The sequence below is a fragment of the Xanthobacter sp. 91 genome, from assembly GCF_000702385.1.
GTDB lineage: Bacteria > Pseudomonadota > Alphaproteobacteria > Rhizobiales > Xanthobacteraceae > Xanthobacter > Xanthobacter aminoxidans.
In genome coordinates this window covers 3,260,757-3,491,442 of sequence record NZ_JNIB01000001.1, presented here as the reverse complement: position 1 = coordinate 3,491,442, position 230,686 = coordinate 3,260,757, and the positions used below count along the sequence as shown (strand labels likewise).

General features: G+C 67.2%; 200 protein-coding genes and 8 pseudogenes (2 of these 208 only partly in view). 116 read left to right on the top strand and 92 right to left on the bottom strand.

Annotation, left to right across the window (positions count from 1 at the left end; genetic code table 11):
- Positions 1-1,276: the 3' portion of a PLP-dependent aminotransferase family protein gene (locus A37E_RS0116400; RefSeq protein WP_051679108.1), read on the top strand. Its footprint begins 140 nt before the window's first position; the window shows 1,276 of its 1,416 coding nt (coding positions 141-1,416); its start codon lies off the left edge, out of view; it ends in the stop codon at positions 1,274-1,276.
- A gap of 2 nt (positions 1,277-1,278) precedes the next feature.
- On the opposite strand, the gene A37E_RS0116395 is transcribed toward A37E_RS0116400, so the two are convergent.
- Both A37E_RS0116395 and A37E_RS0116390 read right to left on the bottom strand, forming a co-directional pair.
- Entirely contained in the window at positions 1,279-2,157 is an 879-nt protein-coding gene (locus A37E_RS0116395; protein WP_029557606.1) for an amidohydrolase family protein, read from the bottom strand.
- A 10-nt stretch (positions 2,158-2,167) separates the two neighbouring features.
- A complete protein-coding gene (locus A37E_RS0116390; RefSeq protein ID WP_029557605.1) occupies positions 2,168-3,865 on the bottom strand; it encodes an IlvD/Edd family dehydratase in 1,698 nt (565 codons plus the stop codon).
- Positions 3,866-4,068: 203 nt separating this feature from the next.
- Between A37E_RS0116390 and A37E_RS0116385 the strand changes: the two genes are divergently transcribed.
- The 8 genes from A37E_RS0116385 to A37E_RS0116350 are packed head-to-tail and all read left to right on the top strand — an operon-like array spanning position 4,069 to position 11,843.
- Positions 4,069-5,382 (top strand): extracellular solute-binding protein, encoded by a 1,314-nt coding sequence (locus tag A37E_RS0116385; RefSeq protein ID WP_051679107.1) that lies wholly within the window; start codon positions 4,069-4,071, stop codon positions 5,380-5,382.
- Positions 5,383-5,385: 3 nt separating this feature from the next.
- Positions 5,386-6,345, top strand: coding sequence for a sugar ABC transporter permease (locus tag A37E_RS0116380; RefSeq protein WP_029557603.1), 960 nt, complete (start codon positions 5,386-5,388; stop codon positions 6,343-6,345).
- A gap of 1 nt (position 6,346) precedes the next feature.
- Positions 6,347-7,207: a carbohydrate ABC transporter permease gene (locus A37E_RS0116375; protein WP_051679106.1), complete on the top strand. Its 861-nt coding sequence runs from the start codon at positions 6,347-6,349 to the stop codon at positions 7,205-7,207.
- A 7-nt stretch (positions 7,208-7,214) separates the two neighbouring features.
- Positions 7,215-8,372: a sn-glycerol-3-phosphate ABC transporter ATP-binding protein UgpC gene (gene ugpC, locus A37E_RS0116370; RefSeq protein WP_051679105.1), complete on the top strand. Its 1,158-nt coding sequence runs from the start codon at positions 7,215-7,217 to the stop codon at positions 8,370-8,372.
- On the top strand, positions 8,372-9,391 hold the full coding sequence (locus tag A37E_RS0116365; RefSeq protein WP_029557600.1) for a Gfo/Idh/MocA family oxidoreductase: 1,020 nt from the start codon (positions 8,372-8,374) through the stop codon (positions 9,389-9,391). The genes ugpC and A37E_RS0116365 overlap by 1 nt, the downstream gene beginning before the upstream one ends.
- Positions 9,388-10,083: a GntR family transcriptional regulator gene (locus A37E_RS0116360; RefSeq protein ID WP_029557599.1), complete on the top strand. Its 696-nt coding sequence runs from the start codon at positions 9,388-9,390 to the stop codon at positions 10,081-10,083. The genes A37E_RS0116365 and A37E_RS0116360 overlap by 4 nt, the downstream gene beginning before the upstream one ends.
- 33 nt (positions 10,084-10,116) lie before the next feature.
- On the top strand, positions 10,117-10,902 hold the full coding sequence (locus A37E_RS0116355) for an SDR family oxidoreductase (protein WP_029557598.1): 786 nt from the start codon (positions 10,117-10,119) through the stop codon (positions 10,900-10,902).
- 11 nt (positions 10,903-10,913) lie between these two features.
- Positions 10,914-11,843: a dihydrodipicolinate synthase family protein gene (locus A37E_RS0116350; RefSeq protein WP_029557597.1), complete on the top strand. Its 930-nt coding sequence runs from the start codon at positions 10,914-10,916 to the stop codon at positions 11,841-11,843.
- A 78-nt stretch (positions 11,844-11,921) separates the two neighbouring features.
- Here the strand turns inward: A37E_RS0116350 and A37E_RS0116345 are convergent, their stop codons facing one another.
- A complete protein-coding gene (locus A37E_RS0116345) occupies positions 11,922-12,680 on the bottom strand; it encodes an IclR family transcriptional regulator C-terminal domain-containing protein (protein ID WP_280938446.1) in 759 nt (252 codons plus the stop codon).
- A 153-nt stretch (positions 12,681-12,833) separates the two neighbouring features.
- On the opposite strand from A37E_RS0116345, the gene A37E_RS0116340 reads away from it, so the two are divergent.
- The 5 genes from A37E_RS0116340 (at position 12,834) to A37E_RS0116320 (ending at position 17,937) form a co-directional block, all read left to right on the top strand.
- Complete coding sequence (locus tag A37E_RS0116340) at positions 12,834-13,811, top strand: ABC transporter substrate-binding protein (RefSeq protein WP_038193253.1); 978 nt, start codon at positions 12,834-12,836, stop codon at positions 13,809-13,811.
- 28 nt (positions 13,812-13,839) lie between these two features.
- On the top strand, positions 13,840-14,868 hold the full coding sequence (locus A37E_RS0116335; RefSeq protein ID WP_038193251.1) for a GTP-binding protein: 1,029 nt from the start codon (positions 13,840-13,842) through the stop codon (positions 14,866-14,868).
- 62 nt (positions 14,869-14,930) lie between these two features.
- A complete protein-coding gene (locus A37E_RS0116330) occupies positions 14,931-16,337 on the top strand; it encodes a dihydroorotase family protein (RefSeq protein ID WP_029557593.1) in 1,407 nt (468 codons plus the stop codon).
- On the top strand, positions 16,334-17,140 hold the full coding sequence (locus A37E_RS0116325; protein ID WP_029557592.1) for an ABC transporter permease: 807 nt from the start codon (positions 16,334-16,336) through the stop codon (positions 17,138-17,140). Before A37E_RS0116330 ends, A37E_RS0116325 begins: the two co-directional genes overlap by 4 nt.
- A 5-nt stretch (positions 17,141-17,145) precedes the next feature.
- Positions 17,146-17,937 carry an ABC transporter ATP-binding protein gene (locus tag A37E_RS0116320; RefSeq protein WP_029557591.1) on the top strand — a complete coding sequence of 264 codons (792 nt, stop codon included), beginning with the start codon at positions 17,146-17,148 and terminating at the stop codon, positions 17,935-17,937.
- 16 nt (positions 17,938-17,953) lie between these two features.
- On the opposite strand, the gene A37E_RS0116315 is transcribed toward A37E_RS0116320, so the two are convergent.
- The 3 genes from A37E_RS0116315 to A37E_RS0116305 are packed head-to-tail and all read right to left on the bottom strand — an operon-like array spanning position 17,954 to position 20,086.
- Positions 17,954-18,991: a GTP-binding protein gene (locus A37E_RS0116315; RefSeq protein WP_051679103.1), complete on the bottom strand. Its 1,038-nt coding sequence runs from the start codon at positions 18,989-18,991 to the stop codon at positions 17,954-17,956.
- Positions 18,984-19,319, bottom strand: coding sequence for a hypothetical protein (locus tag A37E_RS0116310; protein WP_051679102.1), 336 nt, complete (start codon positions 19,317-19,319; stop codon positions 18,984-18,986). The genes A37E_RS0116315 and A37E_RS0116310 overlap by 8 nt, the downstream gene beginning before the upstream one ends.
- A gap of 20 nt (positions 19,320-19,339) precedes the next feature.
- A complete protein-coding gene (locus A37E_RS0116305) occupies positions 19,340-20,086 on the bottom strand; it encodes a GntR family transcriptional regulator (protein ID WP_051679101.1) in 747 nt (248 codons plus the stop codon).
- 159 nt (positions 20,087-20,245) lie between these two features.
- Between A37E_RS0116305 and A37E_RS0116300 the strand changes: the two genes are divergently transcribed.
- The 7 genes from A37E_RS0116300 to A37E_RS0116270 are packed head-to-tail and all read left to right on the top strand — an operon-like array spanning position 20,246 to position 27,197.
- The gene (locus A37E_RS0116300) at positions 20,246-21,118 is read left to right on the top strand and encodes a branched-chain amino acid ABC transporter permease (RefSeq protein WP_024280023.1); all 873 of its coding nucleotides are present in this window, start codon (positions 20,246-20,248) and stop codon (positions 21,116-21,118) included.
- Positions 21,115-22,095: a branched-chain amino acid ABC transporter permease gene (locus A37E_RS0116295; RefSeq protein WP_081837643.1), complete on the top strand. Its 981-nt coding sequence runs from the start codon at positions 21,115-21,117 to the stop codon at positions 22,093-22,095. The genes A37E_RS0116300 and A37E_RS0116295 overlap by 4 nt, the downstream gene beginning before the upstream one ends.
- On the top strand, positions 22,082-22,840 hold the full coding sequence (locus tag A37E_RS0116290) for an ABC transporter ATP-binding protein (protein WP_029557586.1): 759 nt from the start codon (positions 22,082-22,084) through the stop codon (positions 22,838-22,840). The genes A37E_RS0116295 and A37E_RS0116290 overlap by 14 nt, the downstream gene beginning before the upstream one ends.
- On the top strand, positions 22,837-23,553 hold the full coding sequence (locus A37E_RS0116285) for an ABC transporter ATP-binding protein (protein WP_029557585.1): 717 nt from the start codon (positions 22,837-22,839) through the stop codon (positions 23,551-23,553). The genes A37E_RS0116290 and A37E_RS0116285 overlap by 4 nt, the downstream gene beginning before the upstream one ends.
- 19 nt (positions 23,554-23,572) lie before the next feature.
- A complete protein-coding gene (locus tag A37E_RS0116280) occupies positions 23,573-24,964 on the top strand; it encodes a dihydroorotase family protein (protein ID WP_029557584.1) in 1,392 nt (463 codons plus the stop codon).
- A gap of 47 nt (positions 24,965-25,011) precedes the next feature.
- Complete coding sequence (locus tag A37E_RS0116275; protein ID WP_051679100.1) at positions 25,012-26,226, top strand: amino acid ABC transporter substrate-binding protein; 1,215 nt, start codon at positions 25,012-25,014, stop codon at positions 26,224-26,226.
- Positions 26,223-27,197 (top strand): amidohydrolase family protein, encoded by a 975-nt coding sequence (locus A37E_RS0116270; RefSeq protein WP_051679099.1) that lies wholly within the window; start codon positions 26,223-26,225, stop codon positions 27,195-27,197. The genes A37E_RS0116275 and A37E_RS0116270 overlap by 4 nt, the downstream gene beginning before the upstream one ends.
- On the opposite strand, the gene A37E_RS27225 is transcribed toward A37E_RS0116270, so the two are convergent.
- Genes A37E_RS27225 through A37E_RS0116250 form a run of 4 tightly spaced genes read right to left on the bottom strand, consistent with a single transcriptional unit; the run spans position 27,194 to position 30,820 of the window.
- Positions 27,194-28,153, bottom strand: coding sequence for a DMT family transporter (locus A37E_RS27225; protein WP_029557581.1), 960 nt, complete (start codon positions 28,151-28,153; stop codon positions 27,194-27,196). The two genes, A37E_RS0116270 and A37E_RS27225, sit on opposite strands and share 4 nt — an antisense overlap.
- Before the next feature lie 2 nt (positions 28,154-28,155).
- On the bottom strand, positions 28,156-29,007 hold the full coding sequence (locus A37E_RS0116260; RefSeq protein ID WP_245279358.1) for an ABC transporter permease: 852 nt from the start codon (positions 29,005-29,007) through the stop codon (positions 28,156-28,158).
- Positions 29,004-29,822 carry an ABC transporter ATP-binding protein gene (locus tag A37E_RS0116255; protein WP_348550883.1) on the bottom strand — a complete coding sequence of 273 codons (819 nt, stop codon included), beginning with the start codon at positions 29,820-29,822 and terminating at the stop codon, positions 29,004-29,006. Before A37E_RS0116255 ends, A37E_RS0116260 begins: the two co-directional genes overlap by 4 nt.
- Positions 29,819-30,820 (bottom strand): ABC transporter substrate-binding protein, encoded by a 1,002-nt coding sequence (locus A37E_RS0116250; protein WP_029557578.1) that lies wholly within the window; start codon positions 30,818-30,820, stop codon positions 29,819-29,821. The genes A37E_RS0116255 and A37E_RS0116250 overlap by 4 nt, the downstream gene beginning before the upstream one ends.
- Positions 30,821-30,982: 162 nt before the next feature.
- Between A37E_RS0116250 and A37E_RS0116245 the strand changes: the two genes are divergently transcribed.
- From A37E_RS0116245 to A37E_RS0116220, 6 genes are read left to right on the top strand one after another with little or no spacing between them, the layout of a single operon-like run.
- Complete coding sequence (locus tag A37E_RS0116245; protein ID WP_245279357.1) at positions 30,983-33,076, top strand: hydantoinase/oxoprolinase family protein; 2,094 nt, start codon at positions 30,983-30,985, stop codon at positions 33,074-33,076.
- 12 nt (positions 33,077-33,088) lie between these two features.
- A complete protein-coding gene (locus A37E_RS0116240) occupies positions 33,089-34,831 on the top strand; it encodes a hydantoinase B/oxoprolinase family protein (RefSeq protein ID WP_029557576.1) in 1,743 nt (580 codons plus the stop codon).
- Positions 34,828-35,691, top strand: a complete 864-nt coding sequence (locus A37E_RS0116235) for a sugar phosphate isomerase/epimerase family protein (RefSeq protein WP_029557575.1) — start codon at positions 34,828-34,830, stop codon at positions 35,689-35,691. Before A37E_RS0116240 ends, A37E_RS0116235 begins: the two co-directional genes overlap by 4 nt.
- 55 nt (positions 35,692-35,746) lie before the next feature.
- Positions 35,747-36,493: a TetR/AcrR family transcriptional regulator gene (locus tag A37E_RS0116230; protein ID WP_245279356.1), complete on the top strand. Its 747-nt coding sequence runs from the start codon at positions 35,747-35,749 to the stop codon at positions 36,491-36,493.
- Positions 36,494-36,548: 55 nt separating this feature from the next.
- The gene (locus A37E_RS0116225; RefSeq protein WP_051679097.1) at positions 36,549-37,634 is read left to right on the top strand and encodes a phosphotransferase; all 1,086 of its coding nucleotides are present in this window, start codon (positions 36,549-36,551) and stop codon (positions 37,632-37,634) included.
- 16 nt (positions 37,635-37,650) lie between these two features.
- Positions 37,651-38,997, top strand: a complete 1,347-nt coding sequence (locus tag A37E_RS0116220; RefSeq protein WP_245279355.1) for an aspartate aminotransferase family protein — start codon at positions 37,651-37,653, stop codon at positions 38,995-38,997.
- A 45-nt stretch (positions 38,998-39,042) separates the two neighbouring features.
- On the opposite strand, the gene A37E_RS0116215 is transcribed toward A37E_RS0116220, so the two are convergent.
- A complete protein-coding gene (locus A37E_RS0116215; RefSeq protein WP_029557571.1) occupies positions 39,043-40,377 on the bottom strand; it encodes an aspartate aminotransferase family protein in 1,335 nt (444 codons plus the stop codon).
- A 97-nt stretch (positions 40,378-40,474) separates the two neighbouring features.
- On the opposite strand from A37E_RS0116215, the gene A37E_RS0116210 reads away from it, so the two are divergent.
- Complete coding sequence (locus tag A37E_RS0116210) at positions 40,475-41,065, top strand: cupin domain-containing protein (protein WP_051679096.1); 591 nt, start codon at positions 40,475-40,477, stop codon at positions 41,063-41,065.
- Positions 41,066-41,073: 8 nt separating this feature from the next.
- Here the strand turns inward: A37E_RS0116210 and A37E_RS0116205 are convergent, their stop codons facing one another.
- The gene (locus A37E_RS0116205) at positions 41,074-41,733 is read right to left on the bottom strand and encodes a MarC family protein (RefSeq protein WP_245279354.1); all 660 of its coding nucleotides are present in this window, start codon (positions 41,731-41,733) and stop codon (positions 41,074-41,076) included.
- A 580-nt stretch (positions 41,734-42,313) separates the two neighbouring features.
- Between A37E_RS0116205 and A37E_RS0116200 the strand changes: the two genes are divergently transcribed.
- Together A37E_RS0116200 and A37E_RS0116195 are read left to right on the top strand one after the other, a co-directional pair.
- Positions 42,314-43,666, top strand: coding sequence for an MFS transporter (locus tag A37E_RS0116200; RefSeq protein WP_156026351.1), 1,353 nt, complete (start codon positions 42,314-42,316; stop codon positions 43,664-43,666).
- A 73-nt stretch (positions 43,667-43,739) separates the two neighbouring features.
- Positions 43,740-44,543, top strand: coding sequence for a 1,6-dihydroxycyclohexa-2,4-diene-1-carboxylate dehydrogenase (locus A37E_RS0116195; RefSeq protein WP_029557567.1), 804 nt, complete (start codon positions 43,740-43,742; stop codon positions 44,541-44,543).
- Positions 44,544-44,561: 18 nt separating this feature from the next.
- Here A37E_RS0116195 and A37E_RS0116190 read toward each other — a convergent pair whose 3' ends face one another.
- Positions 44,562-45,503, bottom strand: a complete 942-nt coding sequence (locus A37E_RS0116190) for a LysR family transcriptional regulator (protein WP_029557566.1) — start codon at positions 45,501-45,503, stop codon at positions 44,562-44,564.
- A gap of 163 nt (positions 45,504-45,666) precedes the next feature.
- On the opposite strand from A37E_RS0116190, the gene A37E_RS0116185 reads away from it, so the two are divergent.
- The 10 genes from A37E_RS0116185 (at position 45,667) to A37E_RS0116140 (ending at position 58,444) form a co-directional block, all read left to right on the top strand.
- Positions 45,667-46,851: a muconate/chloromuconate family cycloisomerase gene (locus A37E_RS0116185; protein ID WP_029557565.1), complete on the top strand. Its 1,185-nt coding sequence runs from the start codon at positions 45,667-45,669 to the stop codon at positions 46,849-46,851.
- Positions 46,852-46,955: 104 nt separating this feature from the next.
- On the top strand, positions 46,956-48,314 hold the full coding sequence (locus A37E_RS0116180) for a Rieske 2Fe-2S domain-containing protein (protein ID WP_029557564.1): 1,359 nt from the start codon (positions 46,956-46,958) through the stop codon (positions 48,312-48,314).
- Positions 48,311-48,799, top strand: coding sequence for a benzoate 1,2-dioxygenase small subunit (benB, locus tag A37E_RS0116175; protein WP_029557563.1), 489 nt, complete (start codon positions 48,311-48,313; stop codon positions 48,797-48,799). The genes A37E_RS0116180 and benB overlap by 4 nt, the downstream gene beginning before the upstream one ends.
- A 32-nt stretch (positions 48,800-48,831) precedes the next feature.
- Entirely contained in the window at positions 48,832-49,854 is a 1,023-nt protein-coding gene (gene benC, locus A37E_RS0116170; RefSeq protein ID WP_029557562.1) for a benzoate 1,2-dioxygenase electron transfer component BenC, read from the top strand.
- A 55-nt stretch (positions 49,855-49,909) separates the two neighbouring features.
- Positions 49,910-51,244: an MFS transporter gene (locus A37E_RS0116165; protein ID WP_029557561.1), complete on the top strand. Its 1,335-nt coding sequence runs from the start codon at positions 49,910-49,912 to the stop codon at positions 51,242-51,244.
- Between the two features lie 112 nt (positions 51,245-51,356).
- Positions 51,357-52,286: a catechol 1,2-dioxygenase gene (gene catA, locus A37E_RS0116160; RefSeq protein WP_029557560.1), complete on the top strand. Its 930-nt coding sequence runs from the start codon at positions 51,357-51,359 to the stop codon at positions 52,284-52,286.
- A 57-nt stretch (positions 52,287-52,343) separates the two neighbouring features.
- Entirely contained in the window at positions 52,344-53,624 is a 1,281-nt protein-coding gene (locus A37E_RS0116155) for a GTPase (protein WP_029557559.1), read from the top strand.
- The gene (locus A37E_RS0116150) at positions 53,621-55,243 is read left to right on the top strand and encodes a GTPase (RefSeq protein WP_081837641.1); all 1,623 of its coding nucleotides are present in this window, start codon (positions 53,621-53,623) and stop codon (positions 55,241-55,243) included. The genes A37E_RS0116155 and A37E_RS0116150 overlap by 4 nt, the downstream gene beginning before the upstream one ends.
- A gap of 254 nt (positions 55,244-55,497) precedes the next feature.
- Positions 55,498-57,453: a transketolase gene (gene tkt, locus A37E_RS0116145; protein ID WP_029557557.1), complete on the top strand. Its 1,956-nt coding sequence runs from the start codon at positions 55,498-55,500 to the stop codon at positions 57,451-57,453.
- A gap of 31 nt (positions 57,454-57,484) precedes the next feature.
- Positions 57,485-58,444 (top strand): D-2-hydroxyacid dehydrogenase, encoded by a 960-nt coding sequence (locus tag A37E_RS0116140; RefSeq protein ID WP_029557556.1) that lies wholly within the window; start codon positions 57,485-57,487, stop codon positions 58,442-58,444.
- 174 nt (positions 58,445-58,618) lie between these two features.
- Here A37E_RS0116140 and A37E_RS0116135 read toward each other — a convergent pair whose 3' ends face one another.
- The 6 genes and pseudogenes from A37E_RS0116135 to A37E_RS0116110 form a co-directional block, all read right to left on the bottom strand.
- Positions 58,619-60,583, bottom strand: a complete 1,965-nt coding sequence (locus A37E_RS0116135; RefSeq protein ID WP_245279353.1) for a TRAP transporter large permease subunit — start codon at positions 60,581-60,583, stop codon at positions 58,619-58,621.
- A gap of 2 nt (positions 60,584-60,585) precedes the next feature.
- The gene (locus tag A37E_RS0116130; RefSeq protein WP_024280057.1) at positions 60,586-61,611 is read right to left on the bottom strand and encodes a TRAP transporter substrate-binding protein; all 1,026 of its coding nucleotides are present in this window, start codon (positions 61,609-61,611) and stop codon (positions 60,586-60,588) included.
- A 56-nt stretch (positions 61,612-61,667) separates the two neighbouring features.
- Positions 61,668-62,558 (bottom strand): annotated as a pseudogene (locus A37E_RS0116125) (NAD(P)-dependent oxidoreductase); the annotation flags it as partial.
- A gap of 57 nt (positions 62,559-62,615) precedes the next feature.
- A complete protein-coding gene (locus A37E_RS0116120) occupies positions 62,616-63,650 on the bottom strand; it encodes a transketolase C-terminal domain-containing protein (protein WP_029557553.1) in 1,035 nt (344 codons plus the stop codon).
- Positions 63,647-64,486, bottom strand: a complete 840-nt coding sequence (locus tag A37E_RS0116115; RefSeq protein WP_024280060.1) for a transketolase — start codon at positions 64,484-64,486, stop codon at positions 63,647-63,649. The genes A37E_RS0116120 and A37E_RS0116115 overlap by 4 nt, the downstream gene beginning before the upstream one ends.
- A gap of 192 nt (positions 64,487-64,678) precedes the next feature.
- Positions 64,679-65,428 carry an SDR family NAD(P)-dependent oxidoreductase gene (locus A37E_RS0116110; RefSeq protein ID WP_029557552.1) on the bottom strand — a complete coding sequence of 250 codons (750 nt, stop codon included), beginning with the start codon at positions 65,426-65,428 and terminating at the stop codon, positions 64,679-64,681.
- Between the two features lie 153 nt (positions 65,429-65,581).
- Between A37E_RS0116110 and A37E_RS0116105 the strand changes: the two genes are divergently transcribed.
- Positions 65,582-66,472, top strand: a complete 891-nt coding sequence (locus A37E_RS0116105) for a LysR substrate-binding domain-containing protein (RefSeq protein WP_156026349.1) — start codon at positions 65,582-65,584, stop codon at positions 66,470-66,472.
- Between the two features lie 88 nt (positions 66,473-66,560).
- Here the strand turns inward: A37E_RS0116105 and A37E_RS0116100 are convergent, their stop codons facing one another.
- Complete coding sequence (locus A37E_RS0116100; RefSeq protein WP_029557550.1) at positions 66,561-67,352, bottom strand: N-acyl homoserine lactonase family protein; 792 nt, start codon at positions 67,350-67,352, stop codon at positions 66,561-66,563.
- A gap of 122 nt (positions 67,353-67,474) precedes the next feature.
- Here A37E_RS0116100 and A37E_RS0116095 point away from each other — a divergent pair, with 122 nt between their 5' ends.
- The 6 genes from A37E_RS0116095 to A37E_RS0116070 all read left to right on the top strand — a co-directional run bounded on the left by A37E_RS0116095 (position 67,475) and on the right by A37E_RS0116070 (position 73,291).
- Positions 67,475-67,864, top strand: coding sequence for a hypothetical protein (locus A37E_RS0116095; protein WP_156026347.1), 390 nt, complete (start codon positions 67,475-67,477; stop codon positions 67,862-67,864).
- Positions 67,861-68,745 (top strand): alpha/beta hydrolase, encoded by an 885-nt coding sequence (locus A37E_RS0116090; RefSeq protein ID WP_029557548.1) that lies wholly within the window; start codon positions 67,861-67,863, stop codon positions 68,743-68,745. The genes A37E_RS0116095 and A37E_RS0116090 overlap by 4 nt, the downstream gene beginning before the upstream one ends.
- Positions 68,746-68,777: 32 nt before the next feature.
- On the top strand, positions 68,778-69,992 hold the full coding sequence (locus A37E_RS0116085; RefSeq protein ID WP_029557547.1) for an ABC transporter substrate-binding protein: 1,215 nt from the start codon (positions 68,778-68,780) through the stop codon (positions 69,990-69,992).
- Between the two features lie 53 nt (positions 69,993-70,045).
- Positions 70,046-71,518, top strand: coding sequence for an aldehyde dehydrogenase (locus A37E_RS0116080; protein ID WP_038193233.1), 1,473 nt, complete (start codon positions 70,046-70,048; stop codon positions 71,516-71,518).
- Positions 71,515-72,396, top strand: coding sequence for an NAD(P)-dependent oxidoreductase (locus A37E_RS0116075; RefSeq protein WP_024280068.1), 882 nt, complete (start codon positions 71,515-71,517; stop codon positions 72,394-72,396). Before A37E_RS0116080 ends, A37E_RS0116075 begins: the two co-directional genes overlap by 4 nt.
- A gap of 136 nt (positions 72,397-72,532) precedes the next feature.
- Positions 72,533-73,291, top strand: a complete 759-nt coding sequence (locus A37E_RS0116070; RefSeq protein ID WP_245279352.1) for a helix-turn-helix domain-containing protein — start codon at positions 72,533-72,535, stop codon at positions 73,289-73,291.
- 68 nt (positions 73,292-73,359) lie between these two features.
- On the opposite strand, the gene A37E_RS0116065 is transcribed toward A37E_RS0116070, so the two are convergent.
- Positions 73,360-74,337, bottom strand: coding sequence for a tripartite tricarboxylate transporter substrate binding protein (locus A37E_RS0116065; RefSeq protein WP_051679094.1), 978 nt, complete (start codon positions 74,335-74,337; stop codon positions 73,360-73,362).
- A gap of 253 nt (positions 74,338-74,590) precedes the next feature.
- On the opposite strand from A37E_RS0116065, the gene tcuA reads away from it, so the two are divergent.
- Complete coding sequence (tcuA, locus tag A37E_RS0116060; protein ID WP_029557543.1) at positions 74,591-75,982, top strand: FAD-dependent tricarballylate dehydrogenase TcuA; 1,392 nt, start codon at positions 74,591-74,593, stop codon at positions 75,980-75,982.
- A gap of 10 nt (positions 75,983-75,992) precedes the next feature.
- Here the strand turns inward: tcuA and A37E_RS0116055 are convergent, their stop codons facing one another.
- On the bottom strand, positions 75,993-76,652 hold the full coding sequence (locus A37E_RS0116055; RefSeq protein ID WP_024280072.1) for a GntR family transcriptional regulator: 660 nt from the start codon (positions 76,650-76,652) through the stop codon (positions 75,993-75,995).
- A gap of 107 nt (positions 76,653-76,759) precedes the next feature.
- On the opposite strand from A37E_RS0116055, the gene tcuB reads away from it, so the two are divergent.
- Complete coding sequence (gene tcuB, locus A37E_RS0116050) at positions 76,760-77,878, top strand: tricarballylate utilization 4Fe-4S protein TcuB (RefSeq protein WP_029557542.1); 1,119 nt, start codon at positions 76,760-76,762, stop codon at positions 77,876-77,878.
- A 134-nt stretch (positions 77,879-78,012) separates the two neighbouring features.
- Here the strand turns inward: tcuB and A37E_RS0116045 are convergent, their stop codons facing one another.
- The 7 genes from A37E_RS0116045 to A37E_RS0116015 form a co-directional block, all read right to left on the bottom strand.
- Entirely contained in the window at positions 78,013-78,786 is a 774-nt protein-coding gene (locus A37E_RS0116045; RefSeq protein ID WP_029557541.1) for an enoyl-CoA hydratase, read from the bottom strand.
- 11 nt (positions 78,787-78,797) lie between these two features.
- Positions 78,798-79,796, bottom strand: a complete 999-nt coding sequence (gene dctP, locus A37E_RS0116040; RefSeq protein ID WP_029557540.1) for a TRAP transporter substrate-binding protein DctP — start codon at positions 79,794-79,796, stop codon at positions 78,798-78,800.
- Between the two features lie 60 nt (positions 79,797-79,856).
- On the bottom strand, positions 79,857-80,921 hold the full coding sequence (locus A37E_RS0116035; RefSeq protein ID WP_029557539.1) for a branched-chain amino acid ABC transporter permease: 1,065 nt from the start codon (positions 80,919-80,921) through the stop codon (positions 79,857-79,859).
- 3 nt (positions 80,922-80,924) lie between these two features.
- Complete coding sequence (locus tag A37E_RS0116030) at positions 80,925-81,815, bottom strand: branched-chain amino acid ABC transporter permease (protein WP_029557538.1); 891 nt, start codon at positions 81,813-81,815, stop codon at positions 80,925-80,927.
- 11 nt (positions 81,816-81,826) lie between these two features.
- Entirely contained in the window at positions 81,827-84,073 is a 2,247-nt protein-coding gene (locus tag A37E_RS27715) for an ATP-binding cassette domain-containing protein (protein ID WP_197022999.1), read from the bottom strand.
- Positions 84,074-84,103: 30 nt separating this feature from the next.
- A complete protein-coding gene (locus A37E_RS0116020; protein ID WP_038193225.1) occupies positions 84,104-84,907 on the bottom strand; it encodes an ABC transporter ATP-binding protein in 804 nt (267 codons plus the stop codon).
- 96 nt (positions 84,908-85,003) lie between these two features.
- A complete protein-coding gene (locus tag A37E_RS0116015; RefSeq protein WP_029557535.1) occupies positions 85,004-86,386 on the bottom strand; it encodes an ABC transporter substrate-binding protein in 1,383 nt (460 codons plus the stop codon).
- A 243-nt stretch (positions 86,387-86,629) separates the two neighbouring features.
- On the opposite strand from A37E_RS0116015, the gene A37E_RS0116010 reads away from it, so the two are divergent.
- The 8 genes from A37E_RS0116010 to A37E_RS0115975 all read left to right on the top strand — a co-directional run bounded on the left by A37E_RS0116010 (position 86,630) and on the right by A37E_RS0115975 (position 95,037).
- A complete protein-coding gene (locus tag A37E_RS0116010; RefSeq protein WP_081837638.1) occupies positions 86,630-87,775 on the top strand; it encodes a phosphotransferase family protein in 1,146 nt (381 codons plus the stop codon).
- A gap of 11 nt (positions 87,776-87,786) precedes the next feature.
- The gene (locus A37E_RS0116005) at positions 87,787-88,992 is read left to right on the top strand and encodes an acyl-CoA dehydrogenase family protein (RefSeq protein WP_029557533.1); all 1,206 of its coding nucleotides are present in this window, start codon (positions 87,787-87,789) and stop codon (positions 88,990-88,992) included.
- On the top strand, positions 88,992-89,783 hold the full coding sequence (locus A37E_RS0116000; RefSeq protein WP_051679092.1) for an SDR family NAD(P)-dependent oxidoreductase: 792 nt from the start codon (positions 88,992-88,994) through the stop codon (positions 89,781-89,783). Before A37E_RS0116005 ends, A37E_RS0116000 begins: the two co-directional genes overlap by 1 nt.
- A 15-nt stretch (positions 89,784-89,798) precedes the next feature.
- Entirely contained in the window at positions 89,799-91,013 is a 1,215-nt protein-coding gene (locus A37E_RS0115995) for a CaiB/BaiF CoA-transferase family protein (RefSeq protein ID WP_156026345.1), read from the top strand.
- Positions 91,014-91,051: 38 nt separating this feature from the next.
- Positions 91,052-92,737 carry an AMP-binding protein gene (locus A37E_RS0115990; protein ID WP_245279351.1) on the top strand — a complete coding sequence of 562 codons (1,686 nt, stop codon included), beginning with the start codon at positions 91,052-91,054 and terminating at the stop codon, positions 92,735-92,737.
- Positions 92,721-93,458, top strand: a complete 738-nt coding sequence (locus tag A37E_RS0115985; RefSeq protein ID WP_024280086.1) for an FCD domain-containing protein — start codon at positions 92,721-92,723, stop codon at positions 93,456-93,458. Before A37E_RS0115990 ends, A37E_RS0115985 begins: the two co-directional genes overlap by 17 nt.
- Positions 93,455-94,174, top strand: a complete 720-nt coding sequence (locus A37E_RS0115980) for a nitroreductase (RefSeq protein ID WP_029557529.1) — start codon at positions 93,455-93,457, stop codon at positions 94,172-94,174. The genes A37E_RS0115985 and A37E_RS0115980 overlap by 4 nt, the downstream gene beginning before the upstream one ends.
- Positions 94,175-94,275: 101 nt before the next feature.
- Complete coding sequence (locus A37E_RS0115975; protein WP_029557528.1) at positions 94,276-95,037, top strand: SDR family NAD(P)-dependent oxidoreductase; 762 nt, start codon at positions 94,276-94,278, stop codon at positions 95,035-95,037.
- Positions 95,038-95,107: 70 nt separating this feature from the next.
- On the opposite strand, the gene A37E_RS0115970 is transcribed toward A37E_RS0115975, so the two are convergent.
- Positions 95,108-95,836: a TetR/AcrR family transcriptional regulator gene (locus A37E_RS0115970; protein WP_051679091.1), complete on the bottom strand. Its 729-nt coding sequence runs from the start codon at positions 95,834-95,836 to the stop codon at positions 95,108-95,110.
- Between the two features lie 128 nt (positions 95,837-95,964).
- Here A37E_RS0115970 and A37E_RS0115965 point away from each other — a divergent pair, with 128 nt between their 5' ends.
- The 4 genes from A37E_RS0115965 to A37E_RS0115950 are packed head-to-tail and all read left to right on the top strand — an operon-like array spanning position 95,965 to position 100,019.
- On the top strand, positions 95,965-96,738 hold the full coding sequence (locus A37E_RS0115965) for a cyclase family protein (RefSeq protein WP_029557526.1): 774 nt from the start codon (positions 95,965-95,967) through the stop codon (positions 96,736-96,738).
- The gene (locus A37E_RS0115960) at positions 96,739-97,713 is read left to right on the top strand and encodes a 3-keto-5-aminohexanoate cleavage protein (protein WP_051679090.1); all 975 of its coding nucleotides are present in this window, start codon (positions 96,739-96,741) and stop codon (positions 97,711-97,713) included.
- Between the two features lie 16 nt (positions 97,714-97,729).
- The gene (locus A37E_RS0115955) at positions 97,730-98,746 is read left to right on the top strand and encodes an SMP-30/gluconolactonase/LRE family protein (protein WP_029557524.1); all 1,017 of its coding nucleotides are present in this window, start codon (positions 97,730-97,732) and stop codon (positions 98,744-98,746) included.
- A 37-nt stretch (positions 98,747-98,783) separates the two neighbouring features.
- The gene (locus A37E_RS0115950; protein WP_029557523.1) at positions 98,784-100,019 is read left to right on the top strand and encodes an ABC transporter substrate-binding protein; all 1,236 of its coding nucleotides are present in this window, start codon (positions 98,784-98,786) and stop codon (positions 100,017-100,019) included.
- 121 nt (positions 100,020-100,140) lie between these two features.
- On the opposite strand, the gene A37E_RS0115945 is transcribed toward A37E_RS0115950, so the two are convergent.
- The 11 genes from A37E_RS0115945 to A37E_RS0115895 form a co-directional block, all read right to left on the bottom strand.
- Positions 100,141-100,941, bottom strand: a complete 801-nt coding sequence (locus A37E_RS0115945; RefSeq protein WP_029557522.1) for an SDR family oxidoreductase — start codon at positions 100,939-100,941, stop codon at positions 100,141-100,143.
- Positions 100,942-101,088: 147 nt separating this feature from the next.
- A complete protein-coding gene (locus A37E_RS0115940; protein ID WP_081837636.1) occupies positions 101,089-102,237 on the bottom strand; it encodes an alkene reductase in 1,149 nt (382 codons plus the stop codon).
- A 545-nt stretch (positions 102,238-102,782) separates the two neighbouring features.
- Positions 102,783-104,651: a DEAD/DEAH box helicase gene (locus tag A37E_RS0115935; RefSeq protein ID WP_081837635.1), complete on the bottom strand. Its 1,869-nt coding sequence runs from the start codon at positions 104,649-104,651 to the stop codon at positions 102,783-102,785.
- A 207-nt stretch (positions 104,652-104,858) separates the two neighbouring features.
- Positions 104,859-104,984, bottom strand: coding sequence for a hypothetical protein (locus A37E_RS27645; RefSeq protein WP_280938445.1), 126 nt, complete (start codon positions 104,982-104,984; stop codon positions 104,859-104,861).
- Between the two features lie 29 nt (positions 104,985-105,013).
- Complete coding sequence (gene putA, locus A37E_RS0115925; protein ID WP_051679089.1) at positions 105,014-108,718, bottom strand: trifunctional transcriptional regulator/proline dehydrogenase/L-glutamate gamma-semialdehyde dehydrogenase; 3,705 nt, start codon at positions 108,716-108,718, stop codon at positions 105,014-105,016.
- 260 nt (positions 108,719-108,978) lie between these two features.
- Entirely contained in the window at positions 108,979-109,872 is an 894-nt protein-coding gene (locus A37E_RS0115920; protein WP_029557518.1) for an NAD-dependent epimerase/dehydratase family protein, read from the bottom strand.
- 150 nt (positions 109,873-110,022) lie between these two features.
- On the bottom strand, positions 110,023-111,036 hold the full coding sequence (locus A37E_RS0115915) for a proline racemase family protein (RefSeq protein ID WP_029557517.1): 1,014 nt from the start codon (positions 111,034-111,036) through the stop codon (positions 110,023-110,025).
- A 35-nt stretch (positions 111,037-111,071) separates the two neighbouring features.
- Positions 111,072-111,860: an ABC transporter permease gene (locus tag A37E_RS0115910; protein WP_029557516.1), complete on the bottom strand. Its 789-nt coding sequence runs from the start codon at positions 111,858-111,860 to the stop codon at positions 111,072-111,074.
- A gap of 1 nt (position 111,861) precedes the next feature.
- Entirely contained in the window at positions 111,862-112,695 is an 834-nt protein-coding gene (locus A37E_RS0115905; protein WP_029557515.1) for an ABC transporter permease, read from the bottom strand.
- Positions 112,695-113,756, bottom strand: a complete 1,062-nt coding sequence (locus A37E_RS0115900; RefSeq protein WP_038193211.1) for an ABC transporter ATP-binding protein — start codon at positions 113,754-113,756, stop codon at positions 112,695-112,697. Before A37E_RS0115900 ends, A37E_RS0115905 begins: the two co-directional genes overlap by 1 nt.
- Before the next feature lie 45 nt (positions 113,757-113,801).
- Positions 113,802-114,860: an ABC transporter substrate-binding protein gene (locus A37E_RS0115895; protein WP_029557513.1), complete on the bottom strand. Its 1,059-nt coding sequence runs from the start codon at positions 114,858-114,860 to the stop codon at positions 113,802-113,804.
- A gap of 92 nt (positions 114,861-114,952) precedes the next feature.
- Here A37E_RS0115895 and A37E_RS0115890 point away from each other — a divergent pair, with 92 nt between their 5' ends.
- Positions 114,953-116,017, top strand: coding sequence for a GlxA family transcriptional regulator (locus A37E_RS0115890; protein WP_245279350.1), 1,065 nt, complete (start codon positions 114,953-114,955; stop codon positions 116,015-116,017).
- A 151-nt stretch (positions 116,018-116,168) separates the two neighbouring features.
- On the opposite strand, the gene A37E_RS0115885 is transcribed toward A37E_RS0115890, so the two are convergent.
- From A37E_RS0115885 to A37E_RS0115840, 10 genes are all read right to left on the bottom strand, one after another.
- Positions 116,169-117,338 (bottom strand): thiolase family protein, encoded by a 1,170-nt coding sequence (locus A37E_RS0115885; protein WP_029557511.1) that lies wholly within the window; start codon positions 117,336-117,338, stop codon positions 116,169-116,171.
- Between the two features lie 4 nt (positions 117,339-117,342).
- Positions 117,343-118,086, bottom strand: coding sequence for an enoyl-CoA hydratase/isomerase family protein (locus tag A37E_RS0115880; protein ID WP_197022997.1), 744 nt, complete (start codon positions 118,084-118,086; stop codon positions 117,343-117,345).
- Positions 118,087-118,173: 87 nt separating this feature from the next.
- Positions 118,174-119,307 (bottom strand): C4-dicarboxylate TRAP transporter substrate-binding protein, encoded by a 1,134-nt coding sequence (locus A37E_RS0115875; RefSeq protein ID WP_156026343.1) that lies wholly within the window; start codon positions 119,305-119,307, stop codon positions 118,174-118,176.
- Between the two features lie 25 nt (positions 119,308-119,332).
- The gene (locus A37E_RS0115870; RefSeq protein WP_029557508.1) at positions 119,333-120,640 is read right to left on the bottom strand and encodes a TRAP transporter large permease; all 1,308 of its coding nucleotides are present in this window, start codon (positions 120,638-120,640) and stop codon (positions 119,333-119,335) included.
- Between the two features lie 50 nt (positions 120,641-120,690).
- On the bottom strand, positions 120,691-121,233 hold the full coding sequence (locus A37E_RS0115865) for a TRAP transporter small permease (RefSeq protein ID WP_029557507.1): 543 nt from the start codon (positions 121,231-121,233) through the stop codon (positions 120,691-120,693).
- Between the two features lie 167 nt (positions 121,234-121,400).
- A complete protein-coding gene (locus tag A37E_RS0115860) occupies positions 121,401-122,786 on the bottom strand; it encodes a biotin carboxylase N-terminal domain-containing protein (protein ID WP_029557506.1) in 1,386 nt (461 codons plus the stop codon).
- A 59-nt stretch (positions 122,787-122,845) separates the two neighbouring features.
- Positions 122,846-123,262: a MaoC/PaaZ C-terminal domain-containing protein gene (locus A37E_RS0115855; protein WP_029557505.1), complete on the bottom strand. Its 417-nt coding sequence runs from the start codon at positions 123,260-123,262 to the stop codon at positions 122,846-122,848.
- Between the two features lie 11 nt (positions 123,263-123,273).
- The gene (locus A37E_RS0115850; protein WP_197022996.1) at positions 123,274-124,437 is read right to left on the bottom strand and encodes an acyl-CoA dehydrogenase family protein; all 1,164 of its coding nucleotides are present in this window, start codon (positions 124,435-124,437) and stop codon (positions 123,274-123,276) included.
- 49 nt (positions 124,438-124,486) lie between these two features.
- Positions 124,487-125,266 (bottom strand): 3-oxoacyl-ACP reductase FabG, encoded by a 780-nt coding sequence (fabG, locus tag A37E_RS0115845; protein WP_029557503.1) that lies wholly within the window; start codon positions 125,264-125,266, stop codon positions 124,487-124,489.
- A 180-nt stretch (positions 125,267-125,446) separates the two neighbouring features.
- On the bottom strand, positions 125,447-127,093 hold the full coding sequence (locus A37E_RS0115840) for an AMP-binding protein (protein ID WP_029557502.1): 1,647 nt from the start codon (positions 127,091-127,093) through the stop codon (positions 125,447-125,449).
- Between the two features lie 260 nt (positions 127,094-127,353).
- Between A37E_RS0115840 and A37E_RS0115835 the strand changes: the two genes are divergently transcribed.
- A complete protein-coding gene (locus A37E_RS0115835) occupies positions 127,354-128,757 on the top strand; it encodes a PLP-dependent aminotransferase family protein (RefSeq protein ID WP_029557501.1) in 1,404 nt (467 codons plus the stop codon).
- A gap of 50 nt (positions 128,758-128,807) precedes the next feature.
- Here A37E_RS0115835 and A37E_RS0115830 read toward each other — a convergent pair whose 3' ends face one another.
- From A37E_RS0115830 to A37E_RS0115820, 3 genes are read right to left on the bottom strand one after another with little or no spacing between them, the layout of a single operon-like run.
- Positions 128,808-130,430 carry a rhodanese-like domain-containing protein gene (locus A37E_RS0115830; protein WP_051679087.1) on the bottom strand — a complete coding sequence of 541 codons (1,623 nt, stop codon included), beginning with the start codon at positions 130,428-130,430 and terminating at the stop codon, positions 128,808-128,810.
- A gap of 3 nt (positions 130,431-130,433) precedes the next feature.
- On the bottom strand, positions 130,434-130,889 hold the full coding sequence (locus tag A37E_RS0115825) for a MaoC family dehydratase N-terminal domain-containing protein (RefSeq protein ID WP_029557499.1): 456 nt from the start codon (positions 130,887-130,889) through the stop codon (positions 130,434-130,436).
- An 11-nt stretch (positions 130,890-130,900) separates the two neighbouring features.
- Positions 130,901-132,055 (bottom strand): acyl-CoA dehydrogenase family protein, encoded by a 1,155-nt coding sequence (locus A37E_RS0115820; protein WP_029557498.1) that lies wholly within the window; start codon positions 132,053-132,055, stop codon positions 130,901-130,903.
- 165 nt (positions 132,056-132,220) lie between these two features.
- On the opposite strand from A37E_RS0115820, the gene A37E_RS0115815 reads away from it, so the two are divergent.
- Positions 132,221-132,724, top strand: coding sequence for a flavin reductase (locus A37E_RS0115815; protein ID WP_029557497.1), 504 nt, complete (start codon positions 132,221-132,223; stop codon positions 132,722-132,724).
- A 6-nt stretch (positions 132,725-132,730) separates the two neighbouring features.
- On the opposite strand, the gene A37E_RS0115810 is transcribed toward A37E_RS0115815, so the two are convergent.
- Positions 132,731-132,952 (bottom strand): acetyl-CoA carboxylase biotin carboxyl carrier protein subunit, encoded by a 222-nt coding sequence (locus tag A37E_RS0115810; RefSeq protein ID WP_029557496.1) that lies wholly within the window; start codon positions 132,950-132,952, stop codon positions 132,731-132,733.
- Positions 132,953-133,125: 173 nt separating this feature from the next.
- Here A37E_RS0115810 and A37E_RS0115805 point away from each other — a divergent pair, with 173 nt between their 5' ends.
- The 7 genes from A37E_RS0115805 to A37E_RS0115775 all read left to right on the top strand — a co-directional run bounded on the left by A37E_RS0115805 (position 133,126) and on the right by A37E_RS0115775 (position 142,578).
- A complete protein-coding gene (locus A37E_RS0115805; protein WP_029557495.1) occupies positions 133,126-134,664 on the top strand; it encodes a carboxyl transferase domain-containing protein in 1,539 nt (512 codons plus the stop codon).
- Between the two features lie 11 nt (positions 134,665-134,675).
- Entirely contained in the window at positions 134,676-136,283 is a 1,608-nt protein-coding gene (locus A37E_RS0115800; RefSeq protein ID WP_029557494.1) for an FAD-dependent oxidoreductase, read from the top strand.
- 449 nt (positions 136,284-136,732) lie between these two features.
- Positions 136,733-138,037 carry an MFS transporter gene (locus A37E_RS0115795; protein WP_029557493.1) on the top strand — a complete coding sequence of 435 codons (1,305 nt, stop codon included), beginning with the start codon at positions 136,733-136,735 and terminating at the stop codon, positions 138,035-138,037.
- Between the two features lie 50 nt (positions 138,038-138,087).
- Complete coding sequence (locus A37E_RS0115790; protein WP_029557492.1) at positions 138,088-139,056, top strand: VOC family protein; 969 nt, start codon at positions 138,088-138,090, stop codon at positions 139,054-139,056.
- A gap of 158 nt (positions 139,057-139,214) precedes the next feature.
- On the top strand, positions 139,215-140,744 hold the full coding sequence (locus tag A37E_RS0115785) for a bifunctional 3-(3-hydroxy-phenyl)propionate/3-hydroxycinnamic acid hydroxylase (protein ID WP_029557491.1): 1,530 nt from the start codon (positions 139,215-139,217) through the stop codon (positions 140,742-140,744).
- Between the two features lie 45 nt (positions 140,745-140,789).
- Positions 140,790-141,635 carry a fumarylacetoacetate hydrolase family protein gene (locus A37E_RS0115780; protein WP_029557490.1) on the top strand — a complete coding sequence of 282 codons (846 nt, stop codon included), beginning with the start codon at positions 140,790-140,792 and terminating at the stop codon, positions 141,633-141,635.
- Between the two features lie 118 nt (positions 141,636-141,753).
- Positions 141,754-142,578, top strand: coding sequence for a DNA-binding transcriptional regulator (locus A37E_RS0115775; protein ID WP_029557489.1), 825 nt, complete (start codon positions 141,754-141,756; stop codon positions 142,576-142,578).
- 270 nt (positions 142,579-142,848) lie between these two features.
- On the opposite strand, the gene A37E_RS0115770 is transcribed toward A37E_RS0115775, so the two are convergent.
- Together A37E_RS0115770 and A37E_RS0115765 are read right to left on the bottom strand one after the other, a co-directional pair.
- Positions 142,849-143,244: a Rid family hydrolase gene (locus tag A37E_RS0115770; protein ID WP_029557488.1), complete on the bottom strand. Its 396-nt coding sequence runs from the start codon at positions 143,242-143,244 to the stop codon at positions 142,849-142,851.
- A gap of 10 nt (positions 143,245-143,254) precedes the next feature.
- Entirely contained in the window at positions 143,255-144,604 is a 1,350-nt protein-coding gene (locus A37E_RS0115765; RefSeq protein WP_029557487.1) for an FAD-binding oxidoreductase, read from the bottom strand.
- A gap of 201 nt (positions 144,605-144,805) precedes the next feature.
- On the opposite strand from A37E_RS0115765, the gene glnT reads away from it, so the two are divergent.
- From glnT to A37E_RS0115745, 4 genes are read left to right on the top strand one after another with little or no spacing between them, the layout of a single operon-like run.
- On the top strand, positions 144,806-146,191 hold the full coding sequence (gene glnT / locus A37E_RS0115760) for a type III glutamate--ammonia ligase (protein ID WP_081837630.1): 1,386 nt from the start codon (positions 144,806-144,808) through the stop codon (positions 146,189-146,191).
- Positions 146,192-146,228: 37 nt separating this feature from the next.
- Entirely contained in the window at positions 146,229-147,125 is an 897-nt protein-coding gene (locus tag A37E_RS0115755) for a glutamine amidotransferase family protein (protein WP_029557485.1), read from the top strand.
- 1 nt (position 147,126) lies between these two features.
- The gene (locus tag A37E_RS0115750) at positions 147,127-147,816 is read left to right on the top strand and encodes a protein glxC (protein WP_029557484.1); all 690 of its coding nucleotides are present in this window, start codon (positions 147,127-147,129) and stop codon (positions 147,814-147,816) included.
- Positions 147,816-149,144 carry an FMN-binding glutamate synthase family protein gene (locus A37E_RS0115745; RefSeq protein WP_029557483.1) on the top strand — a complete coding sequence of 443 codons (1,329 nt, stop codon included), beginning with the start codon at positions 147,816-147,818 and terminating at the stop codon, positions 149,142-149,144. The genes A37E_RS0115750 and A37E_RS0115745 overlap by 1 nt, the downstream gene beginning before the upstream one ends.
- Positions 149,145-149,197: 53 nt before the next feature.
- On the opposite strand, the gene A37E_RS0115740 is transcribed toward A37E_RS0115745, so the two are convergent.
- A complete protein-coding gene (locus A37E_RS0115740; protein WP_245279349.1) occupies positions 149,198-149,941 on the bottom strand; it encodes a cupin domain-containing protein in 744 nt (247 codons plus the stop codon).
- A gap of 211 nt (positions 149,942-150,152) precedes the next feature.
- Here A37E_RS0115740 and A37E_RS0115735 point away from each other — a divergent pair, with 211 nt between their 5' ends.
- The 16 genes from A37E_RS0115735 (at position 150,153) to A37E_RS0115655 (ending at position 167,030) form a co-directional block, all read left to right on the top strand.
- The gene (locus tag A37E_RS0115735) at positions 150,153-151,901 is read left to right on the top strand and encodes an APC family permease (RefSeq protein WP_029557481.1); all 1,749 of its coding nucleotides are present in this window, start codon (positions 150,153-150,155) and stop codon (positions 151,899-151,901) included.
- A gap of 368 nt (positions 151,902-152,269) precedes the next feature.
- Positions 152,270-152,758 carry a fluoride efflux transporter CrcB gene (gene crcB, locus A37E_RS0115730; RefSeq protein ID WP_245279348.1) on the top strand — a complete coding sequence of 163 codons (489 nt, stop codon included), beginning with the start codon at positions 152,270-152,272 and terminating at the stop codon, positions 152,756-152,758.
- A gap of 186 nt (positions 152,759-152,944) precedes the next feature.
- The gene (locus A37E_RS0115725) at positions 152,945-154,138 is read left to right on the top strand and encodes a cupin domain-containing protein (RefSeq protein ID WP_038193202.1); all 1,194 of its coding nucleotides are present in this window, start codon (positions 152,945-152,947) and stop codon (positions 154,136-154,138) included.
- A 211-nt stretch (positions 154,139-154,349) separates the two neighbouring features.
- Positions 154,350-155,000, top strand: a complete 651-nt coding sequence (locus A37E_RS0115720; RefSeq protein WP_051679085.1) for a YoaK family protein — start codon at positions 154,350-154,352, stop codon at positions 154,998-155,000.
- Positions 155,001-155,156: 156 nt separating this feature from the next.
- Positions 155,157-156,383 carry an ABC transporter substrate-binding protein gene (locus tag A37E_RS0115715; protein ID WP_029557477.1) on the top strand — a complete coding sequence of 409 codons (1,227 nt, stop codon included), beginning with the start codon at positions 155,157-155,159 and terminating at the stop codon, positions 156,381-156,383.
- Between the two features lie 50 nt (positions 156,384-156,433).
- Entirely contained in the window at positions 156,434-157,417 is a 984-nt protein-coding gene (locus A37E_RS0115710) for an amidohydrolase family protein (protein WP_029557476.1), read from the top strand.
- Between the two features lie 30 nt (positions 157,418-157,447).
- Positions 157,448-158,989, top strand: a complete 1,542-nt coding sequence (locus A37E_RS0115705) for an aldehyde dehydrogenase (protein WP_029557475.1) — start codon at positions 157,448-157,450, stop codon at positions 158,987-158,989.
- A gap of 39 nt (positions 158,990-159,028) precedes the next feature.
- Complete coding sequence (locus tag A37E_RS0115700) at positions 159,029-159,880, top strand: branched-chain amino acid ABC transporter permease (RefSeq protein WP_029557474.1); 852 nt, start codon at positions 159,029-159,031, stop codon at positions 159,878-159,880.
- Entirely contained in the window at positions 159,877-160,866 is a 990-nt protein-coding gene (locus A37E_RS0115695; protein ID WP_245279347.1) for a branched-chain amino acid ABC transporter permease, read from the top strand. The genes A37E_RS0115700 and A37E_RS0115695 overlap by 4 nt, the downstream gene beginning before the upstream one ends.
- Positions 160,863-161,600, top strand: coding sequence for an ABC transporter ATP-binding protein (locus A37E_RS0115690; protein ID WP_029557472.1), 738 nt, complete (start codon positions 160,863-160,865; stop codon positions 161,598-161,600). Before A37E_RS0115695 ends, A37E_RS0115690 begins: the two co-directional genes overlap by 4 nt.
- Positions 161,590-162,312 (top strand): ABC transporter ATP-binding protein, encoded by a 723-nt coding sequence (locus tag A37E_RS0115685; RefSeq protein WP_029557471.1) that lies wholly within the window; start codon positions 161,590-161,592, stop codon positions 162,310-162,312. The genes A37E_RS0115690 and A37E_RS0115685 overlap by 11 nt, the downstream gene beginning before the upstream one ends.
- Before the next feature lie 176 nt (positions 162,313-162,488).
- Positions 162,489-163,106: a TetR/AcrR family transcriptional regulator gene (locus A37E_RS0115680; RefSeq protein ID WP_348550882.1), complete on the top strand. Its 618-nt coding sequence runs from the start codon at positions 162,489-162,491 to the stop codon at positions 163,104-163,106.
- A gap of 239 nt (positions 163,107-163,345) precedes the next feature.
- The gene (locus tag A37E_RS0115670) at positions 163,346-164,578 is read left to right on the top strand and encodes an FAD binding domain-containing protein (RefSeq protein ID WP_029557469.1); all 1,233 of its coding nucleotides are present in this window, start codon (positions 163,346-163,348) and stop codon (positions 164,576-164,578) included.
- Entirely contained in the window at positions 164,575-164,931 is a 357-nt protein-coding gene (locus tag A37E_RS0115665; protein WP_081837628.1) for a DUF485 domain-containing protein, read from the top strand. The genes A37E_RS0115670 and A37E_RS0115665 overlap by 4 nt, the downstream gene beginning before the upstream one ends.
- Complete coding sequence (gene actP, locus A37E_RS0115660; protein WP_051679083.1) at positions 164,928-166,586, top strand: cation/acetate symporter ActP; 1,659 nt, start codon at positions 164,928-164,930, stop codon at positions 166,584-166,586. The genes A37E_RS0115665 and actP overlap by 4 nt, the downstream gene beginning before the upstream one ends.
- A gap of 27 nt (positions 166,587-166,613) precedes the next feature.
- Positions 166,614-167,030: a hypothetical protein gene (locus A37E_RS0115655; RefSeq protein ID WP_051679082.1), complete on the top strand. Its 417-nt coding sequence runs from the start codon at positions 166,614-166,616 to the stop codon at positions 167,028-167,030.
- Between the two features lie 101 nt (positions 167,031-167,131).
- Here the strand turns inward: A37E_RS0115655 and A37E_RS0115650 are convergent, their stop codons facing one another.
- Positions 167,132-167,419 (bottom strand): hypothetical protein, encoded by a 288-nt coding sequence (locus A37E_RS0115650; RefSeq protein WP_029557465.1) that lies wholly within the window; start codon positions 167,417-167,419, stop codon positions 167,132-167,134.
- 255 nt (positions 167,420-167,674) lie between these two features.
- Positions 167,675-168,223, bottom strand: a complete 549-nt coding sequence (locus A37E_RS25430; RefSeq protein ID WP_051679081.1) for a helix-turn-helix domain-containing protein — start codon at positions 168,221-168,223, stop codon at positions 167,675-167,677.
- Positions 168,224-168,678: 455 nt separating this feature from the next.
- On the opposite strand from A37E_RS25430, the gene A37E_RS0115640 reads away from it, so the two are divergent.
- The 4 genes from A37E_RS0115640 to A37E_RS0115625 all read left to right on the top strand — a co-directional run bounded on the left by A37E_RS0115640 (position 168,679) and on the right by A37E_RS0115625 (position 172,093).
- Positions 168,679-170,157, top strand: a complete 1,479-nt coding sequence (locus tag A37E_RS0115640) for an ATP-binding protein (RefSeq protein WP_051679443.1) — start codon at positions 168,679-168,681, stop codon at positions 170,155-170,157.
- 11 nt (positions 170,158-170,168) lie between these two features.
- Complete coding sequence (locus A37E_RS0115635; protein ID WP_029557462.1) at positions 170,169-170,807, top strand: response regulator transcription factor; 639 nt, start codon at positions 170,169-170,171, stop codon at positions 170,805-170,807.
- Between the two features lie 84 nt (positions 170,808-170,891).
- The gene (locus A37E_RS0115630) at positions 170,892-171,293 is read left to right on the top strand and encodes a response regulator (protein ID WP_210257914.1); all 402 of its coding nucleotides are present in this window, start codon (positions 170,892-170,894) and stop codon (positions 171,291-171,293) included.
- A 284-nt stretch (positions 171,294-171,577) separates the two neighbouring features.
- The gene (locus tag A37E_RS0115625; RefSeq protein WP_029557460.1) at positions 171,578-172,093 is read left to right on the top strand and encodes a DNA starvation/stationary phase protection protein; all 516 of its coding nucleotides are present in this window, start codon (positions 171,578-171,580) and stop codon (positions 172,091-172,093) included.
- Positions 172,094-172,272: 179 nt separating this feature from the next.
- Here A37E_RS0115625 and A37E_RS0115620 read toward each other — a convergent pair whose 3' ends face one another.
- The 7 genes from A37E_RS0115620 to A37E_RS0115590 form a co-directional block, all read right to left on the bottom strand.
- Complete coding sequence (locus A37E_RS0115620; protein WP_029557459.1) at positions 172,273-172,560, bottom strand: hypothetical protein; 288 nt, start codon at positions 172,558-172,560, stop codon at positions 172,273-172,275.
- A 133-nt stretch (positions 172,561-172,693) separates the two neighbouring features.
- Positions 172,694-174,334 (bottom strand): Na+/H+ antiporter, encoded by a 1,641-nt coding sequence (locus A37E_RS0115615; RefSeq protein ID WP_029557458.1) that lies wholly within the window; start codon positions 174,332-174,334, stop codon positions 172,694-172,696.
- A gap of 153 nt (positions 174,335-174,487) precedes the next feature.
- Positions 174,488-175,324, bottom strand: a complete 837-nt coding sequence (locus A37E_RS0115610) for an alpha/beta hydrolase (RefSeq protein ID WP_029557457.1) — start codon at positions 175,322-175,324, stop codon at positions 174,488-174,490.
- 188 nt (positions 175,325-175,512) lie between these two features.
- Entirely contained in the window at positions 175,513-176,685 is a 1,173-nt protein-coding gene (locus A37E_RS0115605; RefSeq protein ID WP_029557456.1) for a lipase family protein, read from the bottom strand.
- Positions 176,686-176,724: 39 nt separating this feature from the next.
- On the bottom strand, positions 176,725-177,861 hold the full coding sequence (locus tag A37E_RS0115600; protein WP_245279460.1) for an MFS transporter: 1,137 nt from the start codon (positions 177,859-177,861) through the stop codon (positions 176,725-176,727).
- A gap of 129 nt (positions 177,862-177,990) precedes the next feature.
- Complete coding sequence (locus A37E_RS0115595; RefSeq protein ID WP_029557454.1) at positions 177,991-178,536, bottom strand: DsbA family protein; 546 nt, start codon at positions 178,534-178,536, stop codon at positions 177,991-177,993.
- Positions 178,533-179,096, bottom strand: a complete 564-nt coding sequence (locus tag A37E_RS0115590; RefSeq protein WP_081837625.1) for a peroxiredoxin — start codon at positions 179,094-179,096, stop codon at positions 178,533-178,535. Before A37E_RS0115590 ends, A37E_RS0115595 begins: the two co-directional genes overlap by 4 nt.
- A gap of 191 nt (positions 179,097-179,287) precedes the next feature.
- Between A37E_RS0115590 and A37E_RS0115585 the strand changes: the two genes are divergently transcribed.
- The 12 genes from A37E_RS0115585 to A37E_RS0115530 all read left to right on the top strand — a co-directional run bounded on the left by A37E_RS0115585 (position 179,288) and on the right by A37E_RS0115530 (position 199,419).
- Positions 179,288-180,637, top strand: coding sequence for a cytochrome c (locus A37E_RS0115585; protein ID WP_245279346.1), 1,350 nt, complete (start codon positions 179,288-179,290; stop codon positions 180,635-180,637).
- A complete protein-coding gene (locus tag A37E_RS0115580) occupies positions 180,634-181,113 on the top strand; it encodes a (2Fe-2S)-binding protein (RefSeq protein WP_029557451.1) in 480 nt (159 codons plus the stop codon). Before A37E_RS0115585 ends, A37E_RS0115580 begins: the two co-directional genes overlap by 4 nt.
- A complete protein-coding gene (locus A37E_RS0115575) occupies positions 181,110-183,353 on the top strand; it encodes a molybdopterin cofactor-binding domain-containing protein (RefSeq protein WP_029557450.1) in 2,244 nt (747 codons plus the stop codon). Before A37E_RS0115580 ends, A37E_RS0115575 begins: the two co-directional genes overlap by 4 nt.
- Positions 183,354-183,407: 54 nt before the next feature.
- Positions 183,408-184,184 (top strand): SDR family oxidoreductase, encoded by a 777-nt coding sequence (locus A37E_RS0115570; protein ID WP_029557449.1) that lies wholly within the window; start codon positions 183,408-183,410, stop codon positions 184,182-184,184.
- Between the two features lie 19 nt (positions 184,185-184,203).
- Positions 184,204-185,319 (top strand): FAD binding domain-containing protein, encoded by a 1,116-nt coding sequence (locus A37E_RS0115565; RefSeq protein ID WP_029557448.1) that lies wholly within the window; start codon positions 184,204-184,206, stop codon positions 185,317-185,319.
- 49 nt (positions 185,320-185,368) lie between these two features.
- Positions 185,369-187,471, top strand: a complete 2,103-nt coding sequence (locus A37E_RS0115560; RefSeq protein ID WP_156026341.1) for an FUSC family protein — start codon at positions 185,369-185,371, stop codon at positions 187,469-187,471.
- A gap of 24 nt (positions 187,472-187,495) precedes the next feature.
- The gene (locus A37E_RS0115555) at positions 187,496-187,702 is read left to right on the top strand and encodes a DUF1656 domain-containing protein (protein ID WP_029557446.1); all 207 of its coding nucleotides are present in this window, start codon (positions 187,496-187,498) and stop codon (positions 187,700-187,702) included.
- Positions 187,699-188,598: an HlyD family secretion protein gene (locus A37E_RS0115550; protein WP_051679079.1), complete on the top strand. Its 900-nt coding sequence runs from the start codon at positions 187,699-187,701 to the stop codon at positions 188,596-188,598. The genes A37E_RS0115555 and A37E_RS0115550 overlap by 4 nt, the downstream gene beginning before the upstream one ends.
- Positions 188,599-188,880: 282 nt before the next feature.
- Complete coding sequence (locus A37E_RS0115545; RefSeq protein ID WP_029557444.1) at positions 188,881-191,178, top strand: FdhF/YdeP family oxidoreductase; 2,298 nt, start codon at positions 188,881-188,883, stop codon at positions 191,176-191,178.
- 2 nt (positions 191,179-191,180) lie between these two features.
- Positions 191,181-192,599, top strand: coding sequence for a cytochrome ubiquinol oxidase subunit I (locus tag A37E_RS0115540; RefSeq protein WP_029557443.1), 1,419 nt, complete (start codon positions 191,181-191,183; stop codon positions 192,597-192,599).
- 2 nt (positions 192,600-192,601) lie between these two features.
- Entirely contained in the window at positions 192,602-193,630 is a 1,029-nt protein-coding gene (cydB, locus tag A37E_RS0115535) for a cytochrome d ubiquinol oxidase subunit II (protein ID WP_029557442.1), read from the top strand.
- Between the two features lie 614 nt (positions 193,631-194,244).
- Positions 194,245-199,419, top strand: coding sequence for an ATP-binding sensor histidine kinase (locus A37E_RS0115530; protein WP_029557441.1), 5,175 nt, complete (start codon positions 194,245-194,247; stop codon positions 199,417-199,419).
- A gap of 278 nt (positions 199,420-199,697) precedes the next feature.
- On the opposite strand, the pseudogene A37E_RS0115525 reads toward A37E_RS0115530, so the two are convergent.
- The 4 genes and pseudogenes from A37E_RS0115525 to trbB all read right to left on the bottom strand — a co-directional run.
- Positions 199,698-200,789, bottom strand: a pseudogene (locus A37E_RS0115525) (conjugal transfer protein TrbE); the annotation flags it as partial.
- Between the two features lie 12 nt (positions 200,790-200,801).
- Entirely contained in the window at positions 200,802-201,074 is a 273-nt protein-coding gene (locus tag A37E_RS0115520; RefSeq protein ID WP_029557439.1) for a VirB3 family type IV secretion system protein, read from the bottom strand.
- A complete protein-coding gene (locus A37E_RS0115515) occupies positions 201,074-201,397 on the bottom strand; it encodes a TrbC/VirB2 family protein (RefSeq protein ID WP_029555215.1) in 324 nt (107 codons plus the stop codon). The genes A37E_RS0115520 and A37E_RS0115515 overlap by 1 nt, the downstream gene beginning before the upstream one ends.
- Positions 201,398-201,402: 5 nt before the next feature.
- Positions 201,403-202,389: a P-type conjugative transfer ATPase TrbB gene (gene trbB / locus A37E_RS0115510; protein WP_029557438.1), complete on the bottom strand. Its 987-nt coding sequence runs from the start codon at positions 202,387-202,389 to the stop codon at positions 201,403-201,405.
- Between the two features lie 131 nt (positions 202,390-202,520).
- Between trbB and A37E_RS26965 the strand changes: the two genes are divergently transcribed.
- From A37E_RS26965 to A37E_RS27470, 4 genes and pseudogenes are all read left to right on the top strand, one after another.
- The gene (locus tag A37E_RS26965) at positions 202,521-202,742 is read left to right on the top strand and encodes a hypothetical protein (RefSeq protein WP_156026339.1); all 222 of its coding nucleotides are present in this window, start codon (positions 202,521-202,523) and stop codon (positions 202,740-202,742) included.
- A gap of 76 nt (positions 202,743-202,818) precedes the next feature.
- Positions 202,819-203,598: a DUF5131 family protein gene (locus tag A37E_RS0115505; RefSeq protein WP_029557437.1), complete on the top strand. Its 780-nt coding sequence runs from the start codon at positions 202,819-202,821 to the stop codon at positions 203,596-203,598.
- A 49-nt stretch (positions 203,599-203,647) separates the two neighbouring features.
- Positions 203,648-204,916 (top strand): three-Cys-motif partner protein TcmP, encoded by a 1,269-nt coding sequence (locus A37E_RS0115500; RefSeq protein WP_081837624.1) that lies wholly within the window; start codon positions 203,648-203,650, stop codon positions 204,914-204,916.
- 346 nt (positions 204,917-205,262) lie between these two features.
- Positions 205,263-205,538 (top strand): annotated as a pseudogene (locus A37E_RS27470) (IS3 family transposase); the annotation flags it as partial.
- A gap of 155 nt (positions 205,539-205,693) precedes the next feature.
- Here the strand turns inward: A37E_RS27470 and A37E_RS0115485 are convergent.
- The 4 genes and pseudogenes from A37E_RS0115485 to A37E_RS0115470 all read right to left on the bottom strand — a co-directional run.
- Positions 205,694-207,172 (bottom strand): annotated as a pseudogene (locus A37E_RS0115485) (caspase family protein); the annotation flags it as partial.
- Positions 207,173-207,196: 24 nt separating this feature from the next.
- Positions 207,197-208,153 (bottom strand): hypothetical protein, encoded by a 957-nt coding sequence (locus tag A37E_RS0115480; RefSeq protein WP_156026338.1) that lies wholly within the window; start codon positions 208,151-208,153, stop codon positions 207,197-207,199.
- The gene (locus A37E_RS0115475) at positions 208,150-208,809 is read right to left on the bottom strand and encodes a DUF2971 domain-containing protein (RefSeq protein ID WP_029557433.1); all 660 of its coding nucleotides are present in this window, start codon (positions 208,807-208,809) and stop codon (positions 208,150-208,152) included. Before A37E_RS0115475 ends, A37E_RS0115480 begins: the two co-directional genes overlap by 4 nt.
- 68 nt (positions 208,810-208,877) lie before the next feature.
- Entirely contained in the window at positions 208,878-210,125 is a 1,248-nt protein-coding gene (locus A37E_RS0115470) for an abortive infection family protein (RefSeq protein ID WP_245279345.1), read from the bottom strand.
- Here A37E_RS0115470 and A37E_RS25425 point away from each other — a divergent pair.
- Positions 210,117-210,431: pseudogene (locus A37E_RS25425) on the top strand (DUF736 family protein). The gene A37E_RS0115470 and the pseudogene A37E_RS25425 overlap by 9 nt on opposite strands.
- A gap of 63 nt (positions 210,432-210,494) precedes the next feature.
- On the opposite strand, the gene A37E_RS0115460 reads toward A37E_RS25425, so the two are convergent.
- The 3 genes from A37E_RS0115460 to A37E_RS27640 all read right to left on the bottom strand — a co-directional run bounded on the left by A37E_RS0115460 (position 210,495) and on the right by A37E_RS27640 (position 214,719).
- Positions 210,495-213,107 (bottom strand): caspase family protein, encoded by a 2,613-nt coding sequence (locus tag A37E_RS0115460; protein WP_029557431.1) that lies wholly within the window; start codon positions 213,105-213,107, stop codon positions 210,495-210,497.
- On the bottom strand, positions 213,104-214,342 hold the full coding sequence (locus A37E_RS26035) for a hypothetical protein (protein WP_029557430.1): 1,239 nt from the start codon (positions 214,340-214,342) through the stop codon (positions 213,104-213,106). Before A37E_RS26035 ends, A37E_RS0115460 begins: the two co-directional genes overlap by 4 nt.
- Before the next feature lie 182 nt (positions 214,343-214,524).
- Complete coding sequence (locus A37E_RS27640; protein ID WP_081837622.1) at positions 214,525-214,719, bottom strand: transposase; 195 nt, start codon at positions 214,717-214,719, stop codon at positions 214,525-214,527.
- 159 nt (positions 214,720-214,878) lie between these two features.
- On the opposite strand from A37E_RS27640, the pseudogene A37E_RS27465 reads away from it, so the two are divergent.
- Together A37E_RS27465 and A37E_RS26525 are read left to right on the top strand one after the other, a co-directional pair.
- Positions 214,879-215,154 (top strand): annotated as a pseudogene (locus A37E_RS27465) (transposase); the annotation flags it as partial.
- On the top strand, positions 215,079-215,636 hold the full coding sequence (locus A37E_RS26525; RefSeq protein ID WP_245279344.1) for an IS5 family transposase: 558 nt from the start codon (positions 215,079-215,081) through the stop codon (positions 215,634-215,636). The pseudogene A37E_RS27465 and the gene A37E_RS26525, both read left to right, overlap by 76 nt.
- 75 nt (positions 215,637-215,711) lie before the next feature.
- Here A37E_RS26525 and A37E_RS0115445 read toward each other — a convergent pair whose 3' ends face one another.
- Positions 215,712-216,581: an ImmA/IrrE family metallo-endopeptidase gene (locus A37E_RS0115445; RefSeq protein WP_348550881.1), complete on the bottom strand. Its 870-nt coding sequence runs from the start codon at positions 216,579-216,581 to the stop codon at positions 215,712-215,714.
- Between the two features lie 50 nt (positions 216,582-216,631).
- Positions 216,632-216,952, bottom strand: coding sequence for a helix-turn-helix transcriptional regulator (locus tag A37E_RS0115440; protein ID WP_029557428.1), 321 nt, complete (start codon positions 216,950-216,952; stop codon positions 216,632-216,634).
- 186 nt (positions 216,953-217,138) lie between these two features.
- Between A37E_RS0115440 and A37E_RS0115435 the strand changes: the two genes are divergently transcribed.
- Positions 217,139-218,383: a nucleotidyltransferase gene (locus tag A37E_RS0115435; RefSeq protein WP_029557427.1), complete on the top strand. Its 1,245-nt coding sequence runs from the start codon at positions 217,139-217,141 to the stop codon at positions 218,381-218,383.
- A 559-nt stretch (positions 218,384-218,942) separates the two neighbouring features.
- On the opposite strand, the pseudogene A37E_RS27710 reads toward A37E_RS0115435, so the two are convergent.
- Both A37E_RS27710 and A37E_RS0115430 read right to left on the bottom strand, forming a co-directional pair.
- Positions 218,943-219,086, bottom strand: a pseudogene (locus A37E_RS27710) (DUF6499 domain-containing protein); the annotation flags it as partial.
- Between the two features lie 127 nt (positions 219,087-219,213).
- Positions 219,214-219,471 (bottom strand): DUF2285 domain-containing protein, encoded by a 258-nt coding sequence (locus A37E_RS0115430; RefSeq protein WP_029557426.1) that lies wholly within the window; start codon positions 219,469-219,471, stop codon positions 219,214-219,216.
- Between the two features lie 207 nt (positions 219,472-219,678).
- Here A37E_RS0115430 and A37E_RS0115425 point away from each other — a divergent pair, with 207 nt between their 5' ends.
- A complete protein-coding gene (locus A37E_RS0115425) occupies positions 219,679-219,897 on the top strand; it encodes a helix-turn-helix transcriptional regulator (RefSeq protein ID WP_029557425.1) in 219 nt (72 codons plus the stop codon).
- A gap of 57 nt (positions 219,898-219,954) precedes the next feature.
- On the opposite strand, the gene A37E_RS0115420 is transcribed toward A37E_RS0115425, so the two are convergent.
- The 10 genes and pseudogenes from A37E_RS0115420 to A37E_RS0115370 all read right to left on the bottom strand — a co-directional run.
- Positions 219,955-220,281: a DUF736 domain-containing protein gene (locus tag A37E_RS0115420; RefSeq protein ID WP_029557424.1), complete on the bottom strand. Its 327-nt coding sequence runs from the start codon at positions 220,279-220,281 to the stop codon at positions 219,955-219,957.
- 508 nt (positions 220,282-220,789) lie between these two features.
- Positions 220,790-221,191: pseudogene (locus tag A37E_RS0115415) on the bottom strand (hypothetical protein); the annotation flags it as partial.
- A gap of 137 nt (positions 221,192-221,328) precedes the next feature.
- Entirely contained in the window at positions 221,329-221,496 is a 168-nt protein-coding gene (locus tag A37E_RS27215) for a hypothetical protein (protein WP_197022994.1), read from the bottom strand.
- A gap of 382 nt (positions 221,497-221,878) precedes the next feature.
- The gene (locus A37E_RS0115405; protein WP_029557422.1) at positions 221,879-222,802 is read right to left on the bottom strand and encodes a DUF2493 domain-containing protein; all 924 of its coding nucleotides are present in this window, start codon (positions 222,800-222,802) and stop codon (positions 221,879-221,881) included.
- 339 nt (positions 222,803-223,141) lie between these two features.
- On the bottom strand, positions 223,142-224,179 hold the full coding sequence (locus A37E_RS0115395; protein WP_029557421.1) for a toprim domain-containing protein: 1,038 nt from the start codon (positions 224,177-224,179) through the stop codon (positions 223,142-223,144).
- A 90-nt stretch (positions 224,180-224,269) separates the two neighbouring features.
- Positions 224,270-226,333: a ParB N-terminal domain-containing protein gene (locus tag A37E_RS0115390; RefSeq protein ID WP_029557420.1), complete on the bottom strand. Its 2,064-nt coding sequence runs from the start codon at positions 226,331-226,333 to the stop codon at positions 224,270-224,272.
- A 173-nt stretch (positions 226,334-226,506) separates the two neighbouring features.
- Positions 226,507-227,703: a hypothetical protein gene (locus A37E_RS0115385; protein ID WP_029557419.1), complete on the bottom strand. Its 1,197-nt coding sequence runs from the start codon at positions 227,701-227,703 to the stop codon at positions 226,507-226,509.
- A 414-nt stretch (positions 227,704-228,117) separates the two neighbouring features.
- Positions 228,118-229,047: a plasmid partitioning protein RepB C-terminal domain-containing protein gene (locus A37E_RS0115380; protein WP_029557418.1), complete on the bottom strand. Its 930-nt coding sequence runs from the start codon at positions 229,045-229,047 to the stop codon at positions 228,118-228,120.
- Position 229,048: 1 nt separating this feature from the next.
- The gene (locus tag A37E_RS0115375; protein WP_029557417.1) at positions 229,049-229,939 is read right to left on the bottom strand and encodes a plasmid partitioning protein RepB C-terminal domain-containing protein; all 891 of its coding nucleotides are present in this window, start codon (positions 229,937-229,939) and stop codon (positions 229,049-229,051) included.
- Positions 229,939-230,686 carry the 3' end of a recombinase family protein gene (locus A37E_RS0115370; RefSeq protein ID WP_280938444.1) on the bottom strand. It continues 824 nt past the right edge of the window, so the window shows 748 of its 1,572 coding nt (coding positions 825-1,572); its start codon lies off the right edge, out of view — the gene reads right to left on this strand; the stop codon is at positions 229,939-229,941. The genes A37E_RS0115375 and A37E_RS0115370 overlap by 1 nt, the downstream gene beginning before the upstream one ends.

Sequence of the window (230,686 nt, the reverse complement as noted above, 5' to 3'; positions counted from 1 at the left end):
GGCCTACGGCGTCTCGCGCAACACGCTGGTGGAGGCCTATGAGCGGCTCGCCGCCTCCGGCCGGATCGAGGCACGGCCGGGCTCCGGCTTCTATGTGATGCGCACCCGCGCCGCCCCGGTGCGCCCGCCTGCCCCGCCCGCCGTCATCGAGGCGGTGGACAGCGTGTGGCTGCTGCGCGAGCAGCTGGAGCAGCACTACGACGTGCGCGTCGGCGACGGGCGCCCGCCCCCCTCATGGATGGAAGGCTCGGAGGTGGGGCGCTATCTCAAGCCCATCAACCGCCCCGGCCGCCGCCCCTTTCCGGCGAGCTACGGCAGCCCCTTCGGCTTCCCCCTGCTGCGCGAGGCCATCGCCGCCCTCCTCGCCGAGCGGGCCATCGCCGCCGATCCCGCGCGGGTGCTGCTGACGCAGGGCGCCAACCACGCGCTGGACCTGATCGTGCGCATGCTGGTGGAGCCGGGCGATACGGTGCTGGTGGATTCGCCCGGCTATTATCCCCTCTTCGGCAAGCTGCGCCTGGCCAAGGCGCGCACCCTCGGCGTCCGGCGCACGCCGGAGGGGCCGGACGTGGCGGACCTCGCCGAGAAGGCGGTGCAGTCCGGCGCCAAGCTGTTCTTCACCCAGTCGCTGGCGCACAACCCCACCGGCTCCTCGCTCACGCCAGCGGTCGCCTACCGGCTGTTGCAGGCGGCCACCCGCCACGGCCTGCTGGTGGTGGAGAGCGACCCGTTCGCCGATATCCTGCCCGCCTCCCACCCCCGCCTCGCCTCGCTGGACCAGTTGGAGCGGGTGATCCATGTGGGTACCTTCGCAAAGACCCTCTCGGCAAGCCTGCGCTGCGGCTATGTGGTGGCCTCCGCCGATCTCATCGAGCGGCTGGGGGCGCTCAAGATGGTGACGAGCGTGAACTCCTCCGGCTATGTGGAGCGCATCGTCCACGATCTCATCACGTCCGGCCAATATCGCCGCCACCTCAAGCGGCTGCGCGGCCGCGTCTCGGCGGCGACCGATCAGGCGCAGGCGACGCTGGGCCGCCTCGGCCTGCCCATCTTCGGCCCGCCCGGAGGCGGCTTCTATCTCTGGTGCGAACTGCCGGAGGGGCTGGACGACAGCGCGCTCTCCCGCCGCGCAGCCGAGCGCGGCATCCTGCTGGCACCGGGCGCGGTGTTTCATCCAGATGCGGAGCCCCGCAGGCCGTCGCTGCGGATCAACGTGGCCTATGCGGACGATCCGCGCTTCGAGAAATTCATGGGCGAAATCCTCGCCGGGTCCTGATTTCAGTCGAAGCCGTACAGCGCGGCGGGATTGTCGATGAAAATGCGGCGGCGGGTGTCCGCATCTGCCCTGTCGAGCCCGAGCAGGAGAGCGGGATCGCGATCGTCGGGCATTGCCTCGAACAGCTCCGTGTGCGGCCAGTCGCTGGCCCAGAGCAGCCGGTCGGTGCGACAGGCGAGGAGTGCCGCCACATAAGGCGCGAGCGCGCCGTAGCCGTTCGGCCCCCGGCGACACAGGCGGTAGGGCGCGGAAAGCTTCACCCAGAGATTGCCTTCGGCAACAAGCTCCATCACCTCGCCGAAGGGGCCGCCCTCCAGCGGCAGGCCGGGGGCGAGGAAGCCCATGTGGTCCAGCACCACCGGCACCGGGCAGGTGCGCACGATGGGCGCGAGGCGGAAGCCTTCGCCGATCACCGCCTGAAGCTGGATGTGCCAGCCCAACGCCCCGATCCGCGCGGCGAGGCGCGCCAGATCTGCAAGGGAAAGCCCGCCGGGATTGCGCCGGTTGATGCGGATGCCGCGCACGCCCGACGCATGGAGCGCGGCGAGTTCAGTATCGCTCACCTCCGGCGCCACCACGACCACCCCGCGCAGACGCTTCGGATCACGCCGCAGCGTGTCGAGCAGGGCCGAATTGTCCGTGCCGTAGACGCTCGGCTGCACCAGCACGGCGCGATCGATGCCCAGCGCCGTCATCACCGGCCGGTAGGTGTCGAACGTCACCGGCTGCGGCGTGTAGTTGCGCCCGGCGACCAGCGGATAGTGCTCGGGCGGGCCAAACACGTGCATGTGCGTGTCGCACGTGCCGGGCGGCAGCACGCGCGCGGCCGACGCCTCCGTGAAGGGGCGCGGCGGCAGGCAGAGCGGGGCGTCGGCACTCATGCGCTCCCCCTCAGCGCGGGACCATGAAGTCGAAATCGCAGCCCTCGTCGGCCTGCAGCACGGTCTGCTGGAACAGCCGGGCATAGCCGCGCTCCGGCAGCGGCCGTTCGGGCACGTCCGCGAGGATGGCGCGGCGGCGGGCGAGTTCGTCTTCCGCCACCAGAAGGTCGATGCGCCGGCCTTCCACGTCGAGGCGGATCATGTCGCCGCTCTCAACCAGCGCCAGCGGCCCGCCCACCGCCGATTCCGGCGTGATGTGCAGCACGATGGTGCCGAAGGCCGTACCGCTCATGCGGGCATCGGAGATGCGCACCATGTCCTTCACCCCCTGCCGTCCGAGCTTTTTCGGAATGGGCAGATAGCCCGCCTCGGGCATGCCCGGCGCGCCCTTGGGGCCGGTGTTGCGCAGCACCAGCACGTCGTCGGCGGTGACGTCGAGGTCGGGATCATCGATGCGCGCGGCCATGTCGGCCACAGAATCGAACACCACCGCCCGGCCGGTGTGCTGCAACAGCCGATCGCTTGCGGCCGCCTGCTTGAGCACGGCGCCGCCTGGCGCGAGATTGCCGCGCAGCACCACCATGGAGCCCTGCGCCTTGATGGGATGGGAGCGCGGCCGGATGACATCCTGCCCGGGCACCTCCTCGGCGTTCGCGACCACCTCGCGCAGGGTGCCGCCGCCCACGGTGGGCGCATCGAGGTCGACGAGATCACCGAGCTGCTTCAGCAGCTTGGGCACGCCACCGGCGTGGTGGAAATGCTCCATGTAGTGCGCGCCGGAGGGCTTCAGATCCACCAGCACCGGCACGTCGCGGCCGATGGCATCCAGCGTCTCCAGCTCCAGCCGCACGCCGGCGCGGTTGGCGATGGCGGTGAGGTGGATGATGCCGTTGGTTGAGCCGCCGATGGCCTGCATCACCACCAGCGCATTGTGGAAGGCTGCCGGGGTGAGCAGCGCGCTCGGCTTCGGACCACCCTCCACCGCGAGCCGCGCGGCGACCTTGCCGCTCTGTTCCGCCAGCCGCACCCGCTCGGCATGGGGCGCGGGGATGGATGCGCTCATGGGTAAAGAGAGGCCGAGCGTCTCGGTGATGCAGGCCATAGTCGAGGCGGTGCCCATGACCATGCAGGTGCCCACGGACGGCGCGAGACGACCGTTCACCGTATCGATCTCGACCTCGTCGATCTCGCCGGCGCGGTGCGCGCTCCACAGCCGCCGGCAATCGGTGCAGGCGCCCAGCACCTCGCCGCGATGATGGCCCACCACCATGGGGCCCACCGGGACCACCACGGTGGGCAGGTCCACGCTCGCCGCGGCCATGATCTGCGCCGGCAGGGTCTTGTCGCAGCCGCCGATCACCACCACCGCGTCCATGGGCTGGGCGCGGATCATCTCCTCCGTGTCCATGGCCATCAGATTGCGCAGGAACATGGAGGTGGGATGGGCGAAGCTCTCGTGGATGGAGATGGTGGGAAACACCATGGGCATGGCCCCGGCCAGCATCACGCCGCGCTTCACCGCCTCGATGAGCTGGGGCGCGTTGCCGTGGCAGGGATTGTAATCGCTGTAGGTGTTGGTGATGCCGACGATGGGCCGGTCCAGCGCGTCGTCCGAATAGCCCATGGCCTTGATGAAGGCCTTGCGCAGGAACAGCGCGAACCCGTCGTCGCCGTAGCTCGTCAATCCTTTTCGCAGTCCCCGCGCCATCCTCGCCTTCCCCGTGCCGATCATCGCCGACCTGAAGGCGGAGAATTTCCCCACCCGATCTGATTGTCAATAATATATGCCCACAAACGCGACATAAGACGAAAAATGCGCCGGCATTCGGAATCATTATTGACAATAATCCGACCTCCGCCCAGTCTCCCCGCAAACCCCGGGCATAACGGGACTAAGCGGGAGGAACGCGGATGACGAGCATTCGAGGCGTTGGAAAAGCTTCGGGGTGGGGATTGGGGCGAGGCCTGTGCGCGGCGGTTGCCGTTGCCGCGGCCATGGGCGGGGGCCACGCCTTCGCGCAGACCGAAATCACCATGTGGAGCAACTGGCCCGACGAGCCCGCCAAGAAGGAATGGGTGACGGCCCGGGTGAAGGACTTCGAGGCCGCCAACAAGCAGTGCACGGTGAAGCTCAGCTTCATCCCTAAGGCCGACATCTACACCCAGGCGAAGTCCGCCGTGCGCACCGGGCAGGCCCCGGACATCTTCTACATGGAGCCCGACCAGCCGGAATTCCTCGCCGGCGGCTTCCTTGAGCCCCTCGACGGCTACATCGACCTCAACGGTCTTGAAGACTGGGCCAAGCCCGCCTGGACCTCCAAGGGCAAGGTCTATGGCGTGCCGGTGGAGGCCTATACGGTCGAGCTCTACTACAACAAGGATCTGGTGAAGAAGGTGGGCGTGGACGTGCCGGCCTCCTTCCAGCTCACGCAGGCGCAGTTCACCGATCTGGTGAAGAAGGGCGTCGCCGCCGGCATCACGCCGGTGTCGCAGGGCGTGGGCGACCGGCCCTTCCCCGGCGGCCAGCTGCTGTTTGAATCGCTGCTGCGCAAGCTCGGCCCGGACGACTACAAGAAGCTTCTGAACGGCGAACTGTCGTTCAAGGATCCGCGCGTGCAGGAGGTGATGACCTGGGTGAAGGAGCTGGTGGATGCCGGCGCCTATCCCAAGAGCTTCTCCACCCTGAAGCTCGGCGAATCCCACTTCTACTTCTATAATTCTCCGGGCTCCCTCACCTTCCCCGATCCCAGCTGGTTCACCGGCCGCGCCTTCGCCGCGCCGGAGAAGGGCGGCATGCCGGCGAACTTCCCGCTCGGCATCATGAAGTTCCCCGCCATGGACAAGGGCGCCTGCCCGAACTGCAAGACGCTGGCGGTGGCGGGCAGCTTCGTCATGTATTCCAAGGGCAAGAACAAGGATTGCTCCGGCGCGCTCTTGAAATCCATGGCCAATGCCGAGAACGGCACCAAATGGATCAGCGAGGTGTCGCTGCAGAGCGGGCTCAAGTCCGATCCGGCAAAGATCGTCAGCCCGCACAAGGCCTATTTCGACGAACTGAATGCCCGCAACAAGGACGTGACCTATTTCTTCGGCACGCCCCTGCTTTACTACCGGGCCAAGTGCGCCGAGACCTATATCCAGGTCATGAACAACGCCTTCCCCGCCGGCCTCATCAGCGTTGCGGATGCGGCGGAGAAGATGGACGCCGCCTGCCTGAAGAAGTGAGCGATGCCCGACGCCATTTCCCTTCGAACCACGGCCAAGAGCGGGGAGGCGAAAGCCTCCTCGCGGGCCACCCTCGCCGACCCCAGGCGCGCCACGGGGCTGGTCCTTGCCATCTTTCTCGGGCCGGCTTTGCTGGTCTATTGCGGGCTGACGGCCTATCCGGCCTTCCGCACCATCTTTGACAGCTTCTTCACCATCGAGGGCATGGACGCGACCTTCGTGGGCCTCGCGAACTATCGCGAGCTGATGGGCGACGAGACCTTCTGGGTCGCCGTGCGCAACACCTTCATCTGGTCCTTCGTCGCCCCCGTCATCGATGTCGCCACCGGCCTTCTGCTCGCCCTCGCGCTCTATGCCGGCGTGCCGTTCGCGCGCTTCCTGCGCGTCGCATGGTTCACGCCGGTGCTGCTCTCCTACGTGGTCGTCGCGATCCTGTGGATGTGGATCTACAATTACGACTGGGGCGTGCTGAACGTGATGCTGCGGGCCGTGGGCCTCGGCGATCTCGCCTCCTCCTGGCTGGGCGATCCCAACCTCGCGCTCGCCGCCGTCATCGTCACCCATGCGTGGAAATGGGCCGGCTTCAACATGGTGGTGTGCCTCGCCGCCATCCATTCGCTGCCCAAGGAAGTGCTGGAAGCCTCCGACCTCGACAATTGCGGCTGGGGCGCCAAGCTGCGCTACATCATCATCCCCATGCTGCGGCCGACGCTGCTGTCGCTCTACATCCTGTCCTTCATCGGCAAGATGAAGGTGTTCGACCTCGTCTGGATCATGACCCAGGGCGGGCCTTTGTGGGCGACGGAGACGGTCTCCACCTACGTCTACAAGCGCGCCTTCAACTGGAACACCTTCGACCTCGGCTATCCCTCCGCCATCGCCACCGTGTGGTTCCTGGTGGTGTGCGCCGCGGTCATCATCCTCAACCGCGTGCTCGGCTCGCGCGAGCGGCTGGAGTATTGAGATGGCCGCAACCCTCGCCGCCGCCTCCGGCCGCGCGCCGCTGCCGCGCCTGTTCTCGCGGGGCATCCTCGCGCTGGTGCTGGGCGTCTACACCATCTACCAGCTCGGCCCCTTCCTGTGGCTCGCCACCATGTCGGTGCGCACCACGGCGGAGATCAGCGCCGATCCCTATGCCTGGCCGAGCCCCCTGCACCTCGACCAGTTCCGCACCGCCTGGGTGGACTCGGACTTCGCTACCTATTTCTGGAACTCCACCCTGGTGGTGGTGGGCGCGGTGGCGGTGCTCACCTTCATCGGCGCCGCGGCTGCCCACGCGCTGGCGCGCTATCGCTTCCGCGGCAACCGGCTGATCTACGGCATCCTGTTCTCGTCCATCATCTTCCCACCGCAGATTACCCTGATCTCGCTCTACCAGATCCTGGTGGACTACAATCTCTACAACAGCCTGTTCGGGCTGGCGCTGGTCTATATCTCGCTCCAGCTGCCGTTGACTGTGTATCTCTTGGAAGGCTTCTTCGCCCGCATCCCGCAGGATTTGTTCGACGCCGCCAAGATGGACGGATATGGCGACCTCGAAATCTTCTGGCGCATCGTGCTGCCGGTAGGCATGCCGGCCATCGCCACCACGCTGATCCTGAACTTCATCCAGCTCTGGAACGAGTTCCTGTTCGCGGTGGTGCTCATCACTGATCCGGACAAGCGCACCCTGCCCATCGGCATCCGCGCCTTCATGGGCGATCATTTCCAGGACATCGGCATGATCGCCACCGGCGTCATGATCTCGGTCATCCCAGTCATCGTCGTCTACGTCTTCTTCTCCGAAAAGCTGATCCGCGGCATGACCGCCGGCGCGATCAAGTGAGGCTGCCATGGCAGTGGTGAAACTCGACAAGATCGTGAAGCGCTACGGCGGCGGCGGCCCCGTTGTGGTGGAGGACGTGGACCTCACCGTCGACGACGGGGAGTTCATGGTGCTGCTCGGCCCCTCCGGCTGCGGCAAGTCCACGACGCTGCGCATGATCGCGGGGCTGGAGACCATCTCCGGTGGCACCCTCTCCATCGACGGGCGGGTGGTGAACGACGTACCAGCCAAGGACCGGGACATCGCCATGGTGTTCCAGTCCTATGCGCTCTATCCGCACATGAGCGTTGCCGACAACCTCGCCTTCGGCCTGCGCCGCCGGGCCATTCCAAATGCCGAGATCGAACGGCGGGTGAAGGAGGTGGCGGCGCTCCTCGGCCTCGCGCCGCTGCTGGCACGCAAGCCCAGCGCCCTCTCCGGCGGCCAGCGCCAGCGCGTGGCGCTGGGCCGGGCCATGGTGCGCGAACCGCAGGTGTTCCTGTTCGACGAGCCGCTGTCGAACCTCGACGCGGCGCTGCGCGTGAACACCCGCAGCGAGATCATCAAGCAGCACCACCGCCTCGGCTCCACCATGATCTATGTCACCCACGATCAGGTGGAGGCGATGACCATGGGCACGCGCATCTGCGTGATGAACGCCGGCAAGGTGGCGCAGATCGGCGCACCGCTCGACGTCTACTGGCAGCCGGCCAACACCTTCGTCGCCCGCTTCCTCGGCTCGCCGCCCATGAATCTGATGGACGCGACGCTTTCCGCCGCCACCCGCCGTGCGACGAGCCCCGCGCTCGATGCGCCGCTCGCCCGCTGGAGCGACGGCGTGCTTCAGGCGCGGGACGGCCGCAAGGTGACGCTCGGCGTGCGCGCCGAGGACATGGCGATCGATCCTGCCGCCCTCGACGGCGCGCCGAGCGGGCGCGTCACCGGGCGCACCATCGCGGTGGAGCCGCTGGGCGCCGAGACGCTGCTTCTGCTGGAACTGCCCGGCGGCGGCGAGATCACCGCCCGCCTGCCCCGCCACGTCACCGCGACGCCCGATCAGGAGGTGGTGCTCTTCTTCCGCGCCGACGCCGCCTATCTGTTCGACGCCGAGACGGGCGACGCCATCGCCCCGCTGGAGACCGGCGCCGCCGCCGTTCGCGCCGCCGTTCAGCGGAGGACGCACTGATGGCCGCGCCGCTCCGCGTCGGGCTCATCGGCGCCGGCTGGGTCACCCAGCATCACCTGAAGGGCTGGGCCGCGCTGGGCGAGGCGGCGAAGGTCGTGGCCATCGCCGACCCGTCCGCCGAACGCGCCACCGAGCGGGCGAGCGCCTTCGGCATTCCGGTGGTGTTCACCAGCGCCGAGGCGATGCTGGCGGCCGGCGGCCTCGATGCAGTGGACATCGCCGCCCCCCGCGCCGTTCATGCCGAACTCGCCCGCCTTGCCGCGCGCCACGGCCTGCCCATCCTGTGCCAGAAGCCCCTCGCCCCCACCCTGCCGGAGGCCGAGCAACTGGTGGCCGACATCGGCGGACGGGTGCGGCTGATGGTGCATGAGAACTGGCGTTTCCGCGCCTATTACCGGCAGGCCGCCGCATGGCTGCGGGCCGGCCGCATCGGCGCGATCAAGGCCGCCCACCTCTCCCTCGTCACCTCAGGCACGGTGCCGGATGCGGAGGGACGTTTCCAGGCGCTGGAGCGCCAGCCCTTCATGCGCGAGGAACGGCGCATGCTGGTGGCGGAGGTGCTCATCCATCACCTCGACACCCTGCGCATGCTGCTCGGCCCGCTTAAGGTGGAGGCCGCCGCCCTCAGCCGCACCTGCAATGCCATGGCGGGCGAGGACGGCGCCGTCATCCAGCTCTCCACCGCGAACGGCGCCGGCGTCTCCATCTTCGCGAGCTTTGCAGCCTATGGCGTGCCGGCGCAGCAGGCGGACCGGCTGACCATTCTCGGCGACGCCGGCACGCTCAAGCTCGACGGCTCCACCCTCTCCCTCGCCGGCCCCGAGCCGGAGCGGCTGGACTATGATCCCGAGGCGACCTATCTCGGCTCCTATGCCGCGACGATCGCCCATTTCGTCGCGTGCCTTGCGAGCGGTACGCCTTTCGAGACGTCGCCGCAGGACAATCTGGAGACCTTGCGGCTGGTGGAAGACTGCTACAGGCTTTCCGGATTCGAGACGGCGAACAGGAGCGCCGCATGAGCGAAGCGTCCCTTCCCGCATCGCGGGCCGACGAGCAGGCCGAGGTGCAGCGTCGGCTGGAGGATGACATCATCTTCGGCCGTTTCGCGCCCGGCTCCCGGCTGGTGGAAGACACGCTGATGGCGCGCTACGGCGCCTCACGGCACTACATCCGGCAGGCGCTGGTGCAGCTGGAGCGCACCGGCGTCGTGCGGCGCGAGAAGAATGTGGGCGCCACCGTCTGCTCTTACTCCGCCGAGGAGGTACAGCAGATCTATGCGGTGCGCGAGATGCTCACCCGGCAGGCCGCACTGATGATCCCCCTGCCCGCCCCGCCGGAGCTGATCGTCCGCCTCAAGGAGATCCAGGCCGATTATTGCCGCCATGCCGATGCCGGCAACCTGCGCGGCATCCACGAGACCAATGACCTGTTCCACCTGACCCTGTTCTCGGGCTGCGGAAACCCCTATCTGGTGCGCACGCTGCAGGACTACATGGGCTATACCCTGCCCATGCGCGCCAAGAATCTCGCCGATCACGCCGGGCTCCAGCTCTCCCGCCGCCAGCACGATATCATGATCGAGCTGCTCGGAGGCACGGACAGCTGGGCGCTGGCGCAGCTCTGCGTCGATCACATGCAATACAGCAAGGCAGACTACCTTGCGCGCACCGCCGGCACGGCGGCCTCGGGTCGATTGGCGATCGCCGACTGACCTCCCCCCTGCCGACATGACGAAGGATGGACCATGGATCTCGGACTGAAAGGCAAGACGGCCCTCGTGCTCGGCGCGGGCGGCGGGCTCGGCAGCGCCATCGCGGCGACGCTGGCGGCGGAGGGCGCGAAGGTGGCGCTGGGCGACATCGACCTCGCCGCAGCCGGTGCAGTGGCGGAGCGCATCGCGGCCGTGGGCGGCGAGGCGATGGCGCTCAAGTTCGACCTTTCCGCCCTCGCCGGCATCGATGCGCGCATCGCCGAGATCGAGGCGAAGCTCGGCCCGGTGGACGTGCTGGTGAACAACACGGGCGGCCCGCCCCCCACCCCGGCCGCCGGGCAGGACCCGGCGCTGTGGGCCAAGAGCTTCAACGACATGGTGCTCTCGGTGATCGCCATCGCCGATCGGGTGCTGCCCGGCATGCGCGCACGCAAATGGGGCCGCATTATCACCTCCACTTCCTCCGGCGTGGTGGCTCCCATTCCCAATCTTGCCATCTCCAACGCGCTGCGCCTGTCGCTGGTGGGCTGGTCGAAGACGCTCTCCCGCGAGGTGGCGCGCGACGGCATCACCGCCAACATCATCCTGCCCGGCCGCATCGCCACCGACCGCATCAAGTTCCTCGATGCCAAGAAGGCCGAGCGCGAGAACCGCACCGTGGAAGAGGTGGCTGCGGAAAGCACGGCCTCCATCCCCGTCGGCCGCTATGGCGACCCGCAGGAATATGCCAACGTGGTGGCCTTCCTCGCCGGCACGCCCTCGTCCTATGTCAACGGCTCGGTCATCCGCGTGGATGGCGGCCTCATCGCCAGCATCTGATCGGGTTCATCATGCTTCTCGACGCCAGCGCCTCCGGCCTGTTCCCCATCGCCCCCACCCCGTTCACGCCGGACGGGAAGATCGACGAGGGCTCCCTCGACACACTGATCGCCCGCTATCTCGCGGCCGGTGCCACCGGCGTGACGGTGCTCGGCATCATGGGCGAGGCGCCCAAGCTGGAGCCGGAGGAATCCCTCGCCATCACCGCGCGCTTCATCGCCGGCTTCGGCCGGCTGCCGGTCATCGTCGGCGTCTCAGCGCCGGGCCTCGCCGCCATGCGCTGGCTGGCGCGCGCCGCCATGGACAAGGGCGCGGCGGGCGTCATGATCGCCCCGCCCCCGGCCCTGCGCACGGACGACCAGATCACCGGCTATTACCGGCAGGCCATCGAGGCCATCGGTGCCGACATCCCCTTCGTCATCCAGGACTATCCGCTCACCCTCACCGTGCAGATGACGCCCAAGGTCATCCGCCAGATCGTTGAGGAGAACCCCTCCTGCGTGATGCTGAAGCACGAGGACTGGCCGGGGCTGGAGAAGATCTCGGCGCTGCGCGCCTTCCAGAAGGAAGGCTCCATGCGCCCCATCTCCATCCTCACCGGCAATGGCGGCCTGTTCCTCGATTTCGAGATGGAGCGCGGGGCGGACGGCGCCATGACCGGCTACGCCTTCCCCGAGATGCTGGGCGAGGTGGTGAAGCTGCAGAAGGCCGGCGAGCGGGACAAGGCGCATGACCTGTTCGATGCCCACCTCCCGCTCATGCGCTACGAGCAGCAGCAGGGCGTCGGCCTCGCGGTGCGCAAATATGTGATGATGAAGCGCGGCTTCATCGCCTCCGACGCCCAGCGCAAGCCTGGCTCGGCTCTCTCCGCCACCGCGCGGGCGGAAGTGGACTACCTGCTCTCCCGCCTCGCCCGGCACGATCCGCGCGCGGCGATCTGAGCGCCGAGGCCTGACGTTCTCGATCGCGGCGGCTCCGGCAGACGGGGCCGCCGCGGTTCGTTTTCAAAGCCCCCCAATCTACCGCGCCACCCACGTGCCGCTGCCGGCGATCTCCTCGGAAATTCGCCGCCCCGCGTCGATGACGGCGGCGCGGATGGCCGGCGAGGCGCCGGCGAGATCCTCCGCCGCCAGCACGAGGCTGACCCCGGCGATGACCTGCTTGTTGACGAGGACCGGCGCCGCGATGCCCGCGCGCCCCTCGGCGACCTCAGAAACCGTCTCCACCACGCCGTCGCGGCGGATGGCGCGCACCTCGGCCTTGAAGGCCTTCCAGTCGCCATGTCCGAGACGGGCGCGGATGGTGTCTTCGTTGTCGAGATAGATGCGCTTCAGTGAGCGGTCGTCGAGATGGGCCAGCACCACCTTCGAGGAGGCGCCGGCGAAGAGCGGCATGGCCACGCCCCGCTCATAGGTGGTGATGGGATGGGGGGCGGTGCCATGCTCCTGATGCACGCACATCACCGTGTCACGATAGCGCCGGCAGAGGATCGCCGTCGCGCGCTGGGTGGTCTGGTCGAGCAGTTCGTGCATCACCCGCGAGGCGATGGGGATCAGCGTGTCCCCCTGCCGCAACAGCCGGTCATACTCGATAAAGGCGGGGCCGAGCACGTAGCCGGCGCCGATGACGGGATCGAGAAAGCCGGCCCGGCAAAGCTCCTGCACGTCGCGATAGGCGGAACTCTGGGACACGCCCGTTTCCTGGGCGATCTCCTCCACCGTCAGCGGCCAGGGGCGTCCGCGAAACAGTCCCATGACCTGAAGAATCCTGCTGGCCAACCTCGCCCTCCCGAAGAATGATACTTTATATCATTCAGTAAGAATTTCGCAAAATTCCTACCTGTTGCGAATTATGCTTGAAGGAGATGGAAAGTTCGAGCACTCTTTCGGCAGATGACGCGCGGCAAGACGCGTCCCCCCTTCCGGAGAGAGATGATGAAGCGCGTCCTTCCCCGCCTCGTTGCCGCCGCCCTCGCCCTCAGCGTTCCGCTCGCCGGGGCTCATGCGCAGGCGCCCAAGACCGAAGTGAAGCTCGCCGTTCTGGCCCCGAGTGCACTGTTGTGGCTGCACGCCATCGCCGTGGACAAGGGCTTCTACGACAAGCGGAACATCGCCGTACGCGAGCTGCGCGCATCGGACAGCCCGGCGCTGCTGCAGGCGGTCGCGTCCGGCAGCGCGGATGCGGGCATCGCCCTCGGCGATCTCGCGGTGCGGGCCATCGACAAGGGCGCTCCGGTCATCATCGCCGGCGCGGTGCTCGACAAGACCATCCTGCGCCTCTACGGCGCCAAGGGCACCGGCTCGATGAAGGATCTTGCCGGCAAGCCGCTCACCGCGGGCGCGGTCAAGGGCGGCACCGCCAACCTCCTGAAGTATCAGCTGAAGCAGGCGGGCGTGGACCCGGCCGGCGCGCAGATGGTGTCCATCGCCAATTCCCGCGACCGCATCATCGCCATGGGCAACGGTCAGGTGGCCGGCGCGCTGCTCATCGCCCCGTTCGACACCCTCGCCGGGCGCGAGGGGGCCGTGCTGCTCGATGTCTATCGCGAGCCCTATGTCCAGACCCCCCTCGTGCTGAACAAGTCCTGGGGTGAAGCGCCCGCTACGCGCCCCGCCGCCATCGCGCTGACACAGGCGCTGAAGGAGGCGGCCGCCTTCATCGACAATCCGGCCAACAAGGATGCGGCCATCGACGTGCTCGCCGCCTACACCAAGACGCCGCGCGACGTGGTGGAGGATTCCTATGCCTTCATCGTGAAGGAGCAGAAGGCCATCCCGGCCGATCTCTCCGTCCCCGCGGCCGGCCTTGAAAACCTCTACAAGATCGACGCCGCGGTGGGTGGCGATCCCCAGAGCCAGGCCTTCGACCTCAAGCGCTACTACGACCCGAGCTACATCGCCGGCAAGTGAGCGGAGCGCAGCGAGAGGAGCCGACACCATGGCCCATTTTCGCGACATGCGGACGCCGGTGACGCTGCTCACGGGCTTCCTCGGATCGGGCAAGACCACCCTGCTCAACGGGTGGCTGCGCGACCCGGCGCTGAGCGACGCGGCCGTCATCGTCAACGAATTCGGCGAGATCGGCATCGACCATGCGCTCATCGCCGCCAGCTCCGACAACACCATCGAGCTCTCCACCGGCTGCCTGTGCTGCACGGTGAAGGGCGACCTCGTGGAGACGCTGCGCGACCTCACCGAGAAGCGCGCGCGGGGCGAGGTGAAGGCGTTCGCGCGGGTCATCATCGAGACCACCGGCATGGCCGATCCCGGCCCGGTCATCCAGGCGCTCATCACCTTTCCGGTGGCGCGCACCTATCGCCTCGGGCGGGTGGTGACGGCGGTGGATGCGATGCAGGGCATGGGCACGCTCGACCGCCACGCGGAAGCGCGCAAGCAGGTGGGCGTCGCCGACGAGGTGGTGCTGACCAAGGCGGATCTCGCGGGTGCCGACTTAGCCCCGCTGGAGGCCCGCATCGCCGGCCTTTCGCCCGGCGCGCGGCTGCATCTGTCCTCGCTCGCGCATCTCGCCCAGCCCACCCTGCTCGACGGCATCGACCCCGCCGACCCGAACACCCGCCCGAGTGAAGTGCGCGCCTGGCTGCGGGCGGAGGCTTTCGAGGCGGCGGACCCCGTCCAGCATCGCGAGGATATCGGCTCCTTCTGCCTCGCCTTCGAGGAGCCCCTCCATTGGGAACACGTCTCGGCGTGGCTCGATGCATTGGCCATCGCCCATGGCGATGACCTGCTGCGGGTAAAGGGCATTCTCGCCATCGCCGGCCGCAGCAAGCCGGTGGTGGTGCAGGCGGTGCAGCGCCTGTTCTCGCCGCCGGTGGAGCTGTCCGCCTGGCCGGAGGGGATGGCGGGCTCGCGCATCGTCTTCATCACGCGCGGGCTGTCGCAGGCCTACGTGACCGAGGTGCTGGACGTGATCCGCACCCGCCCGGTGGCGCTCGATCTCGCATCCTGACGCGCCACGGGCCGCATCCTTTTCATATTGGCCCGTGCGGGCCTCGTCCTCGGGAGAGTAGCTTGGATACCATCATCAAGAACGGCCTCGTCGTGACTGCGGACGGCCGCTTCGAGGCCTCCATCGGCATCAAGGACGGGGCCATCGCCGGCATCTTCGAGCCGGGGCTGGAGCCGGCTGCCGCCGAAGTCATCGATGCCAAGGGCCTCGCCATCCTGCCCGGCGTCATCGACATGCACTCGCACCACCGCGAGGGCTCGCTGCCGGGCTTCGAATACAAGGACACCATCTACACCTCGACGCTCCAGTGCGCCGCCGGCGGCGTGACCACCTCGGTCGCCATGCCCAACGTGACCCCGCCGCCCAACACCATGGACCTGCTGGAGAAACAGTTCGCCATCTATGAGCGCGACGCGGTGGTGGACTGGAACTTCAATCCCGCCCCCACCATCCTGGAGGAAGTGCCGGCGATGGCCGCGACCGGCATCGCCGCCTTCAAGTTCTTCATGGTGGTGGACACCGGCCGCTCCTATCCGCACATGCCGGGCATCGGCGTGCATGACCACGGCAAGATCCTGGAGATCATGCAGGCGGCGGCGGCGCACGACGTGCCGCTCATGATCCATCCCCACGATCAGGCGCTGATGGACGTGATCGAGCAGGAATTCTGGGCGCGCGGCGAGCGCGACGCCCTCGCCTACGCCAAGGCCTACGCCGCCCATGACGGCGTGATCTGGGAGACCGCCATCGCCACCCTGCTGCGCCTGCAGAAGGCGGCGGGCTGCCATCTCCATATCCTGCACACCCAGACCGCCGGCTCGGTGCAGCTCATCCGCGAGGCCAAGGCGCGCGGGCAGAAGGTGACGTGCGAGCTGAACCCATGGGCGCTCTTCCTCGGCTGCGAATGGGCGGCGATCCAGCGCCTCGGCTCCTATGCCCTGTCCTACTGGGTGCCGGAGAAGAACGTGCCCGGCCTGTGGGAGGGCGTGCGCGACGGCACCATCGACATCATCGCCACCGATCACGCTCCGCACACCCGCGAGGAGAAGGAGATCGGCTGGACCGACGGCTGGAAGGCCCACACCGGCACGCCCTCGACCCAGTTCTATCTCTCCATGTTCCTCACCGCCGCCACCGAGGGCAAGCTGCCGCTGGAGCGCGTGGTGGAAGCCACCTCCACCCGCCCGGCGCGCCTGTTCCGGCTCGATCGCAAGGGCGAGATCAAGCCCGGCTTCGACGCCGACCTCGTGCTGGTCGACCTCGAGACAGAATATGAGGTGCGCGACGAGGACGTGCTCTCCCTCGTCGGCTGGAGCCCCTATGCCGGCCGCCGCTTCAAGGGCAAGCCGGTGCGCACCATCCTGCGCGGCCGCACCATCTATCTGGACGGCAAGGTGGTGGGCGAGAAGGGATACGGCAGGCAGGCCGTCTCCACCGCCCGCCACGCGCACAAGGCGGCGGCGGAATGACCGCAGCCGCTCCCTTCTGGCGCAGCGTCTACGACTTCCTCGAAGGGCGCTCGCGCGCCGCAGGTCTCCTGCGGATGCTGATCTCGCTCGCCTTCGTGCTGGTGATCTGGCAGGTGCTGGCGACCTATGTGGTCACCAACAAGCTCCTGCTGGTGCCCCCGGCGGAGGTGTTCCGCGCGCTCGCCAAGGAGAGCGGCAACGGCGCACTGTGGACCAACGCGCTCGCCACCGTGAGCGCGGTGGCGGCGTCCTTCCCGGTGGCGGTGCTGATCGGCGTCGCCATCGGCCTCGCGCTGGCGTCCAGCCGGCTGCTGGCGCTCACCGCCGGGCCGATGCTGACGGCGCTGAACTCGGTGCCGCTGGTGGCGCTGGCGCCGCTGTTCATCGCGTGGCTGGGGCTGGGCTTCGCCTCCAAGTTCGTGCTCGTCACCATCTTCACCATCTTCCCGGTGCTGGTGACGACGGAGACCGGCCTCAAGGCCACCGACAAAGTCCTCATCGAGGCGGCGCGCTCCTTCAACGCCTCGCGCTGGCAGGTGTTCACCACCGTATCGCTGCCCTTCGCGCTGCCGTTCATCGTCTCCGGTATCCGCGTCGCCTGGGCGCGGGCGCTGGTGGCCATCATCATCGCCGAGTTCTTCGGCTCCTTCGCCGGCTTCGGCTTCGCCATCCTGGCCGCTGGACAGAGCTTCGACACCGCGACACTGCTCGCCTACGTCATCATGCTCGGCATGCTCGGCCTCATGGGCAGCATCTTCTTCGAGTGGCTGGAACGCCGGCTCGCGCCGTGGCGACAGGAGTGAACCGGATGGCACAGGCTCTCTCCATCGAAGGCATCAACAAGGTCTTCGAGCGCACGGGCAAGCCCTCCGTGGAGGCGCTGCGCGACATCAACCTCACCATCCGCGAAGGCGAGTTCGTCTCCATCGTGGGGGCGAGCGGATCGGGCAAGTCGACGCTGCTGCGCATCATCGACGGCCTGCTCCCGGCCTCCTCCGGCGTGGTGAAGGTCTCTGGCCACACGGTGACACGGCCGGGCGCCGACCGCGCCATGGTGTTCCAGCAGGATGCGCTCCTGCCGTGGAAGCCGGTGATCGACAATGTCGCCTACGGCCTCACCATCGCCGGCACGCCGAGGCGCGATGCCCACGCCACCGCCCAGCGCTTCATCGACATGGCGGGATTGAAGGGCTTCGAGCAGCACTATCCGCACCAGCTCTCCGGCGGCATGCGCCAGCGGGTGAACGTCGCCCGCGCCCTGGCGGTGAACCCGAAGATCCTGCTGCTGGACGAGCCATTCGCCGCGCTCGATGCCCAGACGCGGGAGATCATGCAGACGGAGCTGCTCAACATCTGGCAGAAGAGCGGCACCACCGTGCTCCTCATCACCCACCAGATCGACGAGGCGGTGTTTCTCTCCGACCGCGTGATCGTCTTCTCCGCCCGGCCCGGCTCGGTGCGCGAGGAAATCCCGATCCCCCTGCCGCGTCCGCGCGCGCTGGAGGTGAAGCGCCACGAGGCCTTCGGCGCGCTCGTGGACCGGATCTGGCACCTCATCGAGCATGAGGTGAGGAGCGCGGTCGCCGACAACCGGGCCTGACCCTCCGGCCCGTTGCTCACGCCGCCGGGGCGGCGTCCTCGCGGAAGGCCGCCGCCTGGCGCGCAGGGGCCGACATGCCGGCCCCTGCCTGACACAGATCGAGCGCGCGGGCGAGGCTGCGCTCGATCTCGGCCTTGCGGATGCCGCGCGCGATGAAGACGAGGAAGGACGGTCCGCCGTCGTCCGCGCTCAGATGCGTCGGCGGATGCATCACATGCTGCACGCCGTGGATGGCCAGCGGCCTGTCCGACGATGTTGTCCGCAGCAGCCCCTTCACCCGCAGGATGCGGTCGCCGTGGGCGTGGAGCAGCGCGGACAGCCAGAGCGTGAAGGCCGGCCAGTCCAGCGCGCCCTCGATGGGCAGCGTGAAGGACGAAACCTCGGAATCATGGTCGGGGGCGTCGGCCAGGAACGGCGACGGCGGGGCGTGGAGGCTTTCGCGCCCCGCTAGCACGTCGCCCAGCCTGAACGTCTCGTCCTGAATGTCGAGGATGCGCGCGTCGGGGGAGATGGCACGCACCGCTGCGGCGAGGCGGGCCGTCGGCTCGGCGGCGCGCATGTCGCCCTTGGTGATGACCACCGTATCGGCGATGGCCACCTGCCGGCGCGCCTCAGGCCTATGCTCCAGATTGCGCAGGCCCGCCACCGCATCCACCACCGCCACGACGGAGGCGAGGCGCACATGCGCCTTCAGCCAGGGGTCGCGGGCGAGGGTCGCGATAACGGGCGCGGGATCGGCCAGACCCGACGTTTCGAGGATGGCGCGGCGCAGGCCCCTGCCGGCTCTGGAACCGTCCTTCGCCATGCGCACCAGATCGTGCATCGCCTTGGCGACATCGGCGCGGCGCGCGCAGCACAGGCAGCCGCCGTCGATCAGTTCCACCGCCTCGCTGGCATGCACCAGCAGGCGGTGATCGACGCCCGCCTCGCCGAACTCATTGACCATGAGGCCGGAATCGCCGCCCTCCGCGGTCTCGATGAAGCGGCGGATGAGCGTCGTCTTGCCCGAGCCAAGGAAGCCGGTCACGACGATCAGAGGCAGGCGCTCATCCATGGGCCGGGGCCTCCCGCATGGGCGCGATGAAATCCTCGGACAAGGGATCGATGCCGCGACCGGAGAGGCTTTCCGCGATGGGCCAGACATCGCCCAGCGTCGGCGCGATCTTGGTGCGGCCGCGCGCGTCGGTGAGCGCAAGCGCCTCCCCGTCCCAATCCTCGCAGACGAGGCCGAGGGGCTGAACTAGCGCATTCAGCATGGCGATGCGCCGCCGGCGCTCCGCGCGATAGTGCAGGATATCCTCGAACGGAAAGCGATCGTCGCGCTGCCGGGCGAAATCGCTCCAATGCTCTCCCGCACCGAAGATCGCGCACACCTCGCACATAGCGGTTTTCCTTCTCGAGATCAGGCGAGGCTGTCGGGCGCGCCGCCGAGCGGCAGTTCCATGTCCGACAGCATGCTCTGGGTGAGGCATTCGGAAACGCGCTTGCGGGCGAGCCCGGCGTGGGAGCTGCCGAGGGCATCCGCCCGGTCGGCGTCGCGGGCGCGGATCGCCTCCACCATCTCGCGATGCTCGCGGATGATGTTGCCGATGTGCGCGTCATACGCCTCCTCGGTCGCGAAGCAGTCGTAGGTCATGGCGAGGCGCGAGATGCGCAAATTGGTGGTGAGCAGCTGGAGATAGAAGCGCTCCACCACGCCATTGCGGCAGCAGGCGGCGATGGCGGCGTGGAAGCGCCAGTTGATCTCCAGCATGGCCTCGGAATCCCGCCGCGCCGTCGCCGCCTCGAAGGCCTCCCGCTGGGCATCGATGGCGACGATCTGCGCCTCCGTCCGCCGCAGGGCCGCCCACCTTGTGACGAGGCGCTGCGAGAGGTCGAACGCCTCCAGATGCTCGCGAATGTCGTTCCAGCCCATGGGCGCGACCCGCGTGCCCCGGTTGGGCAGGATCTGCACCAGCCCCTCGCCAGCAAGGCGGACGAGGGCCTCGCGCAACGGCGTGCGTGACAGGCCGAGGCGGCTCACCAGCGCCGCCTCGTCGAGGTCGGAGCCGGGCGCGAGGGCCAGCGAGACGATCTCGGCGCGGATCACCTGATAGGCGAACTCGCTCGATCCCCCCTTGGAGATTCCGGCCTTGGGTGCGGTGGGCACCTCGAGAGTGCCGCGTCCGGCGGCACGGGTGCGGCTTCTTTGTGCGTTTCGTTCAGACATCGTTGTTGCATGACTCAATTTATTTTGCATAAGATATGTATAAATAAGCCTTCCGTCAAGCATATAACATCGTGATATCAACGATTTGGAGGGGCAAAGGTGCTTTGGCAAGCCACCGCCAACGGGCTGCTTCTCGGCGGCCTCTATGGCATCGCCACCATCGGATTTTCGATGGTCTGGGGCGTCATGGGGGTCATCAACCTGGCCCACACCGGCTTCATCATGCTGGGCGCCTACATCACCTACGGCCTGTTCCGGTTCGCGGGGCTTGATCCGATCGCCTCCATTCCGGTCTCCATGATCGCCATGTTCGCGCTGGGCTATGCGCTGCAGGTGCTGGTGCTGAACCGCATCATCCGCACCAGCCTGCTGCTGTCACTGGTGGTGACCTTCGGCATCGAGCTGGTGATGGTGGATGCGGTCTCCATCGCCTTCACCTCCGACGTGCGCTCGGTGAACTCGTCCTATGCGGCGAGTTCCATCGAGGTGTTCGGCATCCTCGTGCCGGTGGTGCGCCTCATCGCGGCGGGCTTCTCCGTCACCCTCGGCATCGCCTTCTTCGCCTTCCTGCGCTTCACCCGCGCCGGGCAGATGATCCTCGCCACCGCGCTCGACCGGGAGGTCTCCTCCCTCATGGGCATCAATCCCGAGCGCATCTACGCGCTGACGGCGGGTGCCGGCGCGGCGCTGGCGGGGGCGACCGGCTCGCTCGCCTCCATGCTGTTTCCGGTGATGCCGGGCATGGGCGTCACCTTCCTCAGTGCGGTCTTCGTCATCACCGTTCTGGGCGGCATCGGCTCGGTGGAAGGCTGCATCGTCGCCGGCTTCATCTACGGCCTCGTGCAGGCCTGGGCCGGCTACTTCCTCGGTGCCAATTATCAGGAGATCGTCGGCTTCGGCCTGTTCCTGCTGGTGCTGGCCCTGAGGCCGCAAGGCCTGTTCGGCCGCGCTTTCTTCGGGGAGCACGCATGAGCGCGCCAGCCTCTCCCGCGGGCGCACGGCGCCGCGCGCTTCTCTTCTGGGCCTTCTTCGCCGTCGGCGCGGTCGTCCTCGCGCTCGCGCCCCTCGCCCTCAACAATTACTGGCTGCGGGTACTGACCACGGTGTTCATGTACGCCACGGTCACGCAGGGGCTGAACGTCATCGTCGGCCTCACCGGCTATCATGCCTTCGGCAATGCGGTGTTCTTCGGCTTCGGCGCCTATGCCTGCGGCGTCGCCATGACGCTGGGCGCACCCTTTCCCGTCGCGCTGGTGGCGGCAGTCGCCTTCTCGGCGCTGGTGGCGGGCATCGTCGGCTGGCCCATCCTGCGGCTGCGGGGGCATTACTTCGCCATCGCCACGGTGGCGCTGAACCTCGCCGCCATCCAGCTGGTGATCCAGGTGGGCGGCGTGACGGGCGGTGCCGAAGGCCTGCCGCTGCCGCTCTCGGACCTGCCACCGGGGCCGCTCTACCGCGCCATCTATCTGGTGATGCTGGCCGGCATGGTCGTCTCCACTTTGCTGGTGGCGTTCATCCTCACCCGCCCCTTCGGCTACGCGCTGCGGGCCATCCGAGATGGCGAGCGTGCGGCGGGGGTGATGGGCATCGACACCACCGCCACCAAGGTCGCGGCCTGGGCCATCTCCGCTGGCATCACCGGCTTTGCCGGCGGCGTGTGGGCCTATTGGATCACCTTCATCGAACCCGCCAGCGCGTTCGATCCCGCCATCGGCGTGAAGGCCTACATGATGCTCATCCTCGGCGGCATGGGCACGGTGATCGGGCCGGTGCTGGGCGCCTTCGTGCTGGAATTCCTCTCCACGCTGGTGTGGGGCGGCTTCCTGCAGGCGCACCAGATCGTGTTCGGCGTGCTCATCGTCGTCATCTGCCTCGTCGCGCCCAACGGGATGCTGGTGGCCGGGCGTTCCCTGATCCAGCGGTGGAGGTCGCGCCATGGCGCTGCTTGAGGCGAATGACCTCGAAATCCGCTTCGGCGGCGTGAAGGCGCTGGCCGGCGTCTCCTTCCGGGTGGAAGAGGGCGAAGTGTTCGGCGTCATCGGCCCCAACGGTGCCGGCAAGACCACGCTGCTGAACGCCATTTCCGCCGTCTACAAGCTCAATGGCGGCTCCATCCGCTTCGCCGGGGAGGACGTGACCGGCCTGCCACCGCATCGCCTCTCCCGCCTCGGCATCGCCCGCACCTTCCAGATCGTGCAGCCGTTCAAGGCCATGAGCGTGCGGGAGAATGTCGCCATCGGCGCCATGTTCGGCCATGCGCGGCTGCGTACGCGAGACGCCTGGCTCGCCGCGGCCGATGCCGCGCTGGAGCGCACGGGCCTCGCGCCCAAGGCCGCCTTCATGCCGCCGCAGCTCACCCTTGCCGACCGGAAGCGCCTGGAGGTGGCCCGCGCGCTCGCCATGGGGCCGCGCATCATCCTGTTCGACGAGGTGATGGCGGGCCTCAACCACACGGAGATCGAACGCATGATCGACCTCGTGAAGAGCCTCAAGCAGGCCGGCCTCACCGTGGTCGTCATCGAGCATGTGATGAAGGCGGTGCTGGCGCTCTGCGACCGCATCATGGTGCTGAATTTCGGCGCCAAGCTCGCCGAGGGCGTGCCGGACGACGTGGTGTCCGACCCCAAGGTGGTGGAGGCCTATCTCGGCCAGCGCTTCGCCAAGGCGCACGCCGCAGCGGGAGGAGCACGATGAGCCTTCTCTCGGTCGAAGGCCTCGCGGTGGCCTATGGCGACAGCCGCGTCCTGTGGGACGTAGGCTTCGACATGGCGGAAGGCGAGATCGTCGCCCTCGTCGGCGCGAACGGCGCGGGCAAGACCACGCTGCTGCGCGCCCTCACCGGCCTCATCCCGGTGCGCGGCGGGACGATGCGCTTCGCCGGCGCGGACCTCGGCCCGCTGAAACCTTACGAGCGCGCCCGGCGCGGCATCGCCATGGTGCCGGAGGGCCGGCGCCTGTTCGCCGGCCTCACCGTGCGCCAGAATTTGAAGCTCGGCGCCACCGCGCGCCCGGACCGCGCGGGCGAGGACGACGACCTCGCGTTCGTCTTCAAGCTTTTCCCCGAACTGGTTCGGCTGGAAGGCCGGCTGGCCGGGCTCATGTCCGGCGGCGAGCAGCAGATGTGCGCCATCGGCCGGGCGCTGATGGCGCGGCCGAGCCTCCTGCTCATCGACGAGATGTCGCTGGGCCTCGCCCCGGTGATCGTCGACCGCATCGCCGAGGCCGTGCGCCTCGTGAACCGGGAGCGCGGCATCACCGTGCTGCTGGTGGAGCAGGACGTGGGCCTCGCGCTGGAGATCGCCACCCGCGGCTACGTGCTGGACACCGGGCGCATCACCATCGACGGCCCGGCGGACGACCTCCTGCGGCGCGAGGACATCCGCGCCGCCTATCTCGGCCTTAACTGACCTGTTCGGAGAGCGTGACGTGTCCCGACCCTATGACCTCGTGATCGAAAACGGCACGATCCACACCCCGTCGTCCTCCTTCAAGGCTGACATCGCCGTGCTCGACGGCAAGATCTCCGCCATCGGCGGCCCCTTCACGGAGGCGGCGAAGCGCGTGGATGCCGAGGGGCTCGCCGTGCTGCCGGGCCTGTGGCACGTCCACTGCCACTTCCGCGAGCCGGGCCACACCTACAAGGAAGACTTCCAGACCGGCTCCGCGGCGGCGGCGGTGGGCGGCGTGACCATGTGCATCGACATGACCAACAACACGCCGCACCCGACCACGCTCGAAGACTACGAGATGAAGAAGGCGCTGGTCGCGCCCAAGGCCCATGTGGACTACGCACTCTATGGCGGCGGGCTCTATCCCCGCACCGTGGAGGCTCTGGCCAAGGCGGGCGCCATCGGCATCAAGATCTTCAACACGCGCCACATCAAGGAAGTCTATCCCTACATCTCGGAACTCGGCGTGCTCGACCACGGCATCCTGTTCGAGCTGTATGAGGCGACGCGGGACATGGGTCTCGTCGCCTCGGTGCATCATGACGATCCCGAGTGGTGCAAGCGGCTCACCTTCCGCGACTACATCGACAAGGGCCGCAGCGATGCCATGGCCTATCACGAGAGCTTCTCGAAGGGCTACATGTACGGCCACGGCATGGTCGCGGGCCTCGCGGCCTCGCTCTATTACGCCCGCATCTGCGGGGTGAAGCTGCACGTGCTGCATCTCGGCGTCATGCCCAAAGGCGCCAATGAGATGATCCACCACGCCAAGTTCGACCTCGGCCAGGACGTGTCGTGCGAGCTGGAGCTCGGCACCATGTTCATGAACCGGGCGCAGATGGAGAAGGTCGGGCCGCGCACCTACAACTGGGCCTATGATCCCGAGGCCGGCTGGGACGCCATCAAGGACGGCACGGCGGACATGATCGTGCTGGAGCACGCGCCCCATTCCAAGGAAGACGTGGACCCGGGCTGGAAGGACCTGTTCTCCGTGCCGCTCGGCGTCACCGGCGCGCAGGAATACATCCCGCTGCTCATGAACGCCGTGAACGAGGGGCGCCTCTCGCTCAACGACGTGGCCCGCCTCGCCGCCGAGGCCCCGGCCCGTCGCTTCGGCATCTTCCCGCGAAAGGGCGTGATCCAGCCCGGCGCAGATGCCGACTTCACCATCGTGGACATGAGCCGCGAAGGCGTGTTCCGCAACGAGGACATGCTCTCGCGCACCGGCTTCTCCAGCTGGGAGGGCATGGCCACCAAGGGCGCGGCCACCCACACCATCGTGCGCGGCACCATCGTCGCGCAGGACGGCAAGCTCGTCGGCGCGCCGGGCTTCGGGCGCTTCGTGCCCGGCACCGCGGCATCCGCCTGAGAAACTTAAGAAAACCAGACCTTCCGGGACCAGCAGGAGCGAGCGAGATGATGCACAGACGAACTCTGGTGAAGAGCGTGGCCGCCCTCGGCCTCGCCACCCTTTTCGGCGCAGGCGCGGCCGTCGCGCAAGACAAGATCAAGATCGGCGCCGCCGTCAGCCTCACCGGCAACTTCGCCCGCGAGGGCCACCTGCTGAAGAACGGCTACGCCTATTGGGAAAAGCTGGTGAATGACGCCGGCGGCATCAAGGTCGGCGACAAGAAGATGCCCGTCGAGGTCATCTATTACGACGACGAGAGCAAGCCGCAGACCTCCGCCCGCCTCACCGAGAAGCTCATCACCGAGGACGGCGTGGGCTTCATCCTCGGCCCGTACTCCTCCGGCATCGCCACCGCCACGGCGGCGATCAGCGAGAAGTACAAGGTCATCACCATGACCCCCATGGCGACGGCCGACAGCCTCTACCAGCGCGGCTACAAATATATCTTCTGTCCTGCGCCGCTGGCCTCGACCACGCTCGACCCCATGCTGGCGCTGCTGAAGACGGTGAAGGACCCGCCTAAGACCATCGCCATCGCCGGCCCCGACGACCTTTTCCCCAACGTGTTCGCCGGCGCCGCGCAGAAGAAGGCGGAGGCCGAGGGCCTGAAGGTGGTCTATTCCACCAAGTATCCCAAGGGCTCGGCCGACCTCTCCTCCGTCGCCACGGCGCTGAAGGAGAGCAATCCGGACGTGCTGATCCTCACCGGCTACGTCCAGGATTCCATCCTGCTCATCAAGACGCTGCAGACGCTGAAGGTGAACCCGAAGCTCATCGGCTTCGCCTTCGCGGTGGGCATCCCGGACTTCCTCAACGCTCTCGGCCCGGCGGCGGAAGACCTGTTCGGCGTGCAGATCTGGGACCCGGCGCTGACCTACAAGGGCCCGGTGGTCGCCGATAGCGCCGCCTATGTGGAGGGCTTCAAGAAGCAGTTCGGCGGCGAGGTGCCCACCTACATCACCGCCGCCGGCACGGCGGGCGCGCTCTCGCTCCAGCTCGCCATCGAGAAGGCCGGCAGCATCGACCCGGTAAAGGTGCGCGAGGCCATGCTCCAGCTCGACACCGACACCTTCTTCGGCCCGGTAAAGTACAACGATGCCGGCGTGGACGTGAAGGCCTCCGCCGTGGTCGCGCAGGTGCAGGGCGGCAAGGCGGTGCCGGTCTATCCCGCGGCCATCGCGGCGGCGCCGGTGGTCTATCCGCGCAAGCCCTTCCCGTGATCGTCGACGTTCACGCCCATGCCCTCTCGCGCGACTTCCTCGGTGAACTCGCGCGGGAGGGCGCCTTCGGCATCGAGACCTGCCCCGAAGGCTTCCGCTTCGCCGGCTACGGGCCCCTCGATCCGCTGCTGTTCGACACGGCCGGGCGGCTCGAAAGCCTGACGCGGCGCGAGATCGGCCTCCAGCTGGTGTCGCCTCCGCCGCGCGTGGTCTCCCATGCGGGCTGGGCGGCGGACGGCGCGTTCGCGCGGCGTCTGAATGCGCAGACGCTCGCCGCCGCACAGGAGGGCGGGAAGCGGCTCGGCGGCCTGGCCGTGCCGCCCATCGCGGAGCCGGAGCGCTGCGCGGACGCCATTCGCCGCGCGCTGGACGAGGGACATATGGGCGTCGCGCTCCCGACCTCGGCGGCGGGGCGTCCACTTGATGATCCGGCGTTTGAGCCCATGTGGGCGGAGTGCGCGCGGCAGGGCTGCCTCGTCTTCATGCACCCGACCTCCGGCGTGGACCGGCCCGCCTTCGGCAGCTTCACCATGCTCCAGCTCGTCGGATGGCCGTCCGAGACCGCGCTGTGCGTGGCCCGCCTCATCTTCTCCGGAGTGCTGGAGCGCCATCCGGGACTGAAGCTCGTGCTGGCCCATGGCGGCGGCACGCTGCCCATGCTCGCCGGCCGGCTCGACCTTGCCTATGAGGCACCGCTCTATGAGGCGAACCCGGCGTGCCGTGCCCACATCAGCCGGCCACCGTCCCATTATCTCGGCCAGCTCTATTACGACACGGTGGTGGCGCACCCGACCGTGCTGGACTTCCTGCTGAAGCTGGTCGGACCCGAGCGCGTCGTCTTCGGCACCGACTTCCCGTTCGAGATCGGTGATGCGGAAGGCGCAAAAGCCCTCGCCGCGCTGGACCGGCAAAGCGAGGAGGTGCGCGCCCGCGTGCTCTCCAACGGCGCACGACTCATGGGCCTCGCCTAAGACGGCCGAGCCGAGGGGTGTGGCGCCGGCCTGCGAGGCCCCGCCCCCGCCTGGGTCGATATCCAGAGGCCAGCGAGGATGGCCGCGCCGCCCACCATCTGCATCGGCGCGATGGCCTCACCCAGGAGCGTCGCCGAGAGCGCGACCGTCGCCAGCGGTGAGAAATAGAGGAAGGGGCCGGCGCGCGCCGCGCCCACCCGCGCGGCGCCATAGATCCAGAAGAGGTTGCCGAGCAGCGTCGGTCCCGCCGCGATGTAGAGCACCGTCAGCGTGACGGGCTCCACCCTTAGGCCGCTGGTGAAAGGATCCTGCCCGCCGAGGCAGAGGAACACCGCGTAGACGGGACAGAAGACCAGCACGAAGCCGGCGAGCGCCGTCAGCGCCGTCAGGCTCAGGGCCGAGATGCCGATGGGGTTCTGCCCCAGGCTGTAGGTGTAGAAGGCGAACAGCACGGCGGCGGTGATCGAGCAGAGATTGCCCGCGCCGAAATGGAAGACCGCGAGGCCCGTCGGGAGCCCCTTCATCAAAACCAGTGTGACCCCGGCCATGGCGATGAGGATGCCGACGATCTGCGCAAGCCGCGGGCGCATGCGCCCGACGAAGGTGGCGATCAGCAGCACCCAGATGGGGGTCGTCGCATTCAGGAGGCCGACTTCCAGCGCCGGGCTGAGATAGGCGCCGGCATAGAGGCTGACCGAGAAGAGGCCGACACCCACCAATCCCAGCACCGCGATCCGCCCGGCGTTGCGGCGGATCGCGGCACGCTCGCGCAGCAGCCCAGGCAGAGCGATGGGCAACAGCAGGACGAGCGCGATCGCCCAGCGCCAGAAGACGAGGGAAGGCAGCGGCAGGGCATCATGGATCGCCCGCGCCGCTGCGTGGTTGCTGCCCCACAAAAGGGCCGTGGCCAGCAAGGCGAGGATGGCGGAAAGGGGCGCCTTCGCCGCGGCCGCCACCTTCAGTGACCGGACCCGCCACCACCGCGCTGGGACACGTGCCACGGCAGCAGCAGGCGCTCGCACGCCTCGACCACGAAGAACAGCGCCGTGCCGAGCAGGCCAAGCAGCATGAGGCAGACGAACACGCGCGGCGTGTCGAACTGCCCCTGCGCAGTGAGGATGGCGAAGCCCAGGCCCTCGGAGCCCGCCACGAACTCGCCCACGATGGCTCCCACCAGCGCGAAGGAGATCGCCACCTTCAGGCCCGCGAAGATGCTCGGCAAGGCATTCGGAAAGCGGATCTTGCGCAGGATGGCGAAGGACGAGGCCCGGCTGGCGCGGGCGAGGTTCACCATGTCCGGATCCACCGACCTCAGGCCCAGCACCGCGTCGATGACGACGGAGAACAGCGCCAGCATGAGCGCGATGGCGATCTTGGGCTCCACGCCCGTGCCCATCCAGATCACGAACAGCGGGGCCAGCGCCACCTTCGGCACGCTGTTGAGCGCGACGAGCAGCGTATAGACCGTGCGCTCGATGAATTTGGAATGGACGATGCCCACCGCCAGCGCGAGCCCCAGCACCACGGCGAGGCCGAAGCCCGCGAGGGTGGTGTAGAGCGTGAAGGCGGACATCTGGAGGAAATAGCCCGGCGACAGCAGGAATTCCTGCCAGATGACGCTGGGCGCCGGCAGGATGATGGGCGCCGGCTTGAAGACGTAGACCGCCGCCTCCCACAGGACGAGCACGGCAATGAGCAGGCCCACCACCATGCCCACTTCCACCAGCGAGGTGGGCAGGCGCTGGGGCATGGGCGGATCGAGAGTCTCGGTGGCGCTATTCTGGGTGGCGCTGTTTCCAGAACCGCTCATGGGGCATCGTCCTTCAGCACGCCGAGGCTGGCGAAGAGGTGGCGGACACGGGCGACATAGCGGCCGAACTCCGGGCTTTCCCGCATGGCGAGATGCCGGGGCCGGGGAAGGTCGATGTCGATGACCTCGACGATCCGGCCCGGATTGCGGTCCATGATGACCACCCGGTCGGAGAGGAAGATGGCCTCGGTGATGCCATGGGTCACGAACACCACGGTCTTGCGCGTGTCCTGCCAGATGCGCGCGAGTTCGAGGTTGAGGTCGTCGCGCGTCATGGCATCGAGGGCGCCGAACGGCTCATCCATCAGCAGCAGTTTGGGATCGCAGAGCAAGGCCCGGCAGATGGCGGCGCGCTGGCGCATGCCGCCGGAGAGTTCCCAGGGATGGCGGCTCTCAAATCCGCCGAGCCCGAAGCGCCCCAGCAACGCCAGCGCGCGCTCGCGCACCGCCGGCCCCTTGAGGCCGGCGAATTCCGCGGTGATGAGCACGTTGTCCAGGATGGTCCGCCAGTCCAGCAGCACGTCCCGCTGGAACACGATGCCCATGTCCCGGGGCGGGGCCGTGAGGACGTCGCCGCCCACGCGGATCGTCCCGGCGCTCGTGCCTTCAAGTCCGGCGATACACTTGAGCAGCGTGGACTTCCCGCAGCCGCTCGGCCCGAGGATGGAGACGAACTCCCCCTCGTTGACCTCAAGGTCGATGCCTTTCAGCGCGGTGACGGCGCCGCGCGGCGAGCCGTAGGTTTTGCGCACGCCGGAGATGGAGAGATAGGCCATGGCATTGGCGTCCGTCATCGAGGCGACGTGCGCGTTCACTGGATGAACTCGTTGGTGAAGTAGGTGGCGGGGTCCGTGCCGGGCTTGATCGCGCCCGCGTCCACCGCCGACTTCGCCGCCTTCGCCCAATCGTCCGGCGACTGGTAGCCGATGGGCTTGCCCTTGGTGTTGGGCGTGTCGAAGAAGTCGATGGTGAGCTTGATCTGGTCGGCCAGCACCTTCTTGTCCAGCTTGGCGTTGGGGCGCTGCTTGATGATGGCGTCGGCCGCCTCGTCGATATGGCCGTCGCGGATGTAGGCCCACGCCTTCTGCTGCACCTGGACCAGCTTCTTCAGCGCATCCTTGCGGGTGTCGATGGTCTTCTCGGTGGCGATGAGGCCGTAGCTCGGGAAGGTGATGCCCACGTCTTCGGCAAGGATGGCCTTGGAGGGCCGGTTGGCGGCGGCCACGGGAATGGCGGAGGGCTCGGTGGACATCAGGCCGTCGGCGCGCTTGGCGGTGTAGGTGCCCCACACGGCAGACGGATCGACGAACATCACATTGACGGTGGTGCGGTCGAGGCCGCCCTGCTTGAGCCAGTAGTCGATGAAGGGCGCCCAGGGGCTGGCGGCGAAGACCACGAGGCTCTTGCCCTTGAAGTCGGCGACCTTGGCGACCGGCGAATCCTGATCGACGAGGACCGCAAGGTCGGTCCGCTTGTCGAAGCCGGCGAAGGCCTTGGCGGTGGAGCCGTTCTCCCGCGCCTGCGGCAGCAGGCCGACCTGGATCTGGCCGACATCCGCCTGCCCCGCATTCACCAGCTGAAGCGTGTTGCCGGAGCCGCGACCGTCCTGAATGTCCACGTCGAGGCCGGCATCCTTGAACCACCCCTTTTCCTTGGCGAGGTGCATGCCCGCATGCACGCCCCAGGGCGAGAAATCGAGACGGATCGTCATCTTCTCCTCCGCCGCGGCAGGGCCGGCGGCGAGCGGGCCGGCGAGCAGGGCGGTGGCGGCGGCAGCCCGGACGAGGCGGGCGGCGATGGACGTCATCTTCATTATTGCGATCCCCTCTTCGGCATCGAAATGAGACTATATGGTCCAATATGCCTTGCAAGAGGATTTATGCACCAATCGCAGCAAATGGTTTGTGCAGTTCGTCTCTTGACGCGAATGAGGATCCTAACTAACCATTTGGTCCAATAACGAAGGAGATATGTCGTGGGGACACTCACCGGCCTGGAGCGCACCTCGACCGGCGCCCGCATCGGCGTCGATATCGGCGGCACCTTCACGGACCTCGTGCTCGCGGATGGACGCGGCGCAGTGTTCCACCGCAAGGTCGCCTCGACCCCCGCGGCGCCCGAGGAAGCGGTTCTGGAGGGCGTCGCCGCCATCATCGCCGATGCCCGGCTGACGCCCGGCGAGGTGACGGAGGTGGTGCACGGCACCACCGTGGGCTCCAACACCCTGCTGCAGAAGGTCGGCGCCCCCACCGGCCTCATTACCACCAAGGGCTTTCGCGACGTGCTGGAGATCGGCCGGCTGCGCACGCCGTCCATGTTCGATCTTCAATGGGAAAAGCCGGTTCCGCTGGTTGCCCGCCGCCATCGCAAGGAGGTGTCCGAGCGCATCGCGGCCGACGGCACCATCCTCGTGCCGTTGGATGAGGCAGCCGTGCTCGAAGCCGCGCAAGAGCTGGTGGATGCGGGCATCTTCTCCTTTGCCGTCTGCTTCCTCAACAGCTACCGCAATCCCGCCCACGAGCAGCGCGCCGCCACCCTGATCGCCGAGCACTTCCCGCAGGTGCGCGTCTCGAGTTCCATCTCGGTGCTGCCCGAAGCCAAGGAATATGAGCGCACCAGCACCACCGTCGTGAACGCCTACGTGCGGCCGGTGCTCGAGGCCTATCTCACGCGCCTGGAGCGCGGCCTTGCCGATGCCGGCATCGATGCGCCCCTGCTGGTGTGCAACTCCAACGGCGCCCTCGCCTCCTCTGGCACCGCGCGGGAAAAGCCGGTGTTCTTCATCTCGTCCGGCCGGGCGGCCGGCGTGGTCGGGGGCTCGCGCCTCGGCGCGGCGCTGGACATCAAGGATCTCGTGGTCTTCGACATGGGCGGCACCACCGCCTCCGCCTCGCTGGTGCAGAACGGCGAGCTGACGCGCGTGAGCGAATACGAATTCCGCGCTGGCATCTCCACGCCCAGCCGCTTCATCAAGGCCGGCGGCTACATGATGAGCGTGCCCACCGTGGACGTGGCCGAGGTCGGTTCCGGCGCCGGCTCTATCGCCTATGTGGACCAGGGCGGGCTGATGCGCGTGGGCCCCGTCTCGGCCGGCGCCGACCCCGGCCCCGCCTGTTACGGCATCGGCGGCTCGCGGCCCACGGTGACGGACGCCAATCTCCTGCTGGGATACCTTCCCGCCCAGCTCGCCGGCGGCTCGCGCGCCCTGTCAGTGGAGGCGGCTCGCACGGCCATCGCCCGCGATCTCGCCGACCCGTTCGGCCTCACGCCGGAGGATGCCGCCTGCGGCGTGCGCGACGTGGTGAACGCCAACATGGCCCGCGCCATCCGCGCCGTGACGGTGGAGCGCGGCGTCGATCCGCGCGACTTCACGCTGGTGGCCATCGGCGGCTCCGGCCCCGTCCATGCGGCGGACATCGCGCGCCTTTTGTCCATGCCCCGCGTGCTAGTGCCCGCCTCGCCCGGCGTGTTCACCGCCATGGGCATGCTGGCGGGGGATGTGGAGCGCTATTTCATCCGCCCGTTCGCCGTGAAACTCGCCGATTTCCAGCCGGCCGAGGCCGAGACGGCCTTCGCTACGCTGGAAGCGGATGCCCGTGCCGCCCTCGCCAGCGAGGACGTGGCCGAGCACCTGATTAGTGTGACGCGCGAGGTGGACATGCGCTTCCGTGGCCAGGAAATGTCCCTCTCCGTGCCCTATCTGGCGGACCGGGATGCGCTGCACGCGGCCTTCAAGGCGGCCTATGAGGCCATCTACAGCTACTCCTCCTCCGACACCATCGAGGTGGTGAGTCTGCGGGTGATCGGCCGAGGCCTCAGGCCCGGCAAGATCGACTTCCGCGCCGCCCAGGCTCGTGGGGAAGGTTCGAGCGAACCGGAGAGCATCCGCAAGGTCTATTACGGCGCGGAGCAGGGCCACATCGACACGCCGGTCTATGTGCGCACGCGCTGCCCCGCCCGCATCGTCGGCCCCGCCGTCATCGAGGGGGCGGACAGCACCGTGGTGGTGCCCCCCGGCGCCACCGCCGAGGCGGATGCCCACGCCAATCTCCTGATCACCCTCGCCTGACGGGATCGCGCCATGCTCGACCAGACCGACAAGACCATCGATCCCGTCACCTTCGCGGTGCTCAAGAGCGCGTTCGAATCCATCGTGGACGACATGGCCTACACGGTCATGCGCACCGCCCGCTCCCCTATCGTGCGCGACGTGCTCGACTATTCCGCCACCATGTGCGACGCGAAGGGGCGCATCCTCGCCCAGGCGAAGACCGTGGCGCTGCACCTCGGCGCCGTGCCGGACGCCATGGAGGCGATCCAGCGCCACTATGGCGACGACCTCAATCCCGGCGACGTCATCATCCTGAACGACCCCTATGACGGCGGGATGCACCTGCCGGATATCTTCATGTTCAAGCCCATCTTCGACGGCGCGCAGCACATCGGCTATGCCGTCGTGATCTGCCACCATTGCGACGTGGGCGGCCGCGTGCCGGGTTCCAACGCCTCGGATTCCACCGAGATCTTCCAGGAAGGGCTGCGCATTCCGCCCTTGAAGCTGTTCGACAAGGGCGTTCGCAACAAGACCCTCTTCGACATCATCTCGAAGAATGTGCGCCTGCCCGATCTCGTCATCGGCGACCTTGAGGCGCAGCTCGCGACCTGCGCCCTGGGTGAGCGGGAGTTCCTGCGGCTCACCGAGAAGTACGGCATTCCGCTGGTGGAGAAATTCCTTGCGGAGTTCCTGGACTATGGCGAGCGCCTCGTGCGTAAGGCCTTCGCCGCCTGGCCCGATGGCGCCTATTCCTTCACCGACTACATCGATGGCGACGGCTTCGACGAGAGCGAAATCCCGATCCATGTGACCATCACGGTCAAGGGCGACCACATCGGCGTGGATTTCGAAGGCTCGTCGCCGCAGGTGAAGGGCGCGATCAATTCCACACTGTCCTTCGTGAAGTCGGCCACCTACCTCGCCGTGCGCTGCGTGCTCGATCCCGATGTGCCGAACAATGCGGGCCTCTATCGCTGCATCGACGTGAGCGCACCGAAGGGCAGCGTGCTCAACCCCGAATTTCCCGCGCCCGTCGCCGCCCGCGCCCTCACCGGCTACCGGGTGGTGGACACGGTGCTCGGCGCCCTGGCCGGCATCGTGCCCGAGCGGGTGTGCGCCGCAGGCGAAGGCGGCAACACGGTGGTCTGCCTCGGCGGCTACGACACCGAAACCCGCGAGCCCTTCATCGTGGTGGACATGATCAACGGCGCGCTCGGAGCGCGAGCGACACGCGACGGCATCGACGCGGTGACGAACCCCTCGCAAAACATGTCGAACATGCCGGTGGAGATCATGGAGGCGACCTATCCGCTCATGATCGAGGAATACGCCCTGCGCGACGATTCCTGCGGCGCCGGCCGCACGCGGGGCGGTCTCGGCGTGGTCCGTCAGTATCGCTTGCTGGCCGATGAGGCGGTGATGCAGCTGCGCGCAGACCGCTATGCCCATGCGCCCTACGGCCTGTTCGGCGGCAAGCCGGGCGCGCTCTCGCGCAACCTCCTGTCCGAGGCCGGCAATTTCGAGCTGCTGGCCAGCAAGGTCACGCGCAACGTGACCAAGGGCACAGTGATCCGCCACGAGCAGGCCGGGGGCGGCGGCTATGGCGATCCCCTGACGCGCCCGCCGGAAGCCGTGCTGGAGGATGTGCTGGACGGCAAGATCAGCCCCGCTTATGCCCGCGACGGTTTCGGCGTGCTGGTGGTGAACGGTGCCGTCGATGCCCACGCGACAGCCGCGCTGCGCAGCGCCATGGCAGGGAACGGATCATGAGCACGGTGTCCGGCGATTTCTCCCGCTTCGCCATCAACCAGATCACCACGCCCTCCCTCTCCCTCGCGGAGGCGGTGGACACCTACGCGCGCCACGGCGCGCGCGGCATCGGGGTCTGGAACCAGTATCTGGACGGCATCGCCCCGGCCGCCGCCGGCCGGCTGATCCGCGATGCCGGGCTGTTCGTCCCCTGCCTGTGCACGACGGCGTGGGTCAATCTGGCCGATCCCCTCGCCCGTGCGGCGGCCATCGACGAGAACCGCAGGCGGCTCGATGCAGCGCATGCGCTCGGTGCGGCGTGCCTCGTCGTGGTGCCCGGCGGCCTCGCCACCGGCGAGAAGGACATCGGCGCGGCCCGCGACCGGGTGGCGGATGCGCTGGCCGAGCTTCTGCCCCACGCCCGCGCCGCTGGCGTCGCCCTCGGCCTCGAACCCCTGCATCCCATGTTCGCGGCCGATCGCTCTTGCCTCAACACCTTCCGCCATTGCCTCGATCTGGTGGATGCGATGGGCGCCGGCACCGGCATCGTGGCCGACGTGTACCATTGCTGGTGGGATCCGGACTTCGCGGCGGGCCTGAAGGCAGCCGGCGCCGCGCGCATCCTCACCTTCCACCTGTGCGACTGGCTGGTGCCGACCCGCGATGTCTATCAGGACCGCGGCATGGTGGGCGACGGCGTCATCGACATCGCCTTCTATCGCCGTCTCCTGGACGAACTCGCATACGATGGCCCGTTCGAGATCGAGATCTTCTCGAAGCTCGACTGGTGGACCCGTGATGCCGCCGAAACGACGCGCATCAGCCTGGAACGGTGCGAGCCGTTCGTCGCACCACGCGCCCGCGCGGCAGTTTGCGGTTGACGCAGCCGACGTCGCGCATCCTCATGACATCATGGTCGAAAAGGAAGGCTCGGTCGTGAGCGAGAAGCCCCGCAAGCGCGATTCCATCGGAACGCAGGACAAGATCCTCGCGGCTGCGCAGATGGAGTTTGCCCGGCGGGGGTACGACGGGGCGCGGGTGGACGCCATCATCGCCCGCGCCAAGATCAGCAAGAACCTGCTCTATCATCACTTCAGCTCCAAGGAGGAGCTGTATGTGAAGGTGCTGGAGCGCACCTACGAGGCCATGCGCCGCCGGCAGGAGGAAATCCCCCTCACTGGTCTGGAGCCCGTGGCGGCGATCCGCCGCCTGTGCGATGCGACCTTCCAGACCTTCATCGAGGAGCCCGAGGTCATCGTGATGATGAACTCGGAGAACATCCATCGCGGGCGCCATGTCGCCAAGTCGCCGATCATCCGCCAGCTTTACAGCCGCCTCGCCGGCGCGGTGGACGCCATCCTGCGGGAGGGCGAGCGCAAGGGGGTGTTCCGGCCGGGCGTGGACGCCATCGATCTCTACATCTCGATCTCGGCGATGGGCTATTTCTACATCTCGAACCGTTTCACTTTGTCCATGATCTTTGACCGCGACCTGATGCGTCCCGACTTTCTGGAGCAGCACAGGAAGACCATCATCGACATGACCCTCGCCTATCTCACCGAGGGCGCCCCCAACCCGCCGGCCGACGGCAGCGCGGCGCCGCAAGGGGCTTCGGGGAACGCGATGCCCCAACCCGAAATCGCGGCGCCCGGCCGCAGGAAGCGTGTGATCGCCAAGGTCTGACGCCCGCCCGCCGACGCAACAGCGCGACACCGCCCCCGAGGAAGCACGACACGACATGCCGACCCCGCCTTCCACCGCGCCCGATAGCCTTCTCATGGCCGGAGGGCTGGCTACCGCCTTCCGCTCCATACCGCAGGACGAGGCGGTCGCTGTCCTCACCCGCCACTTCGGCGTGGCGGGGACTTTGACGCGGCTCGATACCGAGAAGGACGATACCTTCCTCGTGAACGGCGCGCGGGGCCGCCACATCGCCAAATTCTCCAATCCGGACGAGGACCCGCGCGAGATCTCGCTGCAAGCCGAACTGCTCGACCACGTGGCCAAGGCCGATCCTCTCCTGCCGGTGCCGCGGGTGGTGCGGACGCGGGAGGGCGAAGCGTTCCTGTCGCACGAGGACGGACACGGGCAGATTCGGCTGGTGCGAGTGCTGACCTATCTCGAGGGCACGCCGCTCGACCGGCTCGAGGCGACCGGAGAAGAGCGCGAGAAGCTGGGGGCCATCCTCGCCCGCCTGCGTCTGGCCATGGCCCGCTTCTCCCACCCCCACGACACCCGCGAGATCGCCTGGGACGTGCAGCATCTGCCCAAGCTTGCCTTCCTGGTGGAACGGATGGAGGACAGGGACCGCCGTCGCCAGCTCGAACGCGGGCTCGATCGCTTCATCACGCTGCAAGGCCGGCTCGAGGCCTGCCGCACGCAGGTCCTGCACAACGATTTCAGCCGCTCCAACGTGGTGGTGGATCGCGGACGGCCGCAGTTCATCTCCGGCATCATCGATTTCGGCGACGTCGTGCGCACCGCCATCGTCATCGACCTCTCGACCGCGCTTCTCAACCAGCTCAGCCCGGTGGGATCGGATGGCATGTTCGACGCCGGCCGCGACCTGTTGCGCGGCTACCTCGGCGTGGCCGACCTGACGCCGGACGAACTGCGGCTTCTGCCGCACATGATCATGGCCCGCGTGGTGGCCCGCGCGCTCATCACCACCTGGCGGGCGGAACAGTTTCCCGACAACGCGACCTACATCCTGCGCAACACGCACCAGAGCTGGTCGCAGCTGGACCATTTCCTCAGCCGCTCCATCGAGGAGGTCAGCGAGACCTTTCTCAGCGTTCGACCCCGCATTCAGTCCGCCACGTGAAGGAGGCGTTTCCGACATGACCCAGGTGAAGGAACGCAAGACCAACGTCGGGATGGTGAACGGCTTCGATCCGTCCAACATCTCCGCCCTCGATCCCGCGACACGGGACATGGTGGCGCGCCGTCAGGCGCTGCTGGGCCCGGCCTACCGCCTCATGTATGCCCATCCGGTGGAGATCAAGCGCGCGAAGGGCACCCTTCTCTGGGACAGCGCCGGCAACGAATATCTCGACGCCTACAACAACGTCGTGTCCGTCGGCCACTGCCATCCCCGGGTGGTTGAAGCGGTCTACGAGCAGATGCAGACGCTGTGCACGCACACGCGATATCTGCAGGACGGCATTCTGGACTTCGCGGACCAGATCGTCCCGACCTTCGGCGACCCCATCCGCCACATCATGTTCACCTGCACCGGGTCGGAGGCCAACGACCTCGCGCTGCGGATCGCCATGCACCACACCGGGCGCAAGGGCATCGTCATCACGTCCGAGGCCTATACCGGCAATTCCTTCCTCACAGCCGGCCTGTCGCCGTCGCTCGGGAAGAAGTCGCCGCTCGGCGAGTGGGTCCGGCGCATTCCGGGGCCGGATTCCTACCGCATGAGCCACGCGGAGATCGCGGCGACGCTCATCCGCCAGCTGAGATACGAGATCGAGGAACTGGAGCGGCGGGGCGAGGGGCTGGCCGCCTTCATCGCCGATTCCCTGTTTTCGTCGGACGGCATCTATGCCGATCCGACCGACATTCTCGGACCCATCGCGGAGGTGGTGCGCGCCGCCGGCGGCGTGGTGATCGCCGATGAGGTGCAAGCGGGCTTCGGCCGTTCCGGAGACACGTTCTGGGGCTTCCAGCGCCACGGCCTTCAGCCGGATATCGTCACCATGGGCAAGCCCATGGGCAACGGCTTCCCCGTCGCCGCGGTAGCCGTCGCGCCGCACGTCATCGAGCGTTTCGGCAACGAGATGCGCTATTTCAACACCTTCGGCGGCAATACCGTGGCCATCGCCGCCGCGCGGGCGACCTTCGATGTGCTGAAGTCGGAGAGGCTGCAGGAGAATGCATCCCGCATCGGACAGATGATCCGGGAGGGCATCCGGGAGATCGCCAAGTCCGACGAGCGGATCGGCGATATCAGGGGCGCGGGCCTCTATATCGGCGTGGAATTCGTGAAGGACCGGTCCACCAAGGAACCCGATTCCGCGACCGCCCTCGCGGTGGTGGACGGGCTGCGCCAGCGCCGGGTGCTGATCTCGGCGACCGGGTATCACGCGAACACGCTGAAGATCCGGCCGCCGCTCGTGTTCTCGGCGGCGGATGCCGATCACCTCCTCACCACCCTGGCCGAGACCTTGAAGGCCGTCTGATCGGCCCAGCCGCCGCAAAGTCCTTGCGGCGGCTGGGTTTCACCGTCAGGCGGCGGTCTTCAGCGTGTCGGCGATGATCGAGACGATGGTATCGATCTGCTCCTTCTCGACGATCAGGGGCGGCGACAAGGCGATGATGTCGCCGGTGACGCGGATGAGGAGCCCCTTGCGGAAGCACTCGACGAAGACGTCATAGGCCCGTGCGCCCGGTGCGCCGTCACGCGAGCGAAGCTCGATGGCGCCGACGAGGCCGAGGTTGCGGATATCCGCCACGTGCGGCAGGCCCTTCAGGGAATGCAGGGCCTCCTGCCAATAGTCCGCAAGCGCCGCACCCCGGGTCAGGAGCCCTTCCTCGGCATAGATGCCCAGCGTCGCAAGCCCGGCCGCGCACGCCACCGGGTGGCCGGAATAGGTGTAGCCGTGGAACAGCTCGATCTGGCTTTCCGGGCCGGTCATGAGGCCATCATGGACCTTCCGCGAGGCGAAGACGGCGCCCATGGGAATGGCGCCGTTGGTCAGGCCCTTGGCGGTGGTCACGATATCCGGTGTCACGCCGAAATAGTCCGTCGCGAACGGCGTGCCGAGGCGGCCGAAGCCGGTGATGACCTCATCGAAAATCAGCAGGATGCCGTACTTGTCGGCGATGGCCCGCAGGCGCTCCAGATACCCCTTCGGCGGCAGGATGACGCCGGCCGAACCGGCCATGGGCTCGACGATGACGGCCGCGATGGTCTCGGCGCCGTGCAGGGCGACGAGCCGCTCCAGATCCTCGGCCAGTTCGATGCCATGGGCCGGCAGGCCCTTCGAGAAGGCGTTGCGCTCGGTGTCGAGCGTGTGGCGCATGTGGTCGGCGGGAATCTGCGGGAAAACCCGGCGGTTGTTGACGAGGCCGCCCACCGAGATGCCGCCGAACCCGACGCCGTGATAGCCCTTCTCACGGCCGATGACTCGGGTGCGGGTGCCCTGCCCGATCGCCCTCTGATAGGCGATGGCGATCTTGAGCGCCGTATCCACCGATTCCGAACCCGAGCCGGTAAAGAACACGCGGTCGAGACCGCCCTCCTTCCCGCCCGGCGCGATGGCGGCGAGCTTCTCGGCGAAGGCGAAGACGATGGGATGGCCCATCTGGAAAGTGGGCGCGAAATCGAGTTCGCCCAGCTGGCGTGCAACAGCCTCCGCAATCTCCTTGCGGCCATGGCCGGCATTGACGCACCAAAGTCCGGCAGTTCCGTCCAGAACCGTGTTGCCGTCGATATCGGTGTAATACATGCCCTGCGCGCCCGACAGCAGCCGGGGTGCGGCCTTGAACTGGCGGTTCGCCGTGAACGGCATCCAGAAATTTTCGAGATTGGGCTGGTTGGTCCGGACGTGAAGGGTCATGCCGCTCTCCTCATGGCTGCCTTCACATCGGCCAATTGGCGAGACTGAACAAGTCGTTTTCTGATGCCGTCTATCTCATTGAAATTATGTACATCTGATGGCATTGTTTTCGATATTCGCAACACCCGAAACGGGGACCTCCGCCATGGACATCGGGGACCGGCTGCGCCAGCTGCGGCTCCTGCACGGCATCTCCCAGCGCGAGCTGGCGAAGCGGACGGGCGTGACCAACTCGACCATCTCGCTGATCGAGTCGAACACCTCGAACCCCTCGGTCGGCGCCTTGAAGCGGATTCTGGAGGGCATCCCCATCGGCCTCGCCGAATTCTTCGCGTTCGAACCGGAGGCACCGAAGCAGACGTTCTATGCCGCCGAGGAACTCACCGAGATCGGCAAGGGCGCGATCTCCTATCGCCAGGTGGGCGAGCGCCTGTTCGGCCGCAAGCTGCAGATTCTGAAAGAGTGCTATCAGCCGGGAGCCGACACCGGCGTCGTCCCGCTGGTCCACGAGGGCGAGGAAGGCGGCATTGTTCTGTCCGGCCGGCTGGAGGTGACGGTCGACGCCGTGCGGCGCATCCTGGGTCCCGGCGACGCCTATTATTTCGAGAGCCGCCGCCCGCACCGCTTCCGCTGCATCGGCCCGCGCCCCTGCGAGGTCATCAGCGCCTGCACCCCGCCGAGCTTCTGACGGCCGCCCTATCCAGCGTGCGCGACCCAGGCCGGGAAGAGGTGGCCCAGCGCGGCGCTCAGCATCTCCATGGCGATGGCGGCCAGCACGATGCCCATCAGGCGCTTGGAAATGCTCAGCGCGGTGGGAGAAAGGATGGAAGAGAGGGCGGGTGCCGCGGCCATTGCGATGCCGAAGAACACCACGTAGCCGATGAGCCCGAGATAGAACCCCGCCGCGCCGCCCGCGGTGGTGCTGGAGCCGGAGAAGATGATGATTGTCGTCATCGTTCCCGGCCCGATGGAAAGGGGAATGCCCAGCGGGTAGACGCCGAGGCTGGAAGCGGAGCTGAAGGTCTTCTTTTCCGCCTCCGTACCGGCGTGCGCACTGTGTTCCTCGCCGCTGAGCATGGAGAGCGCGAGGAGCAGCACGATGAGGCCGCCCGCCAACTGGAAGTGGGTGACATCGATGCCGAACATGCCCAGCACGAACCGTCCGCCCAATGCGCAGACAAGACAGCCGAGCGCCACCGTCGCGTTCAGCACCAGCATGGTGCTGCGCCGCTCGGCCGGCGAGCGGTCCGCCGTCAGGCTGAGGAACACCGGGATGATCGTCAGCGGATTCATGATGGCGAAGAGCGCCGCGAACAGCTTGGCGGACAGCGTCAGATCGATACCGGCAAAGTTCACGTCGCAAGCCCCCTGCGGCGGACGAGTCAGGATGCCACCGTCCCTAGGTGTTTAATCCCGGCATGTGGTGGGTTGGAGTGAGCGTGAAACATTCTGGCTCTGAAGTCCATCGTTTGGAAACCGGAACGGAGGATCGTCCCCTCGGAAGGCAGGTTGAGGCGTTCCGCCGATGCCGCAGGACAGAGACCACGCGGGACAGCTTCGACGGGAAGCACCGGAACAACCGGCGGTCATGCCAGAAATATTGCGGCGCAATATTGAATAAATCCCGCAGGACAACCATGCGGTGTCGCACCTGTTACATACTTAATAAGTATCGAAACATACCCAGTTGATCTTAGAGAATGCGCCTCCGCGCGTATAGCTTCACGCTGCGGCCATACCCGGGCTGGAAGCGCTCACCTCCCTCCCGGAACACTATGGCGGTGCCTCGTCTCCATCCGGGCCCGCACCATGCCACTTCCCGCGTCGGCGGGGCGACGGCATGCCGAGACCGGAAATCCTCCTGTCGCTGACGGCGCCTCGTTCACGAACGACGCCACGGCGATGAGCAACAAGCAAAACCATTGAGGAAAGCCCGATGCCAAACCGCCTTCCGCTCACGCGGGATGTCAAGGAGATCATCGACGCTGGGTCAATGACCGGCGCCCGGTGGGCCGTGGTCGGACTGTGTTTCGTCATTGCCCTGCTCGACGGCTTCGACACCCAGTCGATCGCCTTCATCGGGCCGGCCATCGCGCAGGATTTCAAGATGAATCCTGCGGACATGACCTGGGTCATCACGGCCAGCATCATCGGCATGGCGATCGGCGCCATCGGGCTCGGCAGCTTCGGCGACCGTTTCGGCCGCCGCAAGGCGATCATGATCGCCATCGCCCTGTTCGGCGCCTTCTCGCTGGCCGGCGCCTATGCGACCTCTCCCACCCAGATCATCGTGCTGCGCTTCCTGATCGGCCTCGGCATGGGCGGGGCGACGCCCTCCGTGCTCGCACTCACCGGCGAGTACAGCACCGCACCGAAGCGCGGGCTCATGATCACGGCCGTGCTGCTCGGCCTGCCCGCCGGTGCGATGCTGGGCGGCCTCATCGCGGCGAGCTGGCTGCCCTTGCTCGGCTGGCGGGGCATCTTCCTGCTCGGCGGCGCGCTTCCGCTCGCCCTGCTGGTCGTCATCTACGCCCTCCTGCCGGAATCCCCTGCCTTCCTCGTGTCCCGCAACAAGGCCGGCGACCAGGATCAGGCGCGGCGCCTGCTGGCGCGAATGACCGGCCAGATCGTGCCCGCGGACGTGCAGATCATCAGCCCGGTCAAGGTGGAGAACGGCGCATCCATCGCCGGCCTGTTCGAGGCGCGCTATCGCAGTGTCACGCTCGCGATTTCCGCGATCTACCTGTTCAACTGGATTGCGTGGTTCCTGCTGCTGCAGTGGCTGCCCACCGCGTTGACCACGCTGGGCCTCGAAAAGGCGCAGGCGGCGTATGGCACGGTCACGGTCAACGCCGCGTTCATCGCCATGGCGCTGCCGCTGTCGGCGCTCCTGCCCAAGGTGGATCCGCGCAAGCTGTTGACTGTGATGTTCATGGTCGGCATCGCCGTGGCGATCGGCCTCGGCCTTGCGGGCGACCGCTGGCCCGTGGTCTTCGTCCTGATCGCCCTTGCGGGCTTCGGCATCGGCGGCCAGCAGCTCGTGCTGAACTACCTGATCGCCAACGCCTATCCGACGCAGCTGCGGGCAACGGCCACCGGCTGGGGCATCGGCATCGGTCGCTCCGGCGCCATCGTCGGCTCGGCCGTCGGCGGGCAGCTCCTGTCCGGCGCCGGTCCGTCGGGATACTTCATGGCGCTGGCGATCCCCCTCGCACTCGCCGCGTTCGCCACCCTCACGGTGCGCCGGACGTCCAGCGAGGGCGCCGCCGTACCTGCCGCCTCGCACTGAGTGCGCTCCCGCGGGGCCTCCAGCGGCCCCGCGGGTCTCCGCCCGAGATCCAGCCGCACAGAAGGGAAAACCCGTGTCGGACCAGACCACCCGCCCTCAACGCTTCGCAGGCAAGAGCCTTGTCGTCACCGGCGCCGCCCAGGGTGTCGGCAAGCAGGTCGCGCTGGACGCCGCCGCCGAGGGAGGCCGCGTGCTGGTGGTGGATCGCTCGCCCATCGTCGCCGAGGTGGCCGCCGAGATCGAGGCAGCCCATGGCGCGGGCCGCGCCGTGGCGATGGTGGAGGATCTTGAGACCTACGCGGGCAACGACCGGGTGATGGCCAAGGCCGATGCCGCGTTCGGCAAGATCGACGTGCTGGTGACCAATGTGGGCGGCGCCATCTGGATGCGGCCGTTCCAGGAGTTCGACGAGCGCCAGATCACGGCCGAGATCAGCCGCTCCCTGTTTCCCACCCTGTGGGGCTGCCGCACCGCTTTGCCCTACATGCTGCGCGAGGGGCGCGGGGCGATCGTGAACGTGTCGTCCATCGCCACCAAGGGCATCAACCGCATTCCCTATTCGGCGGCCAAGGGCGGCGTGAACGCCCTCACCGCCTCCCTTTCGTTCGAACTCGCGGGCACCGGCATCCGTGTGAACGCGGTCGCGCCGGGCGGGGTTTCGGCACCGCCCCGCCGCGTGCCGCGCGGCACCGATCCCATCTCCGAGCAGGACAAGGCGTGGATGCAGGAGGTGGTGGACCAGACCCTGCGCGCCACCCATCTCGGCCGCTATGGCGAGCTTCAGGAGATCGCCGCCGCGATCCTGTTCCTCGCCTCCGACGAGGCCTCCTACATTACCGGGACCGTGCTGCCCGCGGGCGGCGGCGACCAGGGCTGACAGGCGGCGGCCCCGAGCCTATTCGGCGAAGGACGGCCGCGTCGGCAGATTGTGCTCGGCGCTGAGCCAGGGCGGGTTCTCCGCATACATCTCCTTGATGACCTCCTTCACCAGATCGATGTAGGGCGAGGTATCGCCCACCCGGTGATAGAGGATGACGGGAGATGTGGCGCGCTCCCCCTCGAGCAGACGGTAATGCACGTCGCTGCGCATCTGCCGCGCCGATGAGGGGATGACGCACAGACCGGTTTCGGCTGCGACGAGACCGAGCGCAGTCTGGATTTCGCGCACCTCCTGCACCTCCGCCGGCCGGACATCGTGCCCGTGCAGCAAATTGAGCACCTGGTCGGCATAGCCCGGGCGCGGCTCTTTCGGATAGACGATGAGCTTCTGACCCGTCAGCGCACCGATGGGCAGGGGCGCGCTGTCCTGGGCCAGCGGCGTATCCTTGGGGATGGCGACGGTCAGGCGCTCCTCGCGCAGAACGATCTCCACCACACCGGAATCGCTGTGGTGCAGGCGACCGAAGCCGATGTCGATGCGCCCTTCCTTCAGGGCCGGAATCTGCTGAACGGACATCATCTCCAGCACCTGGATCTCGATATCCGGCGTCCGGTGGCGCAGCTTGCGCACCAGCGAGGGCAGCCCGCCATAGAGGGTCGACGCCACGAAGCCGATGGACAGCACGCTGTTCTGGTTCAGCCCCACGCGCCGCGTCGCCGCGCGCATCTGTTCGACCCGCCCCAGCACCTGCAAGGCCTGCTCGTAGAACAGCCGGCCCGCCTCCGTCAGCCGCACCGGACGGCTGTTGCGGATGAGGAGGGCGACGCCCAGTTCGTCCTCCAGCGCCTGAATCTGACGGCTCAAGGGCGGCTGGGCGATGTTGAGCTGCTCGGCAGCGCGGGTGAAATTGCGCTCCCGCGCAACCCCAACGAAATACCGAAGCTGGCGAAGATCCATCCCACGCCCCCTCCGAGGGCACAATTTTTATGGTCATTTGCGGTATGCTGCGGCGCGGCAAGCTGCCGTTCCATTACATTTTTTCCGACATAATACCCCCTGAGTATAATTGTAAACACAAAAGGTTTTGGACGGCGGCGCCCGTCGTCCGCAAGGTGTCGCCATGAACGCGACCTTTGCACATCCCATCCCGACCTCTGCTCCTGCCCGCGCCGTCATCGAGCGGGTGGAGACGGCGCTGATCGACCTTCCGACCATCCGGCCGCACAAGCTCTCGGTCGCGACCATGAACGGCCAGACGCTGATGCTGGTGCGCGTTCACTGCAGCGACGGGGTGATGGGCATCGGCGAGGGAACCACAATCGGCGGCCTCGCCTATGGCGGTGAGAGCCCGGAGAGCATGAAGCTCGCGGTCGATACCTATTTTGCGCCCCTGATGGTGGGCCAGGACCCCACCGCCGTGCGCGCGCTGATGCTGCGCATCGGCAAGATGGTGAAGGACAACCGCTTTGCGAAGAGCGCGGTCGAGACCGCCCTTCTCGACGCGCAGGGCAAGCGGCTGGGCCAGCCGGTGAGCGAACTCCTGGGCGGTCGCCTGCGCTCCCGCCTGCCGGTGGCCTGGACCCTCGCATCGGGCGATACCGCAAAGGACATCGCCGAGGCGGAGAAGATGCTGGAGCTGCGGCGCCACCGCATCTTCAAGCTGAAGATCGGCGCGCGGACGCCGGCCGCCGACGTCGCCCATGTCGCGACCATCAAGCGCGCGCTCGGAGACCGCGGTGCGGTGCGGGTGGACGTCAACATGGCCTGGAGCGAGACCGAGGCGGCCTACGGCATGGCCGCCCTCGCCGATGCCGGCTGCGAGCTGGTCGAGCAGCCTGTCGCCACGGCCGCCGGACTGGCGCGGCTGGTGCGCCGCTTCCCGGTGGCGCTGATGGCGGACGAGTCGCTGCAGGGGCCGGAGAGCGCCTTCGAGATCGCGAAAAACGCTGGCGCCGACGTGTTCGCCATCAAGATCGAGCAGAGCGGCGGCCTGTTCCAGGCCCAACGCGTGGCCGCCATCGCCGATGCGGCCGGCATCGGCCTTTATGGGGGCACCATGCTGGAAGGCGCGGTGGGTACCATCGCCTCGGCCCAGCTGTTCTCCACATTCGTCAACCTCCAGTGGGGCACCGAACTGTTCGGGCCGCTGCTGCTGACCGAGGAAATTCTCGCCACGCCCCTCACCTATGCCGATTTCGAGCTGGCCGTGCCTGCCGGGCCGGGCCTCGGGATCGCGCTCGATGAGGATCGCGTGGACTTCTTCACCCGGGGCAGGCCCCGCAAGACCACGAGCGTCGCCGTGTAGGGCGCGCCACACTCGGTTCAACAATTTGCACGAACGCGCAGCCGGCCCCCGGGCGAACTCCGCCCTGACGCCGACGAAGCGCAGCATCTCGAGGGAGGATAGCCATGCCAGCGACTGCCGAAAGGACCCCGGATCTCGATCTCCTGCTCGCGACCGCGGTGCAGGACGACAAGGAGGCCGGCGTCTTCCGCTGCCGCCGCGACATCTTCACCAACGAAGAGCTCTTCGAGCTGGAGATGAAGCATATCTTCGAGAGCAACTGGGTGTATCTGGCCCATGAGAGCCAGATTCCCGAGAACAATGATTACTACACCACCTCCATCGGCCGCCAGCCGGTGGTGGTGACGCGGGACAAGGCGGGCGAACTCCACGCCGTCATCAATGCCTGCGCCCATCGCGGTGCGCTCCTGTGCCGGCGCAAGCATGGCAACAAGGGCAGCTTCACCTGCCCCTTCCACGGCTGGACTTTCTCCAACACCGGCAAGCTGCTCAAGGTCAAGGATGAGAAGACCACCCAGTATCCGCCCCAGTTCGCCAAGAACGGCTCCCACGATCTGAAGCGCGTGCCGCGTTTCGAGAGCTACCGCGGCTTCCTGTTCGGCAGCCTGAAGGAAGATGTGGCGCCCCTCGCCGACTATCTCGGCGAGACCAAGGCCATCATCGACCTGATCGTGGACCAGGCGCCGAACGGGCTGGAAGTGCTGCGGGGGAACTCGTCCTACATCTATGACGGCAACTGGAAGCTCCAGATGGAGAACGGCTGCGACGGCTATCACGTCAGCTCCGTTCACTGGAACTACGCGGCGACCATGGGCCGGCGCAAGGTGGAAGGCACCAAGGCGGTCGACGCCAACGGCTGGAGCCGGTCCGTCGCCGGCGTCTACGGCTTCGACAACGGCCACATCCTGCTGTGGACCAACACGATGAACCCCGAGGTGCGCCCGGTCTACGGCCACCGCGAGGAGATCGCCGCCCGGGTCGGCCAGGAGCGGGCGGACCTCATCGTCAACCAGACGCGCAATCTCTGCCTCTATCCCAACGTGTTCCTGATGGACCAGTTCAGCACGCAGATCCGCGTCGCGCGGCCCATCAGCGTGGACAAGACGGAGATCAGCATCTTCTGCTTCGCCCCCAAAGGCGAAAGCGCGGAGGACCGGGCGCTGCGCATCCGCCAGTACGAGGACTTCTTCAACGTCTCCGGCATGGGCACCTCGGACGACCTGGAAGAGTTCCGCGCCTGCCAGGTCGGCTACGCCGGCATCTCCGCCCTGTGGAACGACCTGTCGCGCGGCGCGCCCCTGTGGATCGAAGGTCCCGACGAGAACGCACTGCGCCTGGGCATTCGTCCGCTGCTCTCCGGCGAGCGCAGCGAGGACGAAGGGCTGTTCGTGCGCCAGCACGAATACTGGGCGAAGGTGATGCGCCAGGCCGTGTCGCCCCGCGAGACGGGAGTTGCGGCATGAGCATCTCCCTCGAAGCCGCCCGCGCCTTCCTCTATCGCGAGGCGCGCCTGCTGGACGACCGCGCCTGGGACGAATGGCTCACCTGTTACGCGCCCGATGTCACCTACTGGATGCCCGCCTGGGATGACGACGACCGGCTCACCGAAGACCCGCAGTCGCAGATCTCGCTGATCTACTACCCCGACCGCGACGGGCTGGAAGACCGCGTCTTCCGCATCAAGACCGAGCGCTCCGGCGCCTCCACGCCGGAGCCGCGCACGAGCCACAACGTGACCAATGTCGAACTCATGGCCACGCGGCCGGGCGAGGTCGACGTCAGGTACAATTTCCACACCCTCAGCCACCGCTACAAGGTGACGGACCAGTTCTTCGGAACCATGTTCGTCACCCTGCGCGAGGATGAGGGGCAGATCATCATCGCGGCCAAGAAGATCGTTCTGAAGAACGACTACATCCGCCAGGTCATCGACGTCTATCACGTCTGACAGGCATCGATATCCGGCCCAGGGAGGGTTCCATGTCCAGCCATACCATCGCGCTCAATTTCGAGGATGGCGTCACGCGCATCATCGACTGCAAGGCGGGCGAAAAGGTGCTCGACGCGGCGTTCCGCAACAAGATCAACCTGCCCATGGACTGCTCGGACGGGGTCTGCGGAACCTGCAAGTGCCGCGCCGAAAGCGGGGCGTATGATCTCGGCGAGGACTATATCGAGGACGCACTGACCGCCGACGAGGCGGCGCAGGGGCTGGTGCTGACCTGCCAGATGGTGCCGTCCAGCGACTGCATCATCGCCGTGCCGGTCAGCTCGCTCTCCTGCAAGACGGGGCTTCAGAAATTCACCGCGACGGTGGCGCAGGTGAGCCTCCACAACGACGCCGCGGTGGTCCTGGAACTGGACGTGGACGGCCCGGCGCCCGCCTTCCTGCCGGGTCAGTACGTCAACATCGACGTGCCCGGAACGGGGCTCAGCCGCGCCTATTCCTTCTCCTCCGCGCCGGGCGAGACGCGCATCTCCTTCCTCATCAAGAGGATTCCCGGCGGCCTCATGAGCTCCTGGCTGGCGCGGGCGAAGCCGGGCGACAAGCTCACTCTCAACGGTCCGCTGGGCAGCTTCTATCTGCGCGAGACAAGCGCGCCGCTGCTCTTCCTTGCCGGTGGCACGGGCCTCGCGCCCTTCCTCTCCATGCTAGAAGTGCTCGCCCGCGCCGGCGCGCAGCAGCAGATCCATCTCGTCTACGGCGTGACACGCGATCTCGATCTCGTGCAGGTGGAGACGCTCGCAGCCTATACCGCGCGCCTGCCGGGGTTCGGCTTCACCACCGTGGTGGCTGACGAAGCTTCGGCCCATCCGCGCAAGGGATGGGTCACCCAGCACATGCCCGACGACATGCTCCGCGCGGCGCCGGACGTCTATCTGTGCGGCCCCCCGCCCATGGTCGATGCCGTACGCCGGCATTTCGAGGCGACGGGCGTGACGCCCAACTGCTTCCACTACGAGAAATTCACGCCCAACGCGCCGCTGAAGGAGAGCGCCTAGGGCGCGCGCCAGCGAACAAGATCAAACGTGCAAAAGCACTCCGGGGAGGAAACACATGCGAAACATCGATATCACGGATGCCATCGACAAGGCGCCGTTCGGGCGCTTCCAATGGACGGTGGCCGCGCTCTGCGGGCTGCTGCTGGTGGTGGATGGCTATGACGTCTTCGTGGCCGGCACGGTGCTGCCCGCGCTGATGAAGGAGTGGGGCCTCAGCAAGCCGCAGGCCGGCACCCTTCAGGCCTGGGCGCTGTTCGGCATGATGTTCGGCGCCCTTGTCTTCGGTCCCCTCGCGGACAGGATCGGCCGCAAGAAGGGCATCGCCATCTGCTTCCTCCTGTTCACCACGTCCACGCTGCTTGCCGGCTTTGCCAATTCGCCAACCCAATTCGGCATCTTCCGGTTCATCGCCGGTCTCGGCTGCGGCGGCCTGATGCCGAACACGGTCGCGCTGATGAACGAATATGCGCCCAAGCGCCTGCGCAGCACCATGGTGGCCGTGATGTTCTCCGGCTATTCGGTGGGTGGAATGGTAGCCGCCGGCTTCGGCATCGGGCTCATCCCGCAGTTCGGCTGGAAACCCATGTTCTTCATCGCCGCCGTGCCCCTGCTCCTGCTGCCGCTGGTGCTGTGGAAGCTGCCGGAATCCCTCGGCTTCCTCCTCCGCCAGGGCAAGGAGGCCGAAGCCCGCGCGATCTGGGCGAAGGTCGCCCCCTCCGCCCGGCTCGATGCCTCCGACAGGCTGGTGTTCACCGAGAGCAAGAGCGCGTCCGCCTCGGTCATCGAGCTGTTCCGCGACCAGCGGGCGGTGAGCACCGTGATGCTGTGGGCCGCCTTCTTCTGCTGCCTGCTGCTGGTCTATCTGCTGTCGTCCTGGCTGCCCAAGGTTCTGCAGGAAGTCGGCTATGCCGAGACCGCCAGCCTCCTGAGCCTCTTCTCGCTCAATTTCGGCGGCATGCTGGGGGCGATCCTCGGCGGACGGCTCGGCGACCGCTTCGGCCTGCCGCGGGTGGTGGTCGGCTTTTTCACCGCCGCAGCGGTGTCCATCGCGCTCATCGGCTTCGGCCTGCCGACGCCCCTGCTGTTCGTGATGGTCTTCATCGCCGGCGCCACCACCATCGGCACGCAGATCCTGCTCTATGCCAGCGTGGCGCAGCTCTACAACCTATCTATCCGGTCCACCGGCCTCGGCTGGGCCTCGGGCGTGGGCCGCATCGGCGCCATCGTCGGGCCGACGCTGGGGGGCGTGCTGCTGGCCCAGGAGCTGCCGCTGCAACAGAACTTCCTGATCTTCGCGGTGCCCGCGGCGCTTTCGGCCCTCGCCATGCTGGTGTTCGCGGTGAACGCCGCGCGCCGCACCGCGACGGTCACCGCGGTCGCGACGGCTTAGGGGCCCGCTTCCGCGGCCCCTCATCGATCGGGCATGACGACACCTGAACAAGATCAACCGGCGCAAGGGGCGAACTGAAGCCCTCGCCACCAGACACGTGGAGGACACAAGGATGGGTGTGAAGATTTTCAACGGCAAGGATGTGCAGGACTTCCTGCGGGTCATCGCCAACCTGGACGGGACCGGTGGCAACGAGCGGGCCAAGCAGGTGGTGCACCGCATCGTCTCCGACCTGTTCAAGACCATCGAGGATTTCGATCTGACCCCGGACGAGGTCTGGCTCGGCATCAACTATCTCAACAAGCTCGGCTCGGAGGGCGAGGCGGCGCTGCTGGCGGCCGGTATCGGTCTTGAGCACTACATCGACATGCGCCTCGATGCCGAGGATGCCGAGCTGGGCATCACCGGAGGCACGCCGCGCACCATCGAGGGGCCGCTCTATGTGGCCGGCGCCCCCGAGCAGAAGAGCAAGGCGCGCCTCGACAAGAATCCCGATGCCGACGCCGGCCCGCTGCGCATCCACGGCATCGTCACCGGCCCTGACGGCGCGCCGGTGGCGGATGCCCTGGTGGAAGTCTGGCATTCGGATTCCAAGGGCTTCTACTCGCATTTCGACCCCACGGGCCGGCAGAGCGAATTCAACCTGCGCGGCGCGATCCGCACCGGCGCGGACGGGCACTATGAGGTGCTCACCCGGATGCCGGCCTCCTACGGCTGCCCGCCCTCGGGCGCGACGCAGACCCTGCTGAACCAGCTCAACCGCCACGGTAACCGCCCGGCCCATGTGCACTTCTTCGTCACCACGGATGCCTTCCGCAAGCTGACGACGCAGTTCAACATCGAAGGCGACCCGCTGATCTGGGACGACTTCGCCTTCGCCACCCGTGAAGGTCTCATCCCCCATGTGGTGGAGCGCACCGGCGGCGCGGCGGTCGGCTTCGAGGAGGACACCTATAGGGACATCGAGTTCAACATCGAACTCACCCCGAAGGTCGCCGGCAAGGACAACCAGATCGTCGAGCGCGCCCGCGCCGCGGCCTGAGCGAAAGAACCGGCGGCAGCGCGAATGCTGCCGCCGGACACGCACGGGAAGCCACGAATGCCCGAGGACGCCTCTCTTCGACAGCCGCCGACAAACGCCCGCTCGGCGCGGTGGCGCGACGTGCTCCGCGTGCTGCCGCATCGGGACGGCGACCTCGCGCGCCTCGACGAACTGGCGGCGGCGGATGCGCCCGTCGTCACCGTCATCGGCAAGTACAATCACGGCAAGAGCCGGCTCCTCAACGAGCTGATGCGCCGAGACGCCTTCGCCGTGGCCGACCGGCGTCAGACCATCCAGCTGGCCGAGTGCCGGCACGCGGGCGTGCGCTGGCTCGACGCCCCGGGACTGGATGCGGACGTGGCCGGGGAAGACGACCGGCACGCGCTCCGGGCCGTCTGGCTTGCGTCCGACATTCGCCTGTTCGTCCATGCCGCGCGCGAAGGCGAGCTGGACGCCGCCGAACAGGCGCTTGTCGAAACCCTGCGCGCCGACAGCCACCGCACCCGTCGCGAGACGCTGATCGTGGTCACGCAAGCGGACCAGATGGAGGACGACGACGCGCTCGGCCGCGTGGTGTCCGCCATCGCGGATCAGGTGCCGGGCGCAGGCCTTCACGTCGTCTCCTCCACCCGGCATCGCCGGGGACTGGAAGGCGCCAAGACCCTCCTTATTCAGCGCAGCGGGATTCCCGAGCTGGAGCGCGCTCTGGCGGACGCGCTTGCGCGGGTGCCGGCCGCGCGGGCTCATGAGGCGCGCCTGTTGCTGGGCGAAATACGGGCGGAACTCGAAACCGTTCGGAGCGCCGAGGCCGAGACGCTGGCGTCCCTCCGGCAACAACAGATCGCCCAGCGGCGCGCCTTCGATGACGGGCTTGAGACCCTGCTTGCGGCGATCGGCTGGGACATGGAGGAGGTCGTGTCACGCGCCGGCCCCGACCTCGCGCTGGTGGCGGACACCGGCCGTGAGCGCTACGCCACGACCGCGGCGAAGCTGGAGCGTGCGCGCATCCAGGTGGCCTATTCGAGGGCGTGCATCCGCCTCGACGGCTTCCTCGCGGGCCACGGCGTCTCCGGCCTGCCGCAGGAGCAGCAGACCGCCGCCGGCAGCCTCAACACGGTCATGGTGGCGGTCATGGGCGTCTCGGTGAAATTCCGGGCGGACCTGCGCCGCATGTTCTGCGAGGAAGCTGGGCGGGCGCGGCTGCAGGCGGCCTTCGCCCACTATTTCGAGCTGTCGCGATCCCGGGCGGCGCTGCGGGACAGGATCAACGAAGCCTCCGTCGCACTGGATGCGACTGACCGTGCCCGCGCCGCCCTGCCGGCGGACACCGCGCCATGACGGCCGACACGATGGACCGCAGCGCCCCCTCGCCGGCGCTCCATGCTCCAGCCACACGCGCGGCGATGTCCGAGGAACAGCGTTTCATGGCCGAGGTCGAGGCGGTCGCGCTCGGCTCGGAAGACCTTCGACCTGCGCTCGCACGTCTGGACGACTGGCTTTCAAGTCTCGGCGCGGGTCTCGCCGGTGCCCGCCTCTCCGCCGCGGGATTGCAAGACGACAGCGAAATCGCCCGCCGCATCACGGCGGCGAATGCCGTGATCGACACCTGCATCTCGGACTGGCCCCGGCAACGCGACGCGCTGCGCCCCGCCGAGGCGCTGGCGCGGAGCCTGGATCAGGCCGTCGTCCTGCTGGTGTTCGGCAAGTTCAATGCGGGCAAGAGTTCGCTCTGCAATCTCATGGCCGACCGCTTCGCGGCCCACGGCTTGGAAGTGAACTCCTTTCATCTCGATGCCGACGGACGCCTGGAGCCGAGCGCCCGCTTCACGGAAGGCGCGACCGAGACCACATCGCGCATCCAGGGCATCCGGCTGGGCCAGCGGCTGGTGCTGCTCGATACGCCCGGCCTCCATTCCGCCACCGGCGAGCACGCGGCGCTCACCCGCCGCTTCGTCGACTGCGCCGATGCCGTGCTGTGGCTCACCAGTTCCTCGACGCCGGGACAGGTGCAGGAACTGGAGGAGCTTGCCGGCGAATTGCGCCGCGCCAAGCCCCTGCTGCCGGTCATCACCCGCAGCGACCGCTATGAAGAAGACGAGATCGACGGCGCGCTGGTGAAGCTCATGCGCAACAAGACGACGGTCGACCGCAGCGGGCAGGAGGCGGACGTGGCGGAGCGTGCGCGCGACAAGCTCGCGGCGCTGGGGCTGGACGTCGCGCTGCTGCGGCCGCCCCTGTCTGTCTCCGTCCATATGGCCCGGGCGGAGGGAGAAAGCCCCGCGGGCATGGCGTCGGCGGGTATGGATCGTCTTTATGCCGCCCTGCGGGCCCTCGTTTCGCCAGCACTGGCCTATCGGCGCCGCAAGCCGGCCGAGGTGCGGCTGCGCCATCTGGACGAAACCGTCCTGGGCAGCCTGCACGTGCTGCTGCGGCCCGCGCTGGAACAGCTGAATGCCGCGCTGGACGACGCGGCAGCCCAACTCGACCTCCGGGGCACGCAGATGCAGGACGATGTATGGCGCGCCATCGCCCCCCTTCTGCCGGACCTGCTCGACGCCCACGCTCCTGAGCGGGATGCAGCTGGCGTCCGCCGCAGCCTATCGCAGGCGCTGCAATCGGCATGGGGCGAGGCGCGGGACGCCCACTTCCGCGACTATCGGCTCGGCCGCGATGGGCAACCTGCCCCATTCGAACCCACCCCAAACATCGGCTTCGAGGAGATGGTGATCGAGGTGGAGGGGACCCTCCAGTCCGTCGGCGTGGACGCCACGCGCCTGCACGCGTCTCTGGAGCGGGAGATCGGGGATTGGGTGGCCTTGGCGGGCGACCACGCACGGGAAGAATGCACCTCGTGCCTCCGCCAGGTGATGGCGGACGTCGCGCGCCTCGATGCCGTCCTTCGCACCCACGAGGCGAGCCTTCGCGACATCAGGAACGACCTGCGCGCACCGGCTTGAGTGGGCCTTGATTCATCCGCGATGAACGCAAGCCCCGGCAAACGCGCGGCCGGCCGGGCGCATCCATGAACCAGCTTCACCAATCGGTGTGTTTTTCGCGTTACCGGCCTTCGGCGGCTTTCGGCATCATCGCGCCCCTAAAAGACCAAGGCACGATGAGGAGACGACCGTTGAGCGCCCAAGCCCCTGCCACCAATGGCGATATTGCCATTTCCGCCCACCATGGAGCTACCCATTCGGCGGCGCTCCAGCCCATGGCGCATGCCATCCGCTTCCTCGCGGTGGATGCCATTCTCGCGGCGGGCGAAGGACATCAGGGCGTTCCCCTCGGCATGGCCGAGATCGCGACGGTGCTCTACAGCCGTCACCTCAAGTTCGATCCCGCCGACCCCACCTGGCCGGACCGCGACCGGGTGGTACTCTCCAACGGTCACGGCTCCACCCTGCTCTATTCCCTGCTGCACCTCACCGGCTATCACCACATCTCGCTGGACGCTGTGAAGAGCTTCCGTGAACTCGGCTCAACCTGCGCCGGCCATCCGGAATACGAGCCCGCCGCCGGCATCGAGACCACCACCGGCCCGCTCGGGCAGGGCATCGCCAACGCGCTGGGCATGGCCATCGCCGAAGCCCATCTCAACGCGCGCTTCGGCGATGGCCTTATCGATCACCGCACCTGGGCCTTCGTCGGCGACGGCTGCCTGCAGGAGGGCGTGGGGCAGGAGGTGATCCAGCTTGCCGGCCACCTCAAGCTCGGCAAGCTCACCTTCTTCTGGGACGACAACGCCATCACCGACGATGGCTCCACCGAGCTGTCCATATCCGAGAACGTGGCCGAGCGTTTCCGCGTGGCCGGTTGGCATGTGGTGGAGATCGACGGCCACGACATCGAGGCCGTGGACGCCGCGATCCGCGCCGCCAAGGCCGATCCCCGTCCCTCCATGATCGCCTGCAAGACGACCATCGCCCGCGGCATCCCGCGCCTCGAAGGCCAGCGCGGCGGCCACTCCGGCAAGCTGTTCCCGGACGATCGCCTCGCCATGGCGGAGCGCTTCGGCTGGACCGGCGGCAGCTTCGACATTCCCGCGGACATCGGCGCCGACTGGCGCGCCACGGGCAAGCCGGGTGCCGAGACGCGGGCCGCATGGCGCAAGCGGCTCGCCGCCGCCGGCAATGCGGTGCAGGACGAGTTCCAGCGCACCATTTCCGGCATCCTTAGCGAAAGCGCGCGCGAGGCCATCCACGCCTACAAGGCGAAGGCGGCAGCTGAGGAGAAGGCGGACTTCTCCATCGCCACGTCGGGCGACATCGCGGCGGCGCTCTATGAGGTGCTGCCCGACATCATGACCGCCTGTGCCGATCTGGAGGCGCCCACCAACCACAAGCGCCAGCTTTCCGCCTTCACGGCGAAGGACCGGGCCGGCCGCTACATCCATTGCGGCGTGCGCGAGCATGCCATGGGCTCGCTGGCCAACGGCATGGCGGCCCACGGCGGCATCATCCCGCTGGCCGTCACCTACCTGCCCTTCTCGGACTATGAGCGGCCCGCGCTGCGCATGGCCGCGCTCATGGGGCTGCCGGTGAAGTTCGTGTTCAGCCACGATTCCATCGGCATCGGCAAGAATGGCCCCACCCACCAGCCGGTGGAGATCATCGCCTCGCTGCGGGCCATGCCCAACATGACGGTGCTGCGCCCCTGCGACGCCATCGAGGCGGCCGAAGCGTGGGAGATCGCGCTGGAGCACCGCACCGGCCCGGTGGCGCTCATCTTCGCGCGCCAGTCCCTGCCGGCCCTGCGCCGCGACGGTGGCGCGGAGAACCGCTCGGCCCGCGGTGCCTACGTGCTTCAGGAGGCAGAGGGCGGCCCGCGCCGCGTCACGCTCATCTCCACCGGCTCGGAGGTGCAGATCGCCGTGGAGGCCCGTGTGCTGCTCCAGGCGCAGGGCATTCCCACCGCCGTTGTCTCCATGCCCTGCTGGAGCCTGTTCGAGGCTCAGGATGCCGCCTATCGCAAGGCGGTGCTGGGCGAAGGCACGGTGCGCGTCGCCGTGGAAGCGGCGGTGAAGTTCGGCTGGGAGCGCTGGATCGGCGAGGACGGCGGCTTCGTGGGCATGACCGGCTTTGGAGCCTCCGGCCCGGCGGATGCGTTGTACCGGCACTTCGGCATCACCGCAGAGGCCGTGTCCGAGGCAGCCCGCGTGCGCCTCTGAGCCCGTCGCGACAATCAGAAAGAACAACACCATGCACAAGATCGTCGTTCTCGACCGCGACACCATCGCGCCCGAGGTTCAGGTCCGCCGCCCGTCCTTCCCCCACGAATGGGTGGAACATGCCCGCACCAGCGCAAGCGAGGTGATGGAACGGGCGAAGGATGCCACCATCATCATCAACAACAAGGTGGATCTGCGGGCCGACACGCTGGCCCAGCTGCCCAACCTCAAGCTCATCGCCATTGCTGCCACCGGCACCGATTGCGTGGACAAGAAGGCGGCGGCCGCGCAGGGCATCCCCACGGTGAACATCCGGGGCTATGCCAAGGCCACCGTGCCGGAGCACACCTTCGCGCTGCTGCTCTCCCTCGCCCGCTCCATCGTGCCCTACCGGGCCGAGGTGCTGGAGGGAGCGTGGCAGGCGGCGCAGCAATTCTGCTTCTTCACCAACCCCATCGTGGACCTGGCGGGCCGGCGGCTCGGCATCGTCGGCGCCGGCGTGCTGGGCTCGCAGGTGGCCGGCATCGCGCGGGCCTTCGGCATGGACGTGGTGTTCTACGATCCCATGGCGAAGCCGGGCACGGCGGGCGTCGTGAGCCTCGACGAGCTGATCGAGACCTCCCACGCCATCACCCTGCACTGCCCGCTCACCGACGAGACGCGCGGCATGCTCGACATGGCCGCCTTCCGGCGCATGAAGAACCGGCCGATCATCATCAATACCGCGCGCGGCGGGCTGATCATGGAGGAAGACCTGGAGGTCGCCCTCGACGAAGGGCTGGTGAGCGCCGCCGGCCTCGATGTCACCCTGCCGGAGCCCCCGGCCCCCGACAGCGCCTTCATGCGGCTCGCACGGCGGCGCAACGTCATCTGCACCCCGCACATCGCCTGGGCCTCGCTGGAGGCGCAGCAGGCGCTGGCCGACCAGCTCATCGACAACATCGAGAACTTCGTCGCCGGCCGCCCCTCCAACGTGGTTTCGCCGGACTGAGGCGGCTCGCAACGTTTCAGTCTCGCGCGATGCGCCGGCCGGAATCCTTTCCGGCCGGCGTTTTCTTGTGCCCGCACGGACAGGACAAAAAAAGCCCACCGGCGAACCGGCGGGCCTTCAGGCTAGGGAGCTTGTAACCCCGAGGCGGGGCCCGGTCTGCGCCGGGCTCGCTCTTCAGGGCAGGAAGCCGATGGAGATCCACGGCACGGCAGCCACCACCGCCAGTCCGATGAGCAGCACCAGCATGTAGCCGACGATGGGTTTCATGCCCTCGTCCGGGTTCACGTTGCCAATGGCGGTCGCGCAGTAGTAGCCGACGCCGAAGGGCGGCGCGAAGAGGCCGATGCCCATGGCGAGGATGACCACCATGGCATAGTGCACCTCGTGGATGCCCATCTGCCGCGCGATCGGGAACAGCAGCGGCCCGAACAGCACGATGGACGGGATGCCCTCCAGCACCGAGCCGAGGATGATGAAGGCGAGGATGGAGACCACCATGAAGGTGGCCGCGCCGCCCGGCAGGCCGGACATCACATGGGCGAGGGCCTGCGAAAAGCCGGACTGGGTGAGCGCCCAGGCCATGCCCGTCGCCGCGCCGATGATGAGCAGGATCGCGCCGGAGAGCGCGGCCGTGCTGATCATCATCGGGATGACCCGGCTCCACTCGAACTGCCGGTAGACGAGCAGGCCCACCACCACGGAATAGATGATGCCGATGGTGGAGACCTCGGTCGCCGTGGCGATGCCCTCCATCACCGCGCCGCGGATGACGAACGGCAGGGCGATGGCCGGCAGCGCGATGCCAGCGGACCACAGGATGTCCTTGGCCGAGACGCGCTTGACGTTGGAGAGGTCGTCGTTGCGGTAGCGGTAGCGCACGAGGAGGCACAGCGCGAGGCCGAGCACCAGAGCGGGCAGAAGTCCGCCGGTGAACAGCGCCGCGATGGACACGCCCGTGACCGAGCCGATGGTGAGCAGCACGAGGGAGGGCGGGATCGTCTCCGTCTGCGCGCCGGTGGCGGCGAGCAGGGCCACGAGATCGCCCTTCTTGGCGCCGCGCTTCACCATTTCCGGGAACAGCACCGGCGTCACCGCCGCCATGTCCGCCGCCTTCGAGCCGGAGATGCCCGAGACGAGATACATGGCGCCGATCAGCACGTAGGAGAGGCCGCCGCGCACATGCCCGAGGAGGCTGGCGAGGAAGCCCACCAGCGCCCGCGCCATGCCGGTCATCTCGATGAGCAGACCGAGGAAGACGAACAGCGGCACCGACAGCAGGATGAGGTGGCTCATGCCCTCGTCCATGCGCCCCACCACCACCGCGAGCGGCGTCGTGGTCGTGAAAGTGAGGTAGCCCACCGTCGCGAGGCCGAACGAGAAGGCGATGGGCACGCCGGCGAACACCGACGCCGCCACGAGGCCGACGAGGAAGATGAGCAGGTTGTAGTTGCCCAGCGTCTTCAGCCAGGGCGAGGCCACATGGCCGAGACCGACCGCCAGCAGGAGGCAGACGCACACCACGGCCACCTGCTTGGGATTGGCGGCACGCAGGACTTTCAGGAAGCTCACCAGCGCCATGAGGCCGATGCCGATGGGCAATGCGGCCGCCTTCCACGTGTTGGGCACGTCGAGGGCCGGCAGCGTGACGAACATCTCGTCTTCGGCATACTCGATGGCGGGATGCAGCACCGCCACGAGGAACACCAGGGGCGCGGCGAGGGCCAGCGTCTCCAGCACCGATCTCACGCGCGGCGAGGCCATGCTCACCAGCGCGGTCATGCGCATGTGGCTATCGCGCTGGAGCGCCAGCACGGCGCCGAACATGGCAAGCCAGATGAAGAGGACGGACGCAAGCTCGTCCGACCACACGATGGGGCTGTGCAGCGCATAGCGCTTCACCACACCGACGAAGAGCACGGTGATCTCCGCCAGCACAAGGGCTGCGGCGAGATATTCCACCACGCGGCAGATGGCGGTTTCCACACCGAACACGGCGCGGCGCCAGCCGGTGGGAAGCGCCGGGGGCGGCGCTTCCTCTGTGGCGTAGGCTTCGTGCAGCGCGTGGCTCTCGTCCAGAGCGTGGGCTTCCCCCAGCGCGTGTTTCGGCGGGGGCATGGAGTGGGATACGTGCTGGGACATGTTCACCCCCCGAGCTTGCCGACGGCGGCCTCGAGCAGGCCCCACGCTTCATCGCCATACTTGGCCTTCCACTCGCCGTAGAAGGGGGTGGAGGCCAGCGCCTTGCGGAACTGCTCGCGGTCCACGTCGATGAAGGTGATGCCCTTGGCGGTGAGGTCCGCGCGCAGGCTCTGGTTGAGCGAGGCGATGTCGGCGCGCTGGTCGACCGCAGACTTGTCCAGTTCGCGGGTGACGACGGCGCGGACGTCCTCCGGCAGCGTGCCCCAGGCGCGGCGGTTGCCGAGGATGACGTAGCCGTCCCACACGTGGCCGGTCATGGAGCAGGACTTCTGCACCTCGTAGAGACGGGTGGAAGCGATGATGGCGAGCGGGTTCTCCTGGCCCTCGACCACCTTGGTCTGGAGCGCGGAATAAAGCTCGTTGAAGTTGATGGGCGTGGCACCGGCGTTCAGCGACTTGAACACCGAGGTCAGCATGGGCGCGGGCGGGACGCGGATCTTGAAGCCGTTCAGATCCTGCGGGGTGCGGATCTCGCGGGTGGACGAGGTGATCTGGCGGAAGCCGTTGTCCCAGAACTTGGCGGGAGCGACGAGGCCGGTCTTCTCGATCTGCGTCCGGATGTACTTGCCGAGATCGCCGTCCACCGCCTTCCACACGGTCGCGTAGTCCGGGAAGGCGAAGCCGGTGTTGACGATGCCCGAGACGGGAACCAGCGTCGCGAGGATCGAGGTGGAGAGGTTGAAGAACTCCACGCCGCCCGAGCGCACCTGGGCGAGCAGGTCGGTGTCGGAGCCGAGCTGGTTTGCCGGGAACAGCTTGATCTCGACGCGGCCGGAGGTCGCCTCGCGGATGCGGTCCAGGGCTTCCTGCGCGCGCTTGTTCACCGGGTGGGTGGGGTCCTGGCCGGTGGCGTACTTGTAGGTGAATTCGGCGGCCTCGCCCCGACGGGTGAGGATGCTGAACAGCGGCAGCGCGGCGCCTGCGGCCAGCACATGACGGCGGGTCAGGCCGGTTTTGGTCGGTGTCATGGTGTTTTCTCCCTAGTGTGCCGCTTTCGGCGGCTTGGTCGTTTGGAAAGAGGGGACTAGGCCCGGCCCTGGAGGGCGCGGTAGGCGTCGATGACCTTGCTGTCGTCCTTTGTGCCCTTGCCCTGGCCGGAGACGGCGAGGAACATCTGGTGGGCGGTTGCGGCCAGTGGCAGCGCGGTCTTCGCACCGGCACCGGCTTCCAGCACGATGCCGAGATCCTTCACGAAGATGTCCACCGCGCTGGTCACGCGCGGTTCGCTCTCCAGCATGCGCGGGCCGCGGTCCCGCAGCATCCAGCTGGAGGCGGCGGAGCCGGAGACGATGTCGAGCATGGCGTTCATGTCGAGGCCGAGCGTCTCGGCCAGCGACAGGGCCTCGCCGGCGACCGCCAGATGCACGCCGCACAGGAGCTGGTTCACCGCCTTGGCGGTGGCGCCCTGCCCGGCCTTGTCGCCCAGCAGGACGACCTTGGAGCCCATGGCGTCCAGCACCGGCTTCACCTGCGTGAACAGGTCGGACGGTGCCGCCACCATGATGGTGAGGCTGCCCGCCTCGGCCCCGACCACACCGCCCGAGACGGGGGCGTCGACGAGGCGGCGGCCTTCGGCCTCCACACGTCTGGCAAGGGCCGCGACGGCGGCCGGCGGGCAGGTGGCCATCAGGATGACCGTGCCGCCTTCAGGCAGATGCGCCAATGCGCCCGCGCCGAACAGGATGTCCTCGGCCTGGGTGGCATTCACCACCATCAGCACCGCGGCATCCTGGCCGGCGAAGGCGTCTGCGAGGCTGGCCGCGGCCGCGCCCCCGGCGGCGGCGAGCTTCGCCCCGGCTTCGGGCCGGATGTCGAAACCCGTCACGGCGAAGCCGGCGCGGGCGAGGTTGACCGCCATCGGCAGGCCCATGGAGCCGAGCCCCACAAAGCCGATCTTCTTCATCTTTTCCTCCCGCTCGGCCCGCCCCTCTTGCCGGGGGCTGGAGCCGTATGGATGACTTGAACCCTTCGACTACTTGAGCCAGCCCTTCACCTGCGCGCAGAGCGCGTCGGTGGAGATGCCGTAGCGATCGTGCAGGGTCGGCAGCGCGCCGGCCGCCAGGAATTCGTCGGGCAGGCCGATCATGCGGAACGCGGGGTGGACACCCGCGCGCATCAGGAGCCCCGCCACCGCCTCGCCGAGGCCGCCGATGACGGTGTGGTTCTCAACCACCACCACGAGGCGGCCGGGCTTGGCGCAGGCCTCCAGGATGGTCGCGGTGTCGAGCGGCTTGATGGTGGGCACATGCAGCACGCCCACGTCCACGCGGTCCGCCTCGAGCGCCTTGGCAGCTTCCAGCGCGCGCATGGTCATGATGCCGGACGAGACGAACAGCACCTCGTAGCCGTCGCGCAGCATCTTCGCCTTGCCCAGCTCGAAGGTGTAGCCGTACTCGTCGAGCACGAGCGGCACCTGGCCGCGCAGCAGGCGCATGTAGACCGGGCCCTTGTGGGCGACGATGGCCGGCACCGCCTGCTCGATCTCATGCGCGTCGCACGGGTCGATCACGGTCATGTTCGGGATGGCGCGCATGAGCGCCAAATCCTCGGCCGCCTGATGCGAGGGGCCGTAGCCGGAGGTGAGGCCCGGCAGGGCGCAGACGATCTTCACGTTGCGGTCTTCTTCCGCGATCGTCTGGTGGATGAAGTCATAGGCCCGGCGCGAGGCGAACACCGCATAGGTGGTGGCGAAGGGTGTGAAGCCTTCCGCCGCAAGGCCGGAGGCCGCGCCGAACAGGAGCTGCTCGGCCATGCCCATCTGGTAGTAGCGATCCGGGAAGGCCTGCTGGAAGATGTGCAGGTCCGTATACTTGCCGAGATCCGCCGTCATGCCGACGATGGAGGGATCGTTCTGTGCGGCCGTCACCAGCGCGTGGCCGAAGGGGGCCGGCTTGGTGCGCTGCCCTTCGCCCGCGATGGACGCGATCATGGCGGAGGTGGTCAGGCGCGGCTTGGCGGGGGCGTCCGTCTTGGCGGCGGGAGCGGGGTGAGCCGAAGCGGGTTTCATGCGGGCTTCCTCTCGTCGAGGGCGGCCAGGGCCAGCTGCCACTCATGGGCATCCACACGGATGAAATGGTTCTTGTCGCGCGCCTCGAGGAAGGGGATACCCTTGCCCATGAGCGTGTCGGCGATGATCATGCTGGGCCGGCCGCCATTGGCGGTCTTGGCGGCATCGAAGGCGGCGCGCACGGCGTCGAGGTCGTTGCCGTCCACCCGCTGAACGAACCAGTTGAAGGCCGCGAGTTTCTCCGGCAGCGGCTCGAAGCCGAGCATGGAGGTGGAGGGGCCGTCCGCCTGCTGGTTGTTCACGTCGACGATGGCGATGAGGTTGTCGAGCTTGTAGTGGGCGGCCGACATGATGGCCTCCCACACCGAGCCCTCGTCCAGCTCGCCGTCGGAGAACAGGGTGTAGACCCGGCTGTCCGAACCCTTGCGCTTGAGGCCGAGACACTTGCCCACCGCGATTGACAGGCCGAGACCGAGCGAGCCGCCGGACATTTCCATGCCCGGAGTGTAGGCCGCCATGCCCGACATGGGCAGGCGGCTGTCGTCGAAGCCGTAGGTCTCCAGCTCGTCCTCGGGGACGATGCCGGCCTCGATCAGCGCCGCATAGAGCGCGATCGCATAATGGCCGTTGGAGAGCAGGAAGCGGTCGCGCCCCTCCCATTCGGGGTTCTGGGGCTCGTAGCGCATGGCGTGGAAATAGGCGGTGGCCAGCACATCGGCGATGTCGAGGGCCTGGGCGATATAGCCCTGCCCCTGCACCTCGCCCATGCGGATGGCATGACGCCGGATGTTCCAGGCGCGCCGCTCCAGCGAGACGTTTGAAGGTGAAATGGTCATGTCCCTGTTCCTGTAGAGGAGCGCCCGCGCCGGGACGGCCCCGATCGCCCTGCGACCAGCCGTCCCCAACGCGCCGTGGCGGACCGGGATTGGAGCATTTTCAAGCGAAGCGGTTTCCGGTTCGCGTGAAGAAAAGGCGTAGCGCCAAAAGCCTAGGGTATTTCCGGCGGACCTGAGTTCGCCGGGAATGCCTTAGTGGATCAGCATGCCGCCGTTGACGTCGATCACCGCGCCGGTGACGTAGGCGGACAGGTCGCTGGCGAGGAAGAGATAGATGCCGGCCACGTCGCTCGCATCGCCGAGGCGGTTGAGCGGGATGCCCTTCAGGATGTCCTTGCGCATCTCGTCGGTCAGCTTGCCGCCGGTGATGTCGGTCTGGATCAGGCCGGGGGTGACGCAGTTCACGCGGATGCCGTCCACGCCGAACTCGCGGGCCATCGCCTTGGCGAGGCCGAGCACGCCCGCCTTCGCGGACGAATAATGCGGGCCACCGAAGATGCCGCCGCCGCGCTGCGCGGACACCGACGACATGCAGGCGATGGAGCCGGACTTGCGCTCACGCATGTGCGGGATGAACACCTGGCTGAGGAACAGGACGCCCTTGCAGTTGATGTCCTGGATGCGGTCCCAGCTCGCCTCGTCGATGTCGAGGGTCTTCACCGGCTGGGTCACGCCGGCGTTGTTGACGAGGATGTCCACATGGCCGAACGCCGCGATCACCGCATCGGCGGCCGCCTGGCACGAAGCCTTGTTGGCGACGTCGCAGCCGACGCCGATGTGCTGGGGGCCGAGCTCGGCGGCGGCGGCCTTGGCGGCGGCCTCGTCGATGTCGAGAATGGCGATGCGCGCGCCATGGGCGGCGAACAGCTTCGCCGTGGCAAGACCAATGCCGCGGGCGCTGGCGGCGCCGGAAATGGCGGCGGTCTTGTTCTGAAGCAACATGGTTTCCTCCACGAGGGGCCTCTTTTTGTATGAATGATACTGGCTCCTCTTTCCCCGGCTGAAAAACGCAAAAATTGCGCGAATGGATGAACCATGTTCATCTAAAGCCGTGGGCCGTCCGGACTGCCGTGGCGGCCGCTGTCATGAGGGCTCATCATGAAGCGCCTTCCCCTGTCCGCCTTGCAGGCTTTCGAGTCGGCCGCGCGCCGCGGCTCGTTCCGCGTCGCCGGGGAGGAGCTGGGCATCTCGCCCAGCGCCATCAGCCACGCCGTGCGCAAGCTGGAGGACCTGATGGGCGCCGCCCTGTTCGAGCGGGAAGGCCGGGCGGTGCGGCTCAATCCCGCCGGCGAGGCGCTGATGCGCCATGTGGCGGCGGGATTCGACGAGATGCGGCAGGGCATCGAGATGGTCGGCGCCCGCTCGGTGAACCTGCTGCGCCTGCATTGCGCGCCGTCACTGGCGGCGCAATGGCTGCTCCCCCGGTTGCGCACGCTGCTGGCCAAGCAGCCGGGGTTGGAGGTGCGGCTCGCGGCGGGCGTGGACTACCCGCGCTTCGAGCATGACGAGTTCGACGCCGACATCTGCTACGGCCCGCCGCGGCAGGAAGGGCTGATCGTGGTGCCCCTCGGCGAGGAGACGGTGACGCCCCTGTGCGCGCCGGAAATGGCCGCCCGCATTTCAGGACCGCTGGACCTGCTCGAACACGACCTCATCGAGAGCGACAACAAGCGCGTGCGCTGGAACCACTGGTTCGAATCCAACGGCGTGGCCCCGCCTGGCCCGCGCGGCTCGCGCTTCGACCGCTCCTTCATGGCCATCGCCGCGGCGGTGGACGGGCTCGGGATCGCGCTTGAATCCACCCGCCTTGCCGAGCGCGAGATCGCGCGCGGGCAATTGGTGGCGCCGCTCGCCGGCAAGGCGAACGACGTCATTTATGTCGGCCACTATCTGGTCTTCCCCCGCGCCGCGAAAGCACGTCGGGCGGTGCGCATGTTCGCCAGCTGGATCACGCAGGAACTCGATTTGCCCACGCCCCGCATCTGAGAGCGCAGGCGACGGCAACCGTGGCGTCGGGCGATGTCCGGACATCGCCCGAACATCGCTTCGCAACACAGATTCGAGCTGTCCGACCTCAGGCAATCCTCGGGAGATGCAGCGCGAGGGTTTCTCCCCCACTGCCTTCCACTGCCGGATAGAGCACGCGGACCCGTGGATCGTGGCCGGGCACGATCATCTCCTCCCGGCCCTCTGCCAGCACGCGCGCGCCCCCCCAACCGGCGGCCATGTCGCCGAGGTTGAAGACGATCGGGAAGGGCAGGCCTTCCTGCATGTTGGCGTAGAAGTGGCTGGCATCGCTGGCGAGGACGAGGGGGCCGCGCGCGGTCTCCACACGCACCATCTGCAATCCGTCCGTGTGGCCGCCCACATGGTGGACACTGACGCCGGGCGCCACCTCCCCGTCGCCGGCGTGGAAGCGCACCCGGCCCGCATAGAGGGCGCGCACCATCTTCACCACGTCCTCCACATCGAAGGCGTGGCGCATGCAGGCCACGCACATATGCCGCCCCGTGGCGAAGCCCATCTCCCGTTCCTGCAGGTGGAAGGTGGCGTTCGGGAAGAGATCGAGGTTGCCGGCGTGGTCGTAGTGGAGGTGGGTGATGATGACGTCCCCGACGTCCGCCGGATCGCAGCCGAGATCGGCATAGGCCGTCGCGACATCGCGCAGGATGCGCCGCCCCCGCGGCGGCGTGCCGACCTTCGCAAAGCCGGTGTCCACGGCGATCAGGCGGCTGCCGCTGCGCAGAAGCCAGACGTAGAAGTCGAGCGGCATCGGCGTGTCGTGCGGGTCTCCCGCGCCGATGAAGTTCATGCCGCGCGTGCGCTGCTGGTCGCCGTAGCGCAGGGCGTAGACCTCCCACTCCATCGTTACCTCCCTGTGACCCGCTCTCGTTCAAGCCACTTGCCAGCGGTCTACCCCTCTGTATATTCGACTTCGAAAAAAGAACAGATGTTCTGTCTAGAAGAACGATAGTCGGGAGGAAGCCGGTGGACTCAGAAGACGACGTGGTGGCGCGGCTCCTCCGCCTGCCCGACCTGCTCGAACGCGCGCCGGCCCTTCAGGAGCGCGGCCGCTTCCTCTCGGTTGACTGGCTCGTGGGCATCCCCAGCCGGCCCTTTCGAGTCCGGATCGAGCAGGGACGCATCGTCCGCATGGACGAGGCGCCGAAGGTGATGGCGAACTGGCGTTTCGCCTATCGCGCGCGCCCCGAGGCGTGGATGGAGTTCTGGCAGCCCATGCCGAAGGCGGGCTGGCACGACCTTCTGGCCCTCACCAAGCGGGGAGCGGCGACGCTGGAGGGCGACCTCCACCCCTTCATCGCCAACCTTCAGTATTTCAAGGACCTTCTGGCGCTGCCGCGGGAGGTGCGGGCATGAGCACGACCGTTCCCGCGCGCATCGAGCCCCAAATCGAGCCGATGATCGGCCGCTATGTGACCTTCCCCATCGAAGGCCGGCCGCATCGCGTCTATTTCGAAGAAGCCGGCAGCGGCATCCCGCTCGTCTGCCTGCACACCGCAGGCTCGGACGGACGCCAGTGGCGCCACCTTCTGACCGATCCCGAGATCACGCAGCACTTCCGCGTCATCGCCTTCGATCTGCCGTTCCACGGCAAGTCCAATCCGCCCGAGGACTGGGACGGCACCGAATATCGCCTCACCACGGCGGCCTACACCGCCACCATCCGCGCCTTCTGCGGCGCGCTGGGTCTGGCCCGGCCGGTGGTGATGGGTTGCTCCATCGGCGGGCGCATCGTGCTCAACCTCGCCATTGATCACGCCGCGGAGTTTTCCGCGCTGATCGGCCTCGAGGCGGCGGATTTCCAGCAGCCCTGGTACGACACGGAATGGCTCAACCGGCCCGATGTCCACGGCGGCGAAGCCTGCGCGGCGCTGGTCTCCGGCCTGATGTCGCCCGACCTCCCCCCTGCGCGGCGCATGGAAACGCTGTGGCACTACAAGCAGAGCGGGCCGGGCGTGTTCAAGGGCGACCTGTATTTCTACCGCGTCGATGGCGACCTGCGTGGTCGCACCGCCGCCATCGACACCAAGGTCTGCCCGCTCTACCTGCTCACGGGCGAATACGACTATTCCTGCTCGCCCGACGACACGCTCCGCACCGCCCGCTCCATCTCCGGGGCGCAGGTGACGGTGATGGAGCGTCTCGGCCACTTCCCCATGAGCGAGAACCCCGAGCAGTTCCGCCGCTACATCGCGCCCGTGCTGGACGACGTCCGGCGGCGCGCCAGCCAACCATAACCCAAGAAAGAAAACCGAGGAGGAAACCCAGAATGAAGACAACGAAGAGGCTCGCCGCGGCCGCCCTTGGCATGGCCCTCGCCACCGCCCCCGTCGCGGTACGGGCCGCCGATGACGTGATCCGCATCGGCATCCTGAACGACCAGTCCGGCGTGTTCGCCGACAACGGCGGGCGCGGTTCCGTCATCGCCGCCAAGCTGGCGGCGGAAGACTTCGCCAACGAAGTGATCGGCCAGCGCATCGAGATCATCGATGCCGACCACCAGAACAAGGCGGACATCGCCTCCGCCACCGCCCGCAAGTGGTTCGATACCCAGGGCGTGGATCTGATCGCGGACGGCGCGGCCTCCTCGGCCGGCTTCGCGATCCTGGAGGCGGCCAAGGAGCGCAAGAAGATCTTCATCGTGAACGGCCCGGCCTCGTCGGACTTCACGGGCAAGGCCTGCTCGCCCTACTCCTTCCACTTCACCTACGACACCTACGCTCTGGCCAAGATCACCAGCCAGGCCATCACCAAGGCCGGCGGCAAGAGCTGGTATTTCATCACGGCGGACTACGCCTTCGGCCACGCGCTCCAGCGCGACGCCACCAAGTTCATCGAGGCGGCGGGGGGCAAGGTGGTCGGCCAGGCGGCCCATCCGCTCGGCACCAACGACTTCTCCTCCTTCCTCCTTCAGGCGCAGGCCTCGAAGGCGAACGTGGTGGGCCTCGCCACCTCGGGCCGCGACGTGCAGACCGCCATCAAGCAGGCGGGCGAATTCGGCATCGTCGAGGGCGGGCAGCAGCTCGCCGGCCTCCTCGTCTTCATCACCGACGTGAAGGCGCTGGGCGTGAAGGCCGCACAGGGCCTGAAGGTGACCACCTCCTTCTACTGGGACCTCACCGACGAGACCCGCGCCTGGACCAAGCGCTTCCAGGCCCAGATGGGCGGGCGTGTCCCCTCCATGATCCATGCCGGCGTCTATAGCGGCGTGAAGCACTATCTGGCGGCGGTGAAGGCGCTCGGCACCAAGGACGGCGAAAAGGTCGCCGCCAAGATGCACGAGATGAAGGTGAACGACATGTACAACAAGGATGTCGTGATCCGCGCCGATGGCCGCGTGCTGCACGACATGTACCTGATGCAGGTGAAGACGCCGGCGGAGTCGAAGTACGAGTTCGACTATTACAAGACGGTCGAGCGCTTCCCCGGCTCCGAATCCTTCCGCCCCCTGAGCGAGAGCGAGTGCCCGCTCGTCAAGCGCTGATCCGCCTTGCCGCGCCCGCGCACGACGCGGGCCGGCTCCCCTGCGAGGATCTCATGAGCCCATTGCCTTTCTTCGTCTCCGGAAAGCCCGTCACGGGCACCGGCCCCACCTTCGTCTCCCGCAACCCGGCGACCGGCGAGGTGAACTATGAACTCTCCGCCGCCTCCGCCGCCGATGTGGACGCCGCCGTCGCCTCGGCGCAGCAGGCCGTGCGGTCCGCCGCGTGGCGCAACATGCGGCCCCACGAGCGCGCCCGCATCATCGCCCGCATCGCCGATGGCATGGCCGCCAACGCCGATGAGCTTGCCGCCATCCAGATGCGCGAGAACGGCAAGGTCATCGCCGAGTGCCGCACCCAGGTGGCGAGCGCCATCGCCACCTTCCGCTATTTCGCGGCGGTCTGCGAGACGCTCGGCTCCGAGGTGACGCCGGCGCGCGGCGACTACCTGTCCATGACGGTCTATGAGCCCATGGGCGTCATCGCCGCCATCACCCCCTGGAATTCGCCGCTCACCATGGAGGCCCAGAAGGTGGCCCCGGCGCTCGCCGCCGGCAACGCCATCATCGTGAAGCCGTCCGAGGTGACGCCCACCGCCGCCATTCTCGTCGCCCGCATCGCCGCGGAAGCGGGCCTGCCCCCCGGCATCCTCAATGTGGTGACCGGCCTCGGCGGCGATACCGGCGTCGCGCTGGTGCAGCATCCGGGCGTGCGCATGGTGTCGTTCACCGGCGGCACCGGCACCGGGCGCGCCATCGGCCGCATCTGCGCCGACCGGCTCATTCCCGCCGCACTGGAACTCGGCGGCAAGTCGCCGAACATCGTGTTCGAGGACGCCGATCTCGATGCGGCGGTGGCCGGCGTCATGGGCGGCATCTTCGAAGGCTCCGGCCAGTCCTGCGTCGCCGGCTCGCGCCTGTTCGTGCAGAAGTCCGTCTACAACGCCTTCGTGGATCGCCTGAAGGCGAAGACCGAGGCGCTGGCGGTGGGAATGCCGACAGAGCCGGCCTCGAAGATGGGGCCCCTCGCCTCCTTCCCCCACCGCGACCGGGTGGAAAGCATGGTGGACATCGCCCGCAAGGAAGGCGGCGACATCATCGCCGGCGGCCGCCGGCCCGAAGCGGCCGCGCTCGCCAACGGCGCCTTCTATCTGCCCACCCTCATCGGCGGGCTGACCAATGCGGCGCGGGTGGCACAGGAAGAGATCTTCGGCCCCGTGCTGGTGATCCTGCCCTTCTCCGACGAGGCGGACCTCGTCGCCCAGGCCAACGACAGCGTCTACGGCCTCGCCTGCGGCATCTGGACGGCCGACTACCGCCGCGCCTGGCGCATCGCGCGGGCCATCGAGGCCGGCACCATCTGGATCAACACCTACAAGCAGCTCTCCGTGGCGACGCCGTTCGGCGGCTTCAAGGAAAGCGGCATCGGCCGCGAGAAGGGCATCTCGGGCGTCCGCCTCTACCAGCAGGCGAAGGGCATCTATTGGGACATGGGCAAGCTGGTGCCCGAGGAAGGCATGGGACAATGAGCGGCAGCGTCGGTTTCATCGGACTCGGCGTCATGGGCGAGCCCATGTGCCGCAACCTCGCACAGAAGAGCGGGCGGCCGGTCATCGGCTTCGACCGGGCGGACGCGCCGCTGGAGCGGCTCGCCGCTTTCGGGGTGACCCGCGCGGCCAGCCTCTCCGCGCTGTCCGAGGCGTGCGACGTGATCTTCATGGCCCTCCCGAGCGGCGCCCATGTGGAGGCCGTGACCCTCGGCGCGGACGGCCTTCTCGCCCATGCCCGCCCGGGGCAGGTGATCGTTGACCTCGGCACCTCGCCGGTGGAGCTGACGCGGGACATCGCGGCGAAGTTCGTCGCGGCCGGCGCGCACTATGCGGATGCGCCCATCGCGCGCACCCGTCAGGCGGCAGAGGAAGGCACCCTCTCCATCATGGTCGGCGCGGACCAGCCGACGTTCGACGTCGTCCGCCCGTTGCTCGCCACCTTCGCCAGCGACATCACCCATTGCGGGCCGATCGGGGCGGGGCAGATCGTCAAGATCCTCAACAACATGGTGCTGGTGGAGACGGTGGTCGCGCTGAGCGAGGCGATGGCCACGGCCACGCGCGCCGGGGTCGACGGCAAGCTGCTGTTCGAGACCCTGATGAAGGGATCGGCCGACAGCTTCGCCCTGCGCAACCATGGCATGAAGGCGGTGGTGGCGGAGACCTTCCCGGAGCGCGCCTTCTCCACCACTTATGCCCGCAAGGACATCGGCTACGCGCTGTCCCTCGCGCAGTCCGTGGGGCTGCGGCTGCAAGGCGCGGAACTCGCCGACCAGTTGCTGGAGAAGACGCAGGCCGAGGGGTTTGGCGATCTCTACTGGCCGGTGGTCAGCCGCATCGTCGCCAAGTCGAACTGAGGCCCGAGCCGGGGCCGAGACCAGACAGCTCCCCTGCGGGCCGTCTCGCACTGCAGGAAGCGTTCCAATTGCCGGCCGCTTCTGCGATCATCCATCGCCCGTTCGGCTCAGGCCGGCGGGCGTACTGGAGATGCGTGTGTCCGAGTCCAAGACCCTCAGTGCGCCTGACGGCGGCGGTGTCGCCGCCGTGGAGCGGGCGCTCACCATCGTCAGCGCGCTGGAGCGCGCGAACGGTCCCGTCAGCCTGGCGGATCTTTCCCGCCTGACGGGGTTCTACAAAAGCACCATCCTCCGCCTCATGGCCTCGCTGGAAGGCAACGGCTACGTCACGCGCCTGCGCGATGGCGGGTACGATCTCGGGCCGGCCGCCTTCCGCCTCGGCATCGCCTATGAGCGGCGCAACGGGCTGCGCGGCCATGTGATGCCGGTTCTGCAGGATCTGGTGGAGCGCGGGACCGAAAGCTCGTCCTTCCATGTCCGGCAGGATGCCGGCCACCGCCTGTGCCTGTTCCGAGTGGATTCGCGCCATGCGACCCTCGACAGGGTGGCGGCGGGCGATGTCTATCCCATACGGGTCGGCGCCGGCGGGCATGTCCTGCTGGCCTTCGATGGTGAAGCGGGGCCGCGCTACGACGCAATCCGCACCGAAGGCTTGGCGGTGTCCCTGGGCGAACGCGATCCCGCCTGCGCGGCGGTTGCCGCGCCCGTATTCGGCCCCGCAGGGCTGTTCGGCACGCTCTCCTTGTCAGGCCCACGCGAGCGTTTTTCGCCGGAGCAGGTCGCCATCATGCGCGCCGAGCTTCTGCCGCAGGCGGAGCGGCTGACACGCACGCTCGGCGGCACCTGGCCCCATTTCCAGCGTCCCACCGGAAAGGTCGAGCGCGGCGCCGCCTGAGGGACGGCGACACCGCGCCCGACACCCGCATCCCGGCCCGCGCCGAACGCGAACCGGGACAGGGAACCCTACTTGAGCGAAGCGCCGGAGGCCTTCACCGCGGCGGCCCACTTGCCGCTCTCCTCCTTCATGAAGGTCGCGAATTCGGCGGGCGTGCTGTTGACCACGTCGCCGCCGAGCTGCTCGATGCGGCGGCGCATGTCCGGCTCCGCGACGATCTTCGACACGTCGGCGTAGATCTTCTCCACCAGCTCCGGCTTGATCTTCGCCGGCGCCAGCAGGCCGAACCAGGTGGCGGCCTCGAAGTCCTTGACGCCGGCCTCGGCGAAGGTCGGCACCTGCGGCAGCGCGCCGAGGCGACGGTTGTGGGCGACGGCGATCGCCTTCACCTTGCCGCTCTCGATGAGCGGAATGACGGCAGTGGCGGTGGCGAGCATCATCTGCACCTGCCCGCCCATGAGATCGGTGAGGGCCGGCGCATCGCCCTTGTAGGGCACGTGGGTGATGCCGCTCTTGGTCGCGATCTTGAACAGCTCGCCGGAGAGATGCTGCGCGGTGCCGATGCCCGGGGAGGCATAGTTCACCTTGTCCCCCTCCTTGGCCAGCCAGGCGAGGAACTCGGCCATGTTGGAAGCCGGCACCTGCGGGCTGACAACCAGAACCAGCGGCACCTTGGTGATGAGGGTGATGGGCGCGAAGTCCTTCAGCGCGTCGAAGGTCAGGCCGGGATAGAGGTGCCCCGAAATCGTGTGGGCAGAGGTCGTCATGTACAGCAGGTAGCCGTCCCCCGGCGCCTGCGCCACGGTCCGGGCGGCGATGGTGGTGCCGGCACCCGCGCGATTGTCCACCACGACCGCCTGGCCCCACGCCCCGGTGAGCTTTTCGGCCACGGCACGGGCCACGACGTCAGTGGCGCCGCCGGCAGCATAGGGCACGATCATCGTCACCGGCCGTGTCGGGTAGGTCTCCGCCGATGCGGGGCCGGCGAGGGCGATGCAACTGGCGAGGCAGCCGGCGACGGCAGCCATCATGCTTCGGAACGACATGTTTCCTCCTGAGCCGCTCTGCGCGGCCTTTTTGTTCTGTTAGACAGAATAGTTATTCTTTTTTATAACCGTCGCGAATTCGGGCCGGCACGTCAAGGGGTCGCTTGACGTGGACGGGAAACGCGCGCAGAAATCTGCGCACGACTGTATACAATAGAATGCAGCCATGACCGGGCGTATGGCGAGACGGGTGGAGGAGCGGATGACGCGAGAGGGAGCCGAGGCGCAGACGGCAGCTGAAGCCTCCGCCGTGCTGGGCCGGCGCTGGGATGTGCTGGTGGTGGGCGGGGGCAACGCGGCCCTCTGCGCCGCCATCGCCGCGCGGCGGGACGGCGCGTCGGTTCTGGTGCTGGAAATGGCGCCGCGCTTCTACCGCGGCGGCAACACGCGCCACACCCGCAACATGCGCTGCGCCCACGACACCGCCACCGACACCCTGACCGGCCCCTACACCGAGGATGAGTTCTGGGACGACCTCAAGCGCGTCACCCAGGGCCATACGGACGAGGAACTGGCCCGCTTCATGATCGCCCAGTCCAAGGACATGCTGGGCTGGATCACCGAGCAGGGCGTGCGGTTCCAGCCCTCCCTCGGCGGCACGCTGAGCCTCGGGCGCACCAATTCCTTCTTCCTCGGCGGCGGCCGCTCCATGCTGAACGCCCTCTACCAGACCGCGGAGCGGCTGGGGGTTGAGGTGCTGTACGACGCCGAGGTGGTGGACCTCGACATCGCCGACGGCTTCTTCCTCGGCGCCCAGGTGAAGCATGGCGGGCAGCGCCACATGGTGCGCGCGGGGGCTCTGGTGGCGGCCGCCGGCGGGTTCGAGGCCAACATCGACTGGCTCAAGGAATATTGGGGGCCGCCGGCGGAGAACTTCCTCATCCGCGGCACGCCCTACAACCGCGGCACCATGCTGCGGATGTTGCTGGACAAGGGCGTGAAGCCGGTGGGCGATCCCACCCAGTGCCACGCGGTGGCCATCGATGCGCGCGCCCCCAAGTTCGACGGCGGCATCATCACCCGGCTCGACTGCGTCGTGTTCGGCATCGTGATGAACAACAAGGCCGAGCGCTTCTACGACGAGGGCGAGGACTTCTGGCCCAAGCGCTACGCCATCTGGGGCCGGCTCGTGGCCCAGCAGCCGGACCAGATCGCCTACATCGTGTTCGACGCCAAGTCGCTCACCTCCTTCATGCCCTCGCTCTACCCGCCCATCAGCGCGGCGACGCCGGAGGAGCTGGCGGGCAAGCTCGGGCTCGATCCGCAGGCATTCGCCGCCACAGTCGCGAACTTCAATGCGTCCATCGTGCCCGGCGGCAGCTTCGACCACACCGTGCTGGACGACTGCCGCACGGAAGGCCTTACCCCGCCCAAGACCCACTGGGCGCGGCCCATCGATACCGCGCCGTTCTATGCCTATCCGGTGCGCCCCGGCATCACCTTCACCTATCTCGGCGTGCGCGTGGACCGTGAGGCACGGATGCAGATGGCGGACGGCTCAGCGGCGGCCAACATGTTCGCCGCGGGCGAGATCATGGCCGGCAACGTGCTCGGCCGCGGCTATGCGGCCGGCATCGGCATGACCATCGGCAGCGTGTTCGGCCGCTGCGCCGGCACCGGAGCGGCCCGCAGTGTGCGCAACTAGCCGGAGCGCCTCAGTCGAGCTGCAACAGCGACAGCCGCGCCTCCTGCGCGCGCTGGATGTGCAGCCGCGCCGCACGCTCGGCCGCGTCCGGATCTCGGGCGGCGATGGCGGCGACGATGGCGGCATGTTCGCTCACCGCCAGCGGCCCGCGCTCGGCCAGCTGGAAGGTGGTGCCCGGCAGCAGGGCCAGGGCATCGCTCAGCTCATCCAGCATCCGCACGAGGTAGCGGTTGTGGGCGGCGTCCACGATGGCCGAATGGAAGCGGCGGTTCAGCTCCGCCAGCCGGCTCGCATCACCGAACGCCGTCTCGAAGGCGGACGAGAGGCGATCGAGCATGGCGATTTCGCTCGGTGCGGCATGCTGGGCGGCGAAGCGGGCGGCCGAGCCCTCCAGCACCTCGCGCATGGCGTAGAGTTCGAGCGTCTGGGGACGGGAGATGGTGGCCACCACGAGCCCGGCCGGCGTCGCCTCGATCAGCCCGCGCGCGGTGAGCCGCGCCAGCGCCTCGCGCACCGGCGTGCGGCTGACGCCCAGCGCACGCGCCACCTGCTCCTCGCGCACGCGCTCGCCGCGCCTGAGGGCACCAGCCCGGATATCCTCCTTCAGGCGCTCGTAGACGCGCTGTGCGCGGGAGAGGCCATCGTCTCCTCCAGCCGTCGCGTCCGCCATTGCGCTCCTCCCCGCTTTCCGGCGCGCTCCGCGCGCTGGTCCCTCAAGGGAGTACGGCTGTGCGCAGCTGTATGCAAGACAACTCACACAACAAGGAAGAATTCCAGATGAACGCGCACAGCTCGCCGCTGGAAGAAGCGGCCCGGCTCATGACGGTCTGCAATTCGTGCCGCTATTGCGAGGGCCTGTGCGCCGTGTTTCCGGCCATGGAGATGCGTCGCGCGTTCTCGGCCGGGGATCTCAACTACCTGTCCAACCTCTGCCACTCCTGCGGCGCGTGCTATTTCGACTGCCAGTTCTCGCCGCCGCACGAGTTCAATGTGAACGTGCCGCGCACGCTCGCCGAGGTGCGCAACGATTCCTACGCCCATTATGCCTGGCCGCGCCCGCTGGCCGGCCTGTTCCGGCGCAACGGACTCGTCATCGCCCTCATCACGGCGGCATCGGTGGCCGCCTTCCTCGGCGGCTTCATGGCCTTCAATGACCCGGCCGTGATGTTCGGCGCCCATGCGGGGCCGGGCGCCTTCTTCCGCCTCATGCCGCACAATGCCATGGTGGCGCTGTTCGGCGGCGTGTTCATCTATGCCCTTCTGGCCCTGTTCATGGGGCTGCGCGCCTTCTGGCGGGACATGGAGAACGGCAAGCCCCTGCCGCCCGATGCGCCCTCCCTCTGGCAGGCCATGAAGGACGCCGGCCAGCTGCGCTATCTCGATGGCGGCGGCGTCGGTTGCATGAATGCGGACGAGAAGCCCACCGACAACCGCCGGCTGTTCCACCATTTCACCTTCTACGGCTTCGCTTTGTGCTTCGCCGCGACCTCGGTGGCGACGCTCTATCACTACCTGCTCGGCCGCATGTCGCCCTATCCGTGGTGGGATCTGCCGGTGGTGCTCGGCACCGTCGGCGGCATCGGCCTCGTGATCGGACCGGCCGGCCTGTTCATGGCCAAGAAGGCGCGCGATCCCATGATGATGGACGACACGCGCCGGGGCATGGACGCGGCCTTCCTCGCCATGCTCTTCGGCACCGCGCTCACCGGCCTTGCGCTTCTTGTCGTGCGTGCGACGCCGGCCATGGGAATCATGCTGGCCATTCACCTCGGCTTCGTGTTCGGCTTCTTCCTGACCATGCCCTACGGCAAGTTCGTCCACGGCCTTTACCGCTTCGCCGCGCTGGTGCGCTACGCCAAGGAGCGGCAGCAGGAAGCCCACGCCACGGGGGAGTGAAGCGGCTCAGCGGCGGGGGCGCCCGCCCTCCCCCGCCCCACTGGATGCGAAGCATGCGATCGACGTTGCGGTGGCAGACCTTGGCGCCACCTCATCGCCGATCGGGGCAGCCTCGATGAAGTCGCACGCGCCCACTATCCATCGCGAAACTGCGGCGCGCGCTTCTCGACGAATGCGGCCATGCCCTCCTTCTGATCCTGGGTAGCGAAGAGGGCGTGGAAGGTCCGGCGCTCGAACAGAAGCCCCTCGGACAGCGAGGTCTCGAAGGCACGGTTGACGGCTTCCTTGATCGCCATCGTGCTGATGCGGGATTTGGTGGCGATCCCCTCCGCCACGGCCTGGGCTTCGGCGAGCAGCGCCGATGCCGGGACGACGCGTGAAACAAGCCCCAGACGTTCCGCCTCCGCGGCGTCCATCATCCGGCCGGTCAAACAGAGATCCATAGTCTTTGCCTTGCCGATGGCGCGCGCGAGGCGCTGGGTGCCGCCCGCACCGGGCATCACGCCGATCTTCACCTCCGGCAGGGCGAACCGCGCCGTTTCGGCCGCGATGATGACATCGCACATCATCATGATCTCGCAGCCCCCGCCGAGGGCATAGCCGGCCACAGCGGCGACCAGAGGCTTGCGCAGGTGCGCGATCGCATCCCAGGAGGCGAGGAAGTCCTCGAGGAAGGTCTCGGGATAACTGCGCCCCGCCGCCTCCTTTATATCCGCTCCGGCGGCGAAGGCGCGGTCCGAGCCGGTGAGAACCACGCAGCCGATGCCGGGATCGGCACCGAACCCGGCGAGGGCGCGCACAATCTCGCCCACCATCGCCGCGTTCAGGGCATTGAGCGCGTCCGGCCGATCCAGCGTGATCCAGCCCACCCGGCCGGCGACGCGGGTCTGAATGAAGTCGTATGCCATCGGTTTTTCCATCATTTGCGGTCCGCCCCGATCTGCGCGCGGAAGTCCCGCCAGATGTCGGGGAACCGGTCAGAGAAGCTGGCGGCGACCGGCGCGACGGCCTCCCGCCAGGGCTTGAGATCGGTCACAGTGACGATGGCGGCGCCTTTGGCGGCCATGTCCTTGAGGATGGCCGCGTCGTCCGCCTCCATGCGCGCCCAGCCTTCGGTGATGTTGGCGCGGGCCGCCGCGAGCAGCGCGTCGCGATCGGCGGTGGAGAGGCGATCGATCGCGTCCTTCCGCGCCACCAGCACGTAAGTGATCATCATCAGCCCCGGCGCATGGGTGGCCTTGGGCGCGGTCATACCGAGCTGCGAGGTCCAGGCGCCGGGCGAGGTGAAGACCCCGTCGAGGGCGCCACGCTCGAATGCGGGCTTCATCTCGGGGATGGGCAGCACCACAGGGTCCGCCGAGAGGCGCCGCATGATGTCCTCGTAGGTGCCGGCCCCGGCCACGCGGATCTTCAGTCCCTTGAGGTCCGCCGGGGTCGCGGCGCGCTTGTCGCGGAAGACGAAGAGCTGGTCGGCGCCGCGCATCAGGCCGATCACCCGCAGGTCCTGCTTCTGCGCGAGCGTATCGAGGAGGTCCACCACCCCGCGGCGCGCCGCCGGCTGGGCCATGGCGGTGTCGTCGAGCGCGAAGGGCAGGTTGACGAAACCGAAGCGCGGATCGAGGCGCTCCAGATTGGCCGCATTGACGAAGGTGAGTTCCGCCTTTCCGGCCTTCAATGCCTCGATGGAGGCGAACCCCGGATAGATGGTGCCGCCGGGATTGGCGGCGATCGTCAGCCGGCCCGAACTCGTCCGGGCCACATCCTCCGCCATGGCCGTGAAATAGGGCACGCGCGGATGATTGGTCGGGATGTCGAAGACGAGCCTCAGCTCCTCCGCCGTGGCGACGGCGGGAAGCGCGGCGAGGGGCGCGAGCGTCATCATCGCCGCCCCGACAAGGCGGCCGACAGTCGTGGTCATGGGTGTGTTCCTCCGGTCTTTGCGCGCGTTGGTGCGCGTCGTTCATCCGCGGCGCGGATTTCAGTAGGGCAGCGGCCAGCGGCGCAGGCGGTCCTTCGCCTTGACGGCGAGGCGGGCGAGGCCGTTCGGCTCGATGATGAGGAAGGCGACGATGAGCGCGCCGAAGATCATCAGCTCCAGATTGGCCAGAACGTCCGGCTTCAGGGCCTCGCCGAACAAGCTCGCGGCGTTGGCGATGGCCACGGGCAGGAGCACGATGAAGGCCGCGCCCAGGAAGGAGCCGAGGATGGAGCCGAGGCCTCCGATGATGACCATGAACAGGATCTGGAACGAGCGATGCAGCGAGAAGGCCTCGATCTCCACGTTGCCGAGATAGAGGAATGCCCACAGCGCGCCGGCCACCCCGCAATAGAAGCCGGAGACCGCGAACGCGGTGAGCTTGGCGCGGGTGGTGTCGACCCCCGTCAGTTCCGCGGCCGTCTCGTGGTCGCGCACCGCCATCAGGGCGCGGCCGGCGGAGGAGCGGATGAGGTTCTTCGCCACGACGGCAAGGGCGACGACCGTCACGAAGGCGACGAGGTAGCGCGACGGCACGGACGAGAAGCCGAAGCCGAATAAAAAGAGCGTCGGGGTGGAGACGACGCCGGAGGGGGTGTTCAGCACCAGCCACGGAATGTGGGTGCAGATCCATTCGATGAAGAACTGGGCGGCGAGCGTCGCCACCGCCACGTAGAAGCCGCGGATGCGCAGGCTCAACAGGCCGAAGGCGAGCCCCACGGCGCCCGCCACCATCCCCGCCAGCACGAAGGAAACCGGGAACGGCAGCCACGGCAGGCGGATGACGAGGTTCACCGCCGCATAGGCCCCGACCGCCATGAAGGCGCCCGAGCCCAGCGAGAGCTGGCCCGCATAGCCGGTGAGGATGTTAAGCCCGATCGCCGCGAGCGACAGAATGAGACAGGGCAGAAGGATGGAGCCGAGCCAGTAGGGTCCGGCCACGAAAGGCACCACGAGCGCCCCCGCGGCCACCAGGGCCACCACAGACCAGCGGTCGAGGGCCACGGGGAAGATGGCCTGCTCCTCGCCATAGGACGTCTTCAGCGCGCCGGCGTCACTGTGGAACATGGCTCAGACCCTCGCGATGCGCGCCGCGCCGAACAGGCCGGCGGGGCGGATGAGCAGGACGGCGATGGCGAGGGCGTAGGGAAACCAGTTCTCGATGCCGCCGCCGACGAAGGGGCCGAGATAGATCTCGGCGAGCTTCTCGCTGACGCCGATGACGAGCCCCGCCACGATGGCACCGGCGATGGAGTTGAAGCCGCCCAGGATCATCACCGGCAGCGCCTTGAGCGCCACCAGTGTCAGCGCGAACTGCACGCCGAGCCGCGCGCCCCAGACGAGGCCCGCGACGAGCGCGATGAAGCCAGCGGCGCCCCACACCACGGCCCAGATGAAGCCCAGCGGCACGCCCGCAACCTGCGCCGCCTGGGTGTCGTCGGCCACCGCCCGCAGCGCGCGCCCGACCTTGGTGTAGGAGAAGAAGGCGGAAAGCACCGCCACCAGCACCGCGGCCATGAGCGCGGCGGAGAGGTCGAACTGCGAGATGAGGATGCCGCCGATCTCGATGGGCTCGTCGGAGATGCCGAGGTCGAGACCGCGCACCTTGGTGCCCCAGATGAGCTGGGCGAAGCCCTCCAGGAAGATGGAGAGGCCGATGGTGGCCATGAACAGGATCATGTGGTCCTGCCCCACGAGGGGGCGCAGCACCGTGCGCTCGATGGCCACCGCCAGCGCCAGCATGGCGGCGAGCGCGAGGAGAAAGGCGGCCCACATGGGCAGGCCGAACTCCAGGAAGCCGACGAAGGTGAGCGCGGCGAACAGCACCATGGCGCCCTGGGCGAAGTTGAACACGCCCGAGGCCTTGAAGATGAGCACGAATCCCAAGGCCACCAGCGTGTACATCACGCCCGACAGGAGGCCGCCCACCACCACTTCGAGAAAGAAGGAAAAGTCGCCCATGGTGTTCTCCCTCAGGCGGCTTCGCCGAGGGCGGCGGAGCCGAGATAGGCGGCGATGACTTGGGGATCGGCACGAACCTCGTCGGGCGTGCCATCGGCGATCTTGCGGCCGTAATTGAGGACCGTGACGCGGTCGGACAGGCCCATCACCACACCGATGTCGTGCTCGATGATGAGGATGGTGGTGCCGAAGCTCTCGTTGACCCGGCGGATGAAGCCGCACATGTCGCGCTTCTCCTCGTGGGTCATGCCCGCCATGGGCTCGTCGAGCAGCAGCAGCTTCGGCTCGGTGGCGAGCGCGCGGGCCAGTTCCACCCGCTTCTGGATGCCGTAGGGCAGGCTGGCCACCGGCGCCTTGCGCAGATGCTCCAGCTCCAGGAAGGCGAGGATGCGCTCCGCCGCCTCCCGCTCGCGCCGCTCTTCCGCCGATGTGGAGGGCAGGCGCAGAAGCTTGCCGAGCAGCGAGCCCTCGAAGAGCGCGGCGCGGCCCACCAGCACGTTGTCGATCACGTTCATGCCCTTGAACAGGGAAACGTGCTGGAAGGTGCGGCCGATGCCCGAGCGTGCGGCAAAGGCCGGGCGCATGCGGGCGCGTTCCTTGCCAGCAAAAGTGATGGTTCCCGAGCGCGGGTGATAGACGCCGTTGATGACGTTGAGCAGCGAGGTCTTCCCCGCCCCGTTCGGCCCGATGATGGAGAGGATTTCTCCTTCATGGATGGCGAGGGACACGTCGGTGAGCGCCTTCACCCCGCCGAAGGCGACGGCGACGCCGCTGACTTGCATGAGCACGGGTCCGCGCGAGCGGGCTGAGCGTTCACTCGGCCTTGCCTGCGTCTCGCGTCCAACCGGCGCGAACGGGGCGTCGCGCACTTCGCCTTCCAGCGTCAGCTCCTGCGGACCGAAGCCATCGGCGGCGAGGTCGAAGGCGTGGACGGCAAGGGACGTTCCAGGGAATTCCGCGGCCAGCCGTGCATTCACCCGCTCCACCGCGGCCGATGCCCGGCTCTTTGCGGTGGCGGTGTCCTCCGCGTCAGCAGCAGACGGCGCGAGCGCGATCCGGGCGCTGAGGCCGCCGGGAACGCGGGTGACGCGGGCGCGATCAATGACGGCCTCGCCCCGGAGCACGGCTTCCACGTGCCTCAGCAGATGGGCATCGTCGGCCGGGGTGCCGGCGCGGGACTGGGGGCTGCCGTCATCGGCGAGGGCAAGGTCCGCGTCGAGCGGCACACCGTAGGCCGCGAGGCGGCGGACGGTGGTCGGGTCCAGGATGCCGGAGGTGACAAACGCCAGACGACAGGCGCCGACGCCGAGGGTGTTGCGCAGCGGCGCTCCGAAGGCGAGCCCAGTGCCCGGCAGGGCCCTCTCCCCTGCCCGCGCGAGGGCGCGCACCAGTGGCCCGCCGGCGGACAGGCGAACGCCGGCGTCCCTCACCAGAAGCTCGAACACGCGCGCCGGCGCGGCCAGCACGGTGGGCGCCACTTCCCTCAGATCGTTGGGGAAACTCGCCGGCCCCTCCACGCAATGGACAGAGCAGCCCGAGAGAAGCGGCTGCACAAGGCTGCCGGCGGCGTCGGCAATGCCCGAAACGGGCAGAAACGCCATGAGCCGGTCGGAGGAAGAAAGCTGCAGCCGGGACACGACCGCCGCGCCGGCGTCGAGGAGGCACCGGTGGGTGAGTGCCAGCGGGCGGGGCGTTCCGTCCAAGCCGGCGGTGTGGAGAATGAGAGCGGTTCGGTTCCCTTCGACCGTGGCGGCCCGCCAGGTGTACCAGGCCACGGCCTCGTCCTGCGCGGCCTCCGGCGATGGCGCGCATTCGTCGAGACGCAGCACGGTGGCGGGCGAGCCGCTGGCAGCCCGCCACGCGCGGGCGGCCTCCTCATTCTCGCAGAGGACGTGGGTGGGGTCGGCCGCCGGCGCGCCGAAGCGGCGCAGGAATTCCGGGCCCACCGGCATCACCGCTGCGCCGAGCCCTTGGGCGGCGAGGGCGGCGGCGTAGAGCTCCGGCCGGTTCTCGGCGACGATCACCAGCAGGCCTTCGCCGGCGAGGCCGGCGCCATCCAGCAGGCGGGCCATGGCGGCGGTGCGGGCGAGATAATCGGCGAACGTCCAGGTGCGCCAGATGCCGCCGACCTTGTGGCGCAAGGCCGGGCGCGCGGCATGGCGCCGGGCGGTGGCGATCAGGGCGCCGGGCAGCGTGTCCGCGGCGCCAGGATCGGCCCGTTCCGCGGCACCGGAGGCATGGTCGAAGGCGCGGTTCATGGCAGGAGGAATCCCTTCGTCCATGGAGGATCAGGAGAGCCAGCGCGGGCGACGGCGGGCGGCAAGGCTCGCCCCATCCGCTTCGGCGGAGGCATCGAGCCCGAGATAGGAGGCACGGATTTCGGGATCGGCGGCGAGCGCGCGCGCCGGCCCCTCGCGCACCACCCGGCCGCCCTCCACGAGATAGCCGTAGGTGGCGTAGCGCAGCGCCACGGCGGCGTTCTGCTCGGCGAGGAGGAAGGTCACCCCGGCTTCGGCATTCAGCTGCTGCATGATGGAGAAGATCTCCTCCACCAGCAGCGGCGCGAGGCCCATGGAGGGCTCGTCGAGCAGGATCATGCGCGGCCGGGCCATGAGGGCGCGGCCGATGACGCACATCTGCTGCTCGCCGCCGGAGAGGAGGCCGGCCGGCTGATGCCGCCGCTCCTTCAGGCGGGGGAAGGTGGCGTAGACGCGTTCGAGACTCTCGGCGACCGCCCCGTCGCTGCGGGAGTAGGCACCGACCTTCAGATTGTACTCGACCGACAGGGTGGGGAAGGCATGGCGGCCCTCCATCACCAGGGAAAGGCCACGGCGGGCGAGGTCGGATGGGTCGAGCCCGTCGATGCGCGCGCCGTCATAGTGGATGGCGCCCTTCGTCACCTCGCCGCGCTCGGAACGCAGGAGGTTGGCGATGGCCTTCATGGTGGTGGTCTTGCCCGCCCCGTTGGCGCCCAGCAGGGCGACGATGCCGCCCCGCGGGACGCTGAGCGTGAGGCCGCGCAGCACGAGGGCCAGACGGGAATACATCACCTCGATGCCGGCGACGGACAGCAAGGGGCCTTGCGCGCTCATGGCGTGCTTCTCCCAAGGGATGGCTCGGGCGCCGGGCGGGCTTGGCAGCCCGGCGCGCGGCAGGTCACGGATCAGGGCTGAACGGGGCCTGCGAGGTCAGTTCGTCTCGCCGGCGCAGTCGCGGGGCGTGATACCCTTTTCCTTGGCGAACTGGGCGGCGGACGCCTCGATGAGCGGCCGGACCATGGACTGGTCGGACTTGATCCAGTCGGAGATCATCACCCACTTGGCGCCGTCCCATTGCTGGAAGCGGATGGCGCCGTCGCCCTCGTGGTCGGCGCAGGTGACCTTGATCTCCGGCATCAGGCCCTCGAGGCCGAGCTGCTTGATGCGCTCGCTGGTCATCACCAGATGCTCGAGCCCCCAGCGCACCTCGTCACCAGTGAGCGGACGGTTGCCGAACTTCTTCATGGCGGTGCGCATGGCTTCCGTCACCGCCACGCCGTGAAGCACGCCGCGGACATAGTAGACCGAGCCGATGCGGTTCTCCTCCACATTGCCCTGGCCCTTGGCGTAGACGTATTTCTTGATGTCCTCGAACACCGGATAGTTTGGCCCGGTGGCGTGGAACTGGGCGGTGATGAAGCCCTTGGCCGCGTCGCCGGCAGGCGTCACGTCCTCCTCCGAGCCCGACCACCACCAGCCGATGATGCGGTCGCGGGCGATGCCGGCGCGGGCGGCTTCCTTGATGCCGGTGGGCGTCGCTGCGCCCCAGCCGCGGAACAGCACCCAGTCCGGGCGATACTGGCGCACCTGCAGCCACACGGCGCGCTGGTCGAGACCGGGCGGGGTGATGGGGAAGGTTGTCACCTCGAAGCCATAGCGCTTGGCCTGGGCGTCGAGGATGGCCTGGGTCTCGCGGCCGGCGGCGAAGTCCATCACCACATTGGCGATCTTCTTGCCCTTCAGCTTCTCCAGCCCACCCTCGCGCTCGGCGATGTAGCGGATGGTGGCGGTGTTTTCGCTCCAGTAATTGGAGATGAGCGGGAAGAAATAGGGGAAGACCCGGCCATCGGAGGAATCGGTGCGGCCGTAGCCGATGGTGACGGAGGGAATCTTGTCCGCCGTCATGCGGTCGATGAGGGCATAGACGCCGCCCGTGCCGGAGGGCGTGAAGGCCGCGGCGCCGGTCGGCCCCTTCGCCTTCTGGCGCTCGTAGCATTCGATCATGCGGTCGGGCTGGTAGCCGGTCTCGCACTCCTCATAGACGAGCTTTACGCCGTTCACGCCGCCGTCGCGGGCGTTCACCAGCGCCAGATAGTCCGCATAGGCACCGTAGATGCCCGAGCCGCCCGGCGCGTAGGGGCCGGTGCGATAGATGGCGATGGGCACGAACTGCTCCATCGCTGCACCGCCTGTGGCCGCAGGTGCCGCCGTCTGGGCGGCCGCCGGCACGGCGAAACCAAGCGTCGCGACGAGGGCAAGGAGACAGGCCGGCGCGACGGATTTCCGGCGCCGCGGGCTGAAGCATTGAGGCATGGCGTCATCCTCCAGGCCGGAATTCTGGTCCGGCATCTTTATCTGATGATCGGACCATAAAACCAAAAACGCGGCGACGTCAATCTCCGGATGGAGACGACGGAATTTCTAATCAAAACATTGATTATCATATAAAATATCGCAATTCCCACCACCTAGAGTGCGCGGCTAACGGAAAATTTCCGCTTGACCGCACGATTTCAGTCGGACAATTTTAGTCCGACAAAAAGAGGCAATGCGTCCATGGTCGAGGCTGTTCATGTGCTGGAAGGCGGGGGCACCGCAGAGGGGGACGTCGGCGCGTCCGTGCTGGACCTGGCTGCGCCCGCCGGTGTCGCCCTGCGCAGCGCGGCCGAGAGCCGGGGGCTCGACTGGGCGGCGATCGGGCGTCATCTGGAGGCCCACGGCATTGGTCTCGATCCCGCCTTCGTGCCCCGTCAGTTCACAGGCGGCCTCGCCAACCTGAACTTTCTCGTGCGCGTGTCGGACGGCTGGGCCGTGCTGCGGCGTCCGCCCGATGGCCCCCTGCCCCCGGGCGCGCACGACATGGCGCGCGAGCACCGCATCCTTTCACATCTCTGGCGGGAGCTGCCGCTCGCCCCGCGCAGCCTGCATCTGTGTGCCGACGCAAGCATTGCAGGCGCACCATTCCAGGTGATGGAGTTTCGCCCCGGCATCGCCCTGCGGGGTGACAGCCTGGCGCCCTTCCCGGTAACCGCCGCCACCGGCGCGGACCTCTCGCACAAGCTGGTCGAGACGTTGGCTGCCATCCACGCGGTGGACCCGGCCCGGATCGGCCTGTCCGATCTCGGCCGCCCCGCCGGCTTCTTCGCCCGCACCGCCGCGGGCTGGATCGGCCGCGCCGAACGGGTGGCGCGGGGCGCGCTCTCCCCGGCCGCCCGCGCCGTCGCCGGCTGGCTCGCCGCCGCACAGGTGCGGGACGCATCGGCGCCGACCCTTCTCCACAATGATTTCAAGCTCGACAACGTGCTGCTGGATCCCGCCACCCGCGCCCCTGTCGCCGTGGTGGACTGGGACATGGGCACCCGTGGCGACCCGCTATTCGACCTCGCGACGCTGCTCAGCTACTGGACGGAGGCCGGCGACCCGCCGTGCATGCACGAGCTGGCGCAGATGCCCACGGCCCGCCCCGGCTTCCTGACGCGGGCCGAGGCGGCGGACGCCTATGCCCGCGCCACCGGCCGCGACCTGTCCCAGCTCAAGGTCTACCGCGTGCTCACCATGCTGAAGCTCGGCGTGGTGTTCCACCAGCTCCACGCGCGGCACCTCGCCGGCGAGACGGCGGACCCGCGCTATGCCGGCTTCGGCACACTCGCCGAGGCGCTGTTCGATTTCACCCTCGACATCATCAACGACAAGACCTTCTGAAGGCGAGGCCCATGGATTTCGCGCTCCCCCCCGATCTCGCCGCGCTGGAGGCCCGCACCGCGGCCTTCGTGCGCGAGGAGGTGCTGCCCTTCGAGGCCGACCCGCGCCGTACCGCCCACGGCCCCACCGACGATTTGCGCCGTGATCTGGTGGCGAAGGCGCGCGCGGCCGGGCTGCTGAGCCCGCATGTGCCGAAGGCCTGGGGCGGGCTCGGCCTCTCCCACCTCGGCAAGGCCGTGGTGTTCGAGGCGGCGGGCTATTCCATGCTTGGCCCCATCGCGCTTGCCATCGCCGCGCCGGATGAGAGCAACATGCACCTTCTCGCCGAAGTGGCGAGCGAAGCGCAGAAGGCCCGCTACCTCGCGCCCATGGCGGCGGGCGAGACACGCTCCTGCTTCCTGATGACCGAGCCGCACCCCGGCGCCGGAGCGGACCCGTCTCTACTCAAGACAACCGCGGTGAAGGACGGCGACCACTTCGTCATCAACGGCCTCAAATGGCTCATCACCGGGGCCGAAGGCGCGGCCTTCGCCATCATCATGGCGCGCACTATCGTGGATGGGCGGGACGTGGGCGCCACCATGTTCCTCGCCGATCTGCCGGCGGAAGGCGTGCGCATCGTGCGCGCGCTCGACACGCTGGACAGCTCCTTCACCGGGGGCCACGCGGAAGTGGCGCTGGAAAATCTGCGCGTTCCCACGTCCGACGTGCTCGGCGGCGTGGGCGAGGGCTTCCGCCACGCGCAGGCCCGGCTCGTGCCGGCGCGGCTCACACACTGCATGCGCTGGCTAGGCGCGGCGCGGCGCGCCCACGACATCGCCACAGAATATGCCGGCCGGCGCGAGGCGTTCGGCGGCACACTCCTGTCCCATGAGGGTGTCGGCTTCATGCTGGCCGACAACGAGATCGATCTCCACACCACCCGCCTCGCCATCCGCCACGCCGCCTGGCTGCTGGACCAGGGCGAAAAGGCGAACGTGGAAAGCTCCATGGTGAAGGTGTTCGCCTCGGAGGCCATCTTCCGCATCGTGGACCGGTCGCTCCAAGTGCTGGGCGGCCTCGGCATGACACGCGACACGGAGGTGGAGCGCATCTTCCGCGACGTGCGCGGTTTCCGCATCTATGACGGCCCGTCCGAGGTGCACCGCTGGAACATCGCGCGCCGGCTGGCCCGTGGCGCGGCCGTGAAAGCCCTGCCGGAAGGGAGGGCCGCGTGATGGGCCTCGCCCTTCCCCTGCCCCAGCCCGCGCCCATGCCCGGCCTTGCCGGCAAGATCGTCATCGTCACCGGCGGCGGGCGGGGCCTCGGCCGCGCCGTCGCGGAGGGCTTTGCCGCCGCCGGCGCCCATGTGGTGCTCACCGGCCGCAGCGCCGAGACGCTGGCCGAGGCGGCCGCCGCGATCGTCACGCAGGGCGGATCGGCCGAAGGCATCGCCGCCGACGTGGTCAGCGAGGCGGACGTGGAGGCGCTGGCCCGCGCGGTGGTGGAGCGCCACGGCCGCATCGACGTGCTCGTCAACAATGCCGGCATCAACCCCTGGTACAAGACGGCCGAGGACACGAGCCTCGCCGAGTGGCGGCAGGTGGTGGACACCAACCTCACCGGCGTGTTCCTCGCCGCCCGCGCGGCAGGCCGGGTGATGCTGGCCCAGGGCGAAGGCGCCATCGTCAACATCACCTCCGTCGCCGGCCGGGTGGGGCTGGCGCGCACCACTGCCTATTGCGCCGCCAAGGGCGGGGTGGAGCTGATGACCCGCCAGCTCGCGCTCGAATGGGCGAAGAAGGGCGTGCGGGTGAATGCCGTCGGCCCCGGCTATTTCGAAACCGAGCTCACCGAGGGCATGCGCCAGAACCCCAAGCTCTCTGAGCGTGTCACCGGCCGCACGCCCATGGGCCGCTTCGGCCATCCGCAGGAGCTGGTCGGCGCCTGCCTGTTCCTCGCCTCGCCTGCGGCCTCCTACATCACCGGCGCCTCGCTGGCGGTGGACGGCGGCTGGACCGCCGCCTGATCCGAAAGACCACAGATGAACGCCCTCACGCCCACATCCGCGCCGAGCTCCACCCCCTTGGCGCTCGCCGGCCTCAAGGTGCTGGACCTCACCCGCCTGCTGCCGGGCGCCTTCTGCTCGCTGATGCTGGCCGACCTCGGCGCCGACGTGCTCAAGATCGAGCAGCCGGAGGGCGGCGACTACAACCGCACGTTCCCGCCGCTGAACCGGGCGGAATCCGGCTCCTTCCTGCTGCTCAACCGCAACAAGAAGAGCCTGACGCTGAACCTCAAGTCGGAAGATGGCCGGGCCATCCTCCTCAAGCTGGTGAAGGATGTGGACGTGCTGCTGGAGGGCTTCCGCCCCGGCGTCATGGACCGCCTCGGCCTCGGCTATGACACGCTCGCCGAGATCAATCCGCGCCTCGTCTATTGCGCCATCTCCGGCTACGGGCAGGACGGGCCGAGCCGGCTCAAGCCGGGGCACGACCTCAATTACCTCGCCGAAGCCGGCGCGCTGCAACTGTTCGGCAAGGCGGGGGAAGGCCCCATCGTGCCGGGGCTCTCCATCGCCGACGTGGGCGGCGGCTCGCTGATGGCCTCCACGGGCATCCTCGCCGCGCTGCTGGCGCGGGCGACCACCGGGCGCGGTCAGTTCGTGGACGTGTCCATGCATGACGGCGCCATGTCCTGGCTGTCCCTGCACGGCGCCGATCATCTCTTTGCCGGCATCGAGCCGAAGGGCGGCGAGCGGCCCTTCATCGGTCAGGCGCCCTGCTACAACGTCTACGCCTGCGCCGACGGGAAGCATGTGGCGCTGGGCCTCATCGAGACGCATTTCTGGCACCGCTTCTGCGACGCCGTGGGCCTTCCCGCGCTGAAGGACGAGCAGTGGCCCGAGGGCGAGCGGGAAGCGGCGCAGAAGGCCACCCTTGCCGCCCTGTTCGCCCGCAAGGCGCGCGACGAATGGGTGGCGGAACTTGAAGCCGCCGACATTCCCTTCGGCCCCGTCTTCTCCATGGAGGAGGCCTTCGCCGATCCCCACGCCCGCCACCGGCAGATGCTGATGTCCATGGAGCATCCGGTGGAGGGCACCATTCCCCAGCTCGGCTTTCCGGTGAAGTATTCCGGCACCCCCTGCGCCCTGCGTTCGCCGCCGCCCCTGCTCGGTGAGCACAATGGCGAGGTGCTGGCGGGCCTCGGCTATGCGCCCGAGGAGATCGCCGCGCTCAAGGCCAGCCGGGCGATCTGAGTAACGCTCAAGAGAGCACAATGCTCCGGGAGGAAACCATGGCCCCCAGCCAGATGGCGCCGACCAGAATGGCGCCCAACATGACCGACTATGCCGAGATGGTCCGCACCTTCCGATGGCAGGTGCCGGAGACGTTCAATTTCGGTGCCGACGTGGTGGATCATTTCGCCCGTACCGCCGACGGACCGGCCCTCATCTGGGCCAATGCGGCGGGGGAGGAACGGCGCTTCTCCTTCTCGGACATGGCGCGCCTCACCAGTCGCTTCGCTTCGGCGCTGGCGGCGAGGGGCATCCGGAAAGGGGACCGGGTGCTGGTGATGCTGCCGCGCATTCCCGAATGGCAGGTGGCCATGGTGGGCTGCCTGAAGCTCGGGGCGGTGCCCATTCCGTCAATCGAGATGCTCACCCCCAAGGACATCGCATATCGCGTGCGCCATGCCGGCGTGCGGGCCGTGGTGGCCCGGGCCGAACATGCGGGAAAGTTCGCGGATGTGATGGACGAGGTGCCGGTGCGCCTCGCGCTGACAGGTCCCATTGGCGGCGCGCCCGGCTTCGAGCCGCTGGAGGAGGCGCTGGCCTCCGGCGACGCGGCCTTCGTGCCGGTGACCGTCAGGGTCGATGACCCTGCCGTCCTCTATTACACCTCCGGCTCCACGGGGCAGCCGAAGGGCGTGCTGCATGCGTCGCGCGGACTCTACGCCTGGCGCGGCTCGGCCATTTGCTGGCTGGACCTTCGCCCGGGCGACACCATCTGGTGCACGGCCGACACCGGCTGGAGCAAGGCCGGCACCTCCATCCTGTTCGGCCCGTGGAGCTGCGGGGCCGCCAGCTTCTTCTACGACGGCCCGTTCGACCCCAAGGAGCGCCTGCGCCTGCTGGAGCGCTACGGCATCACCGTCTATTGCGCGCCGGGCACCGAGCTGTTCCGCGTGGTGGATGCCGGCGTCGCCGAGCACGACCTCTCGCGCCTGCGCCACGCCGTCTCCTCCGGCGAGACGCTCAATCCGGCGGTCGCGGCGCGCTGGCAGGCGGCGACAGGGGTCCCCATCCTCGAAGCCTACGGCCAGACCGAGACGCTGATGACGCTGCTCAACTATCCCAGCGTCGCCCCGCGCGAGGGCTCCATGGGCAAGCCGTTGCCGGGCCTCGATCTCGCAATCATCGACGGCGCGGGGAACCGCCTGCCGCCCGGCGTGGAAGGCGACATCGCCCTTCTCACCCCCAACCCGCAGTTGATGCTCGGCTATCTCGACGAGCCCGAGCGCACCGCCAGCGCCCATGTGGAGGGGCCGGAGGGGCGCTGGTTCGTCACCGGCGACCTCGGCATGGTGGATGCCGACGGCTATTTCTACCATCGTGGCCGCAATGACGACGTCATCAATTCCGCCGGATACCGCATCGGTCCCTCCGAGGTGGAGAACGCTTTGCTCGACCATCCGGCGGTGCAGGAATGCGCGGCGGTGGCGTCGCCCCATCCGGAGCGTGGCGAGATCGTGAAGGCCTTTGTCGTGCTCCGCCCCGGCTTCACCGGCGACGATGCGCTGGCGGCCGCCTTGCAGGATCACGTGAAGCGTGTCACCGCTCCCTACAAATATCCCCGCGCCATCGCGTTTCTCGGCGAGCTGCCGAAGACCATGACCGGGAAGGTGCAACGCAAGGTGCTGCGGGACCTGGAGAAGGCCCGCGCCGCCGAGAGGATGGTCCCTGATGTCGCTCGCGCTTGATCCGGTGCAGGTGGAGCCCGCCTTCCGTCTCGTCGCCCGCACCATCGAGGACAAGATCCTGGCCGGCGAGATCGCGCCGGGGGATCTGCTGCCCTCCGAGGCCGGGCTCGCCGAGAAGCTGGGCGTCAACCGCTCCACCATCCGCGAAGCCATCCGCGTGCTGGAGCAGAACGGCTTCGTCCGGCGCGAGGCGGGCCGGAAGAAGCTCTATGCCTCTATCCCCCAGTCCGGCGACATTTCCCGCCGGCTCACGGCGGCGATGGTGCTGCATCAGGTGACGTTCGAGGAATTGTGGGAGGCCATGTACGCGCTAGAACCCGCCGCCGCAGCCTCCGCCGCCCAGCGCAGCGATGCGGCCGACCTTGAGGATCTGGAGCGCAATCTCGAGGAGACGCGCAAGGCGCTGAAGGATTCCACCAGCCTCACCGCCCTCGACATCGAGTTCCACGATCTGGTTGCCCGCGCCACCCGCAACCGGGCCATCCAGATGGCGCGCCTGCCCATCTCCGAACTGTTCTATCCGCCCTTCCTGAAGGTGATGTCGCGCCTCAATGCCGGCGAGCGCCTGCTGGTGGCCCATGAGGCGATCTTCGCGGCGGTCCGCGATCACGACGAGAAGCGCGCACGGGACTGGATGGAGAAGCACATCCTGGACTTCAAGCGCGGCTACGAGCTCGCCAATCTCGACATGGCCACGCCCGTGGATATGCCCGAAAAATGAGTGCGCCCGCCCCCTCCCCCGCTGCTGCCCCGCGCGGCGCGCTTTCGGCCGAGGACGCCATCCGTTCGCGCCGCTCCATCCGCGCCTTCCTGCCGACGCCGGTCGGCGACGAGACCGTCGCGGCCATACTGGAGCTTGCGGCCCGCGCGCCCTCCGGCACCAACATCCAGCCATGGCAGGTGCTGGTGCTGCGGGGCGAACCGCTCGCGGCGCTGACGCGCGAACTCCACGCCCTCTCCCTCGCCGGCGATCCCGGCACGGAGGAATTTGCCTATTACCCGCGGCAGTGGCGCGAGCCCTATCTCTCCCGTCGCCGCAAGGTGGGGTGGGATCTCTATGGCACGCTTGGCATCGCCAAGGGCGACACCGAGCGGATGCGCCAGCAGCTCGCGCGCAACTTCCTGTTCTTTGACGCGCCCGTGGGCCTCATCTTCACCATCGACCGCGACCTGGAGCGGGGCTCCTGGCTCGACTACGGCATGTTCCTCCAGAACATCATGATCGCCGCGCGGGGGGTCGGCCTCGACACCTGCCCGCAGGCGGCCTTCAACGCCTATGGCGCGGTCATCGCGCGTCGCCTCGCCATTCCCGACACGCAGATGATCGTCTGCAGCATGGCGCTCGGTGTCGCCGATCCCGAGGCTCCGGAGAACACCTTCACCACGGTGCGAGAGCCTCTGGAGCACTTCGTGCGTTTCGTCGACCAGATCGCCTGAGCCGCACGCGCAATTTCATCCCCGATCGTTTCGCCCGTCCCGCCGCCGCGGGGCGATCGCCTGCGCATGTCACCTGCGCCCGTCACATGAATGGGGTCATCATGGATCTGAAGGACAAGGTTGCCATCGTCACCGGCGCCGCCTCCGGCCTCGGCAACGCCACCGCACGCCGCCTCGCCGGCCTCGGCGCCCGCCTTGCGGTGGTGGACCTGAAGGAGGCGGGCATGTCGGCCCTCGCGCAAGAGACCGGGGCGCTGGCCCTCGCCTGCGATGTGGCCGACGGCGCGGCATCCGAAGCCGCCTTTGCCCGGATCTTGTCGGAGCGCGGCCGTCCCCACCTGCTGGTGAACTGCGCCGGCATCGCCCCAGGCGCCCGGATCGTGGAAAAGGGCGGGCCGGGCTCCCTCGGCGAATTCGAGCGCATCGTCCGCGTCAATCTCACGGGCACCTACAACTGGCTCCGCCTCGCCGCCGCCGCCATGGTCGAGAACGCGCCGGATGACGAGGGCCAGCGCGGCGTCATCATCAACACCGCGTCGGTCGCGGCCTATGAAGGCCAGATCGGCCAGACGGCCTATGCGGCGGCGAAGGGCGGCGTTGCGTCCCTGACCCTGCCGGCTGCCCGCGAACTGGCGCGCCACGGCATCCGTGTCGCCGCCATCGCGCCCGGACTGTTCGGCACGCCCATGGTGGAGGCGATGACTCAGGAGGTGCAGGACCGCGTCTTCGAGGTCATCCCGTTCCCCAAGCGTCCCGGCCGGCCGGACGAATTCGCCCGCATGGTCCTCAGCATCGTCGCCAACCCCATGATCAACGGCTCTGTGCTCCGGCTGGATGCCGGCCTGAGGATGCAGGCGCGGTAACGTTTGAAGCGTTCGGCCAAACGCGAAGGGGCAGGCCAATTGCTGCCGCTCCCGTCACCCGGCGGCCCCTCTATCGCGGCGGCGCGCAACCGCACATGGCGTTGAGGCCGGCGGTGACGAACCGCACGAAATCCTCGAACAGCGCCGGATCGCCCGCCGTCGCCCGCCCGCCGGACAGGCGTTCGATGCGCTTGTCGGCCACGTACATCAGCAGGGCGCCCACGGCATATTCATAGGCCCAGAGCAGCCGGTCGTGCGGGCAACCGGGAAGCGCGATGGCCATGGCCTCCAGGAAGGCGCGGACCAGCGGATCATAGAAGCGCTCGATGGTCTCGGTGGCTTCCGGGCCGGGATCCCAGGCGGTGCGGGCGACCAGCAGGGAGAAGCTGTCGCCGCTCGCCGAATCGTGCAGCCGCACCACCGGCTCCGCCCACGCGGTGACAATCTCCGCCACCCGCCCTTCCCCGGGGCCACGCGCCCCGATCTCGCGGATGCGGGAGATGCGCTCGTCGAGATTGGCCTGTCGGTGGGCGAAGACGGTGGCGAGCAATTCCGGCTTGCGGCCGAAATAATAGCCCACCAACGCTACCGGCACGCCGGCGCGGGCGGCGATGTCGCGCACCGAGACCGCGGCATAGCCCCGCTCGGCAAAGAGGAATTCCGCGCTGGCGAGAATGTCCTGCCGGCGGTCCGGCCGCTGCGGATCGCCGGGCGCGATTGCCGAGCGGCGCGCGCCCTTTCCCCGTCCGGACGGCGAGGCGGAGCGCCTGGCGGAAGATGGCTTCTTTGTCGTCTCCATGGACCTTTTCTAGCGTTACCGGTGCATCCGCACCAGCCATGGCGTCACGCCGACTTGTACAATTGTACAATAACATATACGACTGTACAAAACGAAGCCTGCGCGATGGGCCGGGAGGACGAGACGCCGTGCCAAGATTCGTCGATATCTCCATTCCGCTGGAAAACGACGTACCCGCCGACCCGCCCTTCCAGCGGGTCCGCATCGACTATTCCGTCCACACGGAAACCGCCGCCACCCTGTGCGCCGCCTTCCCCGGATTGAAGCCCGAGCAACTGCCCGAGGGCATGGGCTGGGCGGTGGAGACGGCCCACATCTCCACCCACAACGGCACCCATGTGGATGCGCCCTGGCATTATCACCCCACCATGGACGGCGGTGCCCGCGCGATCACCATCGACGAGATCCCGCTCGACTGGTGCTTCCGCCCCGGCGTGAAGCTGGACTTCCGCCACCTGCCCAACGGCCATGTGGTGACACCCGCCGAGATCGACGCGGAACTCGCCCGCATCGGCCACACGCTGAGCCCCCTCGACATCGTGGTGGTGAACACCTCGGCCGGCGTCGCCTACGGCCAGCCCGACTATATAGACAAAGGCTGCGGCTTCGGCCGGGACGCCACCCTCCACCTCGTGAACCAGGGCGTGCGCGTGGTGGGCACGGACGGCTGGAGCTGGGACGCGCCCTTCTCCTTCACCGCCCGCCGCTTCGCCGAGACGGGCGATGCCTCCCTCATATGGGAAGGCCACAAGGCCGGGCGCGAGAAGGGCTACTGCCAGATCGAGAAGCTCCACAATCTCGAGGCGCTGCCTGCCACCGGCTTCACCATCAGCTGCTTCCCGGTGAAGGTGCGCGCCGCCTCCGCCGGCTGGACGCGGGCCGTCGCCATCCTTCCCGATTGAATGCTTTCCCAAACGCTTCCCAAAACGCTTCCCTGGCGGAGACATGTCTTGAGCAAGGTCATCATCACCTGCGCGGTGACGGGCGGCATCCACACGCCCACCATGTCCGACGCACTGCCCATCACGCCCAACGAGATTGCCGAGCAGGCCATCGCGGCCGCCGAGGCCGGCGCCGCCATCCTGCACCTGCACGCCCGCGATCCCAAGGACGGGCGGCCCACGCCGGATCCCGCCGTGTTCATGGAATTCCTGCCGCGCATCAAGCAGGCAACCGACGCGGTGATCAACATCACCACCGGCGGCGGCCTGAACATGACGGTGGAAGACCGCCTCGCCGCCCCGTTGAAGGCCGCGCCGGAAATGTGCTCGCTGAACATGGGCTCCATGAACTTCGCCCTGCACCCGCTGGCGAAGCGCTATTCCAACTGGAAATACGAGTGGGAGGAGCCCTACCTCACCGGCACGAAGGACTTCATCTTCCGCAACACGTTCGGCGACATCGAACGCATCTACAAGATGCTGGGCGAGGAGCACGGCACCAAGTTCGAGCATGAATGCTACGACGTGGGCCACCTCTACAATCTCGCCCATTGCCTCGATCAGGGCTGGTTCCGCCCGCCGGTGTTCCTGCAGCTGATCTTCGGCATTCTCGGCGGCATCGGGCCGGACATGGACAATCTGATGTTCATGAAGCGCACCGCCGACAAGCTCTTCGGCAAGGACTATCACTGGTCCGTGCTCGCCGCCGGCCGCCACCAGATGCCGTTCGCGACGCAGGCGGCGATGATGGGTGGCAACGTGCGCGTGGGGCTGGAGGACAGCCTGTTCATCGGCCGCGGCAAGCTCGCCTCCAGCAATGCCGAGCAGGTGGCGAAGATCCGCCGCATCCTGGAAGAACTTGGCCACGAGATCGCCACCCCGGACGAGGCTCGCGTCACCCTCGGCCTGAAGGGCGCCGACAAGGTAAGCTTCTGAAAACCTGAGGAACGCCATGGCCACGCCCAACCCCATCGACGGCTTTACGGTAGACCCCGCCGCCATCGCCTATGTGGGCGAGGGCCTGCAGCGTCCCGAATGCATCCTTGCCGAACGCGACGGCTCCCTGTGGAGCGCGGATGCGCGGGGCGGTGTGGTCCATATCCGCCCGGACGGCACCCAGAAGCTGATCGCGCAGAGCGAGGCGACGCATTTCGCCTCCGCCACCGACGAGGAGACGCGCTTCGTCTCCGGCACATTGCCCAACGGCCTCGCCTTCGCCAGCAACGGCGACATCCTGATCTCCAATTTCGGCACTGACCGGCTGGAGATCATGACCCGCGACGGCCAATCCCGCGTGCTCGCCGACACCATCGACGGCACGCCCATCGGCAAGGTCAATTTCGTGCTGCGCGACAGCCGCGACCGCATCTGGCTCACCATCTCCACCCGCATCAGGAACTGGATGCAGGCCATGAGCCCGAACGTCTCGGACGGCTATGTGGCGCTCTATGAGAACGACCACCTGCGCATCGTCGCGGACGGCTTCTGCTTCACCAACGAGATCCGCTTCGACGCCAACGAAGAATGGCTCTATGTGGTGGAGACGGGCGGCAAGCGGGTGACGCGCCTCAGGGCCCTGCCCAATGGCGATCTCGTGGACCGCGAGACCTTCGGCCCCTCCGACCATGGCGCCTTCATCGACGGCATCGCCTTCGACGCCCATGGCAACCTCTGGGGCACCCATGTGATGACGGACCGCATCTTCGCCATCACCCCGGACGGCGACCTGCGCATCATCCTCGACGACGACCACGGCAGCCCGGCCGGCAAGGTGCTGATGGCCGCCCTGGAGAAAGACGCCGTGACGCCGGAGCTGATGCTCGCCTGCGGCGGCACCATCGCGCCGTGGTTCGCCAGCGTGACCTTCGGCGGGCCGGACCTCAGGACCGTCTATGTGGGCAGCCTGCGCGGCACCCGCATTCCCTTCTTCCGCTCACCGGTGGCGGGCCTGCCCATGGTCCACTGGTGACGGCCGACCAATAAAAAGCACGAACGGGAGGACATTCATGACAGCGAAATTCGGCCCCCTCGCCTTGGCCCTGGCGGCGGGACTTGCCGCGGCTCCGGCGGCGGCGGAAATCTCCGGCGGCACGGTGAAGGTGGGCGTGCTCACCGACATGTCCGGCGTCTATTCCGACATCACCGGCAAGGGCTCACTCATCGCCGCCCAGATGGCCATCGACGACTGCCTGAAGGCCGAATGCGCCGGCATGAAGATCGAGATGGTCTCCGCCGACCACCAGAACAAGGCGGACATCGCCTCCGCTACCGCGCGCAAGTGGATCGATCAGGACGGCGTGGATGTCCTCGCCGACATGTCCAACGCCTCCATCCAGCTCGCCATCGCGCCGCTGGTGAAGGAGAAGAACCGCGTCGCGCTCTTCCCGGGCGGCACCGCGCGCCTCACAGGCGATGCCTGCCAGCCCGGCCATGTGGTGCAGTGGATGTGGGACACCTATGTGCAGGTCGCCGGCATCGCCAACCGCCTCACCCAGCCCGGCACCTCCTGGTATCTGGTGACGGCGGACTATGCCCTCGGCCAGCAGCTGGAGGCGGACGCCAAGACGGTGGTGGGCAAGAAGGGCGGCAGGGTGCTCGGCTCCGTGCGCCACCCCTTCCCGGCGGTGGATCTCTCCTCGCCCCTGCTCACCGCGCAGGGCTCGGGGGCCGATATCATCGCCCTCGCCAACGCCGGCAACGACACGGTGACGGGCATCAAGACCGCGCGCGAATTCGGCATCACCACCTCGAAGCAGAAGCTCGTCGCCTTCTTCCTCACCGCGCTGGACGTGAAGAGCGTGGGCCTGCCGGTGGCGCAGGGAACGCTGCTCTCCGAAGGCTTCTACTGGGACCTCGACGACGGCACCCGCGCCTTCTCGGAGCGGTTCAAGGCGCAGAATGGCAAGATCCCGTCCGCCATCCACGCCGGCGTCTATTCCTCCGTTCTGCACTATCTGAAGTCGGTGGCGGCGACGAAGAGCGATGATGCCGAGACCGTGGTGAAGAAGATGGGCGAGCTGCCCATCAAGGACGACGTCGTGCGCAACGCCAAGCTGAGGCCTGACGGACGCATGGTGCACGATTTCTACGTGTTCGAGGTCAAGTCCCCCGACGCCTCCAAGGGCGAGTGGGACCTCTACAAGCTGGTCGCCACCCTGCCCGGCGACGAGGCCTTCCGCCCGCTCTCCGAAAGCGCCTGCCCGGCCATTATCGCCGCGCGCGGCGAGAAGAAGGCGAACTGAGCAACAACGGGGCCGCGCGTCCGGCACGGCCCCGTAGCGGCTTCCCCCCTTGCCGCTTTCAAGCGCGTCGCAACGCGCAGCGGGATCGATGCGTCAGGAGTCCGCGGCCTGGAGCGAGAGGTTAACCACGGCGGACGGTTCCACGCAGGGTCGGCAGTCCGATGCCCGCAGCGTCGAAGCCGCCGTCCACGGCAAGTTCCTGCCCGGTGATGTAGCTTGCCTTGTCACTGCACAGGAAGAGGACCGCCTCCGCGAGCTCCTCCTCCAGCCCATAGCGGGCGAGCGGGATGGCGTCGTGATAGTCGGCGCGGATCGCGGGCGAATGCACCTCTTTCGCCATGGCGGTGTCCACCGGCCCCGGCGCCACCGCGTTGACGCGGATGCCGAAGCCCGCGAGTTCCACCGCGAGCTGCTTCGTGAGGTGCGCGAGCGCAGCCTTGCTGGTGCCGTAGGCGGCCCGCAGGGTCGAGGCCCGCAGCCCGGAGATGGACGTGATGTTGACGACAGCCCCACCGCCCTGACGCGCGATCAGCGGCACGGTGGCTTTGGTGCAGTTGAACGGGCCGGACAAGTTGACATCGAGCACGCGGCTCCACTCCGCGTCCGTCGTCTCGAGAATGGGCTTGAACACGGCGATACCGGCATTGTTGACCAGCGCATCGAGCCGACCGAACCGGGCGTCGATCGCCTGAACCGCGGCAGCGACCGCCGCCGGATCAGCCACATCGCAGACCAATGCGAGCGTGCGCTCGGGCTCAGCCAGGGCGGCGAAGGCCTCCTGGAGCAGCAGGGGCTCGATATCGAGCAGCGCCACCCGCCAGCCGTCGGCAATGAACTTGCGCGCCACGGCAAGTCCGATGCCGCGCGCCGCGCCCGTGACTAGAGCAACCTTGGGATCTGGGAAGGTGGAGGTTTCGGGCATGACCGTTTCATCGTGGAATGATCTTGCTGAGGCTCATACCCCGACGGTCGGCGAAACGGAATGCCCGCTGCAACAGACACCGCGGCGGGCGTCTCCTGCTTCGGAGGAAAGGCTCGGCGAAGAACGCCGAGCCCTGGCTTGCCGCAACTAGCGGAAATCGCCGGTGGCGATGGGGTCGGAACCCGGGAAGGTCTCCTCGAGCGCCTCGTCGAGCAGCGCCGCGTCGGCGGTGGGATAATCGGTGTAGCCCTCCGGCCCCTGCGTGTACCAGGTCTCCATGTGGTCCGGCGCGAGCGGAATCGCGTGCCGGATGCGGGCGGGCAGATCGGGATTGGCGAGGAAGCCGCGGCCGAAGGCGATGGCGTCCGCCTCGCCCTTCTCCAGGGCGGCCATGGCACGGGCGCCGTCGAAATCGGAATTCAGCACCAGCGGTCCGTCGAACACAGCCCGGATCTCCGGGTGGACCGGCGGATGGTCCGGGGTGCCGCGGGTGCCCTCCGGAGGCGGCTCGCGCAGTTCGAGGAAGGCGATGCCGATATCCGACAGGATCTGCGCGGCGTGGCGGAACAGGGGCACCGGATCTGGATCGTTGACGCCCTGGCTCTCCCCGTTGGGCGACAGGCGCACGCCGGTGCGGTCGGCGCCGATCTCGCCGGCCACGGCCTCCGTCACCTCGCGCAGCAGGCGGGCGCGGTTCTCGATGGAGCCGCCGTAGGCATCGGTGCGGTGATTGGCCGAGGCGCGCAGGAACTGGTCGATCAGATAGCCGTTCGCGGCGTGGATCTCCACGCCGTCGAAGCCGGCGAGGAGGGCGTTGCGGGCCGCCCGGCGATAGTCGTTGAGCAGGCCGGGGATCTCGGCGGCATCGAGGGCACGGGCCTCGGCATGGGGTTGCTTGCCGTCATAGGTATGGGCGTAGGCCGGCGCGGTCGTCGCCGATGCGGAAACGGCCTTGGCGCCGTCAAGGAAGCTCGGATGCACGATCCGCCCCATGTGCCAGAGCTGGCACACCATGCGCCCGCCGGCGCTCTTCACCGCGTCCGTCACCGGCCGCCAGGCGGCGACCTGCTCGTCGCTCCAGATACCGGGCGCAAAGGGCCAGCCGAGGCCCTGTCGGCTGATGCCGGTGGCTTCGGAAATGATGAGGCCGGCGCTGGCGCGCTGGGCATAATATTCCGCCATGAGTGCGGTGGGCACATGCTCGCGTGTGCCGCGACCACGGGTCAGCGGCGCCATGAACATGCGGTTGGGCGCCGCGATGGCACCCATCTGGATGGGATCGAACAAGGTGGGCATGGGTCTTCTCCGGGAGCTCTACGAAGAACCGCCCTCGGCCGGCGTCTGGCTGCGAAAGACGGGGCGGACAATTGGCTGCAGGCGAGAGGTCAAGGGAGGACGAACACACCGGCGCCCCGGAAGAGCAAAGCGGGGAGCGATCGCCGAGGCGGCCGCCTGTTGGATCGTGACGGCATGGATGGTCGTGTCGGGACAGCAGAACAAGGCGAGCGTGCCGAAGGCGGCGACGAAGATCAAGGCCGCGGGCGCAACCGCAGTTGCTCGCGCCACCAAGCGACCAGCGGCGGCCGGAAGTTCACCGGCCGCGCCATTGCCCTGAGCACGGCCGCTGACAGCCTCGACGGTGTCACGAGCCGCAGCCGTCTCTTCGCCGCGGACCTCGCATCACGGGGTTGCGCCCTCGACGCCTCTCCACATATCGGCAGTCTGGGCGCGAGGCCTAGCTCCCGGACACGACCCGTCCTGGTGTCCTGATCAGGCCCCCTTTCGGCGCCCCCTCCCCACGCATTGACCGTCAACGCCGGAGAATGGCGCCGGGGACACCATCAGGAGCGTCGTGTCGGCTTTCCTTTTGGCTTTCCCTCGAATGCGTTCGGACGCCCGCTTCTACGCTGGTTCTCGCCTTTGCCTTGACCAGACGGCTTGGCCTCGCGCGGCTTCTCGAACCCGGCCTTGCCGTGCTCCGACCGGCTATCGGCAGATTTCCCCTGCGCCGGCCTGTTGCGAAACGTCTTGCCGCGGGGGGGCTCCCCGGATGGCACAAAGCCGCGCGCCGGCTTCCCGCGGGCGGGCCGCTTCGAAGGCTCAGCAGGCTGGCCGGGCAACACTTCGATGACGACATCGTCGCCATCCGCCCTGCGGGCCGCCTTGCTGAAGCGGTCGGCGGCAGCGAGGCTGACCTCGAAAGCCGTCTCCTCATCGGATATGCGGATGACGCCGATATCCTTGCGCGTCACGTTCCCGCGCCGGCAGATCAGGGGCAGCAGCCATTTGGGATCGGCATTGTTGCGGCGCCCGACATTCAGGCGGAACCAGACACTGCCGGCGCCCGAGCCGCCGTCGAAATCCCGGCCGGCCGCCCGGTCGCGCGCGGCACGGGGCTCACCCGGATCGGCGACCTCCTCCGGGGCCGGCAGGCCGGCCCTGTAGAGGCGCACCAGCGCAGCGGCCAGATGCTCGGGCGTATGCGCGGCGAGCAGCGCGAGGCCGGCGCTGGCATCCTCTTCATTCGGCTCATCGGTGATGACCGCATCGCTCAGCATCCGTTCGTGGTCGAGCTTGCGGATGTCCTCGGAGGTGGGCGGGCCGGACCATGAGGGCCGGATGCCGATCGCCCGCATGAGATCCTCGGCCCGGCGCCGGCGAAACGGCGGCACCAGCAGCACGCTCACGCCCTTGCGCCCCGCCCGGCCGGTGCGGCCGCTGCGGTGCTGCAGGCTTTCGGCATCGTTGGGCAGGTCGGCGTGGATGACGAGGCCGAGGTTCGGCAGGTCGATCCCCCGCGCAGCGACGTCGGTGGCGACACACACCCGCGCGCGCCCGTCCCGCAGCGCCTGCAAGGCGTGGTTGCGCTCGTTCTGGCTCAGTTCTCCGGACAGCGCGACGGCCGAGAACTGGCGTTCCTGAAGCATGGCGTGCAGACGCCGCACGGCCTCCCGGGTGTTGCAGAACACGATGGCGCTAGGGGTATCATAATAACGCAAGACGTTGACGATCGCATGCTCGACCTCGGTCGGCGCAACGCGCATGGTGCGGTATTCGATGTCGGCATGCCCGCCTTCGGCCCCCGCCACCTCGATACGCAAGGCATCGCGCTGGTAGCGCTTGGCGAGCGCGATGATCCCGCGCGGCATGGTTGCAGAAAACAGCAGGCTGCGCCGCTCCGGCGGGGTGGCGTCGAGAATGAACTCGAGATCCTCGCGAAAGCCGAGATCGAGCATCTCGTCGGCCTCGTCGAGCACGGCCACGCGCAGCGCCGAAAGATCGAGACGGCCGCGTTCCAGATGATCGCGCAGGCGGCCGGGCGTGCCGACGACGATGTGGGCGCCCCGCGCCAGCAGGCGCTGCTCCTGGCGCGGGTCCATGCCGCCGACGCAGGAAACGATGCGGGCTCCGGTCGCCGCGTAAAGCCAGGCGAACTCACGCTGGACCTGCAACGCCAGTTCCCGTGTGGGGGCAACCACCAGCGCCTGCGGCACGCTCGCGAACTCGAAGCGCTCCGCGGTGCCCAGCAGCGTCTCCGCCATGGCGAGGCCATAGGCAACCGTCTTGCCGGAACCCGTCTGGGCCGACACGAGAAGATCGCGACCTGACGCCTCGGGAGCAAGCACGGCGAGCTGCACCGGCGTCGGATTGTCGTAATCTTTTTCCGCCAGGGAGCGGGCGAGCGCCGGATTTGTCGTCAGGAAGGGCACGGCTGGGTCCGCCTATCTCGCAGTATCGTCAGGCGTCGAAGGGTAGCCGTCGGAAAGCATGTGGAACGCCTTCCTAATACCCCGGGAGCCAAGACGCCACAGCCGCCTGGGTGCGCTTCTAAGGCACATGGCGTCGTTTTCGTAAAGCTGTGACCCGCCCCGGAACGAACAGCCCCCGGTTTCCTGCACGCCTCCTGCCCTGAATTTTTAGGCAAGAAGGCCCCGATGGGCAAAGCGAACTTCACCGAGACCGCCGAGCGCGACGCCGTCCTTGAAGCCAGTGGTGACGATGACCAGGGTCTGATCGTAGAGCCGGCCTCGATGCACCTTCATAAATACAACACCCGCGTCCGAGGCGTACCTTATGACAATCCGATACTCATCAGGCTGGCGTTTCCTCCCGCGGCGGCGGTATTGATGGATGTCGAGACCTCCTCCATCAGCCAGTTGAGGCAATAGGCATCGGGATCGTTGAGCAGGTCCTGTGTCGACGCGGATTGAGCCAGCACGAGGGGGCCGTCGAGCGTCGCGATCTTGAGGTTCACCGCACGGACGCGCTCAGCCTCGCCCTCGATGAGGGCACCTGAGAACGGGCCGTCGGCCTGCCAATCCGAACTCAGCCTAATCCGGGCGGCGACAGCGGCCGGGAGGTCGGAAAGCGCACCGTGCAGTCCGGGTGCGGCATCGATGGCAACGAGATTCCCGGTCGCGAGAGCCGCGGCGATCTGGCGGTAGAGGCCCCGCTCCGTCTGCGGCACGAGGAGGATGAGGCCGCGCGGGTGGAGCGCGTAGAGGTTGCGCTCGCCTTCCGGGCCGGCGAGTTCCTTCTCCACCCCGAGCGCGGAGCGCACCGCGAACTCCCGCGCCGCGTTGGCCTCCGTGCGCAATCCCTTGCGGCTGAGCCAGCTCGCGAAATCGAGCACCGCCGGGTCGGTGTGCACCGTGCCCTGCAGCAGCGGCACCGGCGCTTTCCGAACGAGCCGTCCGAGATAAAGCGGCCCGCCGGCCTTCGGGCCGGTTCCCGACAGGCCCCGGCCGCCGAACGGCTGGACGCCGACCACGGCGCCGATGATGTTGCGATTGATGTAGAGATTTCCAGCCCTGATGCGGCTCGTCACGTGCTCGATCGTCTCGTCGAGGCGCGTATGGAGGCCGAAGGTCAGTCCGTAGCCCGAAGCGTTGATGTCGTCGATCAGCCGGTCCAGCTCGTCCCGGCGATAGCGTATGACATGCAGCACCGGCCCGAACACCTCCCGCGTGAGGTCCGAGAGGCTTCGCAGCTCGATGATCGTCGGGGGAACGAAGGTGCCGCGTGCGGCGCCGGCGGGCAGGTCGAGTTGCTCCACCCCGCATCGAAGCCCGCGCATGCGCGCGATGTGCGCGGTGATCTCGTCTCTGGCGCCTTGCGAGATGACGGGGCCGATGTCCACGCTCAGCCGGTCGGTGCGGCCGATCGCAAGCTCCGTCAGCGCGCCTTTGAGCAGGCGCAGCGTCCTGTCGGCCACCTCCTCCTGCAGGCAGAGGACGCGAAGCGCGGAGCAGCGCTGACCGGCGCTGTCAAACGCCGAGGTGATGACATCAGGGACCACCTGCTCGGCGAGCGCCGAGGAGTCCACGATCATGCCGTTCTGCCCGCCGGTCTCGGCGATCAGCGGGATCGGCTTGCCGGTGGAGGACAGGCGCTCGGCAAGCTGCGCCTGAATGAGGCGCGCCACCTCGGTCGAGCCCGTGAACATCACGCCCGCCGTTTCCGGCGCCGCGATGAGCGCGGACGCGAAACGCCCGCTGCCGGGCACGAACTGGAGGGCGCCGCGCGGCACGCCGGCTTCATGGAGAATCCGGATGCTCTCGAACGCGATCAGCGGGGTGGCGCCGGCCGGCTTCGCCATGACCGGATTGCCGGCGACGAGCGCCGCCGCGACCTGGCCGGTGAAAATCGCCAGCGGGAAGTTCCACGGACTGACGCAGACGACCGGACCGAGCGGCACGTGCGACGGCCCCAGAGTCCGGCGGGCCTGGTCGGCGTAGTAGCGCAGGAAATCGATGGCCTCGCGCACTTCCCCAACGGCGTTCGCCGCCGATTTGCCCGCCTCGCGCATGAGGATACCCATGAGGGCGTCCATGCGCGACTGCATGATGTCGGCGGCGCGTTCCAGGCACGCGGCGCGCGCATCGGGCGGCACGGCCGCCCAGTCCGGTGCGCCATTGGCGGCAAGGCGCGCCACGTGCGCGGCGGCCTCAAGGGGCAGCTCCGTCACTATGCCCACGGTATCCGTGTGATCGGCCGGGTTCAGGATCGCGCGCGCATCGCCCGCATCCGAGCCGTCCGAAAGCAGCGGAACCGCATGCAGGCCCAGGCGGGCGCCCGCACCGAGCGCGCGGGAGAGCCGCGCAAGCGACAGCTCGTCGGACAGGTCGATGCCTTCGGAATTCAACCGCTCGTGCCCGAAGAGCGCGCCGGGAAGCGATATCTGATCGTGCGGCGCCCCGATGACCGGCATCCCCCGGACAAGGTCGGCGGGATCGACCACCAGGTCGTCGAGCGAGACGTTCGGGTCCGAGATCCGGTGGACGAACGAGGAGTTCGCGCCGTTTTCCAGCAGCCGCCGCACGAGATAGGCCAACAGCGTCTCGTGGGTGCCGACGGGCGCGTAGATCCGGCATGGCCGATCGAGATTCTGCGCGCCGACCACCTCGTCATAGAGCGACTCACCCATGCCGTGGAGGCACTGGAACTCATACTGGCCGACGCGGAAATCCGGCCCCGCCAGATGATAGATCGTCGCCAGCGTCTGGGCGTTGTGGGTGGCGAATTGCGGAAATACCGCGTCGCGCGCGTCCAGCAGCTTCCGCGCGCAGGCGATATAGGCGACGTCGGTGTGGACCTTGCGCGTGTAGACCGGGAAGTCCTTCAGCCCGTCAACCTGTGCCCGCTTGATCTCGGCATCCCAATAGGCGCCCTTGACCAGCCGCACCATGATGCGGCGTCCGGAGCGCCGCGCCAGATCGATGATGTGATCGAGGACGAAGGGGCAGCGCTTTCCATAGGCCTGGACCACGAAGCCCAGACCGTCCCACCCCTTGAGGCTCTCGTCGAGGCTGAGTTCCTCGAGGATGTCGAGCGAGAGCTCCAGGCGGTCCGCTTCCTCCGCATCAATGTTGAGACCGATGTCGTATCGACGCGCCAGGACTGCGAGGCCACGCACCCGTGGCAGCAGCTCGGCCATCACGCGCTCCGCCTGGGCGCGGCTGTAGCGGGGGTGCAGCGCGGAGAGCTTGATGGAAATTCCCGGGCCGTCGTAGATGCCCCGCCCGTCCGCCGCCGTTCCGATGGCGTGGATAGCGTTCACGTAGTCCGCAAGGTAGCGCTGGGCGTCGTCCGCCGTGATGGCGGCCTCGCCGAGCATGTCATAGGAATAGCGGAAGCCGCGCGCCTCCAATGGACGGGCCCGCTTGAGCGCCTCGCCGATGGTTTCGCCGGTGACGAACTGCTCGCCCATCATGCGCATGGCCATGTCCACGCCATGGCGGATGACCGGCTCGCCGCATCTTGCGATCACCCGGCCCAGCGCCGCGGAAAGGCCGCGGTCGTTGACCGTGGACGTCAGCTTTCCAGTGACGAGCAGCCCCCATGTGGCGGCGTTGACGAACAGCGGACGGCCGCTTCCGAGGTGGGATTTCCAATCGCCCGAGGAAATCTTGTCGCGGATGAGCGCATCCCGCGTGGCGCTGTCGGGAATTCTCAAAAGCGCTTCCGCAAGGCACATCAGGGCCACGCCCTCCTGGCTGGAAAGCGAATACTCCTGCACCAGCCCCTCGACGCCGCCTCCTCTGCGCTTGGCCCGCACGGCGCTGATGAGATGTCGCGCGGTCCGGGCGATCGCGTCCTTTGTCTCCTGCGGAAAGGTGGCTGCCGCCAGAAGAGGCGGCACGCACTCCATTTCCGGACGGCGGCAGGCCGCAGAAATGGCGCGACGCAGGTCGCCCTGCGGGCGGATTGGGGGGGCGAAGCGTGCGAACGGTGCGAGAGCTTCCCCGTCGGTCATGAAAGTCATCGTGTTCGACATCAAGCACACTCAGCGAAGAGGGGATCATCGAAAAATGTGGATGCTTGCCGCGCATCCGGGATCTTGTGCTTTGCTGGGCCGTTCAGATTTTCCGGTCCGACGGTGACGACCGTAAGGATGGCCCGCATTGCAAAGGGCCGAAAGTGCTTCACGAGGTTCGTCTACTCGCCGATGTCGAACGTGCCGCCCCGGCGCGCATCTCGCAGCGCCTTGATGGGGCAGCGGACGGGCTTTGCGGCCGGGACCGCCAGGGGCCAGCTCTACTTCGCATACCGGTCGGACAGGAACGCGAGGGCGGTCGGCCCCTTCGGCGTCCAATCGAGATCGTGCCGGGTCGCGATCCCTCTCATCCGGGTGTTCGATCCAAAAGTGAAGCGGGCCTTCTCATTGCCTAGAACCGCCGACGCTTCGTCGATGGTCCAGCTGCCATCAGCCGGATGCCCGTGCAGGCGGTTGAGGAGACGGACCATGTCGCCGAACGAAACCTCCCCGCTCTCCACGAAGTAGAACGCGCCCGACCGGCCGCGCTCGATGGCCAGATGATAGGCCCGTACGACGTCGTCAATATGGACGGACGAGGTGATGTTCCGTCCGGGCCCGATGTAGCGGGCGCCGGACCGGCTGGCCTGAGCGGCCAGAAATGGAATCTGGATGCTGTCCTTCTTGGCGCCGAGCCCCTCGCCATAGATGAGGCTGTTGCAAAGAACCATCGGCCGAAGCCCCCGAAAGGCGCTGCGCCGCACGGCCGTGTCGATGGCGAGCCGGTGGGCTTTCTGCGGAACCGGCATGAGCGGCGTGCTCTCATCGTGGATCCGGTCGCCATACTCACCGTGCGCATCATCCGCGATCAGGCTGGATCCGCTCGAATGAACCAGGGTCTTTCCGGTGCCCGCGAGGCCCTCGATCAGGGCATCGACAGCCATGGCATGATCCGAACTGGCAGCATTGACGACCACATCGGCGAGGGCGGCCGAGGACGCCAGGAGCCGGCCGTCATCGAGGCTCCCGATCACGCTCCGGAACCCGGCAGCTTCCATCAGCTCCGCCTGATCTGCGCGGCGGACGAGACCGGTGACAGTCGCGCCCTCGGCCTTCAGGCGCGAGGCCACCGAACCGCCGAGATAGCCGGTGATCCCGGTGATGAATACCTTCATGTTCAACCTCCGATTTCGGCTCTTCCGCCGGAACGCAGGGCGGTCCACGTCAGGCAAGGCGGGCGACGACACCGCCCTGCGGCAGGGCGCGGTCGGATGTCATCGCACCGCCGCGGGCCGCACGGGGTGTTGCGGCCGACGCGGGCCGTCTCATGCGACGAGGAAGCCGGCATCCACAGGATCCTCGCGGTTGATCGTCCAGCGCGCCGTGCCCAGCAGGCCCGCGGTGCCTTTCACGGTCGGGCGTACCGCCCGGGTGCCATTCAGGTTGGCCTCGCCGATGAGGCAGCCCTCGAAGGTCCCGGACCCGATCAGTCCCTCGGAGCGGATCGGCTGGTGCAGCTTCAGCTCGCCGCGCGCCTCGAACATCGCCATCATCGCGCTGGTGCCGGTGCCGCCGGGGGAGCGATCCAGCTGTCCCGCGGAAAAGACATGGACGTTCTTGTAGAAGGCGCCCTCGATCGTTGGCTCGTGCCAGAAGGTGACGAAGTTGAAATTGTCGATATGGCTCGAAGCGGGGTGCCGGATTCCCACCTTCTGACGCAACTGCTCTCGCGCGATCACGCCGAGCTGCGACAACTGGGACCCGTTTTCCGGCGAAATCCTGAGCGAGGTGCCGCGCAAATCGATGATGCCGAAGTAATTGCCGCCCCAGACGATATCGGCCTTGAGAGCGCCGATGCCGGGCAGATCGAACGGCACGTCCTGGGCCGCGACGTAGGCCGGGACATTCTCGAAGCGCGTCCACAGCACCTGCGGGCCGTCGTTGGCGACCTCGGCCGTCACCAGCCCGGCGGTGGTTTCGAAGCGGATGGTGGTGCGGCCGTTCTCGCCGCGCCGGGCGAGGCCGAGCGCGACCATGGCCATGCCGATGGCGATGGTCCCGTGGCCGCACATGTGGGAATATTGCGTGCCGTCGATATAGATCAGGCCGGCATCGTACTCGGGGCTGGACGGCGGCGTGAGGAAGACGCCGAACATGTCCTTGTGCCCGCGGGGCTCGCGCATCAGCGCGCAGCGCACCCAGTCGTAGTTTTCCTGAAGGTAACGGCGCTTCTCCAGGATGCTCGATCCGGCGGGATAGGGGATGCCGCTGTGGATGATGCAGAGGGGCTCGCCCTCGGTGTGCGTATAGATGACGTCGAAGACATTCTGCAGGCGCATTGTGGACTCCTCGGGACAACAATTGGCGGGATGAGTTAGCGGCTCCGCTCCGAGAGCAGGTCGAGGCCGATGGTCAGGTCGAGCAGCACGATGACGACCGCGGCGACGATGATCGTCAGGCCGGAGACGGCGGCAATCGTCGGATCGATCGAGTACTGGACGTAGTTGAACAACTGGACCGGGATCGTGGTCAGCTCGGCGGTGGTGTTGAAGATGCTGAGCTCGACATTGATCCACGACGCGATGAAGGCGAAGGTCGCGCCGCTGGCGACCCCGCTGCGGATCTGCGGCAGGGTCACGAGGAAGAAGGTCGTCAGCGGCGGGGCACCGAGATCGGCGGAGGCTTGCTCCAGGACGAGCTGGTCGTCGCTGAGCTGCGGCAGCACAGCCCGCAGCGCGAAGGGCATGATGATCACCACATGCCCGACCAGCAGCGCCGGGAAGCTGCGCACCAGTCCGATGGCGCCGCCGTACTGCAACAGCGCGGCGCCAAGCACGACATGCGGCAGGATGAGCGGAGACATCAGCGTTGCCGTGAACAGGCCGCGGCCGATGAAACGATAACGCGCGATGGCGATGGCCGCAGGTACGGCCAGAAACACCGCCAGAATGGTCGCGGCCACCGCCAGCTGCGTGCTGACCAGGAAGGCCGAGACATAGGACGGATCGCCCAGCATCTTGCCGTACCAGGACAGGGTCAGCCCCCGCGGCGGAAAGGCGAGAAAGCTGGTCGTGGTCAGTGATGCCCCGACCAGGACGACAAGGGGCAGCGCGAGATAGGCGAGCGCGGCGAACGAGACAATGCGGACGAGAGCCGAGACCATCTCATGTCCTCCTTGGCTCGCTGAGCCGGCCGGCAATGGTGACGAGCGCCAGCGTCATCACCAGCATCGTCATGCTCAGGGCACCGCCGTAGTTGAAGTCGAAGACCGAGCTGTATTGCTGGAAGATCAGCATGGAGAAGACCGTGATCTGGCCGCCGCTGAGCAGGGCCGGCGTGACATAGGCGCTCGCCGCCAGCATGAAGACCATGACCGCTCCGGACATGAGGCCGGGCAGGCTGAGCGGGAAGATGATCCGCCAAAACGTATCCGCGGGCGTCGCGCCGAGATCGGCCGAGGCCAGTTCCACCGCCTCACCCACCTTCGCGAGGGCGTTGCCGACCGTCAGGACGATGAACGGCAGGAGGATGTAGACGAGGCCGATCAGGATGCCGAGCTCGGTGCCGAGGAAGCGCATGGGCCGCTCGATCAGGCCGAGTGCGATCAGCCCGTCATTGACGAGGCCGTTGCGGCCGAGCAGCACCATCCAGCCGAAGGAGCGCACGATGTTGCTGGTGAACATCGGCACGACCAGCAAGATCAGGCAGGCGCGCCGCCAGGGCCGCCACCGGATGACGCGGACGAGATACCAGGCGAGCGGGTAGCCGATCAGAACGCAGGCGAACGTGGTCAGGATGCTGATCCGGAATGTCACCCACAGCACGTTCCAGTGATAGGCGTCGGCGAGGATGCGGACGTAGTGCGAGAGTGTCGGCAGCCCTTTCGGGGTCGTCAGACTCGCGATCAGGACCACCGCCATGGGCGCCAGGAAGAAGGCGATGAAAAAGCCCGCCGGCAGGATGCAGAGCAGGAGGACCGGGCGCAGCGTGCCGCGCATCACGCATCCCCCGTCACAAGGCGCAGATCGGCGACGCGGATGTTCGCGAAGACGAGTTGGCCGGTGGTTAGCCCGGCCAGGGCCGACGGGGCGAGCCGGGCGGTCAGCGTGGAGCCGCCCAGGGCGAGGGAGGCCATGGCATGGCTGCCGACATGGGCGATGTCGGACACGACGACCGGCAGAGCGAGACGCCCCGGAGCCGGCTCCGTCATGACGACGACATCCTCGGGCCGCAGCACGGCCGTGAGCGCGGCCTGCGGATATTCCGACGAGGCCGGCAGGGTGATCGTGCCGCCGAGCAGCGACAGACTGCCGTCGCCGTGCCTCTCGACCGGGATCAGATTGGCATCGCCGATGAAATCGGCGGCGAAACGGGTCGCCGGGCGGGCATAGATGTCCTGGCCGCGGCCGATCTGCTCGATGCGTCCGCCCCTCATCAGCACGATCCGGTCGGCCAGCACCATCGCCTCCTCCTGGTCGTGGGTCACGAACAGGAAGGCGATGCCCAGCCGGTGCTGGATCCGCTTAAGTTCGGTCTGGACCTTCTTGCGGAGCTTCAGGTCAAGCGCGCTCAGGGGCTCGTCGAGCAGCAGCAATTGCGGACGGTTGACGATGGCGCGTGCCAGGGCAACGCGCTGCTGCTGCCCGCCGGACAGCTGCGCGGGCAGGCGATCGTCGAAACCGGTCAGACCCACAAGGTCCAGCGCCTCGGTGGCGCGTCGCGCGGCCTCCGCCTTGCCGGCCCCCTGCCGGCGCGGACCGTAGGCGACGTTTTCCACGACGGTGAGGTGCGGGAACAGTGCGTAGTTCTGGAAAACGGTGTTCAGGGGGCGCCGGTAGGGCGGCAGCCGCGTCACATCCTTGCCCGCCAGGTGGATGGCGCCGGCGTCGGGCGTCAGGAAGCCGGCGATGCAGCGCAGCAGCGTGGTCTTGCCGCAGCCCGACGGACCGAGCAGGGCGATGAACTCGCCCTGCTCGACGTCCAGCTCGATGTCCGTCAGCGCCGGCTGTCCGCAGAACGACTTGGATAGCCCACTGAGGGTGAGGATGGAGGTGCTCATCCGACGGCTCCGGATCTGGGGCTCGTGCTGCTGGTGTCGGCCAGCTTACTTGCGGGCGATTTCGCGGTTCCACGTATCGACGACGCCCGCGCGCAGCGCGTTGATGTCCGCCCAGTTGAAGAGCATCAGGCTTTTGACCGATCCCGTCTCTCCCCAGGGGAGCTTGCGGGCGGTTTCCGGCTTGACCGAGACGTTCTTCACCGAAGGTCCGAGGTAGAGCTTCTCCGCGAGGCATCCCGACGCCTCGGGCGTCAACGCCTGGTTGATGAACTTTTCGGCGGCTTCCTTCTTCGCGCTCCCCTTCACGAGGTGCAGCCGGGTATCCCCCGCCCAGGCCCCTTCCTTTGGTACGACGAAGCCGATGGGCAGGCCTTTGTCCGCCAGATCCCAGGCGCCCACGTTGAAATGCGCGCCGATGATCGCCTCTCCGCTCTGGAAGGCGTTGGTTGCAGCGCCCGAGGAATCGAAGAACAGGGCGGCCTTGAGTTCCTTGATCTTCTTGAAGGTCGTCGCGAGGTCGCTGGTGGGGACGCCCCCAATCTTCGACAGGAAGATGATGAAGGGCACACCGGACGCGTTGGCGGGCGAGGGAATGGTCACGGCATCGGCGAATGCGGGGTTCCAGAGGTCGTTCCAGGACGTCGGGGCGGTCTTGATCTTCTGCGTGTTGTAAGCGAGCCCGAGCGAGTAATAGCCGGTGCCGACCGCATAGGTCGTGGCGCCGCTGCGGTAGACTGCCTCCGGCACGGCGTTGGCAAGGTTCGGGATCGCCGCCGGATCGAGCGTTTCGACCACATCCGCGGCGAGTGCGAGTTCGCTGATGCCCCCATCCATCCACGCCACGTCGATGGTGGGCGCCCCCTTCTGCTGCTGCAACTTCGACAGGGTGACGGTAGAGGTGCCGATCTCCGCCTTGACGGCGACGCCGGTCGCCTTGGTGAAGGGGTCCGCGATGCAGGCGCGGAAGGCATCCCCCCAATTGCCCCCGAACCAGGCGACGGTGATGGACGGGGGCTGTTGCGCCATGGTCGGAGCGGCGGGCAGTGTCGCGGCGATCATGGTGGTCGATAACAATGCCTTGGCCAGCCGGATGGAAAGGGTCATCGTTGTTCTCCTCTGCCGAGCGTCTTCGCGCTTCTGTGAGGTCATGATGGCGCGCCGGCTGCAAAGCGCACTAGAATGGGCCGGCCTAAAATTTGAACATTCGCGACATGCGCCCCCTGCGTCCTCCCCGTGCCAGCGATCACCCGCCGCCCCCTGCGCCGCCCGCCGCCCGGCTGCGGATCGGCTTCCTGCTGCTCGACAAGTTCACGCTGGCCGCCTTTTCCGGACTGATCGACGTGCTGCGGCTGGCGGCCGACCATGGCGGACGCAGCCGCAAGCTCCATGCGAGCTGGACCGTGATGAGTCTGGACGGCCAGCCGCGGCGGTCGAGCTGCGGGATATTGGTCACCCCGAACGGCGACCTGATGGATCCGGCCAACTTCGACTACCTCGCCGTGTGCGGCGGCAACGACTATCTCAACGATGCATTGCCTGAGAGCCTGCTCGCCTACCTGCGGCGGGCGGCGGCGTCAGGCGTGCGGCTGCTCGGGATCTGCACCGGCACATTCGCCATCGCCAGGGCCGGCCTTGTGGGGCCGCGGCGGGTCTGCGTTCACTGGAACGTGCTCGATGCCTTCAAGCAGCGCTTCCCGAAGGTGCAGGCGGGGGTGGAGCGTCTCTTCATCGACGAGGGGGATCTGATCACCTGTGCCGGCTCCACGGCGGCGATCGATCTCGGCCTTTACCTGGTCGCGCGCCACTGCGGCCGGGACAAGGCTCAGCAGGCCATGCGGCACATGATGCTGCAGCACATGCGGCCGGCCGAGATGCCCCAGCCGCATTTCTATGCGGAGATCGGCCCCCACCTTGACGTCAGGGTGCAACAGGCCGCGCAGTTCATCGAGCAGCGACTGGACAATCCTCCGCCGGTCGCGGCCATCGCGCGCTATGTGGGTGTCAGCCCACGCCAGCTCGAGCGCCTGTTCGCGGTATCCCTCGGTCAGAGCCCGGCCGCGTTCCAGCGCGGCCTTCGGCTCGACTATGCACGATGGCTGATCCTCAACAGCAAGCGATCGCTGACAGACATCGCGATGGGAGCGGGCTTCGCCGACAGCGCCCACCTATCACGGGACTTCAAGACCGCATTCGGGGAAACGCCGCGATCCCTGCGCCGCAACGCAAGCGCAGGCCGGGCGGATGCCGGCAATCCGGGCTGACGGCCTTGCAATAGTCTCTCGCCCCAGCGCGGCGATCCCTTTGCCTCCCCTCCCCCCGCGTCCGGGCGGGAGAAGGCCGAGCTGAAGAACCACGTCGGCTGGCGCGGAAGCCCGTCTTCATACGACGCCTTCGGCGTGAAGAGCGGATCGCTCAGGGCTCGATCCGCTCAATGATGGTCGCGGTACCCAGACCACCACCACAGCACATGGACTGCAGGCCGAACCGCCCACCGCGTCGCTCCAATTCGCCCAGTAGCAACGTCATCAGCCGCGCCCCGGAGGAGCCCAGCGGATGGCCCATTGCAATGGCACCGCCATTGACATTGACCCGCGAGAGGTCGGGCTGGATTTCATCGATCCAAGCCCCGAGCACCGAAGCGAATGCCTCGTTGACCTCGAACAAGTCGATATCGCTGAGCGCCAGCCGGGCGCGGGCGAGGATGCCCCGGGTCGCCGGGATCGGGCCCGTGAGCATGATCTCGGGATCGACACCGACAACCAGCTGCGCATGGACCCGGGCGCGGGGCGTAAGTCCCAGGGCACGGGCCTTGCCAGCGCTCATGAGCAGGAGAGCCGCCGCCCCGTCCGAGACCTGGCTGGCATTGCCCGCCGTCACCCGGCCGTCCGGACGGAAGGGCGGCTTCAGGGTCGCAAGTTTCTCCACGCTCGATCCGGGCCGCACGCCCTCGTCGCGCGTGAGCATCACACCGCCGGCCCCCTCAATGGGGATCATGTCGGCATCGAACCGACCCGCCTCCTGCGCCGCGGCGGCACGGCGGTGGCTTTCCACGGAAAGCTCATCCAGATAGATCCGATCCAGATGCCACCGCTCGGCGATCCGCTCGGCCGCCTCGCCCATGCTGGGCATGGAGAAGCGCTCGACCAGATCCTTCGGATAACGCGCGCCGTAGCGCGTATCGTCATTGCCGCCACGGGTGGCCGACATGATCTCGACGCCGCCGGCCACAACCACATCGCAGACGCCGGAGCGGATCAGCGTATCGGCGAAGTGCACCGCTTGCTGAGACGAACCGCACGCGCGCTGCACGGTGGAGCCCGGAACCGTCACCGGCATTCCCGCCATGAGGAGCGCCGTGCGCGCCACGTTGCCGGCCTGCATGCCCACCTGCGTGGCGCAGCCGGCGACCACGTCATCCACCAGTCCCGGATCGAGTCGGCTGCGCTCCAGAAGGCGGGCGAAGACGTGGCCAAGCAACGCCGCCGCATGCCATTCCCGGAGGGCACCATCCCGGCGCCCGACCGGCGTGCGGACGGCATCAATGATGACCGGTTCATGGTCGCCGACCTCGTGAAACTTCATCTCGTCATTCCTCCTGCCGCGTCAAACGCGCCCGCCTGAGGCGGTTTTCCACATTCACCTGTTCTGCAGCGTCCAGGGCGTGCGCGAGGTCGCAGCGATCGCTGGTGCGAACCATGCGCTTCACCTCGGCCACCAGCTCTGTCGGATGGCCCGCGAGTTCCGTCGCACGACGCGCGACGTCCGGAGCCGCATCGGCACCGGAGGGCAGCACCACGAGACCTGGAATCCTCGCCTCGGCAGCCGTGAAAATCCGCCCGTTGGCGAGCAGGTCGAACGCCACCAGAGGTCCCGCACGCCGCACGATGCCGGGCACGACCAACGCGGGCACCACCGCATGGCGCATCTCGGGGAAACCGAGCCGCGCATCCGCGGCGCACACCGCCACGTCGCACGCGAGCGCCAGGGCGAAGCCCGCGCCCAGGGCGAAGCCGTGGACCTCGGCGATCACCGGCTTGTCGATCTCGCCGGGCGCCTCAAGCAGACGTCGCATGCGGTGCGCATGGGCAGCGGCCACGGCTGCATCGGTGATCCGCGCCGTCTCCTTGAGGTCGGCGCCGGCGGAGAATCCGCCGCCAGTGCCGGCAAGCACCACCACGCGAACCGCGGGATCGGCACCGGCCGCCGCGATCGCCTCGGTGAGCGCACCGACGAGCGTGCCGTCGAGCGCGTTGCGCGCCTCGGGTCGGTCGAGAACGAGCCGTCTTACGCCGCCCGCGTCCTCGACGCGCAGCCTGTGGTCACGGGACATCATTTCCTCCAGCCAGGCGCCCGGACGAGAGCTGTGGTGAGGCGCGCCGCAGGGCCGAATGCAGCCCTGCGGCACCGTCTCATCCTCTCACTTGATGGGGTTTTGCACGTCGACCTTGGCGTAGATCTCTTCCCAAAGGAGGCGCTTGAACGTCGCCTGGTCGCGGCCGTTCTTCTCCAGCAGCCCCCGCCACTTTTCGGCAAGGCGGGTCAGTTCGGCAGCGATCTTCTCTGGATCCTTCACGCCAACCTTTGCGCCCTTCTCCACCGCCGTGGCCGTGTACTTCTTGGCAAAATCCTTGATGAAGGCACCGAACTCGGCATCTCCCTTGTAAAACTTGGTGCCCTTCTTGGTGTACTCGGACACGACTTCCTCATCCTCGTGGATGTAGTTGAAGATCGAATCCGTGACCAGTTGGGGAAGGTTGGTGACGATCGCCTTGCGCTGATCGACGGTCAGGGCATTCCACTTGTCGATCCGCAGGTCGAACAGCGCCGCTCCAAGAAAGCCGCCGAGCGGGTCGAGCAGCACGAACTTCGCCGCCTCGCCGTAGGAGCGCGCCTTCTGGGCGGCGATAGAATGAAGCGCGCAATCGATGATGCCGCGATCCAGCGCCTCGTAGCCTTCGTCGGGGCTAACGTTGACCGGCACCGCACCGAGGGCGCGCGCCAGGTCGGCATAAGCGGAAATGCCGCGCACGCGCTTGCCCTTGAAATCCGAGAGCTTCTTCATCTCGGTGCGGCAGTGGTAGACATAGGGCGTCAGCGCATAGGTGGCGAGAAAGCGTGTGTTGAACTTCTTGTATTCCTCGGTGCATTGCGGGCAGTTGAACAGTTCCAGTTCGTTCAGCACCGCCGTCATCACGAGCGGCTCATCGTTGAGCAAACTGAACTCGGCGAGGAAGTTGTCGACCGGCATTTCGGTGGGAATGTAGGCGCCGACGAAGTACCCGGCATCGGCGATCCCGTCCCGCACGCCGCCCGGAATGTCTTTACCCGACAGGAGAGACGATCCGAAGTGATACTCGAACTTCAGCGTGCCCTTTGAGTCCCGCTCCACATCCTGAAAGTAGCGCAGGAGCACCGGGTTGGTGATGTGCTTTGGGTTAAGATAATTCGCATAGACGATCTTGACAGGGTCGGCGGCTTGGGCGGACGCCGGCATGAGTGCCGTCGCCCCGCTGATGGCAGCCAGACCGGCTGCGAAAAGGACGTGTTTCACTTTGTATCCTCCCGATTTTTCTTCTTCACTTCATTATGTTTGGCAAGAAAAGAGAGATCTCAGGGAAGGAAATGAGAATGATAAGCGTGATGATGTCGGTGACGATGAACCACATCACGCCCTTGAAGATCGTCTCCAGCGGCACAGACTTCCCGACCACGCTCTTGATAACGAAGACATTGAGGCCGACCGGCGGTGTCACAAGCCCGATCTCCAGGTATTTGATGACGAGGACACCAAACCAGATCAGGTTCAGATGGGCCGCCTCCAGCACCGGCAGCATGATCGGCAACGTCAAAAGCATGATGCCGATGGAGTCCAGGAACATCCCGAGGATGATATAGACCACCGACGCGCCGATGATGATGTAGAGCCAGTGCAGCTCCATCCCGTCGACCACATGGGCAACATAAGCCGGCAAGCCGGATACAGCCATGAAGCGCGAAAGCAGGAAGCCGCCGAGCGCGATGAAGAGTATGGTGGCGGTTGAATTCACCGATTCCACCACCGATTCCTTGATCACGCGCCAGTTCAGCGCCCCCCGCAGCGCGACGATGACGAACGTCATCAAGGCACCGCCCGCGGCGGCTTCGGTGGCGGTGAAGATGCCCACATACATGCTGCCGATCACCGCCAGCACCAGCACCGGCAACGGCCACACCGACCCGAGCACCGCCCAGCGGGCCGCCCAGCTCACCGCCTCTTCCACCGGCGGGGCCAAGGCGGGATTCAGCTTGCAGCGGATCGCGATCATGGTCGCAAACATGACCGCCGACAGAATTCCCGGGATGACGCCCGCGACAAGAGCCTGGCTCACCGAGACCTCGGCGAAGATGGCGTAGAGCACCATCAGAATGCTGGGCGGAATCAGCGAGCCGAGCGTGCCGGCGGCAGCCACCGCGCCGGTGGCAAGGCCCGGATCGTAGCGGTAGCGCAGCATTTCCGGGATCGCGATGCGCCCCATGGCCGACGCGGTGGCGACGCTGGAGCCAGAGGCCGCGGCAAACATCGCGCAGGCGGCGGTGCTGGCCACTGCGAGCCCGCCGGGCAGCGCGCTCAGCCACAACCGCGCGGCCCTGTAGAGACTTTGGGTGAGGCCGCCGTGATAGGCCAGGGTGCCCATGAGGATGAACATGGGCACCGCCGACATCGACCAATGGGCGATGAAATTGTAGGGCTGCTCGGCCAGCACGCTCATCGCCGCTGCCGGCCCACGTATGACCAGCATCCCGACCACGGAAACCGAGGCGAGCGCGAAGGCGATGGGCACCCGTACGGCCAGCATCAGCAACAGAATGGCGATCGCAAGAATGCCGACGGTGATCGATGACATGATGTGCCCTTGAAGACGCCGGTTCGGGGAAAGGTGGAGGGGGCGCGGCGTCAGTCGACGTCGAGCGCATGGCCATGACGGGCGCCGCCCGGTGCCGGCTTTCCAAAGATGGCGGCGCGCGCTTCCTCCGCCGCGTTGAGCAGGAGATAGAGCGCAAGCACCAGCGCGCCGGCCACCACCAGCCAGCGGGTCGGCCAGATCGTGACGATCACCGTGCCGACCGCGTATTCACCGGCCCGCGTCATGGCGAGGGCCTTCAAGTAGGTCGCATAGCAGAATACGAGCGTTCCGGCGGCGCAGGCGAGGCAGACCACCGCATCGAGCGAGGCCACGGCGCGTGGCGGCATCCAGCCGGTGAACAGCTCAATGATGACGTGGGCCTTGTCCCGCTGCACGCAGGCCAGCGGCAGGAACGTCACCGCGACCATGAAATAGTTGGCGGTCAGCTCCTGACTGCCGGGCACGGTGCCATTGAACAGGCTACGCGCCACCGCATCGGCGACGACGATCACCATCATCAGCACGATGCTCAAGCCCGCGGCAAGCAGCAGCAGATTCGCTACCGGATCGAGGATCCTGCGCGCCAATCCCATGGGTCCCTCCCGTGTGCGCCAGTCATGCCGGACGCATCGTCGTTAACGCGAACCATAACAAAGCCTTGATACAGATCAACACAATTCGTCCAGATTGATACTTTGAATTCTGGTATTAATCGGCGGATGCGTTTCGCCACAGTCGCCACACGCTCAGCAGCCCCCAGTCATCCCCGGGGCTCTTCCGTCCGTGGAGAAAGCAAAGCGGAACCATGCCTCGCCACGAAGTCGGTCGTGGCGGCACCGGTGCGAAATTCCGCATGCGCGAGCACGGACCGCAGGAACGCGAGATTGCTCCCCACGCCATTGATACACGTCGCCGCCAAAGCATCATCAAGGCGCCGCCGCGCGGTTTCCCTGTCCGGGCCCCAGGCGATCACCTTGGCAATCATGGGATCGTAGAATGGGGTGATCTCGTCGCCCGCCCGAACCCCTGTATCGATGCGCAGGCCGTCGCCCAGTGCAGGAAGATCCAGCCGTGCAAGTCGTCCCGGCGTTGGCAGGAACCCACGGTCCGGAGCCTCCGCATAGATGCGGGCTTCGATGGCATGGCCGACCGCCACCGGCGGATCTGGGATCGCCGCCGAGAGGTCCTCGCCGGCCGCCTGGCGCAGCTGCAACGCCACCAGATCGAGGCCCGTCACCATTTCCGTAACGGGGTGCTCTACCTGGATGCGCGTGTTCATCTCCAGGAAATAGAAGCGCCCGGTCGCGGCGTCGACGATGAACTCGACGGTCCCCGCGCCGAGATACCCGACCCGCGCCGCGAGGCGGGCGGCCGCCGTCCTCAGCCCATGGGAGACCCCATCGGGCAGGTTTGCGGCGGGGCTCTCCTCGATCACCTTCTGGAAGCGGCGTTGCACCGAGCAGTCTCGCTCGGGAAAGGCGATGACCCGGCCGGGAGCAACGCCAAACACCTGCACTTCCACATGGCGCGCGGCGGCGACGAAATGTTCGAGATAGACGCCGTCATCGCCGAAGCTGCGGGCCGCCTGCTCGCGCGCGCGTTCGACGGCGGCCGGGAGATCGGCTTCGGTGTCGACACGGCGCATGCCGATGCCCCCGCCCCCGCCTGTCGCCTTCACCAGCAGCGGGAAGCCCACGGATGCGCCGAGGCCGGGCAGGTTCTCCCCCATGTCCCGGGGCAACCGTCCGGAGCCGGGCAAAACAGGGACGCCCGCATCCTCGGCCCGCGCGCGGGCGCGCCCCTTGTCACCCATCTCGGCAATGATGGTGTCAGCCGGCCCCACGAAGAGGAGCCCGGCGTCCACGACCTTCCGTGCAAAAGAGGGGCTCTCCGAGAGGAAACCGTAGCCGGGATGGATGGCCATGGCGCCGGTGGCGCGCGCGGCTTCCAGGATGGCGTCGGCATCGAGATAGCTCTGCCGCGCCGGAGGGGGACCGATGCGCACCGCCTCGTCCGCCAGCTCCACGTGAAGAGCGTTGCGGTCGGCGTCGGAGTAGACTGCGATGCTTCTCAGCCCGAGGTCGCGGCAGGCCCGCACGATGCGGCAGGCGATCTCGCCGCGATTGGCGATGAGGACACTCTTCATCGATCCCTTCCCGGTTTGGAGCGTGGAGCCGGCGGCCTGGGCCCGGCTGGAATGCGTGCCTATCGCTGAAACGCGAGGGTGGCGTTGCCCTGAAAGACGAGCCTCCGCTCGACCTCGCCTCTCACCGCGAGATCGCAGCAGGGGACGCCCTGCCGCGTCTCCTTCGCCACCACTTCAACGGTCATCACCACCACGTCACCCGGGCGCACCGGATTGAGGAAGCGCCCTTCGATGTCGCGCACGAACGCGCCCGGACCGCCGAACGCAGAGGCGCTGCGCCCGGCGATACCCATGGTCAGCATGCCATGGGCTATCACGCCGGCGAGCCCGGCCTCCCGGGCATAGGCATCATCGTAATGGATACGGTTGAAGTCGCCCGAGGCGCCCGCATACATCACCAGTTGGCGGGTCGTAACGGGATCGCTCGAAAACGTGTCCCGGTCTCCCACGGCCAGTTCGTCGAAGCGCCTCTGCATCGCGCCGCGCCTCAGCGCTGGAGGGTCGAATCGAATGTCTCGTTCAACTCCGCCTGGCCGACGATCTGCGCCGTGCGGTCGTGCCCCGCATGGAGCACATGCGTCTCCAGATCGCGGAGATAGCGACTGAGCGGATACTCGTCGAAAAGTGCAGTCGAGCCGACCGCATGGATCAGCTTGTGAGACAGTTCGAAGGCGACGTGCGCTGCCGTGGACTTGGCGCTCATGGAGAGCAGCTCCGCCTCAACCACCGACCGTGTCTTGAACGCGCGAATGGCGTCGTGGAAGAGCGAGCCGGCGGCATCGAGAGCGATGCGCATCTCGCCCATACGCATCTGGATCAGCTCCGCCCTGCCGCGCCCGCGCTCGATCAGGTATTGGCGGCACCACTCGTACATGCCCTCCGTGGTGCCGAGATAGTTGGCGGTGAAACCGAGATGAAACCGGCCCTGCCAGCGCCCGCGCGGATAGGCGCCGGGCTCGCCGAGGACATGGCTGTCCGGAATGAAAACATTGTCGAGGGTGATGATCGGGCTTGCCGCGGCACGCATGCCGTTGGGCCGATACCAGTCATTGTCGATCGTCACGCCCTTCATGCCGGGCTCGACGATGAGCATCTGATGGTTGTCGAGATAGTTGTTCACGCCATCGATGGCGGCGAAGATGATAGCAAAGCTCATCATCGGACCGTTCGTGGCGTAGTTTTTCTCGCCGTTGAGGATAAACCCTCCATCCACGCGCTTGGCGGAGGTGTTCATCATGTACATGTGCTTGCGTTTGGCCTCGGAGCCCACGAAGCCGGACAGCGACGGACGCTCGAACATGGGCTGGATGAAGCGCTCGCGCTGCTCCGGCGTGCCCAGATCGTTCACCGCCCAGGCGGTGTGGTTCTGCACCTGGTAGCAATGGGCGGTGGAACTGCACCCCCGTGCGATCACGCGCAGGGCCTGCAGATAGGTGGCGGGATCGTCCGTGGTGAGGTTCGAGCCCTTGCCGCCCATCTCCTTGGGGAGCGTCGTGGTCAGCCAGCCGCGGGAGAAGAGCGCCTCGATATTCTCGCGCGGCATATCGCAATTGGCGTCATAGCTCGCGCCGCGCGGGCGAAACTCGCCGATTGCCAGGGCTGCCAGCTCCTTGATGTCGTCGCGCTCCAGCGCATCGACGGGATCGATCATCGTCTCCTCCATTTCCGATTATTCTTGAGAGAGTGGCACCGCCCGGCGATCAGCCGCGCCGCGTCTCCGGGCCGCCGCTCGCATAGACGACTTGCCCATTCACGAATCCCGCCTCGTCGGAGCACAGGAAGCAGACGAGGTTCGCCACGTCGCGCGGCACGCCAACCCGACCAATGGCGATGGTCTTCGCACGCATCTGGCGGTAGGCCTCAGGCTCGTGGCCAAGCCGACGGGCCGTGAGCTGCGTCATCTCGGTATCGATGAAGCCGGGCGCCACTGCGTTCACATTGATGTTGAAGCGCCCCAATTCGAGCGCGAGGCTGCGGGTGAAACCTTGCAGCCCGGCCTTGGCGGTCGAATAGTTGACCTGCCCGCGATTTCCGAGCGCGGAGGTGGAAGAGATGTTGCAGATCTTGCCGTAGTTCTGGCGCACCATGTGACGTTGGGCGGCGCGCGTACACAGGAATGCGCCACGCAGATGAACCCCCATCACGAGATCCCAATCCTCATCTTCCATCTTGTGAATGAGGTTGTCTCTGGTGACGCCGGCATTGTTGACGAGCACATCTATCCCGCCGAGCCGCTGCGCCACCTCTTCGGCCATCGCTTCGACGCTCTCACGCACGGAGACGTCGCAGGCGATGCCCACCGCCTGGGTTTCGTAGGTCGCAGCGATTTCGGCTGCCGTAGCCGCGGCGGTGGCGGCATCGAGATCGACCACCGCCACTGCGGCGCCGTCCTCCGCAAACCTCTCCGCCGTTGCCCGGCCGATACCTCGGGCAGAGCCAGTGACGACCACCCGCCGGCCGGAAAAGCGCTTCTCCCCCATCGCGTCTCTCTCCCATCGGGTCCCTCGCCGCATCTGCCGATACCGGGCGGGACTCCTATTGTTAGGCCATTCTGAGCACGTTCAAATCAGATTGTCACCATTTATATGGTAATAATACATGTCATTGACGCACAAGAATGCTCACAATCTGCAGCTTCAGCGGCTGCGGGGCCGTCTTGATCACGGAGAAGCCGGGCGCCCCGGCTCCGGCGGCACGAGACCGAGGCGTTGCAGCGCCTCGGCGCGAAGCTTGAATTTCTGGACCTTCCCAGTGCCGGAGGTCAGCGGCAGCGCTTCGATGAAAAACACGCGGGCCGGCATCTTGTAGGCGGCGATCTTCGGCTTCAGGTAGCCGAGCAATTCCGCCTCCTGCGCCCCCTCCCCCGTAGCGGGGACCACGAAGGCGATGCCCACCTCGCCATATCGATCGTCGGGCACACCGACGACGGCGCACACCTCCACGCGCGGGTGGCGATCCAGCACCGCTTCCACCTCCGCCGGAGAGACGTTGAAGCCGCGCGACTTATAGGTGTCGCCAAGGCGGCCGAGCAGCGTGACACGGCCGGTCTCGTCCTGCCGTCCCCAGTCGCCGGTGCGCAGCCAGCCGTCAGGGTTGATGGCGCGGGCCGTCTCCTCCGGCTTCTTGTAGTAGCCGAGCATGATGGAATAGCCGCGCACCCAGATCTCGCCCGGCTCGCCGGCGGGCATGGGCGCGAGCGTCGCGGGGTCGATGATCGACACTTCGAGGTCCGGCAGCGGCCAGCCCTGGGTGGCGTGGCGCACCTCGCGCGGGTCGTCCCAGCGGTTGCGGGTCACCACAGTGGTGGTCTCGGTCATGCCGTAGCCGGTGATGGTGCCGGGCACGCCCAGTTCATCCTCCACCTGGGCGAGGATTTCGGGGTCAATGCTCAGCGTATAGGCGAGGCGCAGGGACGAAGTGTCGGTCCTGCGGAAGTCCTCGTGGGCGAGCAGCTGGCGCAGGATCGGCGGCAGCACGTGCATGCCCGTGACGTTCTCGCGCGCGATCGCCGCAAGGCATGCACCGGCATCGAACTGCTCGCCCAGCACGACCTTGGCCCCACGCACCCAATAGGGTGCGATGCCGTTCATCGTGGCCATGGAGCCGAACATGGGGATGGCGAGATAGAGGCAATCGTCCGCGGTCAGATCCACGCGGATGCCGATGTCCCACGCCTTGCGCCACAGGCAATGGGAAATCATCGCCCCCTTCGGCAGGGCCGTGGTGCCGGAGCTGTATGAGATAATGGCCGGGGACGCGGGATCGTCCGCCATGTCCGGCATCGCACCCGAGGGACTGTCGAGCCCGGCCCAGGTGAGAGCCCCGGAATAGCCGCGGTTCGTGTCCTCGCAGATGATCACAAAATCGAGCTGCGGCAAGGCCTCGCCAGCTATTGCGCCCGGCGCTCTGTCGCGGAGGCCGGGGCACAGCTCCGCGAGCGCGACGAGGAAATCGGGACCGTCGCCGGCATCGGTCACGATCACCGCCCGGCAGTCGGACTGGCCGAGCTGGTAGGCAATTTCGTCGCGTCGGAGACGGGTGTTCAGCATCACGCAGACCAGTCCCATCTGCGCGGCGCCGAGCCACGACCAGATGAATTCCGGCCGGTTCGGCATCAGAATTCCGACCTTGTCGCCGGGCTTCAGCCCCAGCGCCGCGAACCGCCGGGACGCGGCGTCGGCCTCGCGGCGGAGATCGGCGAAGGAGAAGCGCTGATCGCGGAACACCAGGGCGTCTCGCTCCCCATGACGCGCGGCAAGCATCGCCAGGGCCTGCGCGTAGGTCGCATTGCGGAACGGATTGCTCATTGTTGTTTCCCTTCCCTCCCGGCGCTCGACCCGCCCTAGGCGAAGGCGCGCCAGTTGATCGTTTCCGGAGAAAGCGCCGCGGCGTGGGGCTGGCGACCCGAAGGTCCGACATGCGACGGCACAGCCCGCCGGGGCGCGGGAGGAATTGTCCGGCGGCCTCGGCGAGGCCGGCCGCCTCCGTAACATCCCTGTATCAATGTAGCCGTCAGATAAGTTACATTATGCTGGACATTGATCTTCGGCCGGAGAACCCGAACGCCATGACTGACGCCGCCGGCGCGGGGGTATGGACACCCGACATTTCGAAGTTTGAAGGCCCGCGCTATCTCGCGCTCGCGGGCGCCATCGCAGAGGCCATCGACAGCGGCGAGCTGCCGCTCGGCGCGCAATTGCCCCCGCAGCGCGATCTGGCCGAACAGCTCGGCGTCACCGTCGGGACGGTCGGACGCGCGTACAACATCATGAAGAAGCGCCAGCTGGTCTCCGGCGAGGTCGGGCGTGGCACCTTCGTCTGCCGTGGGATCGAGGCGACCATCCCGAACTACCTGCCCGAGCGCATGCCCGGCACCATCGATTTCGCCTGCTACCGTTCGCCCGTGGCCGGCCTTTCCGAGGAACTCGGGAAGGCCATGACGCTCGCCGCGGCACGCGCCGCCCTCATGCCGGTGCACAAGTATCCGCCCGCCGAAGGCCTGCTGAGCCACCGCACCGCCGGTGCCCAGTGGATTCGCCGCTCCGGCCTCCAGGTGACGCCCGACCGCGTGATCGCCTGCGGAGGCGGCCAACAGGCGCTGCTGGTGGCCATCAGCGGCACCGTCGCCCCCGGCGAAACCCTCTTGTCCGAAGCGCTCACCTATTCCGGCGTCAATTCCCTCGGCGCGCTGCTCGGGCGCCGTCTGGCGCCTGTGGCCATCGACAGCGAAGGCATCATTCCCGAGGCCCTGGAGGAGGCGGTCGCCACCACCGGCGGGCGCTGCCTCTATCTTCAGCCCACGGTTCACAATCCCACCGCGGCAATGATGTCCGAGAAGCGTCGCCAGCGCATCGCCGACCTTGCGCGCCGCCATGATCTGATCCTCATCGAGGACGACGCGGCCATCAGCGGCATGACGGAGCGCCCCCTGCCCATCGCGCACTTCGCGCCGGAGCGGACGATCTATCTCAGCTCGTTCGGCAAGAGCGTCACCCCGGCTCTGCGCGTCGCCTACATGGCGAGCCCGCCGACGCTCTGCGAACGCCTCGTCCACACGCTTCATGCGCTGATGCTTGCCAACGCGCCGCTGCCGCTGGAGATCGCCGGGACGATGATCGCCGACGGCTCCGCCGACGCCATCGCCCGCCACAACCTGGCCGAGCTGCGTGCCCGCCACGAAGCGGCTCTCAAGCTGCTGGCGGGCTGGAAGGTCTCCAGTCACCCGGCCGCATTCTTCCAGTGGCTGCATCTCCCGGATCACTGGAACGCGGCGGAGTTCTGCGAGGCAGCTTATCGGGAGGGCGTCTCGGTCGTGCCGTCGGACAATTTCACCATCGGCGGGTCGAGGCCGCCCCGCGCGTTCCGCATCTCGGTCAATCCGGCGCAGAAGGCGAGTGTTCTCGCCAAGGGCATCGACATCCTCACCCGACTTGCCCGCGAGCGCCCGCAGCCGCGCATGACCGTGGTGTAGGGCTAGAGCGCGGCCCCCCGGCCGGAACGCCGGCCCTCGGAACCGGCGGCTCATGCGCCGCCCTCCGGCGTCGGCGACTGGCCGTGCAGCGCGATCTCCCACTCGAGATAAGACCGCATTCCGGTCAGCCCACGCTGATAGGGCGGATCCACGATGTCGTCGGCGCCCGCTCCATCAGGCAGGCCTTCCGCGAGCGAAAATCCCGCGGCGCGCCAGGCGGCGATGCCGCCTTCAAGGACATAGATTTCCTCGCGGCCGAGACGTGCCAGCGCGCGTGCGGCGAGAATGGATTGAGCCTCCTCCGCCGATGCGAGCACCACCGTCCGACCCGGCGGGAGTTCCGCCGCCCGAAGCTCCAGCGCGCCGCGCGGCAGCCAGAGCGCACCCGGTATGTGGCCCGAAGCAAGATCGCGGCTCGAACCCACGTCGACCACGAGGGGCCGCGTCTCAGGTGGCGCGTCCAGGCGGCGGGAGAGGTTCGCCGCGTCCAGGAAGGCGCAAGCGGAGGTCGCGGCGGCAAGGCCCAACGGCGTGGCGCGGGCGTAGCCCTGCACGACCCTGCGGCCCGAGTCGCGCCAGGCCGGCACGCCCCCTGCGAGCACATGGACACGCGGGAAACCCATGCGCCGATACCAATAGGCGGCAAGCAAGGCGCGCGCGTCGCCATCGTCCACAAACACCACGTCGGCACCGGGTACGGCGATGAAATCGTCGGCCCGCTGCACCGCCTGTCCGCCCGGAGCGAACGCAGCGCCAGCGATGTGCCCGGCGTCGAAGGCATCTTTCGTCCGAACGTCGATGAGGCGCACATCGGCGGATGGGCGGGCTAGGAGCGCTGAGAGGTCTCGGGGAGAAAGGAAACCGACCCCGTGTGTTCGCGCCAAGCCTTCGGCGCGGGCAACGGCGTGCGCCCAGCTGCCGGACGAAGGAGGCGGCGAGCCTGCCTCCCCGCGCTCCAGCGCGCGGCCATCCAGCTGCCAGCCCATGGTGCCATTCTCAAGCGCAAAGACCGATCGCACGCCGAGCCGCGCCAGAGTGGCGGTACCGATGATAGAGCGCGTGCGGCCGGCGCAATTCACCACCACCGTGTCGCAGTCCGCCTCCAGATCCATGAGGCGAAGCGCCAGCTCGAAGCCGGGTGCAGATCGGGCCGTCGGAATGTGCGCGTCAGCGAACTCCTCCGCGGTGCGAACGTCCCGGATCGCGACGCGCACACCGGCGGCACGGAGGGCGTCGAGCCCCGCCGCATCGATATGGCTCACCCGGTCCTCGGCGAGAACCCGCTCGCCAAAGGTCTTGCACGGCACGTTCACGCCCGTCGCCGGCCGCCCACCACGCGCGCGCCAGCCGGCGAGGCCGTGGGCGAGCACGCTGACACGACTATAGCCGTACCCGCGAAGATCGTCCGCCGCGAGCACGGCGCGACGATCGTCCCCGCCGTCGTCGTACAGCACCACCGGGGTCGCGCGAGCGGGCACCAGTTCCTCCACGCGATACTCGAGCCGGCGACGCGGCAGCGATGTGGCGCCGGGAATATGGCCTCGCTCGTAAGCGCCGTGCTCGCGGACATCGAGAAGCGCCCATTGCCGGCTCGGCCAGGCGTGCCGTGGGTCGGCAAGCGCCGCAGCAAAGGCGTCCGCCGTCATCAGGGGGGTGGCGGCGATGGCATCCATCGCTTAGATCGCCGGGGCGGCGCGATAGACCATGACGCGCCGGTGGCGGTAGACCGGCGCGCCGGCCGCATCTCGGCCCTCGATCTCCTGAACCAGCAGCTCCATGGCGCCGGAGCGCGCCTGCTTCTCCTCCACCCCGACAAAGGTGATGCAGCAGGTGAGGATGTCTCCCACCACGATCGGCCTCGCATAGTGAAAGCCCTGCTCGCCGGCGAGCACGCGCCGCCGGTCGAGGTTGCGGGTCCACTCGGGCTCTTCGGGGCAGTGAAAGGAAACCGGGAAGGTGGGCGGCGCAATGATGCCGGCATAGCCCTGCGCCCGCGCCGCCTCGATATCGCGGTACACGGGATTGGGGTCGCCGATGGCGTCGGCGAAGCGCCGCACGGCCCCCTTCTCCACCTCGACGATGTAGGGGGCGCTGCGTCTGCCGATCAGCGAGCGGTCGATCTCGACGGTCACGGCGGCCTCCCTCAGGCCTTCTTCCACTGGCTGTTCTCACGCTCGAGGATGGCAGCCGCGATCATGTTCTTGTGGATCTGCATGGTGCCGCCATAGATCGAGCCGCCACGCACCTCGGCATAGCGGTGAACGAGGGGATATTCCTTGGTGTAGCCGTTGGCGCCGAGCACCTGGATGGCGTCGTCACAGATCTCCTTCGCCGCCTTGGCGGTGAACACCTTGGCAATGGAGGTCTCAAGCGGCGCGGGCAGGCCCGTGACCTGGGCCGTCGATGCGGCGCGCATGACGAGCAGGTGGGCCGCATCGAGCTTCACGCGCATGTCGGCCAGCATCCACTGGATGCCTTGAAAATCGCAGATCTCGCGACCGAACTGCCGCCTTTCTTTGGAATAAGCGAGCGCGAATTCATAGGCCGCGCGCGCGGAACCAAGCATTCGCGCCATGCTTCCGAGGCGCTCGGCATTGTAGACGCTGATGAGCTTTCCGAATGCCCCTCCATCAAGGAGAATATTCTCCTTCGGCACCCGGCAGTCGTCGAAATAAAGCTCGAACAGAAGCTCGTCGGCCATATTGAGCGTGCCGTTCGAATGGCGGAAGCCCGGCGCATCATGCGGGACGATGACGGCACCGATGTCCGACGCCTTCCCCGACGTGCCAAACCGGCAATAGACCAGCGTGAACTCGTTGATGTTCACGAAGCTGACGAACTGCTTGGAGCCGTTGAGCACCACGTGGTCGCCGTCGATCCGGGCGCGGGTCTTCAATGCGGTGGCGGCCGAGCCGGCGTCGGGCTCGGTAATGCCGATGGAGATGCCGATCTCTCCGCGGCACAGGGGCTCGACGAAGCGGGCGCGCTGCTCGGGCGTGCCGTATTCCGCGACGGCGCCAACGGCTCCCGTGGAGGTGCGGTGACTCAAGCCACCGACGATGGGCGCGCAGGCCTGGAGGGTCTGGATCATCAGCAGCGTATCGAGAAGCGGAAGACCGAGGCCGCCGTGCTCGGGAGGCAGATTGAGCCCAAGAAGCCCTTGCTCCGCCATGGCGCTGCGCAAGCGGCGCACGCCGGCGACGCTGGAATCGGCCACCAGCGGAGCAAGCTTGCGCTCGTATGCACCCTTCGCCGCCTCGATCAGCTCCTTCTGACGATCGGTCAGTTGAAAATCCATCCGGATGTCTTCCTGCCCTGCAGGTGCAGCCGTGGGAGCGGCACCACAATGTATCTATTTTTATAGCCACATTGTGTCTTGAACGTTACCCTATATCAAGGCAATTTTGTATGGATTGCGGGATTGTACCCGCCGCATCCCGTCCACAAACAAAGGAAATGCCCCATGCCGCGCTTTGACGCCGTGTCGGAGGATGACTTCAAGCGCGGCATGCGCCGTCTGGCGGCCGCTGTGAACGTGGTCTCGACCCTTGAGCAGGGACGCCCGGCCGGGCTCATCGCCACCGCGGTGTGTTCGGTCAGCGCCGGGCCGCCCAGCATTCTGGTGTGCGTCAACCGCGGCACGCGCACCCACGGCCTCATCATCGAGGCGGGCGTGTTCTGCGTGAATGTGCTCGCCGCGGACCAGATGCCTTTCGCCCGCCAGTTCCTCTCGCGCGACCCGGCTGAACGGTTCTCCAGCTGTCGCTGGTCGACCCTGGCCACAGGCTCGCCCGCGCTCGACGAGGCGATGACCAATTTCGACTGCGAGGTGTCGTCCCAGTTCAGCTCGGGAACCCACGACATCCTGGTGGGCCAAGTGGTGGCGATGCGGCAGCGCGAGAGCACCAATCCCCTGCTCTATTTCGAGGGAGACTACAGGCACATCGCCCATGGCGAGACGGCCTGAGCGCAGTCACTCTTCAATGATCGCCACCGGCTGGCCTTCGTCCACGCCGTCGCCAGCGGCGACCAGGATGCGCGCGATCCGGCCGGCGCTCGGGGCGGCAACCGGAATCTCCATCTTCATCGATTCGACCACCAGAAGGGTGTCGCCGGCTGCCACCAGACCGCCTTCCGCCACCGCCACCTCGAACACCACGCCGGTGACGCTCGACACCACGTCATGCTCCGCCATGAACATTATCCCCCTGCCTGTGTGGATTGCGCCTGCCCGATGAATATCGACGTGCAATGGTGACAATATGCTGCAAATGCATTTACATGGGAAGAAACAATCTACAACGTCCTCATAAGAGACGACGCGGCCGTGATGGACCGCCGAGCGATACGGGAGCGAAGCCGGGCCCTATGGACGAGGACACGCTGAAGGAACTCGAATCGCGTCGCACATCCGCTCGCGCAATGGGGGGCGCCGCCGCGCTCGCCAAGCTCAAGGCCGCGGGCAAACTCGACGCACGGGAGCGGATCGAGCGACTGCTCGATCCCGGCTCATTCCGGGAAATCGGGCTTCTCGCCCGCAGCCAGCACGGCGCGCTCAAGGCACGCACGCCGGCCGACGGCCTCGTCGCAGGATGGGGCACCATCGACGGGCGGGAGGTCTATGTGGCCTCCGAGGATGCCTCGGTGATCGCCGGAACGCGCGGCCGCGTGGCTGAAGCGAAGAGCCAGCGTGTGCGCGACCTTGCCTTGCGCCATCGCCGCCCCTTCATCGCGCTGATGGAGGCGGGCGCCGGCCGGTTTCAAGAAAATAACGGCGCCATCGCCGCCGGTCTCGGGGCCCGCTTCAAGGAGCATTTCATGCTCTCCGGCCGGGTCCCGCAGGTGGCGGCGGTCATGGGCGCATGCTTCGGCGGCCCCTCCTTCACCGCGCTTCAATCCGACTTTGTCACCATCGTCGCCGGCTCCGGATATATGGGCATGTCCGGGCCGCCCGTTGTGAAGGTGGGTATCGGCAAGGTGGTCTCCGCCGAGGACATCGGCGGGGCCGAGAAGAGCGCCGCAATCACCGGCCAGGCGGATATGCTGACCCGGAGTGATGTGGAGGCGCTTGCGGCGATCCGCGCGTTTCTCTCCTTCCTGCCCTCAAATTGCGATGAACTTCCGCCGACCGTGGCGCCGCGCCCGGCCGCCTGCGACACGCCGGAGGGCGCGCTGCGGCTCACGCAGATCGTCTCCGACAACCATCGCCGCGCCTACGACATGGAGGAGCTGATCCGGCTGATCGTCGACGGCGGCGAGCTGCTCCATTACCGGCAGACCTACGGGCCGAGCCTCATCACCGCCTTTGCCCGCATGGACGGCCAGTCGGTGGGCATTCTCGCGAACAACCCCATGAAGATGGCCGGGGCGATCGACGAGAAGGGCATCCAGAAGGCGCGAAAGTTCGTCGACACCTGCAACGCCTTTCATATCCCCCTGGTGTTCTTTGTGGATTGCCCCGGCTTCATGGTGGGTCCGGAGATCGAGAACCAGCGGATGGTCTCGCTCGCCTCGCGCTTCCTGAACAGCGTCATCGGCGCGAGCGTGCCGAAGGCGACCATCGTCCTGCGCAAGGCGGTGGGCCTCGCCTATCTCGCCATGGGTGGTCGCGTGATGGCGCCGGACGCCATCGTCGCCTGGCCGACCGCGCAGTTCGACGTGATGGGCCCCGCAGCCGGGGTCGAACTCACCTACGGCAAGGAGATCGCCAAGGCAGCAGATCCGGCCGCCCGTCGCCGCGAGCTGCTGGCGAGCGCGGAGGCGCAGGCCTCCGCCTATCTCGCCGCCGAGATGGCCCTGATCGACGACGTCATCGCGCCGGCCGAGACCCGCGCTGTGATCCTTGACGTGCTCGCCCGCACCCGCCCGGGGCGCGAGCCCTCATTCAAGCACCGCATCGATCCATGAAAGCGCACGCGATGAGGCCGCAAACCCCGAGGCAGCCGCTGCCTACATCCTGGGACATTGAAACCGACGTGCTGGTCGTGGGCTTTGGCGCGGCCGGCGCCGTCGCGGCCATCGAGGCGTCTGATTGCGGGGCCCGCACGCTGCTGATCGAGAAGATGGACTTCCCCGGCGGGCTGTCCGTGGTGTCGGCCGGCGGGATCCGCGTGAGCGGCGATCGCGCGGCGGCGCTCTCCTATCTCGAAGCCACCTGCGGCGGGCGGACGCCGCAGGTCCTGCTGGAGGCGCTGGCCGACGGCATGGTGGAAGTGGAAGGCTATATGCGCGACCTCGCCCGTCTCAGCGACGCCAAGGTTCGCGTAACGTCGGCCCTCGGCAACTATCCCCTGCCGGGATACGAGGCGCTCGGCTATTGCGAAGTCGAATCGGTGCCGGCGCTGGAGGACGGCACCTGCTTTCCCCAGGCGGGGCCGGTGAAGAACGGCACGCGCCTCTTCAAGGTACTTGCCGACAATGTCGCGGCACGCGCGGTCAAAGTTCTTATGTCGACCCCGGCACGTCGGCTCCTGACGGACGCCGACGGTTCGGTGATTGGCCTTCTGGCCGAGCACGACGGCCGTCCGCTGGCAATCCGGGCGCATGGCGGCGTGGTCCTCGCCTGCGGTGGGTTCGAGGCCGATGCGGAGATGCAGCGTCAGTACTTCCAGAAGGGGGCCGTGCTGACGGGATCCTTCCGCGGCAACACCGGTGACGGCATCCGCATGGCCCAGGCTGTGGGCGCCGACCTCTGGCACATGTGGCACTATCACGGCCCCTACGGCCTCGTGCATCCCGATCCGGACTACCCGTTCGGCCTCTATCTCAAGGCGGTGCCCATGTGGACGCCGGCCCCCAGCGGGACGCAGACACTGGGCGCCGCGACCCTCGGCACCGATCCCGCGCCGGGAAGAGCCTCCGAGAAGGTCCTGCCACGCCTCGCCTGGATCCTCGTCGATCAGGCCGGCCGGCGTTTCATGGACGAGTATCCGCCCTATCCCGGCGATACCGGCGTGCGCCCGTTCGATGCCTTCGACCCGAAGTGCCAGGGGTTCCCGCGCGATCCGGCGTTCCTCGTGTTCGACGATGCCGGCCGGCGCATGTATCCGCTGGGGCGCTCGGTTCACAACGACCCGCAGCCGAACCTCGGTTGGAGCGCAGACAATGCGCGCGAGGTCGAGGCTGGCATCTTCCACCGCGCCGATACCCTTGAAGAGCTTGCGGCGCTGATGGACGTGCCCGGGCCTGAGCTGCGTGCCACGGTCGATGCCTGGAACGCCGCCGTCGCTGCGGGCCGCGACGCGGCCTTCGGCCGGCTGCCGGAGACCATGGCGCCGATCAGTGAGCCCCCCTTCTATTTCGGGCGGGTTCGCCCCGTCGTCATCAACACGCAGGGTGGTCCGCGCCACGATGTGCGCCAGCGCGTGCTGGACCCCTTCGGCGCGCCGATCCCCGGCCTTTATGCGGCAGGCGAGCTCGGCAGCCTGTTCGGCCACATCTACATGAGCGGCGGCAACCTCGCCGAATGCGTCATCGGCGGTCGCACCGCCGGCCGACAGGCGGCCGAGGCGCGACTTCCCGCCTGACATCGTCCAACGGAGACCGAGGAAGGCGCCCGCCACGTTCGATCGACAGCGTTGCCCCATCTCGCACGAGGTCGGCCGGCGCGGCGGTTCTTGTCCCGCCGCAAGAAAAATACGCTACGGACGGCACCGCGATGCAGCATGTCCGCCACGTGGACAGCCGCGACAATTCGCTGTCGGAAGGCCCTCGCTCATCCTACCCCTCAGGCAAGAATAATATCCGGGAGGATGACATGACTGACGGCGCCCCTGCCCCACCGCGTGCCGAGCAATCCTTTGCGCTTTCCATCTCGGAACGGCCCAGGACAATCAGCCTTCATCAGTAAAACAAGACGCTGGCATCTTGGCGTCGCCGGGACTTTGTTCGCTTGCGCGCGAGTCGCGGGCGGCCCCGGCACGCCTGTATCTGCTTTCAAGAACACAGCCAATAAACAGAGAGGCCCCGAGGATCCATGACACACGCCACTTATCCCCTTTCAGGACAAGCCGCACCGAGTCTCAACAAGGGACAGTGGCGGATCATCTTCCTCGCGAGCCTCGGCGGGTCGCTCGAATTCTACGATTTCATCATCTACGGCATCTTCGTCCAGTATATTTCCGCCCAGTTCTTCCCGACAGATGATCCCTACGTCTCGCTGATCCTCTCCTTCTCGGTCCTGGCCCTCGGCTTCCTGGCCCGGCCGTTCGGCGGGGCGGTGCTGGGCATTCTGGGCGACCGCTATGGCCGCCGGCCGGTCTTCATCGGCTCGCTGGGCCTCACCACGCTCGCCACCATCGCCATCGGCCTGTTGCCGAACTACCAGTCCTGGGGCATTGCGGCGCCGCTGCTGCTGGTGGCCTTCCGCCTCGTGCAGGGCATCTGCCTCGGCGGCGAGCTGCCGGGCGCGGTGACCTATGCGGTGGAGGCGGCGCCCGCCCGCGCGGGCCTTGCCTGCGGCTTCATCATCTTCTGCGTCAATGTGGGCGTGCTCATCGCGACCCTGGTCAATCTCGGCATCCAGTACGCGCTGCCGCCGCAGGATGTGGCGGACTACGGCTGGCGCATCGCCTTCCTCCTCGGCGGTGTCATCGGCCTCATCAGCTTCGCGCTGCGCCGCAAGCTCGAAGAGTCGCCGGAGTTCGTGAACCTGCACGGCAAGGCCACGCGCCATCCCCTGCGCGAACTGATGCGCCATCACGGCCGCTCGGTGCTGGTGGCGGCTGGCGTCGCCGCCATCATCGCCGGATTCAACGGCATGCTCTACGGCTTCGTGCCCGCCTTCCTCGTCAAGACGCTGCATTATCCCGCCCCCGACGTGGCACTGGCCATGACGGTGGCGCTGGTGGTCAGCTCCATCGGCCTCATCCTCGCCGGCTGGGCGGGGGACTTCGTGCCCGGACGCCTCATCCTGCGGGCTGGCGCGCTGGGCATGGTGGTCGTGGTGGTCCCGCTGTTCGCGCTGATGGCGAACCACGGCGCCAGCATCGTCCTGATACTGAGCCTGCTGTCGCTGGTGTTCTCGCTGGCGAGCGGCATCTGGCCGAGCATCCTCGCCGGGCTCTTCCCGACGCAGGTGCGCTTCACCGGCATCGCCTTGTCCTACAATGTGAGCGTCACGCTGCTGTCCGGCTTCGCGCCGCTGGCCGCCACCGCGCTCATCGCACAGACCGGGATGAATGCGGCCCCCGCGCTCTACATCGCGGCGTCCGCGGCGCTGACCTTCTGGTGCAGCTTCCTCATCCCCGCCCGTTCGGCCTCGGCGCTGCCGCCGGCCTGAGGCCGGACCCCACCGCCACCACGACCCACCCCACCCGGAGGACCACCGTCATGGGCGTCATCGCGCTCGGTTATCTCGGCATCCGCTCGGACAGGATGGACGACTGGAACACCTTCGCCTCGGGCCTCCTCGCCATGCAGGCGGTGGACGCGACGCGCACCCAGACGACCTTCCGCATGGACGACCAGCGCCAGCGCCTGTTCGTGGTGAACGAGCCGGGCGCGGTGATCGCCGCCATCGGCTGGGAGGTGGAGGAGAAGGCGGACCTCGACCTTTTCGCCGCGCGCCTCGAGGCCGCCGGCGTCGCGGTGGCGCGGGGCACGCGGTCGCTCGCCGACCGGCGCTTCGTCGAGGACCTCATCACCTTCGCCGATCCCGACGGCAACAGTGTCGAACTGTTCTTCAACCCCATGCGGGCGAGCGACCCGTTCGTGCCCGGCCGCCCCATCTCGGGCTTTCGCACCGGCCCGTTCGGCATGGGGCACGCCGTGCTGCACGCAGTGCGGATCGACGCGCTCCTGCCCTTCTATCGTGACCTGCTCGACTTCCACATCAGCGACTACGGACTCACCCCCTACCCGCTCTATTTCTTTCATGTGAACGGGCGCCACCACAGCCTCGCCATGGTGGGCTCGGGGCAGACCGGCTTTCATCACTTCATGATCGAGTTCAACAATCTCGACGACGTGGGCCAGGGCTACGACCTCGCCGAGCTGGACGAGGGGCGCCTCGCCTACACGCTGGGGCGCCACACCAACGATTTCATGACCTCCTTCTACGCCAACTCGCCCTCCGGCTTCTTCGTGGAGAACGGCTGGGGCGGGCGGGTGATCGATCCGGCCACATGGGAGCCGCACGAGACCTTCACCGGGCCGAGCTTCTGGGGGCACGAGCGCCTCTATCTGCCCGAGGAGCCGCGCGCCCGCCTGCGCAACATGCGCCTCGCGGCAGCCGCGAACGGCCTCAGGTCGCCGGACGTGGTGGACTGCCCCTGGCTCTACAGCCGGCTGGCGGGCTGACCGCCGCCTTTCCGTTCCAAGCCCCCGCGGGACCGCGCTTCCGCCCGCCCGCGGACCCTCTTCATCGCGCCGATGTCCGCCAGGCGGACGCCGGGACCGGCATCATTGCCGGCTGAGACCCGCTCTGGGATCAGTCCGGCCCAAACACGGGGAAAACCATGCCCGAGGCAAACGGCAGCACGCCGGATCCTTTCGACGTCGTTATCATCGGCCTCGGCCCGGTGGGCGCGACCCTCGCCAACCTGCTCGGCCTTCAGGGCGTCTCCACCCTCGTGCTGGAACGCGAGACAGAGGCCTATCACCTGCCGCGCGCCGTGCACTTCGATGACGAGGTGATGCGCGTGTTCCAGACCATCGGCCTCGCGGACGAGATCGTCCCGTCTCTGCGGGTCAATCCGGGCATGCGCTTCGTCGACGTGAACGGCGCGCTGCTGATGGACTGGCCACGCCCGCCGGAGGTGAGCGAATTCGGCTGGCACGCCAGCTACCGCTTCCACCAGCCGGACCTGGAGCGGACCCTGCGTGACGGCCTCAGGCGCTTCGCCAGCGTCCGGGTGCGCACGCGCTGTGACGCCTTCGCCTTCGTTGAGGACGCCGAGGGGGTGACGGTCCGCTATGAGGACCTCTCCACCGGCCGCCTGCAGCAGGCCCGCGCCCGCTATGTGGTGGGCTGCGACGGTGCCCGCTCGCTGGTGCGCCGCGTCATCGGCTCCTCCATGGACGACCTCGGCTTCCACGAGCGCTGGCTGGTGGTGGACGCTGTTCTCCGGCGGCCGAAGCCCGAGCTGGGCGATCACACCATCCAGTATTGCGACCCCGCGCGCCCCGCCACCTATGTGCGCGGCCCCGGCGACCGCCGCCGCTGGGAGATCACCGTCCTGCCCGAGGAGGACGGCCGCGCCGTGGTGCATCCCGAGACCGTCTGGTCGCTGCTGGCGCCGTGGCTGCGTCCGGATGAGGCGGAACTGGAGCGGGCGGCGGTCTATACCTTCCATTCGGCGGTGGCCCAGCGCTGGCGTGCCGGCCGGCTGCTGCTGGCGGGCGACGCCGCCCACCAGACCCCGCCCTTCATGGGCCAGGGCATGTGCTCCGGCATCCGCGACGTGGCGAACCTCGCCTGGAAGCTCGAGGCGGTGGTGAAGGGGCGGGCCGAGGACAGCCTGCTCGACACCTACCAGAGCGAGCGGGCGCCCGACGCCCATGCCTATATCGAGACCGCGGTGCGGCTCGGCGGCCTCATCAACACCTGCGGCACCGAGGCGGCCCTCAACGCCGCCTTCCGCGACGCCGACGGCGTGGCGCGCCTGCGCAGCCGCGTGCCCCAGCTGGGACCGGGCGTCGCCATCGGCCGCGTGGACATCACCGGCAGCCGCTTCGCCCAGCCCCGCCTCGCCGACGGGCGCCGGCTGGACGACGCCGTGGGCTTCGGCTTCGCCCTGCTGTGCCGCGATGCGCTTTGGCGCAGCGCCTCCGAGCGGGTGCGCCAGCGCTTCGAGGCGGCCGGCATCGCCGTCGTCACCGTGGCCGACTGCCCCGACCTCGGCCCGCTGCTGGACGCGGCCGGCGCCGCGGCGGTGCTCGTCCGCCCGGATCGCTACGTGGCCGGAAGCGCGGTCGACGAGACGGACCTTGCCGCCATGGCCGATGCGCTGGCCCCCGCCGCCCCCGCACAGGCCTCTGCCGCCTGATCTCTCTCTCTCATCCCGAAACGTTCAAGGAAAAGGTTTGCCCCCATGAAGTTCGCGTCCTTCACCCATGCCGGCAAGGCCGGCTACGGCCTCGTGACCGATGGCGGGATCGTCGATCTCGCCCGCCGCTTCCCCGAAGCGCCGACGCTGCGCGCCTTCATCGCCGGCGGGCTCGACCGTGCAACCGCTTACGCCGGCGCGCCGGCGGATTTCGCCCTCGCCGACGTGACGCTGGCGCCGGTCATTCCCGACCCGGACAAGATCGTGTGCGTCGGCCTCAACTACCACGACCATGTGGTGGAGACGGGCCGCACGGTGACCCCCAATCCCATGCTGTTCGCGCGCTATGCGGGCAGCCAGGTGGGAGACGGCGAAGCGCTGGTGAAGCCGCTGGAATCCGACGAGTTCGACTATGAGGGCGAGCTTGCCGTCATCATCGGCAAGGGCGGCCGGCGCATCTCGGAGGCCGACGCGCTGTCCCATGTGGCGGGCTATGCCTGCTACAACGATGCCAGCGTGCGCGACTGGCAGCGCCACACCTCGCAGTTCATGCCCGGCAAGACCTTTGCCGCCACCGGCGGCTTCGGCCCGTGGATGGTGAGCGCCGACGAGATCGGCGATCCGACCCGCCTCACCCTCGCCACCCGTCTCAACGGCACTGAGGTGCAGCGCACCACCGTGGACCTGATGATCACGCCCATCCCCACGCTGATTGCCTACACCTCCACCATCCTGCCCCTGTTGCCCGGCGACGTGATCGTCTCCGGCACGCCCGGCGGGGTTGGCGCGCGGCGCACCCCCAAGCTTTTCATGAAGGACGGCGACGTGGTGGAGGTGGAAGTGAGCGGCATCGGCGTGCTGCGCAACCCCGTCGTCGCCGAGAAGGCCTGAGGCCAGACCCGGCCAGCCCGGCGCCAACCGGGCCGGCCGGGCTGGGCACCGCCCTCCCATCGCGTGTAGCATGGTGGGAAGACCGGTTCGCCCGGCCGAGGGGGAGCGCCGCCGGACCATGGGACAACGACCGGCTGACGATGGCGCGGGGACGCAGGACCGCACCGACAGCGTGCGCGCGCTGCGCCGCGGGCTCGCCGTGCTGCGCCACATCAATGCGGTGGGCAGCACCAGTGCAGCCGCCATCGCCCGCGCCCTCGACATACCCCGCCCCACCGTCTACCGCCTGCTGCAGACGCTGGAGGAGGAGGGCTATGTGGCCTTCTCGGCCTCCTCGTCGCAGGTGCGTGTCACGCGCCTCTCCGCCAGCCTCGGCGACGGCTATGCATCGCATTCCCGCGTGTGCCAGGCGGCCGGGCCGGTGTTCGGCGAACACGGGCCGCGCCTCGTCTGGCCTCTCGACCTGACGGTGTATGAGAACGCCGCCATGGTGATCCACGAGACCACCCACACGCGCAGCCCGCTTTCCATCGACAGGGGCATGATCGGCTATCGCCTGCCCATGCTGCGCACCTCCGCGGGCCGCGCCTACCTCGCCTTCTGCCGGGACGAGGAGCGGGCGATGATCCTCGACCATCTGCGTCGCATCCCCGACCCGGAGGATCGCCCCTTCCTTGAGGAGGCGTGGCTGAAGCGCATGATCGAGGAGACGCGCCGCCGCGCCATCGGAGTGCGCGATGGGGGCGAGTTCCGGCCGAAGACCTCCAGCATCGCCGCACCCGTTATGGTGGATGATCGGGTGGAGGCGGTGGTCTCGATGATCTGGATTCGCACCGCTCTGTCACTGGACGAGGCGATTTCTGCGCATTCGGACGCATTGCTGGGCATAGCGCGGGCCATCGCGCGAACGATCTCCGCGCAGCCGAACGGGGCAGCTCCATAGATAGCCCCCGGGACGGAAGGAACCCGGTAGCGCGACGCCATCGCGTGGCCTGGTGTTCTCCTCGGATCAGGGAGATCTGCCAGACCCGTGTGCAAGTTCCGCGTGCTGACCTCGGTTGTGAATCGGCGTGGAACAAGGCCCCTGTTTGAGCGGGATATCCGCGTCCGAACGAGGCCCCTCTGAGGAGGGGGTCACAGATCGGCCACCGAATGCGGTCCCCTCCCGGGGAACAACATTTCGAAGTGCCCCCCTTCAGGGGCCGCGCGAACCTTATGCCACCACCTTGGCATAGGTCTCGATTTCCACCTTCTGCCAGGGCCGCAGCATCGAGGAGACCTGCACCAGGGTGCTGGCGGGACGGATGGCGTCGAAGTGCTCCAGATGGCCGCGGGCGACCCCGTCCGCGTCGGCCATGTCGCGCACATAGACCACCGTGCGCACCACGTCCGACATGCTGCCACCCGCCTCGGCAATCGCCTTCTCGACGATGGCGAGGATGGCCCGGGTCTGGGTCTCGGCGTCGCTGTCCTCATGCCCCACGGGGGCGCAGGTGCCGGACACATGGATGTCGTCCCCCACCCGCACCGCGCGGGAATAGCCGAACACGTTTTCATAGGCACCGCCCGATGAAATATTACGGCGGGCGCTGGTCACACTTTGGCTCATCTTTGCTCCACTAGAAGTTATAGGTATCGCGCAGCCGGTACCAGGTCTCGAAGACCGGCACGGCCCGCTTCGCCACGGGATGGACAGGAAAGGCGGGGAAGGCGAGGTCGTCGAAGGCGGTCCGTCCCTCCGGCGCCTCCAGAAGCTGCAGGGCCACCTTGTGGCCGAAATAGGTGGCGCGGGAAACGCCGGTGCCGCAATAACCGAGGGCATAATGCACCCCCGCCCGCGTGCGCCCGAGATGGGGCACCTCGTCATAGGTATAGCCGATGAGGCCGTCCCACCCATGGGTCACGGGCACCTCGGACAGCGCCGGGAAAGTCTGGAGCAGATCGCGTGCGAGATGGGCATAGGCGGCCGGCGCGCGGGCGGAGGCCAGCCGGCCGACCCGTCCCCCCCAGACGATCCGCCGCGCGCCCGGCGCCGCGCGGAAATAGGAAAAGACGCGGTTCGTGTTGCCATAGACGCGGCCCCTCGGCATCAGCGCGTCGAACAGAGCGGACGGAATATCTCCCGTGGCGATGAGCCCTGAGCCCACCGGCACGATGCGCCGCCTCAGCTCCGGCAGCATGCCGTCTGTATAGCCGTTGGTGGCCACGATCACCGCCCGGCAGCGCACCTGTCCGCGCACGGTGGCGAGGCTGAAGCCGCCGGGCTCCGCGCGGATGCCCGTCACCCCCGCCCCGCCGATGACGGACCCGCCGGCGGCGGTGATCCGCGCCATCAGGCCCGCATGATACCGGCCGGGATGCAGGCTCGCGTCGCCCGGCAGAACCGAGCCGCCATGGAACAGGTCCGAGCCGATTTCCTGATGCTGCTCGGCGCGCGGCACCATGTAGCTTTCCACGCCCGCGAACGCGCGAAGGTCCTCCATATCGCGGGCCATGGTCTCGTAATGGGCGGGGCGAATGGCGCCCCGGAAGCGGCCGCAGCGAACGAAGTCGCAGGCGATCGCCTCGCGCTCCACCAGCTCCGCGATGTAATCGAGCATGGCCACGCCCTCACGCAGCATCGCCCGTGCCTTCTCCTCGCCGCGCAGGGCGATGAGATGCCTGACGCGGAACTTCTGGTTGCCGCTGCCGATCTGCCCGCCATTGCGCGTGGACGCGCCAAAACCCGGTACCTCCCGCTCCAGAACCAGCGGCACTCGGCCGTTGCGCGCCAGCGTCAGAGCGGCGGACAGGCCCGTGAAGCCGGAGCCGATGATGACCACATCGGCCACCTCTGGCAGCGGCGCCGCGTCGAGGTTCGGCCGCGGTGCGGCCTCCCACCAATAGGGCGCGAAGGACAGGCTCGCTCCCTCCGGCACATGGCCGCGTGACAGCTCCAGAAGCGTGGGATGCCGCCCCGTCCCGCTCATGCCAATGGCTCCCCTTCCTTGGACCGCACCCGAAGCGCTCCGGCCGATGCTTCATACAAATATGTTGCATCACATGCAAGTTCATTGTAGCCAGATTGGGCGCGGCATCGGCCGGTGCCAGCGCGCCACGGCCCGCAGGCGGGCCGCAAAAGCATAGATCCCGCATAAACTTACGACCTTCCAAGCAGGGAATGACGGCTCATGACCGAGCAATGGAGCTTTATGCCCGATGCCCTCGCCACGCCGGCGGGGCTGGACCTGGAGGCCGCGCGCGCCTTCCTCAAGGCGCACAAGGTGCGCTACGTGCTGGCCCAGTTCGTGGACATCTACGGAACCGCCAAGAGCAAGGCGGTGCCGGTGGATCACCTGGACGAACTGGTGGCCGAGGGCGTCGGCTTTGCCGGGGGCGGCGTCAACGGCCTGCGCCTCGCTCCGCACGAGGCCGAGTACATCGTGCGCGGCGACCTCGACACGCTGAAGCTCCTGCCCTGGGCGCCCGGCTATGCGCGCATGATGGGCACTGGCATCGTGGGCGGGCGCGAGCATCCCATCGACACCCGCAACATGCTGAAAGCGCAGGTGGCGCGGCTCGCGGAGCGGGGCTGGACCCTCAATACCGGCATCGAGCCGGAATTTTCGCTGCTGGAGCGCACCGCCGACGGTTCCGTGCGGCCGTTCGACGGCACGGATACCTTGCGCAAGCCCGCCTATGACTATCGCGGCCTGTCCCGCGTGCGGGTGTTCCTGGAGCGGGTGACGGAAAGTCTCAAGGCGCTGGGCATCGACGTCTACCAGATCGACCATGAGGACGCGAACGGCCAGTACGAGATCAATTTCCGCTACGCCGACGCGCTGACCTCGGCCGACACCGTGACCCTTTTCAAGATGGCGGCGGCGGAAGTGGCGCACGAACTGGGCGCGATCTGTTCCTTCATGCCCAAGCCGAAAAGCTCGTTCACCGGCAATGGCATGCACATCCATTGCTCGCTGGCGGACGCCTCCGGCCGGAACGTGTTCCACGATGCCGGCGATGCCAACGGGCTGGGGCTGTCCCCCCTCGCCTACGCCTTCACCGCCGGCATTCTGCACCATGCCAAGGCGCTGACCGCGCTGCTGGCCCCCTCGGTGAATTCCTACAAGCGCCTGGTGGTGGGGCGCACCGCCTCCGGCACGACCTGGGCACCGGTCTTCATCGCCTATGGCGACAACAACCGCACCGCCATGGTGCGCGTGCCCTATGGGCGGATCGAGATCCGGGTGGGGGATTCCGGCATGAACCCCTATCTGGCCCAGGCCGCCCTCATTGCCGCCGGGCTCGACGGGGTGGACCGCGCGCTCGATCCCGGCGCGCCGCACAACGTGAATTTCTACGCCCTCACCCCGGCTGAGGTGCGCGCCCGCGGCATCGAGACCTTGCCGCGCACCCTGTGCGAGGCCGTGGAGGAGCTGGAGGCGAGCGACCTCTTCCGCACGGCACTCGGCGCCGACTTCATCGACGAGTTCGTGACGCTGAAGCGCGAGGAATGGGGCGAATACCACCGCCACGTCTCCGACTGGGAGACCCAGCAATACCTCACCTTCTTCTGATCTTTCTTTCGATCTCTCCAGCAACAGGAACCCTTCCATGTGTGGAATAGCTGGTCTGTTCATCAAGGACCCGACGCTCGAACCTGACCTTGGGCGCCTCCTGGCGCGCATGACCTCCACCCTGCGCGGGCGCGGGCCGGATTCGGCGGGCTTCGCCATCTATGCCGACGCCACGCCCGGCCTCGTGAAGCTCACCTTCGCCGCCCCCGAGGGCACGGACGCGGAGGCCCTCGCCACCCGTCTCCTGGCGGCGCTGGGCGTGGGCGGCATCGCCGCCGTGCGCCATACCCACGCCGTAGTGACGCTGCCCGCCGAGGACGTCGTCCGCGCGGAGGCCTGGCTTTCGGAGGATGCGCCGGAGGCCAGCGTCATGAGCACCGGCAACCGCCTGGAAATCTACAAGGACGTGGGTGATCCCGACGATGTGGCGGCCGCCTTCGCCATCTCCCGGATGGCTGGCAGCCATGGCATTTCCCACACCCGCATGGCCACCGAATCGGCGGTGACCACCGATGGCGCCCATCCCTTCTCCACCGGCGCGGACCAGTGCCTGGTCCACAACGGCTCGCTCTCCAACCACGCCTCGCTGCGCCGGGCGCTGCGCCAGGACGGCATCCGCATCCGCACCGAAAACGACAGCGAGGTGGCCGCCGGCTATCTCACTCGCAAGATGCGTGATGGGGAGAGCCTGGACGAGGCGCTGACCTCCAGCCTGAAGGATCTGGACGGTTTCTTCACCTTCGTGGTGGGCACGGAGAACGGCTTCTCGGTGCTGCGCGATCCCATTGCCTGCAAGCCGGCGGTGATGGCCGAGACCGACCGCTACGTCGCCTTCGCCTCCGAGTTCAAGAGCCTCACGGTCCTGCCGGACATCGCGAGCGCCAAGGTGTGGGAGCCCAAGCCCGCGACCGTCTATTTCTGGGAGCATTCCTGACATGCCCGTCGTCGATCTCGCGAAATCCTCCCTCCGGGAGCTGAACGCGGCCCTGCAACAGCTCGGCCCCACCACAAACGAAACCGATTGGACGGTGCTGAACCCCTCCGGCGAGCACGCCATCGCAGCGGGGGTGGATGCCCCCGTCACCGTCACCATTGCCGGCCCTGTGGGCTATTTCTGCGGCGGCATGAACAAGCAGGCCACCCTGGTGGTGGAAGGCAGCGCCGGCCAGGGCGTCGGCGAGAACATGATGAGCGGTCTCATCCATGTGAAGGGCGATGCCAGCCAGTCGGCGGGCGCCACCGGTCGCGGCGGCCTGCTCATCGTGGAGGGCAACGCCTCCGCCCGCTGCGGCATCTCCATGAAGGGCATCGACATCGTGGTGAAGGGCGGCATCGGCCACCTCTCCGCCTTCATGGGCCAGAGCGGGCGCCTCGTGGTGTTCGGCGAGGCCGGCGAAGCGCTGGGCGACAGCCTCTATGAGGCCCGCCTTTATGTGCGCGGGCCTGTGGCAGGGCTCGGAGCGGACTGCATCGAAAAGGAGATGCGCGACGAGCACCGGCAGGAATTGTTCGATCTCATCAAGGCCGCCGGCGAAGCCGGGAAGGTGGATGTGGGCGAGTTCCGCCGCTACGGCTCGGCCCGCAAGCTCTACAACTTCAACATCGACAATGTGGATGCCTACTGATGAGCGAGCGAGACTGGCTTCCGACCACGCCGCGCAAGTCCGCGACTTTCGACGACTATGCGCTCTCTGAGATCCGCCGCGCGGCGGCCACCGGCATCTATGACATTCGCGGCGGCGGCAGCAAACGCCGCCTGCCCAATTTCGACGATCTCCTGCTGCTCGGCGCATCCATGACGCGCTATCCGCTGGAGGGCTATCGGGAGAAATGCGGCACCGAGGTCACGCTCGGCACGCGCTTCGCCAAGAAGCCCCTGAAGCTTGCCATCCCGATCACCATAGCCGGCATGAGCTTCGGCTCGCTATCGGCGCAGGCGAAGGAAGCGCTGGGGCGCGGGGCGAGCCTGGCGGACACGTCCACCACGACGGGCGATGGCGGCATGACGCCGGAGGAGCGGGGCCAGTCCAGGCACCTGGTCTACCAGTACCTGCCGTCCCGCTATGGCATGAACCCCGACGACCTGCGGCGGGCGGACGCGATCGAGATCGTGATCGGCCAGGGCGCCAAGCCCGGCGGCGGCGGGATGCTGCTGGGCCAGAAGATCTCCGACCGGGTGGCGCAGATGCGCAACCTGCCCAAGGGCATCGACCAGCGCTCCGCCTGCCGCCATCCCGACTGGACCGGGGCCGACGATCTGGAGATCAAGATCCACGAGTTGCGGGAGATCACCAATTGGGAGAAGCCCATCTACCTGAAGGTGGGCGCCTCGCGGCCCTATTACGATACGGCACTGGCGGTGAAGTCCGGTGCTGACGTGGTGGTGCTGGACGGCATGCAGGGCGGCACCGCGGCCACCCAGGAAGTGTTCATCGAGCATGTGGGCATCCCCCTGCTCTCGGCCATCCGCCCCGCCGTTCAGGCGCTCCAGGACCTGGGGATGCATCGCAAGGTGCAGCTCATTGTCTCCGGCGGCATTCGCAATGGCGCGGACGTGGCAAAAGCCCTGGCGCTCGGGGCGGACGCGGTGGCCATCGGCACGGCGGCGTTGACGGCGCTGGGCGACAATGATCCCCAGTGGGAAGCCGAATACGAGCGGCTCGGCACCACCGCGGGGGCCTATGACGATTGGCACGAGGGCAAGGATCCCGCCGGCATCACCACCCAGACACCGGAACTGGCGGCGCGCCTCGATCCGGTGAAGGCGGGGCGCCGCCTTGCCAACTACCTGAAGGTGATGACGCTGGAGGCGCAGACGCTGGCGCGCGCCTGCGGCAAGAACCACCTGCACAATCTGGAGCCGGAGGACCTCGTCGCCCTCACCATCGAGGCCGCCGCCATGGCCCGCGTGCCGCTCGCCGGCACCGAGTGGATCCCCGGGCAGCGGTTCTGAACACCCCGGATCGCGCGGCACCCGCCGGGCCGCCGCGCGATCCGCCTTGAGGATCATTCATTGTAGATGATGATGGACAGGAACTTCGCCCGCTCATCCAGCAGCCGCTCGGGGCCATGAACCACATTGCCGGAGAAGGTGAAGGCGTCGCCCGGCTCCAGGATATAGGTCCGCTCGCCGAAGCGGTACTCCATCCGCCCCTGCAACATGTAGATGAATTCCGTTCCGGGATGGGAGAAGCGCGGCCAGGACAGGCTCTTCTTGTCCATCTCAATGAAGAAGGGTTCAAAGATCTTGCGCGGCCCCCGGTCATAGGAGAGCAGCCTGTAGGTGTGGCCGTGCTTGGTGCCCACCCGGACCACTTCCATCTGGTCCGCTCGCTTGATGAGCTGGGCCATGCCGTTCTGCTGGTCGGTCTCCTGAAACAGCTCGGCCATGCCGATGCCCAGCGCCTCGCACACCCGTTCCAGGGAATCGAGGCTGGCGGCGGCCGCGCCGTTCTCGATGCGGCTGAGCATGGCGCTGGAGATGCCGGCGCCCGCGCTCACTTCCGCCAGCGTCAGATTGGCGGATGCGCGGCGGTTGCGCAGCACGTTGCCGATGCGCTTTTCCAGCGGCACGCGGGCGGCGGACTGTTCGGAAGGGCCGAGGGCAGCCTCGGCGGATCTGGCGCGGCCGGGGGATTTCGCCTTCGTCGCGGACTTCGTCGCCTCACCGGCCGTTGGCAAGGCTGGGACCTTTTCCGTCGATCCGGCCTGCGCGGATGCGCGCGCCGGCGCCTTCGCCTTCATGGCCATCACCAAACTCCCAAGGCCGTTACGTCAAGGGGAAAGCATAGCCGTGTGACGGTCCATTTGTAAGACCTTCCGCTAAGGAAAGAACTTGCGAATGCTGAATTTGCCTGTTGTCAGGCTGCAAAAATTATGCATCAAATGCATGAAATATAATTGCATATAATGCAATCACAGACGGCTCCAACGTAGCCGAACCTTCCAACGGGGATTAGTCATGACACTTGTGTCCAATGCCGAGCGGAGCGGCCACGCCTCCGTCGAGGATGCGACTGGCCTGCATCGGGCCATCGACTGGAAAGGGGCGTTCTGGATCGCCAGCGGCGTTCCGGCCCTTGTGCTTATCTCCATTGGCGGCATGGGCGCCACGGCGGGCAAGCTCGCCTTCCTGGTCTGGGCGCTCTCCGTGCTGATGGGCTTTGTCCAGGCCTATAGCTATGCGGAGATTGCCGGCCTGTTCGCCAACAAGTCGGGCGGCGCGGCCGTCTACGGGGCGGCGGCGTGGCTGCGCTATTCCAAGCTCACGGCCCCCCTGTCGGTGTGGTGCAACTGGTATGCCTGGTCGCCGGTGCTCTCGCTGGGCTGCGCGGTGGCGGCCGGCTATATCCTGAACGCGGTCGCGCCCCTTCCCGTCTTCACGTCCGAATCGCCCGAGGTGATCGCCTGGCTGAAGATGGCGGCGCATGCGGCGGCCATTGACGGCAAGAGCGCAGAGGAGGCCGCCAAGGTGGCCATCGCCGCCCTCACCGAGGCCGGCACCCCGGCGCTGCGCGCGTTCAAGCTGGTCAGCTTCTCCTTCTTCGGCCTCGCCAATATCGAGATCGGCGCCACCTTCTTCATCGGCGCGGCACTCATGCTGGTGGCCTTCGCCATCCAGCATCGCGGCATTCTGGGCACCGCGCGGGTGCAGATGTGGATCGGCCTCCTGGTGGTGGTGCCCATGCTGATCGTGGGCGTGGTGCCCTTCCTCAACGGCTCGGTCCACGCCGCGAACTTTTCGCCTTTGCTGCCGCCCGCCGGCAGCTGGAGCAACGGCGGCTGGACGCAATTCTTCGGCGCCCTCTTCATCGCCGGCTGGTCCACCTACGCCTTCGAAACCGCGGTCTGCTACACGCGGGAGTTCAAGAACCCCGGCAGCGACACCAAGAAATCCATCATCTCCGCCGGCCTGCTGTGCGTGGTGCTCTACGCGTTGGTGGCCGCCACGTTCCAGGGCTATCTCGGGCTCGACGGCATGACCGCCCCCGACATCGTGGACGGCACCGGCGTTGCCGCCGCCATGGGCAACATGGTCGGCTCCGGCTCGCCCATCATCACCCACCTGCTGGAGATGATGATGATCCTGGCGCTGATCCTCGCCATCATGATGGCCATGGCCGGCTCCTCCCGCACCCTCTACCAGGGCGGCGTCGACGGCTGGCTGCCCAAGTTCCTCGCCCACACCAACGCGCATGGCGCCCCGACCCGCGCCATGTGGACCGACCTCGTCTTCAACCTGGGCCTGCTCACCTTCGCGGCGTCGGATGCGACCGCGTATTACCTCATCCTGTCCATATCCAACGTGGGCTACATGCTGTTCATCTTCCTGAACCTGCAGGCCACCTGGATTCATCGCATCGACAGCCCGGACATTCCTCGCCCTTACCGGGCGCCCAACTGGCTGGTGGCCTTCAATGCGCTGCTCGGCTTTTTCAACCTGCTGCTCATGGGGGCGGGCGCCAAGGTGTGGGGCAATCCCAACGCGCTCTGGTACGGGCTCGCCTTCGCCCTGGTGATCATTCCGGTCTTCCTCTACCGGCACTATGTGCAGGACAAGGGGCGCTTCCCCGACCACATGCTGGTAGATCTCGACCTGAAGGGACAGGACCTCGGCGCCCGGCGGGCGGGCCTCCTGCCCTATCTCACCTTGGCGGCCGGCGCGGCGGTGGTGCTGTTCGGGCACTTCTACTTCCAGCTTCCCGGCTGAAGGCCCAAAGGCCCACAGGCTCCCGCGCCTACCGCGCGGAAGCCTTCCGACCTCGTAGCACGCAAGAGACCCGTGGGAGCAGAGACCTGTGGGAGCCAAGGGCGCCAAGCCGCGCATCTCATCCCCGGTCGAATGTTGGATAAGACGGCATTCGTATGCAGGTTGGAACCGCTTACGAAGCTGACGGGCGGGTCCGAACACCGCCCAGGATTTGACGGCCATCTCCCACGCCCAGTCCCCGATCCTCGCTCACGTGCTCAGCGTCGCCAGCCAGGCCCTCTCCCACGAGACCTCATAGTCCGCCCCAGGACGCATACACTTGGGTTGTCCCACCAGTCGATGGTTCAGGCGCCGGACACGGATGTAGAATGTCCGCCGTCGCCCGCCCGTGGAATGCTTTCCACATCGATCGCGCCGGAAGCGCGCAGATCGGCTTCCCGGCGAGGTGGACCATGCTTCTTTATACTTACGTTGCACTTGGCGGTGCGGTCGGATCCATCCTGCGCTTCGGATTGAACCGCTGGTTCACCCTCCTGTTCGGCAGCGCCCTGCCGTCGGGGACCATTCTCATCAACATCGCTGGCTCATTCACCATCGGCGCGCTCGCGGCGACCTTCCAGGGCGCCGGGTCGTCCGCGCCGATCGAAGTCCGCCAGTTCCTGCTGGCCGGCCTATGCGGCGGATTCACCACGTTCTCGTCCTTCAGCCTCCAGACGCTCGACCTGCTCCAGGCCGGCGAGCCCGGGCGCGCGGCGCTCAACGTGGGCCTGTCAGTAACGCTCGGCCTGACCGCGGTGGCACTGGGCTTCATGCTTCCGGGCGCCGTCGCCACGGTCTCGCGAAGCGTCGGTGCGTGAAGATCCCGGTGGCGGGCTCCCATACCAGCATATCACCTCGCCATACCAAGTCCGCACCGCAACTTCCCCACGTCTTATGGCGAACTCAGCGCATCAGACGACAGTCTACAGCGATATTCGAAGGCACACTTCGAGGTGCGAAGCAACGCCGCGCGTTTTTCTCAGGCAAACCATAAAGGAGCAGTCATGACCACGTCCGACAACCTGCCCACTGGGTTCTATAGTGCCCTCGCCCAGGAAACCGCCACTGCCGAGCGCAATGTCTCGGCGAGCAATCCCGGGCCGAAGAACCGCGCCCTGATGGCGATCAACCCCAATTCGGATACGCCCCCGCCCACCGATCATGGCGTGGTCGAGCCCTTCTGGTACTCCTTCGATCTCACCCATCGCCGCATCCAGGACGGCGGCTGGACCCATCAGGTCACTTCCCGCGAGCTTCCGGTCTCCAAGGACATCGCAGGCGTCAACATGCGGCTGACCCGTGGCAGCTTCCGCGAGCTTCACTGGCACCTCGCGGACGAGTGGGCGATCATGCTCTCCGGCCGGGCGCGCGTGACGGTGTTCACGCCGGACGGCGCCATGTTCGTGGACGACGTGGGCGAAGGCGACCTCTGGCTCTTCCCTGCCGGCGCGCCGCATTCGATCCAGGCGCTGGGCGAGGACGGCTGCGAATTCCTGCTCGTCTTCAACCAGGGTGATTTCTCCGAAGAAAGCACCCTGCTTCTGTCCGACTGGCTCAAGCATACCCCGCCGGAGATACTGGAGAAGAACTTCGGCCTTGATGCTGACGCGATCGCCCGCCTGCCCAAGGGCGAGCCCCTCTATATCTTCTCCGCCGAGGAACCGACCAACACGCTCGCGCAGGACATTGCCGAAGTGGCGCGCCACGCGGAGACGCCGAAGGTGTCCTACACCTTCAAGGCGAGCACCATGACGCCCACGCGGGAGAGCGCTTCGGGCACCGTGAAGGTGATCGATTCCCGCAACTTCCCGGCCTCGCAGAAGATCGCATCCGCCATCGTCACCGTGAAGCCGGGCTGCATGCGCGAGCTGCACTGGCACCCCAACGGCAGCGAATGGCAATACTGGATCAAGGGGCGCGGCCGCATGACCGTATTCCCCGGCCAGGAGGCCGCCCGCACGATGGATTTCAGCTCCAACGACGTGGGCTTTGTCCAGAACATGGCCGGCCATTACATCGAGAATACGGGTGACGAGGATCTCGTGTTCCTGGAACTGTTCGTGGCCCCCGAGTTCCGCGACATCACGCTGAACCGATGGCTGCGCGCCCTGCCGGAGCAGGTGGTGATGGACCACACCCACCTCACGGCCGAGGACATCCGCAAGATTCCCACCGGCCACCACCCCCTCCTTCCGTGACCCGAAAGGATGACCGGCGGTCTTCGGACCGCCGGCCGCCCCGTGCCTTGGGACCGCCGTGCACAGACGGCCGGCAGTAACGGCTCGATCCCGCCAGATCTTCGGCCACCCGTCCGAATAAATCCGCGAGGACGCAATGACGTTTCCTGCTCATCCGCCATCCCCGTCAGTCAGGCCGTTTCCGGCGACTCCTGCGCTGCCGACGTCCGCAATGGCCGCTGCCGTGCCGCTCGATCTCGCCCATCCGGCGGCTTTCGGGGCGGCCCTCACGGCTATCGCCGGATTTCTCGACGTTGTCGCCTATGTGACATTCAGCCATCTCTACGTTTCCTTCATGAGCGGGAACAGCATTCACCTTGGAATGTCTCTCGCGACATTGCGCGTTTCTGATATCGCGGCCATCAGCGGGGTCGTCGCGGCATTCGTCTTTGGCGCGGCGGCCGGGACACTGCTTCAGGATCACGCAGGCCCGCGCCTCCTGCCGCTCGCACTGGGCATCGAAGCCGGCCTTCTCCTCATCGCCGCCGCAGCGTCCAGCGTCACGCATTCCACGCTCTGCCTTCTGCCGGTCGCGATGGCCATGGGCCTGCAGAACGTGCTGCACCAGATGTCGGGCAAGACTTCAGTCGGCAAGGGCTTCGTCAGCGGCGCGCTGGTGCGCCTCGGCCAATCCATCGCCCGGCTGCGTTCGCGAGAGCCGGATCCGTCCGGCACGGCGACCCTTTTTGTGGGCTGGATGGCCTTCGTCGCCGGCGCGGCCGGCGGGGCGCTCCTGATCGCGCCGCTCGGCCTCGTCGCTTGCCTCCTGCTCGCGGCGGGCGTTCTGGTGGCGCTGCTGATCGCCGATTTCCTCTGTTATTGAAGTCGCTTGCACGCTCCACCGCGCTGCCGGCGGAAGACGCTCCACGCCGCGCCACGGCGCCGCCGCGTCACATCTCGCCGTGAACCGCCTTGACGCAGATCACCTCCCATGCGAATAGTGATCGAACGATAAATAAAAATCGTCCGGGAGGATTACATGATCTCAAGGAGAGGATTCCTGGGAGCGACGGCGGCTGCCGTCTCCTATGGCGCGCTGCCCGCGATGGCCCAGCAACAGCCCATTCGCATCGGCATGCTCACGATCAAATCCGGCGCCCTGGCCGCCGGCGGCCGGCAGATGGAGGACGGCTTCCGCCTGTTCCTGCGGGAGCGTGGAGACCGCGTCGCCGGGCGGCCGGTGGAATTCATCGTGGCCGACACGGGCGGCCAGCCGGCGCTTGCCAAGACGCGGGCGCAGGAGCTGGTGCAGCGGTCGGGCGTGCAGGTGGTGGTGGGGCCGGTCGCGGCCTTCGAGGCTCTGGCGATCAACGATTACTTGCAGGAGGCGGAGATTCCGTTCCTGTGCTGCTCGGCTGCTGCGGAAGATCTCACCCAGCGCCGCCTGAACCCCTGGTTCGTGCGCACCTCCTCCACCTCCGCCCAGCCGTGCCATCCGCTTGGCGACTATGTGGCGCGGGAGCTGAAGTACAAGAAGATCGTCGCCATCGCCGATGATTTCGCCTTCGGCCAGGAGCAGACCTCAGGTTTCCAGAGGACGTTCGAGGCGGCCGGCGGCTCCCTCGTGAAGAAATTGTGGGCGCCGCTGAATGTGGCGGACTACGGCTCCTACATCTCGCAGATCGGCGAGCCCGATGCCGTTTTCGCCGCCTTCGCCGGGGCGAACGGCCTGCGCTTCCTGCGGCAGTATTCGGAATATGGCCTGAAGGGAAAAATCCCGCTCATCGGCTCCATGACCACGGTGGATGAGGGTGTGCTGCACAGCATGGGTGATGAGGCCATCGGCATCATCTCCGCCGGCTGGTATTCCGCCGCTCTGCCCGGCGAGGCCAACGCGCGCTTCGTCGACGCGCTGCGCAAGCAGACGGGCGTCGATCCCGGCTTCTATTCAGAAGGCGCCTATTCGGCCGGCCTCGCGCTGGAGGCCGCGCTGAAGGCGGTGGACGGCAAGATCGAGGACAAGCAGGCATTCATGAATGCCCTGCGCAAGGTGGACATCAAGGACGACCCGCGCGGGCCGTGGCGGCTCGACAGCTACGGCAACCCCATCGAGAACATCTACATCCGCAAGACGGAACGTCGCGACGGACGGCTGATGAATACGGTGATCAAGACCTACGAGAACGTCTCGCAGTTCTGGACCTACAAGCCGGAAGCCTTCCTCGCCGCGCCGGTCTACTCGCGCAGCGAGCCCACCCGGCTCTGAGCGCGCGCCGCCCCGCGCCCCCCTGCCCACACCCTTGCGAGCACGGTTCCATGATCGTCGACGCCCATAACCACGTCATGCCGGAGGCCATCATCCGGCACCTCGAAAGCCGCGAGGATCTGTTCGGCGTCCGGGTCGACCGGACGGAGGGCGCAACGCGCCTCGCCCACCGCGAAGGCTTCGCCTATCCCCTGTTCGAGGAGTTTCTCACCCCCGCCGCGAAGATCGAGGCGCTGGACCGTCGCGGCCTTGATGCCGCAATCATCTCGCCCTCGCCCACCCTGTTCTTCTACCGCGTTCCGCCGCAGGCAGAGGCGGAGTTTGTGCGGCGCCTCAACGACGAGATCGCGACCTTCGCCGCCGCCGCCCCGCAGCGACTGCGGCCCATGGGCACCGTGCCCATGCAGTCGCCAGACGCCGCAGTCGCCGAGATCGAGCGCATCGTGTCCGATCTCGGAATGCGCGCGGTGATGATCGGCTGCCACATCGACGGCGCCGCGCTCTCCGAGCTGAAGTTCAGGCCCGTGCTGCGGCGCGCGGCGGAGCTCGGCGTGCTCATCCTTACCCATCCCTATTACTTCGGAGCCAAGGCGGGTTTCGAGAAATACTACCTCACGAACCTTGCCGGAAATCCGCTCGACACCGCCATCATGGCGGCGGACCTGATTTTCGGCGGAGTGATGGAGGAGCTTCCCGACCTGAAGGTCGCGCTCTCCCACGGCGGCGGCTTCCTGCCCTACCAGATCGGCCGCCTCGTCCACGGCTGGAAGGTGCGGCGCGAGGCGCAGACCATCGCGACCTCGCCCAAGGAGCTGTTCCGGCGCTTTTATTTCGACACCATCACCCATGATGCCGGGGCGCTCGCCTATCTCATCGATCTCGTCGGGCCGGAGCATGTGCTGCTCGGCACCGATATTCCCTTCGACATGGCGGACGAGACCGCGCTGGACACGCTTGATGCCGTGCCCGGCCTCTCCGCCGATGCGCGCGCCCGCATCACCGGCCTCAACGCCTGGGCACTGACCGGCGGCTGACCGCCGCATCCCGACCCAACGGAGACACTCATGGCACTCACCCTGGAACCGGCTTCGGCCGGAACGCCCCGTCACGACCTCGTCAAGGGCCTGTTCATCGACGGCCGCAGCGTCGATCCCGGCCCGCGGGCCCTCATGAACATCACCGCCCCGCGCGACGGCACCACCATCGCGCAGGTCATCGAGGCGAGCGCGGAGGATGTGGACCGCGCCGTCGCCAGCGCCGATGCCGCGTTCCGCTCGAAGGAGTGGCGCGGCATGTCGGTGCGCACCCGCGCGCGCCTCGTCAACAAGCTCGCCGATGTGATGGAGGCCCATCTCGACGAATTGTTCGAGCTGGAGACGCTGAACAACGGCCGGCCGGTGCGGGAGACCCGCGCACAGCTCGCCCGCGTGCCGGACCTGTTCCGCTACAATGCCGGCCTCGCCATGGCGCGGCGCGACGACGTGATCCCGGTGGAGGGCGATTATCTCACCTATGCCCGCCGCCTGCCGGTGGGGGTGGTGGCCAATGTCACGCCCTTCAACCATCCTCTGCTGATTGCCTGCCGGAATCTTGCGCCCACCTTCGCCTCGGGCTGCACCACGGTGGTGAAGCCCTCCGAATACACGCCGCTCACCACGCTGCGCCTCGCCGAGATCTTCTCGGAAGCTGGCCTGCCGCCGGGCGTGTTCAACGTGCTGACCGGCCCCGGCGCCGTCACCGGGCGGGCGCTGTCGGAGCATCCCGGCATCCGCAAGCTGGTGCTCACGGGCGGCACGGAAGCCGGACGCCGGGCGGGTGCGGCCGCCGCCGGCAATTTCGCGCGCCAGACGCTGGAGCTGGGCGGCAAGACGCCGGTGGTGGTGTTTGACGATTTCGACCTCGACCAGGCGGTGAACTATGCCGCCTTCGGCGCCTTCGTCGGCGCCGGCCAGACCTGCGTCTGCGCCGCCCGGCACATCGTGCAGCGCTCCATCTACGACGCGTTCGTCGAGAAGCTCGCCGCCAAGGCGAAGGCTATCGCCGTCGGCGACCCCTTCGATGCCACGACCCAGATGGGGCCGGTGATCTCCGAGCGGCAGCGGGCGCGGGTGCTGGACTTTGCCCGCATCGGTCTCGAGGAAGGCGCGCGGCTGGTGGCGGGCGGGCGCGTGCCGCCGGCGCTCGAAGGCAGCCACGGCTTCTATGTGGAGCCCACCGTTTTCGCCGACGTGGACCCGCGCATGCGCATCTTCCAGGAAGAGGTGTTCGGCCCGTTCACGGTGGTGACACCGTTCGACACCGAGGACGATGCCGTGCGCATCGCCAACGACAGCCCCTACGGCCTCGCCGCCGCCGTCCGCACCCGCGACATCGCCCGCGCCCATCGCGTGGCCGACCGCATCGAGGCCGGCATCGTCTGGATCAACGACCACCACCGCGTGGACGCCGCCTCGCCCTGGGGCGGCTTCAAGCTCTCGGGCATCGGCCGCGAGTTCGGGAAGGAGGCGTTCGACGCCTATTTCGACGTGAAGGCGGTGATGGTCAACGTGGGCGACCAGCCATTCGACTGGTTCGACATGAGCGCCCCCACCCAACGGCTGAACTGAAACCGCCCGCCCCCGCGGCGGCCCCTGGAGATGGCCTCCATGTTCTGGATCAACGGTTTCCTGAACAGCTTCGCGTTCGGCGCGATCCTGTTCCTGCTGGCGGTCGGGTTTTCCCTGATCTTCGGCCTCATGCGGGTCGCGAACCTCGCCCACGGCGCCCTGTTCATGCTGGGAGGCTATATCGCCACCTCCGCGGTGGGGCTGGGCTTCGCGGGGGCGGTGCTGGTGGCCGGGGCGGCATGCGCCGTGTTCGGCGGCATCCTCGAGCGCACGCTCATCCGCCGGCTGGCAGGGCGCGAGCTGGCGCAGGTGCTGGGCACGCTCGGCCTCGCCTTCATCATCGCCGACCAGTGTCTCCTCGTGTGGTCGGGCGACCCCATCGCCCAGCCAGCGCCGGAGGCGCTGCGCGGCGCGGTCGGGTTCGGCGGCATCGTCTTCCCCGCCTACCGGCTGGCTCTGGTGGCGTTGGCGCTGGTGGCATTCGTCGGCATCTGGGCACTGGTGGAGCGCACCACGCTGGGCGCCCGCATCCGCGCGGCGGTGGATGACCGGGAGATGGCGCGGGCCATGGGCATTCCCGTCTCGCGCCTGTTCACCACCGTCTTCTGCCTCGGCGCCGGGCTCGCCGGCATCGGCGGGGCGTTCGCGGCGCCCATCATGTCGGTCTATCCGGGCCTTGATTCCGAAATGCTGCCGCTGGCGCTCCTCGTGGTCATCCTTGGCGGCAGCGGCTCGCTCACCGGTGCGCTGGCGGGCAGCCTCGTCATCGGCCTCGTCTACACTTTCGGGCAGATGCTTCTGCCCGATCTCGCCTACGTCATTCTGTTCCTGCCCATGGTGGTGGTGCTCGCCGTGCGGCCCCAGGGCTTCTTCGGGAGGCAAGCGGCATGAAAAGCCCCGGCATGAAGACCCTCGGCATCCTCCTCCTCTGCGCGGCGGCGGTTCCCCTTGTGCTGCCCGGTCCCTTCTATCTCTCCATCGCCACGCAGGTTCTCGTCTACGGCCTGTTCGCGGTGAGCGTAAACCTCATCGCCGGCTATTGCGGCATGGTCTCGCTGGGCCACGCGGCCTTCCTCGGCATCGCCGGCTATGCCTTCGCGCTGCTGACGACCAGCACCGGCTGGCCGCTCTGGGCGGCGATCCCGGCGGCGGTGGCGCTGTCGGTGGCGGCGGGCGCGCTGTTCGGGCTCGTGGCGCTGCGCACCTCGGGCCTGAGCTTTCTCATGATCACGCTCGCGCTGGGCCAGATCGTGTGGGGCATCGCCTTCCGCTATGTGGATCTCACCAATGGCGAGAACGGCATCTCCATGCCCCGCTTCCAGGGGCTGCTGGCCAGCGGCACGGGGCTTTACTACCTGTGCCTCGCGGTGACGGCGGGCTGCCTCGCGCTCGTCACCATCCTCGCCGGCTCGCCGCTCGGCGCCTCCATGCAGGGCGTGCGCGACCAACCCCGGCGGATGAGCACGCTGGGCTACGATGTGTGGCGCATCCGCTATGCGGCCTATGTGCTCTCCGCCGGCATCGCGGGCGTCGCCGGCGTGCTCTACATGCTGCTGTTCCGCTTCATCAGCCCGCACACGCTCTCGCTGACGGTCTCGTCGGAAGCGGTGCTGATGGTGATCGCCGGCGGGCTCGGCACCACCTTCGGCCCCATCGTGGGCGCGGCGCTGGTGGTGCTGCTGAAGAATGTCGCCAGCGCCTATACGGATCGCTGGCCGACGCTGCTCGGCCTCATCTTCCTCTTCATCATCGTGGTGGTGCCCGAAGGCCTCCTGCCCGGCGTGCGGCGGCTGATGCGGACCTTCGGCAGCCGCCTGGCCACGCGGCGTGGTCCGACGCCCATTCCCGCCACGCCCATCAAGGAGGCCCGCCCGTGACAGCACTCCGGATCGACGATCTGCACAAGAGCTTCGGCGGCCTCCATGTCATCCAGGGCGTGAACTTCACCGTCGAGCCGGGCGAGCGGCGCCTTCTGCTCGGCCCGAACGGCGCGGGGAAGACCACGCTGTTCAACCTGATCGCCGGCGATCTCAGGCCCACGGCCGGACAGATCCGCCTCGCCGACCAGGATGTGTCGGACCTGCCCACCTTCCGGCGCGCGGCGCGCGGCATCGGCCGCACGTTCCAGATCCTCACCCTGTTCGCCCGCGAGAGCGTGATCGGCAACGTCATCATGGCCCTGCTGGGTGGACGCCCGCAGCGCTGGAAGCCCTATGGCGCGGTGGCGAAGGACCCCGTCTTAAGGCGCGAGGCGCTGGAGGTGCTGGCGCGGGTGCGGCTCGACACGCTGGCCGACCGGCCGGTGTCGGAAACCTCCTATGGCGAGAAGCGCCGGCTGGAGATCGCCATGGCACTGGCGCAGGCCCCGCGCATCCTCCTGCTGGACGAGCCGCTCGCCGGCCTGTCGAAGGAGGAGCGCGGGACGGTGAGCGCCCTTCTCGCCGAGCTGCCGCGCGACCTCACCATCCTGATGATCGAGCACGACATGGATGTCGCGCTCGCCTTCGCCGAGAAGATCGCCCTCCTGCACTATGGCCGCCTGATCGTGGACGGCACGCGCGAGGAGGTGATCGCCGATCCGAGGACCAGGGAGGCCTATCTTGCCCAGTGACGCCGCGCTCTCGCTCTCGGCCCTCAACGCCTATTACGGCGATAGCCACATCCTGCACGACGTCTCGCTGGAGGTGGCGCCGGGGCGCATCCTTGCCCTGCTTGGACGCAACGGCGCGGGCAAGACCACCTGCATGAACGCCCTCGCCGGCCTGCTCACCTCCCGCACCGGGCGGATCGCGCTCAACGGGCGGGACATCTCCGGCTTCTCCCCGGAGGCCATCTGTCGGGCGGGCCTCGCGCTGGTGCCGCAGGGGCGGCGCATCTTCCGCAGCCTGAGCGTGGAGGAGAACCTCGCCGTCGCCCGCTGCCCCCGGCCGCCGGACGGGCGGGTGGCGTGGACGGACGAGGACATCTACGGCCTCTTCCCCCGCCTGAAGGAGCGGCGCCGGCATCCGGCCGGGCTCATGTCCGGCGGCGAGCAGCAGATGCTGGCCATCGGCCGCGCGCTGGTGACCGCGCCGCGCGTGCTGCTGATGGACGAGCCGACAGAGGGCCTCGCGCCGCAGATCGTCGCCGAGGTGGGCGGCATCGTCGGCCGGCTGCGCGCCGCCGGGCTGTCGGTGATCCTGGTGGAGCAGCACATGGCCTTCGCGCTGAAGCTCGCCGACGAGGTGGTGGTCATCAGCACCGGGCGGGTGGTGGACAAGGCCCCGGCTTCGGCCTTCCAGGCCGATCCGGCCCGGCTGGAGGAGCATCTGGGGGTTCACTGAGGGGCGCGAAGAATCGGCCCCTGACCTTCCGGCATCTCGTCGCAGGGTGATGAATCGCACGCGAGCCGTGCTAGGATTGATCGTCCGATAAAGACCGGGTGCCCCCATTGCCGTCCTCAAAAGCCCCCTCCCCCCAGCGTCGTCGCCTTTCCCCTGCGGACCGGGAGCGGGATATCGTGGCGGGGGCCGTGGCCTTCTTCGCCGAATTCGGTTTCGACGGGGCGACACGGGATCTGGCGCAGCGGCTCGGCATCACCCAGCCGCTGCTCTACCGCTATTTTCCCGGCAAGGATGCACTACTCGATCGGGTCTACCAGGAGGTTTACCAGAGCCGCTGGCAGAGCGAATGGGAAACCGCCATCGCCGACCGCTCCATCCCCATCGAGGAGCGCCTGAAGCGCTTCTACCGGGCGTATGCCGCCGTCATCCAGACCTATGAATGGGTGCGGTTGTTCATGTTCGCCGGGCTCAAGGGCCTCGACTTCAACAGCCGCTATCTCGCCTTCCTGCGCGCCCGGTTGTTCGAGCGCATGGTCATCGAGATCCGCGCCTCCAGCGGCCTCGACGAGACCGCCCCCGTGAGCGAGGAAGAGATCGAGCTCATCTGGTCGCTGCACGCGGGAATCTTCTACATCGGCGTGCGCAAGTTCATCTACGGCATGCCCATTCCCGCCGACCCCGAAGCCGACATCGACGTGAAGGTCAACGCCTTCCTGAACGGCGCCCCAGCGGCCTTCGCCTCGGTCATCGGCCCGGCCAAGCCTGCGCGCAAGAAAGCGGCGGTGCGGAAATAATCAATTGATAAATTAATTTGACGGCGGTCAAATTCCGCGTCACTATCTATCATCCGATAAATAATCGGACGGCGTCGCCCAGCCCGGCACAGACCGGCCAACGGCGATCCGACGCGACCACACGCAGGCTCGCGCGGGCCGGCCCTCGCACAGGCGAGCGGCCTGCCGCCTTTCAGGAGCCGAGGGAGGACACCATGCCAACGAACACCCCCGCCGCAGGTCCGGCGGAGCGCCCCACCATGCGCGCCGCGAAGCCCAAGCGCGCCGTCATCATCGGCGGCTCCATCTGCGGCCTCTTCGCCGCGCTCCTGCTGCGCAAGGCCGGCTGGGATGTGGCCGTCTTCGAGCGCATCGGCAGCGAGCTCGCCGGACGCGGCGCCGGCATCGTCACCCATCCCGAGCTGTTCGACGTGATCGGCAAGACCGGCCTCGACGTCACGGAGGCGCGGGTGGGTGTGGGTGTCAGCGGGCGGCGCGTGTTCGGGCCGGACGGACGCATCACCGGCCAGCTCGACCTGCCGCAGGTACTCACCTCCTGGGGCCACCTCTACCGCCTGCTGCGCTCCGCTCTGCCGGACGACAGCTATCACCACGGCCGTAACCTCGTCAGCGTCGAGGACGGGGCCGAGCGCGTGCGCGCGCACTTCGCCGACGGTACCGTGGAGGAGGCGGACCTGCTGGTGGGCACGGACGGCCTGTTCTCCACCGTGCGCGCCGCTTTCCTGCCGGAGGCCAAGCCCACTTATGCGGGCTATGTGGCCTGGCGCGGACTGGTGGATGAGAGCACGCTCTCGCCGGAAACCCGCGCCGCGCTGTGCGGCCACTTCTCCTTCAGCCTGCCCCCCGGCGAGCAGATGCTCGGCTATCCGGTGGCGGGCGCGGATGAGCAGCTGGACGAAGGCCACCGCCGCTACAATTTCGTCTGGTACCGGCCCGCCGCCAGCGACGGCCAGCTGGCCGAGTTGCTGACCGACGTGGATGGCACCCGGCATCCCCTCTCCATTCCCCCGCACCTCATCCGGCCCGAGGTGGTCGCGGGAATGCGCGCCGATGCTCACCGGCTGCTCGCGCCGCAGTTCGCCGAGGTGGTGGAGCGCACGCAGCAGCCTTTCCTGCAGGCGATCCAGGATCTGGAAAGCCCGCGCCTGCGACTGTCGCCCCATGTGGTGATCCTGGGCGATGCCGCTTTCGTCGCACGCCCCCACGTGGGCATGGGCGTGACCAAGGCGGCCGCGGATGCCGCCGCTCTCGCCGCTGCCCTCGCCGACAGTACGGACGTGGAAGCGGCGCTGGCCGCCTTCGAGGCCAAGCGCCTCGCCTTCGGCCGCGCCGTGGTGCAGCGGGCACGGCATCTCGGGGCCTATATGCAAGCGCAGATTCTCGACGAGGAGCAGCGCGCCCGCGCCGAGCGGCACCGGCACCCCGACGCCGTGATGAGCGAAACCGCCGTCGCCACGGGGCTTGCCGCATGAAGCCCGACGGCGCCTTCCCCCCTCGCCCGCACGCGCGGCCCCGCGATGCGGCCGCCCGCATCGAGGCCATCCGGCAGAACTCCAACTTCCGCCGCCTCGCCTCTATCCGCGCCCGGCTTGGCCTCTCCATGGCCGCGCTGATGGCAACGCTTTATTTCGCCTACATCCTCACCGTGGCGCTGAAGCCCAGCGCTCTCGGCACGCCGGTGCTGCCGGATGCGGTCTCCACCTGGGGCATCGTCGCAGGCGTCGGCCTGCTCGGCCTCGGCTTCGTGCTGACCGCGATCTACGTCGCCGTCGCCAACCGCACCTTCGACCGCCTCACCCGGAATCTCAGGGAGGAGGTGCAATGAGACTGTCTACGCTCAACCGTGCGGCCCTCGCCGCCATCTTGACTGGCTGCGCCGCCAGCCCGGCCTGGGCCGCCGGCGCCATCGAAGGCGGTACCCGCCAGCCCATCAATTCCGTGGCGATCAGCCTCTTCCTGCTGTTCGTGGCGGTCAGCTTGGGCGTCACCTGGTGGGCGGCCCGCAAGGGCACCGGCGGCGCGCAGGATTATTACGCCGCCGGCGGCGGCCTCAGCGGCTTCAAGAACGGCCTCGCCATCGCCGGCGACTACACCTCCGCCGCGACCTTCCTCGGGGTGACGGCGCTGGTCTACACCTCCGGCTATGACGGGATGATCTACGCCATCGGGTTCCTCGTGGGCTTCCCGATGATCCTGTTCCTCATCGCCGAGCCGCTGCGCAATCTCGGGCGCTACACCTTCGCGGACGTGGCGGCCTATCGGCTCTCGGAAGTGCCGGTGCGGGTGGTGGCGGCCACCAACACGCTGGTGATTGTGCTGCTCTACCTCATCGCCCAGATGGTGGGGGCGGGCAAGCTCATCGAGCTGCTGTTCGGCCTGCCCTATTGGGTGGCGGTGGGCCTCGTGGGCCTGCTGATGATGGCCTATGTCACCTTCGGCGGCATGCTCGCCACCACCTGGGTGCAGATCATCAAGGCCGTGCTGCTGCTTACCGGCTCGGTGGTGATGTCCCTGCTCATCCTCGGCCATTTCGGCTTCAGCCTGGAGGCACTGTTCGCCCGCGCCGCGGCGCTGCACCCCAAGGGCGCGGCCATCATGGCGCCGGGCGGGTTGGTGAAGGATCCCATCTCGGCCATTTCGCTGGGCGTGGCCCTCGTGTTCGGCACCGCCGGGCTACCGCACATCCTGATGCGCTTCTTCACCGTGGCGGATGCCCGGCAGGCGCGCACCTCCGTGCTGGTGGCGACCGGCTTCATCAGCGTCTTCTACACGCTGCTGTTCGTGCTCGGCTTTGGCGCCATCGCCTTCGTGATGTCGGATCCGAGCTTCAAGGACGCGACCGGCGCTGTGGTGGGCGGCACCAACATGGTGGCCCTGCACCTCGCCAACGCGCTCGGTGGCTCGGTGCTGCTCGGCTTCATCTCGGCCGTGGCCTTCGCCACCATCCTTGCGGTGGTGTCAGGCCTCACCATCGCCGGGGCGTCGGCGGCCAGCCACGATCTTTATGCCCGCGTCATCCGGCGCGGCAAGGCCTCGGAACAGGAGGAGGTGCGGGTCTCCAAGGCGGCTGCGGTGGTCATCAGCCTGCTCGCCATGGCCCTCGGGCTCCTGTTCGAGAACCAGAACATCGCCTTCATGGTGGGCCTCGTCTTCGCCATCGCGGCGAGCGCGAACTTCCCCGTCATCGTGCTGTCGGTGTCCTGGCCCGGCCTCACCACGCGCGGCGCCGTCACCGGCTCGGTGACCGGCCTCGTGGTCGCCCTCGTGCTTGTGGCGCTGAGCCCCAGCGTGTGGACGACCACGCTGAAGCTCGGCCCCGCACCCTTCCCCTATGACAATCCCGCGCTGTTTTCCGTGCCGCTCGCCTTCCTGGTCTCGATCGTCGTCTCGCTGGCGGATCGCAGCACGGCGGCCCAGCGCGTGCGCGCGGCCTTCACCGCCCAGCACGTGCGGGCGCAGACCGGCTTCGCGGTGGACTGAAACGCCAGACAGACAGGGAGACACCTAATGAACATCAACACCAACGCCACCTACGCTAATATCGAGGCGCCTATTGCATGGCCCGAGGCCCTGCGGGCGGATCTGCATGCCAGCCGCGGCAACGGCCGCGTCGGCAGCCGCCTCGTCTCGCAGAGCGACCGCGTGCGGGTGTGGCATCTCGCGCTGAAGCCCGGCGAGCGCATCGGCTTCCACACCCATGTGCTCGACTATTTCTGGACGGCCGTGACCGGCGGGCGCGCCAGATCCCATTATGCGGACGGGCGGGTGGCCGAAGTGACGTATGAGGCCGGCGACACCAAGCACCACCATTTCGGCCCGGGCGAGTTCATGATGCATGACCTCACCAATATCGGGGACACCGAACTGGTGTTCACCACCGTCGAGTTCCTGGACAGCGACAACCCGCCGCTCAAGGTCGACTGAATCGCGGGCTGGTCGCTGACCGCAGCGGGAAAGACCCGGACAAATAGAAAAGGGGCCGCCGAAGCGGCCCCCTTTTTTTTTCGCATGGCGGACGGCGCGCGTCAGTTGTCGTCGGCGTCGTGGGCGGGGCCGGACTGGGCGTTGCCGATCTCGAAGGGGCGCTCGGAGACGTAGTAGGGGCCGGGGGTGCCGAAGGCGCTGGGACGCTCGAGGCGACGCTCCTCGCGGGCCACGGCCGCCGGGGAGGTCGGGAACAGGCTCCCCTGCGCGGAGACCGCATACTGCTCCACGTTCTCCTTCTGGATGGTCGGGTCGGCGAAGGCCGAACCCACGGACGAGACGAGCACCACGGCGACGCCAGCGGAGAGGACAGTAGACTTGATGGACATGGCAAGCACTCCGTTGTTGATGAAATGAATTTAGAAGATGCTGCCTAGCACGAATATTATCCCGTGATTTAATTCTTCCCATATGCTTCGATAGATCCGTATACATGGGTATGGCCTCCGATTTTCGGAAAGAGAACCACACCGGACTGCGCCCGTCGCCGGAGCGCCAACGGCCAGAGGCCAGCGCGTTGCCGCACCGGCCTCTGGCCATTCGGATCGAAAGGAGACGAGCGCGCGTCGCGCCTGCGCGCAGTGCTAGGCCTGATGTGCCGAGCCGAGGGCACGCGCAGGCGCCGCGCCGCTAAGTGGCGCGCGGGCCATCTGTTCCGACCTCCAGCGATGCGGGGTCGTGGCGGCGAAACGCCGGAAGACGGTGGTGAAGTGGGCCTGGGTCTGGAAGCCGACGCTGAAGGCGACCTGCGCCAGCGGCTCATCGCTTTCCATCATGAGCTTCTGGGCGCGCTCCACGCGCAGCCGCAGCAGGTATTCGTGCGGCTTGGCGCCCGTCGAGATGCGGAACTGCGCGGCGAAATGCATCCGGCTGAGCCCCGCAACGCGGGCCATCTCGGCGAGCGTTAGGGCCTCCCAATAGTGCTCCTCCATGAAGGACAGCACCCGCTTGAGGCGCCACGCCACCAGTCCGGACCGGGCGCGCGCCGGCTTCGGCGCCTGCGCTGGCGTGGGGTGCTCATCGGGAGCGGTGTGCGGGGCGAGCAGCCCGAGGCGCCGGACCTCGGCATTGAGGTCCGCATGGGCCTGCGCCGGAAGTACGGCGGCGGCGGATGGCGCGGCATGGAACGACATGCTGGAGACCCCGAATGCTGAAGGGCGGTTCGGCGCAGTTCCTCCGTGCAGCCCGGACCGGCACCGGCGCACGAGCTGCTGCGCCGAGCCATTCCGGCGGAAAGACTTGCGCTTCGCCGATTGGAGACCCAGCATCCGCGACCGGCGTCTTTTGCTCCATTCTACTTGGGGTTCGGCGCTCATATGATCGGGTGCGCGCGGGCATACCTTGGTATAGGCGGCTAGACTTTGCGTTTAGCGGGCTTGAGCGGACCGCCCGTTTTTGCTGCACTACTGCCTCGCGAGCCGGCAAACGCGCCGTTCAAACTGGCAAGATCGAGGTATATGTCGGTGATACCGAAGCACGACGCCGGGCAGCCGGCAGCCGCACAACAGACGTCCGACCGCTGCGCTCCGGCACATCGCCAGGCGCAAACCACACTCTCGAGGGCATGATGTCGGGTCTGGCCGGTCCCTTGTCCAGCAACAGTGCGGATGCCCCCGCCCGGGGGTGGACCGGCTGGGTCCTTGTCGCACTGCTGTGTCTTTCGATCTTCCTGGTGGATACGCTCTCGCCGCTCGATATGGCCATTGCCGTGCTCTACGTGGTCGTTGTGCTCTTGAGCGCGGGCCTGTTCGGGCGCACGGGGCTGCTGGTCGTCGCCGGGGCCTGCGTCATGCTGACGATGCTGAGCTTCGTCATCATGCACGCCACCGACTACAACATCTCCTCCACCATGCGGTGCTTCGTCAGCGTCGCCGCCATCACAGTCACCACCGTTCTCTCGCTGCGCAACCAGCAGGCCACGGGCGCGCTGAGGGAACAGGCCGCGCTGCTGGATCTCTCCCACGATGCCATCTTCGTGCGGAACCTCGCCGACACGATCGTCTACTGGAACCACGGTGCCGAGCAGCTTTACGGCTGGACCCGGGCCGAGGCCCTGGGGCAGCAGGCCGGCGCGCTGCTGAAGACCATCTTTCCGTCCTCCCGCGCGGACATCATGGGCATCCTGCTCAAGACCGGGCAATGGGAGGGCGAGATCGTCCAGACCACCCGCGACGGGTGCAAGCTGGTCTGCACGAGCCGCTGGTCGCTCCAGCGCGATGCGCGCGCGCGGCCCATGGGCACGATGGAGACCAACCACGACATCACCGAGCGGCAGAAGGCCGAGCAGGAGCTGAATCAGGTCCGCAGCGACCTTGCCCATGTCACCCGCGTCAGCACCATGGGCGAACTCACCGCCTCCATCGCCCACGAGGTCAACCAGCCGCTCGCGGCGGTGGTAACCAATGGCGAGGCCTGCCTGCGCTGGCTGCGCCGTCCGGTGGCCGACCTCGGCGAGGCGGAAGCCTCCGTCACCCGCATGATCGCCAATGCCCGCCGCGCGAGCGAGGTGGTGGAGCGGCTGCGCGCCTTCGCCCGGCGCGGAGAACCGCTGCGCGATGCGCTAGACAGCGCCGAGCTGGTGGAGGATTGCGTGCTGCTGCTGGAGCGGGAGCTGTCGAACCACCGCGTCAGGCTCGAACTCGCCCTCACTACCGATTTGCCGCGCATCGAAGGCGACCGCATCCAACTGCAGCAGGTGCTCATCAATCTGGTCCTCAACGCCATCCAGGCCATGGACGAGGTGCCCGAGGGCCAGCGTGTCCTCACTATCCGCAACGCGATCGAAACACCGCCGTGGTCGATGGACGGCGCTGCGGAGCTGACCATTTTCGTGCGCGATACCGGACCGGGGATCTCGCCGGACGTGTTCGCCTCCCTGTTCTCGCCCTTCGTTTCCACGAAGCAGGACGGGATGGGCCTCGGCCTCTCCGTCTCCCGCTCGATCGCGCAGGCCCATGGCGGCCGGATCGACGCCGCGCCTCACCCCGAGGGGGGAATGTGCTTCACCCTCACCATGCCCCTTGCGAGCACGCCCCCCTCTTCCAACACCAGGGACACCCGCCCGTGACCAGTCGACCGCTGACCCGCCCGGCGCCGCCCCCGAGCGCCCCCGTCGTGATCGTCGTGGACGATGACGCCAGCCTGCGCGACGCGCTGTCCAGCCTGTTCCGCTCCATCGGCCTCGAGGTGGCGCTCTTCGCCTCCGCCGCCGAGCTTCTGGCCGCCAAGCTGCCGGATGCCCCGCGCTGCCTGGTGCTGGATATCCGCCTGCCGGGCGTGAGCGGGCTCGACTTCCAGGCGCAGCTGGCACGCTCCGACATGGAGCTGCCTATCATCTTCATGACCGGGCATGGCGACATTCCCATGAGCGTGCGCGCCATGAAGGCGGGCGCGGTGGACTTCCTCACCAAGCCGTTCCGCGATCAGGACATGCTCGATGCGGTCTCCGCCGCCATCGAGATCGACCGGGGCCGCCGCGCCGAGCGCGCCTCCTCCTCGAAGCTGCGCGCGCTTTACGACACGCTGACCGAGCGCGAGCGGCAAATCATGGCGCTGGTAACCTCCGGCCTCATGAACAAGCAGGTCGCCGCCGAGGTGGGACTGAGTGAAATTACCGTGAAAATTCATCGCGGTAATGTCATGCGCAAGATGGAGGCCCACTCCCTCGCGGATCTGGTCCGGATGGCGGAGGCCCTGGGGCTCAGTGCGAAAAGCTAGAGTTGCAAACGTCTGTATGATTACGGGTTGGGCAGGCGGCAGGCTATATAGGGTCAGACCGGCGCGTCATCGCGTGCCGAATGATTGCACGTCGAGGTGCCCCGAGTGTCACGCGCGCCAACCATAACGATTATCGATGACGACGAATCCGTTCGCGTCGCTACGGAAAGTCTCGTCCGCTCCCTTGGGTTCGGCGCGCGATCCTTCGCGTCCGCCGAGGACTTCCTCGGCTCCACGGAGCGCAGCAGGACCGCGTGCGTCATCACCGACGTCCAGATGCCGGGCATGAGCGGCGTCGAGCTTCAGAGCCGGCTGCGCGCCGAAGGCGACCCGGTGCCGCTGATCTTCATCACCGCCTTTCCCGAGGATCGCATCCGCCGGCAGGTGGACGCGGCCGGCGCCTTCGGCTTCCTGGCCAAGCCGTTCGACGGGAACGAAATGATCGATTGCATCGATCGCGCGCTGCAGGCCTCCCCGCGCCGCTGAAGCGCCGACGCGCTCGCGGCCTTTCGCGCCCTGCCCCCTCTGCCCCTGGATTTGCGCTGCGGCGACCCTCACGGGTTCGCGCGCACGCGCCTGCGCGCCTTCGAGCCTGCGCACCGGCACCGACGCTGCCCCCATACCCTCGTATGATCCAGGCAAACGAGCGCCCAATTCTCTCGTCCTGGTCCCGGTCCTATGGTGACCACCGTGACATTCACAGAGCGGTCGCCGCGGCATCTCAGCCACCTCCCGACCGCCCCCTACAGCTTTCCATAAGGACGACACCCATGGACAAGACCATTGCGAAACTGCGCCAGCAGGCGCCCCTGCGGACCCCTACCGATCTCGGCGAAGAGGCCACTCGCGACATTGCCGGCGCCCTCACCGTTCTTCTCGCCGACATGTTCGCGCTTTATCTGAAGACCAAGAATTTCCACTGGCACATGTCCGGCCCGCACTTCCGCGACTACCATCTTCTGCTGGACGACCATGGCGACCAGATCTTCGCCACCACCGACGCCATCGCCGAACGGGCTCGCAAGGTGGGTGGCACGACGCTGCGGTCGGTGGGCCACATCGCGCGCCTCCAGCGTCTCCCCGACAATGACGCGGACTTCGTGACCGCCGAGGACATGCTGGCCGAGCTCGGCGAGGACAACAAGCGCCTCATCACCTTCCTGCGGGAAGCCCATGTCGTCTGCGAGAACTACAACGACGTCGCCACCACCAGCCTCATCGAGGTTTGGATCGACGAGGCCGAACGTCGCGTGTGGTTCCTCTTCGAAGCCACCCGCTCGCACTGACCTCTCCCTCCCCTTCCTCCCCGCCTGAACCCGCCGGCCAAGCCCGGCGGGCTTTTTTTGTGCGCGCCGCCCCGGATAGAGCGAAGAGCCGGTCTTCCAGCGCATCCGCCCGCACAAAGCGAGAAGGCCGGCGCCCTCAGGGGACGCCGGCCTTTTCGTTGCAGCGCATGTCGGGTGGTTCATGCCCCCGGCGAAGTGGCATCCTGGGCCGGGCCCCAGTGGGAGTCGGGCTGGGCCGGCTGGCCGATGAACGGGCGGGCGGAATTCATGGCCCGCAGCTTGGCGGCGGAGGGCTGCTGGAAGATGTCGAACGGCTGGACCACGGCGCCCGACTGGGCATCGAAAAAGGCGGCTTCGCCGCGCGCTTCGGTGGGGAAGCTGGTGTCGGCGCGGGCGGTGCCCGCAACACCGGCCACCACGAAGGCGAGAGCACCGAACGCCATGATGAACTTAGAATTCGCAGTCATGAGAACCTCCTGTGTTTTCGATGATTTAGTTTTACATTCCGCGGCCTTCGCCGGTATCGAACTCAAATTCATTCCATGAATATCGATGTTTCGCCGAACTATACGTCAGTTTACTTTTCGTCATTCCGCCCCCTCAACCATCGGCCATGCCGGGCGCCACGGGCAGGGCGACCTCCTCGGCATCGGTCTCCCGCAGCAGCTTGTGCGCCAGATCGATGGGGATGCGCCGGCGCTGGACGAGGCCGACGATGGATCGGCGCTCAGCCTGGATGGCGAGGAGATGCATCCGCCGCTCTTCCGGCCACGCGGCCGTTCCGCCATCGACACCCTCGGCCTGAAGCTGGGCGAGGCGATGCCGGTAATGGTCGGCCACGATGGCGGCGACGGTCGGCGCGTCGGCCCCGGCCGTCAGCGTCTCGGCCGTCTCCGCGAGCGCGTCCAGGGCGGCCTGCAGCGCCTCGGCGCGGGCATCGCGCTCCTGCGTCGCATCGGCGACATCGGGCGGCACATCAATGCCCCGCAGGAGGATGGGCAACGCCACGTTGGCAAGCGCCAGAGACACGAGAATGACCGCGGCGGCGATGAACACGGCAAGATCCCGTGCGGGAAAAGGCACGCCGCCCGTCAAGACCAGCGGCAGGCTGAGCGCGGCGGCGAGCGTGACCGCGCCGCGCACCCCGCCGAACGCCATCACCGCCACCAGGCGCCATCGCGGAATAGGGCGCGGCGCGCCGCTTTGCCCCCGGCTGGCGGGCCAGCAGCAGAGCGCGGCGAGCACCCACGCGAAGCGCAAAGCTGCGAGCGCGAGAACCGTGGCCGCCACATAGAGCCCGAGCCACCCCACGGCGTGGTGCCCGCCCTCGGCGATGCTGCGCGCCGCACCGCTGAGGATGCCCGGCATCTGCTCGCCCAGCAGCAGGAACATGACGCCGTTGAGGGTGAACTGCAGCGTCTCCCACACCGCGTTGCGCCGAAGGCGCGTGAGGGGCAGCGCGCGACCGGACACCTCGATGCGGCTCATCATCATGCCGGCGGCCACGGCGGCGAGCACGGCGGAGCTGCCCGCGGCTTCGGCCAGCAGATAGGCGCCGTAGGGAATGAGCAGGCTGATGAGGATCTGGCCGGAGGTGTCCTCGCCCACCCGGCGCACCATGAAGGCCTTGGCCGTGGCCACCATCCAGCTGAAGGCGATGCCGATGGCGATACTGCCGCCGGCCGCCCAGACAAAGCCGACGAGGGAATCGAGCACCGGCACCGTCCCCGTCACCACCGCGGCGATGGCGAGGCGCAGGCAGATCAGCGCGGCGGCATCGTTGAAGAGGGCCTCGCCCTCCAGCAGGCGCAGCACGCCGCGCGGAATGGCAATGTGCCGCGCCACCGCGCCGGCCGCCACCACATCGGTGGGGGACAGCACGGCGGCGAGCGCGAAGCACACGGCCAGCGGCATCGCCGGGATGAGCCAATGGAGCATCAGCCCCACGCAGCCGACCGTGACCACCACCAGCCCCAGCGCCATGGACAGGATGAGCGGAGCGTTCGCTGCAAGGTCCGTCTTGGACACGCGCCACCCGTCGAAGAACAGGAGCGGCGGCAGGAAGATGAGGAAGAACTGGTCGGGCTTCAGCGGCGCGCCGAGGCTGGTGACGGAGCCGATGGCGGCGCCCACCGCAACCTGAATGAGAGGCAGCGCCACGCGGTCGCCCAGCACGCGGCCCATCCAGTTGGTGAGGACGACGCCGGCAAGCAGCACGAGGATGTAGCGAATGTCGGTCATGCGCACCACCGCCCTGTCTCGGCGCCGTGCGCACGCGGCGCGTGCGTGGGCGCGCTCACGTTTCAGATCTCGTCGAAAGTCTCGTCCACCCGCGGGAGCGGACGGCAGCGCCGGTGCGGGACGACCGCAACCGGCGCTGCGCGCGTCAGCCCGTCAGGCCTTCACGAAGGCGAGCAGATCGGGATTGATGACGCCGGCGTGGACGGTCAGCATGCCGTGGGGATAGCCGGCATAGACCTTCAGCGTGCCGTTCTTCAGCAGCTTCACGCTCAGCCGGGCGGCATCATCGATGGGCACCACCTGGTCGGCATCCCCGTGCATGACGAGGGTCGGCACGGTGATAAGCTTGAGATCCTCGGTCTGGTCGGTCTCGGAGAAGGCCTTGATGCCGTCATAGTGCGCCTTTGCGCCGCCGGTCATGCCCTGACGCCACCAATTCTGGATCACGCCCGGCACCGGCGTCGCGCCGGGCAGGTTGAAGCCGTAGAAGGGGCCGGACGCCACGTCCATGAAGAACTGGGAGCGGTTGGCCGCGAGCGCGGAGCGGAAGCCGTCGAACACCTCGATGGGGGTGCCGCCGGGATTGGTGGCAGTCTTCACCATCAGCGGCGGCACGGCGCTCACCAGCACCGCCTTGGCCACGCGCCCCTGCGGCTGGCCGTGCCGCGCCACATAGCGCGCCACCTCGCCGCCGCCGGTGGAATGGCCGATATGCACGGCGTTGCGCAGGTCGAGATGCTCCATAACCGCGGCGGCATCGGCGGCGTAATGGTCCATGTCGTGGCCGTCACTCACCTGCGCCGAGCGGCCATGTCCGCGCCGGTCGTGGGCGACGACCCGGAAGCCGTGCTGCAGGAAGAACAGGATCTGCGCATCCCAGTCGTCGGAGGAAAGCGGCCAGCCGTGATGGAAGACGATGGGCTGCGCCTCCTGCGACCCCCAGTCCTTGTAGAAGATGTCGACGCCGTCTTTGGTGGTGACGTAAGGCATGGTCCTGTTCCTCTCGCTGTATTCCAGGATGAATCTGTCCGTGACGGCAGGCAGGGCACAGCCTGAGATCCAGCACCGACACAAGACTACTCTAGAATAGGGATAGGATAAATGAGCTTATACGCGTGTATATTGGATCGCACATCAATATAAGTGGCAGTTTTTCAGCATCCCCCATCCCGGCCAGCTCAGTGGCCAGCCCGCGAACAGCCGTTCGGTACGGGCGCGCCCGAAAGCCGTGCGAGAAGCCAGGACACGGCCATGGGCGCCACGGCCTTGACCACCCCGCCATGGGACGCCCACGGCACTTCCACATAGGTGACGGATGTCCCGGCCCGGCACAGGCGGCTCACATAGTCCCGCGTGGTGGCCGGCTCCACGAGGGAATCGAGGCTCCCCTGCGCGAATAAGACGGGCACGCCCTTCGGGTCCGGATTTGAATTGCGCGCGATCAGCTGATCCCAGCCGGGCCGCCGGTCGGCGGCGCCGCGCAGGAAGCCCGTCTGGGCATAGCCCAGCGCGGAGAGGCCGAGCACCACGTCGCCGGCTGGGTCGAGGCTGCAATCGGCGGCGATCCCGTCCACGGTCCCGATCGCCTGCGGACGAACGATGCCGTCGAGCGGCAATCCATAGGCCTGTCCCCAGGACCACGCGGCGAAGGAGGCCACGACCTGCCCCGGCAGGGTGCCGATATCGTCGCGCAGCAGGCGACGCAGCTCCGTCGGCGCGGCCGCCGCGGCGACACCCGCGAGGTGCAGCTCCGGCGCGTAGGCGCGGGCGGTGGCGGCGGTGAACAGCGCGGCATGGCCGCCCTGCGAGAAGCCCCAGGCCGCGTAGCGCTCTCCCGCATCGGCACCGGGAAGGCGGCGGGCCGCGCGCACGGCGTCGATCATGGCATGCGCCTCGCTCGTGCCGAGCAAATAGGAATGCTGGCCTGCCTCGCCCAGCCCACCATAGTCGGTCGCCGCGACGATCACGCCCCGCGCCAGCAGATCGGCGAGGCCGCCGATGCGGGCGAAGGCCTGCGGCGGATTGCGGGAGGGCGCGCACCGCGTCGCCACCCCGCTCGTGCCGTGCCCCCACGCCACCAGCGGTCGCCCGCCATCGGTGCGGCCGATCGGCGGCAGTGCGACGAGGCCGGAAATCGCCACCGGGCGACCGGCGTGATTGCGCGAGCGATAGATGATGCGATAGGCGGCGCCTGCGCCCGGCGGCGGCGGAACGGGCTCCGCCTTCAGGAGCGTGCCGGGCGGTCCCTGCCTCGCGCCGTCCGGGATGGCGTAGAAGCTGTCGGCGCAGAGGGCGCGCGACGGCCACAGGGCGACGGCCAGAAGAAGGGCAAAACAGCGTGCCGTGCGCATGGCGGAGCCTCCTTGACCCTTCTTCCGGCCAACGGCCGATCAGTGTGAGGGATCGGCCCGGCGGCTGCGGGCCGCGAGCAGCTGGAGGCCGACGGCGAAGGCGGCGAACGCCGTCCCCAGCACCGTGACGAGGAACCAGCCGCCGGCCCCCCAGGCGAGCGTCGCGGTAGCCGAGCCGATGGAGCCGCCGAGGAACATGGCGCTCATCAGCACCGTGTTGATCCGCGCCCGCGCCTCCGGCCGCAGGGCAAAGACGATGTGCTGGTTGGAGACGAGGGCACTCTGCATGCCGAAATCCAGCAGCATCACGCCGACGATCAGCCCGACAAGCGATCCCCACGCGCCGAACACGACCCATGCGGCGAGCGTGACGATGGAGCCCACCATCACCGCCAGCCTCGGGCCGCGCTTGTCCGCGAACCGGCCGGCCAGCGGCGCGGCGAGAATGCCGACGGCGCCCACCAGGCCGAACAATCCCGCCACCTCGGCGCCGAGGCCGAAGCGCGGCTCGGCGAGCCGGAAGGCGAGGATGGTCCAGAACACGGTGAAGGCCGCAAACAGCGCCGCCTGCGTGATCGCCGCAAGCCGCAGCGCGGGAAAATCCAGCCACTGCTGCCACACGGAATGGAGCAGCCGGTGATAGCTCAGGCGCGAGTCCGGCTTGCTGCTGGGCAGCGTCACCGCCATCAGCACCGCGCCGCCCAGCGCCATGGGCGCCGCGAGCCACAGCATCTCCCGCCAGCCGCCGTGCGAGGCGACGAAGCCGGCCACGGTGCGACTGAGGAGGATGCCCGTCAGCAGCCCCGCCATCACCGTGCCCACCGTCGCGCCCCGCTTCTCGGGCGCCGCGAAATGGGCGGCGAGGGGCACGATCTGCTGGGCGACCGTGGAGGCGAGCCCCACCGCCAGCGAGGCCGCCACGAGCAGCAGCGCCGTGGGCGCCACCGCGGCCAGCACCAGCGCCGCCGCCAGCAGCACGAACTGCACCACGATCAGGCGCCGGCGTTCCACGAGGTCGCCGAGCGGAACGAGCAGCACGAGGCCGATGGCGTAGCCGAGCTGGGTGGCGGTGGGAATGGCCCCCGTGAGCGCGCCCGGCAGATCCTGCTCGATCAGCGCGAGCATGGGCTGGTTGTAATAGATGTTCGCCACCGCGAGGCCGGCTGCCGTGGCCATGGCGAGCGTGGCGCCGAACCCCAGCGTGCCGGGCTCAGGCGTGGCGTCGGCGAGCACGGGCGCACCGGGACGCAGCGTTGAAGTCTGCTTGAAGATCATGATTGCCTCCTCGGGCGGGTGCATCCGGGCTCAGGCCGGGACGTCGATCTCTGCGGTGGCGGCAGCGCGATCGAGCACCTCGATCAGGCTCTGCCTGTCCCTCGGCCCGTCGTAGCGGACACCGTTGATGAAGAGGCACGGCGTGCCGTTCACGCCGGCGCGCGCGCCACCGACGAAGTCCTGCTGGATGATGGCGTCGTATCGACCCTGGAAGGCCGCCTGCAGCACGCGGCGCTCGATGCCGAGCTGCGTGCCATAGGCCGTGAGGCTCGCCACATCGAGCGCGTCCTGGTGCTCGTAGAGCATGTCATGGGCGGCCCAGAACACTCCGGATGCCGCGGCGGCCTCGGCGAACTGCGCGGCGCGCAGCGCATGGGCGTGCATCTCCGTCAGCGGGAAATTACGGAACACGAAGCGCAGCCGCGCGCCCATCGCCTCCTGCACGGCCTTGAGCGCCGGATAGGCCTCGCCGCAATAGGGGCATTCGTAATCGCCGTACTCGATCAGGGTCACCGGTGCATCGGCCGGCCCGGCCACCTTGTCGGTGGCGCTCACGGGGGGAAGACGTCGCGTCATGCCTGCGCTCCATGGATGTTCGAGGCGGGGGTGTTCGGGGCGGGGGTGTTCGAGGCCGGGGGCTTGGGGGTGGGAACAAGCGCGTCGAGCGCATCGAGAATGCCGTCCGCGCCGGGGTTCAGGCCGAGCGGCGAGAGATAGCTCCAGCGGATGACGCCCTCGGCATCGATCACGAACAGCGCCCGCTGGGCGACGCCATCCTGCGCGCGGTAGGCGCCATAGCGTCGGGCGATCTCGCCCTTGGGCTCGAAATCCGCGAGCAACGGGAAATGCAGCTTGCGCGCCTCCGCGAAGGCCGCGTGGCACCACACGCCGTCCGTGGAGATTCCCACGAGCTGGGCGCCGGAGCGGTGAAACTCCGGCAGCATCTCGTTGTAGAGACCCATCTGGTCGCCGCACACCGGGCTCCAGTCGGCCGGATAGAAGGCGAGAATGACGGGCGCGCCCCTCAGGTCGGAGAGGGACAGCCTCTGGTCGGGCGTGGCCGGCAGGGTGAAGTCAGGCGCGGCCTGGCCCGGCTGCAGCAAGGCATGTGTGGAAGCGTCGTGCAGATCAGTCATGTGAGTGCCTCGTCCCTTTCTGCGTCGCAGGTGTCCAATGTCGGCTGCGAGAGTGTCGGGGGGACAGGCCGGGGGAAATCGGCCATAGGCGTGGCCTGCTCATACTTGGGTTTGGCGGGTGCCCCTTTAGTGCGTTTCGGAAAGATGAGGGCGCCGGGCAGCCGCATGGTGCACCCCCAGAAAGGGTGCGGATGATGATGAAGCGCGTATTGCTCCTGTCCCTCGTTGCCGCCGGCTGCGGCGCGCTCGCCGCGCTGGCCTACGCCTGGCATGGTGAGATCGCCCCGGTTTCGCCCCCGCCCGCCGACGCGTTCGAGCGTCCGCAGGTCGAGCGGGGTGCGGCGCTCGCCCTCATCGGGGATTGCCGCACCTGCCACACCGCGCCGGGCGGGACGACCTTCGCCGGCGGCCTCGCCATGCCGACGCCGTTCGGCACGATCTATTCCACCAACATCACCCCCGATCCGGAAACCGGCATCGGGCGCTGGCCGCTCGCCGCCTTTGTGCGGGCCATGCGCGAGGGCGTGGACCGCGAAGGCCGGCACCTCTATCCGGCCTTTCCCTACGACCATTTCAGCCTGACCACAGACGCAGACCTCGCGGCGCTCTACGCCTTCCTGATGACCCGCACGCCGGTGGTTGCCACGGCACCGGCGAACCAGCTGCCCTTCCCCATCAACATCCGCCTCGTGCTCGCCGGCTGGAAGCTCCTGTTCTTCCATCCCGAGCCCTTCGCGAACGATCCCGCGCGCGATGCGTCATGGAACCGGGGCCGCTATCTGGTGGAGGGCCTCGCCCATTGCGGCGCGTGCCACACGCCGCGCAACCTCATGGGCGCGGAAATCCGCTCCCACGCCTTTGCCGGTGGCGAGGCCGAGGGCTGGACCGCCTATCCCCTGGGCGCGCAGTCGCCCGCCCGTGTGCCGTGGACGAAGGCGGCCCTCGCCCAGTATCTGCGCGAGGGCTGGCAGGTGGACCACGGCGTCGCGCTCGGCCCCATGGGGCCGGTGACGGAGAACCTCGCCGAGGCCCCCGCGCAGGACATCGAGGCGATGGCGGACTATCTCGCTTCGCTCGGCACGCCCGCCAACAAGACTGCGATGCCGAAGGCGCCAGCGCCCGATGCCTCCGGCCAGCGGCCGCAGTCGGCGGGCTGGCAGGCGCCCGCCATGGCCCTGCCCGCGGATACCGACGCGGGCCGTCGCGTCTTCGCCGCCGCCTGTGCGGCCTGCCACCAGGCCGGCCGGCCGCTGCCGCTCGGCGGCGTGGACCTCGCCCTCTCCACGGCGCTTGCGGCCGAGACGCCGCAGAACCTGCTCAACCTCATCCTGCGCGGGGTTCCGGCGGCGGACGGCGTGGCGGCGCCCGTCATGCCGCCCTTCACCGCGGTGGACGACACCGCGCTGACGGCTCTTCTCGACTACCTGCGCCGTGACATCGCCGCGCGGCCGGCCTGGCCGGACCTCGCCGCCGCCATCACCGCGGCCCGCCACGCCGCAGCTCCCCAGACCAACGTGAACCCCGCGAAAGGCGCCCCATGACCACGTTCACCGTCAACGGCACGCGCCGCACCATCGCCGCCGCGCCGGACACGCCCCTGCTCTACGTGCTGCGCGGCGAACTCGAACTGAACGGCGCGAAATTCGGCTGCGGCCTCGGCCAGTGCGGCGCCTGCACGGTGCTGGTGGACGGGGAACCGGTCTTCTCCTGCGTCACGCCGGTGATGCTGCTGGAAGGGCGCGCGGTGCGCACGCTCGAGGGGCTCGGCAGCGCCGAGGCGCCGGGACCGGTGCAGGCCGCCTTCATCGCCGAGCAGGCGGCCCAGTGCGGCTATTGCATCGCTGGCATGATCATGCGCGCGCAGGCCCTGCTGGAGCGCGATGGCGACCCGGACGACGCCGCCATCCTCGCCGCCCTCGAACCCAGCCTGTGCCGGTGCGGAACCCATGTGCGCATCGTCCGCGCCGTGAAGCGCGCCGCCCGCGCGATGGCTCACAAAATGGAGGCCGTGCGATGACACAGGCCCTCTCCCGCCGCGCCGTGCTGCGGGGCACCGGCGCCCTTATCCTCGCCTTCGGCGTGTCGGGCCGGGCCTTCGCCCAGACCGAGACCGGCGCCAGCGCGACACCCCTGCGGGGCCTGCCCGGCAGCCTCGACGCCACGCCCCTGCTGGACGCCTGGATCCGCATCGCGCCGGACGGCAACGCCACCATCTTCACCGGCAAGGCGGAGCTGGGACAGGGCATCCGCACCGCTCTGCTGCAGGTGGCGGCGGAAGAGCTGAAGCTGCCCATCTCGCGGCTCGACCTCATCACCGCCGACACCGGGCGCACACCCGACGAGGGCTATACGGCAGCCAGCCACTCGGTGCAGGATTCCGGCACTGCCATCCGCAATGCGGCGGCGCAGGTGCGCGAGATCCTCATCGGCGAGGCCGCGCGTCGGGCTGGCGTCGCCCGCACGGGTTTGACGGCGCGGGACGGCATCGTCACCGGCCCCGCCGGCCTTCGGCTCTCTTATGGCGAGCTGGTCTCAGACACCTTGCTGCACGTGGACGCCGCGCCCACCTCGATCGTCACCGATCCGCGCGACTTCACGGTGATGGATCGCCCCGTGCCGCGCGTCGACATCCCGGCGAAGGTCACGGGCGGTGCGGCCTATGTGCAGGACATGCGCCTGCCCGGCATGGTCCACGGCCGCATCGTGCGCCCGCCGAGCTACGGCGCCCGGCTGGTCGCACTCGACGCCGGGCCGGTGGAGGCCATGCCCGGCGTGCTCAAAGTGGTGCGCGACGGCGCCTTCCTGGGGGTGATCGCTGAGCAGGAATGGACGGCGATCCAGGCCATGCGCCGGCTCGCCACCCTCGCCCGCTGGGAAGAAACGGCGCAGCTTCCCGACGAGGCCCGCCTACCCGAGGCGCTCATGGCCCTGCCCACGCGGGACACCACCATCCTCGATGTGGGGCAGCCGGATGCGTCGGCCTTCACCCTCGATACCCTGTTCACCCGCCCCTATCTCTCCCATGGCTCCATCGGCCCCTCCTGCGCCATCGCGCATCTGGAGGGCGATGCCATGACGGTGTGGACCCACACCCAGGGCGTCTATCCGCTGCGCGATGCCCTCGCGGGCCTCCTCGCCATGCCCCCGGAGAAGGTGCGCTGCATCCATGCGGAGGGGGCCGGCTGCTATGGCCAGAACGGCGCGGACGACGCCGGCGCCGACGCGGCGATGCTCGCCCGCGCCCTTCCCGGCCGTCCGGTGCGCGTGCAGTGGATGCGCGAGCAGGAGCATGCCTGGGAGCCGTTCGGGCCGGGCATGGTGGCCCGCGTGCGCGCGGCGCTGGGACCGGACGGCGCGATCACCGCATGGCAGCACGATGTGTGGAGCCAGTCGCACATGATGCGCCCCGGCCCGCCCGGCACCTTGCTCGCCGCCCGCGACAAGGCCGAGCCGTTCCCTCCGGCGCCGCCGGTGGACCTGCCCATGCCGGAAGGCGGCGGGGACCGCAACGCCGTGCCGCTCTACGTGCTGCCCAATGCGCGGGCGGTGAACCACTTCCTGCCGGAGATGCCGCTGCGCGGCTCCTCCATGCGCTCGCTGGGCGGCTACCTCAACGTCTTCGCCATCGAGAGCACCATGGACGAACTCGCCCGCCGGGCGGGGCAGGACCCGGTGGATTTCCGCCTGCGCCATCTTCAGGACGAGCGGGCAAAGGCGGTCATCACCACCGCCACTGAGCGCTTCGGCTGGAAGGACCGGCCGAAGCCCCTCGCCGGAGGCGGCTACGGCTTCGCCTTCGCGCGCTACAAGAACCTCGAGGCCTATTGCGCCATCGCGCTGGAGGTCGCCATCGATGCGGACACCGGCCGGCTCCTCGTCACGCGCGTGGTGGCGGCGGTGGACACCGGGCAGGTGGTGAACCCGGACGGGGTGCGCAACCAGATCGAGGGCGGCATCGTGCAGGCGACGAGCTGGACGCTGTTCGAGGGCGTGCGCTTCGATCGTCGGCGCATCACCTCGGTGGACTGGGCGGCCTATCCCATCCTGCGCTTCTCCCGCGTGCCCCGCGCCGTGGAGGTCCACATCGTGCCTCGGCCGGGCCTGCCCTTCCTCGGCGCGGGGGAGGCGGCGCAGGGGCCCATGGGGGCGGCGCTGGGCAATGCCATCCGCGACGCCAGCGGCCAGCGCCTCGCCACCCTCCCCCTCGATGCAAGCCGCATCCGCCATGCCATGATGGATCCACCGCCGCTCCGCTGAACGGAGCCCGATCCCGCGCCGGGCGCGGCATCGCCACACCCACAGGAGACAGCCATGAAGATCGATCTCTCGGGCAAGACCGCCCTCGTCACCGGGTCGAGCGAAGGCATCGGCTTCGCCATCGCCAAGGGGCTTTGGCAGGCCGGGGCGAGCGTCGTCGTCAATGGGCGCTCGGAGGCGAAGGTGGCAGAGGCCGTGGCGCGCATCGGCGGCACGGCGCGCGGGCAGGCCATCGACCTCGGCACCGCGGACGGCGCCGCCGCGCTGGTGGCGGCCGAGCCGGCGTTCGATATCGTCGTGAACAATCTCGGCATCTTTGAGCCGTCCGACTTCTTCGAGACCGACGACGCGGTGTGGGACCGGCATTGGGCGATCAACGTCATGTCGGGCGTGCGCCTCGCCCGCGCCTACCTGCCGGGCATGGCGGAGCGCGGCTGGGGGCGCATGCTGTTCCTCGGCTCGGAATCCGCCTTCAACATCCCGGCGGACATGATTCACTACGGCGTCAGCAAGACGGCCGACGTCTCCCTCGCGCGGGGCCTCGCCAAGCGCATGGCGGGCACGGGCGTGACCGTGAATTCCATCCTGCCCGGCCCCACTCTGTCGGAGGGCGTCGCCGCCATGCTGAAGGACGCGGTGGCGGCGGGCAAGACGCTGGAGGAGGCCGGCGCCGACTTCGTAAAGGCCCACCGGCCAAGCTCCATCATCCAGCGGCCGGCGAGCGTTGAGGAGGTCGCCAACATGGCGGTCTACATCGCCTCGCCGCTCGCCTCCGCCACCACCGGCGCCGCCCTGCGCGTCGATGGCGGCGTCATCGATTTCATCGTCTAGCGTTCAGGAGAGACAGGCCATGCCCCCTCGCATCCTCATCGTCGGTGGCTCCATCGGCGGCCTGTTCGCCGCCGTGCTGCTGCACCGCGCCGGCTTCGACGTGCGCGTGACGGAACGCTCGGTGCATGGGCTGGAGGGGCGGGGCGCCGGCCTCGTCGCCCAGCGCGAGGTGTTCGACATCCTGCGGGAAGTCGGCGTGGAGCACCTCGCCCACGTGGGAGTGACGGCCCACGAGCGCATCTATCTCGACCGGGCTGACGCCATCATCCATCGCCAGCGCACGCCCCAGACCCAGCTCTCCTGGGACGTGCTGTTCCGCACCTTCCGCCACCTTCTGCCGGATGATCGCTACCACATCGACCGGCAGGCGGTTTCCGTGACGCAGGCGCCCGGCAGCGCCCGCGTGACCTATTCCGATGGCACCGAGGAGCGGGCGGATCTCGTCATCGGCGCCGACGGGGTGGGCTCGACGCTGCGCAGCGCGGTTGCGGGCCCGGAGTCCCGGCCAACTTATGTGGGCTATGCCACCTGGCGCGGCCTCGTCCCCGAGGCAGAAGTGCCGTCGGCGGCCGCAGGGCATCTTTTCGACCGCTTCGCCTTCTACGAGATGCCGGGCTCGCACATCCTGGGCTATCTCGTGCCCGGCCCGGACGGCTCCACCGTCGCCGGCCACCGCCGCTACAATTGGGTCTGGTACCGGCGCTATACCCCGGACGAACTCGACAGCATTCTCACCGACATCGACGGCGTGCGCCGCCCCTCCTCCCTCGCGCCCGGCCGCGTGCGCCCGGACGTTGCTGCCGCGATGAAATCCGATTCCGCGCGCCTGCTGCCCCCGGCCTTCGCCGCAGTGGTGGAGGCCGAGCCGCGCCCCTTTCTCCATGCCATCTTCGACTACGCGCCGCCGCAGATGGTTTCCGGCCGCGTCGCGCTCATGGGCGATGCGGCCTTCGTCGCCCGCCCCCACACCGCCATGGGCGTGGCGAAGGCGGCGGGCGATGCCTTCGCGCTCCGCGATGCGCTCACCCACACCCCGGATATCGACGCCGCCCTCTCGGCCTATGCCGCCGAACGTGCTCCGGTGGGGGCGGCGATCGTCGCCTACGGCCAGCGCCTCGGCGGCTCGCTCGGCTAACCCGATAGTGTAGTCAAACCAAGGTAGGCCCCCACTACCTTGCGTATAATTGGCCGCTGCCCGGCAGGACCTATGCTCAACAGAGCCTCGATGGGTTCAGCAAGGCACGGCATCAATGAGCTCCACAGTACAAGGCACTCTCGACAGTCATCCGGAGACAAATTCCGGAGCCCTGCGCGCGCGTCTTCGCTCCTGGGGTCCGCGCGCCCTGTTCGGCGTCCGGCTTGCGGCGTCGGTTTGTCTGGCGCTCTACATCACCTATGCGCTCGAACTCCAGAACTCTTTCTGGGCGGCGACGACAGCGGCCATCGTGTGCCAGCCGAACCTCGGCACATCCCTGCAGAAAGGACGCTGGCGCATCATCGGAACGGTGGCGGGCGCGCTGGCCATGGTGACGGTGCTCGGGCTCTTCGCCCAGAGCCGATACACCCTCGCCTTCTGCCTCGCCGCGTGGTGCGGCCTGTGCGGGGTCGCCGTCGTGGTGCTCCGGAATTTTGCGTCCTACGCCGCGGCCCTGGCTGGCTTTACCGCAGCCGTGATCTTCGCCGACACCGTCGCCGATCCGACGTCGGCCTTCTTTTTCTCCATCGTCCGTGTCAGCGAAATCTGCATCGGCATCGGATCGACGCTCTTCGTCATCCTCCTCACCGACTTCGGCGCCGCGCGCAGGGCCTTCGCCAGCCTTCTGGAAGATATGGCCCGCCAGTTGGTCCGCGGCTTCCGTTCGACCCTCGCCGCGCCGCAAGACGCGCGCGAGACAGGCGTGAGCCCCAGGGAAGTCCTGCGGAAGCTGAGCCTGTTTCAGGCCGCAGCCGATGCGGCCATGGCGGATTCCCCATATCTGCGCTCGCGCAGCGGTCATCTGCGTGAGGCCGGCGCGGGCCTCATGGAGGCGTTGCTCGGCTGGCAGAGGATTGCCTTGGAGCAGGAGGTCTCCGGCCAACCGGACCACGACGTTCGTGCGGGCCTGGACACCCTGCTGTCCTGCCTCGATCCGGCCGATCTCGGGCGAGACCCGGAGCGGCTCCGCAGCGCCTGCGCGGAGGCTTTGCGAGCCCTTGAGGCGCTTCCGCACGATGACGCCAGCGCCTCAGTTCTGGCCGATGCGACCCGCGACCTCGTCCTTTGCCTCCAAGCGACAGCAGGAACCATCGCCTTGCTCATGGGTGCAAGAGCGGCACGCCGGACCGCACCGTGGACCGTCGTCATCGGCGATCCGCTTCCTCCCCTGCTCAGCGGCTTCCGTGTCTTCTTGGCGGTCGCCGCGGCGGCGGCCTTCACCATCGCCACCGAATGGCCGCACGGTCCCCTCGCCATTGCCTTCGTCGCGATCTCCGTCCTGATCTTCGCTCCGGCGGGCGATCAGGCCCGCGTGCTCGTCACGGACTACACCATCGGCTCCATCCTCGTGGTGGGTCTCGCCTGCGGGCTCTATTTCGGTGTCATGCCGTCCATCTCCACCTTCCCGCAGCTCGCCGTGATGCTGGCGCTCTTCCTGGTGCCGGTCGGCTGGATGCAGGCGGGCAGCTGGCACACGCCGCTGTTCCTGGCGATGTCCGTCAATCTCCTGCCTCTGATCGGGGTCGGGAACCCGATTTCCTATGACGCGTCCACTTTTTTCAACATCGCGCTGACGATCATCCTGGGCAACATCATCGGAACGCTGTTCTTCATCATCATTCCGGGGCTGTCGCCCGAGGTGCGCGCGTGTCGCCTCCTCGCCCTCTCGATCCGCGACCTGCGACGGCTCGCGGGCCGGCCACAGGCCCGGGACGCCACGCGCTGGACGGCGGTGATGACACGCCGTGTCGAGGATCTGCCGCCCCAGGCGACGGACGAACAGGCGAACTCCCTCCTGACGCTCTTCGTCCTCGGTCGGGCCCTGATTCTCCTGCGCAAAACGCCGGCGGAGGCAGTCGAGCGCCGGCTGATGTCGGACGCCAGTGCCGCGCTTGCGGAGGGGCGGGCGGCGCAGGCGCGCATCGCCTTCGGCGACATGGAGCGCGCGCTGGCAGAGCGGGCGGCCTCCCAACCCGCCGAGGCGCCAGCGGTCATGTCATCGCGTGTGCAGATCAAGTTCATCACGGATGCGCTCGGTTCCTGTTCAAACCTCCTCGAAGGGGCGGACGGTCAGCGCGCCAACCTCAGCTAGATCCGGAAAGACGAGATCCATCCCATGTTCTCGGAACTCAATCTCCTCGGCGTGCTGTTCTCGCCCTTTGCAGCCATGATGCTGGCGGCGTGGTTGATGACCATCCCGCTCATCATGTTCGGCAACCGCACCGGCCTGTCGCGAACGGTGTGGCACCCGGCCCTGTTCAATCTCGCGATCTACGTGATCGTGCTGTCCCTCACCGTCCTGAGCATAGGAGCAGGTTCATGACCGCCATCGACATCCCTGCCGAAAAGGGGACCTCCGTTTCGCGTCGCGTGATGGGCGTGCTCCTGACACTCGCCGTGGTCGGCATCGCCGGCATCCTCGGATGGAGGATGTGGGAGACCTACATGACCACGCCCTGGACCCGCGACGGCACCGTGCGGGCCTACGTGGTCACCGTGGCGCCGCAGATCTCGGGACGCATCATCGAGCTGCCGGTGAAGGCCGACCAGTTCGTCCACAAGGGCGACCTCCTGATGGTGATCGAGCCCTCCGACTACCAGAACGCGCTCGCCAACGCCGAGGCCGCCGTGGCCCGCGCGAAGGCCGACCTCGAGAACAAGAAGGCGGAGGCGGAACGGCGGACGAAGCTGAGTGCCATCGCCGCGTCGGACGAGGAAAAGCAGAGCTTCGCGGCCTCGGCGGACATGGCGGTGGCGGCCTATCAGCAGGCGCTCGCCGACCGCGACCAGGCGAAGCTGAACCTCAGCCGCACGCGCATCGTCTCGCCGGTGAACGGCTATGTCACGAACCTCCTCACCCAGGTCGGCGACTACGGCATCAGCGGCCAGCGCGCGCTCTCCGTGGTGGACAGCGACAGCTTCTGGGTGGACGGCTATTTCGAGGAAACCGTCCTCTCCGGCATCCATCTGGGCGACACGGCGAAAGTGGCGCTGATGGCCTATGGCGCGCCGCTCACCGGGCATGTGAGTGGCATCGGCCGGGGCATCGCCATCCCCAATGTGGCGCCGGACGTGTCCGGCCTCGCCTCGGTCAACCCGGTGTTCACCTGGGTGCGCCTCGCCCAGCGCGTGCCGGTGCGCATCGCGCTCGATCCGGTGCCACCGTCTGTCACCCTCTCCGCCGGGCTCACCGCGACGGTCTCGATCTCCGGAAAGTAGCGACCGACCCGAGCCGACCGACGGCCCGCCCCGAAACGGGCGGGCCGTATGCGTTCGCGCCGCCTCATCCCTGCCTCGTCCCCTGCCCCGTCATCCTGCGCAAAGACTGTCCCGCGCCATACAAAGGTATGCGCCGGGCATATGTGAAGCCCATTTATTCGGGCTGATCCTGCGGCAATCATATCCTCGTCTTCCGGTTACTTTCACGTCCGGCGACCTGTGCAGTCGAGACGAGCCCCCTCGCTTGACGGCCTCACCCCCTCATTGCTGCGGGAGCCGCCCATGGGCATCGCGAAAACCATTCGTCCCTATCATGAGCCCGCCGGCGGCTGGGGCGCCCTGAAGGCCATGGGCAGCGCGCTGGTGGAGCAGCACGTCGCCGTGTCCGGCATGGCCACCCTGTCGCGGATGAACCAGCCCGGCGGCTTCGACTGTCCCGGCTGCGGATGGGGCGACCCCAAGCACACCTCGCCCTTCGAATATTGCGAGAACGGCGGCAAGGCGGTGGCCTGGGAGGCGACGGCGAAGCGCTGCACGCCTGAATTCTTCGCCGCCCACACCGTGACGGAGCTTGCCGCCCTCGGCGACTACGAGCTGGAGATGGAGGGCCGTCTCACCCATCCCATGCGCTATGACGCCGGGAGCGACCGCTACCTGCCGGTGCGCTGGGAAGAGGCGTTCGCCCTCGTGGGACAGCATCTCAATGCTCTGCCCGACCCCAACATGGTGGATTTCTACACCTCGGGCCGCGCCTCCAACGAAGCGGCCTTTCTCTACCAGCTGTTCGCTCGCGAATACGGCACCAACAACTTTCCCGACTGCTCCAACATGTGCCACGAGGCCACCAGCGTCGGGCTGCCCCAGTCTATCGGCGTCGGCAAGGGCACGGTGCTGCTGGAGGATTTCGCCCGCGCCGACTGCATCTTCATCTTCGGCCAGAACCCCGGCACCAACTCGCCGCGCATGATGACCGAGCTGCGCAACGCCTCGCGGCGCGGCGCCACCATCATGTCGTTCAACCCGTTCCGCGAGCGGGCGCTGGAGCGCTTCCAGGCGCCGCAGAACCCGGTGGAGATGGCGACGCTCACCTCCACGCCCATTTCCTCGCGCATCTTCCAGGTGCGGGTCGGCGGCGACGTGGCCCTCCTCAAGGGCATGATGAAGCATCTCGTCGCGGCGGATGAAGCGGCCCGCGCGCAGGAACTGGCGCCGGTGCTCGACTGGGACTTCATCCGCGGCCACACCGCCGGCATCGATGCCCTCATCGCCGACCTCGCCGCGACCTCCTGGGAGGACATCGAGCGCAAGAGCGGCATCGCCCGCGCCGACATCGAGATGGCCGCCGAGGCCTACATGCGGGCGGAGCGGGCGATCCTGGTCTACGGCATGGGCATCACCCAGCATCGCCACGGCACGCAGAATGTGCAGCAGATCGCCAATCTCGCGCTGCTCAAGGGCAATGTGGGGCGCGAGGGCGCCGGCATCTGCCCGGTGCGCGGCCATTCCAACGTGCAGGGCGACCGCACGGTGGGCATAACCGAGGTGCCATCCGCTGCGCTGCTTGATGCCATCGCGGCGCGCTTCGGCTTCACCCCACCGCGCGCCTTCGGGCACAACGTGGTCACCGCGCTGGAGGCCATGCTGCGCGGCGAGACGAAGGTGTTCATCGGCCTCGGCGGCAATTTCGCCGCCGCGATCCCGGACTGGCAGCTCACCCAGGCGGCCATGCGCCGGCTGGACCTCACCGTCCACATCGCCACCAAGCTCAACCGCAGCCACCTGGTCCACGGACGGGACGCGCTGATCCTGCCCTGCCTCGGCCGGACCGAGATCGACATGCAGGCGAGCGGGCCGCAGTCGGTGACGGTGGAGGATTCCATGTCCATGGTCCACGCCTCCACCGGCCACAATCCGCCGGCCTCCGCGCATCTGAAGAGCGAGCCGGCGATCATCGCCGGCATGGCGCGGGCAACGCTCGGCAGCCGCTCCAGGGTGAACTGGGAGGCGCTGACGGCGGACTATGCGCTGATCCGCGAGGACATCGAGGCGGTGTTCCCGATCTTCCAGGGGTACAACGCACGGATCAAGGAGCCGGGCGGCTTTCACCTCACCTCCACCGCCCGCGAGCGCATCTGGGCGACGGCCTCGGGCAAGGCGAACTTCATCGTCTGCGAAGGCCTGTGCGAGGACCCCGGCGTCAGCGGCCACCCGCTCTGGCTCACCACCGTGCGCAGCCACGACCAGTACAACACCACGCTCTATTCGCTCTCCGACCGCTACCGCGGCGTCCATGGCGCGCGCGATGTGATCTTCCTCGGCGAGAAGGAGATGGAAAAGCGCGGGCTGAAGCCGGACGACCGCGTGGACATCGTGACCCTCTCCACCGACGGCATCGAGCGCGCGGTCCGCGGCTTCCGCGTGGTGCTCCATCCGTTCCCGGAGGCGAGCTGCGCGGCCTACTACCCCGAGACCAACCCCCTCGTGCCGCTCTACGCGCACGACCCGCAGAGCTTCACCCCGGCCTCGAAGGGCGTCCCCGTGCGCCTCGTGAAATCCGCCCCCGCCACCGGAGCGAAATGACCATGGACGCCCTTGCGCTCTCGCGCCTGCAATTCGCCTTCACCGTCGGCTTTCACATCCTGTGGCCGACGCTCACCATCGGCACCGCCTGGTTCGTCACCCTGCTCAGCTTCCTGTGGTGGCGGACGGGCAAGACCGTCTACCGCGACCTCATGCGCTTCTGGATGCGCCTGTTCGCGCTGGTCTTCGGCATGGGCGTGGTGACCGGCATCGTGCTGAGCTACCAGATCGGCACCAATTGGGCGGGCTTCTCGCGCTCCGTCGCCAACGTGCTCGGCCCGCTCCTCGCCTATGAGACCATGACCGCCTTTTTCCTGGAGGCCGGCTTCATCGGCATCATGCTGTTCGGCGAATCCCGCGTGTCGAAGGCGACGCATTTCTTCGCCTGCCTCATGGTGGCGGGCGGCGCGCTCATCAGCACCACCTGGATCATCGCCGCCAACAGCTGGATGCAGACCCCGGCCGGCGCGGTCGCGGATGCCGGGGGCATCTTCCATGTGGTGGACTGGTGGCAGGTGATCTTCACCGCCTCCTTCCCCTATCGCCTCGCCCACATGGTGTGCGCCAGCTTCCTCACCTGCGCCTTCATGATTGCCGGCGTCTCCGCCTTTCATCTGTGGCGCGGCCAGCATGTGGCCGCCTCCCGCACCGCCTTCTCCATGGCGCTGTGGCTGGCGCTGGTGCTCGCCCCGCTCCAGATCTTCATCGGCGATCTGCACGGCCGCAACACGCTGGTGGAGCAGCCGACCAAGCTCGCCGCCATGGAAGGCCTGTGGGACACCACCCGCGGCCCGGCCATGACGGTGATCGCCTGGCCGGATATGGCGGCGCAGAAGAACCTCTATGCGCTGGAAATCCCCCACCTCGCCAGCCTCTACCTCACCCACAGCTGGAACGGCGAGGTTGAGGGCCTGAAAGCGGTGTCGCCCGCCGACCAGCCCAACGTGCCGATCGTGTTCTTCGCCTTCCGCATCATGGCCGGCATCGGCATGCTGCTGCTGATGACGGCGCTGACGGGGCTGGTGCTGCGGATGCGCGGACGGCTCTACGACACCCGCTGGTTCCAGTACCTCGCCATGGCCACCACCCCCCTCGGCCTCGTCGCCGTGCTGGCCGGATGGACGGTGACGGAGGCGGGCCGGCAGCCCTGGATCATCTACGGCGTGCTGCGCACCGCCGATACCGTCGCCCCGGTGGCCGCCGGGGCGGTGACCACCAGCCTCCTCATCTTCTTCGCCGTCTACAACCTGCTCCTCCTTGCCTTCCTCTGGTTCGCCGGACGGGTGGCGTTCAAGGGCCCGACCGAAACGTCGCCCGAGGTGGCGGAACGCCCCGGCATGGAGCGCGCCAGCGTCGGCCTCTTCACCAACTCCCCCACCCTTCCGTCGCCCGTCCCCGGCGCCGGACAAGCGAAGGCCTGACCATGACCGAGCTGATGCAGGCGGACCATGTGCCGCTCCTCTTTGCCGCCGCCGCTCTTTTCTGCGTCACGGTCTACGTGCTCGCCGACGGGCTGGACCTGGGCGTCGGCATCCTCTTCCTCCCCGCCCCGCGCGATCAGGACCGCGACGTGATGATGGCCTCCATCGAGCCCGTCTGGGACGGCAACGAGACGTGGCTGGTGATGGGCGGCACGCTGCTCTTCGCCGCCTTTCCCGCCGGCTACTACATCCTCCTGCCGGCCTTCTATCTGCCCATCATGTTCATGCTGTTCGCCCTGATCTTCCGGGGCGTCGCCTTCGGCTTCCGCCTGCAGGCGACCCGGTTCCGGCCGGTGTGGGATGCCGCTTTCTTCGCCGGCTCCCTCCTCGCCACCTTCTGCCAGGGGCTCATCCTCGGCGGGCTCATCGAAGGGGTGCCGGTGGAGAACGGCATGTTCGCCGGCAGCGCCTTCAGCTTCCTCAGCGTGCTCGGCGTGCTGTGCGGCATCGGCCTCGTGGGCGGCTATGCGCTCATCGGCGCCGGATGGCTGATCTGGAAGGCGGAGGGGCCGACGCAGGTGTTCGGCCGGGAGATCGCCCGGGCCGCGCTCATCCTCACCGCCGCGATGATGCTGCTGGTGAGCCTGTGGAGTGCTTGGAGCGTGCCCGAGGTCGCGGCCCGCTGGTTCGCCCTTCCCAACCTGTTCTGGCTCGCGCCCGTGCCGCTCATCACCGTGGCGGTGATCGCGGGGATCTGGTGGGCCATCTGGAATGGCCGGGAGGCGCAGACGTTCGTTCTGTCCCTCGTTCTGTTCGCCCTCGGCCTGTTCGGCCTCGTGGTGAGCCTGTGGCCCTATGTGGTGCCCCGTCAGGTCACGGTGTGGGACGGGCTTTCGGATCCCCGATCCCTCGCCTTCCTCGGGGTGGGCGTCATGGTCATCATCCCGGTGGTGCTGGCCTATCAGGCCCACGCCTACTGGATCTTCCGGGGGAAGGTGCAGCACGAAGGGGGGCACGGCGGCTACGGCTGACGACCGCCCGCCCGGTTCGCGATCGCTCGCCCCGAAGCCACATGGCACGGGGCGAGCGATTGCGTGAGTGCGGGCTGTTCCTGTCCCGGGCCCGCCCGTGATCTCATACCCCCAGCGCCCAAAGCAGAAGCACCGCCGCCGTCATCGTCTCCCATAACGCAATCGTTCAAAGCGACCGGCATATTCGACAAGAGACCGATCCCGAACACCGGCACCATGGCGACGATTTTCCGGGACGCATCAGATGCGAGGATCGATGACCATGAGCCAGGCGCCTGCGCGTCGCCTCGGCGGCAATTTGAGGCCGGGGTGGGGGCGGCACACGCGCTCGCTTTCGACCGGACCGCAGGCGCGGCGCGCCCAGGCGATGCCTGACATGTGATCGTCGCCCCCTCCCCGTCGCGTCGGTGCCGACCATAGCCACCTTGACGCGGGCGCCCGTTCGAGAATATTTAATCGAACGATAAATAGCCGGTTTTCGGGTCTCTCCGGCGCATCGACCGCCAGCCGCAAGCGCCAACGGCGCGCTGGACGCTCTTGCAATAACGCACTACAAATAAGAAACAACACCTATTTTTCGTACATTTATGCAATGAACGGATGAAAGATCGCCAGTGGACAGCGTGCGAGACATCGACGGCAACAGCGCCCCGCTCCGCAGCGGGATGGACGCCGCATCCTTCGACCGCCTCGCGCTGACGTCGGAGGGCGCCGTTGACGGCATCGAATCCTGTCTCGCCGAGGACGAGCTGACCGGTGAACGCTGGCGGGTGAAATCCGCTTTGCGGGGCAGTCCGGCCGCGGCCCTGCTCGATCGGGAGGCAGCCCTGGCGCAGGGTCTCCCTTCCGACCTCATCGACCCGCCCCAGCGGCTGGAGCATCGCAGCCGGGTGCTCCTCCTCTACCCGGATCGCCCGATGGCGAGCCTCGACGACCTCGCCCCCGGCACGCTCGCCCCGGAGGCGCTCCTCGATCTCGGCATCGCCATCGCCGCCGCGCTCTCGCGGCTGCACGCGCTCGGCACCATCCATGGCGGCCTCAAGCCGCCGAGCGTGCTTCTGGAGGAGCGGGGACGGGTCCGCTTCCGCCATCTCGTCGGCCCCATAGGCACCGATGCCCCGCAAGCGGCCGGCTTCACGGCGGCCGACGCCATCGCCTACGCCGCGCCGGAACAAGCGCGGCTCCACCGCCCGACCAGCGACGCACGCAGCGATCTCTATTCGCTGGGCGTGCTGCTCTATGCGCTGCTCGTCGGCCGGCTGCCGCTCCAGGCCACCAGCATGGCGGAGTGGCTGCACGCCCATGTGGCGGTCGAACCGGTACGGCCCGGCGCCGTGCGCGGCGATATCCCGCCCATGCTCGACGCCATTCTCATGAAGCTCATCGACAAGGATCCGGAGCAGCGCTACCAGAGCACCGAAGCGCTCCAGATCGACCTGCGCCTCGCCCGCGCCGCGCTGGCGGCCGGCGACGGCGCGGCGACTTTCGCCCTCGGCCGCGGCGAATTCGCGCGCAAGGGGCTTGAGGCACGCGGGCTGTTTGGCCGCGCGCTGGAGCTGTCGCAGCTCGTGGAGGCCTTCGGGCGTGTGTCCCGAACGGGCCGGAGCGAGCTGATCCTGCTGCGCGGCGAGGCGGGGGCGGGCAAGTCCGCCCTCGTCGAGCAATTGTCGAAGGCTTGGCTGCCGGCAGAAGCCCAGTTCGCGGCCGGCAAGAGCGTCCTGCTGCAGGAGGGCATGCCCTACGCCCCATTCGCCCAGGCGCTGCGCACCCTGGTCATGCGGGCGCTGGGCGAGAGCGCGGACGTGCTGGACGGCATCCGGGAGCGCCTTGCCGCCCAGCTTTCGGGCTACAGCAGCCTGCTGATCGACCTCGTGCCCGAGGCCGAGTTCATTCTCTCGGACGGGGGCGCCCTGCCCGAGGTCGCCGCGAGCATGGCGCAGGCGCGCGTGGTGCGGATCGTGCTCCAGACCCTCAAAGCCTTCGCGACGCCGTCCCGGCCGCTCGTCCTGTTCCTCGACGACCTGCAATGGATGGATGCGGCGAGCCTCGGCGCCCTTCAGGCCCTGTGGCGCGAAGCGCCGCCGCATGCGCTGCTGATCGGCAGCTATCGCGAGGAAGAGGTCGCCCGGCATCCGGAGCTGGCCGGACTGCTGGCGGAGGCGCGCACCGGCCCGCTGCCGACAACGGAGATCCGCGTCGGCCCGCTTTCGGGCGCGGAGACCCTCGAATTCGTCGCGAGTGCGCTGAACGGCGCGCCGGCCGAACTCGGCGAGCTCGCGGACAGCATCCATCGCAAGACGGGGGGCAATGCCTTCTTCGTCCGGCAGCTCCTGCAGAAGCTTTTCGATGACCGGGTGATCGCCTTCGATCCCGAGGCGCAGCGCTGGCGCTGGGATGCGCTGCGCTTCGGCGCGTATAATTCGGTCTCGGACTTCATGCTGCAGCGGCTCGACGCCTTGCCGCCGAGCCAGCGGGGTGTCCTGCAGCGGCTCGCGAGCGTCGGCGGGCGGGTTTCAGGCGAGACCTTTGCGCACCTCGTCGGCCAGTCCGAGGCCGAGGCAGGGCATGTGGCGGTCGAGCTCGTGGAAGCCGGCCTGCTCCTGCGGCGGGATGCGGACTACGTCGTCGCCCATGACCGCGTGCTCGAAGCCGCCTACGCCTCCATTCCCGAGCCGGACCGCCCGGCCGAGCATCTGGCCATCGCCCGGCGCATGATCGCCATCGCGCGCGACGGAGACGCTGACTGGGCCTTCGCCATGGCCGCGCAGATCGAGCGCGCAGATCGCACCACGCTGGACGAGGCGGAGCGCCTGAGCTTCGTGAGGGCCTTGCGGACCGCGGCCCGCCACGCCCGCAATTCCGGCGCCGTTCAACAGGCGGCCGGCCATATCGAGATGGCCCGCAGCCTCATGCCCGACGTCTGGCAGGTGAGCCATCGCGCCTTGTTCGCGGAGGTGAAATGGCTCCATTGCGAAATCCTCATCGCCCTCGGACGGATCGATGAGGCCCTGCCGGCCATCGAAAGATCGCTCGCCATCGCCGCCACTCCGGTGGAGCAGGCCGACCTCTACCGCCTGAAGGCCATCGCGCGGACCATCCGGTCGGACTACGAAGGGGCGATCGACGAGGCCCTGGCAGGGCTCGCCCTCCTCGGTGTCGAACTCGAGCGGTTCGTGACGGACGAACAGCTCGCGCAGGCCTATCAGGCATGCAGCGCCCGCCTCAATGCCCTCGACGTCTCCCACCTGCGCGACCTGCCGGAGATCACCGACCCCGCAATGCGGTCGGCGCTCGCCCTGCTCTCTGCCCTGAGCGCGGCCTTCTTCGTGCGCGGCGGCCTGCGCGTGCTGCATCTGATCAAGATCGTCGAACTCACCCTCGATCACGGTATGACGCCGGAGGCGGCCTACGGATTTGCGTGGTTCGGCGTGTTCTGCGCGGATCTCTACGGCGCCTACGAGGATGGCGAGACCTACGCCATGATGGCGCAAGATATCGTCCAGCGGGACGGCTACGAGGCGCAGCAGACGGCGGTTCTGCTGGCCCTCGACCAGGTGGGCGCGTGGACGCGGCCACTGCGCTTCGCCCTCGACCGTGCACGCGAGGCAGCGCAAATCGGCCTGACGGCCGGCGATCTCGGCTGGGCCTGCTATGCCCGCAACCACATCGCGTCCAACATGCTCATGCTGGGCGCGCCCCTCTCTGCGGTGCGGGACGACATCGAGGAAGGATTGGCGTGGACGCGCCAGTTCAAGTATCGCGACATCGAGCTCATCCTGGCGGCACAGTCCCGCTTCGTGGATACGCTTGCATCCGGCGACTATGACGGCGCGCAGGGCGTTCCGGAAGCGGAAATCACCTCGCTGGCGACCCTCTTCTGGGTCCGCCATTACGCAGGCGTCACCGCCTTCCTGTTCGGCGATTTCGAGCGCGCCGTCCTCCAGCTGGAACAGGCGGCGGCGCTGAGCTGGGCGGCGCCAGCGCACATCGACACCGCCTCATGCGCGCTCTTCCTCGCCCTCGCATTGGCCCGCACCAGCGCAGGCGCGCCCGCCCGGAAGGTGACGCTGGGAAGGATCGACGAGCTGCGGCGGCGCTTTGCCGATCGCGCCCGGTTCAATCCATCCACCTTCGAGTGCAAGCATTTGCTTCTGGAGGCCGAGGCGGCGCGGCTGTCCGGCATCCCTGCGGACGCGCAGCGCCTGTACGAGCAGGCGGCAGACGCGGCGGCGGCCAGCGGGTTCGTCCATGAGCAGGCGCTGGCCTACGAGCTGGCAGCCTATTGCTGCCGTGAGGCCGGGCTGGGCATTCCCACCTCTGGATACGTCCAGGCGGCGATCAGCCACTACCGGCACTGGGGCGCGCAGGGGAAGGCGGACCAGTTGCTGCGCAGCTTCCCCCTCCTGCTCGACGGCGGCGCCGGCGCGCGCCATCACCGGGCCGGCGACGGGACGGCGGATGTCGCGGGCGTCCCGGCGGGACAGGGCGGCCTCAACCTTGAGGTGATGACCAAGGCCGCGCAGACGCTGGCCGAGACAGTCGGGCTCGATCAGGTCATCCGCACCTTGATGCGGGAGATGATCGTCCATGCCGGTGCCCAATACGGCCTTCTGATCCTCATGCGCGACGGCGATCCGGTGATCGAGGCCTCGGCGCGCGTGGAAAACCAGCAGGTGGAAGTGGACGTCCACTCCGCCGTTCCCACCGCACGGGATCTGCCGCTGGCCATGCTCAACACGGTCATGCGCACGCGCAGGACGGCGGTCTTCGCCGATGCCGCCAGCGAGGAACCGGGCCTGCGCGCCGCCGGCCACGGGGGGGCGCCCGCGCGCTCCCTCCTCTTCATGCCGCTGATCAAGCGCGGCAGCCTCGTGGGCGTTCTCTACCTCGAGAACAACCTCGCGGCGGACGTCTTCACGCCGAACCGCACGGCGCTGCTGGAACTGCTGGCGACGCAGGCGGCCATCTCGCTCGATGCCGCCCGGCTCTACAACGATCTCGTGGATGAGAACACACGGCGGGCCAGCGCGGAGTTCGATCTCAGGGAGACGCGAGCGGAACTCGGTCGCGCCTCCCGCATGATGGCCATGGGCAATTACGCGGCCTCCATCGCGCACGAGATCAACCAGCCCCTGACCAGCATCGTCGCGAGCGCCGATGCGGCGATGCGCTGGCTGCGGCGCGCCGAGCCGGACGTCGACGAGGCCTTGCAGGGCGTGGAGCAGATCCGGGCCTCGGGCATGCGCGCGGCGGGCATCGTCAAGTCCCTGCGCGCGCTGGCCAAGCGCACCGCCCCGGTGCTGGAGCCGATCCGCCTCGAAGATCTCACCGAGGACGTGATGCGGCTGGTGGTCAAGGATCTCCAGTCGAACGGGGTCGAGCTGGTCGACCTGCTGGCGGTGGACCGGCGCCCCGTGGAGGCCGATCCCGTCCAGTTGCAGCAGGTCGTCTTCAACCTCATCACCAACGCCATTCACGCCATGGAGGCGGTCGATCCCGGCCGGCGGCGCCTGACCATCGAGACTTCTCGGGACGCGGGGATGGTGCGCCTGAGCATCGCCGACACCGGCTGCGGCATGAGCGAGGATGTTCTTGCCCGCATCTTCGAACCCTTCTTCACCACCAAGCACGCCGGCATGGGCATCGGGCTGTCCATCTGCCGCTCCATCATCGACGCGCACGGCGGCATGCTCAGGGCGCGCTCGACCGTGGGAGAGGGAAGCGTTTTCTATTTCAGCCTGAAGACCCTGGATGACGTCGCCCGGACAGAACAGGACGCGCAAGCCTGAGTGAAGGCATCAATCACGCCCTGGCGAGCACTCGGGTCTTGCGTCGCATGACAATCAGGGATTTTGCCAAGGCTGGAACGATGATTCGAATATATTCGATCTATCCAGATTTTATGAAAAAGTATTCTATTTAATTGACGGACCCCGGGTGAATACGAGAATTATATCGACGCTATAGCCCTCCTTTAACTCAGCCGCTATGCGGACAGCACGCCGTTATGACGGTCTCGCGCAACCAGCGATGCGCAGGCTCGGCTTCCATACGGGTATGCCAGAGTGGCCGTGAAGTCCCGGCCCTGGATCACCTTCTCCACCAGCCGGAGCTTCTCGTCGGCGATGCGCGGATCGGCATCCCAGACGGTTACCGTGGCGGTCACGTACGCGATGCCCGCGTGGTCGGCGCCGAGCTCCTGCAGAGCGAGATCGGCATCCTCCGCCTTGTTGGCGGTATCGGAATCCACCAGCACCGAAGCTTCGTTGGTCATCACCTCCTTCAGGATGGCGGCGATGGACTTGCGCTTGGCGAACCACTGCCGGCGGATCTTGGTGAGGAGCCGGGTGGCGTCGGTCTTGTCGAGGAGGATGGCGCGGGTGGACCAGCGATAGGGAAAGGCCAGTCGGTTGAGGTCGTCGAGGATCCCCGGCGTCGTCGCCGTAGGAAAACCCACGATGGTGAGCACGCGGAGGTGATCGCTCCCGAGCATGGTCTCCAGCCCGCCGGTGAGCGGCTGGTCGGCGAGGAGTGCGTCGAGATAGATGGGCGTCTCGGGAACGCGCACCCGCTGGCGCCGCGTCGAGACGCAGCCATGGAGATAGGTCAGGGTCTCGGCATCATCGAGCCAGCGGCACTCCGGCATTAAGGCTTCGACCAGCCGCAGCACCCGGTCCGTGCGGTCGATGAAGGCGCTCTGTGCTTCGCGGGGATCGACACCTTCGCGCCCACGACCCTCATAGAGCCAGCTCTCCGCCCGCGCGGCATCCTCCGCCGGAGGCAGCCAGCAGAAGGTCAGGAAATAGCTCGACTCGAAATGGCTTCCGGCCTCGGCGAAGCCGGCCTTGCGCTCGGCATCGACCAATGCGGAGGCGGGATCGGGGAAGAGGCTCTCGAGATAGGCGCCTGCCTCATGCCGCTGGGCTTCCACGAACAACGCCCAGCCGGAGCCGAGGCGACGGAAGGCGCTGTTGAGGCGACCTGTCACCGCCACCAGCTCGGCGGGCACCGCAGAATCGAGATCCGGCCCGCGGAAGCGCGCCGTGCGCTGGAAGCTGCCGTCCTTGTTGAGGACGACGCCCGGGCCGACGAGGGCCGCCCACGGCAGAAAGTCCGCCAGACGGCTCCCGTGCCGGCGATACTCGGCGAGGTTCATCATATTGCGCGCCCCTCAGGCCGACAGGTGGGAGGGGATGCGCAGATGCCGGCGCACCACGTCGACGAAGAGCGGATCGCGCTTGGCGGCCCAGACGGCGGCGAAATGGCCGACGGCCCAGAGGGCGAGGCCCACGAACCAGAGCCTCAGCCCCAGCCCGACGGCGCCGGCGAGCGTGCCGTTGAAGATGGCGATCGCCCGCGGCGCGCCGCCGAGCAGGATCGGCTCGCTGAGCGCCCGGTGGACCGGCACGGAGAAGCCCGGCACTTCGCCGGCATCGCCCGCCATCAGACCAGCGCTCCGCCGCTGAAGGAGAAGAAGGACAGGAAGAAGCTGGAGGCAGCGAACGCGATGGAGAGGCCGAACACGATCTGGATCAGCCGCCGGAAACCGCCCGAGGTGTCGCCGAAAGCGAGCGCGAGGCCGGTCGATATGATGATGATCACCGCGATGATCTTGGCGACAGGCCCCTGGATGGACTCCAGGATCGATTGCAGCGGCGTCTCCCAGGGCATGGAGGAGCCGGAGGCGTGGGCAGCCGACACCGCGCAGGCGAAGGCGAGAGCTGCAGCGGCGGTTCGCAGCAAGCGGCGATGGCGGACAACGAGCATCGAGGTCACGGGGAGGTTCCTTCTTCTGCAGGAGGGATAGCGGGAGAGACCCGGTAGTCGCTGTCGAGGCCGAGCCCTTCGACGCGGACGAGCTCGGTGAGCCGGCGCGCCGCACCACGGCCGGAGAGCACAGCGATGAGGTCGATGGTCTCTGCGATCAGGGCGCGCGGGACGGTGACGACGGCTTCCTGAATCAGTTGCTCCAGCCGTCGCAGGGTGCCTATGGCGCTGCCCGCATGGATGGTGCCGATGCCACCGGGATGGCCCGTCCCCCACGCCTTCAGGAGATCCAGAGCCTCGGCTCCGCGCACCTCGCCAATGGGGATTCGATCGGGACGCAGGCGGAGCGAGGAGCGCACGAGGTCGGACAGCGAGGCAACGCCGTCCTTGGTGCGTAAGGCGACTAGATTAGGCGCGGCGCACTGGAGCTCCCGGATGTCCTCAATGAGGATGACCCGCTCGGAGGTTTTGGCCACCTCGGCGAGGAGAGCATTGGTGAGGGTGGTCTTGCCAGTGGAGGTTCCGCCGGCCACCAGGATGTTGGCGCGGGAGGCAACGCTCTGGCGCATGGCCTCGGCCTGTGGTGCCGACATGATGCCGGTGGCGATATAGTCGTCGAGCGTGAACACGGCGACGGCGGATTTGCGGATGGCAAAGGTCGGGGCGGCGACGACAGGTGGGAGCAGGCCCTCGAAACGTTCCCCCGTTCCTGGAAGTTCGGCAGAGAGCCGCGGGGCGCCGGCATGGACCTCGGCGCCGATATGGTGCGCGACGAGGCGGATGATGCGCTCGCCATCACCGGGAGCCAGTCGCTCACCGGTGGCGCCAAGCCCCTCGGACAGCCGATCGGCCCATAGGCGGCCATCAGGGTTGAGCATGACCTCGACGACGGCCGGATCTTCGAGAAGGCGGGAGATCACAGGGCCGAGCGCAGTGCGCAGCATGCGCACCCCCCGTGTCAGGCTCTCCGGATTGTGAGCTGAAGCCGCCATCTCATCCCCGCCAAGGCCGGGAGCGATGTAGGGGCATCCCGGACGGGGATGATTAAAGAAGGGGGAATTGGGGGAGATTCAACAATGGAAAGCGAGCATCGCAGCCTGGCGTGCGATTGCCTGAAATCGGCGTGACGTTCGTCCTCGGCACTTGGCGGCAGTTGGCCTATCTCGGAGTGCGGGAATGTCTGCATTCGGGCAGGAAGGATATGCGCGGCCTGATCGCCTCCATTGCAAAGCTCGCCCCGGCCACCGACGATTTCCCTTTCAGGTCCAGCGAGTGTGCGGCCAAAATTGACGCATCTCTGCCCGATGTCGCCGCTACAAAGCTTGATCGAACCAGCAATGGTTAACGCGATATTCTCTTAATTTGAGTTGACTGTCCGCTAGACGAAACGCCATTCCCGGCGTGAAGGAAGAGTTGAGGCCATGGCTGAAACACAGATCGAGTGGACAGATGCCACCTGGAATCCCGTCGCAGGCTGCTCAATCGTCACCGCTGGCTGCACCAATTGCTACGCCATGCAGATGGCTCGCCGTCTTGAGGCGATGGGGGTTCCGAAGTACGAGGGCCTTACCCGCAAGAGCGGCAAGCGCACAATCTGGAATGGAGTCGTCCGTGAAGATCGCGCCGCCCTTGACATCCCCTATGGCTGGCGCAAGCCTAGAAAGATCTTCGTCAACTCGATGAGCGATCTCTTCCACGACGCCGTTAGCGAGGACTTTATAATCGACGTCTGGCGTGTTATGCGAGAGACGCCGTATCATAACTATCAGATCCTGACCAAGCGCCCCGAACGTATGGCTGAGATCGTGGCCCGCGCCATTCCCGACGTACTTCCGAATGTCTGGCTCGGTACCAGCGTTGAAAACGCCGACGTCGTCGGTCGAATCGATCATTTACGTGCGGTCCCTGCTGCCATTCGGTTCATCTCCTTCGAGCCGTTGATCGGGCCGGTGGGCGCTATCGATCTAACTGACGTTCACTGGGCGATCGTCGGCGGCGAAAGCGGCCTGAACGCTCGCCCAATTCGCGAGGACTGGATCGACGAGATCTACATGTATTGTGATACCCACAACACGGCTTTCTTCTTTAAACAGTGGGGAACTTGGGGCAAGGATAACAAGAAGCGTTCCAAGAAGGCCAACGGCCGCGAGTACCGCGGACAAATCTGGAATGAGATGCCTGCTGTGCCCGAGATGATCTGAACGGACAGGTGGTCTGCAGGGCCGCCGATATCGGAGGTTTCCGCGCGATATGGCCATCAAGCACTACGACTGGAAATTGGGCCAGCCTTTGCCGAAGATCGGGACTCACAGCATTGCTAAACACGACGTGTTCGCCAGATACATCGAACGCTACATCAACATTCTCTCGTCCAATCCGCGGCGTCGGGAACTGAACCTGACGGTTGTCGATGGCTTTTGCGGCGGTGGCGCCTATCAGCACGGCTCTACGATTGTCGCGGGATCGCCGCTGAGACTTCTGAGGGCGGTCAAGGCTGCTGAAGCAGGCCTTACCATTACACGACAGAATGGATTTGCCACGAAATCGCAATTTTTCTTTATTGATAAGCGACACGAACACACTGAGTTTCTTTCTCATGAGCTGTTGAACTCAGAATTCAAACGAAACATTGGAAAATCGATTTTTATATCGACAGGTCTATTCGAGGAGAAGGTGACAGAAATCATCCAGGCGATCAAAGCCCGTGGCCCAAGCCACCGAGCGTTGTTCTTCTTAGACCAGTATGGATGGAGCGCAGTGTCATTCGCGACAATCCGCCAAATTTTCGCTACTCTTCGTAACCCCGAGGTTTTGATCACCTTCTCAGTCGACTCTCTGATTGACTATTTCTCGGATGCAACAGCGAAAACTATGGGTTGGCAGGCGATCGAACTTGACCCTGCCATGGGCGAAGCGATTAAGGCGCTCAAGACTGAACAGGGGCAACGCCAATTGATCCAAGGCATGCTCTATAAGCATATCATCGGCAGTACAGGCGCGGACTACTACACGCCCTTCTTCATCCGTTCCGCCGACAGCCGTCGGTCCTACTGGCTACTGCATCTATCCAAGCACACCCGTGCTCGGGACGAGATGGCGCGCCTGCACTGGTCGATGAGCAATGCCTTCGTTCACCCTGGCGGTGCTGGATTCAACGCTCTCGGATTTAATCCTAGCATCAATTCAAACCAAGCGAAGCTGGAATTTGATTTCGGTGTCGATGCCCGTAAGGACTCACTTGCAGCGGCGATTGATCAGCTTCCGCGTTTGGTCCGCGATGATGCGCCAGACGCGGCGACGCCCGTCACGATCGGCGACCTGTTTCGCGCGCATTGCAACGAGACGCCGCTGACCTTCGAGCTCGTCTCCGAAGCGGTTGTCCAACTGCGCGACGCCTACAATGAAATTGATATTTTCACAGAGGAGGGCCGCCCAAGGCCCGCCGCCAAGGCCTTGAATTGGACCGATCAGGTGCGCACCCGTCCCCAAAAGTCGTTCATCCGGAAGCTCGGACGGTAGGCTCACCATGATCCACAACGTGTCGGATCGCTTCTCGAGCCAGGGCCAGGTCCTGGCGCGTCAGCCTAGCGTTTGGGTTTCCTGACGGCGCCAGAGGGCGCCAACGCGTGTCGGTCGTCGATTCTAGCGGTTCCTACCCCGATCCTCCCCCGGTTTTCTGGACTGCCATGTTAGCTTTTGCGAGCTTCACAGGAGGGTTCGATGGGCACACGGAATCGGATGTTTCCAGAGGCGTTCATGCGGGAGGCCATTGACCAGGAGACCTCCCGCGACCTTTCCGCCGGGTGGTGAGACACACGTCGCCCACAGGCCACAAGGCCGGCGCCGCGGCCCGTTTCGCAGGCGGCGGCTCCAGATCCACTCGGAGAGCCACAGGATCTATGGTGCTCTGCAGATCCATGCGGTCCTGTGGGCGCGCGGTCGGCGCGTCGCCGTTCGCACATCCAGCGCCTGATGCGGCGCGCTGGCATCCGGGGCGTGGCCGCCCGGCCACAACGCACCCGGACAAGCGACAGCCGCCGTTCCTATCCGATCGCCCCCAAGGCTCGCTCATAACTTCACGACCTCGGCCCCGAACCAGGTCAGGCTGGCAGACCTGACCAGCATCCATGCCGGCGACGGCCGGCTCTCCCCTCGAACAAACTCGACTACGGCGATGATCTCGAGCTGATCTATGAGTTTGATCCTTATGAGCGCAACCCGGCTCATTGAGCCGGTCCTGCCGGCGCCGCGCCTACCGCGGCGCCTCGGATTCACGGGGTCGAGGTGATCATCGATCTACCGCTTGCCGACGCCCCATCCATGTGGATATCGGAGCTTGTCGCCGGGCTGGAGTGGTGGCGCATATCGCACCTGGAGCAAGCGGCTGGGCACGACCAGATCCTTTGCGAGTTCGGATTCGAGTGCGTCGGAGGAGATAGCTCGCGTCGGCGCCGGCGCGTCCTCGTCGTCGTCATCCTCGGCGTACTCAGGCTCGAGCAATCCGAAAACGTTGACCGTGTCGATGAAAACGCCCGTTATGCGCCGACCCCGCGGGTCCTTTTCCGTCACAACGGAGACAGAGAGCGTGTGCCCCTTGCCGGGAACCGCATAGAAACTGCCGTGTGCACCGATGAGCGTATCAGCAATAAAGTCGAAACTGTCCTTGAACTGGGGAAACTTCTGAAGCTCGAATAGCTCATCAAACATGTTCCCCTTGATCGTCTCCCGCAGCTCTCCTTTCGAGTCGAAGAAGATCTCGAAAAGCATGCCATCCAGCAGCGCCCGGATCTTGTCCGGCGTTATGCCACGCGTCCTGTCGACGAAATCCCGGATGAACGCTTCCGCTGTCCGAGCGCCACCATTCGCTGCTTGATAGATATTCCGGCCAAGAACGAAGAGATTGTCATCCTCGATCGTGTTAGCAAGTCCAGGCTTCAACCGCTCAAGGGCCGGATTCTGTGTATACCAGTCGTAGGACTTCAAGCCGCGGATAATTTGGTGCGACTTCTTTCCGTCATCGAGAACGAACAGGTTGTCGGCGAGAGACGACGGCCGGTAGGCGGTCACAAAGCTGCCCGCGCTCGTGTTGAAGTAGAAATCTCCTGCGAGCGACGTGTGTTCCCAGGTGATTTGTCGGCCGGACGTTTCCGCCGCGACAGCGTTCCGAACTCGTTTGAAAATGGTCTCGATCGGGCAATCAGGCGTGTCGATATGCTGGAGCAGGGCCCCTGTGTACACGCCGTTGCTTGAGCTACCATCGAGCGCGATCTGGCCCGGCGAAGTCGCATACGCGATAATGGTTCCCCGTGGGGCAAAAACCGAGGCAAGGCCTCGTGTTGCCGCCGATCGGTTCCAGGCACTTTCAAACGGGTTCTCGCGGCACGCGTCCAGTATGATGATTTTGGTATCGGCCTTGGAGCGATCAAGGGCATCGATCACCTGGTCCAGAGAAAGCGAGGAAAATTTGGCCTCGTTCTCGCCATGCGCGTCGGTGTCGCAGGCAAGAAGGTAGTTCTCGCCGTCAATCTGGATTCCATGGCCTGCGAAGAAAACCAAGGCGACACCGTTGGGCTGAATCGCTGCCTTGAATGTGGAAAGTGCGGCGCGCATCTCTGAAAGCGCGCCGTCCGCCACCGCGGTCACACCGAATCCGTATTTCTTCAACTTCCTGGCGATGGCCGTCGCATCGTTCACCGCATTGCGAAGTTTTGTGGTGTTTCGCCCAATATAGGCACCGTTCCCGACAACGAGTGCCGCGCGCTGCTGCGTCAAAGAAGCTCTCCGGAATGCAAGGGATGTTCAGTCGTCTTTCGAGGCGACGTATGCGTGATAGCTGCACAATCCGTCGTGCTCATAATACTCTTCGGTACTGAGTCCATTCCCGCAAACAGCACATTGGGCATCCCCTGGTAGCTCAAAGTCGCAGGCCGCGCAGCGGGCCTCTTCGACGACGTAGGTCTCTTCACTGCATTCCGGGCATGTCGAGATCGGCGGCTCCCCGCCGTCCTTCACGGCGATATGCGTTTCAATGCCGAATGTCTCGTCAAACGCGAGGCTGAGGACGGGTCCGAGTTCCGCCTCCTCGCCGCAGGCGCTGCAGATCAGTACGACGTTCTGCCGGGACTTATTGTCGGGATCGCGCTGGCGGATAAGCGCTGAGTGGCAGGAGGGACAGGCAAAATCCGGAAGCGCACGCGCTGCGGCTGCAGTATCCCAATCGACCTCCTCCAGCGTCATCCTGCACGATTTCAGTTCGACCTCGAAGAGGTCAGCGTTCTCCAGCAAGGCTGTCCAGCACTCCGGTCCGAGAGCACTAAGAGGATCCTCCTGCAAGGCCTCGACAAGGAGCTGGCGAATGACAAGAAGTGCGTCTGCGACAGCCTGACGTGCGCGTTCTCGACTACCCTTGAAGTACGAATGCTCCATGTGATGGCGAATGTCGGCCATCGCGTCGAACCGCTTCCAGTCCAGCGCAACGTGAAAAGACTTGAAGCGCTTCTTGATGTCTTCGACGCCCACGGTGTTGCGGCCGACGCCTTCGATCGAGACGTCACCCTGATCGTTCGGCTGCGGCTCGAAGCGCTGGGCCAGCAGGATTTCGTCATCTGGCGACAGCCGCCGCAGTTTTTCCTTGCAAAGGAGCAGCACGCCGGCATGAACGTTGCGGACCGCCGACAGCACGCGACGATCGTCATTCTTCAGCAAATCTTCGACACCGATCTGGATCGATTCGACCGCGTTGGCGAACAAGGTCACAGGCGCTTCTCCCATAGGCGATCGTTTTTCTGACGGACGACGTTGAAGCTTCGAAACGCCAGTCGCGCCTTGTAGCTCGCGACCTTTGGTGCCAGGGGGCCCAGTGCCTCGGCAATGTCGTCCCGGCTGATCGTGGAATGATGGCCCACGATCACCTCGCGAAGAACCACCTGGTCGTTGAAATCGAGGAAAAAATGTCCGCTCGGATCTTGGTGCTGCAGCTGCGGAAAGAGGCGATACTCGTTCTCGTAGCTCCAGTGCTCGAACTTGGTCGTCAGAATCTCGGTCACGTGGGCCTGCGCTACGGGTCCTTCGGATTTCAGGGCGGACGGTCGCGCCAGCAAGCGCTCCTCGACATAGCTGACCTTGTGCGCCTGCGCGTGGACGTCGAATCCCAGGCAAAGCCCGCGATGACGATCGGCGTAATGGCCCCACTGCACGGGATTGTTCCAGTTCGCGCTGAAGCAGACCAGACCCATGTGGTCATTGAGGCCGTCCTTAAGCGCCTGATAGCGCCGTCGCACGGCTGGATGTTTCGTTGCGGCGCCGAGGAACTCGAATGGATCGTTTAGCTCGTTGATGCGGGCGATCTTCAGCCGCCGGTTGCGGATGTTGAGCAGCCCGTACTCGGTATTCAGAAAATGATAGAGCCGCATCTCCCCTTCTCCTGTGGAGCGGCCAACTTGCATACCCGCGGCTGTCGGCCCAGAGGCCGCAATCGCGGTCATCCCTTTGCTCGTCCGCTAGCATTGTTGGAACTAGGCGAGGTGGATCGGTCGCCCACTTCACTCCGGCGCGCTTCCCAGGTCGCAACGAGGAATGTTGCCATGGCGCCGGCGAGATTCACGGCGAGCTCCGCGTGTCGCGGCTGAGGGCGGGCGCGTTTCGGGCCTGGGCTGTGCGCATCGCTCAACTTGTTGCGGAGCGCGCCCAGCGATTCGACAACTGATTGGCAGCTTCCTAGGATCTGCTTGAAGACCTGTTCGGTGTGGTCGTCGGGCGCAAGTTCCAGAACCTTGGCAAGTTTGCGGTAGAGAGCCGGCAGATCGTCGGTCTCCTGCCAGGTTTCTCCGGCCTGATCGAGTATCCATTTGCAGACGTCCTCGAGCAGCGTGCGGGCGAGCGTGATTGCGCCCTCCGGTTCTGACGCCCTGCGCGCCATCGCCGTGGTCCAGCGCGCGTGCACTTGAGTCGGGTCGAACGCAGCCAGCGTTGCGGATATGCTCTCATCCGCTGGGGATCCGGTGGGCGCGGGTCGCACGGCGTAGAATGGACTGCCTGAGATTTTTCCCGCCAGGGCCAGGGTGAAGCCGTCATAGCGTAGCACGGCATCGATCTTCTCAGCCAGCGCAGCCTGTTCTGGCCCCGACCTGGCCTCAGGGTCCGTGACCGCCGCGAGAAACCTGAATAATTGAGCCCGCGAACATGTCAGGATACCGAGTGTCTCAAGCACGTCGCGGGCTGAGAGGTCGTCGTTTCGGACGGTATGACGATGCAGATAATCGTCGAGCGTGGTTTCCCCGCTCGGCTGCGGCGCAGGCAGGGATGCCAGTGGCCAAAGACCACGCAGGAGTTCGACGTCTTCGATGTCGCGCGCGAGGGGAAGCGCATCGAACAAAGCGATGAGGCGCCGCCGCGTGAGCATCGTGACCGCGGACCCGGCCAGTTCCTCGATTTTCGCTAGGTGCTCGGCGAGCTCGAAATGCTCCCCTTCGGAGAGCAACTGGCGGGCGCTGGCCACAACCTGCTCCCCGGACACTTCCATCAGCCGTTTGTGGGCATATTTGAACTTGCTCGCATAGGCCTCCTGATCCTCGCCGTCCGCGAGGTTGAGCCGCCGGCAAAGCGCGGGAACGTCATAGGCCCTGGCGTCGGCAATCGCAGACGCCAGTAGCTGGCGAAGCTCCTTGAGCATTGCGGGAGGAATGGAAGGAGGCATTGCGGTAGACGATGGCTTCTGCGGATGGGACATCCTACAGGATTCTCCAGGCGCGGAAGCTCCCGCGTCCTGTCGCCTCGCGTCGGCCAAGCTCGGCGACCGGATGCTGGGCGACTCATCCGCTTCGAGAACCCCACCGAAAAGGGCCCGCAATTCCGCATCTAAGCCGGCGCCGTCGAGCTCGGCGCGGCCTGGCAGAAGACCTCGTACGAGGGCCGCGACTACCTCGCGGTGAAGCTGGACGACCCGAGCTTCCCGGCCCCGATCTACGCTACCCTGGTCGAGGTCGAAGGCGAGAGCGACATGCAGCTCATCTGGTCCCGACCCAACCGCGACTGATCCACCGCGATCCAACGGCCCAGCCCAAAAGGTGGGACCTTTCGGAGTTCAGTCAGACCGGTCCTACTCCTCCCGCATCTGCTGCTCTTGCTCCGCCTCGCCCGCCTCGACCTTATTGGTGGTCGGCCCCTCCAAAAGTGCTCGCGGCACTTCTGGCGCTGCCAATTGTTCGAAATCACCGCCTATGTGATCCTGTAACCAAACGGGAATCTCGGCCGGAATGCGCTCTTCGCGGCTTCGCCGTTCTGCGTCGTGGTGAATTTGGATCAGCAGTTCGTCTGGATCATATCCAAGGGCGGCCAGCCCATTCTGGTTGATCAGCGTCACGACCGACGCGGAATCGGCCATCGTGATCCAAGCCGGTGGAACAAGTTCGGCCTGACCTATCAAGTCAAGGAGGAGCCGCACCCCCCAACGCAGCATCGGGAGCCGGAGTGGCTGGCTTGCCAGGCGATTTCTGAGCGCGTCCAGACGGTCCTGTCCGGTCAACGCCTCGTCGGCAAGCTCCATCGCGGTCTTTAGCAGCACGACGTCAGGTGCATTGAACTTGCGCTCGTCGATGATCTCAAGGATCGTCTGCATGCCCGCCCAGTTCTGCTTGTCGTACTCCGCATAGGCGGCCGCTAAGGCAAGAACAACGAAGTCATCCGCCGATCCGCCCGGGAGCTCTCCACGGAGCCGCTTGATCAGGCCTGCGGCGTCGTCGACGTTGAGCCGTCCCACCGTGAGAAGCTCATCCCATTCGCGCAGAGTGGTCTCGGAGAACGGTTCGACACGCAGTCCGGCTTTGGTCGCCTGCACCAGGAGCGGGACCGGCATCGTTGCGAGGGCCCAAAGCTTGGCATCTTGAAGCAGCAGAAGTTCGAACGGCGGAGAGGAGGTGCCGTCCTCCCAGACGGGATTGATCAGTCGTGGGCCGGACGGGTCATCGAGGCGATGACGGTTACGTAGCGGTTCGAGTCCGATGCGCGGCGGCAACCGAACGCTGACGATCTTGTCGCCCGTACGCACACGCGTCGTCCACCGTCCCCACGGAAGATCGACCGAAATCCGACATTGCCCCGGCTCAAGCCAGTCGAGCGGGTGTTCCTCCAGATCTCGGAGCGAGAGCTTCCGAGGTGGCAGTTCGTCGGCAAGACTGTCGAGCGTGACGCATTCGTCATCCTGCAAATATCCGGCGATCTCTGCAGCACTGGCCTCGCCGAAATCGAAATGGATGTTCGGTTGAAGGTACCGAGGCTGTCCCGCCGGCGAAAGAATCACCTGCTTCCCGGAGGCTCGATTGTATCGACGCGTCGCCTTCAGCCAATCGACGCCGATCCTGTTTGCCGTAAAAGCCGAGCCCGGAATCCTGGGGTTGAACCTGATCACCGGTCCGCCCGCCTCGGTCCCGAAGGTGACACCCGGCGGTGATACGGACCGAGCTTGCTCCGTACTCCGCGCCAGTTGATCGAGGATCTCGGGCGGAAGCGAGCCTCTCCCGCCATCGACCATGATATTGATGTCGCCCTTGCCGTCGTCCGCCGGCGGGGACGCTGGAGGCGGTTGGCGGAGCTCGAGAACGATATCGACGTCAGGCTTCGAGAGCTCTTCCACGAGCGGCACGTTCACCGCACGCCAGCTGCTGCCGGGCGTCAGCTGACATCCGGCGTTGAGCTGGTATTGAGAGGGAAACTTGATCGTCGTCGGGATTTTCAGCGGTATGCCCTTGAAGGGCATAAAGAACGGCCTGGGCAGCAGCTGCGACTGCAGGCGGATCGACACGACGTCGCTGAAGGCAATTTCCGGATCGACGAGGACCGTCACATTTGTTGTGGCCAGCAGCGGCAGCTGCAAAATCGGTGAATAGCCGTCAGCCAATGCGCGGCCATGTGACTGGCAGAACGGCCTCTGGTATCGGTCACCGGCATTGGCGGCGTCCTCGATCTTCGCGGCGATTGTGTTGGTGAAAAGCCGGACGAGATCGACTACGCGCTTGCCCGTCCCCCAGTCGTACACAATCGCGTCCTGCTCGGGTGCATTGGCGTCGACGGCGTTCCAAAAGGTGGGATCGAGTGCGGCAAGGCTGTAGCGGACAAGAACGCCGCGCCCATCGCCGGCCCACGCTCTCTCCCCCGGTGAGCAGGCGTAGCAGACCGTGAATGCGACTGCCGGATCGGGCGAATAGGTTCCGGCCGGCGCGTCCGGGCCCGAGGCTTCGACGGCACTGATCTCCCCGATGCTCGCCGTATCGTCCTGGCAAGCGTCATAGAAAAGGAACTGATCGCGATAGCGCCAGCTGCGAAACCACTCGATGTACTCTATGATCGCCAGGTTCTCGCGTGTGCTTTCGTAGACATAATAGTCTTGGCACAAGAAGACTGGACCAGCGCCCAGTACATGCTTGCCGTGGCCCGACATGAAAACAAATAGCTGATCGCCCCCCGCGCCCTTCGAGAGCCTCTTGAACGAGGCACGGATAGCGCTGTCATCCGCCGGTTTCACGTTGATGCCAGCTGCGAACGCCTCCTGAGCCAAAGGCGACACGTGGACGATGATGCGTTCGACCGGCACGCCGATTGCGATCAACCAGTTCGCCGCGGTGACGGCATCGTTTACACAACCCGGCAAGGGCCGGATCTGGGCAGAATCATATTTGTCGATCCCGATGATCAGCGCATCAGCGTTCAAAGTCACGGCTTGGGCCAGCTCCCGGCGATCTTCGCGAAGAAGGACGGTTGACGGAAATACGCGCTGTGCGCCTCCGGAAACGAGACGTTCGATTCAACCTCGAAGTCGTCGATGCCGTCCACCACGCCCGGAAACGCACGCGCAGCGCAGAAGGACAGGAAATCGTTGCGATCGTAGATGTTGAGCCAAGGCCGATAGGGCGTCCCGGGCGGCAGCGCTTCCTTCAGGCGCATCGTGCCGAGCGCATCGAACTTGAAAAGCATCGGCGCCTGCGATCCAACCGTAATTAGCATCGTCACCGGCAACGGCCCCGCTTGCCGAGGGCGTGACAGCAAATCGACCATCATGATGCCGCCGAGGCTATGCCCGAGCACAACCACGCGCTTACCCTGCGCTGATATGGCCGCGATTTTCTCCTCGATCATCACGAGGATCGCACCACCCCGGCGTTCGTATAGAAGAATATCGCCAATGCCCGGCGACACGCCGCTCATGAGACCGTCGCGGCGGTCTCGCCCATAATAGGTCGCCGCGCCCTCGGCCAAGGCCTTGACGCCGCCCCACAGCCAAGATCCGAGCCCCTTGGTCTGGGGAAATGATCCGACAATCACCTCGACCAGGGCCTCGCGGTCGTCGGCAACATAAAGAGCGCTGGGCCCGGTGCCCATCTCGCCGCGGGAGTCGATCAAGGCCTTTGCGACAATGGCTCGCCCCACCGCCTGTAGGAGGTCGGCGTCAGAGGCATCGCCGGCGGCGGCCGCGGCGCTTTTCAGCAGAGGCTGTTTGGTCAGCCATTGGGCGGCCCGTCGGACCGCCTCAGCTTTGACCTCGCCGGGAAGAGGGTCATTCACCGTTCTCTCGAACTCGACAAGCCTGTTTGTAAGTGCGATGTCCGCCGGATCGACTCCAGGCAAGGCGGCATTCTGCTTACCCCCTGCCGGTGGCCGCATGGATGCCATCCGCAGCTCCAGCAGCGGATCACGTAGCAGCTCTGCCCAAAGCGCGGCGCGCAAGCCGATGTCTTCCGGACCGATCTCGTCCGCCTTCGTCAGCGTAGGTGGGAGCACCTGCTCGACCGCCGTTGCGTCCACATCGACGCCAAGTTTCGGTCCCCAGCAAACACCATCGATGTCGATTGCGAGGCCGGCCTTCGCAAAGCCCTTCCGCAGAAGGGCGATCGACTGGTCGTAGCCCTCCTGGCGAACACCTGTCCCGTGAATGAACAGCAAGGTATCCGCCATCTTGCACTCCCCGTTCCCTGATCGGTTTGCGGCGCCGGCAACAACATGTGCGCAGCCTTTGATCCCCTCGAGGATGACAGAGCTGACCCGTCGCCCCAGGCTCCCCTGCATAACCCGACCATACTGTCGCGCGGTTCGTGTTGGCTGCCAAGGTAGAAGTTGTATTCCAGCCGCAGCAAACTTCACCGGTTGTCGAGCCGTGCATCCGGCCCCTCCCGCGTTTTGTGCAGGCCGTAGTCCTTGGGGGCATCCTTCCACTGCAATCCGTTGTTGATTACATAGACGATGCCGCTCACCACCAGCCGGTCATCGACCGCGGCGCGCCTTGGGCCAAAGGGAAGAACGGAGAGATTCGCGCCATCTGATGCGCGCTCAATAGGAACAAGTCACCCCATTGCAGCCTCCTCAACTGAGACTGTGATTCACATCCTTAGCGCGATTAATAGGTCCTGAGCCTAAGTTGGGGACCCAATCAAATAGCTGACGCATTTGACTGGTTCCGTCCGGGATTGAGTTCTGCCGTGACGGAGGTTGTCATGAGCGATCTATTCTGGCTTTCGGATGAGGCATGGGCGGCGCTTGATCCGCATCTGCCCAAGAACCAGCCGGGCAAGCCTCGGGTCGATGACCGGCTCGTGATCAGCGGCATCCTCCATATCCTGAAGACGGGCGGCCGCTGGCGCGATGTTCCTCCTCAATATGGTCCCGCCAAGACCATCTACAATCGTTATGCCCGGTGGGCCCGCCGCGGCGTCTGGCAGAGGATATTCGCCAAAGTCTCAGAAGCGGGATCGACACCCGAGGAGCTTTGTCTGGACAGCACGCATGTCAAAGCCCACCGCTCCGCTGCTGGCGGAAAAGGGGGGAGTTCAGTCAGGCGATCGGCGTCTCGCGCGGCGGCAGAACGACGAAAATCCATTGTATGGCCGATGCTCGTGACCGGATCGTCGCGGTCGCACTGACACCGGGCAACATCGCGGACATCACCGTGGCGCCACTGCTTCTCGACGCTCTCGCACCAACACGACGCCTGATCGCTGAAAAGGCATATGATGCTGACCGGCTGCGCGATTGGCTCCGAGAGCGGCGCATCGAGGCCGTCATTCCAGGGCGAGCCACCCGAAGCATCGTCTATCCGCTCAACCGCAAGGCCTATCGACGTAGAAACATCATTGAGCGCATGTTCGGATGGCTAAAGAACTGGCGGCGTATCGCCACCAGATACGATCGCCTCGCGGTCAACTACATGGCCGCAATCGCACTCGTAGCTACAGTCTCTCAATGGCTTGGGTGAGTCCCCTACCTAGTCCCCGGCCAACAGTTCCGCCCAATAGGAGGGGCGTTCGGCTCCCTACGGAGCGGTGGTGCATCATCGGCTTGGCAGTTGTCCCCTGCCGATGAATCGATCGAAGACGTCGGGCCCCTCCTCCTCCGCCTGGAAGCGCGGGCCCTCGGACTCGAATTGCAGCACGGTGATTTCCTGATCGTATCGATCCGAGCGTAGGCACATTTCATGCACTGGTTCGTGAAACCACACACCTGCAGCCTGCGTCATTCCCGTGAGAGCACCGTCCGAATAGTCGCCGCGCGCGGCGAATGCCTGCGCGGGCAACTCGAACACCGTGTTTTTTGTCCGGATGAACCGCCCGGACTTAAGCGCAGGCTCACTCGGCTTTGCCCAGTGGGCAAAGCCCTCGTTCGAAACCACCATCATCGCTCGCGTTTCGGTGTACTCGAGCCACCGCAGGATCGCGGCGGTCATCGAGACGCCATAGCGCTTCGCGAGGCGCCCGAGGATGTCGAAATCGACGCGCTTGGTGGCGGGATGCTGCCGACGGAAGTCGTGAAGCGGCATCAACAGCGCCGCTGCGAACTCGTCGGCCTCCTGCTCAATGCCAGAGCCTCCGCGACGGACCACAGCGTTCTCGTCGCAATAGATGCCGCCGTCGAAACACCCGTCTTCCTCGATCAGTTGGCGGTGGAGGACATAATGGGCGAACTCGTGCCCGACCGTGAACGCGCGGCGGCCGCTGGACTGGCCGACATGGTACATAATCGCCCACTGGCGCGGTCGCGCCTCTCCATAGACCAAGGCGCCGACGCAGCCGGGGATGTCGCGTTCGACGACCTGATGGATGGGACTTTGTGGCGCAATCTGTTGAGAGTATTCCAGCGCGAGACCAATCATATCGACCGGCGCGCGATCAAAACGGTCGGCTCCGAGGACCAGATCCAGCATCTGAGTGATGCGAGCCGCCTCCTTTAGCGGCCAGAGGCGGGGGGGCGCGTTCATTTACGCGTCTTGGTATCCAGGATGCGAGCCATCTCTCGGATCTGACGGCGTGTCTCCTCCGGTAGGCCGCTATATTGACGGAAGAACGCGGTGTCCTCCGCGTCACTTAGGGTCTGCGTGTCGGCGCCGATCAAATAATCGACGGTGACCCCCAGGGCACTCGCGATTGAGGATAGCTTCTCCGCAGACGGTCTGGGGGGATTCTTGTTTTCGAGTTCCCAGATGTAGCTCTTCGAGGAGCCGGTCTCCTGGGCCAGCTGATCAAGGGTCAGACCTTTCTTCGTTCGCAACTCCTTGATCCGATCACCAAATTTCATAACCGGCCCTTCCAGAATTCCTCCTCCGACGCGTGTTCGGAGTAGCCATATTCTATGTCCCTTGACAGGCGCATTCAAGCTCCCCATCTTGTTCGGAGTAGACGCACATAGTCTTATATCATCCCGAACATCGCGCGGGCGGTGGCGAGATGCACAGATGCAGTCCAGCCCGCCGTGGAGATCGATGTGAACATCCAGCTTGCGCCGACCGGCCTCAATCCTTTCGACGACCCTCTCGACCGTATCCTCGCCGAGATCGCGCTCAGCGTTCAGCTGCCGCCCTCGCTCCATGACAAGGCGAAGTCGCGTTACGAGGCGGTGCGGCGCCATCTCGAGGCCACGACCGCCTTCTTCGACCAGATCGAGCACTTCTACCCGCAGGGCTCCATGGCGATTGATGCGACGATTTCGACGCGCGGCACCGACGACGAGTATGATCTCGACATCGTCTCGCAGCTCGGCGGCTGCTTTCGCGGCATGGCGCCTCTTGAAATCCTGACCGCGCTCGAAGCCGCGCTTACCGACTATCCGGTGCAGCGGGTGTTGCGGCAGACGCGCTGCGTCACCCTGTTCTACGCCGACAAGATGCATCTCGACGTCACGCCGTCGCTGCGCGTCTACGCCACGCTCGATCGCGAAAGCCTGATCACTCACGCCAAGGGCCCGCGCCGTTCGGACGACGATCGCCTCGTCGACATGAACGCCTATGGCTTCGCGCAGTGGTATGCGAGCAGGACGCCGCTCGAATTGCGCATGGCGAAGGAGTTCCACCGGCGATGGCTTGACCATGCCGGCCTTGCCGCTCGCGCCGACGCCGATGTGGATGATGTTCCGGATCAGTGCGACTTCATCGTCAAGAACACGGCGACACTCGCCCTCCAGCTCCTCAAGCGCTTCCGCAACATCCGCTATGCCAGCTACTCCGGCCGCATCCCGCCGTCGGTGGTGCTCTCTTACTATGCCGGGCTTGCCGCGCAGCCGAACATGTCGCTCAGCGCCATGCTCGTTCGCCTCGCGAGCTGGATCATCCGCGACATCGAGCAGGCTTCGCTCTACGGCCGGCTGCTGCATGTCGCCAATCCGGTGTGCGCGACCGATGTGTTCACCGACCGCTGGCCGGAATCCATTACTCAGCAGGATGAATTCGCCGAACACCTGCACGAGCTCGTCCGTTCGCTCGAGGCGATGCGTAAGGGCGAGATGTTTCCCAACACGATGATGGACACGTTGCGCGGGAACTTCGGAGATCGCGTCGTGACCCGTGCCGCGGACCAGATCGCAACCGAGGTTGGTGGCGGGATCCAGCAGTCGCGTCAGCTCTACACGCGGCGCGGCGGCGTGCTGTTGCCTATCGCCGCCGTCGCCGCGTCGACCGTCAACCCGGCGGTTTCGGCGGCGCGGCCTCACACTTTCTTCGGGCACAAGATCTGATGCTGGCGGCGCCCCTCTCCATCGACCAGCAGATCGCTGCGATGAAGGCGACCTGGCCGCAGTTCGCTGCGCGCCGCGTCGATCGCCGCGCTCAGTCCGCTCGGTGGGTGGGAAGCGTGAGGCCGCAATATTCATGGTGCGCAGCCGGCCACGCTGCTGCGCGGTGATGCGGGTATCAGGGATCGCCGGCCGCCCCTCGACAGAGCGCCAGAAGCGGTTCAGCGCTTCCATCCGCCCTATCATGTCCGCGTCCAGCGGGATCAGTGCCGCCAGCGGCGCATCGGGGCGAGTCCCGGTCAGCAGCAGCACCTGCGTGGCATGAGGCGCCGGACCATGGACCCGGTATCGGCCCTCGGCGCTGTCGTGCGGCGCAACCATGTCGCCGAAGGAGACGCTGGCCGCGCCCGGAAGAAACGCGGGCTGCTGGGCGAGAAGCACGACGGCCGGATCGACAACCGGCGACCACGGGACGTTCTGTTCCACAGCGGAGAGAGATGGCCGCGCGGCGAAATCGCAGCCCCCAGCGCTGCTCCACCTCCCGGGGGAGCGGGTCGGCGTCTGAGCCAGTCTTTACGAGGGAGTGGTAGTGTTCCTGGTAAGTCTCGTCCCGGCGCAGGCATTCCCAGGCGAGGCCTTCCACCGACAGCGTGTCGAAATAGACGTAGCTGGCATCCTCTCGCCAGCGCGATGTATCGGGCTTCATCACTCGCCTCCGCATCAAGGGTGCGTGTCGAGCGAGGACAATCTGGGATTGAGAATGCTGGGGGAAGTCTGCCAAAGAGCATCGCGTGATGCGGCTGCAGCATCACCCCCGCAAACGGGCTGCAACGTCAGACAGGACGGTGGAGGAGGTCCTTGTAGCCGCTGGACGCCACCCAACGGGCCCGCGCCAGATGGCTGTCATGGACATGACGGGCACGGTCGGGCTCCCGAGCCGCGTCGATGCCGAACAGCACCGCGGCGATCTCCTCCCAGCCGGCGCCATCCGCGGTGGCGTCGAGCAGGCGTGCGTAGAGCTTGATGTGCGCCCGGTCGTAGTCGGTGAGCTCGGGAGCGATTGGGACGGTGTCTGCAAACGCGTCGGTCATGTCACCCCCCTGTTTCCATGCCTGACGCAACCTTGGTCCCTTCTAGACGACAGCGGATGGCGAAGCGAGCCTGCGCGCTGGGGGCATTCCCGGGGGCGCTCGACAATCGCTTGGCATCGGGAGTGCCGCCGTCTAACCCGCTACGGTCACTTGATTACATATTATAGTTGATAATCTCAAAGTGTGTAAATTGCGATCCGTCTGCGCATGGATATGCGCAAGCTGGTCGGCCGGAACTTCGCTCGCCTGCGTCAGGAGAAAGGCCTGACTCAGGAGGATGTCGAGGCGCGCTCCGGATTCAGCCAGCAATATATCAGCGGCCTTGAGCGTGGCCGGCGCAATCCGACGGTTATCACCCTCTACGAGCTGGCTCAGGCGCTAGGCGTCAGCCACGTCGAGCTGGTGCAGCCCGACGGCAAGGACTGACCGGGGAACCTGATGGTAGGAAAGCCCCGGCCGGAACCGACCGGGGCCTTGATCGCCTCACTCGCCGCGGCGCCCGCTCGGGCGGGACCAGATCAGCGAGAAGGTGTCACCGTCCTCGTCGTCGAAGAGGTTGGCGTAGATCGGGGCGTTGAAGCTCGGGTCGTCGAGCTTGAGGCCCAGATAGTCGCGGCCCTCGCTGGAGCGCTTGGACCAGGCGGCGCCGATCTCGATCCGGCCCACCAGGACCCGGTGGCTGGGAGCGTTCTCACCGTTGGTCCGCAGGTCGGGGACGATGCGCACGCCCTTGGCCTGGACGCTGAGGGTGACGATCTCGCCGGTGAACTCGTTCGCGCCGGTCTTCTTGAAGGTGCCGATGGTGGCCATGGTAAGTCTCCGTCTTCCGTTTCCGAGCCCGCTCCATGCGGCCTCGATGGCGATCGGAAGGCCGGAGGCGACCGACGCCGCATCGCCCCGGGTCCCCGTCGCGCTGGCGCGATGGGGTGAGGATTGCGACCGGAGCACAGCGGAGGACGGCGCGAGAGGGACTTTCTTGCCTCGCGAGGAATGACGGCGCCTCGGGGTCCCCACGCGACCTGTCGCGTGGGGTGGGGTCCGGCAGGGGAAGAAAGTCATGATGCGCCGTTGCGGCAGAGGCGGTCGAGGCGCAGCCGTCCTGCGGCCAGATCCGCCCATTGGAGAGGCCGTTTGGAGCGGTCGACCGACGGAGGCCGAACGGGGATGATGGCGACCCGCCGCAACCTCACGGAAGACCGGTCCGATCCTCTTCGGCTTCACGTCCCCCGTTCCGGGTCAACTGCGCGTGATTCCACCGCACCCGGTACAACCGGGCAGGATCACCCCACCATGCACTGGTCCGCCACTGACCGCGGGGCGCCATGCCCGCGATCTGCAACAGCGCCGTGACGCCGATGGCAACAGCGCCGATGATCGAGAAAACGATCTGCCACGTCTCTGACGGCATGGCGAGCTGCGCGATACCACGCGTGGCGTGATAACCGGCGAAGACGGCCGGGGCGACGAAGGCGAGCGCAACGAGGAGCCGCGCCGACATCGGACGAACGATCACGAACAGAACCTGGCCGATGCCGAGCGTGACGCACCCGGCGATCAGGCCAACGATGATCGCACCGAGCCAGCCCCCGCCGGTATGGTAGGCCCAGGTGCCGGCGCTGACGGCGACGAAGAACGGCAGCGCGAAGACGGCGAGCGTGAACAGCAGCCAGCAGAATAACGCGATGGCGGCGAGACCAAGCGGGATGCCGAGGAAGATCATGGTGGTGTCCCCGTGAGGACAGCTCTGACGGTCGCGCCTTCCACCACCACCGCAGCGCGATCTCAAGCATAGCAAGGAAAGATGGATGCCGGAATCCCAGCAATGGAGATACTCGGCACGTCATGCGTACACCTTCTCTATCTGGCGAAGGGGTCGATCTCGCGGACGATCTGCGAAGCGTCACCGTCGAACTCGTCTGCCGGCACGACCGACAAGCTGCCGTCGCCGGCGCGGAAGATCACGATGACAACAATCAAGGTCTTGGCGAGGCTGAGGGCGAAGGCCTGCGCATCGGTGGAGGACATGGGGTCCGGCTCCTGCTCGAAGCGGAGGACCATCCCCCGCTGACAGGCGCCCGATGGGTCCGGCCGTGGGCCGCAATCACCGCGACGGCGAAGCGGGAGCGGCGGCACGCTGGGCGTAGCCGACCCCTCGCGGGTTGATGGCGTCAGGCCCTCGGCCGGACCAAGGAACAGCGCAGCAAAGCGGGGGAGCCGTCGCTTGAAGATCGGCAGGCGTGGCCGTCTCCTCGCATGCGCTTGCTCAGGAGGTTTCGCTCGGCTCTACACCGATGAGTGCTGGTCCTGCTGGCCAGTCCGCTGAAAATCGATGACGAGAACCGCAGTCCAATGAAATGCGATAAGGCCCCGTGAAATTCGATTCCGATGGTCGAGGAAGGGGCAGCGCTCACGCGCCGCCCGACCCAAAGCGATGGACCGGGATGCCGAGCTTGCGCGCCTTGTCGGCGAGATTGTCCTGGATGCCGGTGCCGGGGAAGATGATGACCCCGATCGGCATGACCGAGAGCATCTGGTCGTTGCGCTTGAAGGGGGCGGCCTTGGCGTGACGCGTCCAATCCGGCTTGAAGGCCACCTGCGGCACCTTTCGCGCATCGGCCCAGCAGGCGGCGATCCTCTCGGCGCCCTTGGGTGAGCCGCCGTGCAGCAGCACCATGTCGGGGTGCTTGGCGTGCACCTGGTCGAGCTTCGCCCAGATGAGCTTGTGATCGGCCGTGTCACCACCGGAGAAGGCGATCTTCGGACCTGCGGGCATCAGCACCTCGGTCTCCGCGCGTCTGCGGGCGGCCAGGAAATCGCGGCTGTCGATGAGGGCAGCAGTGAGGTGCCGGTGGTTCACCAGCGATCCGGAGCGCGGGCGCCAGGCTGATCCGGTGTGGCGTTCGAAGGCATCGGCGGCTTCATCCCGCATTTGCTCAAGGGTGTCGCGGCGTTCGATGAGGCTCTGGCCCTCGGTGATGAGGCGTTCCAGTTCCACCGAGCGCACCTCGCTGCCGTCCTGCTCCTGCTGGCTGCGGCGCTGTCCCTGCTCATTGTCGTCGAGGGTGCCCGAGATGCGGCCGGCGGCACGGTGGAAGAGATGGACCGTCGACCACAGGAGATCGGGAAGGTCCGGCTCGAGGCGAGTGTCCTGGAGCGTCGCGATGAACGCATCGAAGATGTCGGCGATGGCACCGGTGACGCGGTCGGTATCGGGAAGCGGCCGGGGATCAGTTTCGTCAGCTGCGGGACGGTAGCCGTAGAGTTGCAGCTCCTGCAGCAGGTGATCAGTCGGTGAGGAAGCGTGGCGGGGTTCGTCGTGCTCGGTGCTCATGGGAGGCTCTGTCGGTTGGACCGCAGCCTTGCGGCCTTCATGGCGACGAAGCCGGCGGGCGGGACGGACCTGCACCCCGCGAGCAGCGCGGGGCCGGAGCGTGAGCGGAGGATGGCGAAGGCCGGCGATTTTGTTTCGCGATGAAACGGCGCGTGTCGGGGCCCCCACGACGCCTGCGTCGTGGGGAACACCGCCGACGGAAAATCGTCGGCCGCAGCCATTGCCGGGACGGCGCGACTGCTGGCCGATCGCCCTCTGGAAGGCCTGGCTGCGGGTCCTCTGTCGGCGGTGAGCTTCAGAGCGTGGCGTCAGCGCATCCCCGCTCCCGGCTCATTCAGGTCACGGGCTCAGCATCATGAAGCGGCTGACATCCTCGGGAGCAAACTGGCATCGCAGTTCCGCCCGCAACGCATCGAGACCAAAGGCGCGCAGATCCTCGTTGAAGTCGCCGAGCGTCGGCGAGAGCTCGATGGCCTCGACTCCGGCGGAGTTCGCTCGTGCGATGAGGCTGTCTCGCGCCCTGTCGCCAGCCGGATCGATGTCGCGGACGACGTAGAGCCGCCGCAGCCGGGGCGGGAAGGCGATGGCGGCAAGGTGTGCGGCCGAGAGCGCCGCTGCCATGGGGAGGTTGGGCAGCACGGAGCGAAGTGACAGAATGGTCTCGATGCCCTCGCCGGCGGCCATCGCGTCGTCAGTCCTGCCGAAGCGAACCGCGTGCTCCAGCAGGTGACCCATGGCGCGCCGGGGTGTAGCGATGGCGGCCTTGTCCGATCCATCCGGAGCGAGCCATGTCCGGTGGACGCCCATGGTCCGTCCCCTGAGATCAGTGACACCCGCGATCATGGCCGGCAGGGGGTGAGTGGGCCCCTGTGCATCGGCGCGATAATAGCAGCGGGGATGAAAGCGCAGGCTTCCGGTTTCGTGCAAAGCCGTGATGCCGCGGTTCCGCAGATACGTCTCTACGATTGTGCCCGAAATCGGCTGTGCGGCGGCGAATAGCCGTCGTGCCGAGATGACCGGATCACGTGAGGAGCTCGGCTTCGTGCGATGGGGGACTTCCGCATCTGGGGAGGTGGGCGGAAGGCGCAGAAATGCTTGAGCCTCGGCGACCACATCGGTGAAGTTGGACAGGCTCCGGCTTTCCCGGATCACGTCGAGAAGATCACCGTATTCCCCGGTCGCCGCATCGGTCCATTTTCCGGCCGGGCCTTTCAAGCTGTCCGACAGCCGCACGAACATGGAGCGGCCGGGCGTGTTGCGAACGTCGCCCACCTGCCAATATTGCCCCTGCCGCCGGCCTGCGGAGAGATAGTGGCGACAGACCGCCTCCGCCTGTCGGCCGAGCTGGCGACTGAGCTCATGAGCCGCATCCGCCATGGGGACGCTCCAAAAGAAAGGCCCGCCGTCCGGACCACGCGACAGGGGGAGCGCGGGGCCACGGGCGGCGGGCCAGGTTGCCCGGGAGGGTTATTCGGCGGCGATCGGGGGAGAGATCGCTTCGGGCTCCTCAGTGTCGGCGAGGTCCTCGCTGTCGGCCATGGCCGTTTCGCCGTCGATCGCCGCCGTCTCTTCGCCGGCGATAACGTAGGGCTGGGTCCGCAGGACCTCCGGGAGCCAACCGCTGTCGACGAGAAGGGATTCAGCCTCCCGGGCCATATCGCCCTTCTTGAGGTGGGCGATCCGCTCGGCCGCGCGTTTGCCCTTAGCTTCGGTCACCGCCTGCAGGATGCGGGCCTTGGTGACCCGGCCCAGGAAGGTGTCGACAGTGGGCTTCCATCCGACCGCAGCCATGTTGAGCGACACCGCTTGGGCCAGGCGCTCGGCATGGGCGAAGGCGCGGGGACGCCGGTTCCACGCCTCGTGCACCGCATTGACCGAGAGGCTCACCACATGGGCGAACAGGGCAGCCCGGCTATCACGGTCCCACCCGCTCAGGGTGTCCCAGAGCGCGACCGGCTCTTTCGGAAGCGCCTTGGCCCAGCTCTCGTGACGGACACGGAGCGCCTCGGCAGAGACGCTGTCATTGAGGCCCGGCGCCTGGACGCTGAAGGACACGCTTTTCAGATCGAGCTCAAGGCAGCTATCCGAGCCATAGGCGTAGAAGGCCTTCAGCGTGAGAGCGTGGACCGCCGCGAGGAAGGCGATGTCGGGCTGCTCACCGAGCGCATGGCGCAGGCCGAGCGTTCGATGGGTGGTCAGCTCCGTGAGCAACCGGTCGGAGATCGGGGCGAGCCCGTCTTCCTCCTCGGGCTCCGCAGGTGCATCGCACGCCGCCGCCTCCTTGTGCGGTGCCGAGGGCATGGCAGACCCATCATGGCTCTCGGCGGAACGCTCTTGGTCCTCCTCGACAGGCACCTCGTCCTCCGGTCGGACATAGCCCCGTTCCACCCGGAGCTTGCCGTCCTGCGCGATGCTGACGAAAGCGCCGGCACGGACGACCTCAGCCGGATCGAACTCAAGGGGGCGCGTCTCGAAAGCCTCCAGCATCGCCTCGAGTTCGCCGAGCCGTGCATCGATCTCCTCGGGGAGTTCGTCGGCATCGGGGTGCTCTTCCGACAGGCGATCGTATTCCGTCTGGGTGGTCACCCGCGCAGCCTCCTCCTCTTCCGTGAGCGGCGTGGGCTCGCCACGCAGCTGGCGCAGGCCGTAGGTGTGGCCATAAGCGAAGTCCGGCGCCACCTCGATCCACTTCCAGCCTTCGCTCCGGATCCCGTCCGCCTCAATGGCGAGCTTCTCCGCCACCATCCGGTCGACGAGGGTCACGTCCGGCAGCCACCCGCCGTCATCGCCCTGGAACAGGTCGCGCAGCACTGTGCCGCCGGCCGCCTCATAGACCTCGATGCCGATGAACCGGGCCCGCTTGTCAGATGCCCGGACAGCGCCTTCCGTCAGCATGCGCCGGATGACGTGGGGCTGCTTGTCGTAAGCCTGGGCGAGACGCTCCAGCACCTGCTGCTGCCGCTCATGGTCACCGGACACCGTGAAGGCCATGAGCTGGTCGAGGGTGAGGCCATCCTCGGCATAGGTGTCGAGCAGCTTTGGGGAGAGGGAGGCGAGCTTCAGCCGCTGCTTCACCACCGCGACCGAGAGGAAGAAGGCGGCGGCGATCTCCTCCTCGGACTGGCCGTTCTCCCGCAAGGCGAGGAAGGCGCGGAACTGGTCGAGGGGATGGAGAGGTGCGCGCTGGACATTCTCGGCAAGGGAATCCTCCTCGGCGATGCCGCCCTCGCGCACGACGCAGGGCACCGGCGCAGTCCTGGCGAGGCGCTTGCGCTTCACCAGCAGCTCCAGCGCCCGGTAGCGCCGGCCGCCGGCCGGGATCTCGTACATGCCGGTCTCGACGCCATCCGCATCGACCACGGCGCGGACATTGAGGCCCTGGAGCAGGCCCCGTCGGGCGATGTCCTCGGCGAGTTCCTCAATGGAGACGCCGGCCTTCACCCGGCGGACGTTGGACTGGCTGAGCACCAGCTTGTTGAAGGGGATGTCCCGCGAGGACGAAAGGGTGATCTTCTGAACAGCCGTGGCCATGGGATGCTTCTCCGCGACGGGCGGCCGGAGAACCTCTCTCTGGCCTCCAACCCGTCACGAAGCACGGCGCCGCCCTCTTCCTCTGAGGGCAGCGCCGCAGAACCGACAATCCGGAAAGCTGGAACCGCACGAAGCCGGAGACACGACATTCCGCATCTCCGGCTTTGCGGATCTCAGGCAGCCCGGTCGAGGAGCTTCTTCGCCCGGGCCTCCAGATCGAGGCGGGCGTCCTGGTGCGGCTTGTCGCGCGCCACCGCCGTAATGCCCTGCACGAAGTCGAAGATGCTCTCCGGCTTGCGGCCCTCCTCGGCGAGCACGGTGTCGATGACCTTCTGCGTCTCCGCCTTGGAGAAGCCCTTGCGACGCAGGAACTCGGTACGGTCCTCGTCGGTGCGCGCCACGATGCGCTCGCGGGCCGCCCTGATTCCGTTGACGAAGGGCATGGGCGAGGAATTGGCGAAACGCTCAAGGGCCGGCGCGGCCTGATGGGCGAAGCGGGAGGCGGCATACTTGGAGTGGCGGATGGTGATCTCCTCGAAATCCTCCACGCCCCAAAGGTTGCGGTTCTGGCACACGGCCCGGAGATAGAAGCTGGCAATGCCCAGCGTCTTCGCGCCCACCTCCGAGTTCCAGCAATAGAAGCCCCGAAAGAACAAGTCGGGTGAGCCATCCGGCAACCGGCCGGCCTCGATGGGGTTGAGGTCGTCCACCAGGAACAGGAAGACGTCCCGGTCCGAGGCATAGAGCGTGGTGGTGTCCTTGGTGATGTCGACGCGGGGATTATAGATGCCGGTCGACCAGTCGAGCACGCCCGGCACCTTCCAACGGGTATCGCCGGTGCCGTTGCCGGCAATGCGGCGCACGGCGTCGACCAGCTCATGGTCGTAGATGCGGCCATAGTCGGGACCGGTCACTGCCCGGAGCTCGACGCGGCCGCCTTCCACCTCCAGCGTCTTCACCTGCTCGGCGCGGTGCATCAGGAGGCCGTGCTGCAGGTTGATGCCGGCGAGCGGCGCCGGAAGCTGCCGCAGATAAGATGCCGGTGCGCCGATGAGGCTCGCGAGCTGGCCGAAGCTCCAGTGGGTCGGGGCCACAGGCGCCTCCGTCCCGGGCAGCGCGATCGTCAACCGCTCCGGCATGTCGCGGCTCGCCTCCACACGGATGGCGACACTTTCCACGGTCCGGGTCCTGCTCCGGTCGGACCGGCCGCGCACTGCGCCATAGAGCTCCGACAGGGACAGATAGCGCTCGTCCGCCGGCCGGGAGAACCACTCCGAAGATACCCTCCCGATCACCCCGCCACGTCTTGCATCCACTTTGTAACCGCCGGCGGCTTCCTGGCTCACATCCAGAACCTGAACCTCAGTCATGCGACCAAACTCCACGACGGGTGCTGGGAGCCTCTCTCCCAACCCTCAATCCGTCATGGAAATCCGGTCCAACCTCTTTCTCTCGGTAGCCCCATTCGAGCGCTATACGAGAATGCTCCTCCCTGTCCGCCATCAATTCCCCGGCGCGCTCCATGCAGGGCGGGGAACATCCCAAGCAATTGCAATGATGCAAATGCTAGCAGAAGGGGGCGCACGGTGAGCGCTCGGCACTCTACCGGCACGCCCCCGGTCCCTAGTGCGCGGCGACAAACCGGCACGCGGCCAGCCGAAAACTCGGCGACCTTGCGGGCTCCGAGCGGGTTCGCCGCCATCCCCGCCGCCGCGCTTGATCCGCCCCATCGTGCGGCGTCTCCCGCGGTCCCCGCGCTTATCGGGTCCGGGTCCCCTTTGTTGTCATTCCGCAGCAGTCCTGTCCGGACCAATGTTGCCAATTTCGGCTATCGCCTGGAACTCGGGCAAGTATTCCTGTCGATGTTGCGACAGCCATCGCACCACGCGGGAATTTGTCAGCAACTTGGCAATATAACCCTTGGCCACCGTCAGGTGCAGATTGTCGACGCCATACGTCTCTTCAACTGATTTCACTTGGCTTTGAAGACTCGCCAGCTCTCGTTCCATGCGAGAGATCTGCTCCGATGTGACCGCTGTCGCGCCTGCCGGCTTCCGCTTTCGCGGGTCGACGAGTTGGTTCTCCGGCGTAGCGACGAGCAGGGCTTTGGCAAACATTGTCGAGAAATTGTTCTGGCCGACCATCAGCTCTGCCGCCTCAACTTGCCGGATGGGCACCATGCGGCGAAGGAGGTCGAAGACGGACAGCGGGCAGGAAGTATCCTTCAGCTGCTCGACAGCATCTGCGCAGATTCCATCGAGCATGCGGAAGCGGCGTCGGATCGTGTGAATATCGAGACCCAGCGCCTCGGCGATCCGCTCGGCAGGCACACCGCGATCCACCGCTCGAACGATCATCCGGTGCTCTTGAACCGCCGACAACCTATTGACGCGCTTGTTATAGGTGTAAGCTTCATCATCCGTCGAGATCAGGCATTCGACCTCGTCGATGCCGAGGTCCTTCAGCGCTTCGATGCGCATCAGGCCATCCAGCAGGAAATAGGTGGCCGGCTGCTTGCGATCGGGCGTCACCACCGGGGCTTCGACGAGGCCGATGGCGCGTACCGAGGAGAGGATCTGGGCGTATTTCTTACTCTCCTTCGCTCCGGACCGCAGGGTCTTAAGCGGCACGATCTGACCGATTTTCAGACGCCGCGCCTCACGCTCGAATGCGAGCCTGACGCGTCTGCCGTCTTCGCTCTCGCTGCCTGTCATCTCACTGCCTCCCCTTGATCCGCGCCGTAAGAGCGCGAGGCATCGTGTCCAGCCTCTCGGCGCGCAAAAGCGTTGTGAAGCCGTCGTCCAGGAGGAGTTCTTTGAGCGATTCGACGATAAACAGGAGTTTTGCCTGCGCGTAATCCGACTTTTTGACCAATAGGCGCTGTTTTTCAGCCTCCCTCTGATAGAGGCGCATGAGGTCCGCTGCGGTAATCTTCCTTGGCGGATTCTTGATGCCTAGGCCGTTATCTCTGACCGTCTTGCTGCGCTTCATCCTCTGGTCAAGCATGCGACGCACGGTGCTAAGCTTCTTGCCTTTTATCGTGCCGGCGGCATACGCATCCATAAGGACGTTTTGAACTTCAGTGTGTTCAGCTCGAGCAATGTCGACGGCGAAGCTGATCGGGACGAGCCCTGTCTCGACGGCAGCGACGAGACGTTCTTCTCCATTCTCAAGCAAGGTGGCGATCATATTCACCCAACTCGGGGTGACACCGATTTTCTGCGCCACCTCGGCATCGGAATAACCGCGCTTGTGGAGACTCCCGATCTCATGCATGAGGTCGATAGGTCGGTGCTGGCGCCGCGCGACGTTCTCAACGAGGCTCATGACAAAGCAGTCGGATTCAGGTGCGTCGATCACGATTGCCGGGATCTTGGTCTCGCCGAGCATGCGAAATGCCTCTAGCCGTCCCTCCCCACACACAAGATCGTATCTCGCCGTTCCGGGTCCGGGGCGGCGGCTTACAGTAATCGGCCGCTTCAGGCCTATGGCTTCAATGTTGTCGACGATCTCGCGATGCGTTCGCTTATTACGCGCGCGGGGGTTAAGGATATTGATCCTTGCGATTGAGATCATCTCGACCTTATGGTCCACCGAACGGGGCATCAGGCGGCCTCCGTAACAATCACAGGCTCCAGAAGCTCGTAGAGAGGGTCGAGCGAGTCGAACCTGTAGCCGTCAATGGCTAAGCCATTGTCCTCGGCGAGCTTCAATTTTTCTGTGGCGATATCGATGCCAGGAAACAGATAATAGTCGAGCGGGCGTTCATTGGAGGCATCCATTCTCACGGCGATGGTGATGTCCGGCTGAAGGCCTGTGTCGAAGCGCAGCCGCCATCGGAAGGAGCCCGCCGACGTGCGATGGCATCTGGCTATCACGACGGAAATCGCCAGCTCGCCGTTCACCGAGATCCGGTCAGTGCCCGCGTCCGTAGACAGATGGCATCCTATATCGCGAAGCCTCCCGAGGATCTCAGAGACAACGCCTGGGTGGAGCGCGCGCAAGCCGCGGTTGATCTCGACATAGCGATAATCCCGTCGCGGTGTATAGCCCACAAGGTGGTATGCGCGCAGGAGACTGCCGAAGCGGGATCGATATGCGCTGCTCGAAGGCAGACCCTCCGCTTCGTCAATGATGAGGCCTGAAAGCAGGCCGAGGCTTCCACGCAAGTCTTTCAACGCATCGAGCATTTCCTGATCCGACATCCGAAACGACCGGGCTCGAATGATTGTTTGAGCCGCCTCGAAGACATGGCGATCGATGATCGCCGGAAAGACCCCTTCGGCTCTGATCCACATTTCGGGTCGATTTCGAATGCGCTTCTTTTTCAGTTTGAATGAAACTCGATTCCAA

Excerpts from the sequence above, each read along its gene's own strand:
- A37E_RS27645 (WP_280938445.1), bottom strand. The coding sequence starts at position 104,984 with ATGAAGGTGCATCGAGGCCGGCTCTACGATCAGACCCTGGTCATCGTC.
- A37E_RS0116375 (WP_051679106.1), top strand. The coding sequence starts at position 6,347 with ATGGCCGCAACCCTCGCCGCCGCCTCCGGCCGCGCGCCGCTGCCGCGC.
- A37E_RS0115585 (WP_245279346.1), top strand. The coding sequence starts at position 179,288 with ATGATGATGAAGCGCGTATTGCTCCTGTCCCTCGTTGCCGCCGGCTGC.
- A37E_RS0115380 (WP_029557418.1), bottom strand. The coding sequence starts at position 229,047 with ATGACAGGCAGCGAGAGCGAAGACGGCAGACGCGTCAGGCTCGCATTC.
- A37E_RS0115540 (WP_029557443.1), top strand. The coding sequence starts at position 191,181 with ATGGACGCCCTTGCGCTCTCGCGCCTGCAATTCGCCTTCACCGTCGGC.
- A37E_RS0115615 (WP_029557458.1), bottom strand. The coding sequence starts at position 174,334 with ATGACCGACATTCGCTACATCCTCGTGCTGCTTGCCGGCGTCGTCCTC.
- A37E_RS0115755 (WP_029557485.1), top strand. The coding sequence starts at position 146,229 with ATGTGTGGAATAGCTGGTCTGTTCATCAAGGACCCGACGCTCGAACCT.
- A37E_RS0116215 (WP_029557571.1), bottom strand. The coding sequence starts at position 40,377 with ATGACCCTTCACGTCCGGACCAACCAGCCCAATCTCGAAAATTTCTGG.
- A37E_RS0115610 (WP_029557457.1), bottom strand. The coding sequence starts at position 175,324 with ATGCCTTACGTCACCACCAAAGACGGCGTCGACATCTTCTACAAGGAC.
- A37E_RS0115840 (WP_029557502.1), bottom strand. The coding sequence starts at position 127,093 with ATGAGCAATCCGTTCCGCAATGCGACCTACGCGCAGGCCCTGGCGATG.
- A37E_RS0116000 (WP_051679092.1), top strand. The coding sequence starts at position 88,992 with ATGGGCCTCGCCCTTCCCCTGCCCCAGCCCGCGCCCATGCCCGGCCTT.
- A37E_RS0116075 (WP_024280068.1), top strand. The coding sequence starts at position 71,515 with ATGAGCGGCAGCGTCGGTTTCATCGGACTCGGCGTCATGGGCGAGCCC.
- A37E_RS0115595 (WP_029557454.1), bottom strand. The coding sequence starts at position 178,536 with ATGACGCGACGTCTTCCCCCCGTGAGCGCCACCGACAAGGTGGCCGGG.
- fabG (WP_029557503.1), bottom strand. The coding sequence starts at position 125,266 with ATGGGGGAGAAGCGCTTTTCCGGCCGGCGGGTGGTCGTCACTGGCTCT.
- A37E_RS0115750 (WP_029557484.1), top strand. The coding sequence starts at position 147,127 with ATGCCCGTCGTCGATCTCGCGAAATCCTCCCTCCGGGAGCTGAACGCG.
- A37E_RS0115745 (WP_029557483.1), top strand. The coding sequence starts at position 147,816 with ATGAGCGAGCGAGACTGGCTTCCGACCACGCCGCGCAAGTCCGCGACT.
- A37E_RS0115725 (WP_038193202.1), top strand. The coding sequence starts at position 152,945 with ATGACCACGTCCGACAACCTGCCCACTGGGTTCTATAGTGCCCTCGCC.
- A37E_RS0116250 (WP_029557578.1), bottom strand. The coding sequence starts at position 30,820 with ATGAAGATGACGTCCATCGCCGCCCGCCTCGTCCGGGCTGCCGCCGCC.
- actP (WP_051679083.1), top strand. The coding sequence starts at position 164,928 with ATGAGACTGTCTACGCTCAACCGTGCGGCCCTCGCCGCCATCTTGACT.
- A37E_RS0116115 (WP_024280060.1), bottom strand. The coding sequence starts at position 64,486 with ATGACCATTTCACCTTCAAACGTCTCGCTGGAGCGGCGCGCCTGGAAC.
- A37E_RS0115915 (WP_029557517.1), bottom strand. The coding sequence starts at position 111,036 with ATGCGCCTGCAGAATGTCTTCGACGTCATCTATACGCACACCGAGGGC.
- A37E_RS0116090 (WP_029557548.1), top strand. The coding sequence starts at position 67,861 with ATGAGCACGACCGTTCCCGCGCGCATCGAGCCCCAAATCGAGCCGATG.
- A37E_RS0115870 (WP_029557508.1), bottom strand. The coding sequence starts at position 120,640 with ATGTCATCGATCACCGTCGGCATTCTTGCGATCGCCATTCTGTTGCTG.
- dctP (WP_029557540.1), bottom strand. The coding sequence starts at position 79,796 with ATGACCACGACTGTCGGCCGCCTTGTCGGGGCGGCGATGATGACGCTC.
- A37E_RS0116085 (WP_029557547.1), top strand. The coding sequence starts at position 68,778 with ATGAAGACAACGAAGAGGCTCGCCGCGGCCGCCCTTGGCATGGCCCTC.
- putA (WP_051679089.1), bottom strand. The coding sequence starts at position 108,718 with ATGTCGAACACGATGACTTTCATGACCGACGGGGAAGCTCTCGCACCG.
- A37E_RS0115650 (WP_029557465.1), bottom strand. The coding sequence starts at position 167,419 with ATGTCCATCAAGTCTACTGTCCTCTCCGCTGGCGTCGCCGTGGTGCTC.
- A37E_RS0116080 (WP_038193233.1), top strand. The coding sequence starts at position 70,046 with ATGAGCCCATTGCCTTTCTTCGTCTCCGGAAAGCCCGTCACGGGCACC.
- A37E_RS0115820 (WP_029557498.1), bottom strand. The coding sequence starts at position 132,055 with ATGGATTTTCAACTGACCGATCGTCAGAAGGAGCTGATCGAGGCGGCG.
- A37E_RS0115735 (WP_029557481.1), top strand. The coding sequence starts at position 150,153 with ATGACACTTGTGTCCAATGCCGAGCGGAGCGGCCACGCCTCCGTCGAG.
- A37E_RS0116220 (WP_245279355.1), top strand. The coding sequence starts at position 37,651 with ATGACCCAGGTGAAGGAACGCAAGACCAACGTCGGGATGGTGAACGGC.
- A37E_RS0115770 (WP_029557488.1), bottom strand. The coding sequence starts at position 143,244 with ATGAGCCAAAGTGTGACCAGCGCCCGCCGTAATATTTCATCGGGCGGT.
- A37E_RS0116395 (WP_029557606.1), bottom strand. The coding sequence starts at position 2,157 with ATGAGTGCCGACGCCCCGCTCTGCCTGCCGCCGCGCCCCTTCACGGAG.
- A37E_RS0115940 (WP_081837636.1), bottom strand. The coding sequence starts at position 102,237 with ATGCCCACCTTGTTCGATCCCATCCAGATGGGTGCCATCGCGGCGCCC.
- A37E_RS0115515 (WP_029555215.1), bottom strand. The coding sequence starts at position 201,397 with ATGCTCGTTGTCCGCCATCGCCGCTTGCTGCGAACCGCCGCTGCAGCT.
- cydB (WP_029557442.1), top strand. The coding sequence starts at position 192,602 with ATGACCGAGCTGATGCAGGCGGACCATGTGCCGCTCCTCTTTGCCGCC.
- A37E_RS0115860 (WP_029557506.1), bottom strand. The coding sequence starts at position 122,786 with ATGAAGAGTGTCCTCATCGCCAATCGCGGCGAGATCGCCTGCCGCATC.
- A37E_RS0115805 (WP_029557495.1), top strand. The coding sequence starts at position 133,126 with ATGGACGAGGACACGCTGAAGGAACTCGAATCGCGTCGCACATCCGCT.
- A37E_RS0115880 (WP_197022997.1), bottom strand. The coding sequence starts at position 118,086 with ATGTCCCGTGACCACAGGCTGCGCGTCGAGGACGCGGGCGGCGTAAGA.
- A37E_RS0115475 (WP_029557433.1), bottom strand. The coding sequence starts at position 208,809 with ATGCGGCTCTATCATTTTCTGAATACCGAGTACGGGCTGCTCAACATC.
- A37E_RS0115995 (WP_156026345.1), top strand. The coding sequence starts at position 89,799 with ATGAACGCCCTCACGCCCACATCCGCGCCGAGCTCCACCCCCTTGGCG.
- A37E_RS0116185 (WP_029557565.1), top strand. The coding sequence starts at position 45,667 with ATGAACGCGACCTTTGCACATCCCATCCCGACCTCTGCTCCTGCCCGC.
- A37E_RS0116210 (WP_051679096.1), top strand. The coding sequence starts at position 40,475 with ATGGCATTGTTTTCGATATTCGCAACACCCGAAACGGGGACCTCCGCC.
- A37E_RS27215 (WP_197022994.1), bottom strand. The coding sequence starts at position 221,496 with ATGTCCTCCACCGATGCGCAGGCCTTCGCCCTCAGCCTCGCCAAGACC.
- A37E_RS0116020 (WP_038193225.1), bottom strand. The coding sequence starts at position 84,907 with ATGAGCGCGCAAGGCCCCTTGCTGTCCGTCGCCGGCATCGAGGTGATG.
- A37E_RS0116015 (WP_029557535.1), bottom strand. The coding sequence starts at position 86,386 with ATGCCTCAATGCTTCAGCCCGCGGCGCCGGAAATCCGTCGCGCCGGCC.
- A37E_RS0116150 (WP_081837641.1), top strand. The coding sequence starts at position 53,621 with ATGACGGCCGACACGATGGACCGCAGCGCCCCCTCGCCGGCGCTCCAT.
- A37E_RS0115765 (WP_029557487.1), bottom strand. The coding sequence starts at position 144,604 with ATGAGCGGGACGGGGCGGCATCCCACGCTTCTGGAGCTGTCACGCGGC.
- A37E_RS0115405 (WP_029557422.1), bottom strand. The coding sequence starts at position 222,802 with ATGAGCACCGAGCACGACGAACCCCGCCACGCTTCCTCACCGACTGAT.
- A37E_RS0116005 (WP_029557533.1), top strand. The coding sequence starts at position 87,787 with ATGGATTTCGCGCTCCCCCCCGATCTCGCCGCGCTGGAGGCCCGCACC.
- A37E_RS0116010 (WP_081837638.1), top strand. The coding sequence starts at position 86,630 with ATGGTCGAGGCTGTTCATGTGCTGGAAGGCGGGGGCACCGCAGAGGGG.
- A37E_RS0115990 (WP_245279351.1), top strand. The coding sequence starts at position 91,052 with ATGGCCCCCAGCCAGATGGCGCCGACCAGAATGGCGCCCAACATGACC.
- A37E_RS0116310 (WP_051679102.1), bottom strand. The coding sequence starts at position 19,319 with ATGTGCGAGGTGTGCGCGATCTTCGGTGCGGGAGAGCATTGGAGCGAT.
- A37E_RS0115695 (WP_245279347.1), top strand. The coding sequence starts at position 159,877 with ATGAAAAGCCCCGGCATGAAGACCCTCGGCATCCTCCTCCTCTGCGCG.
- A37E_RS0115555 (WP_029557446.1), top strand. The coding sequence starts at position 187,496 with ATGTTCTCGGAACTCAATCTCCTCGGCGTGCTGTTCTCGCCCTTTGCA.
- A37E_RS0116390 (WP_029557605.1), bottom strand. The coding sequence starts at position 3,865 with ATGGCGCGGGGACTGCGAAAAGGATTGACGAGCTACGGCGACGACGGG.
- A37E_RS0115550 (WP_051679079.1), top strand. The coding sequence starts at position 187,699 with ATGACCGCCATCGACATCCCTGCCGAAAAGGGGACCTCCGTTTCGCGT.
- A37E_RS0115780 (WP_029557490.1), top strand. The coding sequence starts at position 140,790 with ATGAAGTTCGCGTCCTTCACCCATGCCGGCAAGGCCGGCTACGGCCTC.
- A37E_RS0115790 (WP_029557492.1), top strand. The coding sequence starts at position 138,088 with ATGGGCGTCATCGCGCTCGGTTATCTCGGCATCCGCTCGGACAGGATG.
- A37E_RS0115570 (WP_029557449.1), top strand. The coding sequence starts at position 183,408 with ATGAAGATCGATCTCTCGGGCAAGACCGCCCTCGTCACCGGGTCGAGC.
- A37E_RS0115975 (WP_029557528.1), top strand. The coding sequence starts at position 94,276 with ATGGATCTGAAGGACAAGGTTGCCATCGTCACCGGCGCCGCCTCCGGC.
- ugpC (WP_051679105.1), top strand. The coding sequence starts at position 7,215 with ATGGCAGTGGTGAAACTCGACAAGATCGTGAAGCGCTACGGCGGCGGC.
- A37E_RS0115520 (WP_029557439.1), bottom strand. The coding sequence starts at position 201,074 with ATGGCGGGCGATGCCGGCGAAGTGCCGGGCTTCTCCGTGCCGGTCCAC.
- tcuB (WP_029557542.1), top strand. The coding sequence starts at position 76,760 with ATGAACGCGCACAGCTCGCCGCTGGAAGAAGCGGCCCGGCTCATGACG.
- A37E_RS0116350 (WP_029557597.1), top strand. The coding sequence starts at position 10,914 with ATGCTTCTCGACGCCAGCGCCTCCGGCCTGTTCCCCATCGCCCCCACC.
- A37E_RS27715 (WP_197022999.1), bottom strand. The coding sequence starts at position 84,073 with ATGAACCGCGCCTTCGACCATGCCTCCGGTGCCGCGGAACGGGCCGAT.
- A37E_RS0115600 (WP_245279460.1), bottom strand. The coding sequence starts at position 177,861 with ATGGCCACGGCAGCCGGCCTCGCGGTGGCGAACATCTATTACAACCAG.
- A37E_RS0115715 (WP_029557477.1), top strand. The coding sequence starts at position 155,157 with ATGATCTCAAGGAGAGGATTCCTGGGAGCGACGGCGGCTGCCGTCTCC.
- A37E_RS0115705 (WP_029557475.1), top strand. The coding sequence starts at position 157,448 with ATGGCACTCACCCTGGAACCGGCTTCGGCCGGAACGCCCCGTCACGAC.
- A37E_RS0115425 (WP_029557425.1), top strand. The coding sequence starts at position 219,679 with ATGGATATGCGCAAGCTGGTCGGCCGGAACTTCGCTCGCCTGCGTCAG.
- A37E_RS0115945 (WP_029557522.1), bottom strand. The coding sequence starts at position 100,941 with ATGCCCGAAACCTCCACCTTCCCAGATCCCAAGGTTGCTCTAGTCACG.
- A37E_RS0115955 (WP_029557524.1), top strand. The coding sequence starts at position 97,730 with ATGGCCACGCCCAACCCCATCGACGGCTTTACGGTAGACCCCGCCGCC.
- A37E_RS0115420 (WP_029557424.1), bottom strand. The coding sequence starts at position 220,281 with ATGGCCACCATCGGCACCTTCAAGAAGACCGGCGCGAACGAGTTCACC.
- A37E_RS0115625 (WP_029557460.1), top strand. The coding sequence starts at position 171,578 with ATGGACAAGACCATTGCGAAACTGCGCCAGCAGGCGCCCCTGCGGACC.
- benB (WP_029557563.1), top strand. The coding sequence starts at position 48,311 with ATGAGCATCTCCCTCGAAGCCGCCCGCGCCTTCCTCTATCGCGAGGCG.
- A37E_RS0115565 (WP_029557448.1), top strand. The coding sequence starts at position 184,204 with ATGCCCCCTCGCATCCTCATCGTCGGTGGCTCCATCGGCGGCCTGTTC.
- A37E_RS0115580 (WP_029557451.1), top strand. The coding sequence starts at position 180,634 with ATGACCACGTTCACCGTCAACGGCACGCGCCGCACCATCGCCGCCGCG.
- A37E_RS0115500 (WP_081837624.1), top strand. The coding sequence starts at position 203,648 with ATGGCCATCAAGCACTACGACTGGAAATTGGGCCAGCCTTTGCCGAAG.
- A37E_RS0116155 (WP_029557559.1), top strand. The coding sequence starts at position 52,344 with ATGCCCGAGGACGCCTCTCTTCGACAGCCGCCGACAAACGCCCGCTCG.
- A37E_RS0115985 (WP_024280086.1), top strand. The coding sequence starts at position 92,721 with ATGTCGCTCGCGCTTGATCCGGTGCAGGTGGAGCCCGCCTTCCGTCTC.
- A37E_RS0115740 (WP_245279349.1), bottom strand. The coding sequence starts at position 149,941 with ATGGCCATGAAGGCGAAGGCGCCGGCGCGCGCATCCGCGCAGGCCGGA.
- A37E_RS0115395 (WP_029557421.1), bottom strand. The coding sequence starts at position 224,179 with ATGGCGGATGCGGCTCATGAGCTCAGTCGCCAGCTCGGCCGACAGGCG.
- A37E_RS0115795 (WP_029557493.1), top strand. The coding sequence starts at position 136,733 with ATGACACACGCCACTTATCCCCTTTCAGGACAAGCCGCACCGAGTCTC.
- A37E_RS0116365 (WP_029557600.1), top strand. The coding sequence starts at position 8,372 with ATGGCCGCGCCGCTCCGCGTCGGGCTCATCGGCGCCGGCTGGGTCACC.
- A37E_RS0115505 (WP_029557437.1), top strand. The coding sequence starts at position 202,819 with ATGGCTGAAACACAGATCGAGTGGACAGATGCCACCTGGAATCCCGTC.
- A37E_RS0115575 (WP_029557450.1), top strand. The coding sequence starts at position 181,110 with ATGACACAGGCCCTCTCCCGCCGCGCCGTGCTGCGGGGCACCGGCGCC.
- A37E_RS0115385 (WP_029557419.1), bottom strand. The coding sequence starts at position 227,703 with ATGACTGAGGTTCAGGTTCTGGATGTGAGCCAGGAAGCCGCCGGCGGT.
- A37E_RS0115470 (WP_245279345.1), bottom strand. The coding sequence starts at position 210,125 with ATGTCCCATCCGCAGAAGCCATCGTCTACCGCAATGCCTCCTTCCATT.
- tkt (WP_029557557.1), top strand. The coding sequence starts at position 55,498 with ATGGCGCATGCCATCCGCTTCCTCGCGGTGGATGCCATTCTCGCGGCG.
- A37E_RS0115980 (WP_029557529.1), top strand. The coding sequence starts at position 93,455 with ATGAGTGCGCCCGCCCCCTCCCCCGCTGCTGCCCCGCGCGGCGCGCTT.
- A37E_RS0115775 (WP_029557489.1), top strand. The coding sequence starts at position 141,754 with ATGGGACAACGACCGGCTGACGATGGCGCGGGGACGCAGGACCGCACC.
- A37E_RS0115850 (WP_197022996.1), bottom strand. The coding sequence starts at position 124,437 with ATGATCGATCCCGTCGATGCGCTGGAGCGCGACGACATCAAGGAGCTG.
- A37E_RS0115960 (WP_051679090.1), top strand. The coding sequence starts at position 96,739 with ATGCTTTCCCAAACGCTTCCCAAAACGCTTCCCTGGCGGAGACATGTC.
- A37E_RS0116380 (WP_029557603.1), top strand. The coding sequence starts at position 5,386 with ATGCCCGACGCCATTTCCCTTCGAACCACGGCCAAGAGCGGGGAGGCG.
- A37E_RS0115920 (WP_029557518.1), bottom strand. The coding sequence starts at position 109,872 with ATGAAGGTATTCATCACCGGGATCACCGGCTATCTCGGCGGTTCGGTG.
- A37E_RS0115375 (WP_029557417.1), bottom strand. The coding sequence starts at position 229,939 with ATGCCCCGTTCGGTGGACCATAAGGTCGAGATGATCTCAATCGCAAGG.
- A37E_RS0116320 (WP_029557591.1), top strand. The coding sequence starts at position 17,146 with ATGGCACAGGCTCTCTCCATCGAAGGCATCAACAAGGTCTTCGAGCGC.
- A37E_RS0116165 (WP_029557561.1), top strand. The coding sequence starts at position 49,910 with ATGCGAAACATCGATATCACGGATGCCATCGACAAGGCGCCGTTCGGG.
- A37E_RS0115830 (WP_051679087.1), bottom strand. The coding sequence starts at position 130,430 with ATGGATGCCATCGCCGCCACCCCCCTGATGACGGCGGACGCCTTTGCT.
- A37E_RS0116360 (WP_029557599.1), top strand. The coding sequence starts at position 9,388 with ATGAGCGAAGCGTCCCTTCCCGCATCGCGGGCCGACGAGCAGGCCGAG.
- A37E_RS0116260 (WP_245279358.1), bottom strand. The coding sequence starts at position 29,007 with ATGAGCGGTTCTGGAAACAGCGCCACCCAGAATAGCGCCACCGAGACT.
- A37E_RS0115905 (WP_029557515.1), bottom strand. The coding sequence starts at position 112,695 with ATGCGCGGCACGCTGCGCCCGGTCCTCCTGCTCTGCATCCTGCCGGCG.
- A37E_RS0115670 (WP_029557469.1), top strand. The coding sequence starts at position 163,346 with ATGCGCGCCGCGAAGCCCAAGCGCGCCGTCATCATCGGCGGCTCCATC.
- A37E_RS25430 (WP_051679081.1), bottom strand. The coding sequence starts at position 168,223 with ATGTCGTTCCATGCCGCGCCATCCGCCGCCGCCGTACTTCCGGCGCAG.
- A37E_RS0116325 (WP_029557592.1), top strand. The coding sequence starts at position 16,334 with ATGACCGCAGCCGCTCCCTTCTGGCGCAGCGTCTACGACTTCCTCGAA.
- A37E_RS0115785 (WP_029557491.1), top strand. The coding sequence starts at position 139,215 with ATGCCCGAGGCAAACGGCAGCACGCCGGATCCTTTCGACGTCGTTATC.
- A37E_RS0115950 (WP_029557523.1), top strand. The coding sequence starts at position 98,784 with ATGACAGCGAAATTCGGCCCCCTCGCCTTGGCCCTGGCGGCGGGACTT.
- A37E_RS0115545 (WP_029557444.1), top strand. The coding sequence starts at position 188,881 with ATGGGCATCGCGAAAACCATTCGTCCCTATCATGAGCCCGCCGGCGGC.
- A37E_RS0115665 (WP_081837628.1), top strand. The coding sequence starts at position 164,575 with ATGAAGCCCGACGGCGCCTTCCCCCCTCGCCCGCACGCGCGGCCCCGC.
- A37E_RS0115710 (WP_029557476.1), top strand. The coding sequence starts at position 156,434 with ATGATCGTCGACGCCCATAACCACGTCATGCCGGAGGCCATCATCCGG.
- benC (WP_029557562.1), top strand. The coding sequence starts at position 48,832 with ATGTCCAGCCATACCATCGCGCTCAATTTCGAGGATGGCGTCACGCGC.
- catA (WP_029557560.1), top strand. The coding sequence starts at position 51,357 with ATGGGTGTGAAGATTTTCAACGGCAAGGATGTGCAGGACTTCCTGCGG.
- A37E_RS0116290 (WP_029557586.1), top strand. The coding sequence starts at position 22,082 with ATGGCGCTGCTTGAGGCGAATGACCTCGAAATCCGCTTCGGCGGCGTG.
- A37E_RS0115895 (WP_029557513.1), bottom strand. The coding sequence starts at position 114,860 with ATGACCCTTTCCATCCGGCTGGCCAAGGCATTGTTATCGACCACCATG.
- A37E_RS0115900 (WP_038193211.1), bottom strand. The coding sequence starts at position 113,756 with ATGAGCACCTCCATCCTCACCCTCAGTGGGCTATCCAAGTCGTTCTGC.
- A37E_RS0115620 (WP_029557459.1), bottom strand. The coding sequence starts at position 172,560 with ATGACTGCGAATTCTAAGTTCATCATGGCGTTCGGTGCTCTCGCCTTC.
- A37E_RS0116100 (WP_029557550.1), bottom strand. The coding sequence starts at position 67,352 with ATGGAGTGGGAGGTCTACGCCCTGCGCTACGGCGACCAGCAGCGCACG.
- A37E_RS0115590 (WP_081837625.1), bottom strand. The coding sequence starts at position 179,096 with ATGACTGATCTGCACGACGCTTCCACACATGCCTTGCTGCAGCCGGGC.
- A37E_RS0116275 (WP_051679100.1), top strand. The coding sequence starts at position 25,012 with ATGATGCACAGACGAACTCTGGTGAAGAGCGTGGCCGCCCTCGGCCTC.
- glnT (WP_081837630.1), top strand. The coding sequence starts at position 144,806 with ATGACCGAGCAATGGAGCTTTATGCCCGATGCCCTCGCCACGCCGGCG.
- A37E_RS0116285 (WP_029557585.1), top strand. The coding sequence starts at position 22,837 with ATGAGCCTTCTCTCGGTCGAAGGCCTCGCGGTGGCCTATGGCGACAGC.
- A37E_RS0116035 (WP_029557539.1), bottom strand. The coding sequence starts at position 80,921 with ATGTTCCACAGTGACGCCGGCGCGCTGAAGACGTCCTATGGCGAGGAG.
- A37E_RS0115655 (WP_051679082.1), top strand. The coding sequence starts at position 166,614 with ATGAACATCAACACCAACGCCACCTACGCTAATATCGAGGCGCCTATT.
- A37E_RS0115430 (WP_029557426.1), bottom strand. The coding sequence starts at position 219,471 with ATGACCGACGCGTTTGCAGACACCGTCCCAATCGCTCCCGAGCTCACC.
- A37E_RS0115835 (WP_029557501.1), top strand. The coding sequence starts at position 127,354 with ATGACTGACGCCGCCGGCGCGGGGGTATGGACACCCGACATTTCGAAG.
- A37E_RS0115445 (WP_348550881.1), bottom strand. The coding sequence starts at position 216,581 with ATGCTGGATCTGGTCCTCGGAGCCGACCGTTTTGATCGCGCGCCGGTC.
- trbB (WP_029557438.1), bottom strand. The coding sequence starts at position 202,389 with ATGGCGGCTTCAGCTCACAATCCGGAGAGCCTGACACGGGGGGTGCGC.
- A37E_RS0116180 (WP_029557564.1), top strand. The coding sequence starts at position 46,956 with ATGCCAGCGACTGCCGAAAGGACCCCGGATCTCGATCTCCTGCTCGCG.
- A37E_RS0116315 (WP_051679103.1), bottom strand. The coding sequence starts at position 18,991 with ATGGATGAGCGCCTGCCTCTGATCGTCGTGACCGGCTTCCTTGGCTCG.
- A37E_RS0116030 (WP_029557538.1), bottom strand. The coding sequence starts at position 81,815 with ATGGGCGACTTTTCCTTCTTTCTCGAAGTGGTGGTGGGCGGCCTCCTG.
- A37E_RS0115970 (WP_051679091.1), bottom strand. The coding sequence starts at position 95,836 with ATGGAGACGACAAAGAAGCCATCTTCCGCCAGGCGCTCCGCCTCGCCG.
- A37E_RS0116045 (WP_029557541.1), bottom strand. The coding sequence starts at position 78,786 with ATGGCATACGACTTCATTCAGACCCGCGTCGCCGGCCGGGTGGGCTGG.
- A37E_RS0116110 (WP_029557552.1), bottom strand. The coding sequence starts at position 65,428 with ATGTTGCTTCAGAACAAGACCGCCGCCATTTCCGGCGCCGCCAGCGCC.
- A37E_RS0115700 (WP_029557474.1), top strand. The coding sequence starts at position 159,029 with ATGTTCTGGATCAACGGTTTCCTGAACAGCTTCGCGTTCGGCGCGATC.
- A37E_RS0116335 (WP_038193251.1), top strand. The coding sequence starts at position 13,840 with ATGGCCCATTTTCGCGACATGCGGACGCCGGTGACGCTGCTCACGGGC.
- A37E_RS0116235 (WP_029557575.1), top strand. The coding sequence starts at position 34,828 with ATGAGCACGGTGTCCGGCGATTTCTCCCGCTTCGCCATCAACCAGATC.
- A37E_RS0116225 (WP_051679097.1), top strand. The coding sequence starts at position 36,549 with ATGCCGACCCCGCCTTCCACCGCGCCCGATAGCCTTCTCATGGCCGGA.
- A37E_RS26035 (WP_029557430.1), bottom strand. The coding sequence starts at position 214,342 with ATGGCGGATACCTTGCTGTTCATTCACGGGACAGGTGTTCGCCAGGAG.
- A37E_RS0115800 (WP_029557494.1), top strand. The coding sequence starts at position 134,676 with ATGAGGCCGCAAACCCCGAGGCAGCCGCTGCCTACATCCTGGGACATT.
- A37E_RS0116065 (WP_051679094.1), bottom strand. The coding sequence starts at position 74,337 with ATGTCGTTCCGAAGCATGATGGCTGCCGTCGCCGGCTGCCTCGCCAGT.
- A37E_RS0115815 (WP_029557497.1), top strand. The coding sequence starts at position 132,221 with ATGCCGCGCTTTGACGCCGTGTCGGAGGATGACTTCAAGCGCGGCATG.
- A37E_RS0115865 (WP_029557507.1), bottom strand. The coding sequence starts at position 121,233 with ATGGGATTGGCGCGCAGGATCCTCGATCCGGTAGCGAATCTGCTGCTG.
- A37E_RS0116135 (WP_245279353.1), bottom strand. The coding sequence starts at position 60,583 with ATGTCCCAGCACGTATCCCACTCCATGCCCCCGCCGAAACACGCGCTG.
- A37E_RS0115885 (WP_029557511.1), bottom strand. The coding sequence starts at position 117,338 with ATGAAGTTTCACGAGGTCGGCGACCATGAACCGGTCATCATTGATGCC.
- A37E_RS0116190 (WP_029557566.1), bottom strand. The coding sequence starts at position 45,503 with ATGGATCTTCGCCAGCTTCGGTATTTCGTTGGGGTTGCGCGGGAGCGC.
- crcB (WP_245279348.1), top strand. The coding sequence starts at position 152,270 with ATGTCCGCCGTCGCCCGCCCGTGGAATGCTTTCCACATCGATCGCGCC.
- A37E_RS0115910 (WP_029557516.1), bottom strand. The coding sequence starts at position 111,860 with ATGGTCTCGGCTCTCGTCCGCATTGTCTCGTTCGCCGCGCTCGCCTAT.
- A37E_RS0116055 (WP_024280072.1), bottom strand. The coding sequence starts at position 76,652 with ATGGCGGACGCGACGGCTGGAGGAGACGATGGCCTCTCCCGCGCACAG.
- A37E_RS0116200 (WP_156026351.1), top strand. The coding sequence starts at position 42,314 with ATGCCAAACCGCCTTCCGCTCACGCGGGATGTCAAGGAGATCATCGAC.
- A37E_RS0116295 (WP_081837643.1), top strand. The coding sequence starts at position 21,115 with ATGAGCGCGCCAGCCTCTCCCGCGGGCGCACGGCGCCGCGCGCTTCTC.
- A37E_RS0116240 (WP_029557576.1), top strand. The coding sequence starts at position 33,089 with ATGCTCGACCAGACCGACAAGACCATCGATCCCGTCACCTTCGCGGTG.
- A37E_RS0116140 (WP_029557556.1), top strand. The coding sequence starts at position 57,485 with ATGCACAAGATCGTCGTTCTCGACCGCGACACCATCGCGCCCGAGGTT.
- A37E_RS0116385 (WP_051679107.1), top strand. The coding sequence starts at position 4,069 with ATGACGAGCATTCGAGGCGTTGGAAAAGCTTCGGGGTGGGGATTGGGG.
- A37E_RS0116120 (WP_029557553.1), bottom strand. The coding sequence starts at position 63,650 with ATGAAACCCGCTTCGGCTCACCCCGCTCCCGCCGCCAAGACGGACGCC.
- A37E_RS0116355 (WP_029557598.1), top strand. The coding sequence starts at position 10,117 with ATGGATCTCGGACTGAAAGGCAAGACGGCCCTCGTGCTCGGCGCGGGC.
- A37E_RS0115440 (WP_029557428.1), bottom strand. The coding sequence starts at position 216,952 with ATGAAATTTGGTGATCGGATCAAGGAGTTGCGAACGAAGAAAGGTCTG.
- A37E_RS0115720 (WP_051679085.1), top strand. The coding sequence starts at position 154,350 with ATGGCCGCTGCCGTGCCGCTCGATCTCGCCCATCCGGCGGCTTTCGGG.
- A37E_RS0115390 (WP_029557420.1), bottom strand. The coding sequence starts at position 226,333 with ATGGCCACGGCTGTTCAGAAGATCACCCTTTCGTCCTCGCGGGACATC.
- A37E_RS0115605 (WP_029557456.1), bottom strand. The coding sequence starts at position 176,685 with ATGCGCACGGCACGCTGTTTTGCCCTTCTTCTGGCCGTCGCCCTGTGG.
- A37E_RS0115810 (WP_029557496.1), bottom strand. The coding sequence starts at position 132,952 with ATGGCGGAGCATGACGTGGTGTCGAGCGTCACCGGCGTGGTGTTCGAG.
- A37E_RS0115855 (WP_029557505.1), bottom strand. The coding sequence starts at position 123,262 with ATGCAGAGGCGCTTCGACGAACTGGCCGTGGGAGACCGGGACACGTTT.
- A37E_RS0116340 (WP_038193253.1), top strand. The coding sequence starts at position 12,834 with ATGATGAAGCGCGTCCTTCCCCGCCTCGTTGCCGCCGCCCTCGCCCTC.
- A37E_RS0116130 (WP_024280057.1), bottom strand. The coding sequence starts at position 61,611 with ATGACACCGACCAAAACCGGCCTGACCCGCCGTCATGTGCTGGCCGCA.